At 69.8% G+C, this 230686-nt stretch carries 177 protein-coding genes, 1 tRNA gene, 3 pseudogenes and 1 riboswitch (1 of these 182 running past the window's edge); of the genes and pseudogenes, 83 read left to right on the top strand and 98 right to left on the bottom strand.

What is annotated here, in order from left to right; translation table 11 throughout:
* Nucleotides 1-152: 152 nt before the first annotated feature.
* Nucleotides 153-557, bottom strand: a complete 405-nt coding sequence (locus WME79_RS07180) for a transcriptional regulator (RefSeq protein ID WP_437533710.1) — start codon at nt 555-557, stop codon at nt 153-155.
* Between the two features lie 204 nt (nt 558-761).
* Between WME79_RS07180 and fusA the strand changes: the two genes are divergently transcribed.
* Nucleotides 762-2873, top strand: a complete 2112-nt coding sequence (gene fusA, locus WME79_RS07175; RefSeq protein ID WP_437533708.1) for an elongation factor G — start codon at nt 762-764, stop codon at nt 2871-2873.
* Between the two features lie 182 nt (nt 2874-3055).
* Here the strand turns inward: fusA and WME79_RS07170 are convergent, their stop codons facing one another.
* The gene (locus WME79_RS07170; protein WP_437533705.1) at nt 3056-4687 is read right to left on the bottom strand and encodes a L,D-transpeptidase; all 1632 of its coding nucleotides are present in this window, start codon (nt 4685-4687) and stop codon (nt 3056-3058) included.
* A gap of 252 nt (nt 4688-4939) precedes the next feature.
* Between WME79_RS07170 and WME79_RS07165 the strand changes: the two genes are divergently transcribed.
* A tRNA-Arg gene (locus WME79_RS07165) sits at nt 4940-5013 on the top strand.
* Nucleotides 5014-5598: 585 nt separating this feature from the next.
* Here the strand turns inward: WME79_RS07165 and WME79_RS07160 are convergent.
* Complete coding sequence (locus WME79_RS07160) at nt 5599-6633, bottom strand: GNAT family N-acetyltransferase (protein ID WP_437533702.1); 1035 nt, start codon at nt 6631-6633, stop codon at nt 5599-5601.
* Between the two features lie 91 nt (nt 6634-6724).
* Between WME79_RS07160 and WME79_RS07155 the strand changes: the two genes are divergently transcribed.
* The 3 genes from WME79_RS07155 (at nt 6725) to WME79_RS07145 (ending at nt 9410) form a co-directional block, all read left to right on the top strand.
* Entirely contained in the window at nt 6725-8182 is a 1458-nt protein-coding gene (locus tag WME79_RS07155) for a PLP-dependent aminotransferase family protein (RefSeq protein WP_437533699.1), read from the top strand.
* A gap of 120 nt (nt 8183-8302) precedes the next feature.
* Nucleotides 8303-8563, top strand: a complete 261-nt coding sequence (locus tag WME79_RS07150; protein WP_437533696.1) for a SemiSWEET transporter — start codon at nt 8303-8305, stop codon at nt 8561-8563.
* Between the two features lie 184 nt (nt 8564-8747).
* Nucleotides 8748-9410, top strand: a complete 663-nt coding sequence (locus tag WME79_RS07145; protein ID WP_437533694.1) for a methyltransferase family protein — start codon at nt 8748-8750, stop codon at nt 9408-9410.
* Between the two features lie 84 nt (nt 9411-9494).
* Here the strand turns inward: WME79_RS07145 and WME79_RS07140 are convergent, their stop codons facing one another.
* Nucleotides 9495-10790, bottom strand: coding sequence for a serpin family protein (locus tag WME79_RS07140; RefSeq protein ID WP_437533691.1), 1296 nt, complete (start codon nt 10788-10790; stop codon nt 9495-9497).
* A gap of 120 nt (nt 10791-10910) precedes the next feature.
* On the opposite strand from WME79_RS07140, the gene WME79_RS07135 reads away from it, so the two are divergent.
* A complete protein-coding gene (locus WME79_RS07135; protein ID WP_437533688.1) occupies nt 10911-11396 on the top strand; it encodes a gluconokinase in 486 nt (161 codons plus the stop codon).
* An 83-nt stretch (nt 11397-11479) separates the two neighbouring features.
* On the opposite strand, the gene WME79_RS07130 is transcribed toward WME79_RS07135, so the two are convergent.
* A complete protein-coding gene (locus WME79_RS07130) occupies nt 11480-12901 on the bottom strand; it encodes a hypothetical protein (protein ID WP_437533685.1) in 1422 nt (473 codons plus the stop codon).
* 860 nt (nt 12902-13761) lie between these two features.
* Here WME79_RS07130 and WME79_RS07125 point away from each other — a divergent pair.
* Nucleotides 13762-16365 carry a GAF domain-containing protein gene (locus WME79_RS07125; RefSeq protein ID WP_437533682.1) on the top strand — a complete coding sequence of 868 codons (2604 nt, stop codon included), beginning with the start codon at nt 13762-13764 and terminating at the stop codon, nt 16363-16365.
* A 719-nt stretch (nt 16366-17084) separates the two neighbouring features.
* Here WME79_RS07125 and WME79_RS07120 read toward each other — a convergent pair.
* From WME79_RS07120 to WME79_RS07105, 4 genes are all read right to left on the bottom strand, one after another.
* Nucleotides 17085-17411: a hypothetical protein gene (locus WME79_RS07120; RefSeq protein ID WP_437533679.1), complete on the bottom strand. Its 327-nt coding sequence runs from the start codon at nt 17409-17411 to the stop codon at nt 17085-17087.
* An 860-nt stretch (nt 17412-18271) separates the two neighbouring features.
* Nucleotides 18272-20413, bottom strand: a complete 2142-nt coding sequence (locus WME79_RS07115) for a response regulator (RefSeq protein WP_437533676.1) — start codon at nt 20411-20413, stop codon at nt 18272-18274.
* 712 nt (nt 20414-21125) lie between these two features.
* A complete protein-coding gene (locus WME79_RS07110; RefSeq protein WP_437533674.1) occupies nt 21126-22241 on the bottom strand; it encodes a prephenate dehydrogenase/arogenate dehydrogenase family protein in 1116 nt (371 codons plus the stop codon).
* A gap of 197 nt (nt 22242-22438) precedes the next feature.
* Nucleotides 22439-23560: a serine/threonine-protein kinase gene (locus WME79_RS07105; protein ID WP_437533671.1), complete on the bottom strand. Its 1122-nt coding sequence runs from the start codon at nt 23558-23560 to the stop codon at nt 22439-22441.
* A gap of 405 nt (nt 23561-23965) precedes the next feature.
* Here WME79_RS07105 and WME79_RS07100 point away from each other — a divergent pair, with 405 nt between their 5' ends.
* Nucleotides 23966-29047, top strand: a complete 5082-nt coding sequence (locus tag WME79_RS07100; RefSeq protein ID WP_437533668.1) for a sensor histidine kinase — start codon at nt 23966-23968, stop codon at nt 29045-29047.
* 23 nt (nt 29048-29070) lie between these two features.
* On the opposite strand, the gene WME79_RS07095 is transcribed toward WME79_RS07100, so the two are convergent.
* The 4 genes from WME79_RS07095 to WME79_RS07080 form a co-directional block, all read right to left on the bottom strand.
* On the bottom strand, nt 29071-29505 hold the full coding sequence (locus tag WME79_RS07095) for a cytochrome C (RefSeq protein ID WP_437533665.1): 435 nt from the start codon (nt 29503-29505) through the stop codon (nt 29071-29073).
* A 200-nt stretch (nt 29506-29705) separates the two neighbouring features.
* Nucleotides 29706-31859, bottom strand: a complete 2154-nt coding sequence (locus WME79_RS07090; protein WP_437533662.1) for a heavy metal translocating P-type ATPase — start codon at nt 31857-31859, stop codon at nt 29706-29708.
* 2 nt (nt 31860-31861) lie between these two features.
* A complete protein-coding gene (locus tag WME79_RS07085) occupies nt 31862-32452 on the bottom strand; it encodes a hypothetical protein (protein WP_437533660.1) in 591 nt (196 codons plus the stop codon).
* A 48-nt stretch (nt 32453-32500) separates the two neighbouring features.
* Complete coding sequence (locus WME79_RS07080; RefSeq protein ID WP_437533658.1) at nt 32501-32761, bottom strand: hypothetical protein; 261 nt, start codon at nt 32759-32761, stop codon at nt 32501-32503.
* A gap of 673 nt (nt 32762-33434) precedes the next feature.
* Between WME79_RS07080 and tssC the strand changes: the two genes are divergently transcribed.
* The 4 genes from tssC (at nt 33435) to WME79_RS07060 (ending at nt 39081) form a co-directional block, all read left to right on the top strand.
* Nucleotides 33435-34907 carry a type VI secretion system contractile sheath large subunit gene (gene tssC, locus WME79_RS07075; RefSeq protein WP_437533656.1) on the top strand — a complete coding sequence of 491 codons (1473 nt, stop codon included), beginning with the start codon at nt 33435-33437 and terminating at the stop codon, nt 34905-34907.
* 106 nt (nt 34908-35013) lie between these two features.
* Nucleotides 35014-37128, top strand: coding sequence for a M13 family metallopeptidase (locus WME79_RS07070; RefSeq protein WP_437533654.1), 2115 nt, complete (start codon nt 35014-35016; stop codon nt 37126-37128).
* Between the two features lie 33 nt (nt 37129-37161).
* Nucleotides 37162-37794: a glutathione S-transferase family protein gene (locus WME79_RS07065; protein WP_437533651.1), complete on the top strand. Its 633-nt coding sequence runs from the start codon at nt 37162-37164 to the stop codon at nt 37792-37794.
* Nucleotides 37795-38247: 453 nt separating this feature from the next.
* Entirely contained in the window at nt 38248-39081 is an 834-nt protein-coding gene (locus WME79_RS07060) for a hypothetical protein (protein WP_437533649.1), read from the top strand.
* Nucleotides 39082-39182: 101 nt separating this feature from the next.
* Here WME79_RS07060 and WME79_RS07055 read toward each other — a convergent pair whose 3' ends face one another.
* Both WME79_RS07055 and WME79_RS07050 read right to left on the bottom strand, forming a co-directional pair.
* Entirely contained in the window at nt 39183-40127 is a 945-nt protein-coding gene (locus WME79_RS07055) for a lamin tail domain-containing protein (protein ID WP_437533646.1), read from the bottom strand.
* Between the two features lie 11 nt (nt 40128-40138).
* Nucleotides 40139-42301 carry a PEP/pyruvate-binding domain-containing protein gene (locus WME79_RS07050; RefSeq protein ID WP_437533643.1) on the bottom strand — a complete coding sequence of 721 codons (2163 nt, stop codon included), beginning with the start codon at nt 42299-42301 and terminating at the stop codon, nt 40139-40141.
* A gap of 334 nt (nt 42302-42635) precedes the next feature.
* Between WME79_RS07050 and WME79_RS07045 the strand changes: the two genes are divergently transcribed.
* Entirely contained in the window at nt 42636-43295 is a 660-nt protein-coding gene (locus WME79_RS07045; RefSeq protein WP_437533641.1) for a DUF3455 domain-containing protein, read from the top strand.
* A gap of 111 nt (nt 43296-43406) precedes the next feature.
* Here WME79_RS07045 and WME79_RS07040 read toward each other — a convergent pair whose 3' ends face one another.
* Nucleotides 43407-44588: a hypothetical protein gene (locus WME79_RS07040; RefSeq protein ID WP_437533639.1), complete on the bottom strand. Its 1182-nt coding sequence runs from the start codon at nt 44586-44588 to the stop codon at nt 43407-43409.
* 258 nt (nt 44589-44846) lie between these two features.
* A complete protein-coding gene (locus tag WME79_RS07035) occupies nt 44847-46547 on the bottom strand; it encodes a bifunctional metallophosphatase/5'-nucleotidase (RefSeq protein WP_437533636.1) in 1701 nt (566 codons plus the stop codon).
* Nucleotides 46548-46887: 340 nt separating this feature from the next.
* Here WME79_RS07035 and WME79_RS07030 point away from each other — a divergent pair, with 340 nt between their 5' ends.
* Nucleotides 46888-47370 (top strand): LysR substrate-binding domain-containing protein, encoded by a 483-nt coding sequence (locus tag WME79_RS07030; protein WP_437533633.1) that lies wholly within the window; start codon nt 46888-46890, stop codon nt 47368-47370.
* 99 nt (nt 47371-47469) lie between these two features.
* Here WME79_RS07030 and WME79_RS07025 read toward each other — a convergent pair whose 3' ends face one another.
* Nucleotides 47470-48906 (bottom strand): FAD-dependent monooxygenase, encoded by a 1437-nt coding sequence (locus WME79_RS07025; RefSeq protein ID WP_437533630.1) that lies wholly within the window; start codon nt 48904-48906, stop codon nt 47470-47472.
* Between WME79_RS07025 and WME79_RS07020 the strand changes: the two genes are divergently transcribed.
* A complete protein-coding gene (locus tag WME79_RS07020; RefSeq protein WP_437533627.1) occupies nt 48898-49602 on the top strand; it encodes a TetR/AcrR family transcriptional regulator in 705 nt (234 codons plus the stop codon). The two genes, WME79_RS07025 and WME79_RS07020, sit on opposite strands and share 9 nt — an antisense overlap.
* Before the next feature lie 28 nt (nt 49603-49630).
* Here WME79_RS07020 and WME79_RS07015 read toward each other — a convergent pair whose 3' ends face one another.
* Nucleotides 49631-52666, bottom strand: coding sequence for a protein kinase domain-containing protein (locus WME79_RS07015; RefSeq protein ID WP_437533625.1), 3036 nt, complete (start codon nt 52664-52666; stop codon nt 49631-49633).
* Nucleotides 52667-52761: 95 nt separating this feature from the next.
* Between WME79_RS07015 and WME79_RS07010 the strand changes: the two genes are divergently transcribed.
* From WME79_RS07010 to WME79_RS06990, 5 genes are all read left to right on the top strand, one after another.
* Nucleotides 52762-53703 carry a sigma-70 family RNA polymerase sigma factor gene (locus WME79_RS07010; protein ID WP_437533622.1) on the top strand — a complete coding sequence of 314 codons (942 nt, stop codon included), beginning with the start codon at nt 52762-52764 and terminating at the stop codon, nt 53701-53703.
* Nucleotides 53704-53967: 264 nt separating this feature from the next.
* Nucleotides 53968-56007, top strand: coding sequence for a clostripain-related cysteine peptidase (locus tag WME79_RS07005; protein WP_437533619.1), 2040 nt, complete (start codon nt 53968-53970; stop codon nt 56005-56007).
* A 26-nt stretch (nt 56008-56033) separates the two neighbouring features.
* Nucleotides 56034-56624 (top strand): hypothetical protein, encoded by a 591-nt coding sequence (locus WME79_RS07000; protein ID WP_437533616.1) that lies wholly within the window; start codon nt 56034-56036, stop codon nt 56622-56624.
* A gap of 86 nt (nt 56625-56710) precedes the next feature.
* The gene (locus WME79_RS06995; RefSeq protein ID WP_437533613.1) at nt 56711-57649 is read left to right on the top strand and encodes a hypothetical protein; all 939 of its coding nucleotides are present in this window, start codon (nt 56711-56713) and stop codon (nt 57647-57649) included.
* 119 nt (nt 57650-57768) lie between these two features.
* Nucleotides 57769-58653, top strand: a complete 885-nt coding sequence (locus WME79_RS06990; protein WP_437533611.1) for a LysR family transcriptional regulator — start codon at nt 57769-57771, stop codon at nt 58651-58653.
* Between the two features lie 8 nt (nt 58654-58661).
* Here the strand turns inward: WME79_RS06990 and WME79_RS06985 are convergent, their stop codons facing one another.
* Entirely contained in the window at nt 58662-59507 is an 846-nt protein-coding gene (locus WME79_RS06985) for a ketopantoate reductase family protein (protein WP_437539788.1), read from the bottom strand.
* Between the two features lie 467 nt (nt 59508-59974).
* Here WME79_RS06985 and WME79_RS06980 point away from each other — a divergent pair, with 467 nt between their 5' ends.
* Both WME79_RS06980 and WME79_RS06975 read left to right on the top strand, forming a co-directional pair.
* The gene (locus WME79_RS06980) at nt 59975-61756 is read left to right on the top strand and encodes a hypothetical protein (RefSeq protein WP_437533608.1); all 1782 of its coding nucleotides are present in this window, start codon (nt 59975-59977) and stop codon (nt 61754-61756) included.
* Between the two features lie 97 nt (nt 61757-61853).
* Nucleotides 61854-62699, top strand: coding sequence for a hypothetical protein (locus WME79_RS06975; RefSeq protein ID WP_437533605.1), 846 nt, complete (start codon nt 61854-61856; stop codon nt 62697-62699).
* A gap of 309 nt (nt 62700-63008) precedes the next feature.
* Here WME79_RS06975 and WME79_RS06970 read toward each other — a convergent pair whose 3' ends face one another.
* Nucleotides 63009-63638, bottom strand: a complete 630-nt coding sequence (locus WME79_RS06970; protein ID WP_437533602.1) for a hypothetical protein — start codon at nt 63636-63638, stop codon at nt 63009-63011.
* A gap of 445 nt (nt 63639-64083) precedes the next feature.
* Here WME79_RS06970 and WME79_RS06965 point away from each other — a divergent pair, with 445 nt between their 5' ends.
* Nucleotides 64084-65412: an FG-GAP repeat domain-containing protein gene (locus WME79_RS06965; RefSeq protein WP_437533599.1), complete on the top strand. Its 1329-nt coding sequence runs from the start codon at nt 64084-64086 to the stop codon at nt 65410-65412.
* Here WME79_RS06965 and WME79_RS06960 read toward each other — a convergent pair.
* The 3 genes from WME79_RS06960 to WME79_RS06950 all read right to left on the bottom strand — a co-directional run bounded on the left by WME79_RS06960 (nt 65360) and on the right by WME79_RS06950 (nt 67113).
* Nucleotides 65360-65797: a helix-turn-helix domain-containing protein gene (locus WME79_RS06960; RefSeq protein WP_437533597.1), complete on the bottom strand. Its 438-nt coding sequence runs from the start codon at nt 65795-65797 to the stop codon at nt 65360-65362. The genes WME79_RS06965 and WME79_RS06960 overlap by 53 nt on opposite strands.
* Before the next feature lie 348 nt (nt 65798-66145).
* On the bottom strand, nt 66146-66730 hold the full coding sequence (locus tag WME79_RS06955; protein WP_437521138.1) for an IS630 family transposase: 585 nt from the start codon (nt 66728-66730) through the stop codon (nt 66146-66148).
* Complete coding sequence (locus WME79_RS06950; RefSeq protein WP_437533594.1) at nt 66727-67113, bottom strand: helix-turn-helix domain-containing protein; 387 nt, start codon at nt 67111-67113, stop codon at nt 66727-66729. The genes WME79_RS06955 and WME79_RS06950 overlap by 4 nt, the downstream gene beginning before the upstream one ends.
* Before the next feature lie 329 nt (nt 67114-67442).
* On the opposite strand from WME79_RS06950, the gene WME79_RS06945 reads away from it, so the two are divergent.
* Complete coding sequence (locus tag WME79_RS06945; RefSeq protein ID WP_437533592.1) at nt 67443-68000, top strand: hypothetical protein; 558 nt, start codon at nt 67443-67445, stop codon at nt 67998-68000.
* Between the two features lie 739 nt (nt 68001-68739).
* The gene (locus WME79_RS06940; RefSeq protein ID WP_437533589.1) at nt 68740-69186 is read left to right on the top strand and encodes a DUF2147 domain-containing protein; all 447 of its coding nucleotides are present in this window, start codon (nt 68740-68742) and stop codon (nt 69184-69186) included.
* A 169-nt stretch (nt 69187-69355) separates the two neighbouring features.
* Here WME79_RS06940 and WME79_RS06935 read toward each other — a convergent pair whose 3' ends face one another.
* Both WME79_RS06935 and WME79_RS06930 read right to left on the bottom strand, forming a co-directional pair.
* On the bottom strand, nt 69356-69751 hold the full coding sequence (locus WME79_RS06935) for a hypothetical protein (protein WP_437533586.1): 396 nt from the start codon (nt 69749-69751) through the stop codon (nt 69356-69358).
* Between the two features lie 49 nt (nt 69752-69800).
* A complete protein-coding gene (locus WME79_RS06930; RefSeq protein ID WP_437533583.1) occupies nt 69801-70943 on the bottom strand; it encodes a HEAT repeat domain-containing protein in 1143 nt (380 codons plus the stop codon).
* Between the two features lie 577 nt (nt 70944-71520).
* On the opposite strand from WME79_RS06930, the gene WME79_RS06925 reads away from it, so the two are divergent.
* From WME79_RS06925 to WME79_RS06915, 3 genes are all read left to right on the top strand, one after another.
* Nucleotides 71521-73014 carry a hypothetical protein gene (locus WME79_RS06925; protein WP_437533580.1) on the top strand — a complete coding sequence of 498 codons (1494 nt, stop codon included), beginning with the start codon at nt 71521-71523 and terminating at the stop codon, nt 73012-73014.
* A 175-nt stretch (nt 73015-73189) separates the two neighbouring features.
* The gene (locus tag WME79_RS06920) at nt 73190-73507 is read left to right on the top strand and encodes a hypothetical protein (protein ID WP_437533577.1); all 318 of its coding nucleotides are present in this window, start codon (nt 73190-73192) and stop codon (nt 73505-73507) included.
* A 293-nt stretch (nt 73508-73800) separates the two neighbouring features.
* Nucleotides 73801-74862: an endonuclease/exonuclease/phosphatase family protein gene (locus WME79_RS06915; protein WP_437533575.1), complete on the top strand. Its 1062-nt coding sequence runs from the start codon at nt 73801-73803 to the stop codon at nt 74860-74862.
* 51 nt (nt 74863-74913) lie between these two features.
* Here WME79_RS06915 and WME79_RS06910 read toward each other — a convergent pair whose 3' ends face one another.
* Complete coding sequence (locus WME79_RS06910; RefSeq protein ID WP_437533572.1) at nt 74914-75879, bottom strand: AraC family transcriptional regulator; 966 nt, start codon at nt 75877-75879, stop codon at nt 74914-74916.
* A gap of 103 nt (nt 75880-75982) precedes the next feature.
* On the opposite strand from WME79_RS06910, the gene WME79_RS06905 reads away from it, so the two are divergent.
* The gene (locus WME79_RS06905; protein WP_437533570.1) at nt 75983-76861 is read left to right on the top strand and encodes an SDR family oxidoreductase; all 879 of its coding nucleotides are present in this window, start codon (nt 75983-75985) and stop codon (nt 76859-76861) included.
* A 230-nt stretch (nt 76862-77091) separates the two neighbouring features.
* Here WME79_RS06905 and WME79_RS06900 read toward each other — a convergent pair whose 3' ends face one another.
* From WME79_RS06900 to WME79_RS06890, 3 genes are all read right to left on the bottom strand, one after another.
* Nucleotides 77092-77517 carry an ester cyclase gene (locus WME79_RS06900; RefSeq protein ID WP_437533567.1) on the bottom strand — a complete coding sequence of 142 codons (426 nt, stop codon included), beginning with the start codon at nt 77515-77517 and terminating at the stop codon, nt 77092-77094.
* Nucleotides 77518-77578: 61 nt separating this feature from the next.
* Nucleotides 77579-78820, bottom strand: a complete 1242-nt coding sequence (locus WME79_RS06895; protein WP_437533565.1) for an MFS transporter — start codon at nt 78818-78820, stop codon at nt 77579-77581.
* A gap of 377 nt (nt 78821-79197) precedes the next feature.
* Entirely contained in the window at nt 79198-80157 is a 960-nt protein-coding gene (locus WME79_RS06890; RefSeq protein ID WP_437533562.1) for an AraC family transcriptional regulator, read from the bottom strand.
* 251 nt (nt 80158-80408) lie between these two features.
* Between WME79_RS06890 and WME79_RS06885 the strand changes: the two genes are divergently transcribed.
* Nucleotides 80409-81287 (top strand): SDR family oxidoreductase, encoded by an 879-nt coding sequence (locus tag WME79_RS06885; RefSeq protein WP_437533560.1) that lies wholly within the window; start codon nt 80409-80411, stop codon nt 81285-81287.
* A gap of 42 nt (nt 81288-81329) precedes the next feature.
* On the opposite strand, the gene WME79_RS06880 is transcribed toward WME79_RS06885, so the two are convergent.
* On the bottom strand, nt 81330-83105 hold the full coding sequence (locus WME79_RS06880; RefSeq protein WP_437533558.1) for a M20/M25/M40 family metallo-hydrolase: 1776 nt from the start codon (nt 83103-83105) through the stop codon (nt 81330-81332).
* Nucleotides 83106-83390: 285 nt separating this feature from the next.
* Here WME79_RS06880 and WME79_RS06875 point away from each other — a divergent pair, with 285 nt between their 5' ends.
* Nucleotides 83391-84401 carry a methyltransferase gene (locus WME79_RS06875; RefSeq protein ID WP_437533555.1) on the top strand — a complete coding sequence of 337 codons (1011 nt, stop codon included), beginning with the start codon at nt 83391-83393 and terminating at the stop codon, nt 84399-84401.
* Between the two features lie 268 nt (nt 84402-84669).
* On the opposite strand, the gene WME79_RS06870 is transcribed toward WME79_RS06875, so the two are convergent.
* The 6 genes from WME79_RS06870 to WME79_RS06845 all read right to left on the bottom strand — a co-directional run bounded on the left by WME79_RS06870 (nt 84670) and on the right by WME79_RS06845 (nt 93277).
* On the bottom strand, nt 84670-85461 hold the full coding sequence (locus WME79_RS06870; protein ID WP_437533552.1) for a hypothetical protein: 792 nt from the start codon (nt 85459-85461) through the stop codon (nt 84670-84672).
* A gap of 27 nt (nt 85462-85488) precedes the next feature.
* A complete protein-coding gene (locus tag WME79_RS06865) occupies nt 85489-88578 on the bottom strand; it encodes a TonB-dependent receptor (protein ID WP_437533549.1) in 3090 nt (1029 codons plus the stop codon).
* A gap of 160 nt (nt 88579-88738) precedes the next feature.
* Nucleotides 88739-89410 (bottom strand): hypothetical protein, encoded by a 672-nt coding sequence (locus WME79_RS06860; RefSeq protein ID WP_437533547.1) that lies wholly within the window; start codon nt 89408-89410, stop codon nt 88739-88741.
* 96 nt (nt 89411-89506) lie between these two features.
* A complete protein-coding gene (locus WME79_RS06855) occupies nt 89507-90295 on the bottom strand; it encodes a hypothetical protein (RefSeq protein ID WP_437533544.1) in 789 nt (262 codons plus the stop codon).
* A 196-nt stretch (nt 90296-90491) separates the two neighbouring features.
* Nucleotides 90492-92249: a thiamine pyrophosphate-binding protein gene (locus tag WME79_RS06850; RefSeq protein ID WP_437533541.1), complete on the bottom strand. Its 1758-nt coding sequence runs from the start codon at nt 92247-92249 to the stop codon at nt 90492-90494.
* A 35-nt stretch (nt 92250-92284) separates the two neighbouring features.
* Nucleotides 92285-93277 (bottom strand): 3-oxoacyl-ACP synthase III family protein, encoded by a 993-nt coding sequence (locus tag WME79_RS06845; protein ID WP_437533538.1) that lies wholly within the window; start codon nt 93275-93277, stop codon nt 92285-92287.
* A gap of 584 nt (nt 93278-93861) precedes the next feature.
* Between WME79_RS06845 and WME79_RS06840 the strand changes: the two genes are divergently transcribed.
* Nucleotides 93862-94332, top strand: coding sequence for an ester cyclase (locus WME79_RS06840; protein WP_437533536.1), 471 nt, complete (start codon nt 93862-93864; stop codon nt 94330-94332).
* Nucleotides 94333-94341: 9 nt separating this feature from the next.
* On the opposite strand, the gene ggt is transcribed toward WME79_RS06840, so the two are convergent.
* The gene (ggt, locus tag WME79_RS06835) at nt 94342-96267 is read right to left on the bottom strand and encodes a gamma-glutamyltransferase (RefSeq protein WP_437533533.1); all 1926 of its coding nucleotides are present in this window, start codon (nt 96265-96267) and stop codon (nt 94342-94344) included.
* A gap of 224 nt (nt 96268-96491) precedes the next feature.
* Nucleotides 96492-96606: riboswitch (SAM riboswitch) on the top strand.
* Between the two features lie 36 nt (nt 96607-96642).
* Here ggt and WME79_RS06830 point away from each other — a divergent pair.
* Nucleotides 96643-98088 (top strand): aminotransferase class V-fold PLP-dependent enzyme, encoded by a 1446-nt coding sequence (locus tag WME79_RS06830; protein WP_437533530.1) that lies wholly within the window; start codon nt 96643-96645, stop codon nt 98086-98088.
* 6 nt (nt 98089-98094) lie between these two features.
* On the opposite strand, the gene WME79_RS06825 is transcribed toward WME79_RS06830, so the two are convergent.
* Nucleotides 98095-99117 (bottom strand): lipoyl protein ligase domain-containing protein, encoded by a 1023-nt coding sequence (locus WME79_RS06825; protein ID WP_437533527.1) that lies wholly within the window; start codon nt 99115-99117, stop codon nt 98095-98097.
* A gap of 273 nt (nt 99118-99390) precedes the next feature.
* Between WME79_RS06825 and WME79_RS06820 the strand changes: the two genes are divergently transcribed.
* The gene (locus WME79_RS06820; RefSeq protein WP_437533524.1) at nt 99391-100335 is read left to right on the top strand and encodes a serine/threonine-protein kinase; all 945 of its coding nucleotides are present in this window, start codon (nt 99391-99393) and stop codon (nt 100333-100335) included.
* 46 nt (nt 100336-100381) lie between these two features.
* Here the strand turns inward: WME79_RS06820 and WME79_RS06815 are convergent, their stop codons facing one another.
* The 4 genes from WME79_RS06815 to WME79_RS06800 all read right to left on the bottom strand — a co-directional run bounded on the left by WME79_RS06815 (nt 100382) and on the right by WME79_RS06800 (nt 106013).
* Nucleotides 100382-100945 carry a hypothetical protein gene (locus WME79_RS06815; protein WP_437533521.1) on the bottom strand — a complete coding sequence of 188 codons (564 nt, stop codon included), beginning with the start codon at nt 100943-100945 and terminating at the stop codon, nt 100382-100384.
* A 133-nt stretch (nt 100946-101078) separates the two neighbouring features.
* Nucleotides 101079-102419, bottom strand: coding sequence for a DUF2169 domain-containing protein (locus WME79_RS06810; RefSeq protein WP_437533519.1), 1341 nt, complete (start codon nt 102417-102419; stop codon nt 101079-101081).
* 82 nt (nt 102420-102501) lie between these two features.
* Entirely contained in the window at nt 102502-103758 is a 1257-nt protein-coding gene (locus tag WME79_RS06805; RefSeq protein WP_437533516.1) for a TIGR02270 family protein, read from the bottom strand.
* 92 nt (nt 103759-103850) lie between these two features.
* Nucleotides 103851-106013, bottom strand: a complete 2163-nt coding sequence (locus WME79_RS06800) for a type VI secretion system Vgr family protein (protein WP_437533513.1) — start codon at nt 106011-106013, stop codon at nt 103851-103853.
* 139 nt (nt 106014-106152) lie between these two features.
* Here WME79_RS06800 and WME79_RS06795 point away from each other — a divergent pair, with 139 nt between their 5' ends.
* The 7 genes from WME79_RS06795 (at nt 106153) to WME79_RS06765 (ending at nt 113744) form a co-directional block, all read left to right on the top strand.
* Entirely contained in the window at nt 106153-107175 is a 1023-nt protein-coding gene (locus WME79_RS06795) for a DUF2169 family type VI secretion system accessory protein (protein WP_437533510.1), read from the top strand.
* Nucleotides 107172-108269, top strand: a complete 1098-nt coding sequence (locus WME79_RS06790; protein WP_437533507.1) for a beta-ketoacyl synthase N-terminal-like domain-containing protein — start codon at nt 107172-107174, stop codon at nt 108267-108269. Before WME79_RS06795 ends, WME79_RS06790 begins: the two co-directional genes overlap by 4 nt.
* Nucleotides 108266-109591, top strand: coding sequence for a PAAR-like domain-containing protein (locus WME79_RS06785; protein WP_437533504.1), 1326 nt, complete (start codon nt 108266-108268; stop codon nt 109589-109591). Before WME79_RS06790 ends, WME79_RS06785 begins: the two co-directional genes overlap by 4 nt.
* A gap of 3 nt (nt 109592-109594) precedes the next feature.
* The gene (locus WME79_RS06780) at nt 109595-110326 is read left to right on the top strand and encodes a hypothetical protein (protein ID WP_437533502.1); all 732 of its coding nucleotides are present in this window, start codon (nt 109595-109597) and stop codon (nt 110324-110326) included.
* A 103-nt stretch (nt 110327-110429) separates the two neighbouring features.
* Nucleotides 110430-111077, top strand: coding sequence for a peptidoglycan-binding domain-containing protein (locus WME79_RS06775; RefSeq protein ID WP_437533499.1), 648 nt, complete (start codon nt 110430-110432; stop codon nt 111075-111077).
* A gap of 73 nt (nt 111078-111150) precedes the next feature.
* Nucleotides 111151-111930 (top strand): hypothetical protein, encoded by a 780-nt coding sequence (locus tag WME79_RS06770; RefSeq protein WP_437533496.1) that lies wholly within the window; start codon nt 111151-111153, stop codon nt 111928-111930.
* A gap of 101 nt (nt 111931-112031) precedes the next feature.
* Nucleotides 112032-113744, top strand: a complete 1713-nt coding sequence (locus WME79_RS06765) for a hypothetical protein (protein ID WP_437533494.1) — start codon at nt 112032-112034, stop codon at nt 113742-113744.
* Between the two features lie 55 nt (nt 113745-113799).
* Here the strand turns inward: WME79_RS06765 and WME79_RS06760 are convergent, their stop codons facing one another.
* From WME79_RS06760 to WME79_RS06750, 3 genes are all read right to left on the bottom strand, one after another.
* Nucleotides 113800-114567, bottom strand: coding sequence for a TIGR02996 domain-containing protein (locus WME79_RS06760; protein ID WP_437533491.1), 768 nt, complete (start codon nt 114565-114567; stop codon nt 113800-113802).
* Between the two features lie 282 nt (nt 114568-114849).
* The gene (locus WME79_RS06755; RefSeq protein WP_437533488.1) at nt 114850-116055 is read right to left on the bottom strand and encodes a S1 family peptidase; all 1206 of its coding nucleotides are present in this window, start codon (nt 116053-116055) and stop codon (nt 114850-114852) included.
* Nucleotides 116056-116393: 338 nt separating this feature from the next.
* Nucleotides 116394-117305, bottom strand: coding sequence for a LysR family transcriptional regulator (locus WME79_RS06750; protein WP_437533485.1), 912 nt, complete (start codon nt 117303-117305; stop codon nt 116394-116396).
* 57 nt (nt 117306-117362) lie between these two features.
* On the opposite strand from WME79_RS06750, the gene WME79_RS06745 reads away from it, so the two are divergent.
* A complete protein-coding gene (locus tag WME79_RS06745) occupies nt 117363-118370 on the top strand; it encodes an aldo/keto reductase (protein WP_437533482.1) in 1008 nt (335 codons plus the stop codon).
* Between the two features lie 300 nt (nt 118371-118670).
* Entirely contained in the window at nt 118671-119333 is a 663-nt protein-coding gene (locus tag WME79_RS06740) for a glutathione S-transferase family protein (protein WP_437533480.1), read from the top strand.
* Nucleotides 119334-119466: 133 nt separating this feature from the next.
* Here WME79_RS06740 and WME79_RS06735 read toward each other — a convergent pair whose 3' ends face one another.
* Nucleotides 119467-121248, bottom strand: coding sequence for a zinc finger MYND domain-containing protein (locus tag WME79_RS06735; RefSeq protein ID WP_437533477.1), 1782 nt, complete (start codon nt 121246-121248; stop codon nt 119467-119469).
* A 906-nt stretch (nt 121249-122154) separates the two neighbouring features.
* Here WME79_RS06735 and WME79_RS06730 point away from each other — a divergent pair.
* Nucleotides 122155-123897: a serine protease gene (locus WME79_RS06730; RefSeq protein ID WP_437533474.1), complete on the top strand. Its 1743-nt coding sequence runs from the start codon at nt 122155-122157 to the stop codon at nt 123895-123897.
* Between the two features lie 181 nt (nt 123898-124078).
* Here the strand turns inward: WME79_RS06730 and WME79_RS06725 are convergent, their stop codons facing one another.
* From WME79_RS06725 to WME79_RS06710, 4 genes are all read right to left on the bottom strand, one after another.
* Nucleotides 124079-125233, bottom strand: a complete 1155-nt coding sequence (locus tag WME79_RS06725) for a hypothetical protein (protein WP_437533471.1) — start codon at nt 125231-125233, stop codon at nt 124079-124081.
* Between the two features lie 238 nt (nt 125234-125471).
* The gene (locus WME79_RS06720) at nt 125472-125630 is read right to left on the bottom strand and encodes a multicopper oxidase domain-containing protein (RefSeq protein WP_437533468.1); all 159 of its coding nucleotides are present in this window, start codon (nt 125628-125630) and stop codon (nt 125472-125474) included.
* Nucleotides 125631-125691: 61 nt separating this feature from the next.
* A complete protein-coding gene (locus WME79_RS06715) occupies nt 125692-127269 on the bottom strand; it encodes an alkaline phosphatase D family protein (protein WP_437533465.1) in 1578 nt (525 codons plus the stop codon).
* 179 nt (nt 127270-127448) lie between these two features.
* The gene (locus tag WME79_RS06710; protein ID WP_437533462.1) at nt 127449-127952 is read right to left on the bottom strand and encodes a response regulator; all 504 of its coding nucleotides are present in this window, start codon (nt 127950-127952) and stop codon (nt 127449-127451) included.
* Nucleotides 127953-128167: 215 nt separating this feature from the next.
* On the opposite strand from WME79_RS06710, the gene WME79_RS06705 reads away from it, so the two are divergent.
* The 3 genes from WME79_RS06705 to WME79_RS06695 all read left to right on the top strand — a co-directional run bounded on the left by WME79_RS06705 (nt 128168) and on the right by WME79_RS06695 (nt 132918).
* Nucleotides 128168-128758: an NAD(P)H-dependent oxidoreductase gene (locus tag WME79_RS06705; protein WP_437539786.1), complete on the top strand. Its 591-nt coding sequence runs from the start codon at nt 128168-128170 to the stop codon at nt 128756-128758.
* Between the two features lie 258 nt (nt 128759-129016).
* Nucleotides 129017-131056, top strand: coding sequence for an ABC transporter ATP-binding protein (locus WME79_RS06700; RefSeq protein ID WP_437533459.1), 2040 nt, complete (start codon nt 129017-129019; stop codon nt 131054-131056).
* A 209-nt stretch (nt 131057-131265) separates the two neighbouring features.
* Nucleotides 131266-132918 carry a glycerol-3-phosphate dehydrogenase/oxidase gene (locus WME79_RS06695; RefSeq protein ID WP_437533456.1) on the top strand — a complete coding sequence of 551 codons (1653 nt, stop codon included), beginning with the start codon at nt 131266-131268 and terminating at the stop codon, nt 132916-132918.
* Between the two features lie 18 nt (nt 132919-132936).
* Here the strand turns inward: WME79_RS06695 and WME79_RS06690 are convergent, their stop codons facing one another.
* The 4 genes from WME79_RS06690 to WME79_RS06675 form a co-directional block, all read right to left on the bottom strand.
* Nucleotides 132937-133320: a response regulator gene (locus tag WME79_RS06690; RefSeq protein ID WP_437533453.1), complete on the bottom strand. Its 384-nt coding sequence runs from the start codon at nt 133318-133320 to the stop codon at nt 132937-132939.
* Nucleotides 133321-133577: 257 nt separating this feature from the next.
* Nucleotides 133578-135506 (bottom strand): ATP-binding protein, encoded by a 1929-nt coding sequence (locus tag WME79_RS06685; RefSeq protein ID WP_437533451.1) that lies wholly within the window; start codon nt 135504-135506, stop codon nt 133578-133580.
* 139 nt (nt 135507-135645) lie between these two features.
* The gene (locus tag WME79_RS06680; protein ID WP_437533448.1) at nt 135646-136323 is read right to left on the bottom strand and encodes a hypothetical protein; all 678 of its coding nucleotides are present in this window, start codon (nt 136321-136323) and stop codon (nt 135646-135648) included.
* Nucleotides 136320-137504, bottom strand: coding sequence for a hypothetical protein (locus WME79_RS06675; RefSeq protein ID WP_437533445.1), 1185 nt, complete (start codon nt 137502-137504; stop codon nt 136320-136322). Before WME79_RS06675 ends, WME79_RS06680 begins: the two co-directional genes overlap by 4 nt.
* Before the next feature lie 294 nt (nt 137505-137798).
* On the opposite strand from WME79_RS06675, the gene WME79_RS06670 reads away from it, so the two are divergent.
* The 5 genes from WME79_RS06670 (at nt 137799) to WME79_RS06650 (ending at nt 142131) form a co-directional block, all read left to right on the top strand.
* The gene (locus tag WME79_RS06670) at nt 137799-138116 is read left to right on the top strand and encodes a putative quinol monooxygenase (protein ID WP_437533442.1); all 318 of its coding nucleotides are present in this window, start codon (nt 137799-137801) and stop codon (nt 138114-138116) included.
* A gap of 1 nt (nt 138117) precedes the next feature.
* Nucleotides 138118-139296, top strand: a complete 1179-nt coding sequence (locus tag WME79_RS06665; RefSeq protein ID WP_437533440.1) for an iron-containing alcohol dehydrogenase — start codon at nt 138118-138120, stop codon at nt 139294-139296.
* Nucleotides 139297-139323: 27 nt separating this feature from the next.
* On the top strand, nt 139324-139524 hold the full coding sequence (locus WME79_RS06660) for a hypothetical protein (RefSeq protein WP_437533437.1): 201 nt from the start codon (nt 139324-139326) through the stop codon (nt 139522-139524).
* Nucleotides 139525-139567: 43 nt separating this feature from the next.
* Nucleotides 139568-140713, top strand: a complete 1146-nt coding sequence (locus WME79_RS06655) for a class I SAM-dependent methyltransferase (RefSeq protein WP_437533435.1) — start codon at nt 139568-139570, stop codon at nt 140711-140713.
* Between the two features lie 251 nt (nt 140714-140964).
* Nucleotides 140965-142131, top strand: coding sequence for an acyl-CoA dehydrogenase (locus WME79_RS06650; protein WP_437533432.1), 1167 nt, complete (start codon nt 140965-140967; stop codon nt 142129-142131).
* A gap of 141 nt (nt 142132-142272) precedes the next feature.
* Here WME79_RS06650 and WME79_RS06645 read toward each other — a convergent pair whose 3' ends face one another.
* From WME79_RS06645 to WME79_RS06630, 4 genes are all read right to left on the bottom strand, one after another.
* A complete protein-coding gene (locus tag WME79_RS06645; protein WP_437533430.1) occupies nt 142273-142752 on the bottom strand; it encodes a DUF2383 domain-containing protein in 480 nt (159 codons plus the stop codon).
* A 276-nt stretch (nt 142753-143028) separates the two neighbouring features.
* Entirely contained in the window at nt 143029-143535 is a 507-nt protein-coding gene (locus tag WME79_RS06640) for a hypothetical protein (RefSeq protein ID WP_437533427.1), read from the bottom strand.
* A gap of 262 nt (nt 143536-143797) precedes the next feature.
* On the bottom strand, nt 143798-145144 hold the full coding sequence (locus tag WME79_RS06635) for a DNA topoisomerase IB (RefSeq protein WP_437533423.1): 1347 nt from the start codon (nt 145142-145144) through the stop codon (nt 143798-143800).
* 12 nt (nt 145145-145156) lie between these two features.
* A complete protein-coding gene (locus WME79_RS06630) occupies nt 145157-145606 on the bottom strand; it encodes a polyhydroxyalkanoic acid system family protein (RefSeq protein ID WP_437533420.1) in 450 nt (149 codons plus the stop codon).
* Nucleotides 145607-145809: 203 nt separating this feature from the next.
* Here WME79_RS06630 and WME79_RS06625 point away from each other — a divergent pair, with 203 nt between their 5' ends.
* Together WME79_RS06625 and WME79_RS06620 are read left to right on the top strand one after the other, a co-directional pair.
* Nucleotides 145810-147750 carry a hypothetical protein gene (locus WME79_RS06625; RefSeq protein ID WP_437533417.1) on the top strand — a complete coding sequence of 647 codons (1941 nt, stop codon included), beginning with the start codon at nt 145810-145812 and terminating at the stop codon, nt 147748-147750.
* Between the two features lie 381 nt (nt 147751-148131).
* A complete protein-coding gene (locus WME79_RS06620) occupies nt 148132-149658 on the top strand; it encodes an amidohydrolase family protein (RefSeq protein WP_437533414.1) in 1527 nt (508 codons plus the stop codon).
* Between the two features lie 302 nt (nt 149659-149960).
* Here the strand turns inward: WME79_RS06620 and WME79_RS06615 are convergent, their stop codons facing one another.
* Nucleotides 149961-150866 (bottom strand): LysR family transcriptional regulator, encoded by a 906-nt coding sequence (locus WME79_RS06615; protein WP_437533411.1) that lies wholly within the window; start codon nt 150864-150866, stop codon nt 149961-149963.
* Nucleotides 150867-150932: 66 nt separating this feature from the next.
* Between WME79_RS06615 and WME79_RS06610 the strand changes: the two genes are divergently transcribed.
* Complete coding sequence (locus tag WME79_RS06610; RefSeq protein WP_437533408.1) at nt 150933-151757, top strand: SDR family NAD(P)-dependent oxidoreductase; 825 nt, start codon at nt 150933-150935, stop codon at nt 151755-151757.
* A 45-nt stretch (nt 151758-151802) separates the two neighbouring features.
* Here the strand turns inward: WME79_RS06610 and WME79_RS06605 are convergent, their stop codons facing one another.
* On the bottom strand, nt 151803-153191 hold the full coding sequence (locus WME79_RS06605) for an MATE family efflux transporter (RefSeq protein WP_437533405.1): 1389 nt from the start codon (nt 153189-153191) through the stop codon (nt 151803-151805).
* Nucleotides 153192-153241: 50 nt separating this feature from the next.
* Nucleotides 153242-153436, bottom strand: a pseudogene (locus tag WME79_RS06600) (DUF2239 family protein); the annotation flags it as partial.
* Nucleotides 153437-153534: 98 nt separating this feature from the next.
* Here WME79_RS06600 and WME79_RS06595 point away from each other — a divergent pair.
* The 4 genes from WME79_RS06595 (at nt 153535) to WME79_RS06580 (ending at nt 156485) form a co-directional block, all read left to right on the top strand.
* The gene (locus tag WME79_RS06595) at nt 153535-154038 is read left to right on the top strand and encodes a hypothetical protein (protein ID WP_437533402.1); all 504 of its coding nucleotides are present in this window, start codon (nt 153535-153537) and stop codon (nt 154036-154038) included.
* Nucleotides 154039-154052: 14 nt separating this feature from the next.
* Nucleotides 154053-155225: a hypothetical protein gene (locus WME79_RS06590; protein ID WP_437533399.1), complete on the top strand. Its 1173-nt coding sequence runs from the start codon at nt 154053-154055 to the stop codon at nt 155223-155225.
* Complete coding sequence (locus tag WME79_RS06585) at nt 155222-155596, top strand: hypothetical protein (RefSeq protein WP_437533393.1); 375 nt, start codon at nt 155222-155224, stop codon at nt 155594-155596. Before WME79_RS06590 ends, WME79_RS06585 begins: the two co-directional genes overlap by 4 nt.
* Nucleotides 155597-155753: 157 nt before the next feature.
* A complete protein-coding gene (locus tag WME79_RS06580; RefSeq protein ID WP_437533390.1) occupies nt 155754-156485 on the top strand; it encodes a hypothetical protein in 732 nt (243 codons plus the stop codon).
* A gap of 79 nt (nt 156486-156564) precedes the next feature.
* On the opposite strand, the gene WME79_RS06575 is transcribed toward WME79_RS06580, so the two are convergent.
* The 6 genes from WME79_RS06575 to WME79_RS06550 form a co-directional block, all read right to left on the bottom strand.
* Nucleotides 156565-157257 (bottom strand): hypothetical protein, encoded by a 693-nt coding sequence (locus WME79_RS06575; RefSeq protein ID WP_437533387.1) that lies wholly within the window; start codon nt 157255-157257, stop codon nt 156565-156567.
* 318 nt (nt 157258-157575) lie between these two features.
* A complete protein-coding gene (locus WME79_RS06570) occupies nt 157576-158118 on the bottom strand; it encodes a YkgJ family cysteine cluster protein (RefSeq protein ID WP_437533384.1) in 543 nt (180 codons plus the stop codon).
* 83 nt (nt 158119-158201) lie between these two features.
* Nucleotides 158202-159653 (bottom strand): FAD-dependent oxidoreductase, encoded by a 1452-nt coding sequence (locus WME79_RS06565; protein WP_437533383.1) that lies wholly within the window; start codon nt 159651-159653, stop codon nt 158202-158204.
* Nucleotides 159653-161785, bottom strand: a complete 2133-nt coding sequence (locus tag WME79_RS06560; RefSeq protein ID WP_437533380.1) for a molybdopterin oxidoreductase family protein — start codon at nt 161783-161785, stop codon at nt 159653-159655. The genes WME79_RS06565 and WME79_RS06560 overlap by 1 nt, the downstream gene beginning before the upstream one ends.
* Nucleotides 161786-161985: 200 nt before the next feature.
* Nucleotides 161986-163710, bottom strand: a complete 1725-nt coding sequence (locus WME79_RS06555; protein WP_437533377.1) for a WD40/YVTN/BNR-like repeat-containing protein — start codon at nt 163708-163710, stop codon at nt 161986-161988.
* Between the two features lie 203 nt (nt 163711-163913).
* The gene (locus WME79_RS06550; protein WP_437533374.1) at nt 163914-164501 is read right to left on the bottom strand and encodes a hypothetical protein; all 588 of its coding nucleotides are present in this window, start codon (nt 164499-164501) and stop codon (nt 163914-163916) included.
* A gap of 433 nt (nt 164502-164934) precedes the next feature.
* Between WME79_RS06550 and WME79_RS06545 the strand changes: the two genes are divergently transcribed.
* The 4 genes and pseudogenes from WME79_RS06545 to WME79_RS06530 all read left to right on the top strand — a co-directional run.
* Nucleotides 164935-165210, top strand: coding sequence for a barstar family protein (locus tag WME79_RS06545; RefSeq protein WP_437533371.1), 276 nt, complete (start codon nt 164935-164937; stop codon nt 165208-165210).
* Nucleotides 165211-165299: 89 nt separating this feature from the next.
* Nucleotides 165300-166082 carry a hypothetical protein gene (locus WME79_RS06540; RefSeq protein ID WP_437533369.1) on the top strand — a complete coding sequence of 261 codons (783 nt, stop codon included), beginning with the start codon at nt 165300-165302 and terminating at the stop codon, nt 166080-166082.
* 669 nt (nt 166083-166751) lie between these two features.
* Complete coding sequence (locus WME79_RS06535; protein ID WP_437533366.1) at nt 166752-167291, top strand: hypothetical protein; 540 nt, start codon at nt 166752-166754, stop codon at nt 167289-167291.
* Nucleotides 167292-167374: 83 nt separating this feature from the next.
* Nucleotides 167375-167713 (top strand): annotated as a pseudogene (locus WME79_RS06530) (hypothetical protein); the annotation flags it as partial.
* Nucleotides 167714-167761: 48 nt separating this feature from the next.
* On the opposite strand, the gene WME79_RS06525 reads toward WME79_RS06530, so the two are convergent.
* From WME79_RS06525 to WME79_RS06505, 5 genes are all read right to left on the bottom strand, one after another.
* Nucleotides 167762-173314: an AAA family ATPase gene (locus WME79_RS06525; protein ID WP_437533363.1), complete on the bottom strand. Its 5553-nt coding sequence runs from the start codon at nt 173312-173314 to the stop codon at nt 167762-167764.
* Between the two features lie 219 nt (nt 173315-173533).
* Nucleotides 173534-174103, bottom strand: a complete 570-nt coding sequence (locus WME79_RS06520) for a transposase (RefSeq protein WP_437539784.1) — start codon at nt 174101-174103, stop codon at nt 173534-173536.
* A gap of 8 nt (nt 174104-174111) precedes the next feature.
* The gene (locus WME79_RS06515; protein ID WP_437533360.1) at nt 174112-174357 is read right to left on the bottom strand and encodes a hypothetical protein; all 246 of its coding nucleotides are present in this window, start codon (nt 174355-174357) and stop codon (nt 174112-174114) included.
* An 11-nt stretch (nt 174358-174368) separates the two neighbouring features.
* Nucleotides 174369-174782, bottom strand: a complete 414-nt coding sequence (locus WME79_RS06510) for a VOC family protein (RefSeq protein WP_437533357.1) — start codon at nt 174780-174782, stop codon at nt 174369-174371.
* A gap of 93 nt (nt 174783-174875) precedes the next feature.
* Nucleotides 174876-175046 carry a hypothetical protein gene (locus tag WME79_RS06505; RefSeq protein ID WP_437533354.1) on the bottom strand — a complete coding sequence of 57 codons (171 nt, stop codon included), beginning with the start codon at nt 175044-175046 and terminating at the stop codon, nt 174876-174878.
* 912 nt (nt 175047-175958) lie between these two features.
* Here WME79_RS06505 and WME79_RS06500 point away from each other — a divergent pair.
* From WME79_RS06500 to WME79_RS06485, 4 genes are all read left to right on the top strand, one after another.
* Nucleotides 175959-176105, top strand: coding sequence for a hypothetical protein (locus WME79_RS06500; protein ID WP_437533351.1), 147 nt, complete (start codon nt 175959-175961; stop codon nt 176103-176105).
* A gap of 221 nt (nt 176106-176326) precedes the next feature.
* Nucleotides 176327-176923, top strand: a complete 597-nt coding sequence (locus WME79_RS06495) for a DUF6531 domain-containing protein (RefSeq protein WP_437533348.1) — start codon at nt 176327-176329, stop codon at nt 176921-176923.
* 96 nt (nt 176924-177019) lie between these two features.
* On the top strand, nt 177020-180181 hold the full coding sequence (locus tag WME79_RS06490; RefSeq protein WP_437533345.1) for an RHS repeat-associated core domain-containing protein: 3162 nt from the start codon (nt 177020-177022) through the stop codon (nt 180179-180181).
* Between the two features lie 10 nt (nt 180182-180191).
* Nucleotides 180192-181106: a hypothetical protein gene (locus tag WME79_RS06485; RefSeq protein WP_437533342.1), complete on the top strand. Its 915-nt coding sequence runs from the start codon at nt 180192-180194 to the stop codon at nt 181104-181106.
* A gap of 820 nt (nt 181107-181926) precedes the next feature.
* Here WME79_RS06485 and WME79_RS06480 read toward each other — a convergent pair.
* Nucleotides 181927-183273: a pectate lyase family protein gene (locus tag WME79_RS06480; protein ID WP_437533339.1), complete on the bottom strand. Its 1347-nt coding sequence runs from the start codon at nt 183271-183273 to the stop codon at nt 181927-181929.
* A 1228-nt stretch (nt 183274-184501) separates the two neighbouring features.
* Here WME79_RS06480 and WME79_RS06475 point away from each other — a divergent pair.
* Together WME79_RS06475 and WME79_RS06470 are read left to right on the top strand one after the other, a co-directional pair.
* Nucleotides 184502-184684, top strand: coding sequence for a hypothetical protein (locus WME79_RS06475; RefSeq protein WP_437275208.1), 183 nt, complete (start codon nt 184502-184504; stop codon nt 184682-184684).
* Nucleotides 184685-184710: 26 nt separating this feature from the next.
* Nucleotides 184711-184869, top strand: a pseudogene (locus tag WME79_RS06470) (transposase); the annotation flags it as partial.
* On the opposite strand, the gene WME79_RS06465 reads toward WME79_RS06470, so the two are convergent.
* Nucleotides 184828-184965, bottom strand: a complete 138-nt coding sequence (locus WME79_RS06465) for a hypothetical protein (RefSeq protein WP_437540134.1) — start codon at nt 184963-184965, stop codon at nt 184828-184830. The pseudogene WME79_RS06470 and the gene WME79_RS06465 overlap by 42 nt on opposite strands.
* Here WME79_RS06465 and WME79_RS06460 point away from each other — a divergent pair.
* On the top strand, nt 184929-185672 hold the full coding sequence (locus WME79_RS06460) for a transposase (RefSeq protein WP_437539782.1): 744 nt from the start codon (nt 184929-184931) through the stop codon (nt 185670-185672). The two genes, WME79_RS06465 and WME79_RS06460, sit on opposite strands and share 37 nt — an antisense overlap.
* Before the next feature lie 235 nt (nt 185673-185907).
* Here WME79_RS06460 and WME79_RS06455 read toward each other — a convergent pair whose 3' ends face one another.
* The 9 genes from WME79_RS06455 to WME79_RS06415 form a co-directional block, all read right to left on the bottom strand.
* Nucleotides 185908-186840 carry a hypothetical protein gene (locus WME79_RS06455; protein ID WP_437533336.1) on the bottom strand — a complete coding sequence of 311 codons (933 nt, stop codon included), beginning with the start codon at nt 186838-186840 and terminating at the stop codon, nt 185908-185910.
* The gene (locus tag WME79_RS06450; RefSeq protein ID WP_437533333.1) at nt 186837-188027 is read right to left on the bottom strand and encodes an AAA family ATPase; all 1191 of its coding nucleotides are present in this window, start codon (nt 188025-188027) and stop codon (nt 186837-186839) included. Before WME79_RS06450 ends, WME79_RS06455 begins: the two co-directional genes overlap by 4 nt.
* Nucleotides 188017-189129: a DUF262 domain-containing protein gene (locus WME79_RS06445; protein WP_437533330.1), complete on the bottom strand. Its 1113-nt coding sequence runs from the start codon at nt 189127-189129 to the stop codon at nt 188017-188019. The genes WME79_RS06450 and WME79_RS06445 overlap by 11 nt, the downstream gene beginning before the upstream one ends.
* 435 nt (nt 189130-189564) lie before the next feature.
* The gene (locus WME79_RS06440) at nt 189565-189957 is read right to left on the bottom strand and encodes an endonuclease/exonuclease/phosphatase family protein (protein ID WP_437539780.1); all 393 of its coding nucleotides are present in this window, start codon (nt 189955-189957) and stop codon (nt 189565-189567) included.
* Nucleotides 189958-190153: 196 nt separating this feature from the next.
* A complete protein-coding gene (locus WME79_RS06435) occupies nt 190154-190330 on the bottom strand; it encodes a hypothetical protein (RefSeq protein WP_437533329.1) in 177 nt (58 codons plus the stop codon).
* Nucleotides 190331-190648: 318 nt separating this feature from the next.
* On the bottom strand, nt 190649-190861 hold the full coding sequence (locus WME79_RS06430; RefSeq protein WP_437533326.1) for a hypothetical protein: 213 nt from the start codon (nt 190859-190861) through the stop codon (nt 190649-190651).
* A complete protein-coding gene (locus tag WME79_RS06425; protein ID WP_437533323.1) occupies nt 190858-191361 on the bottom strand; it encodes a sigma-70 family RNA polymerase sigma factor in 504 nt (167 codons plus the stop codon). The genes WME79_RS06430 and WME79_RS06425 overlap by 4 nt, the downstream gene beginning before the upstream one ends.
* 217 nt (nt 191362-191578) lie before the next feature.
* On the bottom strand, nt 191579-192481 hold the full coding sequence (locus WME79_RS06420; RefSeq protein WP_437533320.1) for a helix-turn-helix transcriptional regulator: 903 nt from the start codon (nt 192479-192481) through the stop codon (nt 191579-191581).
* A gap of 117 nt (nt 192482-192598) precedes the next feature.
* The gene (locus WME79_RS06415; protein ID WP_437533317.1) at nt 192599-193834 is read right to left on the bottom strand and encodes a sigma-70 family RNA polymerase sigma factor; all 1236 of its coding nucleotides are present in this window, start codon (nt 193832-193834) and stop codon (nt 192599-192601) included.
* Between the two features lie 180 nt (nt 193835-194014).
* Between WME79_RS06415 and WME79_RS06410 the strand changes: the two genes are divergently transcribed.
* The 4 genes from WME79_RS06410 (at nt 194015) to WME79_RS06395 (ending at nt 199494) form a co-directional block, all read left to right on the top strand.
* The gene (locus WME79_RS06410; RefSeq protein WP_437533315.1) at nt 194015-195007 is read left to right on the top strand and encodes a tetratricopeptide repeat protein; all 993 of its coding nucleotides are present in this window, start codon (nt 194015-194017) and stop codon (nt 195005-195007) included.
* 59 nt (nt 195008-195066) lie between these two features.
* Nucleotides 195067-196659 carry a hypothetical protein gene (locus tag WME79_RS06405; protein WP_437533312.1) on the top strand — a complete coding sequence of 531 codons (1593 nt, stop codon included), beginning with the start codon at nt 195067-195069 and terminating at the stop codon, nt 196657-196659.
* A gap of 37 nt (nt 196660-196696) precedes the next feature.
* A complete protein-coding gene (locus WME79_RS06400; protein ID WP_437533310.1) occupies nt 196697-198244 on the top strand; it encodes a hypothetical protein in 1548 nt (515 codons plus the stop codon).
* Between the two features lie 266 nt (nt 198245-198510).
* Nucleotides 198511-199494 carry a hypothetical protein gene (locus WME79_RS06395; protein WP_437533308.1) on the top strand — a complete coding sequence of 328 codons (984 nt, stop codon included), beginning with the start codon at nt 198511-198513 and terminating at the stop codon, nt 199492-199494.
* Between the two features lie 158 nt (nt 199495-199652).
* Here WME79_RS06395 and WME79_RS06390 read toward each other — a convergent pair whose 3' ends face one another.
* The 9 genes from WME79_RS06390 to WME79_RS06350 all read right to left on the bottom strand — a co-directional run bounded on the left by WME79_RS06390 (nt 199653) and on the right by WME79_RS06350 (nt 213532).
* On the bottom strand, nt 199653-200978 hold the full coding sequence (locus tag WME79_RS06390) for a PAAR domain-containing protein (protein WP_437533305.1): 1326 nt from the start codon (nt 200976-200978) through the stop codon (nt 199653-199655).
* Nucleotides 200979-201023: 45 nt separating this feature from the next.
* Entirely contained in the window at nt 201024-202616 is a 1593-nt protein-coding gene (locus tag WME79_RS06385) for a PGRS family protein (RefSeq protein WP_437533303.1), read from the bottom strand.
* Nucleotides 202617-202665: 49 nt separating this feature from the next.
* The gene (locus WME79_RS06380; RefSeq protein WP_437533300.1) at nt 202666-203739 is read right to left on the bottom strand and encodes a hypothetical protein; all 1074 of its coding nucleotides are present in this window, start codon (nt 203737-203739) and stop codon (nt 202666-202668) included.
* Nucleotides 203740-203742: 3 nt separating this feature from the next.
* Entirely contained in the window at nt 203743-204420 is a 678-nt protein-coding gene (locus tag WME79_RS06375; RefSeq protein WP_437533297.1) for a hypothetical protein, read from the bottom strand.
* Nucleotides 204421-204435: 15 nt separating this feature from the next.
* The gene (locus WME79_RS06370; protein WP_437533294.1) at nt 204436-206508 is read right to left on the bottom strand and encodes a protein kinase domain-containing protein; all 2073 of its coding nucleotides are present in this window, start codon (nt 206506-206508) and stop codon (nt 204436-204438) included.
* Nucleotides 206509-206714: 206 nt separating this feature from the next.
* Complete coding sequence (locus tag WME79_RS06365) at nt 206715-207446, bottom strand: M48 family metallopeptidase (RefSeq protein WP_437533292.1); 732 nt, start codon at nt 207444-207446, stop codon at nt 206715-206717.
* Nucleotides 207446-210487, bottom strand: coding sequence for a type I restriction endonuclease subunit R (locus WME79_RS06360; RefSeq protein WP_437533289.1), 3042 nt, complete (start codon nt 210485-210487; stop codon nt 207446-207448). The genes WME79_RS06365 and WME79_RS06360 overlap by 1 nt, the downstream gene beginning before the upstream one ends.
* On the bottom strand, nt 210484-211716 hold the full coding sequence (locus WME79_RS06355; protein ID WP_437533286.1) for a restriction endonuclease subunit S: 1233 nt from the start codon (nt 211714-211716) through the stop codon (nt 210484-210486). The genes WME79_RS06360 and WME79_RS06355 overlap by 4 nt, the downstream gene beginning before the upstream one ends.
* A complete protein-coding gene (locus WME79_RS06350; RefSeq protein ID WP_437533283.1) occupies nt 211706-213532 on the bottom strand; it encodes a type I restriction-modification system subunit M in 1827 nt (608 codons plus the stop codon). Before WME79_RS06350 ends, WME79_RS06355 begins: the two co-directional genes overlap by 11 nt.
* 287 nt (nt 213533-213819) lie before the next feature.
* On the opposite strand from WME79_RS06350, the gene WME79_RS06345 reads away from it, so the two are divergent.
* Nucleotides 213820-215133 carry a hypothetical protein gene (locus WME79_RS06345; RefSeq protein ID WP_437533280.1) on the top strand — a complete coding sequence of 438 codons (1314 nt, stop codon included), beginning with the start codon at nt 213820-213822 and terminating at the stop codon, nt 215131-215133.
* A gap of 74 nt (nt 215134-215207) precedes the next feature.
* Here the strand turns inward: WME79_RS06345 and WME79_RS06340 are convergent, their stop codons facing one another.
* Together WME79_RS06340 and WME79_RS06335 are read right to left on the bottom strand one after the other, a co-directional pair.
* Entirely contained in the window at nt 215208-215651 is a 444-nt protein-coding gene (locus WME79_RS06340; RefSeq protein ID WP_437533277.1) for a DcrB-related protein, read from the bottom strand.
* Between the two features lie 155 nt (nt 215652-215806).
* On the bottom strand, nt 215807-217918 hold the full coding sequence (locus tag WME79_RS06335; RefSeq protein WP_437533275.1) for a type VI secretion system Vgr family protein: 2112 nt from the start codon (nt 217916-217918) through the stop codon (nt 215807-215809).
* Between the two features lie 1343 nt (nt 217919-219261).
* On the opposite strand from WME79_RS06335, the gene WME79_RS06330 reads away from it, so the two are divergent.
* The 3 genes from WME79_RS06330 (at nt 219262) to WME79_RS06320 (ending at nt 222534) form a co-directional block, all read left to right on the top strand.
* Nucleotides 219262-219669 carry a hypothetical protein gene (locus WME79_RS06330; protein WP_437533272.1) on the top strand — a complete coding sequence of 136 codons (408 nt, stop codon included), beginning with the start codon at nt 219262-219264 and terminating at the stop codon, nt 219667-219669.
* A 520-nt stretch (nt 219670-220189) separates the two neighbouring features.
* Nucleotides 220190-220711 (top strand): hypothetical protein, encoded by a 522-nt coding sequence (locus WME79_RS06325; protein WP_437533270.1) that lies wholly within the window; start codon nt 220190-220192, stop codon nt 220709-220711.
* A 215-nt stretch (nt 220712-220926) separates the two neighbouring features.
* Nucleotides 220927-222534 carry a tyrosine-type recombinase/integrase gene (locus WME79_RS06320; protein WP_437533267.1) on the top strand — a complete coding sequence of 536 codons (1608 nt, stop codon included), beginning with the start codon at nt 220927-220929 and terminating at the stop codon, nt 222532-222534.
* A gap of 9 nt (nt 222535-222543) precedes the next feature.
* Here the strand turns inward: WME79_RS06320 and WME79_RS06315 are convergent, their stop codons facing one another.
* Nucleotides 222544-223254: a DUF3943 domain-containing protein gene (locus tag WME79_RS06315; RefSeq protein WP_437533264.1), complete on the bottom strand. Its 711-nt coding sequence runs from the start codon at nt 223252-223254 to the stop codon at nt 222544-222546.
* A 285-nt stretch (nt 223255-223539) separates the two neighbouring features.
* Here WME79_RS06315 and WME79_RS06310 point away from each other — a divergent pair, with 285 nt between their 5' ends.
* On the top strand, nt 223540-224286 hold the full coding sequence (locus WME79_RS06310; RefSeq protein ID WP_437533261.1) for an SDR family oxidoreductase: 747 nt from the start codon (nt 223540-223542) through the stop codon (nt 224284-224286).
* A gap of 21 nt (nt 224287-224307) precedes the next feature.
* Here WME79_RS06310 and WME79_RS06305 read toward each other — a convergent pair whose 3' ends face one another.
* Complete coding sequence (locus WME79_RS06305) at nt 224308-225852, bottom strand: PLP-dependent aminotransferase family protein (RefSeq protein ID WP_437533258.1); 1545 nt, start codon at nt 225850-225852, stop codon at nt 224308-224310.
* Nucleotides 225853-225920: 68 nt separating this feature from the next.
* On the opposite strand from WME79_RS06305, the gene WME79_RS06300 reads away from it, so the two are divergent.
* Both WME79_RS06300 and WME79_RS06295 read left to right on the top strand, forming a co-directional pair.
* Nucleotides 225921-227186 carry a hypothetical protein gene (locus WME79_RS06300; protein WP_437533255.1) on the top strand — a complete coding sequence of 422 codons (1266 nt, stop codon included), beginning with the start codon at nt 225921-225923 and terminating at the stop codon, nt 227184-227186.
* Entirely contained in the window at nt 227183-227725 is a 543-nt protein-coding gene (locus WME79_RS06295; protein WP_437533253.1) for a GNAT family N-acetyltransferase, read from the top strand. The genes WME79_RS06300 and WME79_RS06295 overlap by 4 nt, the downstream gene beginning before the upstream one ends.
* 57 nt (nt 227726-227782) lie before the next feature.
* On the opposite strand, the gene WME79_RS06290 is transcribed toward WME79_RS06295, so the two are convergent.
* Nucleotides 227783-229210, bottom strand: coding sequence for an ATP-binding protein (locus WME79_RS06290; RefSeq protein WP_437533250.1), 1428 nt, complete (start codon nt 229208-229210; stop codon nt 227783-227785).
* Nucleotides 229211-229458: 248 nt separating this feature from the next.
* Here WME79_RS06290 and WME79_RS06285 point away from each other — a divergent pair, with 248 nt between their 5' ends.
* On the top strand, nt 229459-230565 hold the full coding sequence (locus tag WME79_RS06285; RefSeq protein ID WP_437533247.1) for a substrate-binding domain-containing protein: 1107 nt from the start codon (nt 229459-229461) through the stop codon (nt 230563-230565).
* 67 nt (nt 230566-230632) lie between these two features.
* On the top strand, nt 230633-230686 hold the 5' portion of the coding sequence (gene modA / locus WME79_RS06280; RefSeq protein ID WP_437539778.1) for a molybdate ABC transporter substrate-binding protein. The gene runs 759 nt beyond the window's last position; 54 of the gene's 813 nt are visible here — the first part of the coding sequence; it begins with the start codon at nt 230633-230635; its stop codon lies beyond the right edge, outside the window.

Here is a 230686-nt window from a genome sequence, read left to right as displayed (position 1 = left end):
ATCTGGCCGCATTTGGACGCAGCTGGCTGGCCGGCCAGCTGGCCGGCCGGCCGGCCTGCAGCCATCTCCAATCAGCGGCATCAGCGGCTACGGTCATGCGCCATCGAGCCATCGACACCGCTTCCATGCGTTTCATGTGCCACCCGCGCGGCTCACGGCGGGAGCCCCAATGCGAGCGCGAAGAGATAATCGACACCGCTCAGGATCAGGACGAGCGCTGCGGCGGACGCCGCGCCGAGCCCGAGCGCCTTCAGCGCGCGGAAGCGCTCTGACCCGCGCGCGCCGACCGCCCGCGCCCGGTACGGGTGCCAGACGCTCCGGGAGACATTCGGCCCTGATCCACGCGCCCCCGGCCGCCCGTGCTGGACGCCGCGCGTGACCCAACACCACCCGAGCATGGACAGCGGGCCGAACGCATAGAGGGCCGCGCCCCAGGTCGCTCCGTTCCAGCAAGCGGCGCGCTGCTCGGGCGTGAGCCGCCGTCGGTCCCAGCGCTGCAGCGCGAACGGCAGCGCGATACCGAGGACCATCTGGAGCGCGAGGCGGAGAGTGCTCATTTCGTGCGCCGAGCTCCCGGGCGAGCGCTCCATTCAGGCAGCGCCGGACAAGCGCAAATCGCCAGAGCACGCCGCAGCGCGTCGCGGCAGAGCTCGGGTGAGCGACTCGCTGCCCGGCTTCGCTGACCTCCTGGCTCGAAGAAAGCGCCGCAAAAATCGCGTGCCGGCCTTCTCGATCCCGACGGGGATTGGTACGAACGAGGAATGACAACGACTGAGGCAGGGGACATCAGGAACGTTGCAATCATCGGACACAAGGGGGCTGGGAAGACATCGCTTGCCGAGGCCATGCTGTACGTCGCCAAGGCGACGGCCAAGCTCGGCAAGGTGGACGACAAGTCGAGTGTCCTCGACGAGACCGCCGAGGAAAAAGAGCACGTTTGCTCGTTCGAGGCGAGCGTCGCCTACCTCTCCTGGGCGGGGAAGAAGGTCAACCTCGTCGACACGCCGGGCGAGGGGAGCTTCCTCGCCGAGACGCGGCTCGCCCTCGCGGCGGTCGACGCGGCCATCCTCGTCGTGAGCGGCAAGGACGGCGTGCAGCCGATCACCGAGCGCGTCTTCGGCTGGGTGAGGGACGCGAAGCTGCCGTGCGTGATCGTCGTCACGAAGGTCGACGCCGAGAACGCCCGCCCCGACGAGGTGCTCGCCGAGGTCCGCGCCCGCCTCAAGGCGCCGCTCGCGGTGATGGAGGAGCGCGTCGGCGAGGGGCTCCAGCACCGGGGGGTCGTCGCGATCCGGACGAAGAAGGCCTGGCTCGACAAGCCCGAGGCGCCCGCCACGGCCGCGGGCTCTCCGGTGCCGGCCGACGCCGCGGGCGCCGTCGAGAAGGCCCGGGGGAAGCTCGTCGACGACGTCGCCGGCAGCGACGACGAGCTCACCGAGCGGTACCTGACCGAGGGCGATCTCACGCAGGAGGAGCTCGATCAGGGGCTCCGCGCCGCGGTCCGCCGGGGGGCGCTGATCCCGGTCTACTTCGCCTCCGGGGTCCGCCCGAGCGGCGTCGCCGCGCTGCTCGACGGCATCGTCGAGCTCGTGCCGCCGCCGACCGAGCACCCGGCCTGGAGCGGCGTCGTCCCGAGCGGCAAGCCCGGCGCCGCGCCGCAGGCCGCGGAGCGGCCGTCGTCGGCGGAGACCCCGGCCGCGGCGTTCGTCTTCAAGACCTCGATCGATCCGCACGCCGGCCGCACCTCGTTCGTGCGCGTGCTCTCCGGCGTGCTCCGGCCCGACGCCACGATGCTCAACGCGAGCACGGGCGGCTCGGAGCGGCTCGGCAAGATCCACAGCGTGGTCGGCAAGGACCACAAGCAGGTGGACGAGGCGCGCGCCGGGGACATCGTGGCGCTGCACAAGCTGAAGGCCACGCTGAGCGGGCACACGCTCTCGGACGAGAAGCACGCGTTCTTGCTCTCCACGCCGGAGCTGCCGCCGGCCCTCTTCTCGCGCGGCGTGCGGTTCGACGCCAAGGGCGGCGAGGACAAGGTCGGCAACGCGCTCTACCGGCTGACCGAGGAGGACCCAGGGCTCAGCGTGCACCAGGACGCGTCGACCCGCGAGCTCGTCGTCTCGGGCCTCGGCGCCCTGCACCTAGAGATCACGGTGGAGCGCATCCGCCGGCGCGTCGGGGTCGACTGTCGGCTCGGCCCGCCGCACATCGCCTACAAGGAGACGATCTCGAAGAAGGCCACGAACATCGAGGGCAAGCACAAGAAGCAGACCGGCGGACATGGCCAGTTCGGCGTTTGCTACATCGACATGGAGCCTTTGCCGCGCGGCGGCGGCTTCGTCTTCGAGGACGCGGTCGTGGGCGGCGCCGTGCCGCGGCAGTTCATCCCCTCGGTCGAGAAGGGCATCGTCAAGTCGATGTCGAAGGGGATCCTGGCGGGCTACCCGATGATCGACGTCAAGGTGCGGCTCTTCGACGGCAAGTACCACGACGTCGACTCCTCGGACGCGGCGTTCCAGATGGCGGGCAGCAAGGCCTTCAAGGCCGCCGCGGCGCAGTGCGCGCCGGTGCTGCTCGAGCCCATCGTGCGGCTCTCGGTGACGGTGCCCAGCGTCGCGATGGGCGACATCATCGGCGACATCAACAGCCGCCGCGGGAGGATCATCGGCACGGACTCGGTCGAGAGCCAGACGATCGTGAACGCGTTCGTCCCGCTCGCCGAGGTGCTCGAGTACGAGTCGAAGCTGAAGAGCATGACCCAGGGCAAAGGCACGTTCACGATGAACGTCGAGCACCTGGAGGTCTGCCCGCCGATGGTGCAGGACAAGGTGATCAAGGAGAGCGGCTTCAAGGCCGAGGCCGACGAGGACTGACCCCCGCCGCCCCTCCCACGCGTAGGCGTTAACGAACCTTCGCGCCGCGTTCTCCTACATCCGCACGTGAACGTTTACGTGGTCGTGGTCGTGGTCGTGGTCGTGGTCGTGGTCGTCAACGATAGGCCGTGGACGACCACAACCACGACCACGACTACGTAAACGTTGGTGACCGAGCTCGCCTAGGGATGGATGTGGACGATGGTCCCTTCCCCCGTGGCCTTCCCCGCGCTGACCCCGTGCCATCCGTCGGGCACGGGGGGATCGGTCCAGAGGAACACCCTGCGCGCGTCGATCGGCGACAGGTTGATGCACCCGTGGCTGCGCGGCTTGCCGTAGTCGTCGTGCCACGGCGCCGCGTGGATCGCGTAGCCGGCCTCGAAGTACTGCACCCACGGCACGTCGCGGAGCTCGAACTTGTTGTCGACCTCGTGCGCGTCCATCGTCGTCGTGACGTGTTTGTCGCGGATCCGGAACGTCCCGCGCACGGTCGAGAAGGTCTTCTTGGGGTCGCCGAGCCCGTCGCGGCCGGTCGCCGCCGCGGTGGCGTAGACGGGCTTCCTGCCCTCGTAGAGGATGAGCGTCTGGCTCAGGATCGAGATGTCGATCCACTTCACGGTCCCCTGCGCGAACGAGGGCAGCTCCGAGGGCTTCACCGCGATGGCGACGTCGGAGTCGCGCACCCACGTCCCGTCCTTCGCCTCGACGAGGCGGGCGCCGCCGACCTTCTTCGAGCGCCCCGTGAGCTGCACGGCGGTGTGCCAGGGCAGCTCGCCCGCCTTCTCCATCTCGCCGCCGGAGATGTCGTAGCGCTTCGCGTCCTGCCGGTGCACGAACGCGAGCGGCAGCTCCCACCCCTTGGTCATGTCGACGCCGTGGAACGTGGAGCCGCGGGCGGGCTTGAGCTTCGAGGTGGGCACGAGCCGCGCGTCGGTGGTCAGGGCGAAGCGCCGCCCGCCGTCGCCCATGAAGGTGTCGATGAGGGCGAGCCCTGCCTTGCGCGCGATCCGGTTGGTGATGATCGCGTAGCCCGGGACCTTGAACGACGAGATGTTCGGGAGCTGCCGCCCGCCCTTGAAGAACCAGGGGATCTCGTCGCTGGCGTTGCCGCCGAAGAGCTCGCTGTCGCCGAGCTCGGGCGGCTCTGCGGGCGGGTCGGCGACGGCGTTGCCCGCCGCGTCGAGCGGCACGTCGTTGGCGCCGACCTTGATCTCGTCCCACTTCTTCTTGAGCTTTTTGTAGCTGCGGAGGTGCCGCTCCAGGCTCATCTCGTACTGGAGCTGCTCCTTCGTGGACGGCATCCGGTAATAGTTCGGCGCGATGGCCCGGACGAAGGCGTACGGGTACGGCATCGGCTTCGACAGGTCGGGCCGCCGCGTGAGCGCCCGGAGGATCGGGTGCTGCGTGTCGATCGTGGCATCGCCGTCCGCGCACATGTACCCGGCGGGCAGCACGCGGTAGTAGCCGCCCTGGCAGTCGTCGAACGCGGCGGGCTTCTCCCCGCGGGGCGCCGTCCCGCCTGCGCGGAGGTAGCCGAGCTTGGCCGAGCGCCGGTCCGCCTTCTCGTAGATGGGCGCGACCATCTGCACCGCGCCGATGCGGGGCCCGTCCGGGCGCGGGAGGGTGGCGGGGTCGTTCTCGGCGGCCTTCTGGGCTGCGCCCGCGGAGAGGCTGATGATGCCCTCGGGCGTGGCGTTCTCCCCGCCGGTGCAGGCCGGCAGGGCCGGCAGGGCGAGGGCGGCGACGGCCAGGGCGAGCGGGAGGGGTCCGCGCGCCGGGGCCGGGATCGCGGAGCTTCGCTGTCGGGCATCCATGCCCCGGGAATGCCGGACAGACGGGCCGGTGGCCAAATTTTGGCGGATGGGGCTCGGCCCTCGCGGGCAGGCGGCGGCGGCACCACGGCTGGCACGGGCCCCCTGTGAGCGACGGGTGGCGGGATGGACGGGGATGGAGGGGGCGCGATGGGCCGGGGCGGGATGGCAGCGGTGCACGAAGGTGCAGGAATGGGGTTGCGCGAGAGCCCGGTCTTGGGTAGGTTCGGGGCCCCTCGCGAAACCCGCGAGAGTGCGCCACTAGCTCAGCTGGATAGAGCGTCGGCCTCCGGAGCCGAAGGCCAGTGGTTCGAATCCACTGTGGCGCGCTGGGTTCTCGGCCTTTCCGCAACTTTCGCGGCTGTGCCGACCACACCTCGCGCGGGCGTCCATACGAGCGCAAAGGTGAGAGGTGCGTGCTTCGGACCTCTGCTCTTTGGGCCGCCGGCCAGGGGGATCTCCGGCGAGGACGACGATGGCAGGGGCCACTCCTCGGCAATCGCGACGGGGCGAGCGAGTCCACGGCGTGGCCGCACGCGCCCGACCAAGATACGCAGCTCATCAACATAGCTCGGATCGTCTCTCGTGCAGGCGAGAGGGCCAGTCGCGACGTTGTCCACACTTGCGCCCGCGATCGAACGGTATGCCCTGCTCACTTCCCTACCATCTTCGCAACCGTCGATAATCGAGGCGCCCGGAGCCTCGTCGACCCAGAACCAGAAGCTGAAGCCGCGCTCTGCGGCGGCTCAGGCATTCATCTGGGATTTCTTGGGGGACACCCTTCTTCGGTGGTCAACGCCATCTCGATCGGCGCGGAATAACCTTCCGTTGGCGAAATGGGAGCCGGAGTTGCCATGTGTCGCGCGGGCGGCTGCCGTGCAGCGGCGCGGCCGCATCGACGCCTGGCCGCCGCTTCAGGCGCGCACGAGCTGCATCTCCGTCGACGTGAACGGCCGCGGCGGCAGCGCCGCGCGGTCACGGAAACCGAACCGCGCGTAGAACGCGTGCGCATCCTGGGTGCCCAGGCTCACGTGGCTGGCGCCGCGGACCGCCGGGTGCCCGAGCAGCAGCCGCACCACCGCCTCGCCCACGCCGCGGCCCCGCAGCGAGGGCGCGACCATCACGTCGTACAGCCACGCACGCCTGCTCCCATCGCTGATCGCCCGCGCCGTCGCCACGAGCCGGCCCGCCGCGTCGCGCGCGCCCACCCACGCCGACGAGCCGAGCAGCGCCCGCGCGATCGCCTCGCGCGACACACCCTGGTTCCAGTAGCCGCCCTCCAGCAGATCGACCGCCTCCGCCACGTCGCGCGGGCCCAGCGCACACGCGAGCACGCAGCCCGCCGGCGCCTGAAGGAACTCGGGCACCGGGGTGTCCGGGCAAGCGCCGCGGAGCAGCTCGATCGCCGCGGGATCGCCCGGCGCACCCCGCTCCCAGAGCTTCGCGAGGATCCGCGCCCGCTCCTCGGGCGTCCGGTTCTGCGAGAGCTTCGCCTTGCCGTCGAGCCGCGACAGCGGGACCGCGAGCACGAGGATCCCGGCGATCGCCTTGCGGTAGAGCGGGCTGGACGCGTCGAGCGGCGTGTACCCGCCCTCGGGCTGGTACTTCTGCATCAGCGCCTCCAGCACCTCGGCCTTGTGATCCGGATCGTCCACGCGCTCGATCACCCCGTGGGCCTGCGCGCTCCGGTAGAGCGTCGTCGCCGGGCACGCCCGCTCCGGATCGGTGAAGTAGCTCGGGATCGACGCGACGACCTGCTCGCACGACACCACCGCGGGCCGGCCGACGGCCTCGATCTTCTCGCCCACGGGCGCGCCGTGGAACGCGATCGCGCCCCGGACCACGACGCCGTGCACCGTCTTCAGCACCGGCTCGCCCTCCGCCGTCGTCGACGCCAGGTGGACCACCTCCGCGAGCCCGAGGAACGCCTCGGCCTCCGCCCTCTCCATGCGAAAAATCTCCCTGCGCATGGACCGAGGTTGGCGCGCACCTGGTACTCCCGAAAGATCCGGTTCGCCGATTTCTGCTAGACCAGTGGGCATGCCCTGGGAGCTCGCCCTCGCGGTCGATCCCGCCGCGCCGCAGCCGATCTTCCTTCAGATCGCGCGCGCCCTCGCCGACGACATCCGCCGCGGCCGGCTCCGCGCCGGCGCCGAGCTGCCGGGCAGCCGCGCGCTCGCGCGGTCCCTGTCGGTCCATCGCAACACCGTCCTCGCCGCGTACCGCGAGCTCGCCGCCGAGGGCTGGATCGAGGCCAGCGCCGCGCGCGGCACCTTCGTCTCGGCGGAGCTTCCGGCGCCTGCGCCCCGCGGCTTCGCCCGGCGCGCCGCCGCGCGGGCGGAGGTGCCGGCGCGGCTCGGCTTCGACCTCGGCGCGACCTCGCTCCGGCACGTGCCCATCATCCCGCCCGGCACGCTCCGCATGAGCGGCGGCCTCCCCGACATGCGCCTCGTCCCGACCGCGGCGCTCGCGCGCGCCTACCGCCGCGCGCTGCACGCCGGGTCGAAGCAGCTGCTCGACTACGCCGATCCGCGCGGCGACGAGCGCCTCCGCGCCGCCCTCGCCGCGATGCTCTCGGCGGTGCGCGGCCTCGCCGCCGCGCCGGAGTCGGTCCTCGTCACGCGCGGCAGCCAGATGGCGCTCGACCTCGTCGCGCGCGCCCTGATCGCGCCGGGTGACGCGGTCGCCGTCGAGTCCTACGGCTACCGCCCCGCGTGGGAGGCGCTCCGCCTCGCCGGCGCGCGGCTCGTCCCGCTGCCGGTCGACGCCGCGGGCCTCTCCATCGACGCGCTCTCGGAGCTCGCCGAGCGGGAGCGCCTGCGCGCCGTCTACGTCACCCCGCACCACCAGTACCCCACGACCGCGGTGCTCGCGCCCGGCAGGCGCATTGCGCTCCTCGAGCTCTGCCGGGCCCGCCGGATCGCGATCCTCGAGGACGACTACGATCACGAGTTCCACTACGACGGCCGCCCGGTGCTGCCGCTCGCCAGCGCGGACACGGCCGGCGTCGTCGTCTACATCGGCACCCTGTCGAAGATCCTCGCCCCCGGGCTCCGGATCGGCTTCGTGGTCGCCCCCGAGCCGCTGATCGAGCGCCTCTCTCTCCATCGCACCTTCGTCGACCGGCAGGGCGACCACGCCGTGGAGCGCGCCGTCGCCGAGCTCCTCGAGGACGGCGAGGTGCAGCGCCACGCGCAGCGCGCGCGCCGCGCCTACCGGGCGCGGCGCGATCTGCTCGTCGCGTCGCTGCGCGCGCGGCTCCCCGACGCGCTCGACTTCGTCGTGCCAGCCGGCGGTATGGCCCTGTGGGCCAAGGTGGACGCGGCGATCGACGCGGACGCCTGGGCCGAGCGCGCGCTCGCGCGAAAGGTGGCGTTCTCCGCGGGGCGGCGGTTCGCGTTCGACGGCAAGAAGCGCCCCTTCCTGCGGCTCGGGTTCGCGGCGCTGGATGAGCGGGAGATCAGCGATGCGGTGGAGAGGATGGTCGAGGCGCTGTGAGCGCCCAGGCGGGCGGACCAGCTGAGCACCGCTGCCCGACAAAACATCCCTATCTCCCTGTCTCTCCGGATGCGCCTTCCCTATGCACCAGGGGCGAACCGAAGGGATACGACAGAACAGATGAAGCCAGAAGCAGTGACCGCGCTCGGGCTCGTCGCGGCGACCCTCACCACGGTCTCCTTTCTTCCACAGGTGCTGCGCACCCTGCGCACGCGCGACACACGCTCGATCTCCGTCGGCATGTACGCGGCGTTCGTCACCGGCGTGGGCCTGTGGCTCATTTACGGCCTGCTCACGCAGGACGTGCCCATCGTCATCGCGAACGCGATCACGTTCGTGCTCTCGGGCACCGTGTTCCTCCTCAAGCTCCGATACGGCTGAACTCTCCTTCTCCCACGCAGGCGCTGTCTCCGACAGACCGCGGTCGTCCCGCGGCCCCGCCGTCATCGAAGCTCGAAGCGCGCTGCGCCCGCGGTGGATGGATGACAGATCCGACACGGCCTCACGCCCGCTGGCTTGACCGCGCACGCGCCCCCTCTCACCTTTCGACGTAAGGGGGAATACAATGAATGGCGCGGTGCTCTACGACCTCGCGATGCGGCTGCCGCTCGCCGTCCTCATGCTCTATAACGCCCTGTTCGTCGGGCGAGATATCTATGCTCACCTGTTTCTCTGGAGCGGGCCCAAGGGGCTCACGTACGGGACGACGGTGGCCTCGCTCATGGCCACAGAGGCCTACGTGCTGCTCGTCGCGGCGTTCACGCTCGTTCGCCTCCGCCCTGTACGCAAGCTGAGCGGCATCGTACCTCGCGTCACCGCGCTCGCCGCCGGCCTGCTGCCGGCGAGCTTCGCATGGCTGCCCAAGGCCCCGCCGATGCCCGGTCGTCAGGTGGTGGGCACGCTGCTCATCATCGCTGGAGTGGCGCTCGCCGTGGTCAGCATCGGGTCGCTGGGCAAGTCGTTCAGCGTCATGCCCGAGGCGCGACGCCTCATCACCAACGGCCCCTACCGGCTCGTGCGCCACCCGGTCTATCTCGCCACCCTGATCCAGGGGACGGGCATGATCTTGATCTATCCGTCCATCGTCGCGATCCTGATCTACACGGTCGAGATGATCCTGCAGATCATCCGCATGGGATACGAGGAGCGCGTGCTGCGCGACACCTTCCCGGAATACGACGACTACGCGCGCCGGACGTCCGCACGGCTCGTCCCCCGCCTCTACTGAGGAGGGCCCGCGGCAGGCACGCGGCGCCGTGGGACAGGATGCCACGCCTGTCGCAGCGCGCCTCGCGCTTCCGGCTCGGCGCTCTTACGTGGACGGGTCGGCCACGCGGCCCACGAACAGGATCGCGCTGGTCGCGGGATCCCGGATGAAGAAGAGGAACGGGCGATCGAAGCGGATCGTGGCGGGCTCGGGCGCCGACGTCTCGCCGATGACCACCGCCGTGGCCGCCGCCGCCTCGGTGCCCGCCTCGTTCACGGAGACGAACGCCTTGTGAAGCACATCGGTGATGAACAGGCCGCCCTGGCCGTTGATCCCCGAGAAATCCGCGCGTTCAGAGAAGGCGACGGGCATGCCCAGATCCTCGAGCGGCGGGGCGAGATCCAGGGTCGAGGCGATCTTGAACCGCGGCAGCGTCATCGTGACGCTCCGCGATCCGAGGGAGGCGAGGACGCCATCCAGCCGATCCCGGTCGAGCCCCGCCTCGAAGGCCCCGAGCTCCGACGGGAGCACGAGCACCATCGACAGCTCGCCGCCGTCGTAGGGCAGCTCCAGCGCCTCGTAGCTGTCGCCCTCGCCGTAACGGACCTGCGCGTGGTTGGTCATCATCGGCACGGACACCGTGGAGCCGTCCGCCAGCGTGAAGCCGCCCGGGGTCGTGTCCTCCTGCTCGAACGGAAACTGCCAGGCAGCGTTGAAGTAGATGGCGTTCGTCAGCACGAGCCGGGTCGAGGGCCCGAGGGCGCCTTCAGGCAGGATGTCCTTGATGCGGTCCTCGGTGCGCTCGGCCACCCAGCCATTGATGATCCCCCGCGCCTCGTCGGGCGCCTTGATGAAGTCGACGACGTGCAGCCCGGCCCCGTAGCTCTCCGCCAGCACGTCGAGGAACGACGGCACGAGCGCGGAGCCGACCTGCCCCCAGATCGCGTTGGCCACGTGGAGGCGGAACCCCTTGCCGTCCTGCCCCTCGGCGCCCTCGCCGCGGCGCGCGAGCGCCAGATCGAGCGCGTTGAACGCCGGGTGGAGGCGCGCTTGCGGCAGCGTGAAGCGCAGCGCGCGCGCCATCTGATCCGCCGTTTCCCCGCGCGCGCCGGCGTACGTCATCGCCAGCGCGCTCGACACGCTGTAGGGCGAACAGAAGAGGTTGCCCGGCGCGGCGCCGATCCGGCGGTAGAGCTCGAGCGCGAACGCCGTGTTGCCGAGGGCGAGCTCCGTGGCGTCGGCCTCCGGCACCTGAGGCGCGCGGGCCCGCTGCTTGTCCGAGGCGACGACGCAGCCCGCGGTGCCCGGATCGGCGCACCCGGACGGCGAGGGCTGCGGCTCCGGCTCGGCGCCGCCAGAGGAGCAACCGGCGCAGAGGAGGGAAAATGGCAACAGGACCACTGGGATCGGAGGCCTACGCATGCGCCCGGCGCAGCAGGGGGCGTGCCGAACCGCTCATGATAGGATGGATCCCACCATGCGGAGAGCGCGAGAGACAGCCCTCGGAGAGGCGCGGCGCCCGTGATCGTGCTCGTGATGGGCGTGAGCGGCGCCGGGAAGACGACGGTCGGGGCGCGCCTTGCGCGCGAGCTCGGATGGGAGCTCGTCGACGCCGACGACCTCCACCCCGCCGCCAACATCGAGAAGATGCGCGCTGGCAAGCCGCTCGACGATCGGGATCGCGCGCCGTGGATCGCAGCGCTCACCGCGCGCATCCGCCAGCTCCTCGACGAAGGGCGCGACGCCGTGATCGCCTGCTCGGCGCTCAGGGCGGCGCACCGCGCGCAGCTGCTCGTCGACCCTGCGCGGATGCGCCTCGTGCACCTGACCGGCGATCCAGCGCTGATCGCCGCGCGCCTCTCGGCGCGCAAGGATCACTTCATGCCCGCCGGCCTCCTCTCGACGCAGCTCGCCGCGCTGGAGCCGCCCGAGGACGCGATCCGCGTCGACGTCGGCGGCACCCCCGAGGAGATCGTCGCCGCCGTCCGCCGCGCGCTCGGCGTGTGAGCCGGGCCCGCGCCGCGCCTTCCTGCCAAAGTCAGGCGCTTTCCAGGCGCTCTCTCCGGGAGAGCCCGAACGCCCACGCGCGGTCAGCCCGGGTCCGGCAAGCGGGTCAGGAAGAGCGCGCCCTGGTCGCTGGAGAGGCGTTCGCCCCCGAGCGCCACCGTGCCCTGGAAGGATCCGGCCAGCATCGGGCTCTCCCACGGGTCCATCTCCAGCCCGGAGACGTGGACGTCCGCGCCGATGCGCCGGGTCCACTGCTCCTCTCCGCTGGAGCTGAGCGCGGCCGCCCACGCGCTGCACGACGACGGCTCATTCGCCGACTCGCACAGCGCATCGCCGGCCAGCACCACGCGCTCGCCGCTCGCCGTGACGCGGCGGGGGCTCCGCGCGTCGAAGCGCTTCACCCAGATCACGCGGCCATCCGGGCCGATCTTGGCCACGAACGGCCGCGGGCCGCCCGGCAGATCGGGCTCACCGAAGACGCCGCTGCCGGAGAGCAACGCGGCGCCTTCTGGATCCACGGCGAGGTCGTACGCCTCCTCGAGCTGATCCGGCGAGCCACGGAACCGCTTGTGCCACACGAGCTCTCCGTTCCGGTCCAGCTTGGTCACGAACGTCGCCGTGCCCCGCCCGTCCTGGCTCGCGAGGATCGCGTTCCCGTCGCGGTCGACCTTGATGCCGATCTCGTCGCTGTCGGAGCCGCTCGGCGGCAGGCTGACCCACGCGAAGCGACCCGAGGCGTCGAGCCGGACGACGAAGGCGCCGATCGCCCGCCGCTCGATCCGCGCTCCGGCGACCTTCGCGGCCCCCTCCAGCCTGCCGAGCACGAGCGCGCCGCCGCGACCATCGGCGGCGAGCGCCGTACCGCTCAGGATCGCGTCCTGCTCCGCGGAGATCTGCGCCGCCCAGCTCGCCGCGCCGCGCGGGCCGAGCTTCGCGAGGAACAGGTCTGCGCCCGAGGGCGACGCCGCCGTGAGCCGGTGCGCGCCGAAGCGGACCGTGCCGGAGAAATCGCCGAGCACGAGCGACTGCCCCCCGCTGCTCGCGGCCACGTCGATGGCGCTCTGCGCCGTGCCGTCGCCGAACTGCTGGCTCCAGAGCGGAGCGCCGCACGCGTCGAGCTCGGCCACGAAGGCGTCCGTCGCGCCCGCGCTCCGCAGCCGGGTGCTGCCAAAGGTCAGCTCCCCTTCGAAGGAGCCAGCGAGCAGCGCGCGGCCGGCGCCGTCGATCGTGAAGCCGCGCAGGGTCGCGCCCTTGCCAGGATACTGCCGGCTGAACGAGCTCTGCCGACACGCGCGCTCGGCCCGCTCGCCGTCGTCGAGCCCGGCCGCGCCGGCCAACCGCCCGCCGGGTGCGACCGCGGCACCCAGACACACGCCTCCGGGGCCGACTGCCCCCATCTCGCACATCCCGGGGGGCGAGCCGTGCTCCGCGTTCGCCCGCGCCGCACCGCCGCTGTCGCCTCCCGGATCGCCCTCCGCGACAGCGTCCGCAGCCTCCGAGGACATACACCCGGCTCCACAGCAGATGACGCCACAGAGTGCGCTCAGTGCTCTCAAGACAGACCACATACTGCATCTCCTCTCCCGCCTCGACGCGGGCACACTGGAAACACTGCAGGATGCGGACCATGGCCCGCGCCTTTCAAGCTTCTCGCGAAGTTGAAAAATCCAAACTTTTCTTGCTGAATGCGGGCTCATCCAGGGCAGGAGGACGCGCTCGCTCAGCGCCGCTTCATGTCCTCATGTCCTCTTCACACCGTCGCTCCTGGGCGAACCGGCCATTCGACCCCGGTCGCGCGACCGATCGATTCACGCACTGGCACGCTCGCGTCGACAGAGATGGATAGGGCATCTCTCACCCTGAACACCGCCTGTTCCGAATCCAGATCATCGATGGTCGAGATCTGGCCGAGTCGCTCGCCGCTGGCGTCGAGGCACGGGCGACTGGCATCTTGAACGCCGCCGGGCCCGGCGAGGCGCAGGCGCTGGGGCGGGCTGCTCGCGCGCAAGGCGCTGACGCCGGGGCGGGTGTCGTAGCCGCGAGCCGCGAGCGGGGCGCTCGCGCGGACCCCGAGGCCGCCCTCCCCCGGGCTCCGCGGGGTGGCTGGCGGCGCGCGGAGAACGAGAAGACGGGCGTATACCACCGTAGCGCACCCACGCCCACTTAAGGTAGGATGCTGTCACACGACTCCGGCGGACGTATCGCCGCTGGAGGAGCCCGCGACCGCGGGCGCCGGCCCCTCCATGACCCCCTACCCATCTACGATCACGACGGAGCTCCCTGCGAGCGAAGGCGCGACTGCGCGGCCCCCCGCGCCAGCCCCGCCGTCGCCGCCGGCGCCCCCGCGATCGCCTCGGAGATGGCGATGAAGTTGCTCTGCAAGCCCGCTGACGAGCGCACTGCGCGTGCGCAGGTGCTGAAGGTCGACATCGACGCCTACGCCGCCCTCCCTGACGCGGAGCGGCGCGCGGTCCACCTGCGCCTCGGGCGCATGGCCGAGGCGCGATCGCAGCGCGAGCGCTCGGACGAGGCGCTCTTCGAGGCCGCGCACCACCTGAACCTCGGTGCGCCCTTGATCGTTGAGCCGCGCGAGCGGGCTGCGCTCGCCGCGATGAACCTCGCTGCGGGCCGCAAGGCGAGGGAGCGGGGCGCGACCCAGGCGGCCGCCGATCTCTTCGAGGCCGGGATCGCGGCGCTGCCGGACGGGAGCTTCAGGCAGGATCACGAGATCGCCTTCTCGCTGCACGCGGAGGCGGCCGAGTGCGCGCACCTCGGCGGCCGGCTCGAGCGCGCGGAGGCGTTGCTCGACGTGCTCACGACGGAGGCGCGCTCGGATCTCGAGCGGGCCAGGGCGCACGAGCTGCGCATCGCCGTGTACACCACCCAGGGCCGGCTCGATGAGGCGGTGGCGCTCGGAAAGACGGCCCTCGCGATGCTCGGTGTCCCCCTCCCCGAGGACGGGCCGGGGCGGAAGGCGGCCGCAGACGCCGAGCTCGCGGCCGCGCGCGCCGCGCTCGGCACGCGCCGGCTCAAGGATCTGCTCGACGAGCCCGAGGCCTCGGACGCCCGGACCCACGCGGCGCTCCGGCTCCTCATGGCCCTCATGCTCCCCGCCGCAACGGTGAACCCGCCGCTCTGCACGTTCGTCGCGGCCAGGCAGGTCAACCTGTCGCTGGAGCGCGGCCACGGCGGAGTTTCCCCGTATGGCTACATGGCCTACGCCTGGGTCGCCGCGCGGGTGCTCCGCCGCTACGACGAGGCCTATGAGCTCGGCCAGCTCGCGCTCGAGATGAACGAGAGGTCCGGGCAGCCCGAGCTCTCCTGCCGGCTGCGCGTCGTGCTCGGGGCCCACGTCAGCGTCTTCACCGATCACCTCCTTTCGAGCCTCGATCTCTTCCAGGCCGCGCTCGAGGCGGGGCACAGGACGGGTGATCTCACCTACCTGTCCCAGGCGTGCGTCCACACTGCGCTCGTTCGATTCGGGCTCGGCGACGAGTGCGAAGCGGTGCGGGCCGAGGTCGACGGCTTCCTCTCGCTGGTGCGGCGCGCGCGGGAGGAGCTCGCCGCCCTCGCGCTGGCCGGCGTGCGCCGCGCGCTCGACGACCTGATGGACGCGACGCGCGCCGGCGCGTCACGCCCGCCCAGCCACGGCGATCTCGACGACGCAGGGGATGAAGCCAAGCTCTCGGCGCCGGCGTATGGCGCCGCCGCGCGCGTCCACTACGCGCTGCGGCAGCAGATCTGCTTCCTCAACGAGGACCACGAGGGGGCGCTGCGGATGGGCTCGCTGGCCGAGGCGAGAATGCAGGGCGGCGTCGACGATCACCTCGCGACCGAGGTGTTTTTCTACACCTGCCTGACGCTGCTCTCGCCCACGCTGGCGCGCGGCCGGCAGCTGACCACCGTCTCGGTGGCGAGCTATCGGGATCGGTTCTCGGAGTGGGCCGAGCGGTGCCCGGAAAACTACCGTCACAAGCACCTCCTCCTCCGCGCGGAGTCCGCGCGCGCCGCCGGCGAGGAGCTCGCGGCGATGAAGCTCTACGATCAGGCGATCGAGTCGGCGAAGGTGAACGGTTTCGTCCGGGACGAGGCGCTCGCCAGCGAGCTCTGCGCGAAGTTCCACCTGGCGAGCGGCAGGGAGAGGATCGCCCACGTCTACATGGCCGACGCCCACGAGGGCTACCTTCGGTGGGGCGCGATGGCCAAAGCGCGACAGCTGTCGCGAAAGTACCCGCACCTCGTGGCCCGCGCCGCGCTCCTCGGGCAGCAGAGCCGTCCGCCGGAGTCCACGCTCCCGGCGAGCACGGAGCGCCCCACGTCGCTCGACGCGTTCGGCCTCCTCCGCGTTTCGCGCGCGATCTGCGGGGAGCTCGTCCTGGAGCGCCTCTTCGAGCGGCTCCTCCGGGCCCTGAGCGAGAGCGCGGGGGCGCAGCGCGCCGTGCTGCTCCTCGCGCGCGACGGCGCGCTGACCATCGAGGCCGAGCTCGACGGCGACCGCGGAGGGGTCCGCGTCGGACCTGCGACGCCGCTCGAGTCCGCCGCCGATCTCGCGGCGAGCGTCGTCTACCACGTCGCCCAGACACAGCAGCCGATCGCCCTCACCAGCGCGGTCGTGGACGAGCGGTTCGCGGACGACCCTTACCTGCTCGAGGGCGGCCTTCGATCGATCCTGTGCCTCGCCATGACGCATCAGGGCCGCATCACGGGCGTGCTCTACGCGGAGAACGGCGCGACCGCTGGCGCGTTCCGCGCCGGCCAGGTCGAGCTCTGCGGCCTCCTCGCATCGCAGGCGGCGGTGGCCGTGCACAACGCGCTGCGCTACCGCGACGCGCAGAGCACCTCGCGCGAGCTACGTCGCTGCAACGAGGCGCTCGTTGAAGAGGTCGCTCGCCTCACCGAGGAGCTCCGCGCCTGCAGCCGCGACGCTAGCCCCACGAGCGAGCTGCGGCGCTGCAACGAGGCGCGCTAGCCCCGCTAACACGTTATCGTCCGGGTCCGTTCCGCCCGACAGGATTCTCCGCCTGGAAGGGAGGGGACTCAGTGCGGCTTCGTGGGAGCGCTGTGTGCGAAGCCCATCGCGGATGGGACACCCCCTCTGGAAAATCCATGACGCCGGCACCAGAGGGGCCGCAAAACATGCATAGTGTGGGCGCGTCCGCGCGCCAGAGCTCCGTCCGAGATACGTGCAAGCGCGAAGGGGAACGCAGCCGTGCGAACAAGATACGCTGCAGCGCGAAAGGCGTGTGGCAGCGCCGTAGAGCGCGCGGCAGCAGCGCAGACGCCGTCCAGCACACAGCCTCTCGAGGCCGGCGCTGATAGCGCATATGTTCTGAAATCAAAATGCTCGGGACACCACGGGACGGAGGGAAGACACAAAGCATCTTCCGTCTCCCAGCCTACCCGTGATTCCCGAGCCTACAGCGGGGCGCATCTTCGTGCGCTACGGGCTCATCCGCGTCGTTCGGCTCGCTTCAGCGCACGTTCGTACGCCTCACGCGCTGGCCTGGCGGCTGAGCTAGCATCCCACGAATCTGCACCTCGCGATAGAACGCCGAACAAAACCAGACCGTGCCATGCAGCCACGAAGGCGCATGGGGACGGGAGATGATGAGTGGCGCTCTAACAGCCTATCCCCCGCCCGCCGTACCGCGGGCCCGGCGAGGGATGGGCGCTATCGACGCGCTCGTCTCAGGCGCCGCCCGCGCCACCCGCGCCACCCGCGCCGCCGGCGCCACCGGTGCCGCCGCCCGCGCCACCCGCGCCGCCGGTGCCGCCGCCCGCGCCACCCGCGCCGCCCTCGCCAGCGCCGCCGGCGCCGCCCTCACCCGCGCCGCCGGCGCCGCCCTCACCCGCGCCGCCGGTGCCGCCTTCGCCGCCAGTGCCCGTCGTCGCCGAGCTCGTCGAGGTGGACGCGGAGGTGGTGGTCTCCCCGTCATCGCCGCATCCGGCGCCGATCATCATCATGGTCGCGCCTAGCAGCAGCGCGCTTGCAAAGATGCTCTTCGAAGCGTTCATGGTTCGTTCTCTCCGTTGGGTTGTCCCCCCCAAAGAATGACTCGGCAGAACCCCGCACCGCTCACCGCTCCACACCGCCAAGCGACTCAATCCACGCAAATTTGCGCAAAATGTGCGCCCTACAAGCGCTGTGAGCACGCCGCGTGCGATGGGCCGGTGTCAATTCCGTGGGGATTCCGTTATGGTGGACGATAGGCCACCATACTGGATTACGCAAGCTTTTTGTCTCACTGCATCATCGTTGCATGTGGGCGCCCCTCCGTGAGCGCCCACCGGTCAAGCACATTCTCCTACATCGGCGCAGGCGAACATGGCGCCTGGAGAACGACTGTGCCTGACAGCACATCCGTCATAACGGATTGACCTCCAGAGGTGAGGGCCCCATGAGCCAAAGCCTGCTCGCGTGAGCGACCTGGAGGAGCGGCGCTGGCGCCGCGCAACACGCGAACCGAGCCCGACTGCAGCGCGGACGCGCCTCGTCTGGCCTGGATGGGGGTCAGCTCCCGGTCTGGTCATGAGGACACGTTCGCGTCATGAACTGCAAGTCCCAGGCCCAATGCCCATCGGACCTTGGTCCTCGTCCCTGCTCATGAGCGCAGGCATGCTGTGGAGAGACCCGAACTCGCTGGCGGGGTCGGGCACGGTAGCGGGCGAGCTCAGGTTGAATGTGCGAGCGATACAGAACGCAAAAGGCATCCCCGGTCAAGGAAGCTCACGGGCGCTCACTCACCGCACAGCGCCTCGCCCGCCGACCGACGACGATCACCCCCGCGAGGATCGCGCGGGATAGAGCGGGGCGCAGGTTCGCGCGCTACGGGTTTATCCGCGCTGTTCGGCTCCCTGCGGGGCCTTTTCGATCCTCATGGGTTGATCTCCTCGCTCGACCCTCGCTCCCGGGCGCAGGGGAGGTCGCCGGCGCGGGCCCGGGCCGCGAGGCTGGCCACGGCAGCCACGAGGGCGGCGGGCTCGATCGGCTTCGTGGCGTGCATGTGGAAGCCGGCGTCGAGCGCGCGCTTCTGGTCCTCCTTGCGAGCATAGGCCGTCAGGGCCAGCGCGGGCAGATCGCCGCCGGCCTGCGGCGGGCGCTGGCGGATGGCGCGGATGAGCTCATAGCCGTCCTCGCCCGGCATGGCGATATCGCTCACGAGCACGTGCGGGAGGGCCGCGCAGAACGCCGCGAGCGCCTCGTGGGCCGAAGCCACGGCCGTCACCTCGGCGTGGTGCTGCGACAGCACCTCCTGAAGGAGCTCCCTGGCGTCCGCGTCGTCCTCGACGAGCAGGACGCGGAGCCCGCCGAGATTGGACGCGGACTCCGAGAACGCGAGCGAACGCGACCGCCCGTCCCTCGTCAGCGCCGGGAACGAGCTGCGCTCGACCCCGAGGAGCGGGAGCCGGACGACGAACGTCGACCCCTTGTGCAACCCAGGGCTGTCGGCCACGACCGAGCCGCCGTGGATCTCGACGATATGGCGCACAAGGGACAACCCGATGCCGAGGCCCGCGTGTGTCCTGCGGCTCGTGCTGTCGGCCTGGCGAAAGCGCTCGAAGACGAGCGGGAGGAAATCCGGCGCGATCCCCTCCCCGGTGTCGCGCACCGTGAGCTCCGCCGTCGCGCCGGCTCGCCGGAGGGAGACGAGGATATGGTCCCCGGGACGCGTGAACTTGAGCGCGTTGGACGTGAGGTTCGAGACGACCTGCTGCAGCCGATCCGCGTCGCCGTTCACCTCGATGTCGGGGTCGAGCGAGACGTCGATCGTGAGCCCCTTCGCCTCGGCGGCGGGGCGGATCGCGTCGATGGCGGTCTCCACGACGGGCGCGAGCGCCATCGGCGCGGCGCTGATGCTCAGCTTGCCCGTCGTGACCCGCGAGACGTCGAGGAGATCCTCGATGAGCTTCGTCTGCGCGGCCACATTGCGCTCGATCACCTCGAGCCCGTGGGACACCCGCTGCTCATCGAACGGCTCGGACCGCAGGAGGTGCGTCCAGCCGAGGATCGCGTTGAGCGGGCTGCGCAGCTCGTGGGAAAGCGTGGCGAGGAACTCGTCCTTCAGGCGGTTCGCCTCGCGCGCCTCGGCGTGTACGCAGTTCTGGATGGCGATGGAAGCGAGCTGCGCGAGCTGCACGAGGACGGTCTCGTCGTCGTCGGAGAACTCGCCGTCGTGCCGATCCGAGAGCTGGATGGTCCCGATGTTCTGGCCGTCGGCCGCGGTGAGGGGCGCCGCGAGGTAGCCCCGCGGCGGCGGCCTCTGCCCGCGGTTGTCCAGCCACTCGGGGTGCAGCGAGAGCTCTCGCTGCGTCAGCCGGAGAGGCCTGTTCCTGGCGCAGACGAGCGCGCATAGCTTGCCGGCGATGGGGGGAGGCGCCTCCTTCTGGAACGTCGTGTACCGCTCCGAGAGCGACACCGCGGTCCGCGCCCGCTCACCGGGTCGCTCCAGCTTCACGAGGGTCATCGCCTGATGGGCGCCGCCGACGTCGCGGGCCGCCTCCGTGATCGCCGCGACCATGGCGTCGAGCGACAGGGCCGAGTTGATCGTGAGCGCGGCGCGGTTGAGCCGCTGGAGCTGCTCCGCGTGCGCGCGCAGCGACTCCGCCTGGAGCTTGATCTTCTGTGTCTTCTTGAAGAGATCGACGAAGACTGACACCTTCGTGCGCAGGACCTCTGGGGCGAACGGGGTCATGATGTAATCGACCGCCCCGAGCGAATAGCTGCGCTCGACATAGACGCGCTCGGTGTGCGCCGTCAGGAAGATGATCGGCGTGTGCAGCGTGCTCCTCCGCTTGCGGATGAGCGTCGCCGTCTCGAACCCATCTATCTCAGGCATCTGGATGTCGAGGAGGATGACCGCGAACTCCTCCTGAAGGAGATGGCGAAGCGCGTCCCTCCCGGACGCCGCCTTGACGATGTTCTCGCCGAGCGGAGCGAGGACTGCCTCCAGGGAGAGGAGCTGCTCAGGCCTGTCGTCAACGATCAGGATGTTGACTCTGCCTACTTCTGCCCTCATCCCGCGTCTCCTTGCCCCCCTGCTCCGTTGTCAGCGCCGCGGCCAGCCTCGCAGCATCCTCAGGAATGGGGCGGTGTCCACCGCTTTCGGGCGGCGTCTGCCGCGTCCGCCCCAGCGCGCTCCGGCGCGGCGAGCGAGGAGGCTCGGGGAAACCGCGTCGCCGGGGGACGCAGCGCGCGCCCACGGCGGGGGATGAGCGCGCCCGCCGGACCGTCGGAGCGACCTCCCGGGCGCCGGCGGGCCTTCCCGAAGGCGGCCCTGCGCGGGGGCGCCGGGGCGCGGAGCGCACGTCGGCCACGCTCAGCCCCGGAACGCTCGGCCTCCCCGGCATGGCCGCTCCGCAGATCCATTCCAGCCCCCCTCCCCCGCGCAGACGAGCTCGTATCGTAATCGAGGCGCTGTCCTACCTGCGACCCAGGGCTCGCCTGCAGTATCCACAAGGGGGCGCCTGACGCCGCTGCATGATCCCCGCACGCAAACCCTACACCGGAGCATGTCAGCGTGGAAAGAGGAATTCATGGCGCCACCGAGCGCCACCCATCGAAAAGGCCGTGAGAGAAGCGCGAGAATCGAAGAGAACACGAAGAAAACCGACGCAAGTGACGCGGAGCTCGATGCGTCGACGCTCTCCTGACTCTCTGTCGATACCTGCTCGACGCGCTCGGTGTGCCTCCTGCTCCGGTGGTGAGGAGTCCATCGCCTGCGCCGCGCGCTAGACGGCGGAGCGCCGCTCCTGGAGCGAGCGTGAGTGCCGGAGGATCACCTCGAAGACCTCGGCGACGCCGTCGGGGTCGAGGCCGAGATCGACGGCACAGCGGCGGCGCGACTCCATGAGCCGCGCCTCGCGCACCGGATCCCGGACCGCCGCCCCGATCGTGGCCTTGGCGCGCCCGGCGCGCTGGACGAGCTCGGCCCTTCGCGCGAGCAGGCCGACGAGCTCCAGATCCAGGTCGTCGATGAGCTCCCGCGTCTCGCGGAGCTCGGGAGAGAGCGCGCCGAGATCGGGGATCGCGAGCGCGGCGAGGTCCTCGGGCGCGGCGTCCTTGGTCGGGACGTCGAGGCTCCGATCGACGGCGACGAGCGCGTCGATGAGGCGGCGGCGCGCCTCGCTCGCGAAGGGGTTCTCGCGGTGCAGAGCGGCGAACAGGTGCCCCGCGTCCACGCGCACCGTCTCGATCGTGTGCGCGATGCCCTGGAACGAGGGAGGCGCGTAGGGCGCGCCTGCGGGCACGCCCGCGTCCATCATGCCCTTCGCGATGAAGAACGCGAGCGCGTGCGTGAAGGCCATGACACGGTCGTGCTCCTCCGGGGCCTGCTCCAGCACCTGACAGCCGATCCGCTCGAACAGCGCGACGACGCGGCGCGCCGCGTCCGGGTGCGCAGGGTTCGGACAGACGACGACGCGCAGCGGGCGCTCGCCGCGCGCGAGGCTCGCCGGCCCGAACAGCGGGTGCGTCGCCACCCAGGGCCGCTCGGCGCCAAGCACCTCGGCCATGGCGCTCGCCGGCACGCTCTTCACGCTGCCCACGTCGGCCACCAGCTGCCCCGGCGCAAGGTGCGGCCGCAGCGACAGAAGGGCCTCGCGCACCGCCGGCACCGGGACGGCGACGATGACGAGGTCCGCGCCGTCCACGAGCTCCGGGAGGGAGGCGGCCCGCGCGGCGCCGCGGATCTCCGCGGAAGGGTCGAACGCGCGCACCGAGATCCCCGCGTCGCGGAGCAGCGACCCGAGCGCCGCGCCGAAGCGGCCATACCCGAGGAATGCGACCTTGCCGATGCGCGCGGGCGGAGCGAGACCACCCCCGGAATGTGGGAGAGAATGCGGCATGCGGCGGATACTACGACAGCCGGTCTACGCGGATGTCACGTTTTCTCGGCGCTGCCGCGAGGATCTGCGACCCCGTCCGTGAGAGACAGGACGGCTCTCCGGCTTCTCCAATCCTGCTGCGATCGCGGCGACGATGCCCCTCTGGCGAGGGCCGAAGGCGGCGCTCCTGCGCCCGCGGCGGCTCGGCCGGCGCCAGCTCACCTGAGCTGCGTCGCGGCCACGCCGAGGATCGCGAGCAGCGACGCGACGGCGGCGATCAGCGCGATGCGCGCCCTGTTGCGCCCCGTGTCCTGCGCGCCGTGCCGCTGGGTCACCGGGCCCGCCTCCGAGCTCGGTCCGGCGCTCTCGGGCGGACGGGGCCTCGCGCTGAGCCCGAGCCCGATCGTCGGGAGGGAGGCGCGGGGACGCGGCGGGAGCGTCGCGCCGAGGAGGCGCGCGGCCCGCTCCACGTAATCCTGGCCCTCCGCCGACGCGTGAGGGGCGAGCGCGATCGCCAGCTCGGCCACGCTCGTGGGCCGGCGCGCAGGGTCCTTCTCGAGGCAGCAGAGGAGCACGCGGTCGATGGCAGGGGGAATGTCGGACCGCAGCGCGCTCGGGAGCGCCGGCGCCGCGCTCGCGACGCGCGGCGCGAGATCGGCGAGCGAGCTCGCCTCGAACGGCGGCTGCCCGGTCAGGAGGCGGTACAGGATCGCGCCGAGCGACCAGACGTCGGCGCGGGGGTCGACGGCGACCGACGATCGCATCCGCTCCGGCGACATGTAGAGCGGTGCGCCGAGCTCTTCCCGCGTCTGCGCCGGCGCGCCGCCGTCGCTCGCGCCGGGCAGCTCCCTGGACGCGCCGAAGCCGAGCACCTTGAGGAGCGTCGCGCCGCCGGGGGTCGTCGCGAGGAACAGGCGCGCCGGCTCGAGGTCGCGGTGCACGATCCCCGCGGCGTGCGCCTCGGCCACCGCCACGCAGGCCTGCAGCACCCAATCGATGGCCTCCGAGAGCTCGATCTGGCCGCGGCCGCGCAGCAGCTCGGAGAGGTCCTGCCCGTCGAGGTGCTCCGTGACGATGTACACGACACCCGAGGCGAGCTGGCCCACGTCGAGCACCCGCGCGACGTGCTCCCCTTTGAGCGCCACCGCCGCGCGCGCCTCCCGGAGCGAGCGCTCCACGCGCTCGGGGCTGCCGTCGGCGAGCAGGAGCTCGATCGCGACCCGCTGGGGAAGCACGAGGTGGCTCGCGAAGGCCACCGTCCCCAGCTCGCCGCTGCCCAAGATCCTGTCGACCCGGTACTTCTCGGCGATCACGTCCCCTGCGACGACAGGTGCGTTCATCAAAGCTCCCCGCAGCGCGCACCGGCGCGGGGGCAGCCGCCCGCCCCCCGTACATGCGCAGATTCATCCTAGCACCTTCGCTCGCCGGATTGGCGGTCGTCGCCGGAGCTCGAGGCCAGCGCCGCGCTGCCGCTTTCACCCCTTCCCCTTCCATCCCCTTCCACCCCTGCCCGCGCGGCCAGACGGCCTGGCAAATGACAGCTGGAGGGGCGCCCTCGCGACGAGGGTGAGGCCGCGCAGCACGCGTCGTCGTGCCGAGAGGAAGGAAGCGGCGGCGCCGCCGCGCGATAGCGCGAAGCGCACAACCCGACGTCTCTCCCATATCACGAGACCCGGGACTTCCCGGCTCGCACCAGCACACATCCTGCTTTATATTCTCGCGGCAACGCGCGAGGGGGAACGCGTATGACTCGGGCGGAAGCGACTGAGGTCCACCGCTGCAGCCGATTTCTGCTTCGCAGACAGAGGCTTGCCGGGAGGATGGTCGTGCAGAAAACCGTTCGGGGGCGTCTTCCAGCCCCGGGCGCGGCGGCCCTCCTGCTGCGCGAGCACGCCTTCCTGCGGCGGCTCGACGTGCCGGGGGTCGTGCGGCCGCTCGCGCTGGAGGGCGCGGAGAGCATGCCGGCGCTGCTCCTCGAGGACGCAGGCCCCGAGGACCTCGAGCGGCGGCTCGCGCGAGGGCCGCTCGCGCTGGACGCGTTCTTCGATATCGCCATCGCGCTCGCGGAGACGTGCGCGCGCATCCACGGGAGCGGCGTCGTCCACCGCGCGATCGCCCCGAGCCGCGTGGTCCTCGGCGAGGACGGGCAGGTCACCCTGGTCCATTTCTCGGACGCGGCCGAGCTGACGAGCATGCCCGGAGCCGTGGAGCTCGAGAAGCTCGACGCGCTCCCCTTCCTGTCCCCCGAGCAGCTCGGGCGCACGTGCTGGTTCATCGACGCGCGATCGGACCTGTACGCGCTGGGAGCGACCTTCTACGCCATGCTCACCGGCGCGCCGCCCTTCAAGGACCTCGATCCGCTCGCGCTCGTGCACGCCCACATGGCGCGGAGCCCCGTGCCCGCGCACGTCGTGATCCCCAATGTCCCGGCGGCGCTCTCCGAGCTCGTGCAGCGGCTGCTCGCGAAGATGCCGGACCTGCGATACCAGAGCGCCGAGTGCCTCGCCCAGGACCTCCACGAGGCGCAGAGGCGATGGCGCGCCGCAGGCACCATCGCGCCATTCGAGCTCGGCCGCATGGACCTCGCGCGGCGCCTCCCGCTGCCCGAGCGCCTGATCGACCGCGAGCGCGAGCTCGCCGCGCTGCGCGGCGCGCTCGCCCGCGTGTCGAACGGCGGGACGGAGCTCGTGCTGGTGACCGGGGAGGCAGGCGTCGGGAAGACCGCCCTCGTCGGGGCGCTGCAGGCCGCCGTCGCCGAGCGGGGCGGGCGGTTCATCGAGGGCAAGTTCGACCTGCGCGCGGCGAACGTGCCCTATGCGTCCCTGGCAGAGGCGCTCCGCGCCCTCGCGGCCGCGCTCCGCGCCGAGCGCGAGGAGAGCCGCGCGCAGCTCAGGGAGGCGGTCAGCGAGCGGAGCCGCGCCCTCGGCGAGCTCTGCCCGGAGCTCACCGAGCTCCTCGGAGACGCGCCCGCGCTGCCGGCCGCAGATCCGATGCGCGCAGAGAACTGCTTCCTGCTCGCGATCCAGGACTTCGTGCGCGCGGTGGCCAGCCAGCGGCCGCCGCTCGCGATCTTCCTCGACGACCTCCAGTGGACGGACGCCGCGTCGCTCCGCGTCCTCCGCGCCCTCGCCGCGGATCCGGGCAGCAAGCACGTGCTCCTGCTCGGCGCGTACCGGTCGAGGGAAGTCGGCGCCGCGCACCCGCTCCACCAGGCCATCGAGGAGATCCGGGGCGCGCAGGTCCCCCCGATGACGCACCTCTCGCTCGGCCCGCTCGGCGTCGAGCCGGTCGTCGCGCTGCTCGCCGAGGCGCTCCGCTGCGAGCCGGAGCGGGCGCGCCCGCTCGCAGAGCTCTTCCTCGCCAAGACGGCGGGCAACCCCTTCTTCATCCGCCAGCTCCTCCGATCGCTCCAGGAGAAAGGGCTGCTCCTCTTCGACGCGATCCGCTCGACATGGATGTGGGATCTCGCCCGGATCGAGCGGGTCGGGGTCACCGACAACGTGATCCAGCTGATGTCGGAGTCCGTCCGCAGGCTACCCGAAGCGGCGCAGGAGCTCCTGCAGGTCGCCGCGTGCATCGGCAGGCGCGCGGAGCTCAGGCTCATCGCCGCGGTGCTCGGCCGATCCGTCGACGAGACGACAGCGTCGCTCGTCCAGCCGCTCCGCGAGGGGCTCGTGGTGCCCGACGGCACGTGTGAGCGGGAGGCCGGGCTCGCGATCCGGTTCGTCCACGATCGGGTCCAGCAGACGGCCTACGAGCTCGTGCCGGAGCAGCTGCGGATGCAGCTGCACCTGGAGATCGGCCGCTTCCTCGAGGCCACCTGCACCAACGGGACGGACGCGGCGCTGTTCGACGCCGCGGACCAGCTGAACCTCGGCGCCGCGCTGCTCGACGCGGAGCAGCGGGGCCACCTCGCGCAGCTCAACCACCGCGCCGGCGTGAAGGCGCGCCGCGCCGCGGCCTTCGGCCCGGCGCTCGCGTACTTCCGCAGCGGCCTCCGCCTGCTGCCGGAAGGCGCCTTCCGCTCGCGTTACGAGCTCTGGTTCTCCCTCCACCGCGACGCGGCGGAGTGCGCCGCGCTGACCGATCAGCACGCGGCGGCCCGCGCGCTCGTGGAGGAGGGGCTCCGCCACGCGGCGTCGATCCCGGAGAAGGTCGACCTGGAGGCGCTCCGGATCATGAGCGCGACGATCACCGGCGATCACGATCTGGCGCTCGCCTGGGGCCGAGACGCGCTGCGCGCGCACTTCGGGGTCGAGCTATCGGCGGCGGATCTCGACGCGGAGATCGCGGCCCAGCGGCGGGCCATCGCCAGGCACCTCGCGGAGCGCTCGCCTGAGTCGCTCGTCGATCTCCCCCGCGTGACCAGCCCAGAAGAGCGCGCCCGCATGAGGCTCCTCGCCGAGATGGTGGCCCCCGCCTGGTTCGCGGACCGGAAGCAGCTGGTGATCCTCACCTCCCTCGGCGTCCGCTTCGCGCTGGAGCACGGCAACGCGAGCGAGTCGATCCTCTCCTACGCGGGGCACGCGATGCTCCTCGCGGCCGAGGGTGACCTCTCGAGCGCCCAGGGCTTCGGCCAGCTCGCCGTGGAGCTCGCGCGGCGGTTCGAAGATCGCGCCCAGGAGACGATCGCCCGGTACATGTACAACGAGTTCGTTCACCCGTGGATCGCGCCGCTCGCCTCGGGTGGGGCGCCGTTCCGCGAGATCATCGCCCTGGGCGTGTCGTCCGGCGAGCTCCGCTTCTCCTCGTACGCGCGCACGGGGCTCATGGCGCAAGCGTTCGCCACAGGGGTGGAGCTCGATCGCGTGCTGGTCGATCTGAACGACGGGTTCGCGTTCAGCCAGCAGACAGGCAACAAGTCGACGCTCTTCTACCAGCTCGCCTTCCGGCAGATGATCCGGTGCCTCAAGGGGCTGACGAGGGGCCGGAACGTGGCCGATGACGCCGAGTTCGACGAGCGGGCCTTCCTCGAGGCGGCGCGGCGGGAGCCGCCGGCGAGGTGCGTGTATCACATCGGGCGCCTCCAGGTCTCGTACCTGCTCCGGGACATGGCCGAGGCCATCGCTCACGCCGACGCGGCGGCCCCGTTCATTCACTTTCTCGCCGGCTACATCCCCGAGTGCCAGTACGCGCTGTACGCCGCGCTCACGCTGCTGTGGCGATGCGATGAGGCCGATGAGCGGGAGAGGGCGGCGCTGCTCGCGCGCGCGGCGGATCTGCAGAGCGCCCTGCGAAGGTGGGAGTCGGGCTGCGCGGAGAATTTCCGCTCGCGGCGCCTCCTCGTCGACGCGGAGATCGCCCGCGTCGAGCGCAGGTTTGAGCTCGCCGCCGCGTGGTACGACGAGGCGATCGAGGCGGCGACGCGCGGGGGGTTCCTCCACATCGCGGCGCTCGGCAACGAGCTGGCTGGGCGCTTCTACCACGGGCTCGGACGGGCACGGATCGCGGCCATGTACCTGCGCGCCGCGCACCAGGGGTTCGCCCGCTGGGGGGCCTCGGAGAAGGCCCTCGCGCTCGCGGAGGAGTTCAGGCTCGGCGGGTCCGGCGACGAGCCCGAGCTCACGGAGCGGCTTCCGGCGGCCGCCCTCGACGCGCTCAGCCTGCTCAAGGCCGCCGAGACCCTCTCGAGCGAGATCGTGCTCGATCGGCTGCTCGAGAAGCTCCTGGGCGTCTGCCTCGAGGCGGCCGGCGCGCAGCGCGGCGCGCTCGTGCTCGAGGAAGAGGGGGAGCTCTTCGTGCGGGCCCAGGGGTCTGTCGCCACCCCGGTCTCCATCGAGCGCACGCCGCTCTCCCGGTCGCGCGAGGTCCCCCGGCGGGTCGTCGAGCACGCCCACATGGCGTGCGAGATCCTCGTGCTCGACGACGCGGACAGCGAGCCGGAGCGCGATCGCGACCCTCACTTCGCCGGGGGCGGCTCGCGGTCGGTCCTGGTCCTGCCCATCCAGCGGAACGAGACGCGGCTCGGGGTGGTTTACCTGGAAAATAACCTCACCACGTACGCCTTCACGCGCGCTCGCGTCCACGTGCTGGAGCTCCTCTCCGACCAGATCGCGATCGCCCTCGAGAACGCCCGCCTCTACCGCGAGGCGCAGCACGCGGTGCGCGTCCGCGACGAGTTCCTCAGCGTCGCGTCGCATGAGCTCAGGACGCCCGTCACCTCCCTGCGCCTCGGCCTCCAGGCGTTGCTCCGCCGGGGAGACCACGCGTCCGACGAGCGCCTCGCGCGCGCCCTGCAAAGGATGGATCGGCAGGTGCACCGGCTCGTCCGGCTGATCGACGACGTGCTGGACGTGTCGCAGCTCCACACCGGCCGGCTGGAGCTGCACGTCGAGCCGGTCGATCTCGCGGAGGTCGTGGACGACGTCCTGGAGCGGCTCACCGAGCGCATCGCGCAGTCCGGCTCGTCCGTGAGCGTGCGCGCCGAGCCGTCCGTCGTGGGGTCGTGGGACAGGAGCAGGCTGGAGCAGGTGGTCTCGAACCTGCTCGACAACGCCCTCAAGTTCGGCGGAGGCAAGCCGATCGACGTCTCGGTCGCGCGGAAGGACGGCACGGCAGAGCTCGTTGTGCAGGATCAGGGCATCGGGATCCCGGCGGGGCGGCTCCCGCACGTGTTCGACCGGTTCGAGCGCGCGGTGTCGAGCCGCCATTTCGGCGGGCTCGGGCTCGGGCTCCACGTCGTGAAGAGCATCGTCGAGGCGCTCGGCGGCGCGGTGCGCGTGGCCAGCCGGCCGGACGAGGGGGCGCGGTTCACGGTGGAGCTGCCCTGCGAGCGGCCGGCGGCGAGCCACGCGGTGTCGGCGACGCTCGGCGGCCTGCACGCCTGACGCGAGCCGACGCGAGCCGACGACTACGGCCTGCTCTTCGGCTGCTGCGGGACCATGAGGATGTACGGCGTCGCGGGCTCCTCCTCCGGCGGCACCGCGCGGGGCGCAGGGACGCCCTTCTCACCGAGGCTCCGGACGAAGCGGTACATCGCGACGAGGTCGCCCTCGTGCAGGGTGACGTAGTTGAGCCACGGCATCGGCGGCCGGCCAGCGGCCTCGCGGAACATCCGCACCCAGGCCTCCTCGCTGAGGTTCTGGGCGGAGATCCGGAGGTTCGCCGCATAACTCGTCCCCCACGGACCTCGGTAACCGACGTCGCTGCCCGTCAGCCACTCCGAGGTCGGGAGCTTGCCGCTCGATCTGTCCCAGCCGGGCGTATGGCAGTCGTTGCACCCGCCCACGAGGATCAGGTACCGGCCAGCCTCCTCCGCGCTCCCCGCGGCAACGTGTGGCGACACAGGCGCCCGTGCCACAGCTGCACAACCGATCAACGCGAGGAGCGCCGCGCCGGGCAGCCACTGCACAGTTCGGTGCGGCGCGCGCGCCCGGTCCGCGGCGGATGATCTTGATCCGGCGCGCGTTTCGCTCTGCATTCCAACCATTCCATCCCTCGTGCAGCGCGCGTGCCGGGATGCGGCGCGGCGCGCGAACGAGCGCGCTAGGGGCCGCCGGCGCGGACCTTCCTGCGCGGCGCGGCCATGAGCGGACGGAGTCCGTTCACGCAGGCGAGGACCGCGGAGCCGTTGTTCATGAGCGTCGCCGCGACCGGGTTGAGGAGCCCGGGGATCGACAGCGCGTACGCGACCGCGTTCACGCCGAGGATCATCGAGAAGTTCTGGTGGATGAGGCGCATCGCGGCGCGCGAGACGTCGATCGCCTCGATGAGCTTCGACAGGTCGTCCTCCACGAGGACGACGCCCGCCGTCTCCCTGGCGATCTCCGCGCCCGCGGACACGCTGATGCCGATGTCGGCGTACGACAGCGCCGGGGAGTCGTTGATGCCGTCCCCGACGACCGCGACCGTGCGGCCCTCCTGCGTCAGCCGGCGCGTGATCTCCGCCTTGTCCTCGGGCAGCATCTCCGCGAAGTACCGGGTGATGCCGAGCTCGAGCGCGACCTGCCTGGCCACCTCGCGGCTGTCGCCGGTCAGCATGACGATATCCTCGATGCCGCGCGCGCGCAGGCTGCGGATCGTCGCGCGGCTCTCGGCCCGGATGGCGTCGCGGCAGGCGAGCGTGGCGACGTGCCGCCCGTCGACGGCGAGGAAGAGGGGCGATTTCGCCGCCGCTTCGAGCGCCGTCCTCGCGCCGGGCTCGGCGCGGCAGGCGATGCCGAGCTCGTCGAGGAAGCGGGGGCTGCCGAGCTGCACGACCTTGCCGAAGACCCTGGCCTGCACGCCCCGGCCGACGAGGTAGCGGGACTCCTCCCGGTCCGGGATCGTCAGACCCCACGCCTCGGCGAGCCGGAGCACGGCCTGCGATACGGGGTGGGTCTGCCGCGCGGACACCGCGGCGGCGAGCGTCGCCGCCTCGCGCTCGGACACGGCGTCGTGGACGAGGAGGTCCGTCACCTCGGGGATGCCGGAGGTCAGCGTGCCCGTCTTGTCGAACACCACGGTCGACACCTTCGCGAGCTTCTCGATGTACGCGCCGCCCTTGATGAGGATCCCACGCCGCGCCGCGGCGTTCATCGAGGCGAGCACCGTCGTCGGGGCCGAGACCCGCGGGCCGGTGCCGAAGTCGATCGTCAGGATCGCGGACACGCGGCCGAGGTCCCGCGTCGCGGCGAGCACGACCGCCGAGCAGGCGAGGGCCGGCGGGACGAGCCGGTTCGCCACGAGCTCCGCGTAGTTCTGCGCGCGCGTCTCCAGCGCGGGCGCGTTCTCGATGAGCCGCGCCGTGCTCGCGGCGGTCGTGTCGCCGCCGACCCGCTCGGCGCGGATGTACAGCTTGCCGTCCTTGATGACGGTCGCCGCGAAGCAGCGGTCGCCGGGGCCCTTGAGCACGGGCATCGACTCGCCGGTCAGCGTCTGCTGATCGACGAGCCCCTCGCCGTCCGTGACCGTCCCGTCGACCGGGATGACCGAGCCGGTGTAGACGACGAGGACGTCTCCGGCGACGAGCTCGGCCACCGGGATCTGCACCTTCGCGTCGCCGCGGACCACCCACGCGAGGTCCTGCTGGTACTCGAGCAGGCCGCTGATCGCGCGCCGGGCGCGCGCCTGGGTGCGATCGCGGATGTGGTCGCCGAGCGTGACCAGCCAGATGATGCCGGCCGCGTTGATGGCGTTTCCGGTCGCCACGGCCGACGCGATCGCCAGGCTGTCGAGCAGGTCGACGTTGAGCTTGCGGTCCCGCACCACCGAGTCCCACGCCCTCTTGAGGATGGGCGCGGACGTCGCGGCGATGAACGGGTACGCGAGCAGCGGCGAGACGAAGCTGCCGAGCGAGAGGACCATGCCGACGCTCGACAGGTAGAGCGGGCGCTTCGCGACGGCGGCCGCGCGGCGCGCCTCCCGGGCGGCGCGCCCGGCGCGCAGCGCCCCCCGCGGGGCCGGCGCGGCGGAGGCCGAGGCGGCGGCGCGCACGATGGCGTCGAGGTCGACCCGCCGCGGATCGTGCTCGACGACGGCGCTCGACGCGCCCTCGGCGATGCGCACGGACAGGACCCCCGGCACAGCGGTGAGCCCTGCCTCGAGCAGCGGACCGAAGGCCGCGTCCCTCCCGAGGCGCGAGAGCCGCAGGCGGACTCTGCCCGGGATCGCGTGGACCACCGAGACCGGCTCGGTCCCGGTCGACAGGAGCGCTTCCATCGTCACCCCGCCTCGCCGCCGGTGGGTGCGCCCGCGCCCGCGCTCGCGAGGAAGCTCTGGATACGGCCGTGGTTCAGCACCACGAAGAAGTCGACCCCGTACTTCACGAGCGTGATCCAGTGGGGCATGCCCGGGGAGCGCCGCGTCAGCACCTGGAGCAGCCCGGACCCGACCAGGAGCGCCGGGAGCAGGAGCTTGAGGTCGACGTGCGGCGGCGGGACGGCCTGCGACGCCGCGTTCAGCCTGTGCGCGGCCTGGACGACGAAGCGCGCCGTCCGGCCCGGGCTCGGCGGCTCGGCGGGCGCCGCGCAGGGCGAGGGCGTGAGCTCATCGATCGGGCGACAGCTGCAGCCCGAGAGCTCGGGGATGTGCGCGAGCTCGGAGAAGACGTCCTCCAGCGGGACGTCGGGCTCGTGCTCGATCGTGAGGCTCGCGGCCCACGCGCTCGCCCGCGCGTCGACGACGCTGGGGCAGGCGCGCGCCAGCTCCGCGATCTCCTCCGCCCTCGCCGGGTCCCTGCGCAGCGCGGGGACGGCGAGGCGCACGCGCCCTGGAACCCAATGGATGATGACGACCCCTCGATCGCTCGGCATGGCTCACCTCCCGGCCTGCGAGGCCGGGTCACCGGAACACCCCTCTCGTCAGCTCCCAGGCGGCTCCATCTCCGCGCGCGACCACCCCTGCGCGCCGCCCGAGCCGGCGCGCTGCTCCTGGCGTGCCATCTCCTCCCTCACCTCGGCGACGAGGTCGGCGAGCTTCTCCCTGCCCTCGCCGAACGCGCCCTTGATCGCGTCCACGGCGACGAAGCCTAGCGTCATGGCCCTCTTGACGGTCGGACGGGTGATCCTCGTCAAGCTGGTGAGCCCTATCCCGATGATGATGCCGAGCCCGAGGCGTTCCATCCCCACTCCTCTCCTCGAAATCCACGACCCATGGCGCGCCAAGGCGCGCCGAACGCTGATGGCGCACGAAGGCGCGCCGAACGCTGATGGCGCACGAAGGCGCGCCGAATGCCGACGACACGCGGACGCGCGCGATGCTGACGACGCGCAGACGCACGCCGAAAGACAGAGAATCTGGACCACACAGGCACGGGGCACACGGAGGGATAAAGACAGGCGATGTCCGCTGTCCCTCCGTGTTCCCACTGCCCATTTCACTCGGTCCCGAGCCGTTCGGGGCGCTGGCGCCGCGCGGCGCCGCGCGGCCACGACCAGGACGGGCGTCGCCGCGGGGGCGTCGGCGCCTGTTCCGGGAGTGCGAGAGGGCAGACTCGAACGAAAGCCCTTATGTCTTCGGCTTCCGTGGGAGCACCCACACGTGATTTGTAACACTGCAGTCGCGCGATCGCCATGGGCTTTTCATGTCCGGTCGACACCTGACTCGCGTGCTGAGAGAGCGTTCCGCGCGGGCGTCCGAGGCGCGCCGAGCGCGCGGTTCTCCTGGCCGCACCGCGCCGCGCCGCCCAGGCCCGCCCGGGCGCGGCGGGGCGGGCCTGGGCGGCGCGGCGCGGCGCGCGGGCGCCGGCGTGTCCGTCGCTTCCAGCCGGCGAGCGACCGTGGTAAATTTCCGGACATGCAAGCGGGGCAGCACGAAGAGCCGGTGATGGGGAGCAATGGCTCTCTCCTTGCGGAGCTCCTGGCGGAGACGGGGGTCACCCCCACGAGCGGCGCCTACCACGATGTGAAGCGGGGCGTGGAGGCGGTGGTCGGCAAGGTCGCGGGCCGCCCGGAGGCCGGCGCGGCGCTGGACAGCGCCCTCATCGACCTGTGGATCGCGGAGATCGACCAGCGGCTGTCGCGGCAGATCGACGAGATCCTGCATCACCCGGTGTTCCAGCGCCTCGAGGCCGCGTGGCGCGGCCTGAAGTTCGCCATCGATCACATCGACTTCCGGGAGAACATCCGTGTCGAGATCCTCAACTGCTCGAAGGACGACCTGCTCGCGGATTTCGAGGACTCGTCCGAGGTCGTGAGGAGCGGTCTCTACAAGATCGCCTATTCGTCGGAGTTCGGCAATTTCGGCGGCAAGCCGTTCGGCGCCATCATCTCGAACTACGAGTTCGGCCCCGTGCCCCAGGACATCGCGCTCCTCCAGAAATGCGCGGCGGTGGCGACGATGGCGCACGCGCCCTTCCTGGCCGTCGCGGGCCCGCAGTTCTTCGGGCTCAAGGACTACCGGAAGGTGCCGCACCTCGGCGACATCAAGGCGCTCTTCGAGGGGCCGCAGTACGTGAAGTACACAGCGTTCCGCGAGTCCGAGGACGCGCGCTACGTCGGCCTGCTCCTCCCCCGCTTCCTCCTGCGCCTGCCCTACGGGGCGAGCACCGCCCCCATCCGGGCGTTCTCCTACGAGGAGGACGTCGTCGGCAACCACGCGGCGTACCTCTGGGGGGCGCCCACCTACGCGATGGCGACCCGGCTCGCCGAGAGCTTCGCGCGCCACCGCTGGTGCCTGCACATCATCGGGCCGCAATCCGGCGGCACGGTCGAGGGGCTCACGCTCCATGAGTACGAGGCGCTCGGCGCCATCCAGGCGAAGATCCCGACCGAGATCATGCTGACCGAGCGCCGCGAGTTCGAGCTCAGCGAGGAGGGCTTCATCGGGCTCACGTTCCGCAAGGACACGGACAACGCCTGCTTCTTCTCCGCGAACTCGGCGCAAAAGCCCAAGTACTTCGGCCAGAGCGAGGAAGGGCGCGCCGCCGAGGTCAACTACCGGCTCGGCACACAGCTGCCTTACGTCTTCCTCGTCAGCCGGCTCGCCCACTACCTCAAGGTCATGCAGCGCGAGCAGATCGGCACCTGGAAGGAGCGCGGCGACCTCGAGCGCGAGCTGAACAGCTGGCTCAGCCAGTATGTCGCGGACATGGATGTCGTGTCGCCCGCCGTGCGCTCGCGCAGGCCGCTCCGCAAGGGGCGGACCTCGGTGACCGAGGTCGAGGGGAGCGCGGGCTGGTACCGGGTCCACCTCGAGGTGCGCCCGCACCTCAAGTACATGGGGGCCTATTTCACCCTGAGCCTGATGGGCAAGCTCGACCGGGAGTGAGGCCTGCCGGCCCCGCTCCGGGCGGATGCGGGCGCGACCGCGCGGGATCCAGCGGCGGGCGGCCATCGCGAGCCCGCGCAATGGCCGGTCCGTGGTAGAGCGCTGTATGCGCACGCACCGACAGCCTGCCGCTCCCCTCGCGCTCACCGTGGCCGTCTCCGCGCTGGCGGCCTGCGGCCCCGCCGCGAGCCCGCCGCCGGCGCCCCCGCCCCCCACGGTGAAGGCGCTGATGCCGCCGGCGCCGCAGGGCCTCCCTGTCGTCGAGACGAAGCTCGAGAGCGTCGGGCTCGACGAGGCCGCGCTCGACCGATCGGCGAACCCCTGCGAGGACTTCTACCAGTTCGCGTGCGGCGGATGGCTGGCGAAGACCGAGATCCCGGGGGACGAGTCCACCTGGATGCGGAGCTTCAACGAGATCGATAAGCGCAATGAGGCGGAGCTCCGGCGCATCCTCGAGGACGCGGCGAGCGCCGGCGACCGGGATCCGGTGACCAAGAAGATCGGTGCCTACTACGGCGCGTGCATGGACGAGCCCGCGGTCGAGGCCGCCGGCGCGAAGCCCATCGCAGACCTCCTCGCGAAGGCGCGGCGGGTGCGCGACCCGAAGGGCCTCGGGGCGCTCGTCACCGAGCTCCACCGCCGCCGCATCTGGGCGCTGTTCGACGTCGAGTCCGCGCAGGACATGAAGGACGCGACGCGCGTCATCGCGCAGCTCGACCAGAGCGGGCTCGGCCTGCCAGACCGCGACTACTACCTCAACGAGGACGACAAATCGAAGGCGCTCCGCAAGACCTACGAGGAGCACGTCGCGCGGATGATGCGGCTCGCGGGGGCGCAGGAGGCGGCGGCGAAGGCGGCGGCGCTCGATGTGTTGCAGATCGAGACCGAGCTCGCGAAGATCTCGAAGACGCGGGTCGAGCGGCGGGACCCGGCGGGCCTCTACAACAAGCTCGACCGGGCGGCGCTCGCCAAGGCCGCGCCGGCGTTCTCGTGGGACGCGTATTTCCAGGGGCTCGGCCTCCAGGACGTCAAGGAGGTCAACGTGACCTCCGTCCGGTTCTTCGAGGGGCTCTCCCGGCTGCTCACGTCGGTGAAGCCCGCCGCGTGGCAGAGCTACCTTTCGTGGCACGTGGTGCGCTCCGTGGCGCCCGCGCTGCCCAAGGCGTTCGTCGACGAGAGCTTCACGCTGCAGGCGGCGCTCACCGGGCAGAAGGAGGTGCGGCCGCGCTGGAAGCGCTGCGTGGACGCGACCGATAACGCGCTCGGCGAGCTGCTCGCGCAGCCGTTCGTCAAGACGAGCTTCCCCGGCGCGAGCAAGCCTGCGGCCGAGGCGATGGTGCACCAGATCAGCGACGCGTTCGGGCGCAACGTCCGGGCGCTCGACTGGATGGATGAGGGCACGCGGCAGCGCGCGCTCGCCAAGCTCGCCGCGATGGCGTACCTCATCGGGTATCCCGACAAATGGAGGACCTACGATTTCGAGGTCGATCCGAGATCGTACGCGAAGAACGCGCTCGCCGCGCGCGCCTTCCACACGCAGTGGGACCTCGGGAAGATCGACAAGCCGCTCGATCGCGACGAGTGGCAGATGAGCCCGCCCACCGTGAACGCCTATTACGACCCGCAGCGCAACCACATGGTCTTCCCGGCGGGCATCCTGCAGCCGCCGTTCTACAGCGTGAGCTCGGCCGCGGCGGTGAACCTCGGCGCCATCGGTATGGTGGTCGGGCACGAGCTCACGCACGGGTTCGACGACGAGGGCTCGCAGTTCGACCAGAAGGGCAACCTGGAGGACTGGTGGTCGAAGGAGGTCGGGGCGGCGTTCAAGGAGAAGACCGCCTGCGTCGAGGCGCAGTACTCGGCCTTCGAGGCGCTGCCGGGGCTGAAGCTGAACGGCAAGCTGACGCTGGGCGAGAACATCGCGGATCTCGGGGGCGTGAAGCTCGCGTTCATGGCGTACCGCGCCATGCGCAAGGGCGCAGCGGAGCAGACGGTCGCGAGCGGCTTCACGGAAGATCAGCAATTCTTCCTCGCGCACGGGCAGTCCTGGTGCGGCAAGCTGCGCGACGAGGCGCTCCGGCTGATGGTCCAGGTGAACCCGCACTCCCCGCCGCGGTTCCGCGTCAACGGGCCGCTCGCGAACCTCCCGGAGTTCGGCGAGGCCTTCAAGTGCGCGCCGGGCACGCCGATGCGGCCGACCAAGACGTGCGCGGTCTGGTAGCCGCGCGCGGCAGGCTCGGTTAAACGAGCCGTCATGATCCTGATTGGCCAGTACGACTCTCCCTTCGTGCGCCGCGTCGCCGTGGCGCTCCAGCATTACGGGCTCGCGTACGAGCACCGCCCGTGGTCGGTGTGGGCCGACGCGGAGTCCATCGCGAGGTACAACCCGCTCCGCCGGGTCCCCGTGCTCGTGACGGACAGCGGGGAGCCGCTCGTGGAGAGCGGGGCGATCCTCGACGCCCTCGACGACCTGGTGGGGCCCGATCGCGCGCTCCTGCCGCGCTCGGGCGAGGCGCGCCGCGCCGGCCTGCGGGTCTCTGCGCTCGCCACGGGGCTCGCGGACAAGGCGGTGAGCCTGCTCTACGAGCACGTGCTGCGCACAGGCGATCGCCAGAGCCCTGTCTGGGTGGAGCGCTGCACCGCGCAGATCGGCGAGACGCTCGACCTGCTGGAGCGGGAGCGCGCCGCCCGGCGCGGCGACGACTGGTGGCTGGGCGCCTTCAGCCACGCCGACATCGCGGTCGCCTGCGCGCTGCGCTTCGTCGGAGAGGCGCACCCGGCCCTCGCCGACGCCGCGAAGCGGCCGGCCCTGGCCGCGCACGCGGCGCGCTGCGAGGCGCTCCCGGTGTTCGCGGCGGTGGTGCAGCCCCTCCACGTGGCCGTGTAGCTCGTCCATCGTGCTAGAGTCGGGCGCTCAGGCGCCCAGGAGCTCTCGGGGCGTAGCGCTCGTCCTCGCGCTTGCGACGTTGCTGGTCGCGAACGCCGCCCTCGCCACTGGAGATCGGACAGGCCCAGTACAGATGAAAGGAGAGCGCCAGCCCATGGAGCGTACACGCGCGGCTCGCCGCCCATTCCACCGAGGGCCAGGGGCCCTCGCGATCATGGTCGTGACGCTGGCGGGCTGCTCGGGCACGGCGCCCGTGACGGCGCCTCCGCCGCCGGCCGCTGCATCCCAGGACGCCCAGCCGCCGGCGCCACCGGCGATCGCGCCGGCGCGTCCGCGGCGCAGGGCGCGCCTGCCGCCGCCCCGGAGGAGCCGCCGCGCGCGGCGGCGCACGTCGCCGCGCAGCTCACCGTCGACAAGGCGATCGTCATCGGCAAGTGGCCTGAAGGGGTCGCGGTGGTCGGCGATACGGCGTGGGTCGCGGAGAGCGGGAACCGGCGCGTCGCGCGCGTCGACCTGAAGCGCGGAGAGGTGGCGGCGCACGTGGCGGTTGGCCGGCTCCCGGTGCAGGTCGTCGCGTCACCCGCGGGGGTGGTCTACACGCTGACCCACACCGATCAGACGGTGTGGGTCATCGACGGGCAGACGGGGCGCGCCCGCGCGCTGGCGCGCTTGCCCGACTCGCCCGAGGACATGGTGTACGCGGACGGCGCGCTCTGGGTGCTGCTCTGGAGCAAGGGGAGCTCGACGGACTCCTCGGTTGTGCGGATCGATCCGGCCACGGGAGGTCAACGCCGCTCGCCCGCGCTCGGCCGGGACGCGTTCGCGCTCGCCGTCGGGCACGGCCGGATCTGGGTCGCGCACGGCCATGGAGACGTGAGCGTCGTCGACCAGACCTCGCTGGAGCCGCGCGACGATCTCCACATCGGCGACTCCCACCGACGCATCGCCGCCGGCCCGGGCGCGGTGTTCACGGATGTGCGCTCCGGGGTCGTCCGTCTGGATCCGGTGAGCGGCAGAGCCACGCACGAGGTCGCGCTCGGCGAGCTCATCGCTGTGCTCCAGCAGATGGGCGACGAGGTCGTCGCCGTGGGCCAATCTGGCCGCACGTGGCTGCTCGACCCGGAGAACCTGAGCATCCGCGCGATTCTCGCCGCCCCCGATGGCGTGAGGTCGCCGCACGCTGCAATGCGATACGGAGAGACGCTGCTCCTCACCGAGTTCGACGACGCTGGCGCAGCTGGGAAGGCGGACGGCCGCCTGCTCATCCTGCGATCTTCGCCTCGCTGACGCCGAGCCAACGATGCCCCAGCTCGGTGGGCGGGCAGGGTCCCGGGAGCGAGCGCGCGGAGGCGCACGCGTGGCCAGCACGGTCCAGCGCGAAGGCGCGATCACTCCTCTGGCGGCTTCACTCCGGGGGTCGGCTGCCCGACGACGTAGCCGTCCGCGGCCCATTGGTAGGCCAGGCTCACGCCGGGTACCTGAGCTCCGAGCACGAGGCCGCCATCGCTGACCCCGCCGGGTGCCGTCAGCACGAGCTCGCCGCCGCTCGAATCGAGCGCAAAGCTCGTGTGGAGCTCGCCCTGGTCCGTGTCGCCGTCGGCAAACAGGACGAGCACCTCGTGACGCGGAAGGGTGACGGCGGGCAGCGGCCACTTGCCGCGCTCGGCGAAGTCGTCGGACAGCGTCCAGCCCGTCAGATCGACGTCCTCCGCCGACGGATTGAACAGCTCGATCCACGGCTCGTACTCGCCGGATTCATCCGCCAGCGTTGTCGTGTTGTTGAGCATGACCTCCGAGATCGACACGGCCAGCGGCACAGGACACCCCCAACAGAACGCCGGGCTGCCGGTCGAGATCACCGGGATGGCGTCGACAAGCACGGAGCCGTCAGCGGCGAAGGCGCTGAACGTGAACGGAGCGTCGAAATTGAACTTGAGCTCGTAGCGGGCCGCGCCCGCATCGGCTCGCGCAACGTCCGTCCAGTTATGATGGCTGTTGACGTACTCGAGGCGGCTCTGTTCGGTGACGCACGCCGTCGTTCCGTCAAGCGACACGCTGAAACCGTCCAATCGATACAAGGAGGATTCGCCGACACCGAAGTCTTCCCAGGTTCGCCTGAGCTGGATCACGGCGCGCCCGTCCGGGGCCTCGAAGCGCAGCACGTGGGTCGTGCGGAGACGGCCGCCGGGACGTTCGCCGCACAGCGCGTCGCTCGCGTCCGGCTGTGCTCCGCCGGCTCCGCCCGCGCTCGCTCCGTTGCCCGGCTCGGAGCTGGAACAGCCAGCGCACGCCAGCGAGAACACGAGGCCACACAGGATGATTTTCAAGGTCATGTCTGGCTCCATCATGGTGTGTAGGGTCTGGCTTGCTTGATCACGGTGCGCCCATCCATGGTGACGTCCACTTCCACGTCGAGCGACAGCGGAGCGAGGCTGGGGTACACGCTGGCCGCGAAATGGTCCTGCACCACGAACAGCAGCCCCGCGAGCTCGTTCAACGCGGTATCGGACCAGAGCCGCGCGCCGCCCGCTGCCAGCGAGGATGGTGACACCAGCGCGACCTCGCTCGGCGACCCGCCGGCAGAGCGCCGGAACGTCAGGATCTCAGGGCTGGCGGTGGGATCCAGCGGCTCGGCGACGCCGACCTCGCCCACCTGGCTGACCACACGATACAAAGGCTCCGGCGCATCGGGTTCGAGCCCCGTGAGCACGACGGCTTCCAGGCGTTCACCGACGAACGTGGGATGAACCGCGACGCCCATGAACACCTTGGTGTGATCGATGCCGTAGTACGCGCGATCGTCGAACGCGCGCTCGTTCCACAAGCTGGCCCAGACCCGGCGCACCGCGAGCAGGGCGCTCTTTTCTTCGGTCAAGTCCTGCTCCAGGTCCTCGATGATCGGCAGCAGATAGCTCCGGTCGGGGTGCTCGGCGAGCTCGATCTCTCGCCGCTCGAGCTCGGCGCGCAGGTAGGCCTCATGCTCAGGGCTCAAGCAGGCCGACGGCCCGAGCGTGTCCGAATCGAGGTCGTCGGCCAGGCAGCCGCTCCGGGAGTCGTACAGACCTGCTCCCGACAGACCCGGCAAGTCCTCGGCGTTGGTGCTGCTGCGAAAGCGCAGCCGGGTGACCAGCCCCGCGGCGCCGTAGGCCTGGCGAACGGCCGCCTCGAGCGCCGCGCCAAGCTCGGGCAAGTGCTCGGCGGCGCGCATGCGGCCCCGGAGCTCCGACAGGCGGCGCTGCTTGTGGTCGGCGTCGGTGAACACCCGGGGATCGGCCAGCAGCGCCGCGACGTCGGCATTGAACCCGCGCCGCTCCATGAAGTCTGCGTAGGCGCGGAACGGAATCGCAAAACCGTCCACGCGGTTCTGCTCGGGCAGGATCCGGGACAGCTCTCCGAGGTTCGCGGCCTTGGTGCCGAACGCCGCGACATCCGCTGAGCCGAGCGAGGCCAGGGCTGCCGGCGTGGAGACCTCCAGGTCCGCGGCTGGATCTCCGATCGGCGGCCGGTGGACGCTCCAGAACGCTTCGGCGTCTTCCAGGCGCGCGGGCTCGATCTCCACGTGGGTGCCCCGGGCCGTGAGGTGGACCAGCCCATTGGCGAGCGCGCGGAGCACGCTGCTATCGAACACGCCCGGCACCGCGGCGCTCGGGATCCCCTTCTCGCGCAAGCGCAGGTTCAGGTGGCTGGCCAGGCTCTGCGGCTGCCGTGTGACGAGGCCGGCGACCAGCCCCAGATCGCTCGGCGCTGCGTCGATCACCAGCACGTCGCGCGGTCCGGCGCTACCTGCGGCGGCGCCATCCACGATCTTCAAGTAACCGTACGCCTCGCCCTCGCTGTACGTCTCGGCGGACAGCCCGCTCAACAGCGTATCCGGGTCGACCAGCGCGACGCCTGCTGCCACGAGCTCGTCGGCGATGGCTCGCACCGCCGCGGTCTGGGCAGATCCATCCGGCGAGAACACCAGGAAGCGCTCAGCGAACGGACTACACCCCTTGAGCCGCCGGTCGGCTTGCACGATGTCGTCGACCGTCAGGAGCTCGTCGGGCGCGGTTTCGCTGTAGACCGTGTACGCCAGCACGCCCGCCGCTCCGGTCAGCGGATGAGGCGTGGCCGGGTAGAGCTTCAGGCCGCCGCCCCACATCATGCGGCTGGCGCGGCGCAGCACCATATCGGCATAACGTTCCGGCGCGAGCGCCGCGTATTCCGGGAAGGTACGAAGGAACTGCAAATGGTACGGGTGGTCGTCAGTATTCTGAAAGAGGCACGCTGCGCCGGCGAACATCGCCGGAGACTCGCGGCCGTCGACGATCGTCAGGTACTTCACTTCCGCGCCCTCGCCTGCCAGGGAAGTGTAGTCGTCGCGCGTGACGAGCTCCGTGAGATACTCCGCGTCAGTCCCCGGCGCTCCCCCCGCGCCGGCGGCGTTCACGGCCGAGGAATCGCCACATGCGGTCAACGCGACTGCCGAAAGCAAGACCGACACTGGCGCCAAGGTCCAGGATTGCATCGATTGGGTTTCCCTCCCCGACGTGGCCGGAGTCGAGCAAGCGAGGTGCCAGACCGGCGGCCGTGCTGGCTGCCGCCGAAGCGGCGCTCGAAGGGCGGCAGCCGTGACATCCGCGTCGCGGAGTGTGCCACGGCATGCGCCGTGCTCGAATTCTGCCGTCAGGTCGGGGTCGGTGACCACCGTTGACCGCGGCTCGGATCGCGTAAGGTTCTCTATGTCAACCAGCGCGTGCACCGTGGCTGTACCGTGAAACGGCCACCACGAGGAGATTGACTTTCGGATCGCGTTTGGATTTCCTGGCGCCTGCGCCGCCGCGATCAGAGAGGAATTCATCATGAATGCGCGTTATGCGATTGGACTCATCGTCGTTGGTTTTGGTTGCGCGGGGTCGACGCCGAGCGCCTCGGGCCCGCCGCCGAGCGAACCGCTTGCGAGCGCCGAAGCTCCCGCGCCCGTCGCGCCCGCGCCGCCGGCACCTTTGCCAACGACACCCGCGGCCGAGCCCGCGGCGACCGCGAGCGTCCCCAAGCTAGCGCCCCCCGAAACACCCGATGCCATCAAGGCGCCGAGCACGGCCAATCTCGTATTGAAGGCGGACGCCAAGGGCGCGCAGATCTACGTCTGCGGCAAGAAGAAGGAGCCCAAGGCGAAATTCGAATGGACGCTCAAAGCCCCGGATGCGACGCTCTCGGACGAGGCAGGAAAACCGCTGGGCAAGCACTACGGCGGCCCCACGTGGGAGGCGGCGGACGGCAGCAAAGTCGTTGGCGCCATGAAGGCCAAGGTCGATGCTCCCGACACCACCGCGATCCCCTGGCTGCTCCTGGAAATCAAGTCGACCGAGGGGCAAGGCGTGCTCAGCCACGTCGCGTGGATTCAGCGCGTTCAGACCGTAGGCGGCAAAGCTCCGGCGGACGGCTGCGACAAAGCGCACGATGGCGCCGAGGCGCGCGTCGACTACAGCGCGACCTACTACTTCTACGCGAACCCGTGAGCTCGCTCGATCTCTGAGCCCGCTCGACCCTGAGCTCGCTCGAACAGCCGCATTGGCGCTGGCCGCCGTCCTGCGTGCCGTGCAGGGCGCTCTTGCCAACGCTCCGCCGACTCAGCGCGCAGCGATCAGCTGCTTGGCAGACGGGGTTGTCGCCCTCGCATAGAGGCTATCGAGGAACAGGGTCATCGAGAGGTACAGCTCCGCATCAGGGCTGTAGAAAACGGAACGGCGCTGTCCGTCCTCACCCAGGCTGGGCACGGTGTTGTCATAGCCAAGCTTGAACCATGCGATGTCCTCGGCCGGGTAGCTCAGCGACACCCCGAACGTGGTGTTGACCGTTGCCGACGAGCCGCGTGACTCCACGGGCGCGCACGTCAGCACGATCTGCACACACTCGCCATCGCGCGGCACATCACGGAACCGGGCCGCGAGCCCCCACGTGTTGCCGAGCGATAGATCGCCCCAGAGGTTGACCCAGAAGCTCATCCGCACGGACAGCTGATCGCGCAGCAGGAGTTGCCCCGAGAGCTGATCGTCGAGCTGCACCTCGCCCGACGCGGACAAACGAGGTCTGACGGGGGCGCCGTTCACAGACGTGGTGGCCTGCGAGAACAGGTGCTCCCATCCGCCGCCGGCCGAGAAGAAGACGCCATTCAACCACTCTCCATCGAGCAGGGGGAGGTTCGCGAGCACACCGAGCCCGAGCAGCGTGCGCGCGTAGACTCCGGTGGCCCGGCTCGCCGGCGACGTCGGGAGCGCGACGCGGAGCCGGGGCCCGGCGAGCAGGGCGAGGCCCTTGTCGTTCTGGACGATCGTGTAGCTGTACGCGGCCTGGAGGGGCAGGTCCGCCAGGGTGACGGAGTCCTCTCCGGGGACATCGCCGTCTGACAGGGGCAAGTTCAGGGCGATGTCGGTGCCCACCCAGGCCCAGTGTTCCCTGGTGCTCACGAACGAGTATCGGGGAACGAGCGAGAAGGTCATGCCAACGTACTCGCCGTCGTCGCTGTAAGGCCCGTCGTCCGGGCCGAAGGCGTTGGTGGTGGCGCTGGTGGTCCAGCCGAATCGGCTCGTGCGAAGCGCGTTGTCACGCGCGCCGAGGTGGAACAGCGGCGCCCCGCCCCGGAGCCCCGGCGCCCGGCCCGGCCCCTTCTCCACAGACGCCGGCTCTCCCGGGAGAGGAGCGGCCGCCGGCTGCGCGAGCGCCTCGCCCTGGCAACAGACGAGCGCAGCGGCGAGCGCGCTCGCGCTGAGCGCTGCCCTTGCGGCGCGACTGGACGAATCGCTCGGCATCACGGCAAAAGCATACCCCGGCGTCCGCGAGATTTGAACCGCTCGCTCGCGCAGGCGTCGCCGGCGCCAGGAGGATCCGGCACGCCGACCGGTCGGGGGAAAACTCCCGCGCCACGGTCCCAGGCTCCGCGAGACACAGGCGGTGGTGATCGAGACGCTGGAGGAGGTGCGTGCGCTCGCTGTCCTTCATGTGACCTGTCGTCGTGCGAGCCTCTCTGACAACGAACGCGCCGCCAACACGTCCCCGACAGATCCGATCGATTATCTCTGCTTGCCCGCTGGCGCCGGCTTCTCGTCGAGCTTCTTCTCGAGCGGCGCCCATTCAGCGCTCTTTTTCTTCTCGATCCATGCGATCACCGGATCTCGCCACGAGAGCCCCGTCCCCACGGGCTTCGGGTCCTGCGCCGCGAAGACGGCGCCGTCACCGCCCCCGTACATGAAATCGGTGATGATGACCGTGTAGCGCTTCTTCGGATCCATCGGCTTGCCGCCCACGGACCACTTTCCGTTCGGCGCTCTCTTCGCGCCGGAGATGATGAACGACTTCGCCTCAAGGTCCTTCGCGAGCGACGCGCCGTCGATAGACACCTTCACCAGGCGGTTGTCGAACGGGAGCACGCCCCAGATCGTCGCGTGCGTGACTGGCCCCGGCGGAATGGTTTGTCGCACGCCGCCTCGGTTCATGATCGCCACGTCGCCGCCCAGCTCGTGGAGCCAGGCGTCGCTCACGATCTTGCCGACGGCCTCCTCCGGGCCGATCCCGCCCTCCGAATGGCCGATGACCTTCCCGAGCGCGCTGTCGACCTTCGTTTTCCACGCCGTGACGAGCCGCGCGAGCGGAGGATCCGCCGGGACTTGCGGATCGGCCGCCACGTCGACGATGGAATGGCTGATGGTGACGACGCGGGCCTGCGGGGGGTTGCTCGGATTGATGGTGATGGCGACGCGGGCGTACCGGTGCAGGCGCCAGCCGGGGCTGATGACGGGCGTGTCGCCTGCGCGCGTGTCGATCTTCCTGTGGCAATGGCCCCCTCCGACGAACGCGAGCCGCCACTCCGGGTGTTTCTCCACGATGGGCACGAGGTTGTCGGGGCATTCGTGCGCGGTCACGACGACGACGTCGGCGGCTCCCGTCTCCCGCGCTTCGTGGATCGCTTTGTCGAGCGAGGCCTCGGTGGGCTCAAACGTGATCCCTTGAAAGCGCTCGGCCATCGCGGCCTTCAGCGTATCCGCTGCGGCGAGGCCCACGACGCCGATCTTCACGCCCTTGCGCTCGAAGACCTCGTAATGCCGGATGGCGAGATCACCCGCGAGCTTCGCGTCGTCGATCTTCACGTTCGCCGCGAGGTAATGCAATCGCGCGGTATCACGGAGCTTCGAGAATTGCGGCACACCGAAATCGAATTCGTGATTACCGAACGCCGAGGCGGCATAACCCATGCGACCCATCGCGCTCGCCATGGATACGCCGTTGAAATACGTCGAGATGGCGGGGCCCGTGAAATTGTCGCCGCCCGAGAGGAGGAGCGTGCGCGGCGAGGTGCAATCCTCGGGCGCGGCGGGCGTGAGCGCTCCCGCCGCGTCGATGCCCGCGGGAACAGGCCCTGGGCAATGCCCTTCGTACTTCACGAGCCTCCCGAGCAGCTCGGCCGCGCCCCCGCGGCTCACGCCGTCCTCCGACAAGCTCTCGAGCCAGCCATGTTCGTCCGTCGTGTAGAGCAGCGTGACGGTGACGTTGTCTCGCGGCTTCGCGGCGAGCGGGGGCGTCTCGCTCGCGGGGTTCGCTGCGCCCGCCGCCGTCGAGGAACCCGGGGGTTTCAGGGGGGTTCCCGCGCCCCCCTGAGGCTGTGCTGGACCGCAAGCAAGGGGAAACAAGACGGTGCACGAGCCAAAGAGCACGGCAAACGGGCGCATGGTCGAGCACGATAATCCAGGCCGGGCGTCGTCGGTACGAAAAATCAAGATGAAGGCGATGCGTGTAGCCCTGGATGCGGGGTTCGGGCTCTGCCGCCTCGCTAGGTCATGGGGCCACCTCGTTGCAGGGTCATGGGGCCAGGGGGAAGACGACGTGATTGGGCTCGACCATGCCCGAGACCGCGAAGCGCGTCAGGGTCCCTGAGCCTTCGAGCTTTCCCTGTGCATCGCCATCGCCACGGGCGGGGTGGCGGTCAAGGAGGCATTCTGTCGCTCGCCCCACGGAGCCGAACATCCAGTCCCTCGATCCGGCTGTAACGTTCGGGCCCCCTCCGAGACTGTGCAGGTAGCGGGGCAGCCGTCGCTGCGCCTTCGTGGGCGCGTGGGCATGGGACAAGGTGGTGAAGGTCGGGGTACCGACCCAGGTTGGGGTACCGTCCCCGCTGCCGATCGATGGCGTCGCCGCGCTCGGGTCAGGGCTGACGATTCCGTCGTCGCCCAGCGAGGCGCTCCTCAGCTGGAAGAGCTCGCGGGCCACGCATGGGTCGAGTATGCCGGCCTTGAGATTTGCGGCCTCGACGCGCTGGTGACGAAGGCCGAGCGGAGCGCGCGCGTCGTCGCCGACGACATGACCTTCCTGCGCGAAGCCATCAAGCACGGCGCGGGGATCGGCTTGCTCCCCTCGTGCGTCGCCGAGCCTGACGTGGCGGCGGGGACGCTCCTCCCTGTGGTGCCCGAGTTTGCGGGCATGGTCGGGCATGTCTACCTCCTTCACCACGGGGGCGATCATCTCTCGGCCAAGGTCGTGGCCTTTCGTGATCTGCTCATGGAGTTGCTGCAGCAGAAGCCGCTCACGAGTGAGCAGGGGTAGATGGCGAAAATTTCTGTTACAAATGCACCGAGTCGTTCGTCAACGTCGAGCCACCGAACGATGGTGGCGGCGGCTCGGCGACGGGCGCGTCGCTCTGATTCAGAACCAGCGCGCGAGCGCGTCGTCGAGCGATCTCGACGACGCGCCTGTCCACGCGATGCAGCCGTCGGGACGGACGAGCATCGACGGGCCGCCTTCGGTGCGTGCATGGTGCACGCCTCGCGGGAGTGACCGTTCCGAAGGCGAGATGAAGAGGCCGCCGCCGTTCTCCATCAGCACATAGAGCCGCTCTTCGCTGCCGTCGGTGAGCGTGAGGAGCTGATCCTTCGCGAGCGTGCCGACGAGCGGGTCGTCGTCACCGAGGTCGTAACGAACGCCGACGCCCGTGAGCATCTCGCCGAAGTAGCGATTGCCTTCGGGCAGCTTCATCAGGTCGCTCACGATGGCGCGGAGCGCGCTCGTGAGCGGGTCAGGACGCATGAGCGCGACTTGCGCGCGGGTATTTTCGAGGACGCGCGCACCGACGGGATGGCGCTCGGCGGTGTACGAGTCGAGGAGATGCTCGCGCCCCTTCACCGCCGCTGCGAGCTTGAAGCCCAGGTTCGCGGCGTCGACGAGGCCGAGGTTCAAGCCTTGGCCGCCGAAGGGCGAGTGGACGTGCGCGGCGTCACCGGCGAGAAAGACGCGGCCCATCCGGTAGGTCGTTGCTTGCCGCGCGTGATCGGTCCAGCGCGTCGCCATCGTCATCGACAGGATCTTGACGTCGGTGCCGCTCACGCGCTGGATCGCCGCCTCGACCTCGGCCTGCGTGATCGGCGCATCCCGATTGGGCGGCGGCCCGTTGAACTCCGCCGTGAAGACGCGACCCGGCATCGGTCCGGACGCGACGAGGCCGCGCGGCGTTCGATGCCAACCCGTCGCGAGCTTCTCGGGCACATCGAGCTCGACGACAGCCTGATAGCCGGTGATGGTCGGATCCGTGCCCGGGAACTCGAAGCCGGCGAGCTTGCGCACGCGGCTCCGGCCGCCGTCGCAGCCGACGAGGTACTTCGCCCTCAGCGGGCCCGCGCTCGCCTGCACGGTCACGCCATCGTTGTCCCACTCGAAACCTTCCACCGTGACGCCGCGACGGATTTCGATCCCGAGCTCCGTCGCGCGCGCGGTCAAGATCTTCTCGAGCGCCTCTTGCGGCACGAGACGCATGTGGCGCTCCGGGTCGCGCTGGAGGTCCTGGTCAATCAAGAACATTCCAGAAAAATGGCCTCCCGGCCGCTTCATCGGTCCAGGTCCGAAGCGCGCCTTCAGCGCCGGCATCATCCGCGCCATGGTGGCGCGGCGCTCGTCGTCGAGCGCACGCGCGAGCCCGCGTCGCTCCAGCGCCTCGGCTGCCGCCGCGCCCACCCCGGCGGCCTTGATCGTGCGATCGGGCTCCACGAGCCGCTCCAGCACGAGCGGCTTCACGCCCGCGGTCGCGAGCTCGATCGAGAGGAAAAGCCCGACCGGGCCAGCGCCTACGATGACCACGTCGTGAGTCATGCCGTGAATATTATATTCGGTAAAACTTTGTGCAAGACAAAATTTTTATCTCGGTATAATATCTGCTCCATGGGCGAGCTCCGCGAAAGCAAGAAGCGCGAGACCAGGCAGCGGATCTCCGACGTCGCGACGGCGATGTTCTTCGCGCGCGGCTTCGACGCGGTGACGGTCGAAGAGATCGCCGCCGCCGCCAATGTCTCCAAGATGACGGTGTTCAACTACTTCGCGCGCAAGGAGGACCTCCTCCTGGATCGCGAGGACGAGGTGAAGCTGCTCTTGCGCGAGGCCATCGGCGAGAGGCCGCAAGGGCAGTCGCCGATCGACGCGCTCCGCCGCCTCGTCGACAGGCTGTGCGAGCAGAAGCACCCGTTCGCTCGCATCGACAGCCAGACGGTCGGCTGGCAGCGCGTCGTTGCGGCGAGCCCGTCGCTCAAGGCGCGCCTCCGCGAGATCGGGGACGAGGTGGTCGAGGGGCTCGCGGTCGAGCTCGCTGGTCCGAAGCCCGATGGCCTCGCGCGGCTCGTCGCCGGCATGGTCGTGCTGACGTGGCGCACGGCTTACGGCGAAGCGATCCGCGTGTTCGAGCGCGGAGGCTCGGCGAAGAAGGCGAACGCTGCGTTCATCGCGCTGATCGATCGCGGCTTTGCGGCCGCTCACGGAATGGCGGCGAGCTCGAGCTGGCAGACGACCGGATGACCCATCCCCACCCCGGGAGCCCGCTGGCTCACCAGCGCTGGCGTCGCATCCAGCCCTCGATCTCGGCGATCTCGTCCGTGGCGCCCGGGCCGCTCTCCCGGTAGGCGCCGAGCGCCGCCTCCACCAGCCTCCGGGCGCGCTCGGGCTCCCGCCTCGCCGCGACCAGCGCCTTGCCCAGCGCGAAGCGCGACTCCGCGAGATCGCGCGGGTCGCACTCGCTGGCCTCTCGGAGGGCGACCGCGCGTTCCAGCGGCACAAGCGCCCCGGTCGCGTCGCCGAGCGCGAGCCGGGCCTGGCCGACGCCGATCAGCGGAGCCGCGGCGCTCACGTCGTCGGGATCGAGCGCCTTCTCCGCGATCGTGCGCATCCGCTCGAAGGCGCGCAGGCCCTCCCGCGCCTTGCCCGTCCGGAGCAGGGCGCCGCCGATGCAGTAGAGGGGCAGCATGGCGTCGGCGCTCTCAGGGCCGCGGCTCTCTTCGATGGTCGAGAGGGCCCGGCGGCACATGGAGAGCCCCTCGTCGACCCGACCCCGGCGCCAGAGGGCCGCACCGAGGTTGGTGGCCATCGTCAGGTAGCGCGCATCGGTCGGCGCCAGGAAAGCCCTGGCGCTCTGGACGTTGTGAGTCATCAACGCCATCGCCTCGCCGAACTGGCCAGCGTGGTACAGCGCGCCTGCGAGGTTGTTGTTGGTGTGAAAGGAGGCGTCCATGCTCGCTCGCCCGAAGGACTTCTCCATGATCGACGAGCTCCGGCGGAAGAGCGCGATCGCTTTATCGTAATGGCCGATCTCATCCTCGGCGTTGCCGAGGTTGTCGAGCATGTCGCCCACCCTGGGGTGCTCCGGCCCGAGGACGTTCTCCGCGAGCGCGAGCGCCTCGGCGTAGACGTCGATCGCGCGGGAGGTCTCGCCACGCGCGAAATGGACGTGGCCGATGCCCTGGAGCGCGTTGCACAGGCTCAGATCGCCGGCCCCGAAGCGCGCCTCGAGGAGAGCACGCGCGGTGATGAAGCTCTCCAGGGCGTCGTCGAGGCGATATTCGCTCAGCGCGATGTCGCCCATGACGAGGCGCAGCTCGGCCGCGCGGTCGCTGGGGCTCCCGACGCGCTGGAGCGCCGCCTCGGCGTGGCGCGTCAGGCGCGCGAGCTCCTCGGGCCGCAGGGTGTGACCGCTCGCGGAGAGGAACCAGGGCCAGATCGCCGCGGCGGCGGCGTCATGGTGGCTCGCCTCCGCCGCCCACAGCGCCTCGGCGTAGGCGCGCTCGGCGTCGACCGCCTGCTCTAGGAGCCGCTGCACGTCCCCGAGCAGGAACAGCGCCTCCGCCTTCAGCGGGAGATCGCCTATCGCTGCGGCCTCGGCGCTCGCGGACTGCGCGATCTCGAGGGCCTTCGCCGGCGCTCCGGCGAGCTTGGCGACCTTCCCCTCGGCGAGCTTGCCCTGCACCGCCTCGATCCGCGCGCGGAGCGCCGGATCGGTGGTCTTGCGGATCGGGCTGGTCAGCGACGCAGCGTCCGCGCAGGCGTCGAGGCTCGAGAGGCGGCGCGACGCCTCGGCCGCGTGCTCCACCGACTCGGGGGCGCGCTCCACGAAGAGCCGGACCAGGGCCCCTGCCTCGTCGAGCCGGTGCTGCAGGCAGGCCATGCGCAGGTCGAGCAGCGCCTCCGACTGTTCGCCGCGGAGCCGGGTCGCCTCGCACGCTTCCGTGTGCATCTGCGCCCACGCGCCGGTGTAGCCGTCGAGCGCGCGCGTCGCCTCCCGCAGTGCGTCGGCGGCGAAGGGCTTGCCCGTCGCGAGGAACGCCTCGCGCACCTGCTGCCGCGCGCCGTCGTCCCACACGCCCGCGAGCTTCCTCTGGGCGCCCCGGCAGAGCGGCGCCGGCGGCTCGCCGCCCCGGCGCGCGCCGACGACCGCCGCGGCGATCACGGCCGCTCCCCCGAGGGCGATCGCGGCGCGCGCGAGCAGGCGGCGCGGCGCCCGATCGAGGTCGGCCAGCAGCGCATCCATCGACGGGTACCGCGCCTCGGGCGACACCGCGAGGCCGCGCACGAGCGCTCGGCGGACGTGGAGGGGCACGCGCGCCCCCTTGGGCGGCGGGCGCACGCGCCCCGCGAGGACCGCGCTCCGGAGCTGCTCGTGGTTCCTCGGGCCGAACGGATGCTCCCCGTAAATCGCCTCGTAGACCGCGACCGAGAACGCGAACTGATCGGTCCGGGCGTCGACCGGACGGTGGAGGTGCTGCTCCGGCGCCATGTACGCGGGCGTGCCGAGCAACATCCCGCTCTGGGTCAGCGAGGGCCTCCCAGCGCCCGCGCCGCGCTGGCCCGCCGGCGCCTCGCGCCCCTCCTCGACCCGCTCGTCCTCGCCGGCCCCTCCGACCACTTCCGTTGTTTCAACGAGGGATTCCCGCGCCAGCCCGAAGTCGGTGACGCGCACCCGGCCGTCGGTGCCCATCAGGACGTTCTCCGGCTTGAAGTCGCGATGAACGATGCCTGCCGCGTGCGCCGCGGCGAGGCCCCGTCCCGCCCGGCGGAAGACCGCGAGCACCTCGCGTATCGGGCGGCGCTCTTTGCGCAGCCACTCGCCGAGCGTGCCACCGCCGACGAACTCCATGGCGATGAACAGCTCGCCCTCGAAGGTCCCGACGTCGTGGACGGCGATCACGTTCGGGTGGGCAAGGCGCGCCATCGCCCGCGCCTCGCGCCGGAGGCGGGCCTGCAGCTCCTGCGCGGGGCGCTCGCCGGAGCCGCGGAGGAGGAGCTTGATCGCGACCTTGCGGTCGAGCTCTGGATCGAACGCCGAGTAGACAACGCCCATCCCGCCGCGCCCGATGCGATCCAGCAGCAGGTAACGGCCAACGCTGGTGCCGCGCGGCTGCGCGGGCGCCTCCGCGAGCGGGTCGTGAGGCACGGTCTCGCCGTCGGGCGCGAGCAGCGCCCGCGTGGCCTTGGCGAGCTGCCTGCGGCAGGACGCGCAGGCGTCGATATGCTCCTCGATCTCCAGCGCGGCATTGCCCGAACTCTGCCCCTGGACGAACCCGATAAGCGCTGTATCGCTCAGGCATTGCATCGCGCGACCGCCCTCCGTCATCGCACGTCGCGAGCAGGGCAGTGGCGGGAATCGACGGTGCTTGTCGAAGAAAACGCCGTCGTGTAGGCTACCGCATGGCTCCCCCGACCCGCCGCACCGCGGCGTCGACATCCTTCCTTGTGCGCCCGTCGCCAAGCCTCTCGAGCCTGTTTCTGACCGCCGCTTCCGGGGATTCCGGGGAGAACGACGGCGGGGGTGGCGGCCCGGAGCTCGACGCGACGCTCGCGGGCATGTTCGAAGCGGGGCGGCAGGCTTTCCCGGAGCTGGCGGTGGACGTCACGGCGTTCGTGCGTCACGTCGCGCACCTGACCGACGGGTCGGTCGACCGGCTCGCGCCGGACCACGCCGCCGATCTCTACCTGGCCTGCGCCGCCGCGCTCGGGCAAGCGCCCGCGATCGCGGAGATCGAGCAGCGCCACCTCCCCCAGGCGCTCGCTGCGGCAGCGCGCATCTCGACCACGGAGGCCGACCGCGACGACATCGCGCAGATGGTCCGCGAGAAGCTGTTCGTCGCCGACGCCGGCGCCGCGCCGGCGATCGCCGAATACGCCGGCCGCGGCCCGCTCGGAGGCTGGATCCGCGTCATCGCCGTGCGCACCGCGCTCGGGCTCAAACGCACGGAGAAGCGGGCGGACGCCGTGGCGTCGGAGGACGACGCTCTCCTCGATCTTCCCGCCGCGACGCACCCCGAGCTCGAGCACATCCGGTCCCGCTATCGCGCCGAGTTCAAGGATTCGTTTCAGGAGGCGCTGGCCTCGCTCTCGCCGCGCGAGCGCAACCTCCTGCGGATGCACTTCATCGACGGACTCAACATCGACGAGCTCGGCGCGCTGCACCGGGTTCACCGCGCGACCGTCGCCCGCTGGATCGCCCGGCTGCGGGAGCAGCTCGACGAAGAGACGCGGCGCCGGCTCAGCGCTCGCCTCGGGCTGAACGTGAGGGAGCTCGACAGCATCGTGGCCCTCGTGCAGAGCCAGGTGGACATCAGCCTGCATCGCTTTCTCAAGGCGGAGTAAGAGCAAGAGGAAGAGGCACAGGGGCGGCTCGGAGGCGCGCTCGCGCGCTCGGGTCTCCACCCTCCTACGATGCGGGGAGCGCCGGTTTGTCGCATCCCGATCGCCAGCGCCCCGCGTTTTTTCCGGGACCTGAAAATTCCCTGCGACAACCGGGCGCCCTTCGCATCTAGGGGGAGAAGAGCCGGACAGCGGAGCCGTGTCCATGGGCAGACCCTTATCAACGCCCAGGCCATGAGTCCGAAGGCCGCTCTCGTGGAGGACGACATGAATCGGACCGATCTTACCGTGAGTCGACGCTATCCCCTGCTCACGGCGTATCTGCCGCTCGCGGCGCTCGCCGCCATGACCGCCGGCTGCACGATCAACGAAGGTGGGGCCCCCCAGAGGACGCTCGATGAGCCCCCTGCGACGTGGACCATCTTCGTCTATGGCCACGGCGATCACAGCCTGTCGCTGAGCCTCGTGAACGACATTCAAGAGATGAGCGGCGCGGATCTGACGGAGGACGTGCACGTCGTGGTCGCCGCCGACTTCAACGCCTCGATGGCGCTGGACGAGAGCGGCCAGACGTTCCCGGAAGGGACGCAGTGGCTCCGGATCGCGGGCAACGGCGCGATGGAGGAGGATCTCGGCGTGGATCCCGAGCAGAACCTGGACGACCCGGCCGTGCTCGCGGGCGCGGTCCAGAAGGCCTTCGAGCGTTATCCGGCGACGCGTCACGGGCTCATCCTCTGGGATCACGGCGGGAGCTGGGACGGCGGCTTCGGCGGTGATACCCAGAACGGGACGGCCGAGCCGAAGGGGATGGATCCCGCGTCGGTCGCGAGGGCGGTGCGCGAGGGGCTCGAGGGGGCGGGGCTGACCGGAGCGAGGCCGCTCGATTTCGTCTCGTTCGACACCTGCCTGATGGCCTCGACCGAGGTCGCGTTCGAGCTGCGCGACGTCGCGCAAACCTACATCGCCAACGCGGAGCTCGATTACGGGGACGGCTGGGATTACACCGAGACGCTGTCCTACATCGCGCGTCACCCCGACGCGAGCATGACCGACATCGCGGTCTCCGAAGTGGCCCTCTGGAACAAGCATCATGAGAACTCCGGGCAGCTCATGGATACGCTGCTGCGGTCGCACGCGGCGGTCGACCTGACGCGCTACGACGCCTATGTCGATGCGCTCAAGCACGTCGCGACCGTCCTGCAGGAGAAGCCGGATCTCGCCTCGGAGGCCGCCCGCGCCTCGTTCTTCTCGCTGCCGAGCTACGGCTTCTCCGCGCCGACCCCGGTGGACGACCCGAGCGGGACGTTCCACCGCGACGGCGGCCAGTTCTTCCGAGCGCTCGAGGCCTCTTCGGACCCGACGCTCGCCGACGCCGCCAAGCGGGCGCGGCAGGCGCTCGAGGACGCGATCCTCGACACCTCGCAGGGCTCGCTCCGCACCACCACGCAGGAGGCTGGATGGCAGATCACCCTGCCGTCCTTCGCGACCTACCTCTCGCCGCCCGCCGACTCGCCGGCCTCTCCCTCGCTCTCGGACATCTACCAGGAGCGGACCCAGCGCTTCCAGGAGGCGGTCCCCTGGGGGGCCATGCTCGACGCGGTGGCCGTCGCGAACGACGGCCAGGCGCCGAGCTTCTCTCTCACCTCGGACGCCACGACCGATCCAAAGGGCCTCCCCACGCTCCAGATCAAGATCACCGATCCGGACGCGGCCAGCGCGCTCCTGTTCGTGGCGCGGCAGGATGAAGAGACGGGCGCCCTCATCCGCTATGGCGCCGTGGCGAGCGGAACGGTCGAGAACGACGGCGAATACCCCTTTGAATGGGACGGCGAGCTCCTCGCGATCGGCGAGGGGGAAAACGCCCAGCCGGTCTACGTCAAGAAGGGCCCTTCGCTCGGCGTGGATCCTCGCACGGGAGAGACGGCGCCCGATCTCTTCGTCATCCTCGGGCGGCTCTCGGCGCCGGAGCAGGAGGACGCGTTGCCCTGCGCCCTGCTGGTGGAGCAGGGCAGCGAGCGCGCGACCATGGCGGTGGTCGAGGAGGCCGGCAATCCCGCGGCGCTCGAGATCCGCGCGCTCCGCGAGCTCCTCCCGGACGCCCAGTTCACGCCGATCCTCGCCTCGGAGGATCCGGCGACAGGCGCGCTGTCTCCCGTGAGCGGCAAGCCCATGACGCTCGACGACGACTTCGTCACGCTCGGCTCCATGCCCGCGCCCGTCGGAACCTACCAGTTCCGCCTCGAGGTGCGCGACGTGTTCGACAACGTGGGCTCGTCCAAGGTGGAGGTGACGGTCGCGGCGCCGTGAGGCGCGACCGTCGAAGGAGACAGGCCATGAAGCTCCGGAGCTCGCTCTCTCTGATGGCCGGCGCCGCCGGCACGGCGCTGCTCGCGCTCGTCGGCGTCGGCGCGGCGCTGTCGTCGTGTGGTCCTTCGACCGGGCCGGCGAAGGTCCTGCCAGAGCGCGAAGGGCACGCCGAGGGCCCTCCGCCCCGCGCGAACGGCGCGCCACCCGAGAGCGCGGGCGCGCTGGCAGCAGCAGGCACACAGCCTGGCGCCGTCGCGATCGTCCCCTCCGCCAGCGCTCCGGGGGCCGCGGCGGCCGGCAGGTCTCCGGTCCTCGCGGCGCTCGCCTCCCGCGACGCGGTGGACATGCGGCTCCTGGCCTCGGTCGAGCGGCAACTCAAGGGGGACGTGCCCCGCGAGGTGTTCGAGCTCATCACCCTGCGAGAGCGGGGCGCATCGCCGGCGGAGCTGTCGCGGTTCATCGACGAGCGGCTCCCGCAGGGCCTCGGGCTCAGGATGGCAGTCCGCACCTGGCTCCGCGAGGTGACCGGCGAGCCGCTCGGGAGAGAGCCCGCTCCACCCCCCGAAGCGACGGGAGCACCGCTCATCCCCCGCTTGACCCGGACGCCCACCCGCTGAGGGCACGGCTCGACGAGCCCGGCGGAGTCCCCGGCGCGATGCGAAAAAGTCGCCTGAAGACAATGAAACAACAGGTAAAAGGCGCCATGACTCAGCCCGCCTACGAATCGTCTCAACCGTCACCGCCGCGGCCCGTGGCCGGGAAGGACGAGGAGAAGAAGGGGATCGACATCAACGTCTGGGAGCTGACGATCGACAAGTCGATCGACTTCCTCCTCGTCTTCGTCGGCCTCTACGCGGCGATCCAGGTGCAGAAGTGGCAGGACGACAGGAAGGAGCAGGATGCTTATGTGGAGCTCCTCAGGTCCTATGACGAAGAGCTGAAGCACAACGGATCGCGCCGGAACGCCATCGAGGACGATCTCACGCCCATCCCCAGGACGTTCGAGCAGTTCCGGTCCGACGCCGACGCCGCGGGCAAGCTCCTCGGCTGTCTCGACGACGTGATCGACATCGGGACGAAGCCGCGCCCGCGGACCCTCCGCGCGTCGCAGACCAACGCGGCGCGCATAGAGGAGTGCGCGCCGATCCTGGACGCGGCGGACGAGGAGAACAAGGAGGACGACAAGCCGTTCGCGCCGATCGTCATCTCGCCGCTCTACCGGACCGAGGTGTTCCAGACGAGCGGGACCAAGACGTTCACGAACAAGGATCTCGGCTTCCAGATCGCGGCGATCTACTCGGACGCGAAGAAGGTCGAGGAGAAGGTCGCCGAGATCGAAGGCCTCTACAACAGCAGCTTCATCCAGAAGCAGGGCGAGCTCATCGCCATCAGCGCGGAGCTCGACGACGCAATGCCCCCGGGGGGGCCCGGGGACATCAGCCAGCTCATTCCGATCCAGCCATTGCTGAAGCGCGTGACCAGGGAGATCCGCACCCACAAGTACGACACGACGCGGATCCAGAGCGTGCTCGACGCCAGGATCGAGCAGCTCCGGGCGTTGCTCGACGGGATGGGAGAGAAGCTCGCAGAGGTGAACGGCTCCCTCGCGAGAGAGATCGCCAATCCCACGAAGAAGCCGTGATCGCGCCATCACGCCAGCGATCCCTGGCCCTCGCCCGACCAGGCCCAACATCGTGGCCCCGTGCCGGTGTACGCGCTGATGACGGCAGCCGCAACTCGTGCGAGCGTCGTTTTGCGAAGATGAAGACCAGGACCCCCTCGTGGGACGACCTCCGCATCTTGCTCGCGGTCCATCGGGACAAGAGCTTCCTGGCCGCCGGCAAGGCGCTCGGCGTCGCGCCTTCGACCGTCGCTCGCCGCGTCGAGGCGCTCGAGCGCACGCTCGGACGCCCCATCGTACATCGCGCCAACGATGGTACGCGGCTCGACGCTTACGCGCTCCGGCTGGTGGCGCTCGCCGAGGAGCTCGAGCTCGGGCTCGCATCGCTCGTCCGCGATGGAGGCGACGCAGAGGTCTCGGGCACGGTGCGCGTGTCGCTGCCCGAAGGCTTCGTGCGTCCCATCGTGCCGGCGCTCGCGAGGCTACGCGCCAAGCACGCCGCGCTGGCCGTCGAGCTCATCTCGGAGTCGCGCGTCGCCGATCTCGCGCGCGGAGAGGCCGACGTGGGCATCCGGATCGTCCGCTCCACGTCGCCGTCGATCGTCTCCAAATTCCTCGGGCGAGCGAGCACCGGGCTGTTCGCGTCGCGCGCCTACGTCGACCGGAGGCTCCCGGGCGCCAAGCTCCCGCGCGGCGTGGCCGGGCTGCATGAATGGATCGGCTTCGACGACTCGCTCGATCGCCTACCCCATCAGGTGTGGCTCCGCGAGTACGGCGCAAGCCGCTTTGTGTTCCGCTCCAACTCCGCGATCGCCATCGAACAAGCGGTGCTGGAGGGGATGGGCATCGGCCTGCTGAGCGAGGCGCAGGCCAGGACGTTCCCCGGCCTCGTGCAGCTCGATCTGGAGACATCGCCTCCGCACGTGGACGTCTTCCTCGCATTTCATCGCGACGCAAAGAGGACGCCGCGAATCCGCGTGGTGGTGAAGGAGATCGAAGCGGAGACGCGCCGGCAGCTCGGCTGAGCTGAACGCTACGGCCGGATGGCCAGGAGCGGGGCCGCGAGCCGGGGAGCGGCCGTGTTCATCATGTCGATGAGCATCCGGGGCTCCGCGGTCCCGAGCCTGCCGAGATCGCTCAACATCTTCGTGCGGCTCATCATCCAGAGCAGCGCCGCCACGACGACGCGGGGGAGCCTCGCCGACATGCCGATGGCCGCCGGGAGTATCGCGTTGCCGTGGGCGCGCACGATCTCGAATCCGGCCGCGAAAGCGCGCGCGTGGGTCGCGGCTTCCTTCCACGTCACGCCCGCGCCGCGAGCATGGACGATCACGCCGATCGACATCAGCGGCGCGACCATCGCCGCGTGGCTGCGGAGCCAGCTCTGCATGTCGCGCTCGACGACCGTGGGGACGCCGGCCGCGTTGAACAGCTCCGCTACCTCGGCGTCGTCGACCGTGGTGCCCGCCCGCACCTGCGGGTGAATCCGACCGTCGATGAGCAGCGTGAACACGCCGCCCGGAAACCCAAAGCTGAATCGCTCGGCCCCCACGGCCTCGCGCAGCGGCTCCAGCGGCTCGAAGGTGTTGAACATGAACATCACGCGCCGCGCCGTGCTCGCGCGCAGGGTCGGCAGCACGGCCGCGACCTGCGGTGAGAGCACCGTGACGAGCACGAGGTCCCATGGCGTGGCGGCGTCGAGCGAGGAGGCGACCGTCACGCTGGCGCGTTCACCGTCACCTCGCACGATGGCTCGCTCCCCCTCGAGCCAGCGGAGACGCGCGCCACGAGCCACGACCGTGACGTCGTGCCCAGCCCGCGAAAGATGCCACGCAAACGTGCTCCCGATGGCGCCCGGCCCGAGAACCGCGATCTTCATGGCAGAGACGATACGCATGAGCGCTTTCGTCAGGAACGCATACCGATGCCGATCGGATCTGCGAATTTGCAACAGGACGCTCACGGCGCACAGCGGGGTGACGCCCCGCCCGCGACCGGCGGAGCGACTCCGCCATGGGCAGCGGCAAGCGGCCTTCCTGGCCTCGAAGGTGCACCAGCCGGCGCCGCTGCTGCCCGACGCGCCGCCCCCGGAAGCGGCGGCGCCGGAGCCGCCAGCCCCGGCGCGCTCGCGCCGTCCCCCCGGGGCTCGTCGCCGCCGCAGCCCACCGCAGCGCCGACGAGACTGCACAAGTGCCAGAGGAGCAGAAGTCGATGCATTGCTGCACACTCCTGCTGCAACGAGTTGCCATCTCCGGACTCGGAGCTCGGGGCGAAATGCATTAGAGTCGATCGGCAGGTCGAGGCGTGGAAGGGCGCCGAGCTCCGGCGCCGAGTGGGAGCAGCGCGATGAACGAGATCAATTTCTACAAGCTTCCGCGTACCATCCAGGACGGCGTGATCGAGGCGTTCCGCGGGCGGTTCGCGCCGGTGCCGATCGTCAGCCGGTTCGGGACTCGGCGCACCATCGTGGCTTGGCTCACGGTCAGCGCCGCTTCGGGCGTCCTGCTGGCGGCGCTCTGTGCGGCCGGCCTGGGCGACGTCAACAGCGTTTTCGCGCTCCACCCGACGTCGGCGGCCGCCGCCTACGTGCTGCTCGCCGCGACCACCGTCATCGGCGTGCTCCGGGCGCTCGCCTACAACGCCGATCTCGTCACGCTGCCGTTCGCGCCCGGCCTGTTCGTCTTCCCCGCGAACCTGGTCGACGCGCGCGACCACAGGCTCCGGGTCTTCTCGCTCGCGGAGCTCTCGCGCGTCTCGGCTGGCCCTCGGGGCGCCGTGGTCCTCACGTTCGGCGGCACGCAGCACGCATTTCCCCTCGAGGACCCGTCGCGCTCGGGCGACGTGATCCGGGAGGTTGAAGCGGCGTGCAGCCGCATGAAGGCGAAGCCTGACGCCGCCGAGCTGCGCCGGCTCGATCCATTCGAGCCGCCTGCTATCCAGAGCCCGTTCGCGTCGCCGATCCCGCTCTCGCGCGAGGTCCCGGGGTGGCACAGCTATGCATGGCTCCTCGCAGCCGCGGTCGGCGTGGCCCTCGGCCTGGGGCTCTTCGTCCTCCGCAACCGGATGAGCGACGCTCGGATGTACGCCGCGGCGCGGGAGCGCGACGACGTGGCCGCGTACCAGAGCTACATCACGCGCGGCCGCGGCCACGCGGAGGTCGTCTCGCAGGTGCTGCTGCCACGGGCCGAGCTGCGCCTGGCGGTGGCGAACGGCTCGGTGGAGGCCATCGACGACTTCCTCCGCGCCCACCCCAAGACGGGCATCCAGGCCGAGGTCGCCGCGGCCCGCCGCGTCGCGCTCGCCGCGGAGCTCGAGCGGGCGCGAGAGGTGGGTACGCTCGCGGCGCTGCTGGCGTTCGCGGAGCGCTACCCGAAGCACGGCCTGGACAAGCCGTTCAACGACGCCAGGCACGCGCTCTATGTGCGCGCGCTCGATCGGTACAAGAGCGAGCTGCCCGAAGGGAGCGAGCAGAACGCGGATTTCGTTCGGCGGCTCCTCGCCTACGCGGAGCGCGTGGGGCCCAAGAGCACACCGCAGGGCCTCCGCGGCCCGGCCGTCCAGGTCCGCTTCCGGCGGCTTCCGTCGCAGGACCTGGAGCGCGCCGACGATATCGTCAGGAAGATCCCGATGTTCAGCGGCGCCACGTCCCTGCCGACGCGCTACGTGGATGCGACCCGCCTCGATCCCCAGGAGAAGCGGACCGCGGCGGCCCTGGTGGAGGGGCTCGCGCGGGGGTTCGAGCCGGAGCTCGTCACCTTCGAGCCGGGCCCGGCCTTCGAGGGATCCGCCGAGGAGCAGCTCACCGTGACCTCCCCCTCCCTCGTGGTGAGCTATCGCGTCGAGGCGTCCGGGATCGCCCATGCCAGCAAGAAGCCGCAGATCATCATCATGGGGCTCAAGTTCTTCTTCAAAACGGAGTTCATGTTGCCCGGAGACGCGCAGCCGCTGGTCACGAGCTACAAGATCGCGCGGCGGGTCCCGGCCGGGCTCATCCAGCAGCAGACCCCCGCCCCGCGCCCTGGGGTCCTCGAGGCCATCGTCTACGAGGCCATGATGCGCGAAGCCTTCATTGACCTCGAAGAGCGCTACCTCTCCAAGTGGTCCCGGAAGCGCGACGAGCCCAAGTGAGGATTGACGCGGCGGGCGCGCGCGACGCCGGGATCCCTTGAACGGGCGCCGCGGCGGGGGGCTTTACGCATGCCGCGCCGTCGCCGATCCTGGTGCAATGCACCTACGTCTCGCTTCTGCTCTGGCTCTCGCTGTTGCGCTCCATGGTTCCGGGTGTTCGGACGCTGGCACCGGCGGCCCCCAGGCCGGCTCCGGCGGCGGGGGCGCGGGGGGCGATGGCGGGAACGACCCCGGGGAGATCGCGGGCGTCGGTGGGGGGAGCGGGCTCTCGACCGACGTGAGCGTCATCATCACGGCCGACAACGCGTACGGCTTCGGCTACGGGACCGGCGACCAGCTCCTGAATTACTTCGGCGGTATCGAGAACCCCTTCGCCGACGAGATCTTCTCGTGTCCCGTCGGCCATGGGGCAGAGTCGTACACGGTGCCGGCGCAGTCCGCGGACGCCGGGCACTATCTTTACATCATCACCTACGCCGACATGTCCACGACGCAGGGCGTGATCGGCCAGTTCTTTCGCGAGGGCGCGGAGCCCGTCTTCACGGGCAACGGCGCGTGGGAGGTCTGCGCGACCGGCGAGGACTACGACCTCGGCTCGCACGGGCCGACGCTGGAGACGATCAACCAGCACATCGCGCGCTGCAACGGCGGAGGCCTGGATCCGCAGACGACCAGCGCCGGCTGGGTGACGACGGAGGTGTCCGAGCACGGCCATGTCGTGTTCGGCGAGGCGAATGACACCGCCAGCGACATCCCGCAGCCCGGCAACGAGTTCCCGATCGTCTGCGGCATTGACGAGGGGGCCCGGTGGATGTGGTACGAGTGGAACCCGAGCCGCACCGCCGGCAGCCCGTTCATCTGGCCCAACAGCAGCGACAACGTGATCAAGGATTTCCTGATCTTCCGGCTGGGCGCCGAGTTCGTGCCCGAGCCCCCGCGCTAGCCACCAGCCACTGTCGAACGTCTTCCAATCCGCATCATTTACGCTGCCACCTGCATAACTCGCCGGGAGGCTTTCGAATTCTGGATCGCTGCTGCGGGCTGCGGAGCGCGGACATGGCCTGGCTGATGGATTTCCTCGGCCGCGGCGAGTGATCCCGGGTTGCGATGGCAGCCGGCACGAGGCACCCTGTTCCGAGCTTGCCGCTGTGCTGACGACGCGGCCGGGTATGGGCTGGAGGTGCACCTCATGCTGCTCGACCGATCCTTTCGACGAACCCTCCTTGCCGGTCTGCTGCTGAGCGTCGGCCCGTCAACCGCAGCTGCGCTCCTCATCGCAGCGCCGGGCTGCGACTGGCTCACCCCGGACGACATCCGCTGCTTCGAGTGGCCCGAGGAACTCGGGGCGTGCCTGGACCGCGAGCAGGCGGTGGAGGAGCTCAACCTGATCGAGGAACGTTGCACCCACCGGATCTTGTCGGTAGAGAGCGCGAAGCAGCGAGACGGCATGTGCTGCTATAAGGTGATCTCCATGAAATTCTCCCGTCGCTGCCCCGGTGGTGGCCTGGAGGGTGGTGGTGGCCCTGGTGACCTGCCGGGAGGCAATGGTGGCCACTTGGAGGGTAGTGGTGGCCAGTCGGCGGGTGGTGGCGGCCAGTCGGAAGGTAGTGGCGGCCAGTCGGAAGGTGGTGGCGGCCAGTCGGCGGGTGGTGGTGGTGGCGGCCAGTCGGCGGGTGGTGGTGGTGGCGGCCAGTCGGCGGGCGGTGGTGGTGGCCAGTCGGAAGGTGGTGGCGGCCAGTCGGCGGGCGGTGGCGGCCAGTCGGAAGGTGGTAGTGGCCAGTCGGTGGGTGGTGGCGGCCAGTTTTGACTGAATCTGACTGGATCCGACCAGGTTGACGATCCGCTCGCCGATGATTGGCTCCGGAGAGCGCTCCAGGAGCACGCCTCACCCCTCGATCAGCGACCGCAGCTCGGCGGGCGGGAGCGGGCGCCGAAACCGACAGGGAGGAACGCTGCTCGACGACGTGGCCGGGGGAAGTCTGCCCTGAGGTGCGTGCGCCGGCCATTACGACGCGCCGCGAATCGCGACGGCGGCCGTTTGGACGAGCTCAGTAGAGTACAGCTATACGGTAGGACACCTGCCGCTCGGTGCTACGTCGCGACAATCCCAGGCGTTTCAGGCGTGGAAGACCTGCCTGATCGCATAAGGCCAGTTCTGCCAATGAGCTCGTACAGTCGGACTGCACGATTCAAAGCGGCGCCGACCATCTTGACGTTGCGAAACGCGTTTTCTTGTCCTATCTGCTCCTGGTTCGCATTCGATCGCGCGTGGTGCGCGATTGGTTGGGGCGCACTTGCACAAAGAGAAGCGCCCGGGGAGACGTCGCATGAAGTTCGTTCTGGGTTTGGTGATCGGCGCTGTGGGCATCGCGAGCTTGACCGGCTGCAGCGCAGAAGTCAGCGAGCAGGAGGGCGAAGAAGTCGTCGGCACGCAATCCGAGGCGTTGCTCGTCACGGCAACTGCCCTCTCGAGGGGTACCCGTCGCGACTACGACGGTGACGGCAAAGAGGACGTGATGTTCGTCGACGACTTGCTCGGCACCTACCAGGTCCTCGGGAAATCTCCAGGCGGTTTCAACATCACCGGTTCCACGCTGATCCGATCCGATCTGAACTACACGAACAGCCGGCTCTACGCTGGCGACTTCAACCACGACGGCAAGACGGACCTGCTCGTGACGACCGCGACCGGTACGGTCGAGTGGACCGGCAAGACGGGCGGCGGCTTCAACACCAGCGTCTGGTCGAGCAGCAGTTTCAAGCTCGTCGGCGGAACGCCCAATTTCGACATCGCCATCGGCGACTTTAACGGTGACGGCTTTACCGACTTCATTGCCACCACCACGACCGGCTCCTACCTCTACACGGGCACGGGCACCGGCGGCGCGAGTGGCGGCTTCAACCCCGACGTCTGGACGAACACCACCACCGCGTTCAGGCGTGACAACGTGAAAATCACGCCCGGCAACTTCGACGCGGAAGGGGCCGGAGCGACCGATTTCATCGCCACCACGTCAACCGGCTCCACCCTCTACGTCGGCACGGCGGGTACGGGCGCCAGCGGCGGCTTCACCGCAACGGCGTGGTCGACCACCGCTCTGACCATTGACGGGGCCAACGTGTCGCGATTCGTCGCCGGGAACATCAACGGCGTCGGTGCGGATGATTTCATCGTCCAAACCATATCGGGAGCGTCCCTCTACACCGCGAAGACTCCCCAGCCAGTCGGCGGCCCCAACTTCAACGCCAACGCCTGGACGCAAGCCTCGCTGACGATCTCCAACACGCCACTTCTCATCGGTGACTACAACGGCGATGGTTGCTCTGACATCCTGTACCAGGATGGCGTTGCCTTTCGCATTCAAACCTATAAACAGGGAACGCCCTCGGTTCCCGGCACATTCAACCCGCCCGTCACGGTCGACTCGCGCTTCCCGGATTTCTACAATTTCAGCCTGAAGCGCGGTGATTTCACTGGAGACGGCATGGATGACTTCATCGTTCAAACCAGAACGACCACCGGACCCGGAGACGGGTCGCACGAGTTCACGGGAACGATCAACGCAGGCGCTCCCACCACCCCGCCTCCCGCCAGCGGCGGCTTCAACCCCGACGTGTGGCTCTCGTCGAGCTTCTGGCAGAACAGCGCGTTCTAGTGCTCTGACACGATTCTGTTGAACCAGTCGGATCCGAAGATTCGCTCGGCGTCGCGAACGGTGAACGTCCAGTTGTTCTTGCGGCGAGCTCGGTCTGCAGCTGCGTTCCACTGCCGTACGCGAGCTCGGAGCGCCGCGAGCGTTGGGATGCGGTTGCGGCCGGGGCATTCCCTGGACACGAGGCTGGCCTCGATCTCCGCTCGACTTCGTCGGCAACCAACGCGATGGTCCATCGCGCCCGCCCCTCGGGCGGCGGGCCGCAGACCATCGCGATGAGCGCCGCGGTCTGCGCACTGTCGAGCAGCTTGGAGCGGCGTCGCCGGGACTCCTCGCTCAGCGCGTGCTCGACGCCGCCCTCCAGGAAGCGGTTGGCTACACGCCGCACGTCGCGTGCGGTAGGTTCCCGACGCCTCCGCCGCTCGCTGGTCCTCCTGGCTGAGCTGGAGCCCCTTGAAGCTGGGCCTCGGCTGCTTTCGTTCTTCGCTCACGCCCGCCTAGCGCACCGATCACATTGGAGTCACGAGGAATCAACAGAAGGGAAGATAAACCGCAAGGGGCGCAAGGGGCGCAAGGGGAAGGAAAGAGTTTATCTCGTCTCTGGTCCCTTGCGCCCCTTGCGCCCCTTGCGGTTTCTCTCTTTCCCGCATTCCTTGCCCTTGGAGCTTGCTTCCTGGCAGCTCGGCTGGGCCTCGCAACTCATTGAATCCAGGCAACTTTCAACCTGTTCGGTGCTCTAGAGCGGGGAGCAGGTCCGAGGGATACAGTACCCGCAGTGGTTGAACCAGCCGCGAGCGTCCACCGGAGTGATCGCGCCGATCGCATGTCCCATCGACTTGTAGACGGCTGAGGGCGATCGAGGCGCATCCGCTCGGATCGACTCTTTGATCTTGGAACCACAATTCTCGACCGGAGAAAAGTCCGGGGAGTAGGGCGGCAGGTACATCAGCTTCGCGCCAGCACCTTCGATCGCTTCGCGAACGCCCCGCGTGCGGTGCGACCCGAGGTTGTCTGCGATGACGACTTGGCCTGGCCTCAGCGCCGGGACGAGCTGTCCCTCGACGTACGCGCGGAAGGCTACGCCGTCCGTCGTGCCTTCGAACGCGAAGGGAGCGACGGCACCATCGAGGGCCAGCCCGATCGTGAGCGTGATCGTGGGGTCGGTGTTGATCGGCACCGCACCGTGGGCACGGACTCCCCGTGGCGCCCATGCGTACCTCCGTGTCATACCCAGATTGGTCCCAAATTCGTCAATAAAAACCAGCTCTTGTGGATCGAGTCGAGCGAGCTTCTTCGCGAAGGCCTTGCGAGCCGCTGTCACACCTTCCGTGTCGCGCTCGGCTGCGTGGAGCGCTTTTTTTTCCGGGTGATGTTCAGCCGCCGCAACGCCCGGCCGACGGTATGGCGGCTGGCTACGATGTGATCACGGCGCGCGAGCTGGTCAGCCAAATCGTCCAGGGTCGCGTCGGAGGACGTCGCCACGAGCGACCTCAGGTCATCCAGGGCTTGCCCGTCGATCCTCGGTCGCGGCCCGTTGGCGCGAGGACGCGGCGCAACGCTGCCGGTCGTCCGGTAGAGCGTGAGATAGGACTGCACGGTTTTCGGTGCGACTTCGAACTGCTCGGCCAGGTCGCGTACCGATCCTGCCCCATTCTCGTACGCCTTGACGATGCGCTCTCGAAGGTCGAATCCGCAGGGTCGCATCCTTGCTGCCCTCCCGCCATGGGGATGCAAGCAGCGTGCACCTCGGACCTGCTCCCCGCTCTAGACGCACGAGCCGGGCGAAACGGATCGTCAAAACTGAGGGGCGGCACTAGCGACCAGCCCCTGTCGAACGTCTTCCGATCCCCATCCTTCACGCTGCCTCCTGGATAACTCGCCGGGAGGCTTCCGAACGGCCATGGCCTGGCGGATGGACCTCCTCGGCCGCGGCGGGTGATCCCGGGTTGCGATGGCACGCGGCATGAGGCACCCTGTTCCGAGCTTGCCGCTGTGCTGACGACGCGGCCGGGTGTGGGCTGGAGGTGGACCTCATGCTGCGCGACCGATCCCTTCGACGACCATTCCTTGCCGGTCTCCTGCTGAGCGCCGGCCCGTCAACCGCAGCTGCGCTCCTCATCGCAGCGCCGGGCTGCGACTGGCTCGCCCAGGACGACATCCGCTGCTTCGAGTGGCCCGAGGAGCTCGGGGCGTGCCTGGACCGCGAGGATGCGGTCGAGGAGCTCAACCTGATAGGAGGTTGCTCCGACTTGATCCTGTCGGTAGAGAGCGCCGCGAAGCAGAGAGACGGCGCGTGCTGCTATAAGGTAATCTCCAGGAATTACTCCCCTCGCTGCCCCGTGGCGAGCGGTAGTGGCGTCGGGGGCAGTGGTGGCCGGCTGACGGGTGGTGGTGGCCGGCTGGAGGGCAGTGGTGGCCGGTCGGAGGGTGGTGGTGGCCAGTCGGGTGGTGGTGGCGGCCACTCGGCGGGCGGTGGTGGCCAGTCGGGTGGTGGTGGCGGCCACTCGGCGGGCGGTGGTGGCCAGTCGGGTGGTGGTGGTGGCCACTCGGCGGGTGGTGGTGGCCACTCGGGTGGTGGTGGCCGGGATTGACTGAAACTGGCTGGATCCGGCCACCCGGCGTGGTCGCTCCTGAGCGCCTCACAAGCCTTGCAAAAGCCCATTCCACCGATCGTTATGGACAGAAAACCTTGGGTACCCGCTCGCTTCGGATCGAACCTGGGCCAGCTTTCCCAGGCGTTGAGCCAGACCTGGCCTGCGACGTCGGTTCGATGGCCCCCTCGGACCCCCAACCTCCGCAGCCAGCGCAGCACGGCACCTTGAAGGGTTCGTGGCATCACCGGTCCACCGTTCGGCCACGCTGCACGCGCTGGTTGACGTAGAGAACCTTACATGACCGCCTCAGCCGGCGGGATCACACCGGCGCAGGACGGACGGACGCGCGCGGCCGAGGCGGGGGCCATCGGCAGCTTGACCACGGCGGGATCCAGCCCCGTAGAATCAACCGTTCGCTGGCCACCCAACGTCCCGGCGCGCCGCCGCACGGCGCCGTTGCGCTCCACGAGCCCGCTCGGTACTCTCGGGGGAAAAATGACGTCCACCGCGCCGCAGGGCCGCTGCGAGAGGAGCCATGTCCACGGTTCGGCTCCCCCTCTGACCAGAGCCCTGCCTCCCCCCGCCGCTCCCTCCGGCCCGATGAACAAACGGCGCGGCGCCCCGTCCCCTCTCCAAGGCATGTTGCGCTCAGCGGCGCACACCGACATGCGAATCAAGCACCACGCCAGGGCCGAACGCCGTGGCTTCGCAGACCGATGAAAGGAGTTCTGACGACATGAAGAGGTTCTTGGCTCTTTCTGCCGCCTTGGGTTGCTCCCTCGCCACTTCGCTCGTGCTCGCGGATCCTCTCCCTGTGACCGGCCAGTGGCGGACGATCGATGAGCAGGGGGTCGAGCAGTCGGTGGTGGAGATCTACGAGAAGGACGGGAAGATCTTCGGCAAGATCGTGAGCCTGAAGCAGCCGCTCGACGAGAAGGGGAAGCCGAAGATCTGCACCGCCTGTGAGGGTACCTACAAGAACAAGCCCGTTTTGGGGCTCGTCATCATCTGGAACATGGTCCGCGATGACGACGAGTACGATGACGGTACGATCCTGGATCCGAACAACGGCAAGACCTATAGCTGCAAGCTCGAGGCGATCGAGGGCGGGAAGAAGCTGAAGGTGCGCGGCTTTCTTGGCATCTCCCTCCTCGGCAGGACGCAGACCTGGGTGAAGAAGTAAAAGCGACAGGACGGGATGGGCCGGGGCGTAGGGCCAACTGGGCCGACGTGGCGTCGTGTAAGCTCGATCGGGTGAGCCAAAGATGGGTGGCTTTCTGGAAGGCACTTGAAGTGCCTGTCCGCTCCCCGGGCAGCTCGATGCGCTGAGGGCCTGACGCAGCGCGCGGCCGTCACCCGCGATCGTCGGCCGCCATGGAGCGCAGGACGCGCTCGGAAGCTTCGGCGTGCTCGAGCAGCAGCGCCGCAAAACCGCGCTGAAGCTCGATCTTGCGGCGCATCCACGCCTCGAAGGCGCCGCGGTCGAAGCGCTCGAGGTCGTGGGGGGCGGCGGGCAAGTCGCCCGCGGCCCGCATCATCTCCGCGGCGCGGCCCGCCGCCTCGCCGATCCCGCGGTAGCCGGCGGCCACCCGGCGCATCGCGTCGTGTTCGAGGCGGGCCTCGGGCGTGGCGCTGCCCACCCAGCGCGCGTGGGCTTCCAGGTTGTCGGCCACATGTCGGAACAGCTCCGCCAGCCGCTCCGGAACCACCGCGTTGTTCGCCAGATCCCGTCCACAGGGCTCATCCATCGGTACCTCCTGTCCATTCGCCCCAACGCGCGAGGCGTCGGGTCGTGACCTACGCCGCCGCGGCGAGCCACTTCTCCCAGGCCGCGTAATCGCGCTCCGGGAAATCTTTCCCGCTCACCTTCTTCAGGATCCGGTACGCGACGTCGTGGTTGTTCGGCTGCTCGAGCTTGAGCAGCTTGAGGAGCGTCGGCCCCGCCTCCTTGATGACCTGTGCATGGAGCTTCGTGCCCTCCGGCCGGTCGATGAGGCCCCACGTCACGGCGGCCGCCTTGTTTCGGTCCGTCGTCGTCGGGCCGTCCAGGGCCTTGAGAAACGGTGTCAGCGGGACGGGGACGTCGTGGTGGAACATGGCGACGTCCGCGACCACGCGCATGGCATTGTTCCGCACGAGGGCGTCGGGGTCGTTCAGCATGGGCAGCATCAGCGAGACGAGCTTCTCGCCATCCTTGATGTGCGCGAGCAGAAACGCCGCCGCGCCCCGGTCTTCCGGGTCCTTGTCCGCCTCGAGGATGCGGACGAGCTTGTCCTCGTTCGGCGGAACGTCGTTCACGAATCGCTCGCCGTACGGGCGCAGCTTTTCGTGCTCGTAGCCGCCCAGGCAATGAAACGCGGGGCACGCGGCGCGCTCAGGGCCGATCTCGTTCTCATGCATCATGCGGAAGTACGTCTCCTGGTAGTCCTTCCACGCCGCGAGCAGGCCCGCCGGATCCTCGAAATCGCCCTTGGGCTGCGGGCCGAAGGTGAGGCGCTTTTTCAACTCCCTGCGTTCCACCACGTCGACGGTGACATAGGCCTTCAGGACCTCGCCCCTGTCGTAATAGAGGATGGGTGAGAGCTCGACCCAACCGATCGCCTTGTGCTCGGCGAGGATCACGTCGACCATCTCGTTTGCGAGGACCTTCCTCTCCGCCGCGTCCTCTGTGCCGAAGAAGCGCTGAAGCACGTCGCCGAAGCGCGTCTTCACCCAGGCGCCGTCGAACCGGTCGGTGCCGTAGACGTCGACCCCCTTCAGCACGGGCAGCGGGGCCGCCGGCGGAGCGGCGGGCGCGGCCGACGCGGCAGGGCTTGCCGAGCTGAGCAGCGAGGGGACCGCCGCAGGCGGCGGAGCGGACGCGGCCTCCGGCGCCGCGGAGCCGTCGCAGGCAGGGAGGGCGAACGCCATCATGAAGAGCGCGATGGGCGAGGGTGGCATGGCGCCATGCATGCGGCGCTGGCGCGCAGTCGGCAAGCGCTGCCCGACACGGCCCGGCAGGACTGATTTCGCTCCTGCTGACCTCGCTCAGGCCGCCGCGCGGATCGCATTGGAAGTCGCCCGCGCGTCCGATTGCCACCCTCCGTCGGGTGCCTCGCCCTGGCTGCCGGACGGGATGACCACGCCGCTCACGCCGGCCCCCCATGGGTACATCGCCCACCCTGTCTGGGTCGCACCCGCAGCTTCTGCCCCGTCGTCAGGGCGCACTTCGTTGGCCGACGTTCTCCGTCGAGCCACCTGAGGCGAGACGCCACCGGGGGATTTTCTTTTGAATGATCCTGGGTACTCTTTCACCTCAAAACCTGCCTTCGCACCTCGAAAACGATGAGCTGATCCCCTGCAAGTGGATCAGAACGGGCGATAACGTCTCTGACACGGGAATGTGAAACATGATTCACAAAATTCCCGTTTCAGGGGCGCGTCGGGAGCGAGGAACAGCTCGGTGTAACGCGAATTTTCTCATGGAGAGGCACAGCACATGAACCAACAAGGTCGAACCGCTTTCTCGGTATTGCTCGTGGCAGCTTCGATGGGCGCGGCCGGGCCGGCCTATGCCGCCGTGTCCGTCTCGGGGAGTGTGACGCCCGCTGTCGCTGACCCGGGCGACCCGTGGGATCTCGGGGCGAATGCGCTGGTGGTCGGCAGCGCGCTCAGCGCTGAGGAGCCGATGGGAGAGGTGATCGTCAGCCACCGGGGGACGTTGATCAGCGCCGGCGCCTCGGTGGCGGCGGTCCCCTACTCCAGCGGCACGGTCCAGGTCATCGGGTACGGCTCGCGGTGGATCAACCATGGGCAGCTCGCGCTCGGGCTTCGCACCGGGGCGTCCGGCTCGCTCCTCGTGCGGCGGGGCGCCCAGGTGACCACCGACGACCTCGTGCTCGGCGTGCGCGGCTATACGGCCTTCGGATACGTGCTCGTCGAGGGGTACGACGCCTCCCTGACGAGCCAGACGAACGCGTACATCGGCCGCTCGGAGGAGCGCAGCGTCCTCGAGATCAAGCAGGGAGGGAGCTTCTTCTCGAACAACGTATTCATCGCGACGTGCCCGATCTGCCAGGGCGACGTGACCCTCACGGGCTCCGCGACGAGGTGGGTCAACACCGGGGAGTTCGTCGTGGGCGCGAACGGCGGCGCGAGGCTGCGCATCGAGCAGGGGGCCCAGATCTTCACGGCGAACGCGCAGATCGAGAGCTATCCGGGCGAGCCCAACTACTTCGCGAGCTCGGCGATCGTGAGGGGCTGGGACGCCACCTGGACCAACGAGGGGCTGCTGCGCGTCGGGGCGGCCGGCTGGGGCGAGCTCACGGTCGGCGCTTATGGAACCCTCGTGACGGAAGACACGGAGATCCGCTCCACGTACGGCCACGGGTTCGTCCGGGTGAACGAGCCCTACGCGTCATGGCGCAACAGCGGCGATGTGACGATCTACGCGACCTTCTCGATTTCCCCGTCGCTCCTCGTCGACGGGCGAGGCGAGGTCAGCATCGGCGGCCTCCTCCGGATCACGCCCTTGTTCGAAGGCGCAGCGCCTGGCCCGGAGCCCATCGTGCGCCTCAAGCGCGGGGAGCTCGCCGCGGGTGCGATCGAGATCCAGGCGCGCGACTTCGACTTCGCCGGCGGCCGCCTGAGCACTGGCAGCTTCGTCGGCGATCTCGCCAATACGCAGGCCGGCGTGCTCTCCGTGGGAGAGGTCTACGCCTCGACGGACGTGGCCGGCGATTACAGCCAGGGCCCGAGCGCCACGCTGAGCGCCACCGTCGCGGGCCCGGGCGCCGCGCCGCTCCTTGTTGTGGACGGGGACGTGAGCCTCGATGGCGTGCTGGAGGTGGTCCCGGCTGACGACACGGTGCCGTTCCAGGCCGGGGACACCGTCGCCCTGCTCGGCTGGAGCGGAGAGCTCACAGGGACCTTCGCTGACGTGCACATCGCCCTGCCGCTCGCCCCCGGGCTCGCCTGGGACACCTCGGCGCTGTACACGACCGGAGAGATCACCGTCGTGCCTTCCGCCTGAGCGGAGGCGCCGGCGCGGTGTAGACAAGCTTCAACAGCCGAGTGAACTCGCTGGATCTGCTGGTTTTTGTAGGCGGATCGGTGGATCGTACTGTTTGTACGTTGGGCCCGCGCTGGGTCGATGCCTGCCGAACGGGGGCGAACGGTGGTCTGGTGCCCCCCCAATCCCGGGTAGAGTGACGGATCGGACCAAAGGAACCGCCGCTCGCGAGCTCCAGCGGGTCCCGCGCGCGATCCGAGCCGGCGAAGCCGCCGATCGCGGCCTCGGCGGCGAACAGCGCCTCGTGGGTGGGAAGCCCGTGCAGGCGCAGCAAATTTTCCAGCTGATCGCGTCCGGCACGACGCGCCTCGCTGCGGACGACGCCACGGCGGGCGAGGGTCTCGACAGCGAAGGGGGAAATCTCCATGGTGAGCCCTCAGCGCTGCATCTGCACCCGCATGTTCGCTGCATTGCACGGGTTCATGCGGTCCACGCGCTCCTCATAAATTGCTGATAAGGCGTCACTTTTTCTGGAGCGATGCGGTTCGCGCAAGGTTCTCTACGTCAACCAGCGCGTACAGCGTGACTGTATGGTGGGATGGCCACCACGAGGAGATTGACATTCGGATCGCGTTTGGATTTCCTGGCTCCTATGGCGCTCAATGGTACGCCGACCGACGCTGCACCTGCGGCGCATCGCGCATTGGAGCAGCGGCGCGGAGGAAGCGTCGCAGGACGGCGAACCTGCGATTGTCGGATTCGTCGCTCACATTTGAGTGACAATCATCAGAAGAAATGGAGACGGCCATGAATTTAAGAGAGTTGAGCATTGGAACGTTCAATCTCTTCAATCTCAACGAACCCGGATTGCCGATGTACTCGGACCCGGAGGGCTGGACCCAGGATCAATACAATCTCAAGCTCAAATGGGTCGCCCAGCAGCTGAAAATACTGAAACCCGATGTTTGCGGATTCCAGGAATTATGGCACCGCGACTCCTTGAACAGATGCTTGCAGACCGCGGGCATGACGGAAAACTACGATGTGCTGACGCCCGCAGAGGCGACGGGAACGAAGATCGTCTGTGCCGCCATCGTACGCAAGGGACTCCTGGAAGGCGAGCCGAGTTGGATAGAGCGTTTCCCTAAAAAATTCGTTCTGCAATCCAGCGGCGACGATCCGCAGACGCCGGACATCAACGTGGGCATCAGCGGTTTCTCCAGGCCGGTCCTCCACTTCACGATAAAACCGCGTGAAAACGACCCTGCGATTCACGTCTACGTCTGCCACTTCAAATCCAAGGCGCCGACGAAAGTGTTCAACGAAGCCTGGTACAGGACAGACAGGACTACCTACTCAAAGCACTCGGCCGGGCTTGGGTCGGCGCTTTCGACGATCCGTCGAACGGCGGAGGCGGCAGCGCTCCGCTTTCTTTTGACAGAACAGATGAAGGGCAACAATACACCCGTCATCGTGATCGGTGACATCAACGATGGGCAGCAGAGCAACACTGCCAATATATTGACCGGTCAACCGAAGTACCTGGTGGGCGATTCGGCTGGAGGTGGAGACACCGCCCTCTATACCGCCCAGACATTGCAGGAGTATCGCGACACAAGGGACGTCTACTACACGCATGTCCATCAGGACATACGCGAATCGCTCGATCACATCCTGGTGAGCCAGGAGTTTTACGACAACAGTCGCAAACGCTTATGGATGTTCGGCGGCATGACGGTCAACAACGACCATTTGAACTTCGAGGACCACAAGGCCGACGGCACCAACGATCACGGCATCATTCGCGCGATCTTCAAGTACAAGCCGATGAAGAAGGAAGCGCAGGACGTGATCGAAGACGAGACGTGAGCCCCCTCGCGCGTTCTCTAGCTTTGCGCGCTGTAACGCCCGCAGCGGGCGTCACGGCGCCGCCCCCGGCACCTCCGCCCGGCCGCGCCGGAACAGCGCCGGGGCTACCCCGCGGCTGCGCTTGAAGGCCCGGCTGAAGGCGAACTCCGACTCGTACCCCACCCTGCGCGCCACCTCTGCCAGCGAGGCCTCGCTCTGGAGCAGGATCCGCGAGGCGAGCCCCATGCGCCAGCGGGTCAGGTACGCGAGCGGCGGCTCGCCCAGCTCGGCCGTGAACCGGCGGGCGAACGCCGCGCGCGACAGCCCCGCCTCCCGCGCCAGCGTCTCCACCGTCCAGGGGGCCGCCGGGTCCGCGTGCATGCTGGCCAGCGCCCGCGAGAGCGCCGCGTCCTTCAGCGCCGGCAGCCACCCGGGCGCCGGCGCAGCCACGCCGTCCGCCCACGCCCGCAGGATGTACAGGAACAGGGCGTCGAACAGGTGCTGCACAAGCACCTCGCTCCCCGGGCCGGGCCGATCCAGCTCGGCGGTCACCAGCGACATGATCGCCGAGAGCGGCGGATTCGCGCGCACCTCCTTCGCAGCGAAGTGCACAACCGGCGGCAGCCCGCGCAACATCGGCTCGGCGAGCTGGGCGTCCAGGCAATAGGCGCCGCACACCATGCTCGTCATCGGGCCCCCGGTGAGGGGAACCGACCGCCGCTCGAGGAGGCGCTCGATCGGCTCGGCCCGGCCATCGCGGGCGTGCACAAGCTCGTGCGCCAGCCCCTGCGGCAAGAGACAGAGATCCCCCTGGTGCAGGGCCAGCGGGGCAGCGCCCTCGCGCCGCAGCCAACAGGCCCCCTCCGTGACGATGTGGAAGGTCACCTGCGCGCGGGCCTCGATGCGCATCCCCCACGGCGCCGGCAGACGGCTACGGGCCAGCAGCACCCCCCTAGTGGAGAGCACGCGGCACCACTCCGTGAGGACGTCGGTCGACATGGTGCACCGATCGTACCAGACCGTGAGACGATCGGACATGAAATAAAGACAACCTCGTATGGATCATCTCACCAGACATCCCAATACTGCCGTGCATCCGGACGTGGCGAAACTCCACACACGCCGGCAGGAGGAGAGAGAGATGGGCACCAGCAATGGCAGCAGCGGCGGCAACAAGATCCTTGTCTTGACGGGCACCGGAACGGTCGGGAAGCTGCTGATCGAGCAGCTCACGCAGGCGGGGGAGCAGGTGCGCGCGGGGTCCCGCGATCCCGCGAAGGTGGCGCCGGCGCGCGGCGTCGAGGTGGTGCGCTTCGATTACCGCGATTCCAGCACCTTCGCCGGGGCCCTGGAGGGGGTGAACCGGGTATTTTTGCTGTCGCCCTCCGGCGAGCTGTCGCAATACGATCTGCTGATCCCGTTCCTGGAGACGGCGATCTCGGGCGGTAAGCGCAAGATCGTGCTGCTGACCGCGTCCGGCGTGGAGTACGACGACGGCCAGCCGCTGCGCCGCGTGGAGCTCTTCCTCGAGCGGTCGGAGGCGCCGTACGTGCTCCTGCGCCCGACCTGGTTCCTGGACAACTTCCACACGTTCTGGCGCGGGCCGATCGTCCACGCGGGGGTGCTCCCCATCCCGGCGGCGGACTCCAGGACGGCCTTCATCGACGCGAGGGACATCGCGGCCTCGGCGGTCGCGGCGCTGCGCTCGGACAAGTTCGACCGGAAGGCGTTCACGCTCACCGGCCCGGAGGCGCTGACCTACGCCGAGGCGGCCGCGGGCCTGTCCAAGGCGTCGGGGCGAGCGATCCAGTACGTGAACACGGACGACGCGTCCTTCATCCAGGGAGCGCGGCAAGCGGGGCTCTCCGAGGGATACGCCAGCTTCCTCGCGGCGCTGTTCGGGTTCGTGAGGCAGGGCGCCGCGGCGCAGGTCAGCGCGAGCGTGACCACCTTGACCGGCCGGCCCCCGCGCACCCTGGCGCAGTACGCGCAGGACCACAAAGACGCCTGGAAGGCGTGAGCGCCGCCCGCAACCTATAGACGGTGCGGTCCGGCGAGATCCGTTGTCGGACCGCACCCTCGAATGCATCGCTCGGCGCTCCACGAGGGTTCCTGAGGGTCGAGGGCGGCGCCCTCGAGAAGGCAGAACAGGTCGAGCTCGGCCGCGGGAGCGTGGTAGCTCGACTGGCACAGCTGCCAGAGCAGCCGATCATCGAAGCCGGCATCAGCCGCGGCGCACATGGTCGAGACCTATTGCCCCGGCGCCGGGAGGAGGCCCAGCTGCTGCCGCGTGCGCAGATCGTCGCTGTGCGCCCAGTGCTCGGCCACCTTCTTGCCGACGTAACGCACGATGTGCGTTCCGCTGGACGCGATCGCGCGGTTCGTCGCCGGGATCCCGTGATACTCCCCGCGGTGCGTGCCGGTGAAGGAGACGCGGGCGACCAGCTTGTCCCCCTCCGCGATCAGGTCGTCTATCGTGATGTGAAAATCGGGGAACGCCTCGAGGAACATCGCGAAGGTCGCCTTGAGCCCCGCGAGCCCTGGCCCCTGCTGCGGCGGCGCCGCGTGGTCGACCACGTCGTCGGTGAAGTAGTCGTCCGCCGCGGCGACGTTCCTCCGGTGCCAGACCGCCTCGAGGTACTCCCGATACAGCGACTTGAGATCGTGCGTGCTCATGGCCAAAGCTCCTTCTTCGTCTCTTCGATGAAAAGCGCGGTGCGCAGTGCGCAGTGCGCAGTCAAACCCGCGCCGTCTCCTCGAGCTCCTTGCCCCGCGTCTCCGGGAGGAACCACAGGATGAGTCCCAGCGCGATCAGCGGAAAGATGACCGTCGCCGACATGGCCGGTCCCCAGCCGACGCGCTCCGCCGCGATGCCCAGGAAGACCGGCGAGAGCATGTACGCGGTCCGGCCGAGCAGGTTGTTGGACCAGGCGAGCGCGTCGCTCCTGAGGTGCGTCGGGAACAGCTCGGTCGTGTAGGCGTTCAACACGGGGAGCACGGCGCTCCCGCCGAAGATGCACAGCGCCAGCGCGGCCGTGAGCCCCGCGTGCGAGCGGAGCGAGTACCCGCCAAACACGCCGGCGGACGCCAGCGCGAAGGCGATCACCGCGCCCTTGCGGCGGCCCACGGCGTCGAGCAGCTTCCCCGACGTGAAGACGAACGGCATGGCGACGAGCGCTGCAATCATGATGCTGGTGCCCACCTGCCCGTCGGTGAGCCCTCGCTCCCGGGTGGCGAACGTCTTCCAGAACGTGACGGCGTTCTGGACGCAGACGAACATCAGCCCCCAGATCAGGGCGAGCGTCAGCATCCTCCCGCGGTACTCGGAGCTGAGGATGCGCGTGAACGGCTGTGCTTCCTCGTGCTTCCGCTCGAGCGCGAGCCGCTCGAACCGCGCTGTCTCGCGGAGGCCGCGCCGGCCCAGCGCGACGAGCACGAGGGGGATGGCGCCGACGAAGTAGATGGTCCGCCACCCGAGCGGGGTCGAGAGGAACAGCGGCACGAGCCCGGCGCACGTGATGGTGCCCAGGCTGGAGAACGCCTCGATGAGGCCGATCGCCAGCCCGCGCCGGTCCTTCGGGAACTCCTCGGCCGCGTACACCACGCTGACCGCGTACTCGGCGACGAGGAAGACGCGCGCGAGGAGCTGGCAGCCGGCGAACACGAAGACGTTCGGCGCGAGGCCCGTGAGCAGGGAGAACAAGGTGTAGCCCGCGATGGTGATCGTCAGGAGCCGCCGCCGGCCCCAGTGGTCCGCCTTGCGGACGAGGAGGAAGGCGAGCATCGATCCAAAGCTGATGACCCCGATGAGGAGCCCTTCCCCCTTCGCCGAGAGCCTCATCTCCGCGCCAAGGTTCGGCAGGATCTGCGTGATCGCCAGTCGGTCGTAGCCCTCGAAGAACGAGGCGACGCTCAGGAACGCGAGGAGCCGCCACTGGTACGGAGTGAGCGGCGTCTTCTCGACATCACGGGTGGCCATGAGAGTTCTGCTCCTCGGATTCCAGGCGGGAGCTCGCGGACGCGACGGCTCCGGCCCTCTGCGGCGCGCCAGGACTGGCACGCTCCCCCACCGGCGGCCTCGACTTATCAAGTTCCGCGCCGAGACCGGCGGCGGCCGCTCACGGGAGACGCCGCGTTGGCCGCATGCCAAAACGGCGAGCCACGGCGCCGCGATCGGGGGCCGACTGCTGCGGGCGCAGCAGCGGCTGCTGTTCGCATGTTGCAGTTGCAACATCTGGCGGGAGATTGAACAGGGAGGCGGCGAGACAGGGAGATCGGCGGGATCTTGCTCCCATTCCCCTCCCCTCCCCGCTCGATTTCCCGGCAAATTCGAGGGGATGCTTCAGGGCCGGGCCTTCAGCCGGCTCGGCGCGGGCGGGCTCCTCGCCCTGCGCGCCTCTCGGCGGCGCGATGGTCGTCCCGGTACGCTGACGGCGATGAGCCCACGAGCCGCTTGAAGGCAAACGAGAACGCGGCCTCCGAGCGATAGCCGACCTCCGCGGCGACCTCGGCCACCAGGGCCGCCCCGGACCGCAAGAGGACCTTCGCGCGGTACATGCGCCAGTCCGCGAGGTATTTGCCCGGCGACACGCCCATCTGCTCGGAGAAGCGCGCGGAGAAGGCCGCCCGCGACATGCCGGCCTCCTGCGCCAGCGCGGGCACCGACCAGTCGAGCTCTGGACTCCGGTGCATCCGCGCGAGCGCGCGCCCGATCTGCGGATCGGCGAGGCCGCGCAGCCATCCCCGCTCGTCGGCGGGCACGTCGCGGAGGTACGCGCGCAGCGCCTGCACGAGCAGGACGTCCGAGAGGCGCGCCGTCACGATCGCCGCGCCCTCCGCCGGCGCGCTCACCTCGGCGGCGATGCACTGCGTGTGCGCCTGGATGAAGGGGCCGATGCGCTCGTCGCCGCGCAGGTGGAGCACGGGCGGCAGCGCCTCGAGCGCGGGGTGCCCGAGGGTGCCAAAGCGGAACTGCCCGCACACGATGGTGGTCGGCAGGCCGGCCCCGCCGTGCTCGATCGCGCGCCCCGGCGACGCGCCCCGGACGAGCTCCTCGATGGGGCTCGCCTTGCGCGGCCGGCGCGCGTCGCGGAGCACGTGGCCGCGGCCGCTCGGCATCACGACGAGATCGCCGCTCGCGACGGCGGCGGGCGCCCGCCCTCCGTCGACCTCGAGCCAGCAGCTGCCGCGCGTGATGATGTGGATGCCCCGCCCGCCGGCCGGGAAGCGGAGCGCCCAGGGCGCCGTGAGCTCCAGCCGCCAGTACGAAACGCTCTCGAGGCGGAGCTCGCCGACGATCTCGCTGAGGAGGTCCATGCTCTCCGCGCCAGGATAGAGGACCCGAGACGGTCCATCAATCCGATGCCACGGTGGACGATCTCGAAAGGGATCGAGCCAAAGTCGCATGGATCCGCCAGCGCCTGGTCGCTACAGATCGGCGCATGTCCGCCGCTCCGGCCCCCGCTGGCGGGCCGGAGCGGACCCGGCGCGGCGTGCAGTCGACACCGCGCGCCGCGACGACCGTTCATGGGTACCGCTGTACCCCCGAGACCTCAGGAGAGACTTACATGAGCAGCGCTTCTCCTCGCATCGTCGTGATTGGCAGCACCGGCATGCTCGGCGCCCCCGTGACCCAGGAGCTCGTCGCCGCCAATTTCGCCGTGACCGCCCTCGTCCGCGACCCCGAGGCGACCCGCGCGAGCAAGCGGCTGCCGGCGGGCGTCGCGCTCGTCGCCGGCGACGTCAACGACGTGAAGGCATTGACGGCGGCTTTCCGCGGGCACGACATCGTCTATGTGAGCCTGGCGGTGCCGATCACCGCGTCGGCGAGCGCGTGGCGCGTCGAGTCGGAGGGCATGAAGAACATCGTCGCCGCCGCGCGCGAGGCGGGCATCAAGCGGATCGCCTACCTGTCTTCGCTCCTGCACCGATACGACGGCTTCCGCTGGTGGGTCTTCGACATGAAGCGGGAGGCGCTCTCGATCCTGAAGGAGAGCGGGATCCCGAGCACTGTCTTCTTCCCGTCGAATTTCATCGAGTCGATCCCCTACCGGAGCCGCCAGGGAAGCCGCATCAACCTCGCCGGCAGCCCGCGCGAGAAGGCGTACTGGATCTCGGCGCGCGACTACGGCAAGCAGGTCGCGCGCGCCCTCGCGCTCCCTGGCGACGCGTCGCGAGAGTACGTTGTGCAGGGGCCCGAGCCGCTCACCATCAAGGAGGCGGCGGAGCAGTTCGCCAAGCACTACACGAAGGAGAAGCTCGCCGTGGGGGCGGCGCCGCTCGGGATCTTCAAGGTGCTCGGGCTGTTCTCGCCGACGTTCAACTACGTCTGGCACATCTCCGACGCGATCAACAACGCGCCGGAGCCGTTTCAGGCGGAGACGACCTGGAGGGAGCTCGGCAAGCCGGAGACGACGGTCGCCACCTTCGCCGCTTCGTTTCAGTGAGGGAGAGCGGCGCGACGGCGCCGCCCTCCTGGCAGCGCGCCGTCAATGGTCGTGGCCGTCGTCCACCGAGGAGGAGCGCTTGCGCGCAGATGAGGCCTCGCACACGCCAGCGACCGGCTCCGGGTGCTGCTCCTTCGCTTGCTTGATCTCCTGTTCGACGACGCCGCAGAGGATCTTGGTGCTCAGCGCGAGGTCGCGGACAGGCGCGGCCTCCCTGATTCCATGGTAATTGACCGGGGCGCCGAACGTGGTGTCGAACAGGGCGCCCGCGGCGATCGCCTTCACGTAGGCCTTGGCGTCGGTGCCGGCGCCCATGGCCACCGCGGGCGCCGGCTTGCCGGTCACCTCCTCGAACGCGCGGCTGATCCGGCTGAAGGTGGGGCCGTCGACCCGGCGGACGTCCGGCGCAATCCGGGTGACGGTCTCGAACGCGATCGGCGCGCCGCCGGAGGTGGCGTTGAACTCGTCGACGATCTGCCCGAAGATACCGGCGAATTCGCTCGCATCTCCGCACAGGAGGCCCTCGCTCTCCCCGTCCCACGGCTGGCTGTGGTGTCCTATCGCATACCGGACGTCGAGGTTGAGCGTGATCGCCCCGGGCTCTGGCTCGGTGTACAGCCTGGTCAGCGCATAGGTGGTGCCGTTGCCCTCGGTGAACACCTCGTCGTGGCGCTCGAGCAGCTCGGGGTGAGCCTCCCCGAATGTCTTCGTACCCCAGGTGGATTTGATGAACCTGCACATGCGGGCCACGTCGTTGTCGGCGACCACCTCGTCTTCCGCGAGCGCGCCCAGGAAATTCGTGAGCGACACGAGCGGATTGGCGCCGTTCGCGCGGTTCTCCTGGGGCACGGAAGCGTGCTGCGCGCCCGCCACCAAGGTCGTCAGCTTGAGCGCGCCGGGCAGACCGGACGTGTCGACCGTGAGCTCGGCCCGCCTGTACGACGGATCGTCGAACGGATGATCGGCGTAGTCCGCCTCGAGTTGCACGGCGAGCTCCTCGAGCGCCGCGGGCGAATCGCTGCGGAGGATCGCCTCGGCCCGATCGGGGAGCTGGTTGACGGGGCCGGAGGGGGTGTTCAGCGAATCGATCCACACGCCCGCCGTGGGCGGCGCCTCGCGCGGGAGCGTGAACACGGGGCGCTCGATGCCTTTCTCCGCGCGCACGGCCCAGAACGTGTCAAAGATGATCTCGAGGTCCGCCGCCTCCTCGGCGTTCTCCTCGCGGTACCGCCGCATTGACATGGCGCCGATCTCTTCGGTGGTGTCGAAGATGAGCTCCACCGTGATGTCGTCGAGCAGGGGGCTGCCGTCGTAGGCCCGGGCGATGTCCTTGAGCACGAGGAACGTCGCCAGCGCCGGCCCCTTGTCGTCGATGGCGCCGCGGCCGACCCATAGATCCTGCTCGCCGCCGTGCTTGGTCTCGCCCCTCGACCTCGTCAGCACGAACGGCTCCCACACGTCGGTGTCCCCCGGGGACACCGTATCGAAGTGCGTGTTCAGGGAGATCTTGCGGGGCCCATTGCCAAGACGGAACCCGAAGACCCAGTAGTACCTGGGCTCGGCCGCGTTGCCGCTCTCGACCTTCCACTCCCACGGCTCGATCCTGTGGGTCTTTTGCCCCTCGTTGAACCGCTGCGCCTGGGCCTTCAGGTCATCGACGATCGTCTGCATGCTCGCGACGAACGCGTCCTCGTTCGCGAACTGCTCGGCGCGGTAGGTCTCGGCGGCGACCAGCCTGGCCAGCGCGTCGAAGCTGGCCTCGAACTCGGCGTCGACGTCAGCGCAGGCCGGCGCAGCGGCGGAGGGCGCCGGGCTCAAAGCATCGTCCTCCCGGCAGGCGCTGTACGCCAATGCAGCGACGACAATCCAGCCCACATGAACCAGTCTACTCAACCTCATACAGCCTCCAGAGCGGATTCAATTCCATGAATCCAGTTGAACTGCGCAGACACGACCGCGTCTGCTCGCCACCTCGCGAACCAAGGGCCCAGGGGCGAGCGTCGCGAACAAATGACAGCTATGGTCCTGACTTTTCGAGAGCGCCTGTGATTCTTATATGCAATACATAGGTGTGCCCCCGAAGCACGAACACAGGTGATCCATATGACGCAAGAGATCGATCACAACGCGATTGTACGGCTAGGAATGGCTTACGCTGAATCGAAGACGCTGCTCAGCGCCGTCGAGCTCGGCGTGTTCACGGCGCTCGCGAGAGAGCCGCTCGATTGGCAGACACTGCGCGAGCGGATCGGTATCCACCCCCGTGCGGCGCGCGATTTCTTCGACGCGCTGGTGGCGCTCCGCCTGCTGCGGCGGGAGGAGGGCCGGTACTCGAACACACGAGAGGCCGACCTCTTCCTGGACAAGAGCAAGAAGTCGTACATCGGCGGGATGCTGGAGATGTCGAACGCGCGGCTCTACGGGATCTGGGGCTCGCTCACCGAGGCGCTGCGCACGGGCGCGCCGCAGAACGAGATCGGCGCGCGCGAGGACATCTTCACGTGGCTCTCCAAGACCCCCGAAAAATATCGTGAGTTCACGCAGGCGATGACGGGGCTCAGCCTGCCGTCGGCGCGGGCGCTCGCGGCGAAGTTCCCGTGGGGTCGTTACAAGACGTTCGCCGATGTCGGCACGGCGCAGGGCGGCTTGCCCGTCCAGGTCGCGCTGGCCCACCCGCACGTGACGGGCATCGGGCTCGATCTGTCGCCCGTGCAGCCGGTCTTCGAGGACTATGTCCGAGACCACGGGCTCACGGATCGGCTGCGCTTCCAGGTGTTCGATCTCTTCAAGGACCCGATTCCCAAGGTGGACGTGATCACCATGGGTCACATCCTCCACGGGTGGAAGCTCGCGGACAAACGGGCCTTCATCAAGAAGGCGTACGACGCGCTCTCCGAGGGGGGCGTGCTCGTCGTCTACGACGCGATGATCGACGACGAGCGCCGCGAGAACGTGGCCGGGTTCATGATGAGCCTCACCATCCTCCTCGAGACGCCCGAGGGATTCGATTACACGAGCGCCGATTGCGCGGGCTGGCTTCGCGAGCAAGGCTTCCGCGACGTCCGCGCGGAGCGGCTCATCGGATCGGATTCGTTCGTCGTCGGCGTGAAGTGAGGAGCGCGCCCCGCTGGAGCGAGTCCAGCGGGGCGCCGCGCTCTGCCCTCCACGAGCTCCGCCGGCCACGGATCTGGAGAGAGATTTCAACGCAAAGGCGCAAAGACGCAAAGGCGCAAAAAAGAGCAGATTAATTGTATTTTTGCGTCTTTGCGTTCTTGGCGTCTTTGCGTCAAAATCTCGCTTCGTTCGCGAGACAGATCCCTGGCGGGTCGTGTGACACGCGGAACTGGCCACTCGCGTCGCCGAGACCATGGTGCGAGCGGCGTTATCGCAGCTCCTCCGGGAGTGACGTCAGCACGCAGAGGCCGGTCTCGGCGTCGCAGGTCACGCGATCCGCGAAGTCCGGGTTGATCCCGGAGCCGAACGCGCGGCCGTTCGCCAGATCGGGGTGCGGATCGCAGAGGCTCGGATCCGGCACGCCGCCGGGCGCGCACTCGACCGCGGGATAGAGGCCCACGACGCTGTAGGACGCAGAGCAGCCGTCCTGCGTGTACGTCAGCTCTCCGACGATCTGCGTGCCCGGGTAGGCGGCCGTCACATAGATGCGGAAGTTGCTCCATGCATAGCTGATCTCGACGGCGGGGTGCTGCGTGGGCGGCGTGCCCTCCGGCGCGTCGGGAGGCGGGGGCTCCTCGTACGCCGGGATGCTCAGCGTGGACTCCGTGAACGAAGGGACCGCGCAGACGTCGTCGCCGTCCGGATCGACGGAGGCGAAGTCTCCGAGCGCGTCGAGCGCGGTCGGACCGAGCTCCACCTGCGCGCCCTGGGCCGCGAAGGCGGGAAAGGCGATCCCTGACGCCCGGACCGCGAGGTGGGCCCTCGTGGGATCCGGGCGCTGCGGGTTCCCGGCCTGCCGGGGGTTGTACTTCTCGAGGCCGATGATCTCCCCCTTCAGCGTGTCGCAGGTGCCCTCGCCCTGCTTCGAGCCAGGCTTCAGCGTGTACTTCGCCGCGAAGCCGCCGTGGGCCGCGGTGCAGGTGACCCGCCGCTGCTCGCAGGACGCGACGAAGGTGAGGAGCGCGGCGAGCGCGAGAGAGGTGCCGAGGATTCGTCTCATGGTTGTGTGTCTCTCGGGGCCATCGCCCTAGAACGTCACCTTGGCGCCGATCCTGAACGTGCGCGGCGCCTGATACGCAACAGGCTTTCCAAAGTTCGGGTTCTTGTTGATCGGGTTGAACGCCGAGCCATCGACGTTCCTGAGCTGGCCGAGATCGCCCTTCGTCCCGTTCGGGATCGGGAGGACGGAGGCCACCGTGTACCGCTGGTCCACGGCCGTCGCCGCCTGGAAATTGAAGACGTTGAACGAATCGACCGTGACGCTCAGCGTGCTCTCCTTGGCGAGCTGCACGCCAACGCCGACGTGGGCATCGACGGAATGCGCCCAGGGGAGGCGCTCGCCGCTCCCGCGCTCGAGGATGTAGACCTGATCGGGGCCATAGAGCGGGTGCGAGCCGAGGTGGCTCGTGGGCCCGCCGGACGCGGACCGGTACGTCCCGCCCACGCTGACGATCACGCGGTGATGAATCGTGAAATCCTTGGCGCCGAAGACCTTGATCTGGTGCCTCCGATCCCCGGGGAGCGGCCCTGTGCGGTTCGGCAGGAGCGACACCAGATCGAAGTCCGAGTTGACGTTCGGATCGAGCTGCCCGGTCTCGGGGCGGAAGAGGCCGGCCCAGTTGCCGCGCAGGTAGGAGATCGTGTAGCTCGCCTGCGCGAGCCACGCGTCGGCGAAGGCCTTCTCGGCATGGACGGTGACCGCATCGTAGTCGCGGGTCGGCTTCGGGAAATCCTTGGCGACGCCGTAGCCGGGGTTGCCGATGAGGTACGTCCTCGCCTCGTCCCGGCTGATGTCCTCGATGACCTGGTTCTGGTAGCGCTTCGTGTACTGCGCGCCCACCCGCAGCCGAGGGTAGATCTCGAGCTCGCCGCCGAGCACGATCTCGTCCGTCGACTGCGGCTCGAGATCCGGATCAATGCCGCCGTCGCCCCCGATGACACGCCACTTCTGGTTGGGGCTGTACGGGGCGGCCGTCGGGATCAGGTTCTCGTTCCGGTCGCACGCGCCACGCTGCTGCGCGGGGTCCCGGGGGTCGCACACCGCCGCGGCGTGCAGGGTGAAGACCTGCCGCTCGCCGGGGAACGCGCGGTCGATGATGTTGAGCGGCACGCTCTCGTAGAACCGCGCGTAGTTCACGAACAGCTTGGAGCGGCCGGCGTGCGTGAAGTCATAGATCACGCCGACGCGCGGCGACCACTGGTTGGGGAGGGCTATCGCCAGCTTGTCGTCGCCTCCATACAGCAGCTGCGCGTCGTACCGGACCCCCGCGTTCAGCGTGACCTGGTCGAGGATGCTCCAGCTGTCCTGCACGAAGCCGCCGATGGTGGTCGACTTCGAGACGGTCTCGAACTTGTCGAGCGGCACCGCGTCGTCGGGGTTGGCGATGAAGCCTAGCCGGCGGAAGCCGGTGAACGCGCCCCCATCGGTCGTCTCGGCGAAGACGTTGCGCCCCGAGTGGCCGCGGGACGACGCATAACGCATCAGCTCGAGGTCGGCGCCCGCCTTGACGATGTGGTGGCCGAGGGCGGTGAACAGGCCCGTGAACACGGCCTTGCCCTGGTACCGGTCGAGCGTCGTCTCGCTGAGCGCGCCCGGCCCGCCGCTGAAGTAGGTCGCGACGGGGCACCGCTCGGCGGCCTGCGTGCCCGCGGGCTCGCAATCGCGCGTCGCCTCGGACGGCTCGAAATCGTTGATGGAGTGGAACCCGGGATCGCTCCTTTGCCAGTGGACCTGCGCGATGTCGGAGAGCCCCTTGCCGCTCCCGATCCTCGTGCCGTCGGCGGCGCGGATCGCGTTCTCCTCGTGGTGGACGCCGAGCGTGACGTCGAGCAGGTACGTCTTGTTCTGGAACGCCGAGGACCACTTGAGGGCGGCGTCCGTCGCGCTCGACACATACCTGTGCGCGAGGGCGCCGAAGCTGCCGTTGATCACGTTGTTGCTCGCGCTGTTGTTCAGCTCCACGGTGCCGTCCTTCGGGCTGATGCCGAAGTCCCCGTCGCCCCCCGACGTCGTCGGCGATCCGTAGACCGACAGCGAGACGGTGTTGTCCGGGTTGATCAGCAAGGTGAGCTTGCCGAGGTACTGGACGCTCTGCTGGGTGGCGTAGTAGACCCGCTGAGTGCCGGGGATCGGGTCGGACCGGCCAAAGCGCAGCTCGCGCTCGAGGCGGTAGCTCGCGGCCGAGGGAGAGACGCCGGCGAAGAACCAGAGCCTGTCCTTCAGGATCGGGCCGCCGATCTCGACGCCGACGTCCCGGAGCGACGACAGCCGGGTGTCGGTCGTGATCGTGCTCGCCTCGCTCTGCACCCCGGTCTGCGACGCCTCGAAGAGGCCCGGCGTGACGCTGAAGAACACCGCGCCGTGAAGCTCGTTCGAGCCCGATTTCGTCACCGCGTCGAGGTAGCCGCCGGTGGCGCGGCCGTACTCCGGCAGATACCCGCCGGTGATCACCTTGACCTCCTTGATGAACTCCACGGACAGCGGCGTCCCGATGATGCCGAAGGCCGGGTTGTTCACCGACAGGCCATCGATCACATACTGGTTCTCCGGCGACGTCGTCCCGCTGATCGACACGCCGTACCGGTCGGCGCTCGCGCCGGGCGCGACGTCGGCGAGCGCCTCGAACGAGCGGGTCGCCGCGCCCTTCGCGCCGGTGGGGATGAGCGGGATGCGGCTCGCGAACTCCGAGCCGACGTTCACGCCGGTCGCGCTCGAGCCGACATCCACGATCGGCGCGCTGCCGACGACCACGATCTCCTCGGCCTTCAGCGCCTCCGGGAGCAGCTCGCTGTTCACCCGGATGGTGCTGTCGACACGGAGCTCGATGCCGCCGCGGCTGTACGGCCGGTATGCGCCCTTGTCGAGCCGGAGCGTGTATGTGCCCGGCGGAAGGTTCGGGATCCGGAACTGGCCGGAAGGGTCGGTGACGACCAGCTGCTCTCCCTGGAGCGCTGGGGAGGTCACGGTCACGACGACATCGGCGGCTGGCTGCCTCGTCGACGAATCGAGGACCGTGCCAGTCAGGACGCCGGAGCCGGTGGCGAAGGCCGAGGTCGGGAGGAGCACGCTGGCGGCCGCCGCCAGCCGCGCGGCCCAGACACCGCGCCTTTCATGCATGAAGTTCACAGATCTCCTATCACGGTATGTATGAAAACCGCCGGCCCGCCGCCGGCAGCGCGCGCGACGGCCGTCGCGAGGCCGAAAGAGAAACGCGAGCAGAGGAGCGCACGGGGATGGGACCGGCCTCGCCATCGGGGTGGGAAAAAAGCGGGCGGCGCTACAGCTTGGAGTACCGGTGCTCCAGGATGGCCTTCAAGTTGGCGATCTCGATCTTGTGGATCGCGTCGAAATGCGGCCAGATATCGCCGACCCAGGCCCGGTCCGTCCGCGCGCGCGGCTTGCTGATGTAGTCGGGGAGCTCCTCCGTGGCCCTGTCGTAATACGGGTGTTTCACGTTGGTCCAGAGCACGATGGTGCCCGGCTTGCGAATGGTGGGCCTCGCGTCGACGAAGCGGAAGTGATACCGCATCCACAGCTCGTCTCCCTGGTCCCAGGCGCAGGGGTAATCGACGACGCGGCTGTCCGGGTAGGCCTCGGCTCGAACGTAGATCGACGTATCCTTCGCGAGGAACTCCTTCCCCTTGTACAGGCCGCCGCCGATGTGGTGGAGGCTCCGCAGGCTGAACGTCCACTCCTCCAGGCTGTAGACGTTCGCCGCGTACTCGAACGCCACCTCGACCGGGACATGGATGTACTCGCCGAGGTGGCAATACTGGCCGAAGATCTCTTCGTGCGAGTACGTCGGCTTGGTGATCCCCTCCAGGTGCTTCACGCATTCCTCGATGGAGTGATCCTCGGAGACGTACAGGCCAGGGATCTCCCTGCTGGAGACCCCGTTCTTCACGAGCCCGGATCGGCTCCACGGCCCTCTGTCGTCATGTGCGGTCATCGTGCTCTCCTTCGGTTCGACATCACAATCACATCACGTCGTACGCTGGCCTGCGCCGTGCCGGCTCGCGTCGCATCTCGTCGGCTGGACGCCGCGCTAGAACGGCGACAGCCCCACGGTCACGTCGGCGGTCGAGAACTCGTTGTAGCTGTCGAGCACCGAGAACTCCGCCGTCGAGCCGCCGATCAGGGTCCCGAGCGGGTTCTGCGCGCGGGTCTCGAGGGTGGCGTCCGCGCCGCCGAAGAAGAGGTTCGAGATCGCTGTCGACTGCTTGACGGGGCCGTGCCAGGTGGACACCCACCAGTTGGCCACGAACGGCGCCGAGGGCCCGGTGGGCGCCGCGACCGTCCCGTCGACGACCAGGCGAGGGAAGCCGGGGAACGGCACGCGCACGTGGAGGTCGCCGACGCCGCCCGAGAACGCGAGGTCGTATTCGAGCGACGGCACGTACTGAGCCAGGAAGCCGGCTTGAAGCAGCTTGTACGCGAGCAGCGCGTTGTCGGTGTAATACCAGAGCGTGTAGCTGTTGACGTCCCCGGTCCCGTCGGGCGGGACGACGGCGAGGCCGATCTGGACGACCGAGCCCGGCGTGGGCGTGCCGCCGTTCACCGAGATGCCGTCGGCGTGCGACGTCCTCACGACGATCGGGGTGACGGGACCCCCCTCACCGGCGAGCACGAACTCCTCCGGGACCAGGGCCTCGGCCTCGTCGGTCGGGACGAGCTCGAGGCCGATCGTCTCGACGACATTCGTCAAGCTGAAGCTGAACCCCCGGATCTCCTGCTGTGCTTCAGCGGTGAGCTCGGGATCGGCGGCCTCCACGGCGCAACCGGTGGTGAAAACGCTAGCGAGCAGCAGGGTACTCACGGAACCACGCAGATACATCAAAGCCTCCTCAGGTCGCCGACTCCAGCGCCGGCAATCAACCAATGATGACTCCACCTCGAACAACAACAATGGACATAATTCAAAATCAACACGCCTCGATCCATCAAATCCATTTGAGACGACACGCGCGAACGCGACTCCACGAGACACGAGCTCGCTCGAGATCGCCGCGCGATGGCGCCTCCGCGCGCGGTCATGCTGCGAACGCCGACGTCGGTATCGTCGGCGCGTCCGCCCCGAGGAACGGCGCGAACGGCGGGATCTCCTCGCGCAAGAGCCGCAGATCGAGCACGCCAGGCACGTCGCGGTGGTTGTCGCGATAATCGCTCAGGCGTTCGCGCAGCTCCTGCGGCGTGGACGCGGAGCCCACCCAGAGCCGGCCGCCCGGGGCGAGCCCGCCCGCGAGGGTCGCGAAATCGACCTCTGGATAACGAACGGCCTCGATCCGCGACTCGAAGAGGAGCTGTTGGCGCGTGACGCACATCCCGTGCATCGCGTTGTTGAACACGACGAACAGGATGGGCAGGCCGAGATCGACGGCCGTGTGCACCTCCAGGCCGAGCATCAGGAACGAGCCGTCGCCGCAGATGACCGTCGTCCGCGTCCCTGGCTCCGACCCGAGCTGCGCGCCGATGGCGCCGGGGATCGAGTAGCCCATTCCCCCCATCCCGAGCGCGATCGTCGATGTCGAGCCCTCCGGGACGGGGAGGTAGTGCATGGCCGCGGCGGCGCAGTTGCCGGCGTCGAGCACGACGTGGCCCTTCTCCGGCAGGAACGCCGCCAGGATGGCCAGGGCTTCGCTCTGCAGGAGCGTGTCGGGCCCCGCGGCGCCCGGGTCGTCGCCCGGGATGGCCGGCGCGAGGCGGGGCTCATAGCAGCGCCGCGTGTACCCCTCGACCGGAGGGAGCGGTGACATCGGGCGCCTCTCCAGGAGATCGAGCAGCGCGCGGAAGGCGCGGCCGACGTCCGCATAGAGGGTCATCTCGGGCTGAAGGACGCGGTGGATCGCCTCGGGATCGACGTCGATGACGACAAAGCGCTTGTCCTTGAAGCTCTTCTCGACCGCGGCGCGCGTCATCACGTCGAGCGTCGCGCCCGCGGCGATGATGAGATCTGCCTCGTCGCGCAGGTACGCGTGCGCCGACGGGTGTCCCGCCGCGCCGACGGTCCCCAGATACAGCGGGTCGTCGTTCGGAAAATCGGCGCGGGCCGACATCGTGGTCACCACGGGGATACCGACCGCGCGCGCGAACGCCTCGACCGCGCCGGCGTCATCGGAGCGGCGCGTCCCCTGGCCGATGAGGAGCAACGGGCGGCGCGCGCCGCGGATGGCCTCGAGCAGCGGCATCACCTCGCCGATCCCGACCGGCCGCGATCGGCAGAAGCTCGGCAGATCGGAAGGCCAGTCGACCGGGGGCGGGCTGACCTCCTGATCGAAGAGGTCCCGGGGCACGAGGAGCACGGCCGGGCCCTGCCGGCCCGACGTCGCCGCCACGACCGCTTCGCGCAGCATCGGCCAGAAGTCGTGTGGGCTCCTGATCTTTCCGACGTACTTCGAGATCGAGCGCCAGAGCATGACGGCATCGACGCAGTTGCCGATGCCCGACGAGTCCTGGAACGCCCCCCGCCCCTCGAGCGACGTCGGGGGCTGGCCGACGATCGCGAGCACGGGGACCGCCTCGGCGTAGGACTCGGCGATCCCGACAGCCAGGTTGAGCATCCCGCCGCCCGACGTCGCGCAGCAGACCGCGAGGCGCCTGTGGACCCTCGCCCTGCAGTCCGCCATGAACGCGGCGCCCATCTCCGTCCTCGCCAGGACGGAGACCAGCTTCCCCTGCCCGCGCCGATGGATGGCGTCGTGCAGGTGCTCGATGTTCGCGCCGCTCACTCCAAAGACGTATTGAACGTCCCAATCCCTCAGCATCTGGACGAACGCGTCGGCCAACTTCATACAACGTGTACCTTCCGTGCGTGGACCTCGGGCGACTACTGCCAGCGCAGCACCATCGAGCTCACGAAGTCTCCGCCGTTCGAGAATGTCCCGAGCGCGACGATATCGCCGCGTCGAATGCGGCCGCTCTCCAGCGCGTCCGCCAGCGTGACCGGAATCGACCCCTGGAACAGGTTGCCATAACGGGACAGGGTGTCGTGCGTGCGCGGAGGGAGGATCCCTATCCGGGCGCGCCACTCCTTGAGGAACGTCTCGTTCGGCTGGTGGGTGATAAGGAGATTGACGTCGCTCGGCGACAGCCGGGCCTCCGCAAGGCACCGCCCCACCGCGTCGGGCACGAGCTGCAGCGCGTTCGTGCGGATCGCCTCGACCATGTCCCTGGAGAAATTGACAGTGATCGGGCCGCAGCCGCGCTCCCAGTAGTTCTTGAACACCCCGTCGACGACGTCGGGCTCGAAGCGGAACAGGCCGTAGTGCTCGCCGTGGGAGCGCTCGTACCGGGCGATGATCGACGCCGCGCCGGGCATCACGAGCGTGGCCGAGGCGCCGTCGCCGAGCACGGACGACCGGCGGGACTTCTGGAACTCGGGCAGGCGAGAGATGAAATTCGTCACCGTCACCACGACGACGCGCTTGTACTGGCCCGACTCGACGAACGCGCGGGCCGTATTGAGCCCCGACAGGTACGAGGAGCAGCTCGTGTCGATGTTGAGGATCGTCGCCTGCCGGGCGCCGACGCGGTGCTGGATCGCAGGGCCGATGCCCGGCCAGAACGTGTCGGAGAAGATGCAGGAGCACACGAGGAGATCGATCGTCTCGGGGAGGATCCCTGTCCTCTCGAGGAGCCGCTCGACGGCGCGCACGCCCAGGTCCTCGGAGAGGTAATCCGGCGACGCGAACCTCCGCTCGTGAACCCCGCTGAAGAAGGCGTTGTCGGCCAGAGCGTCCTCGGAGCTGCCCTCGGGCGGCTCGTTCACGACCCGGCGCTCTGGCATGAAGCTGACAACATCGATGATCTGAGCCTTCATAATGCCATTTCCCCGGAGCAGGCGTGCCGACGCAGCGCTCGAGGAGCGAGCGTCGAAATGCTGCTACGGCGAGCGACCCAAAGCGGCGCGCGGAGCCAATCACCGCTCCCCGGGATGACCGAGGACGCCGACACCTTCGCTCGACTCGCGGCCAGGTAAACAAGGAACGTGCCGCACAGCTTGCTGCCCCTCGCCGCCTTCGGCGTCTCGACACGCGGATTTGTCGTCTGGACTTGTCGGGCAGATTTCGGCCCTGCTTCACCGACCACAATGCCGAGGGAGGGCAATGGATTATGCGTGGACGGAATCAGCGTCCGCGATCCATTGCGGGAGGCGATGGCCGTTGCTGCTAAAGCATCAGGGTTACTTATCGACTGCTGCCCCGGCAGCACCCGGCGCGTGCGGCGGCCTGGCCCTGCCGCTCTCCCGATGGCGGCGCGCTGTGCGCCTCGTTCGGACGAGCGGCGGGGAGGTGCGCCGGCGGGCGCGACGGCTGCCCGCTGGCGCGCGCATTGCCAAGCGGCACGCCCTTGCTATCCGGGGGCGGTCAATCCGCCGTCACACCCGACAGAGGAGAGGCAACCATGGCGAACATCGATGCGGTCATTCCGATCGCCCCTGCCACGGCCGCGGCGACCGCGGCCCTGGCGGAGCGCGCGGCCTTGCTGACGTTCTACCGCGCCTTCAGCGAGCGGCGGCCGGAGCTCATCGACGAGGCGGTGACCCAGGACTGGGAGGACATCCCGCTGCCCCCCGGTCAAGGGGTGGGCCCGGAGAGCGTCAAGCCCATCCTGCGCGCGTTCTTCAAGGCCTTTCCCGACGTGAAACTCGAGGTGCTGGACATCCTCCAGGAGCCAGGCCGGGCTGCGGTCCGGTCTGTCCTCACGGGGACCCATCGAGACACTTTCTTGGGGGTGGCGCCGAGCGGGAGGGAGATCAGCGTCCCGTGCCACGATTTTCATGCGCTGCGGGGGGGCCGGATCGCGCGGACGTGGCACCTCGAGGACTGGTTCACCGCGCTGGCGCAGATCGGCGCCTGGCCCCCGGCGCCCTGACAAATCGCCTCATCTGGAGGGGAGAAATTCCTGCTCGACCATCGCGCTCCCGCCGTGGCGCCGGATCGGCTCGGCGACCGCGGTCACGGTCCCATCGCCGTTGAAGCGCAGGGCCGTGGCCGCGCCGATCTCGCCTCCCATCGTGCCGGCGTCCGAGAGGACGTGGCCCAGGGACGCGAGCCCCTCGGCCTCCGGGGTGCTCAGGAACGCCGTCTCCGCGTCGGTGGCGCCGTTGCCCGAGTTGCGCTGCGAGAGGCGCGGGGCCGCGAGCGCCTTGTCGATGGGGAGGCCCAGATCGATGGTGCCGACGAGGATCTGCAGCACCGTGGTGATGATGGTGGACCCGCCTGGCGAGCCGAGCGCGAGCTCGGGCTTACCGTCCTTGAAGACGATCGTGGGGCTCATGCTGCTGCGCGGGCGCTTGCCCGGCTCGACCGCGTTGGGGTGCGGCGAGCTCGGGTCAGGCGGGATGTTGAAGTCCGTGAGCTCGTTGTTCAGCAGAAAGCCGTACCCCGGGACGACGATGCCATTGCCGCCCTCGTACTCGATGGTGCAGGTATAGGACACGATGTTCCCGGCGGCGTCGCTGACCGTGATGTGCGTCGTCTCGTTATCGTACGCGTCCTTCGGGCCGGCGCCCCGGCCCCTCGCCGCCGGGGCGCCGCCGGGCGCGGGGCTCGGATCGCTCTGGAATGCGTAGGGATCGCCCGGCGCCGCCGCGGCCGAAGGGGCCTCGGCGAGATCGATGAGGGCGCGCCGCGCGTCCGCGTAGTCCTTCGAGAGCAGCCCCTTGACGGGGGCGTCCACGAACTCGGGATCGCCGAGGAAGGCGCCTCGATCGGCGAACGCGAGCCGGGAGGCGCCGAGGTAGCGGTGCAGCACCTCGACCGGCGTGAGGGTCGCCGTGTCATACCCCTCGAGCAGGTTCAACGCCTCCTCGACGGCGATCCCGCCGCTGCTCGGGAGGCCCAGACCGTAGATGGTGGTATCGCGGTACGTCGTCGAGAGCGCGGGGCGGACGCGGGCCTCGTAGCCCTGGAGGTCCGAGAGCTCGATGACCCCGGCGCGGACGTTGAGCGCGCTCCCGGGCTCGACCGGAGGCGACTTCACCGCGGCGACGATGGCCTCGGCCACCCGCCCTTCGTAGAACGCCTTCTCTCCCCCCTCGGCGATGAGCCTGTAGGTGCCGGCCAGATCCGGGTTCTTGAAGATCGTGCCGAGCGGCCACGGCTCGCCGTCGGGCCCCAGGAAGAGCTTTTTGCTGCTCGTGATCGCCTGGAATCGCGCGAGGTTGCGGCGGGTCTGCTCGAGGAAGGTCGCGTCGACGTCGAACCCCGCCTCGGCGACCTGGATGGCCCGCTTCAGCGCGTCTCCGAGCCCGAGCGTTCCATGGCGGCGGAGCGCCTCGCTCCAGCCCCGCACCGTGCCGGGCACGCCGACCGACAGGCCGCTCGTGACGAGCTCATTGAACGCGATCGGCGCGCCGTCTTCATAAAAGGACCTCGCCTCGAGCCGGGACGGCGCCGTCTCGCGGTGATCCAGGGCGATCACCTTGCCCTCGCCAGCCAGGTAGACGAGCATGAAGCCGCCGCCGCCGATACCGCAGGAGAACGGGTCGGTCACGCCGAGCACGCCCGCCGCGGCGACCGCGGCGTCGACGGCGTTGCCCCCTCGCTTCAGGACCTCGATGGCGGCCAGCGTGCCGCGGAGATCGACCGTCGCCGCCGCCCCCCGCCGCCCGGTCGCCGTCGGCGCGATCTCCGGGAGCCGGACGAACGGGTCGTCCTCGGCGGCGTCCGGTTCCGCGCCTGCGTCGCCCGACGTGGACGACGTGGAGCCGCCGTGGCCCACCGGAGCGAGCCTCTCGTCCGTGCCGCAGGAGCTGCAGGAGGCGCAAAGGAGGAAGAGAGCGAGAAGGAGTGTGGGTTTCGTCATGGGTTCTCTCGGGATGCGCTGGAGGACGCAGGGCCCACGGTCACACCCCGCCTCGTGCGGCAGAGTCGGCCGTGAGGGCCCTGTCCAGGAGCCGCGATGTGCGGCATCGCATTGCCCCGGAGATTCACAATGCAACCACCGTACCGGCGCTCGCAGCCGAGCGGGCGGCTGCAATGTCGGGTCAGTCCTTGCCACAACGAAGCAATCGAGGTAATGGTTCGGCAGGTCATGAGCGCCAGCGCGTAGCCCCGGCTCGCTGGCCGACAACCCTCCGAACCGCGGTGGGGTGTCCCGGGTGACGACCTGGCCGGCCGCATGTGCGGCAGGCAAGCGCGGACTCTGGTCGCCCGGAGTCCCCTGGACTCGCGAGGTGGTATGTCGATCGCTTCCATCGTGGATTCGCGCCCTGCCGCGGGCGCGCAGGCGTCGTCCGATCTCGACGCTTTCCCTTTACCCGTCGTCGGGGCGGACCTGTCCGTGCCGCTCGTCACCGGCGAGCAGGTGCGTTATGTGAACCTCGATTACGCGGCCAGCGCTCCTTGCCTGCGCTCGGTGCTCGACGCGGTCGCGGCGCTGCTTCCCTGGTACAGCAGCGTGCACCGCGGCGCGGGGTTCGCGTCCACCGTGACGACGGAGCTCTATGCCGCCGCCCGCCAGGAGGTGGGCGACTTCGTGGGAGCGCGCGCCGAGGACACGGTGGTGTTCACGAGGAACACCACCGATGCGCTCAACCTGCTCGCCGCGGCGCTGCCCGAGGACACGACGGTGGTGACGTTCGCCTCGGAGCACCACGCGAACCAGCTGCCGTGGCGGCGCGGCCGGTGCGTCGTCCTCCCGGTGCCCGTGAGCGCTGAGGAGGCGGTCATGCGGGCCGAAGACGCGCTCCGCGACGTGACCTCGCGCCATCGGTTGCTCGCCGTGACGGGGGCGAGCAATGTCACGGGCGAGCTGTGGCCGCTCCCGGAGCTCGCCGCGGTCGCCCATCGCCACAGGGCACGGCTCGCCGTGGACGCGGCTCAGCTCGCGCCCCACTGCGCGATCGAACTCGCCAGGATCGGGGCCGATTACGTCGCGCTGTCCGGTCACAAGCTCTATGCCCCCTTCGGCGGCGGCGTGCTCGTCGGCCGCGGGGACTGGCTCGATGCCGCGCGTCCCTACCTCGCCGGCGGAGGCGCCGTCCGGCGCGTCACGCGCAACGACGTCGAATGGGCGAGCGGCCCGCACCGCCACGAGGCCGGGACGCCCAACGTGGTCGGGGCGGTGTCCCTGGCGGCTGCGTGCCGCGCGCTCTCCGCGGTGGGCATGTCCGCCGTGGCGGCGCATGAGGCGAGCCTGCTCGACCGCCTCACGCGCGGTCTCCACGCCCTGCCGGGGGTCAAGCGCCTCGCGATGTGGGGCCCGGCGAGCCCCCGGATCGGCGTCGTGACGTTCAATGTGCGGGGTTTCCATCCCGGCGCGGTCGCCGCGGCCCTGAGCGCCGAGCACGGCATCGGTGTCCGGGATGGCTCGTTCTGCGCGCACCCGCTCATGATGGCGCTCGCCAGGAATCGCGCGCCGGAGGCGAGCGACGACGCGGCGGTACCCCTCGCGGTGCGGGTGAGCTTCGGCGTCGGCACCAGCGCCGCGGACGTCGATCGGTTCCTCCTCGCGCTCGCCGATCTCGTCGCCCAGGGTCCCCGCTGGCGTTATCGCCTCGACGCAGGGCGATACGTCCCCGATCCGGATCCTCGCCCGCGCCCTGCGCTGGCCGGCCTCCTCGCCGGAGGCGCGGCGGACGGGCCCCTGGCGAGCCAGCTCGCGCCCTGCGAGGCGCCCCTCTGAGGCGGATCAGCCCCCGGGGGCGCGGCCCACGGCGAGCGCGCGCCGCGCGAGCGCGCGCAGGTCGGCGAGGGTCGCCCCCTCCAGCGGCGAGGCCTCGACGTCGACGTCCTCGCCGCGCGCCGGCGCATCACCCCGGCCGAGCGCATCGAGGAGCCAGCGCGCCGTGAGGACGTCGCCACCGAGCCACGCGCGCGCCGGCGGAACGGGAGCGTGCGGAACGTCGAAGACCGCCGCGGCCTCGATCCAGCCGATGGGCACGCGCGCCAGCACCGCGGCGGAGGCGCCCGGCGGCACCGGGTCGTCGGGCGCGGTCAGGGGCTGGAAGCGCTCGGCCGCGAGCTCGGGCGCCTCGCCGCCGTCGATCAGCGGGAGCGCGGCGCGGAGGGCGACCCCCTCGACGACGGCGCGCGCGAGCTCCTCGAGCGAGAGGCGCGCCGGAACGACATCGGAGAGCGCGGCCGGGGCCTTGCCCAGCCAGCGGTCGATGACGCGCTCGTCCGGGGCCGCGAGCTGCGGGGGGATCGCGAGCGCCGCGTCGAGGCCCGCGAAGACCTCGATGAGGACCGCGCCGTCCGGCGTGGCGTCGAGGCCGAGCAGCGCGGCGGGGCGGTGCTGCAGCGAGATCCACTCGCGCCCGAAGTAATGCGCGGGCGCGCCAGCGCGGGAGAAGCCCTTGAGAAAGCCGCGCACGTTGCGGTTGAGGACGGTCCGGGCCGTGGCGTCGGGCGCGAGCGCGGCGGCGTGCGGCAGCGCGAGGGTCCACACGACGCCGCGCCCACCGAGGAAAGCGGCGGTGCCGGTCGTGGCGCGCCGCAGGACCTTCGCGCCGCGCGCGGCGCAGGCAGGAAGGTCGACAACGCGCGCTGCGCGCTGGGCCGCGCCCAGCACCACGGCGGGGCCCTCGACGAGGCTGGCGGCGAGCCAGGGCGCCGCCTCTGCCGCGCGGGCGCGCGCGAGCAGCGCAGGGCCGAGCGCGAGCGCGTCCTCGAGGGGACGATGAACCGGCGGGAGCGAGCGCATGGCGGACATCGAGGGAGTCTCCTTGGCGTGAAGCTCGGCGCGCGGCGATGGGCGGTCGCCAGTACCGCCTGCCAGGGATCCGGAGCGAGAGTTCAACGCAAAGGCGCCAAGGCGCGAAGGCGCAAAGAAGAACAAATCTCTTGCATTTTTGCGTCTTTGCGCCTTGGCGCCTTTGCGTTGAACTCTCGCTCGCCTCGCGAGGCAGATCCCTTGCGAGAGGGGCACGGACGAGGCCCGGCGAGACGAGGCCCGGCGGAGAGGCGCCGGTGGTAACATCGCTCCATGGTGACCGAAGAGGAGCTGGCCGAGCAGCGCGTCGGCACGTGGATCGGCCCCTGGGCGGTGGAGCGCGTCCTCGGGGTCGGCGGCATGGCGAGCGTCTTCTTTTGCCGGCGGGCTGACGGGTGCGTGGCGGCGGTCAAGCTCCTGCACGCCGAGCTCGCCGAGATCGAGGCGGTGCGAAAGCGGTTCTTGCGCGAGGGGCCGATCGGGAGCGCGCTGGCCGCCGTGGCGCCGCTCTGCGAGGGGCTCCCCCAGGTGCTGGAAGCCGCGGCCACGGCCGACGGCCTGGTCTACATGGCCATGGAGGTGCTCGAGGGAGAGACCGTGTTCGATCGCATGGCGCGGCACGGGACGCTCCCTGTCGGCCAGGTGATCGCGCTCGCCGAGCGGGTCCTCGAAGTGCTGAGCGTGGCGCACGAGCACGGCGTCGTTCACCGCGATCTCAAGCCCGAGAACCTCCACATCGGCAACGACGGGCACGTGCGGGTGCTCGATTTCGGCCTCGCGCGCGTCCTCGACCCGCTGCTCGAGGACGTCGCCGGGATGCCGGAGATGACGAAGACCAAGACGGGCGTGTCGATCGGCACCGACGATTACATGGCGCCCGAGCAGGCCCTGGGCCTCATCCGCGAGATCGACGGCCGGACGGACCTCTTCGGCCTCGGAGCGACGATGTTCCGGCTGCTCGCGGGCCGCACGATCCACGGCAACCTGGACGACGCGCGCCTGCTCATCGCGGTCGCCACGGAGAGGGCGCCGCCCCTCGCGCTGCACGCCCCCACGGCGCCGCCCGGCCTGTGCGCCGTCGTCGACCGCGCCCTCGCCTTCCTCAAGCAGGAGCGTTACCCCGACGCGTGGACGATGCGCGCCGATCTCGGCGCCGTGCGCGCCGGTCACGACCCGCCTTATGCGACGGCCGCGGCGCGGCAGCCGCGGGGGGCGTAGGGACCGGGGAAGGCAGCGCTCCACGTGGAACCAGAAGGCGGGAGCATCATCCCACGCGCTCCCAGGCCTCCTGGTCGAGCGCCGGGAAGGTGACGAGGCACGCGCCCGCCTCGATGCCGTCGAGTCGGGCGCGGCCCTCGTCGTCGAGCGATCCTTCCCGGATCGAGCCGTCGGGCAGCTCCACCCGGTAGCGCTCGTACGGGATAGGCCGGTCATCCTCGCCGAGGAGACGGATCTCGATCCAGGTGAGCTCGGTCCTCGGCGCGCGCGGGGCGGCGCTGGCCGGCGCCTGCTCCTCGGCGTCGGCCGCGTCGCCGCCGTAGGACGGCAGCCAGGGCAGGGGCGCCTCGCGGAGCCGCACCCGGCCGCTCAGCAACAGCCGGCTCAGCGCGTCGAGCACGTCGGCGTCGGCCAGGCGGTGGACGACGCTGGCCGGCGCGGCGTCATCGAGGAGCCGCCGGAGCGCCGGGCGGTTGTGGGGCTCGGCGAAGAGCTGGCGCAGCCAGGCGGCCGCGCTCGCGCGAGCGTGGAGCAGGTCCGCGCCGCCCTCGCGGCCGTCGGAGGGCTCGATCGCGAAGCGCCGCGGACCCAGCGATAGCAGCCGCTTCAAACCACCATGCTCCTTCCCGGGCTCGCTCGAGCGTACAGCCTGGCTTCCCGCGAGAAAAGCCCCGCTGCAAGGGGCCGTCCGGCGCCTGGCGCGCGCTGGCGCCTGGCGCGCGCTGGCGCCTGGCGCGCGCTCGTCAGGGCAGGGCGCCCGCCTCGGCCATGGCGGAGAGGAACGCGTCGCCGAGGCCCGCAGGCTCGGCAGCGAGCCCCAGAAGCGGCCCCGGCGGGGCTGCGGCGTCGGGCCGCGAGGGGTCAGCGGGCGCGGGCGCCTGGAGCGGCGCCGGCGGGGCCGGAGGGAGCTCGCGCGGGGCCTCGAACGGCGTCGCTGGCCGGCGGACGCTCATGCTCAGCGGGTCCATCGTCCCTTCGAGCAGATGGTCCTGGATCCTGGGCGCCCGCGGCGCCGCCGGGCCGGCCGGCTGCGGGGCCGGAGGGAGCGCGTGCGGGGCGTCGAACGGTGTCGCTGGACGGCGCGCGCGCGCGCTCAGCGGGGCCATCGTCCCTTCGAGCGGGTGGTCCTCGACCTGCTCCGTCACGGGCGCCGCCACGACGGGCAGCGGCAGCATCGCGCGCGATGGCGCCACCGCCGACGGCGTGGCCGATCGCCCCGCCTCCTGCGCAAAGGGGTCGACCCACCGCAGCGGCTCGCCTGGCAGCTCCACGCCTGCCACGATCCGGAGCGCCGCGAGATCCTCGCCCGCCACGGCCGTGTAGCCTCGCCACACCACCGAACAGCAGCGCCGATCCGCGTCGATCTGCAGGGTGTCGGCGCGCATGGCCAGCGCCGCTCCCTCGCGCGGCGCCCGCTCCTCGCGCCGGAACAGCCGCGCGACGGCCCGCGCGCCCGCGAGCTGCGTCCGCAGCCGCGGCCGCTGCGCGAACATGCCTCCCAGCACGACCCACTCGTCCCCTCGCAGGCCCTCTATCCGCTGCTCGGCCGGCGCTGCCTGGAAGTACGCCCAGTCGAGCCCCTCGGGCACCTCCAGCTCCACGCCCTCGAGCCGCCTGGGATCCGCCGCGCCGAGCAGCGCCTCGCGCCGCGGCCAGCGGCGGGACAGCGGCCCCATCCCGTCCACCCGCACGCGCCGCTGCCCCTCGCTCCCCGGCGCGGGCCCGTCGAGCGCCAACCATCGGTCGAGCCGCAGCGCCCCCTCCTGCACGACGGCCAGCCGGACCGTGATCTCGCCGGCGACCGTCGGAGGGACCTCGGCGTGCCCCGTCAGCAGCACGTCCGCCTCGCGCAGGTACGGCGCCAGATCCCCCGCCGCGCGCAGCCCCACGCCCGAGGGATCCGGAACCTCGCCGGGCACGATCGGATCCGGCTCGCCGAGCGTCATGGTGCCCTCGGCGACGAGCCCGAACGTCGCCTTGACGACCGCGGTCACGAACCGCTGCCCGCGCAGCTGCCAGACCAGCGTCGCCGCCGAGGCGCGGCCCAGCGACGTGATAGCGACAGGCCATCGAGCGCGGTGCACGGTCCATCCCAGTACCACGCCGCGTCATCCCGGCGCGAGGACGGCGCGCGCCGCCCTCTCCGCCACGCGCAGCGCTCGCTCGCTACCCGCGCTGCCCGAGCGCCTCCTGCTGCGCGAAGCCCGGCCCCCGCACCTCGAACACCCTCCGCCCTCGCTCCCGCAAGCTCAGCTCCACCGCCGCGGCCCCGCGCGCGAGCTGGTTGCCTCCCCGCAGCGCCTTCTCCAGCCCCTCTCGCGTCATCGCCCGCCCGAGCAGGTACCTCGTCCCCGGCCTGTACTCCGCCGCGCGGCGGCGCCACCAGGCGGCCACGCCGGCGACATCGGGAAATGCGAGGTCCTCGTCCGCATCCGCCGCCACGTCCTCGTCGTCCGGATCGTCCGTCGGTCCCGCCCGGAGCCCGTCGGGCGCCCTCCTCGCGAGGTGCTCTGCCGCCAGATCGAGCCCGGTGATCAGCGCGATGGCCTGACCCGCAAGGCGCGAGAGGGCAGGCTCTGCTGCGACCTCCAGGAGCCACGGCACGCCCGCCGGGTCGCCCAGCGCCGCCGTCGCCGCCACCGCCGTCCGCGGGTCCCGAGCGGACCTCGCCAGCGCGCGCAGCCAGGTGGACGCGGCGGCCAGGTCCATCCGCCGCATCGCCATGCTCGCGGACGCCGCTGCGAACCGCCCGTCTCCGCCCGCGAGCTCCCAGAGCACCTGCGCGGACGCGCTCTCGCCGAGCAGCGCCGCTGCCCACGCCGACCAGAAGCGGCACGCCTCGTCGTCGGAGCGGAGCGACGCGCGCACCTCCGGGAGCAGGTCGACCCGCCCGAGCTGCCCTGCCGCCCGCAGCGCTCGCGCGCGCAGCCGCGCGTCGCCTGCGAGCAGCGCGTAGCCGAGCGGCGCGCCCGGGTCCTCCCCGTGCGCCGCGCACGCCGCGATCCCCAGCCATTGCAGCGCCGGCGGGCACCGGCTGGAGGAGAGCCCCGGCAGGAGGCGCCGCACGCGCTCGATCGGCGTCCACCCGAGCGCCGACGCGATGCCCCGCGACAGGTCCGGCGCGCCGCCGCCCACGTCGAGGACCCGCGCGAGCCCCCGCAGGTCCCAGCGATGCACGGCCACGACCGCCGCGCCGAACACCTCGCCCCCCTCGGCCCGCTCGAGCAACGCGCGGCACGCCTGCCAGCCCGCGTCTCCCGCCCCCCTGAGCCCGTCGAGGTGCGCATCCAGCCGGTCGTCGAGCTCGGCCAGGTCATCGAGGTCATAAGCCGGGCTCCGGGCGGCGCGGTCCCGGAGAAGCCACAGGAACGCCGCCTGGTCCGCGTGCTCCTCGCAGAGCGAGGCCTCCAGGGTCGAGCTCATCCAGCCACCGCCGTCCCCCCTCCCCCACCGCTCGCTCGCGTCTCCATGCGCTCTCCTCCGCTCGACCCGCGGGCCTCGATCGGGGCTCGCCTTCAGTTCATCCCGATCTTGCCGCCCTTGACGCTCACGTTGCCCGACGCCTGCACGCTCACGTCGCCGCCGGACTTCACCGCGAGCTTCTGCCCTTCCACCTGGATCGGGCCGTCGGCCTTCACGACGAGCTGCTTTCCCTGCACAACGATGTCGCCGCTCTTCTTGATCAGGATCTGCGCGTCGCCGACCTGGATGGTGAGCTCCTTGCCCACGATGATCGCCTTGTTCTCGCCGACCTCATCCTTCGCGCTCTTGCTGACCGTGACGGTCATGTCCTTGCCCACCGTGATGGCATAGGCCTCGTCCACGCTCACCGACTTGTTCTTGCCGACCGTCTCGTCGCTCGCCTCGCCGACGGATTCGGTCTTGCTCTTGGCGACCGAGATCGACGCCGACTCGCCGATCGAGACGCTCTGGCCGCCGCGCACGTCGACCGACTGGTCCTTGCCGACCGACTCGGTATGGCCGCCCGACACCGAGACGCTCCGGTCGCCGCCGACGTCGAGGCGCTCGTCCTGTCCGATGCTCTCCGTGTGCGTCTTCTTGACCTCGATGGTCTTGTGGCCGCCGACCGCCTCGCGCTGATCGTTGTCCACGCGCTTCGTCCGGTCGCGGACGACGTGGAGCGCCTCGTCGCGGCCGATCTCCTGGGTCTTGTCGTTGCGAACGACGGTGTTCCAGTCCTTCTGGCCGTGGAGGAAGATCTCCTCGGAGCCCTTCCGGTCCTCGAAGCGGAGCTCGTTGAACCCCTCGCCGCCGGACGAGCTGTTCGACTTGAGGGTGCTCTTCGTCTTCTCGGCGGGCAGCGGGTACGGCGGCACGTTGGCGCCATGGTAGACGCTGCCGACGACGAGCGGGCGATCCGGGTCGCCCTCGATGAAGTCGACGACGACCTCGTGGCCGATGCGCGGCAGGATGACCGCTCCCCACGCGCCGCCGGCCCACGCCTGGCTCACCCGGATCCAGCACGAGCTGCGCTCGTCCCGCTTGCCCTGCCGGTCCCAGTGGAACTGCACCTTGATGCGCCCGTGCTCGTCCGTGTAGATCTCCTCGCCCGCAGGGCCGGTGACGATCGCGGTCTGGACGCCCCTGATCGAGGGCTTCGGCGTGATGAGCGGCGGGCGGAGCGGGACGGCGGCGGGGATGGCCTGGAACCGGGTTTCACAGGGCGACCTGCCCTCGCTCGCCACGGCATCCATCGCAGGCTCGTGGCCGCTGTGCTCGACGCGGACGAGGAGATAAGACTGGTTGATGTCGTCGCTCGGGTGCTCGGCGAGCGAGAAGGTGCGGCCGGCGAGCAGGCGAGGGCACACGGCCTCGCCCTCGGCGGTGCGGCGCCTCGCCGCGAGCTCCTCCAGCCGGACGCGCGCGCGCTCCCGGCCCGCGCCCGGCGCATCGTAGTCGCCGGGGTGGTCGTATATCTCGAGATCGTCGTCGCGCTCGCCCTGCTCGGAGCTCTCCAGCGAGAGATCCGGCTTCTTGAAGTTGTAATCACGCAGCGTGACCTTGCCGGGCCGGAGCTGCTCGGCATAGCGGAAACGGGAGACGTGCTCGCCGCTGATGAGCGCGCCGAGCGGCGGGCGGAAGACGAGCGTCGCCTCGCCGTCGATCGGGGGGTGGGCCGAGGGCGAGTCGCAGAGCACGAGCACGTGCGCGCTGGCGTCGTGATCGAACCAGTAGGAGATGCCTTCCTCCTCCATCAGCCGGCAGGCAAAGGCCCAGTCGCTCTCGCGGTACTGCACGCAATACTCGCGGGTCGCATAGCTCTTCTGGAGCGAGAAGCGGCAGCCGTCGGAGGCGACCCCGGCGGCGCCAAAGACCTTCTTCAGGATGTCGGGGACCGAGAGCTCCTGGAAGATGCGGCTGTCGCGCCGGTGGAGCAGGCGAAAGACGTCGGGCACCAGCACGGCCCTGTAGGCGGTGAGCCTCTTCCCCTCTTCTCCCAGCTCGAAATGAGCGATGATCCCGTGGACGTGGCGGACGTCCTCGTTGGCCTGGAACGTGAGCGACGCGCGCTTGCCGATCGCATCGCCGAGGGCGATGTCGCCATCGAGGCTCACCAGCGTGATATCGAACCGGAAGAGCTCGGAGATCGCCTCCTGTCCCTCGAAATGGACGATCCGGAGATCTGCGCTGAGCCCTTCGATCTGCAATGTGTGCACGTGCCCCGCTCCTCCCGAGAGGCGAGCGCACGGGAGCGCGCGCGCGCGAGCGCTCCGATGATACATGTTCCCTGCGGCGCGATGTCGAGCTGCTTGTGCTGCCCGGACGGGTATGAAATGCTCACCGCGCACTGGCTGGATGCCCGCCCTCGACAACCTCACCCCGCTCGCGACCACCGATTTCCCGTCGCTCACCCGGGACGGGGTGGAGTGCCTCGTCGTCGTCGCCGCCGGCAGCTTCGTCCTGCCTGCGCCGGGGCGGCCCGCCGCGGGGCCGCTGCGCCTTTGCGACGAGCAGCCCGCGCCGCGCGCGGCCGACGAGTACTGGGGCGAGCCCGGGGCGTCGAGCCTTCGTTATGAATCGGAGGCCGCGTACACGCGCCCGCTCACGGACGTGCTGCTCCATGGCCATGCATGGACAGCCGGCGGGCGGCGGGCGGCCACGGCCTCGGTCGCGATCCGCGTGGGCCGGCTCGAGAAGCGGGCGCTGGTGTTCGGCGCGCGCGCCTGGCAGCGCGGTGTGGCGGGGCTCTCCGCCTCGATCCCGGAGCCCTTCCGGTCGATGCCGCTCCGCTACGAGCAGAGCTTCGGCGGGGCGGCGGCCGGCGCATACGACGCGCGCAACCCGGTGGGCATGGGCTTCCACGCGAGCGAGCGCGAGGCGCAGGACCGCCCCTTGCCGTTCATCGAGGACCCCGCCGCGCCCATCGAGCGCTGGTCGGACCGGCCTCCGCCGTGCGGCTTCGGTCCGGTGGCCCGGAGCTGGCAGCCGCGCCTCGCTCTCGGGGGCACGTACGACGCGGCGTGGATCGAGCGGCGCGCCCCGCTCTGGCCTGCCGACTTCGACGAGCGCTTCTTCCAGGCGGCGCCGCGCGGCCTCTCTGCCTCGCCGCACCTCCGGGGCGGCGAGCCCGTCGTGCTCGACGGCGTCTCGCCGGACGGCCCGCTCGCGTTCTCGCTGCCCGTGTGCCGGGTGGTCGCGAAGTGCGCCTTCGCGCGGCGCGTGGTGCGGCGGCTCATGACCCTCGACTCGGTCTACCTGGAGCCGGACGAGCGGCGCGTCTCGCTCGTCTACCGCGCGACGTTCGTGGCCCACGGCGAGCTCGCCGGGCACGAGGCCACCACGGTCCGCCTGCTGGAGCCGTGGGAGAACGCGCCGTGAGCGGCGAGCGCGTCGTGGGCCTCGGGCTGTGCACGCCGGTCGGGACGACCGCGGAGATGACGCTCGCGTCGATGCGGGCGGGGCTCGCCCGCTTCGCGGAGACCTCGGTGCGGGACGGCGCCGGCCAGCCCGTGCGCGCGTCGCGGCTCTCGACGCTCGATCCGACGTCCACCCGCACCGAGCGGATGATCGAGCTCGGCCGCGCCGCGCTCGACGGCCTGCGGCAACGGCTCGAGGCCCTCCCCGGGCGAGCGCCGCTCTACCTCGGGCTGCCGGAGCCGGGGCTCGGGGCGGAGATCGCGCGGGAGCCGCTCCTCTCGGCGCTGGCGAGGCGCGATCCGGCGGCGCGCGCCGGGGCGCGCGGCGCGATCGAGCTCGCCGGGGCCTACGAGGCAGGGCGCGCGGGCTTCTTCGAGGCGCTCTCCGCGGCGATCGAGGACCTGCGCGCGGGCCGGGCGGGGTCGCTGGCGGTGGTGGGCGCGGTCGACTCGCTCTGCGACGCGGGCTCGCTGGCGGCGCTCTCGGCGGCGCGGCTGCACCTCGGCGCGCAGAACCGCGACGGGCGCGTCCCGGGGGAGGCGGCGGGGTTCGTCGTGCTGGCGCGGCCCGGCGCGGCGGCGACGATGGGCCTCGACGCGCTGGGCGTGGTGCTGGGCGTCGCGCTGGGGGCCGAGCCCACCCCGTTCGCGTCGCAGGTGCCGAGCGCGGCCGACGGGCTGACGGGCGTCTTCCGCGCGCTCCGGGGGGACGCGGCGGCGGGGGCGCGGCGCGTGGACGAGGTGATGAGCTGCCAGCCGGGCGACTCGTTCTGGGCGACGGAGCTCTCGCGCGCGTACCTGCGCAACGCCGCGCTGATGCCGGAGCCGCTCGCGCTGTCGGCCGCGGGCGAGTGGCTGGGCGACGCGGGCGCGGGCGCCGCGCCGGTGATGCTGGCCGCGGCGCTCCAGAGGCGGCGGCGGCGCGCGCTCCCTCCGGGGCAGGCGCCGCGCGCGCTCGTGTACGGCAGCGCGGACGGCGCGCGGGGCCGCGGGGGGCGCGTGGGGGCCTGCGTGGTGGAAGGGGCCGTCGCGGCCCGAGGAAGGGAGGAGCGATGAGCAACGTCTTCGCGAACGGCCGCCTGGTCCTGCACCAGGGCGACGGGCTCACGCACATCGCGGCGCCGCCGGACGTCTGCAAGGTGCCCACGCCGGCCGGCCCGGTGCCCACGCCGTTCGTGAACACGGCGCAGGACGCGATGCTCGCCAAGGGGAGCAAGCAGACGGCGATCGCGGGCAACCCCGTGGCCCTCGCGAGCTCGGAGCTCAGCACGAGCACGGGCGACGAGCCGGGGTCGGCCGGGGGCGTCATCTCGTCGAAGATCAAGGGCAAGCTGACCTGGAGCGGGTCGAGCACGGACGTGAAGGTGGAGGGCAAGGGCGTGGTCCGGTTCCTCGACCCGACCATGCACAACGGCAACACGTTCAACACCGCGTTCATCTCGAACGGGCAGACGGGGCTGGCCTACGGCGACGACGCGCCGTGCGTGGTGTGCCGGCAGACGCTGGACAACCACCGCGTTCACGAGACGAGCGCGGTCGTCGAGACGCTGCTCGCCCTCTTCACGGAGCTCCGGGACAGGTTCCGCGCGCAAGAGGAGCTCCTGCGCAAGTACCTCGCTCTCGTGGAGCAACGGCGGGAGAAGCGGGCCGTGTTCGAGCGCAAGATCGATGAGGAGAGCGTGCTCTTGAAGCAGCTGGAGGCGGCTGCGGCATCCGTGAAGACGGACCTCGACAAGGCGCCCAAGGAGAAGAAGGCCGAGCTCGGCAAGAGCTACAACGAGGCCCAGAAGAAGGTGACGACGAAGCGGGAGGAGATCAAGGCCCTCAGGCGAGAGGCCGAGGCCGCGACCGAGGACCTCACGAAAGAGCTCCGCAAGATCAACGACGAGCTCGGGGCAAAGCCCCCTGTCCTCGGCGAGGACGAGAGGACCGGCACGTACACCAAGCCCTATATGATCGGGGCGTGTATCTGCAAGTGCAGCCAGGCCCCCAAGATGCTCGCGGCCGCCTCCGGCAAGGTCACGCCCGGCTTCAGCGACGCCGTGGAGGCCACCGGGACGTTCGTCCTCGTCGACGGCTTCACGCAGAGCGACCGGCAGAAGGGCGCCCTCGAGAGGCTGAACCGCAACGCATGGGACTGCGCCGCTCCCAAGCTCCTCGAGGCAGGAGGCGCGGGGGGACACAAGGTCAAGACCATGTCGGAGAAGTGGTACTCGCCGCTCGGCGCGACGGTCAAGGTCACGTACACGAAGACGAAAGACGGAGAGAGCTCGAGGAACCCGCAGGAGTTCCGGCACGGAGAGTCGGTGCCTTCGTGCGAGACCTGCCAGGAGCTCATCCCGGAGATGCTCTGCAACAACCAAGAGGAGTGCCCCTGAGCCATGGAAGAGCTCCTCTCGCTCCTCGACCGCTACGCGCCGGGGTACCGCGGCCGGGTCCAGGGCGTGTACGACTGGCGGCTCGACGAGCTCGAGGACCGCTTCGGCCGCCCTTGCCCGGGCTTCTACCGAGCGTTCGCGCTGGCGATGGGCGCCGAGGGCGGGCCGCTCCTCGAGGGCCTTCACGAGTACCACCCTTCCAAGATCGCAGACCTCTACGCCCTCGCTCCATGGATGCCGCCGCGCCGCTTTCTCTACGTCTTCGGCGACGCGTCCCCGGACGGGCAGCACTACTTCCTCGATCTCGACGCCCCGTCCGAGGCCGAGGACTGCCACGTCGTCCGCTTCCCCTTCGGCGAGCAGACGTGGACGACGCGCCTCACCCGGCGGTTCGTGAGCCTCCGGGAGATGCTCTTCGTGCTGGCCATGACGAATGTCCACCTCCCGACCTTCCCTCACCGCGCCGAAGTTCTCTCGACCGGCGGGCCGGCGGGCGCGCCTCCGCGCGCCGAGGACGTGGCCGTCATCCTCGAGCGGCTGGGGTTCACGCGGCTCCCGTATCCGCGGCGCTGCCTCCTGTTCGAGCGGCACGACGCGGGCATCCTGCTCTACCGACGCCCTGACGACCCGGGCTTCTCGCTGCGCGTCGGGTTCCTCGATCCGGCGAAGCTCCGAGGCTTCGAGGCCGTCATCGAGGACGCTGCCGGGCTGGCCCGGTGGCGAGGCGCGGTCTAGCGGCGCGCGCCTCGCCGTGAACGACATGGCCGCCGCGCGCCACCGTGGACGTCCTCCGGTACGCGCGTCTACCATCGACGCTGGCGCGTGGCAGGAGGTCCAGGTGGGATCCGCGAAGAAGCACATCGTCAAGCAAGGGGAGTGCATGTCGAGCATCGCCTTCGAGAACGGGTTCTTCTGGAACACGCTGTGGTCGCACCCCGAGAACGCCGCCTTGAAGGAGTCTCGCGATAGCCCCTTCGTGCTCCGACCGGGCGACGTGGTCCACGTCCCGGCGCTGACGCTGCGAGAGGTCAGCGCCGCGACGGGAGCCAAGCACACCTTCCGTCGCAAGGGCGTGCCCGCGAAGCTGCGCCTGCGGCTGCTCGTGATGGATAAACCGCTCGCGAACCTCCCCTACGTCCTGACGTACGGCGACCGGAAGATCGAGGGAACGACGAGCGCCCAGGGGCTGGTCGAGGCCTTCGTGCCCCCGGACATGCCGCGCGCGAGGTTGACGGTGGGCGAGGGCGACGACGTGCACGTCTACAACATCGCTCCACGGACGCTCAACCCCTCCCGAGACGTCGACGGAATCCAGGCACGCCTGGCCAACCTCGGCTATTACAGCGGTCCGAGCCATGGCGAGCTCGACGCTGCCACGATCGCCGCGCTGAAGCGCTTCCAGAGCGACCACGACCTCGAGGCCACGGGCAAGCCCGACGAGGCCACGGCATCGGCGCTGTCCGAGCGCCACACCAGCTCGGGTTGAGCCGATGCCCGCCGCTGCCTCCCACCACGAGCGCCGCCCGGGCGCCCCCGAACCCTGGGTCGGGGACTGAGCCGTGCGCTCGACGAAGCTCCCCGCGCCCGGCAGCCCCGCCTATACGAGGCTCCGCGAAGACGTCCTGAGCTACCTCTGGCGGCGCTATCCGCAGCACTGCGTCGTCCTGACCGATCCCCGGAGCCGCAGCGCCATCGACGTCGGCATCGCTCGCGCCGCCCGCCACGGCTTTCGAGACGCCGTGGACATCCGCCCTTTCGTGGGCCTCATGGTCTTCCTCGGGAGCCATTTCGACGAAGATCCACAGCTCCCCTGGGCGGGCGAGCATCTCCGCCAGAGCGCCCGCGGAAGCCGCGCCGACGCGATGACCGGCTTGCTCGGCGAGACGGCGCGGCGCATGGAGCCGATCGTCGGCCGGAGCGGCGAGTATTACAGGCGCGCCTTGGCCTGGTCGGACGCCCGCAGCTTCGAGGAGATCGCCGCGGCCCATGACGACAGCGACGACGGGCTGCGCAGCTTCTTGAGGCAGCTCTATCGGCGGAAGTACGACGCCCTCGGCGACGACTCCCTGGGGCAGCTGATCCAGAGCGCGCGGAGCGCGGCCGAGCAGCGCGGCCTCACCGCGGCGCCGGCCGTCGTCGTGTACCTCGGGCTCATGTTCCTGCTCGGCAGCGCCTTCGACCGGGATCCGTTTCACCCCTGGGCCAGCGAGGCGCTCGCCACCGCCGCCGCCTCGGGTCCCGCGCCGCAGGGATGCGAGCTCCACGCGAGGGCCATCGAGACCCTCCGCCGCTACACGAGGCTCGACAGGCTCATGCAAACACGCACATCGGGAGGTTGACCATGGGGTGCTGCTGCGGGACCCGCGCCGTCAACGACGAGGCGGCACAGCGCCGTCTCGTCCAGGACGAGCAGGACGAGCCCGACGACGACGAGCGAGACGTGGAGGCCGGCCTCGAGGGGCTCAACGTCGTCAATGTGCTGCTGCCCCCCGTCTACTATGTGATCGTCGGCCGAGGTCCGATGGCGGTGGTCAACCACCGCACGCTGCGCGCGTCCGCGTGGGGGCGGGATCGCATCGGCGAACTCCCGGTCCTCCACGTGGGCTTCCCCAACCCCTGGCCGAGATACTTGCGACACGGCCTGGGTCAGCCGAATCACCTCCTGAGCTTCCCGGCGTTCGCCAATCAACCCTCTGTGGGAGGGGGCGCGATTGACGGCGGGCTCGACTCCCAGCACTTCGGCCGGCAGATCAGCAGAGAGTTCGACACGCTCGACGCCGAGGTCATAGAGGCGTGGGTTGGGCTGATCCAGACCCAAGCAGGGATGCAGGCGATCGACCCTCGGATCGCGGCCGAGATCGGCGGCGGCGCGGTTCGCGATGCGATCAACCTGCGGATTCAGGACCCGTGGCCGGACTTCGACGACGGCGAGGCTCCGTATCGCCTGTGCTTGTACAATCCCGTGAACGGGACGGCCCGCCTGGTCTACGCTGCGAAGATCGACATCTGCACCGGCCCAGGGCGTCCGATCGTCGGGCCACCGAACAACGGGCACAGCGACGAGACCACCCGCGCGAAGACTCCACCGTGGCTCAGCCCCGAGCGCTGGTCGCAACAACCGGTATGGCGCGATCGCAGGACGCTCAATGGCGTGGATGCAATCCGCGACGAGGTGGTGTGGAACGTTGGAGACAGGGTCTGCGTCACCGCCGGCGGAGGCGTGGGCCTCAACGCGGCGGAGAAGGCACGAAACAGACAATGCGCCCTCGACTGGTTCGGTCGCACGGCGCTCATGGCGATCTTCGAAAATCCGAGGAACATCACCTTTCTGCGAGAACCAAACACGAACGGCAGTCGTGCACCGGCGCCACGCCGAACCGTCGGCATCAATGGTGAAGACGACTTGATCGCCTCCTCGAGGCGCGCCCGCATGGGGCGCGGCGCCACCGTGGCCAGCGTCGCGGCCGCCGACAACGCTGTCGAGGTGCGGCTGGCGGGAGCGGGGAACGAGCACATCATCCGTGATTGGTGGGGTAACCGTAGCCAGCTGAACGCCGGCGAGGGCCGCTGGACGTTGTCGGCGGCGTACGGAGAAGAGATCGCTGCGCTGGAGGTGGTCGAGTCTCGCGAGTACGACCGTTTGGTCATCCCCAACGGACAGGAGACGGACGATGTGGGGCACCCCCGCTCCTTCGCTCATCACCTGGTCTTCCGGGAGGTGCAGGAGGCCAACCGACTGGTCGCCCTCGAGACGGCAGACCAGCGCGTGCGGGTGCTCGGAGCCGCGTGCAACAACTATCCCGGGTTCGCCCAGAACAGGTGGGAACGCAACGGCAATACTCCGAGGGACCGGATGTGGAGCTTTCACGCGACGTTGCCCGTGTCGGCGGTGGTCGACGGCTTCATCATCTGTGGTGTCAACACCGCGCTGGCGAACCACTATTTCACCGAGCAGAACCCGAACAGGAACGTCAACACGATGACCCTTGACGAGCTCAGGGCGGTCGTGGGCGACGAGCTCGCGGGGCGCATCATCGATGCGCGCCACGCAAGAAACGGCTATAGCAGCCTGCAGGAGCTCCGGGCCGCCTGCAACAACAGCCAGGATGTCAGGCTGGCCCAGCTGGAGTTCGCGTACCCGGTAGCAGGGTAGACCTCGCGCGCGGCCGAGGCGACGCGGCAGACGCCTTCATGGCGCCCGCGCGCGCCTACACCTCGAATCGGCCGGGGATGACCTCCCGATGCAACCACGGCTTTGGGCCGAAGCGCGCCTCGAGGTCCTTGCCCTCAGGGGGCATCCAGCTCGCGACGACGACGCCGCTGTCGTACCCCAGCTGCTCCACGGGGTCGGTGGGGTTCGAGCGAAACTCGGCATACCGAACGTCTTGGAGGTACGGAGACGCGGCGAGGGCCTCCGCGGCGGCGAGGGTCAAGTGGTTGTCTGCCACCGAGAGCCATCGCAGGTTGGTGAGGTGAGGCGACGCGGCCAGCATCTGCAAGTGCAGGTCGTGAAGGCCGCACGCGTCCATCGACAACGACCGGATGTGGGACCAGAGAGGCGAGTCGAAGAGCGCCTCGTCGACGTCGCGAACGTCCGTCAGATCGAGGTGCTGGACGGGCGCCAGCGCCATGATGCCCTCGCCGTGGTCGAGGAAGCGCCGAGCGCTCACCTTGATCCAGCCGACGAAGCCCCGCACGAAGTGATACGCGTCGACCGACCCCGCGATCGCCCCTGCCCACGAGGCGCCGTGGCGCTCGATGAGCTCCCAGATCCGGTGCTGGAGGCCGAACGCGCGGCCGGTCTTGATGACCTCCGGGGCCGTGTGCATGAGGTCGATCTGAGCATGAATGAGCTCGCCCCGCGCGATGGACGCGGCGTCTCCCTGGCCGCTGCTCCACTGGGCGTAGGCGAGCCGGGGAGCGTCGTCGTCAGGCGCGTCCAGGACCGCCTTCAAGAGTGTCGCTTCATCCGTCATGGCGCTCGACGCAGCCGAGCCTACACGGCCTCGCACACCGCGCCAACCGCGATCGATGAGCCGAGCATCGGCGTGCCCTCGCGCCTTCACAGGGCAAGAGCCGACACCCACGGGACGGCCCAGCGGTCAGGGCGCGCGGCCCCGGCGAGCTCCGCTCGCGCCGCCGCGCCCGGCCGCCCCCGGAGCGCCGCCGAACGGGCAGGCGACGAGCGTGCGCGGCGCACGCGGCCTCGAGATCGCGGACAGACGACGTTCCTGCCGCTCCCCGCCGCCGGAGCCGGCTCAGTTGCCCGGATCCACGCAAGCGACTGCGCCGGTTTCGTCCTGCCCGCAGGTTTGCCCGAGCAGACTGCAGTCGGTCTTCGTCACCCGGCGCGGCCCCTCGTCGAGCGCCGTGCAGCGCGTGGCGGTAAACCCCTCACAAACGCCGTCGATCGCGGTGTCGCCGCAGGGATCGGACCAGGTGCTCGCCTTCTTCGCGAACGCGAGCACCTCGGGGCCGAGCGTCGCGTAAACCGTCCCGTAATCGCAGGCGAGCTGGTTCGTCGAGATGCCGCCGGAGACCACGCCGTGGACGCGCAGCTTACCGCCCGCCATACGCACGAGCGGGCTGCCCGAGTCGCCATAACACGTCTGCGCGTCGCCTTTGCCGGCGCCCACGAAAGCCTCGTACCCGGCGAGCAGGACGTTTCCGTCGTAGAACATGCGGAGTATGCAATCGAGACTGTCCTCCGCGCACGCATCCTCGCCTTCGTTGCCCTCCGCCTCGGCTTTGGCCGAAAGACGGGCGAGGAGCTCGCTGCGGTCGCGCGTCATGAACCATTGCTTGAAGGCTTCGAAGCTGCCGAACATCAGCTCGAAGACCTTTCCTTCCCGCGCCTGCAGGGTCACGCTGCCCGCCTTGCGCGTGCCCGATGTATCGTCGTTGTCCTGCACGCCATAACCGATGGCCGCGAAGCGCGTGTGGATGTCAGCGTCCGAGAGATCATCGATCGCGGCCGGCTCGATGTCGGTGATCTCCTCATCGAGGTGGACGACGCCCACGTCCCGACCGAGGCCCACGAAGCCCCCTTCATCGCCGGGCGCCCGGCCGATCTCCGCGACATCGACCGTGCGGTCGGGGTGTTTTCCGTCGAAACCCACGCCGAAAACCACGCGGCCTTCCGCGGCCATCGGGCGCACGGCATCGACGCAATGCTTCGCGGTGAGGACGGTCGACTTGCCGATCAGGGTGCCGGAGCAAAAGGGGCGGTATTGCACCTCGACGGCGCCGGTCTCCTCGTTCACCGCCTCGAGGGCGACGCCGAGGCTGCCGATGGCGTCGAGCGCGTTGCTCCTGGCGTCGACGCCGCCGATGATCTCCTGGGAAGCGGAGTCGACGCTCTCTTCGCCGCCCTCCACCGGCGCTCCGCTGCAAGCAGGCAGGAGGCACGAGGCCGAAATTCCAGCGAGAAGAAAGCCGAGATGAAGTTTCGAGATGGTACGCACGATAACCGAGTTCCTTTTTCGAGAAGATGATTTGCGCCGTGATGGCGCGCCCTCGCCATGTGCACTCGGCGCGCCAATCGTCTTCGCGAGCGGACCTCGGAGATTTCGCCTCGTATTCTCCCCGGTGGCCGAGCCTTCGAGCCAACCCTTGCGTTGGGTCGAGCAACGGATTGCTCGACGGCGACCCGGAGCGCCTCGCGAAGGATCTCTTGCTCACAGGGCTCCGCGCGCTCCGGCCAATTCGCGCCCGCCCCGAGCGCCGCGTTACCCGCTGCGGCGCTGGCGGGCACGCAGCTCTCGCAGCGCTCCGCGCTCCTCCGTGCGCTCGGGCAGGCCGGTCATCCCTTGCTCAGCGGCCGCGCGATCTGGACGATCTTCTCCCGCGCGAACTTGCACGCCTCGTCGTCGTCCGTGGCGGCGGGCCAGAGCAGCTCCATGTACCCGGGCTGGATCTCGAACGGCAGGGGCTTGGTCCGGAGGTGCGGCCGGACGGCGCGGATGTCGTTGGCGACGATCTCGGGCACGGTCGCCAGCATCGCGGTGCCGTCGATCAGCGCGCCCAGGTTGGAGAAGTTCGCGACGGAGCACCGGATCCTCCGCGTCTTGCCGAGCAGGTCCTCCACGAAGCCGCGCAGGTCCCCGTTGTACGAGACGATGACGTGATCGTGCGCGAAGTACTGGGCCTCCGTCAGCTTGCGCAGGCGCGCGTGGCGCGGGTCGTACAGGCAGGTGAAGCCGGTCTTCAAGAGCCGCTGCCGGCAGACGTTCGAAGGTAGATCGTCGGCGACCGTGATCGCCGCGTCGACGCCGCCCGCGAGCGCCGCGCCCACGGTGCGGAACTGCACGGGCACGGCGATGACGCGCATGCGTGGCGCCTCGCGCTCGAGCACGCGCAAGAGCGGCGGGAGCAGCCACACCTCGGCCGTGTCGGAGAGCCCGAGTCGGAGGGTGCGCTCGCACGTCTTCGGGTCGAAGGTCGGCGGCGCCAGCGCGGCCTCGATCAGGGCGCCGAGGTGCGGCTTCAGCGACGCGCGCAGCCGCTCGCCGCGGCTCGTCAGCGCGAGCCCGCGCCCGCTCCGCACGAAGAGCGGCGCGCCGATCGTCGTGGTCAGGCGCCGGAGCGCGGCGCTCACCGCCGGCTGCGTCAGGTACAGCCGGCTCGCCGCCTGCGTGACGCTGCCCGCCTCGGCGACGACGGCGAAGACGCGGAGCAGGTTCAGGTCGAGGTTTCTCCCATAAACATCAGGCATGTCGAGGATACATCCTATTCATTGGAGCAATGAAACGCGAGCGCCTAGAGTGACGACATGACGACGACGAACACCACCAAGCTCGGCAAAACTGGCCCCTCCGTCTTCCCCCTCGCCCTCGGCTGCATGGGCATGGGCGGGGGCAGCATGTACGGCGAGAGCGACGAGGCGGAGAGCATCGCGACCATCCACGCGGCGCTCGATCGGGGCGTGAGCCTCCTCGACACCGGCGACTTCTACGGCATGGGCAGGAACGAGATGCTCGTCGGCCGGGCGATCAAGGACCGGCGCGACAAGGTCGTGCTCAGCGTGAAGTACGGCGCCCTGCGCGCGCCCGACGGCACCTTCCTCGGCTTCGACACCCGTCCGATGGCGACGAAGAGCTTCCTCGCCCATAGCCTGTCGCGCCTCGGCGTCGACTACATCGACGTCTACCGGCCCTCGCGCCTGGACCCGGCGGTCCCGATCGAGGACACGATCGGCGCCATCGCCGACATGGTGAAGGCGGGCTATGTCCGCCACATCGCCCTCTCCGAGGTGGGCGCGGAGACGATCCGCCGCGCCGCGAAGGTGCACCCCATCGTGGACCTCCAGATCGAGTACTCGGTCGTGACCCGCGGCCCCGAGGCGACGATCTTCCCCGCGCTCGCCGAGCTCGGCATCGCGGCCACCGCGTACGGCGTGCTCTCGCGCGGCCTGCTGGCCGGGAGCAAGCTGGCCGGCGCGGGCGACATGCGGGCCCACATGCCGCGCTTCTCGGGCGAGAACGCCCGGAAGAACCAGGCTCTCGTCGACGCGTTCGCTCGCCTCGCCCAGAAGCGCGGCGTCACCCCCGTGCAGCTCGCGATCGCCTGGGCCCGCGCCAAGGGCGCCGCGCAGGGCGTCACGGTGATCCCGACGATGGGCGCGCGCACGCGGAAGCAGATCGAGGATGCCCTCGCCGGCCTCGAGATCGCGCTGGCGCCCTCCGACGTCGCCGAGCTCGAGGCCGCCGTCCCCGCGGAGGAGATCGCCGGCACCCGCTACCCCGCGCCCATGATGGCGATGCTCGACAGCGAGAAGTGACCTCAGGGCTGCCTCATCGTCGATGCATCGATGAAGTGATCGGGTTGGGTGGAGGAGGAAGAAGGAAAGATTCACAGGGAGGCGGGGAGGCGGGGAGCAAGAAGGGTGCATGGGAGCGCTCCCCTTCTCCTGCGACGCCGGGCGGGGATGTATATGGGCTCACCTCGGCCTCACAGCGGAGCCCGGCTGCAGGCGCGCCGAGGAGGTGCTACCAGCAGCCCTGATAGATCGGCCTTGTCGAACTGCCCGGCGCCAGCGCATCATCGGCGCACGGAGCCAGCTGGCAAGAGAGGACGATCCATGAAACTGTACTTCAGCCGAAACTTGAATCCACGGGTCGCCGTCGCCGTGGCGCGCCACCTCGATGCCCCCGTGGACTACGTCCATGCGGCTCCTCTCGACCCGTCACAGCAGGAGAAGTTTCGAGCGCTGAATCCGAACCTGCGCGTGCCCATACTGGTCGAGGGGGACCAGTCGCTCTGGGAAACGGACGCGATCGCGTGCCGCCTCTCGCAGCTCACGGGCTCGGACTTCTGGCGCACGGGCACCGCACAACCGGAGATGATCCGCTGGTTGAGCTGGGCCACGCACAACTTCATCGCCGCGTGCGACAAGGTCCACTTCGAGCGCGTGACAAAGCAGCGCTATGGGCTCGGTCCCATCCGCGACGACCTCGTGGCGGAGGGGCTTTCGGGGTTCGCCGAAGCGGCGACGCTGCTCGAACAGGTCCTGAGCGGCAGGGACTGGCTCGTCGGGAGCGCGGTTTCGTATGCAGACTTTCGCATGGCGTCGGTGCTCCCCTTCGCGGATCTCGCCGGGCTGCCGCTGGCGGACTACCCGCACGTGGCGGCCTGGCACGCGCGCCTGTGGCAGCTCGACGCCTGGCGCGATCCGTTCGCGGGGCTCGAAGCCCCGGAGCTCCCGGAGGTTCCGCGCTCCGACGCCGCCGGATCGAAGCGTTAGCCGCTCGAGGTGCGCGTCTTTTCGAGCGCGGGGCGAGTCCTGCGAGCCAGCCCGGACATCACGAATCGCCCGATGACTCGCGGTTCCTGACGCCGCAGGAGTGAGCGGGAGGCCGAGCGCCTAGGCGACCGCCCTACCGCCTGTTCGGCGCGCAAAAGGTCTTGTGCCGCTTCCAGTCGCGCTGCTGATGCTCCTTTTTGCAGTAGGACACAGCGAAGCACCGGCCGCACTGGAGCCTGGTAATCTCGCCGCAGATCACGCAGCGATCGCGCATCTGTACATCCCACTTGGTAAAGAGCGTCGGCGCCTCGACGTCCGGATTGAAGCTCGTCACCCCCTCCATCATCACGGCCGAGCGCGCCGAGCACGATGAGCATGGCAGCATGTAGCCGCCCGATTTGCTTTTTGTCTCGTCGCCCTCGGGCCCAATGATCAACAATTGCTCGCTGAACGGGCGCGGCTGATCGCCGCCCGAATACCACACCGCCAGCTGCCCCACGATCACAGCCCGGCTCTTGCCTTGATCGATCCCGCGCTCGATCAGGTTGCCGTTACGAACATCGTCGAACGCCTTGGGCTCTGCGCAGAACTGACCATTCGGTCCGCCCCCGGACGCTGCCCAGATCTGCGGCAGAAGATCGCCGAGCAGCTCGTCGTTCTGGAGCTCCTCGACCAGCTCCTTACGAGCAGACACGAGCTCGCCCGTGGTGGGCTTCTTCAGATTGCGCAGGCCTATTTGCAGCTCCGACGTCGTGACCCGCGCATGGGTGGGCACGTCTTTCCAGTGACGCTTTCCCCATTCTTTCTTCAAGACACCGCGCTCTTTCTTGCTGAGCCTGCTGTCCTCGGGATCCGGGAGCGGTGATAGATCATTCCCCCTCCGCTCGCGCGCCAGACCGGCGGTCACCTCCATATCGAGCTGCGAGGCTGTCAGCCTCGGGGAGATCAATACCTGCTCCAGATACGTCGCGAGCGCTCGCCATTTGCTGTCCCCGATGGCTTTCAATTGACGAATCAAGGCGCGCGCGCTCTTCACCGCCGCGGGGACGTCGGTCTGCTGAATGAGGTCCATGCGCAACGCGAGGAACGACGACAGCATGCCGCAGAGGAATGCCTGAATGGCCCCTTTGAGCTGGGCGAAGCTCTCTCCCGGCGTGTACATCGCAGTGCCGATGTGATCACCCTTCTTCTTGGCCATGTCGGCCACCTTCTTACGGTCCGCCTTACCTCGGTACGCGTACGAAAAGTCGCCGGTCTCATCGCCGAACTGCGGCGTGTTGGTGGTGATCTGGATCGTTTTCGGGGGCGCGCTGCCTTTGCCCTCGATGACCCTGTCCGTCGTGGTCGTCGTGATATCGGTCAGGATCCTCTTGCGGCCCTCGAAGACCTTGGTCTTCCATACATTGAAATCCAGGTAGGGCTGGATGTCCTCGAACTTGACCGCCCGCTTGGTCACGTCCACGCCCTCCATCTCCCCGGTGTCGCTGTCCGGCTTGGGGACGAGGAGGTTCCTTTTGAAATACTCCTGGGTCTGTTGGTGGAGTGGAACGTAATAGTTCGGGGCAGCGGTTCGATACCAGAAGCGGGGCGCTGGCGTGACCGACTTGCCCAGGCCCTCGAATGCGTCTTTCAGCTCGGCTGCGCCGCGCCCAAGGTCGAGCCGGAGGGTCGGGTGGTAGCCGGAGAACGCGACGACGAATGTCTGTTGGCCGCTCACCAGATCGTGAAGCTGCACGACGCTGCACGCCATGGTACCTCCGTAAGGGCCACCACCAGGATCGGCGGTCTGGAGCAGCACCTTGACGATTTCAGCAGCGCCGATGGTGGTCAAGACCGGTGGCGGAAAAGCACCGAGATCATCGCGACGGTCGTTACACGCGTCGAGGACGCGATCCCAATAATCGGTGCGCCTCATGACCTCCGCCTACCTGCCGAGAACCTCTTTCGCACCTCCGACGTGTAACACCCCGGGCAACGCAGGGAAACTTCTCCCTGCAAGGTGTTCTTGGGCACATGGTTGTGGCCGTCGTTGAGTCCTGGGGTCTGCTTCACCTCGGCCTGCTTCCAGGCGCGGCCGCCGCGCAAGGCGCGCGGGTGGCGTCAACCTGTGATGGACAGGGGCGACGCGCGCAGGGGATAGGGCGGAGTCTCACCCGGGCCTACGCGCATCTCGCGGCAAAGGAGGTTCGGCTGACCCGGGGGCAGGTCGCGTCCGCTCTCGCGCCCGGCGACCACGATGCCGGCGCGGCCGGGTCGCGATCGCTGCTCGCGTCGGTTCACCTCTCGATCAAAGGATCGATCCGCTTGATCAAACGATCAACATCGAGGAGCCGCGCGGCATCCACCGATGGGAGGCGCGGGCAACCGCACGTCCGGGCCCGCCCGCGCCAGGCTGACCCGGGCCCGCCCGCGCCAGGCTGACCCGGGCCTCGCGCTCGCTGGATGTCACCGTCCCGAGATGGCCGACCGAATGACCGTCGCCTCATCGGGTCGCGCGTAGTCGGCCCCGTCTCCGCAGCGTCACGACCAGGGCCGGCAAGGTGGTCCCTCGGAGCTGGCGGCCCGCGGAATGGCGCGGCATCCGGCCGGAGCCCCGCGTGGCACGCGCGGTGCTTAAGGCACCCACGATGCGTGCCAGCAACGAGGAAGTCGGCAGATAGCGGAGGCGCGCTGCACTGGAGCGCGAGCCTCGCGCGGCAGCGCTCCATGACGGGAGGCTCTCGCGCAGCGGCATGCACGCCATGGAGGCGCGGCAGACAGGGCGGGCAAGCGGGTCACCCGTCCAGGTGGCTTTGTCTGTTGTTGAAATAAAGGAGAGACAATGAAGACAGCGAAAGGCTTCTTGCTACACGTCGGTGGTCGGCTGCTCCTCGTTGGCGCCTCATGCGCTATCGTGAGCTGTTCGGACGGGGGCGAGGGAGAGGGCGATCTCATCGGCGAATCATCGGAGCCGGTCATCGGCGGCACACCGGCGCCGGCTGGTTATGCGCCGTGGCAAATGGTCGTCATCACCTATGGGACGCTTGAAAATAAGCTCTGCGGCGGGACACTCTTGCCGGATTCGTTGGCAGGCGGAAGCCGATATGTCGTGACAGCGGCGCATTGCATGTACGACAACGGGGTCGTTGTGAGCCCGGCCGATCTCGACATCGCGGCGGGCAAGCGCAACATCGACGCCTGGGAATCGACCCAACAGGTGCGCTTGGGCGCTGAGATCTTTGTCCATCCGAGCTACGATGCCGTGACAGGACAAAACGATATCGCGATTGTTCGGATGGATTCACCGGTCACGTTCGGCCCTTCGGTTCAGCCGATCGAGATGCCTGACGGGCGCTATGATGCGACGTACACGGCGACGATCACCGGTTGGGGAGAAACGGAGACGGCCGACCATTCCAGCGTGCTCTTGAAGGCCGACCTGCCCATCGTCGATCAGGCGACGTGCGCGTCTGCCATGGCTCCGCTTGGACCAGTGCTGCCAACCATGATATGCGCCGGCTATGCGAACGGCGTGAAAGGTGGATGCTTCGGCGACAGCGGCGGGCCACTTACGGCGACGAACGGGGCCGGGCATCAGCAACTCGCTGGAATCGTTTCGTGGGGCGATCCGTCGTGCTCGAAGTATACTGTCTTCACGCGAGTGGCGGATTATGTGCCATGGATTCGCTCGATCACCTCGAGCCAGCCTTTCGCGTGCCAAGGTCAGACTCCGCCCGGGCACACGAACTGGCAGCAGTACAATGCGAACGGTGTCTACCTCGACGTCGACACGACGCAGTGCAACTTTCCGACGACGCCAGAGTACTTCACTTCGCTCGGCGGCAACTCGGGTCATTATACGACGCGCGGAGCGACGTCCATCTACAGCCCGACGGCCTCGGGTTTCCGCGTTTACGTCTACAAGAGCGGGATCACGCCGGCGCAGGCGAACAGCTGGCAGTGGCACCTGAACTGGCAGGGGGCGGGCATCAACCAGAATCAAGGCGAGATGTGCACTGGCCGCACGACGCCAGGCGCGACGAGCTGGGTCCAGTACAACGCGCGAACGGTCTACGTCGACGTCAGTACTTCCCGCTGCAACAGGACGTCGACGCCGCGCTACTTCACGTCGCTTGGTGGTTCAGGCTCCCACTGGACGACGCTCGGTGCCACCAGCATCTATTCGCCGACGCCGACGGGGTTTCGCGTCTACGTCGTGCAGGACGACATCACGCCTGCCGTCGCGAATGAACATAAATGGCATATCAATTGGGCGTCGACTCCGCCGGCCGCGCAGACGAACCTCACACAGTGCACGGGCAACACCACGCCCGGCTCGAGCTGGGTCCAATATTCGACGGATTCTATCTATCTTGACGTGAACACTTCATCGTGCCAGAGGACGGTGACGCCCCTCTACTTTGCGTCGCTCGGGGGCAACACTTCCCATTTCAGCGCTTACGGTGTGACGTCGATTTACAAGCCGACGCCCACGGGGTTTCGCGTGTACCTCACGCAGTCCGGACTCACGGCGGCCGACGCGGCGGATCGCCAGTATTTCGTCAACTGGGGCGCGTATCGTTGAAATCAGATCGATGGCTAGCGGCCAAGTTTGCCGTGTAGCCGTCCAAGCACGTACGTGCCGTTCGCCTTCGCGGTTGTAGCCCCGCAGGCTGTGGAGTGATGCCGCCGGCCCTTCACCGCGGGCGATGCGGCGGCGGAGGGCGCCCCGTTGGGCCACACCGGGGTCGCCCTCAGCAACGAACTCAGCCCGCGCGAGCGCCCCGCCCCGCGCGCCCCACCTCGACAATCTGGCTCTCCGGCTCGCCCGCCTCGCCCCTCAGCTCCGCCGCCGCCTCGCCGGCCCCCGTCTCGGCCTCGCCCATGCGCCCCGACTCCTCGGGCTGCTCCTCCCACGGCCGCGTGACCTGCGCGGGCCGCACCAGCGGCACCCACGGCCTCGGCCCCGCCGCCGCCATGCGCCCCTCCTCGGCCGCGATCTCCATGAGGCTCTCGCGGCTGATGCTCACCAGCTCGAGGCGCACCGCCTCCGGCATCGATCCGGCCCGCGCCGGCTCCGGCATCTCCACCCCGATCGCCGCCAGGTTCTCCTGCCCCTCCCCCACCGACGCCGCGCCCATCCGGATCTCGGGCGCCGACGGCCACGCCCCGCCGAGCTCTCGCCCGATCGCATCGAGGCTCTCGCGCCCGAGCGTCGCCTCGCCGATGCGGATGTCCGGCAGCGACCCGGCGGGCCGCGCTGGCGCCCCGGGCGACGGCGGCGCCTCGTGCAGCGCCACCGGGCGCGCCAGCGACCGCGGCGGCCCCCCGTTGGCGAGGAGGGCCAGCCCCGCGACCGCGCTCCGCTTGCGGGCCGGCGGCGACGGCGGCGGCGGGCGCCTGGAGGCCGGCGCCGGCGCCTCGCACACGATCGCGGCCCCGCAGATGGCCGCCGGCGCCTCGCGCACCTCGGCAACCGGCCGGCGCACCGACGAAGGCGCCGCCTCGCCCCGCGGCCGCGACCGCGTGCGCCGCGGCGGGCTCCGGACCGGCCGCGACGCCGCCGGCGTCCCCTCGTCGATGTCGCGCAGGCCGTGCTCGATCGCGGACGCCACATCACGTCGGTCCGCCCACGTGGGCATCACCACGCAGAGGATCGCCTCGGTGGCCACCCCGAAGTACACGTCGACGGGCGCCGCGCCGCCGTACGGCACCAGATCCTCGCGCCGCAGCTCCACGCACCCGAGCCGGCCCTGCTCCCCGAGGCTCAGCGCCGCCTCGACGATCTGGCTACGGCCCTCCCTGGGCATGTCGCGCGGCACGCGCCGCGTGACGACCCGGCCCCGCCGGGTGATCACGAACGCGAAGTCCGCCCCCGCAGCCACGTAGGTTCGGTCCGAGATCGCATCGAGATCCACCACGCTCCCATCCTACCCGATCCAGGGCGTCCCCGTCTCGGGATCATGCCTGTCCGCGCCTCGCAGCCCCCTCCCACCGAGGCGGAGGTGATGTGTTGTGCGAGATACCAACAGAGCCCCTGTTTTTCTACAGCGCTGTTATCAACCCAACCCGCGCACCGCGAGCCCCCGCGTCCAGCTTCGCGCGCTTCGCCGCCTTCCCTCGCGGCGGCCTCTCACGGCACGACGTGCAGCATCCCCATCACCCCGCGTCGGCGTGCTCGAGGATGTGGCAGTGGAACATCCACATGCCAGGCCGGTTGTCGTAACGCACCGCGAAGCGCGCCGCGCCGTCGACAGGCACGTTCACCGTGTCCTTCCACGCGAGCGGCCTCCCAGGCTGGCCATCTGCGCCGAGCACCTGGAACTGGAAGAAGACGCCGTGCAGGTGGAACGGGTGGCTTCGCGGGCCCCGCCAGAGGTCAGCTCACGGGCGGCGCGGCCTCGGGCGGGTCGTCGATGGCGGGCGCCGCCGCCTCCTCCCGGAGCAGGTGGCTCTCGCCGCGGCGCGCGGCGAACGCCGCGGCGAACACCTCGTCGACCTCCGGGCGCTCGGGCGCATCGTACAGGAACCACGCGCCCTGCACGCGCTCCGGCGTCACGTCGAGGACCGCATACCCGCGGCGCCACAGGTCGGCGTACTTGACGTGCGGGTTCGCGAGGAACAGCGGCTCGGCCGTCCGGGCCTGCTCCTCCGTGAGCCACGGGGAGGTGATCCCCGGCACCGCGATCTCGACCGCCAGCGCGCCCCGGCCCGTCGCGGCGTCGTAGCGCGCCGGATCGAGCGGCGCCGGCGCGAGCTCGATCGCCCACGACGCGTGGGTGTCGCCGCTGAGCACGACGACGTCGCGCACGCGCTCCTCGTCGAGGAGCTCGAAGAAGCGCTGGCGCGCCGCCGGATACCCGTCCCACGCGTCCGTGTTCAGGTCCTGCGGGACCTGGCCCATCAGCACCTGTTGACCGATGACCTTCCACGCCGCCGTCGAGCCCGCGAGCTCCGCGCGCAGCCACGCCTCCTGATCGCGCCCGAGGATCGTCCGCGCCGGCGCCTCGATCGCCCCGCGGTCGCCCGGGTCGGCCTGCCGGTCGCGCCCCCAGGACCGCGTGTCGAGCAGGAAGAGGTCCACGAGATCGCCGTAGCGCAGCGCGCGCCAGATCCGGCCGGCATCGCGCGGGTGCTCGCGGATCGGCATCCACTCCGCGTAGACGCGCTGCGCGACTGCCCTGCGCTCCTCCCACGACCCCTCGGCAGGCCACGTGTGGTTCCCCGCGCCGCCCTTCCAGGTGTTGTTCGCCAGCTCATGGTCGTCCCAGATCGTGATGAACGGGTGCTGCTGGTGCGCCGCCTGGAGGTCCCTGTCGCGCCGGTACTGGGCATAACGCGCGCGGTAGTCGGCGAGCGTCACGATCTCGTGCGCGGGCTCGTAATGCCGCGCGCTCCCGTACTGGCCGTCGCCGAATTCGTAGATGTAATCGCCGAGGTGGATCACGGCGTCGAGGTCGAGGCGCACGGCGATGTGCCGGTACCCGTGGAACAGCCCGTGCGCATAGCTCGAGCACGACGCGACGGCGAAGCGCAGCCGCCCAGCGCGGCCGCGCGGCGCCGTCCTCGTACGCCCGACGGGCGACGATCCGCCGAGGGCGATGAACCGATAATAATAGGTCTTTCCTGGGTCGAGCCCGCCGGCGTCGACCTTGACCGTGTGATCGCGCTCCTCGTCCGTCAGGAGCGCCCCCGAGCCCACGATCTCGCCAAAGCCAGCGTCGAGCGCGATCTGCCATGTCACCGCCACCGCGCCCGCCTTCACGGGCGTCACGCGCGTCCAGAGGATGACGGCATCGGGCAGCGGATCCCCGCTCGCCACGCCGTGCTGGAATACCGCCTTCGACAGCTCGCTGGCCGGCGACGGGGCGTCCCCCGACGCCGGCAAAGGCTCGTCGCCGTCCGGCGCGGCGCCCCAGCCGCCCGACACTCCGGGGAGCGCAGCGAGGCTGAACATGGATACGCTGCAAAGGATACTTCGCCGGGCCATCGACATGATCTCGCCCCTTGTCGACCGCGTGCGGTGAGCTGCGTATGACGCACGCACCGCCGGCCCGGCAAGAAGAAACGAGCGCTGTAACGCGTCCGTCGCGCCGCGCTCTCAGCGATGTTTGTTTCGGGCGTCCCGGCGCCGACTCAGGTGTTCCGGCCGACCACGTCGAGCAACGCGACGAGATCGACAGGCTTCCTCAGGATGTCGACCGATCCGAGCTCCGTGGCCCGCGGCGCCGCCCCCGCCGTCAGCACGACCACGGGGACGTCGGCGATCGCGGGCGTGCGCAGCTGCTCTGCGCGGAACGCGTATCCGTCCATCCCCGGCATCATCAGATCGAGCACGATGAGCGCCGGCGTCGGCCCCTCGCGGAGCCTGGCCAGCGCCTCTGCGCCGTCCCCGGCCGTCATCACGTCGTATCCCTCATCGCACAGGACGGTCACGAGCGCATCGCAGACGCCTCGGTCGTCCTCGATGATGAAGATCGTCTTCCGTCGAGAGGGCCCCTGCTCCGCGAGCCTCCGCCCCATCGCGCCCGGAGAGCGCGGCGGCGTGGCCGGCGGATCGCCCGGCTCCGCGCTGCACCCCGTTCCGGGAGCGCACGGGACATCGACGCCACCGCCCCCGCGCAATCCGCTCCAGCCCATCAAGGGACCCATAAGGCGTGGGGCCGCGGCGCGCAATTTGAATCGCGCCGCTGGCGCTGCGCCATGCGTCATCCACGGCGCCAGAGCCCGGCAGCGGGCCGTTCATGCCGTCCTTGACGATGCCATGACGGGGCGCGCGGCGGGCTCATCGGTCGTGGCATACCGCGCTCCGGCCGCGTGCTCACCCGGGTATGAGGGCTGCATGCGTGCTCAGCATGAACGTGGCCGTGATCTTCTATTCCCTCTATGGCGGCACGGCCGCGCTCGCGACCGCCGTAGCGCAGGGCGCGAGGCAGGCCGGAGCGACCGTGCGGCTCCGGCGCGTCGCCGATCTGGCGGCGATCGAGGACCGATGGCGCACGGCGAATGAGCGGATCCGTGCCGCGCGGGAGCACCTCGACTCCGTCCCGCTGGCGCAGCAAGACGACCTCTTCTGGGCCGACGGCATCGCCATCGGGTCGCCCGCGCGCTATGGCGCGATGTGCGCGGAGATCCGGCGCTTCCTCGACGGATCGAGGCAGCCCTCCGGCGATCTCGCGGGCAAGGTAGCCTCGGTGTTCTGCTCGCCGTCCGCGGTCCAGGGAGCGCAGCGCGCGACGCTCCAGGCGACGCTGGCCTCCCTCGTCGGCCATGGAGTCCTGGCCCAGGCTCCCGCCCGCGCGGAGATGGATTCGACGAGCAGGGCCGCGCAGCGCGACGGCCCGCCTCAGGCGAGCAAAGACCGCGCGCCGGCGGAGCTCGATCTCGCGCCGGCGCGCGCCCTCGGCCGCAGGCTCGCGCTGTGCGAGAGCCGGACTCGCGGGTAGGCGCGGAGAGCCGGCCGCGCCGTCGGCCTGTGCCGTTGACCGCGCCGGCGTCGCCGGCCCTGGAGTCCCGGACAACCGCGCAGCAAATCAGCACGCGCCAACCTCTTCTTCGGCACTCGCGTAGAGCGCGTCCGCGTTGGGCTGTTACACCAGCGGCGATACCTCGCTACCGGTCGTAACCGATGGATCGTCAGGCCGGGCCCGAGATGGGCCGCCGACGACCACCTCAGCCGTAGACAGGAGAGAGCTCAGCGAACCATGAGCGCACAGGCTCACCGCAAGCACTATCATCCTTCGCCTCGGCGCGAAGGCAGGGTCAGGTTTTCGAGGCATTCTCCGCGGACAGCCGCGCAGCTGACCGCCGCGCGCGCCGCGCCCAGCCAGCCGACCGGCGCGGAGCGGGTCCGCTTCTTCGTCCGGGTGAGCGCCTATTTCAAGGGCGAGTGGGCGCGCCTCGGCGGGCTCGCCGTGCTGGTCTGCGTCTCCATCGCGATCAGCCTGCTCCAGGTGTGGCCGGTCGCTGTGATCGTGGACCTCATCTCGACCGGCCCGCGCGCGGGGGACTTCGTCCATCGCATCCTGCTCGCCCCGCTCCCGGACAGCCTGCTCGGCCGCGTCCTCGGGCTCGCGGCGATCACGCTCGTCCTCCGCGTGGCGCAGGAGTTCGTCGGCATGGGCCGCGCCTTGCTCACGTTCCGCATCGGCTATGGCGGGCTCACGCGCGTGCGGCGCGACGTGTACCGGAAGCTCCAGGCGCTCCACATGGGCTATCACCGGGCGCAGCCGCAGGGGGACGCCCTCTACCGGCTCAACCAGGACGCCTCCGGGTTCCACGGCATCCTCAACGTCGCGGTCGCGGTGATGGGGAGCGCGCTGACGCTCGCCGTGATGATCTGCATCATGGCCTCGCGCAGCCTGGAGCTCACGCTCCTCGCGCTCGCGGTCGTCCCGCCGCTCCTCCTCACGAACGCCAAGTTCGGGCGCGTGCTGCACAAGAAGTGCACCGAGGCGAAGGAGGTCGAGAGCGAGTTCGCGACGTCCATCCAGCGCTCGATGGCGTCGATCGGCCTCGTCCAGGCGTTCGGCCGCGAGGCGGACGAGGAGGCGCGCTTCCACACGACGCTGCGCAACAGCGTGAAGGCGTGGCTCAGGCTCCACCACGACGAGCTCCGCCACACGCTCGCCATGGGCTCGATCCTCGGGCTCGGCGGCGCGCTGGTGCTCGGCTACGGCGGCTACCTCATCGTCCAGGCCCGGGCGGGCGGGGTCGAGCCCGGCATGACGCTCGGCGCGCTGACGGCGTTCCTCGGTTACCTGGGCATGCTCTACGACCCGCTCTGCAAGCTGACCGGCGCCGGCGCCGCGGTGCAGGGCGGCGTCGCGGGCGCGCAGCGCGTCTTCGAGGTGCTGGACCGCGACCAGGCGGTCGTCGACAGGCACGACGCGGCCACCCTCCCGCCCCAGCCGCGCGCGCTCTCGCTCGACGGCGTCGGGTTCGAGTACCGCCCGGGCCACCCGGTGCTGCGCGGGCTCGACGCGACGATCCGGCCGGGCGAGATGGTCGCGTTCGTGGGCTCGGTCGGCGCCGGCAAGACGACGCTGCTCGGCCTGCTGCCGCGCTTCCACAACCCGACCTGCGGCGCGCTGCGGCTCGACGGCATCGACACCCGCGCGGTCCGCGTGGCCGACCTGCGCCGGCACATCGCGCTCGTCCTCCAGGACAGCATCCTCCTGCCGGCGACGATCGCGGAGAACATCGCCTACGGCCGCCCCTCCGCCACGGACCCGGAGATCCGGAGGGCGGCCGAGATGGCGGGGGCGGCCGGCTTCATCGAGGCGCTGCCGGACGGCTACCGGACGGCGATCGCCGACGGCGGGCTCAACCTGTCGACCGGCCAGCGGCAGCGCATCGCGATCGCGCGCGCGCTGCTGACGGACGCGCCCATCCTGGTGATCGACGAGCCGACCGACGGGCTCGACGCCGAGCACGAGCGGACCATCGCCGAGGCGCTGCGGGCCCTGAAGGGGAAGCGGACGATCGTCCTGATGAGCCACCGCCTGAGCACGGTCGTCGACTGCGACCAGATCTTCGTGATGGAGCGCGGCCGCATCGTCGAGAACGGCGGGCACGGAGAGCTCCTGCGGCGGGGCGGCGTCTACACCAAGATGGCGCGCTGGCAGCACCTCCACACCGGCCACGCCCCGGCGAAGAGCAGCCCGCGCCGCGTCCAGCCGGCGCCGTCGTCCGACGCGTATCGCGGCGAGGACGGCAGCTGGGCCGAGGGGCTGATGGGCTGAGCGAAACGTCGGCAGGACGTAACAGGACGCAACAGAAGCTCAGCGCGCGCAGAGGACAGAAGCGCGCGCAGAGGAAGGGCGGCGGCGCGCGCAGCGGACAGAAGCGCGCGCCGCCGCGCTTTTGGGCGCCGTCTACCGCCACGAGGCGGCGGGGACGTGATAGAGCAGATGGGGCGCGCGCGGGCCGCGCCTTCGCCGGATCGCCATCGATGCTGCGGGCCACGAACATCGACAGCTTGAGCCGCGAAACGTTCGACGTCCTCGTCCTCGGCGCCGGGATCAACGGCGCCGTCGCCGCCGCGGCCCTCGCCGCGCGGGGGGCGAAGGTCGCGCTGATCGATCGGGGCGACTTCGCCGGGTTCACCAGCCAGGAGTCGTCGAACCTCGCCTGGGGCGGCATCAAGTACATGGAGAGCTTCGAGTTCCCGCTCGTGCGGAAGCTCTGCACGTCCAGGAACCTCCTCCTCAGGAGCTACCCGTCATCGGTGCAGGAGATCCGGTTCTACGCCGCGCACGAGCGGGGCTTCCGCCACGGGCTCTTCAAGCTCTTCCTTGGCACCTGGCTCTACTGGATCATCGGCAGCTTCTTCACGCGCATCCCTCGCCTGCTCTCCCGCCGGGCGATCGCGCGGGAAGAGCCGATCATCCACCTGGACGGCTGCGACGGAGGATTCGAGTACTCCGACGCGTACCTGGTCGACAACGACGCGCGGTTCGTCTGGGGCTTCGTGCGCGCGGCGCTCGATCACGGCGCGCGGGCGGCCAACTACGTCGAGTCGCTCGGCGCGCGGCGCGAGGGGGACGCGTGGGTCACGCGCGCCCGCGACGTGCTGTCGGGCAGGGGGCTTGACATCCGGTCGCGGGTGCTCGTGAACGCCTGCGGGCCGTTCGTGGACGCGCACAACGACCTGACGGGCCAGCGGACGAGGCACCGCCACATCTTCTCGAAGGGCATCCACCTCATCGTGGATCGGCTCACCTCGAGCCGGCGGGTGCTCACGTTCTTCGCGGACGACGGCCGGCTGTTCTTCGTGATCCCGATGGGCTCGAGGACGTGCATCGGCACCACCGACACCCGCGTCGAGGGCCCGCGCGCGGCGGTGACGCCCGAGGACCGGCGCTTCGTGCTCTCCAACATCAACAAGCGCCTCAACCTGCCCCGCCCCCTGACCGAGGCCGACGTCATCGCGGAGCGCTGCGGGGTGCGCCCCCTGGCCGTCGAGGGCGGCGGGGGCGGCGAGGACTGGCTGCAGCTCTCGCGCAAGCACGCCCTCGAGGTGGACCAGGCGCAGGCCCACCTGAGCATCTTCGGCGGCAAGCTCACCGATTGCATCAACGTGGGCGACGAGATCTGCGCCGCCGTGCAGCGGCTCGGCGTCGCGCTGCCCCGCCCTGCGCAGCGCTGGTATGGCGAGCCGGGCGAGGCGCTTCGTGAAGAGTTCTTTCACAAGGCGCGCGCCCTCGATCTCGACGCGCTGACGCCGCCGCGCGCCTCGGAGACGCTCAGCACGCGGCTATGGCGCCGCTATGGCGCGCAGGCGCTCGGGCTGCTCGAGGACATCCAGAGCGACCCGAGGATGGCCGATCCGCTGATCGAAGGGGCGGACGACCTGCGCTGCGAGGTCGCCCACGCCGCGAAGCACGAGATGATCGCGAAGCTCGATGACTTCCTGCGGCGGCGCACGAAGATCGCGCTCTTGCTCCGCCGCGAGGCGCTCGCGAGGTCGCCCGGCCTCCGCGAGGCGTGCAAGCTCCTCTTCGGGGACGAGGCCGACAGGCGGCTGGAGGAGTACTTCCACGAGCACGGCGCCGGCCGCCTCGCGGAGGCGAAGGCGCCCGCCGCGGCGCTGACGGTCAGGTAGCGCCGCGCCCCGCCCGGGTCATCGCGCCGGCGCGCCGCAGATGCTGTGGACCAGCTCGAGCAACGGCTCGATCTGGAGCGGCTTCTTCAGCAGGCCCGCGACGCGCAGCCGCGACGCTTCCTGCTCGACCCGCACGTCGGCGGACACGATCACCACCGGGATCGACGCGAGCGCCGGGTCGCGCTGGAGCTCGGCGCGGAGCTGCCATCCATCCATGATCGGCATCATCAGATCGAGCAGGATCAGCGCGGGCGGCACGTCCCGCCGCAGCAGCGCGAGCGCCTCGGCGCCGTCCGCGGCCTCCTCGACGTCGTACCCCTCGAACACGAGGAGCTGCGTCAGAATGCTCCTGATATCCAGATCGTCCTCGACGACCAGGATGCGGCCCGTTTTCTCGATCATGACCGAACCTCACGACCGGACTGCGCCGCGCGGCGCGTTTCCTCTGCTGACCCGCCGAGCAGCCCAGCTGCGGCCCTGACCGATCGAGTGTTCATGGGGCCGGTGACGCAACTTGAGCGACCGCCGCGGCCCTGGCAAGCGGTCGATCCCGCGGAGCAGCCCCGCAGCGCGCCGGAGCACGGACGGCGCGCTACCTGTCGGTGCCTGTCCGCCACGGACGGCGGCGTGCTCTACACCGCGCCGCCGCGCCGCCGCGCCTACTGAGCGGCCTCCTCGGGAAGCTCATCGGAGGCCCCGCCCGAGGCGGCGTTGCGCTCCTCGCCTGCCCCCACGCGATGGTCATGGACAGGCAAGAGCACGCGGAAACACGCGCCCTTGCCGACCTCGCTCTCCACGCCGATCTCGCCCCGGAAGCTCGTCACGATGCCGTGGCAGATCGCGAGCCCGAGCCCCGTCCCTTCCCCGATGGGCTTCGTCGTGAAGAACGGGTCGAAGATGCGGCTCTGCAGCTCCGGCGCGATCCCTGGCCCTGTGTCGCACACCTCGATGCACACGCGGCCAGGCGGCGCGGGGGCGGTGGAGATCCGGATCTCGTTCTCCGACACCTTCCCCTCCGGCAGCGCCTGGGCGGCGTTCACGAGCAGGTTCAGGATCACCTGGCCGAGCCGCGCCTCGTTCGCGTGGACGGCCGGCACCGGGCTGAGCTCCAGGACGAGCCGCGCCTTGCTCCGTATCTGCTGCTGCGCCATCCGCAGGACCAGCTGGATCACGGGGTCGACATCGACCGGGCCGAGCTCGCCGTCGTCGGCGCGCGAGAACGTCTTCAGGCCGCCCACGATGTGCCGTACCCGCGAGCCGCCCTCCGCGGCCTCATCGAGCGCCGAGAGGAGCGCGTCGAGGCGCGCGCCGGCCCCCTTCGCGCGGAGCTCCTTCCGCGCGAAATCGACGTTCGCGACCATGTACGCGAGGGGGTTGTTGATCTCGTGCGCCACCCCGGCCGCGAGCGTGCCGAGCGAGGCCATGCGATCGGCGAGCAGGAGGCGCGTCTCCAGCTGCCGGCGCTCCGTGACGTCGGACACGGCCCCGAGCATCCGGTACGCCTTGCCGGTCGCGTCGCGCAGCACGAGGCCCCGGTCGTGGACGTCGGCGTAGCTGCCGTCCGCGAGCAGGCACCGGTACCAGAGCTCGAACGTGCCCTCGTCCCCTTCCATCGCGCGCCGCAGCCCGTTCATCACGCGGTCGCGATCCTCGGGGTGGACCCGCTCGAACCACCACACCGCGTCCTCTTCGATGTCGGCGCCGCCCGTGCCATAGAAGCTCCGCATGCGCTCGCTCCCGGTGACGCGCCCCGACGAGAGATCCCAGTCCCAGAAGGCGTCGCTCGTGGCGCGCACGACGAGCCGCATGCGCTCCTCGCTCGTCCGGAGCGCGTCCTCTGCGGCCTTGCGCGCCTTCATGTCGAAGGCGAAGCAGACGCCGCGATCGCGCGCCCCCTCGACCAGGGCAGGCGCGATGAGGACGGGCACGCGCCGCCCGTCGCGGGCCAGGAACTCCTTCTCGAACGGCGGGCAGATGCCGTTCTTCAGGACCTCCGAGAGGGCGCGCTGGTCCGCGGCGCGGTGCTCGGGCGGCGTGATCGCGATCCAGTTGAGGCGCCCCGCCTCGACGTCCTCGCGCGCGTAGCCCACCATGCCGAGGAACGCGTCGTTCGCGTCGAGCACGCCCCCCGCCGCGTCCCACACGAGGAGGCCGATCACCTCCGCGGACGCGTCGCGGAAGGAGCGCGCGGCGCGCTCGAGCAGCGCGCGCTCCGCGGGCGCCCGGTCGGCCCCATGCGCCGACGGCCGCCGCACCCACCACACCGCCGCGTCGAGCTGGATGGCGATCGACGGCTCGAGCGCCGCCGCCACGACCGTCGCGCCCGCCTCGAGCAGCGCCGCGGTCGCGCCCGCGCTCCCGGTAACGGCGACGAGAGCCACGCGATCGCCCCCGGGCGCCGCGCGCAGCCGCCGGCAGAGCGCGAGCGTGTCCTCGAGCGGCCCCTCGTCCGCCAGCACGGCCACGTCGAACGGCTGAGTCGCCAGGAGATCCAGCCCGGCCTCGACGTCCCGCGCCGGGACCGCGACATAGCCGCGCGCCGCGGCGAGCGCCTGCGCAGCGCCCGAGGGGCCGCCTGGGAAGATCAAGATCCTGGGTGCCTGTGCTCCCGCCACGCGCGCAACATCCCGCGCACGGCGCGCTGACGCAATACCGGCGCAGCGGTGATCTACGTTCCCGCACGTCCCCGCGCGTTCCCGGGCTTTCCCGCGCGCGCCTACCCCCGCCTCACCCGACCCCGGCCCTCCGGTCGTCGAACCATTGCCATGCGTTCGCGAACCCCACGCGCTGGGATGATTTCTTGTAACAGAGGAAGTAGAGCCTTCCGCCCTGAACACCGCACTCCGTGCGGTCTTTCCAGCAGGTGAGGAGATCCGGGTCCGCGGCCGGATTGCTCGAAAACACCGTCCCTTCCTCGAGCTCCTGTGTCCCGGCGGCGTCCGGGCAGGCCGCCGGACCGGAGGTCACCGGAATGCCCACCGCGCTCGATTCCACGCCCGTGTTGAAGAGCGCCTCGGATACCCGGCGCACGGCGGCGGCGCGGTCTGGACCGCAGAGAGAGAGGATATCGAGGCTCGCTCGATCGACCTGGACGAGAATGAAGTTGCGCCCCTCGATGACGGTGAACCCGAGCCCGCCCGCGGCGTACTCGTGGCGGAGCAGGTCGGGCGTATCGTCCGTGGCGGCATGGAACGCGTGGCGCGCCTTCACGGCCTCGCCGTGCGGGTTGAGCTCATCCCTGAAGATGGAGTCGCACCAGTAGAACGACTCCGCGCGCGCCTGGGCCGGCACGTCGTCGAACCGCTCGACGGGCGTGAAGCCCTCCGGGGCGACGCGCGCCACGGCCGCGAGCCACCCCGCGATCTTCGCGTCGACGTCTTGCTTGTGAAATGCGTGCGCGCTCATCCCCAGCCTCCGTTTCTGTAGGTCGCCACGATCTGCTCCACGCGGTAGCCGTCGTCCGGCGCCGAGCTGAACCAGATGAGCCCCCAGAAGACGCCCAGGATCGGCTCCACGGAATCGAACACGCCGGCGCCCCCCGCGTAGTACCTCGTCACGCCGCCATGGGAGAACTCGAGGCACGCCTCGTACCGGTTGAGCCCCGGGCTGAGCGTCCCGTCGGGGAGGCGCGTATGGGACGCCGGATAGGTCCTCCCCACCTCCACCGGCCCGTCGACGAGCGCCGCGCGCCACACGCGGCCGCCCTCGACCTTCGTGACGTCGAGCCCCGCCCACGGGTTCTGCTCGACATCGGCCGACAGCGTCCTGCGCCCGCCGCCCACGTTGGGGTCGCCCCAGACCACGATCATGCGCGTCCGCCCCGGGATCCCGAGCTGGCGCAGCATGCCGCGGATGAGGCGGACGATCGCCTGGCACTCCCCGCTCTCCTCCACGTGATCGGTCATCGGCCAGGCGCCGCCCTCGTCGTTCATGTACGTCGGGTGATGGTACTTCCGGGGCACCCTGGGGCTCGGCAGGAGCGTGTACGTCGGGAACTTGACCATGATCCCTTCCACGATCTCGTGGGGATCGAGGGTATCGAGCGGCGAGATCCAGGAGACCGCCCTGTCCATCCGCTTCAAGGTCACCCCATCTTCCTGCCAGACCTCCTGTCTGTCGGTCTGGGGCCTGCCCATCGTGACATAGACGACGTTCGAGGTCCGGGCGGGCGACACCATAGCTCCCGCGCCTGCAGACCAGCTCAGGGCGAGGTTGAACTTCTGGATCTTCCTCCCGAGCTGCCGCGAGGAGAAGAGATCGAGCGGCGCGGCGACGGCCCCGTTACCGCGGCTCTCGAGGACGATGCCCCCGGGCCCCACGGCGCGGATCTCGGCCGCCGCTGCGCTGTAGGCGTCGCGCTGCGCGAGCTCGAGCCGGACGACGATGTGCCGGCCCATCGAGATCGAGAGGGGGACGGCGCCCGACGGCGTCCATTCCGGCCGGGGGCACAGGGCTCCCTCGTTCCTCCAGCCGCTCTCCTCCTTGCAGTCCTTCAGGAGACCGTGATCGGACCTGAACTCGATGGAATACAGCGCGATGGACTGCGCAGCATCGGGCTGCGGGCTCTCCGTGGTCGGATCCGCCATATCGACCTTCCTCGCTCGCGGCGCTCATGCACTCGACGCCTGCCGAGCCACACGCCGGGTCACGACGATCGTAGTGCGCGAGCCGGCCGGGCCAAGTCGGGAGTCCACGCAGGGGACGACGGCGCTCTGCCGGCCGCGCCACCACCCGCGCGCCCGCCCCGCCCCCCGCCGCCGCGCCCCGCCCGGAGGCAGCGCGCTCGGCCGAGCCCGCGCGGCCTGCGCGCGCTCTCCCGGAAGGCCGGCGGCGGCGCGAGCCGGGTTCCTGCGGCAGCGCGCCCGAGCTAGATTGCGCGCATGTCCAACAGCCTGTTCGTCGTGCATGTGCATGTACGTGTCAGACCCGAGCTCATCGACGCATTCCGGAACGCGACCATCGAGAACGCACGCGAGAGCGTCAAGGAGCCGGGGATCGCCCGGTTCGACGTCGTCCAGGACACCGAGGATCCCGCGAGGTTTGTGCTCGTCGAGGTCTACAGGACCAAGGAAGCGCCGGCCGCACACAAGGAAACGGCGCATTACCAGCGGTGGCGGGACACCGTCGCGGAGATGATGGCCGAGCCACGGACCAGCCGGAAATACGTCAATGTCTTCCCTGACGACGCGGGGTATTGACATGGCGCCTCCCGGCCATGAACCCGCCTTCGAGTTCGCCACCGCGACGCGCATCGCCTTCGGCGCAGGCAAGGTCGCCGAGGTGCCCGCGGCCGTGCGGGGCCTCGGCGGGACGCGGGCGCTCGTCGTCACCGGGCAGGATCCCGGCCGCGCCGCGCCGCTCCTCGCCGCGCTCGCGGCGGCGGGCGTCGCCGCGGTGCGCTTCGCCGTCGCGGGCGAGCCCACGGTGGACATCGCCCGCGAGGGGACGTCGCGGGCCGCGGCCGAGCGGTGCGACGTCGTGGTGGCGCTCGGCGGCGGCAGCGCGATCGACGCCGGCAAGGCGATCGCCGCGCTCGTCGCGAACGGCGGCGACCCGCTCGATTACCTGGAGGTCATCGGCAAGGGGGGAGCGCTCTCCAGGCCATCCGTGCCGTTCGTGGCGATCCCCACGACCGCGGGCACCGGCGCGGAGGTGACGCGCAACGCGGTGCTCGCCTCGCGGGAGGCCGGCGTGAAGGCGAGCCTGCGCAGCCCGCACATGCTGCCGCGCCTCGCCGTGGTCGACCCCGACCTGCTCGCTGGCGCCCCGCCCGGGGTGCTCGCGTCGAGCGGGCTCGACGCGCTCTCGCAGCTCATCGAGCCGTTCCTGTCGAGCCGCAGCAACCCGCTCACGGACGGCCTCGCGCGCGAGGGCATCCGCCGCTCGGCGCGCTCGCTGCGCCGCGCGGTCCTGGAGGGCGCCGACGCGCCGGCCCGGGACGACCTCGCGATCGCCAGCCTGCTCGGCGGCCTCTGCCTCGCGAACGCCGGCCTCGGGGCGGTCCACGGCTTCGCGGCGCCCGCGGGGGGCATGTTCGACGCGCCGCACGGCGCGGTGTGCGCCGCGCTCTTACCTGCCGTCCTGGAGGTCAACCTGCGGGCGCTGCGCGCGCGCGACCCGGCTCACCGCGCGCTGCCGCGCTTCGACGAGCTGGCCGCGCTCGTCACGGGGCGCGCCGGCGCCGTCGCCGAGGAAGGGATCGCCTGGGTCCGCGAGCTCTGCCGCGACCTCGCGATCCCGGGGCTCCGGCGCTACGGCATGGGCGAGGCGGACCTCCCGGCGCTGGTCGCGAAGGCCAGGGCGGCGAGCAGCATGAAGGCGAACCCGCTGCCGCTCACCGACGAGGAGCTGTTCGACATCGCGGCGGGGTCCTTGTGATCGTGGCGCCGGTGGTATCATTGCGGGGTGGCAAGCCCGTACCGCACGAGACCGCCCTCTCCGCCGCGTGTCCGGTCGATCGACCAGCGGCGGCGGATCAGCGTGGCGAGCCTCGTGTTCGGCATGCTCTGCGGCGTGACGGGGATTTCGCTCGCCGACGAGGGTCGGGCAGAGTGCACGCTGCTGTTCACGGGCGTCTGCGGCTTCGTCTTGCTCCTCCAGCGCTAGGGTGCACCCTAGGCTCGACCCCACCCCCGACGACCGGAGCTCGATGAAGAACGATCCCGCCCCGAATCCCACCCTCGACGCCATGCTCGCCGCCCAGCGCATCGCGTTTGCGCCCGTCATGTTCCAGGTGGCGCGGGTGATGCGAAACCGCGGCGTCCTCCGGGCGCTCCAGCGCGCTGGCAAGGGCGGCAGGACACCGGCGGAGGTGGCCCAGGACACCGGCCTCTCCGCCTATGCCGCCAAGACCTTGCTGGAGGCGAGCCTGAGCTTCGGCCTGGTGGAGCGCGCAGGCGGCGCTGGCGGCGCAAACGTCGCGAGCGGCGCAAACGCCCACGCAGAGCCGCGAGAGCGTGGCGAGCGCTACACGATCACGCGGGTTGGGCTCATCGTCGAGAATGACAGGATGACCCGCATCAACATGGATTTCATCCATGACGTCTGTTACGAGGGCATGCGCTTTCTCGACGAGGCCATCGAGGGCGGCAAGCCGGCTGGCCTGAAGGTCTTTGGCGAGTGGCCGACGGTCTATGAGGCGCTCCCTGCGCTCCCGCCGAAGGTGAGGGAGAGCTGGTTTGCGTTCGATCACCTCTACTCCGACTCCGCGTTCCCCGAGGCGCTGCCCATCGTGTTCGAGCGGAGGCCGAGGACGCTCCTCGACATCGGCGGCAACACGGGGCGGTGGGCGATCCAGTGCTGCACGCACGACCCCGACGTGCGCGTCACCGTGCTCGACCTGCCGGGCCAGCTGGAGGACGCGCGCGTCAACGTCGAGCAGCACGGCCTGCTCGGCCGGATCATGGGCACCCCCATCGACTTCCTGGATCACAGCCAGGCGTTCCCGACAGGCTTCGACGCCATCTGGATGAGCCAGTTCCTCGTGTGCTTCTCCGAGGCGGACATCCTCCAGATCCTCCGGCGGGCCGCGTCAGCCATGGGGGACGAGACGGTGCTCTGGATCCTGGACACGTTCTGGGATCGGCAGACGAACGAGGTGGCGGTCCACTGTCTTCACGGCTCTTCCCTGTATTTCACGTGCCTCGCGAACGGGAACAGCCGCATGTACAGCGCCGCCGATATCCGGCGTTGCATCGACGAGGCAGGCCTCGTCGTCGAGGCGGAGATCGACCACCTCGGCCTCGCCCACACGCTGCTCCGGTGCCGCCGGCGCGACGCGGGCAAGCGCGCGTGAGCGTCCAGGTGAAGCAACGCGCGTAGCAGCCTGGACGATCCCGACCCCGAAGCGAGCGGCGACACCACGGATGAGGCGGCTCGGGGCGGCGCGCCCCATCCGTCGTCGACGCGGCGTGGCCTGCGTTGCGCCGCGGCGATGACCGGGCGGGGCGCGCTCGAACGGCTTTCGCTTGTGGCCCTCGCGTAGCATAGTGGGGCGACGCCGCCACGGCGCCGCGCTGCGCCATGGGCCCACAAGGAGAAACCGTCGTGTCCCACCCCCCGCTCACCCAGCTCTCCGACGAGGAGCGCCTCTTCCGCGACTCGGTGCTTGATTTCGCCAGGAAGCGCGTCGCGCCGCGCGCGGCGGCGATGGACGAAGAGGGCGCGCTCGACCACGATCTGCTCCCTTCGCTGTTCGAGCTCGGCCTCATGGGCATCGAGATCCCGGAGGCGTACGGGGGCTCAGGCGCCGGCTTCTTCAGCGCGATCCTCGCGATCGAGGCGCTCGCCGTCGTCGACCCGAGCGTGAGCGTGCTCGTCGACGTGCAGAACACGCTGGTGGCCAATGCGTTCCTCCGCTGGGGCAGCGAGGCACAGAAGGAGAGATACCTCCCGCGGCTCTCCCGCGACTGGATCGGCTCGTATGCGCTGAGCGAGGCGGGCTCCGGCTCGGACGCGTTCGCCCTCGCGGCCCGCGCCGAGCGCCGGGGCGACCGCTGGATCCTGAACGGTCGCAAGCTCTGGATCACGAACGCGAACGAGAGCTCGGTGTTCCTGGTATTCGCCAACGTCGATCCGACGAAGGGCTACAAGGGCATCACGGCCTTCGTGGTCGAGCGCTCCTTCCCCCGCTTCTCGGTGGGCAAGAAGGAGAACAAGCTCGGGATCCGCGCCTCCAGCACGTGCGAGCTCGTCCTCGAGGACTGCGAGGTGCCGGAGGGCAACGTGATCGGCGAGGTCGGCAAGGGCTACAAGATCGCCATCGAGACGCTGAACGAGGGCCGGATCGGCATCGGCGCGCAGATGCTCGGCCTGGCCGCGGGGGCGTTCGATCACGCGATGCGCTACATGGGCGAGCGGAAGCAGTTCGGGCAGTCGATCGCGAGCTTCCAGGGCGTGCAGTTCCAGTATGCGCGCGTCGCCATGGAGATCGAGGCCGCGCGCCTCCTCGTCTACAACGCCGCGCGGCTCAAGGACGCGGGCCAGCCGTTCGTGAAGGAGGCGGCGATGGCCAAGCTGTTCGCGTCCGAGGTGGCCGAGCGGACGGCGTCGCTCTGTATCGAGTTCATGGGCGGCGTCGGCTTCACCAAGGACTATCCTGTCGAGAAGCTCTACCGCGACGCGAAGATCGGGAAGATCTACGAGGGGACGTCGAACATGCAGCTCTCCACGATCGCGAAGCTGCTCCAGGCGGGATACGACGCGAAGGGCTGAGCGGGGGAGTTCGCCCCCGTCCCAACACCGACGTTGCTCTCAGCGTCTCCGCTTCCATGACTCGGGTCTTCGGCGCGTGTGAAAGCACGCGACGAAGACGGCGACATCATCCATCAGACAATCCGTCGACGGCCCCCCGCGTCACGGCAGGTGCCGCTTGAGATCCGCGAGCGAGCGGCGCGTCGACACCTGCTGCGGCAAGATCACGTCCCGCACCAGGGCGTGCGACTCGGTGTCGAGCTCCTCGATGTCGTTCCGGTAGTCCTTCAGGCCGTGCTCCTCCCCCTCCGCCAGGGCCGAGAGCGCCGTCTTGTGGCCGAGCGCCACCGCGGTCCCCTCGACGGCCTTGGCGAACGCGCCCCATGGCCCGGAGCTCGCCGGGGGGTCGCCTCCGAGCTCCTCGATCCGCCGGCGCAGCACCTTCACCCGCGCCTCGTGCGACGCGAGGTTGAGCCGCAGGTGGTGAGCAACCCAGCCCTGGCGCGCCGCGGCGATGGCCTGACGGTAGGTCTCGACCGCGGACATCTCGCCGCGGCAGAACGATTTGAGCTGCTCGATCGAGTCATCGTCGATGAGTCCGTCCAGGCCCACGCTCTCGTCTGCGAATGCGACCGGTTCCATGGGTACTCTCCTGCGATGTCTGGTGAACGCCCGATTCCTCTCCTCCTTACCTCCCAAGGTGGGCATCCACGCCATACGTCCACGCAGGAGCCGCGATCGCCAGGGATCGTCGCCGCTGCGGGAAAGCGTGCGCCCCCTGTGCCTCAGGGGTACATGTTCGCCTTGTACTGCATCAGTCTCGGCTGAACTCTTTCATTCCCTTCAAGTCCCGTTCCAATGTCCTGGACTTCGCGGTCATGAAGCGAGCTCATCGTCCCGGCGGCGGCGCCGGCGGGCTCACAGCGCGGCGAACACGCGATCTCCCTTGCCGGTGCCGCAGAAATCGCCGTTGCCTGGGTCTCGCAGGATCGCGCGCAGCGCCGCGGCGTCCTTCTCGTCGCGCGCGAGGGCGCCGAGGAGCATCGCGCCTTCCTTGAGGCGCCTCTCGACCTCCGGCGCGCTGTGCTCGGGGATCCCGGCGTCGACGAGCACGCTGCTCAGGCTGGCCGTCTCGCTCGCCGAGCTCGCGTCCGCGAGCCTCACCGCGATGGGGCCGGCCACCGCGAGCCGCAGCCCCGGGACCACGAGCCCCGCGCTCGCCGCGGCGAGGACGGAGGTCAGCGCGCTCCCGTGCGAGGCCGTGCCCTGCGTGCGCGAGCGCGCGAAGTGCTGCCGGCGGGCCGCCTCGCTCACGATGGCGCAGATGTCCCGTCGCGTGTGCCCGCTGTCGAGGATCCGCCGGACGGCGTCCTCGGCCTCCCCACGTGCTCGCACCATCCCGGTGATCAACCTCTGGCTCGCCATGCAGACCTCCTTGGCAGAGGGTTCGCGCCGATCGCGCAGGTTTCCTGGGAGCTTCCGCACAACACGAACCGTACCGCGCGCGTACCCGGCGGGAGATCGCGGAGCCACTCGCGACCCCAGCAACAGCACCCGTCGCGTCCGCGGCACGATGCCACAGCGAGGCGATCACGCTGTGACGCAACGACACGGCAGGCTCGTCGGGGCGGCGCGGCGAGGCGTGTCCCCGCGGCGCTGCTGCTGCAGCGCTCGCCGCCGGCGCGGCTCAGGCTGCGGCGCGCCGTTCCCTGGCCGGACGCATCGCGCTCTTGCCGGCACGCCGCGCGTTCACCGCGCGCACCGCGCGCACGCTCTCGCTGAGGCGGGTCACGAGCGGTACGGCCTCTCGCGCGCCGAAGCCACGGACGATCCGCAGCATCTTCGCCTCTTCGGGCCGGAGCGCCGCGAACGCCCCGTCCGCGACGGCCTCTTCCGCGTCGAGCAGGGACTGCAGGGCGCCCTCCGTATAAGCGCGGATCACGGCGGGGTGGACATAACAACGCTGACAGACCGCGCGTGTGTTGCCCAGGCGGGCAGACACCCTGTCGATCACCTGCGCCACGCGCTTCTTCACCTGGCGGACCGAGCTCGCGACCTCCATCTCGCAGAAGAACGACGCGCACAGCACGGTGCCGGTCCATGTACGGAAGTCCTTCGCCGTGAAGTCCTGGCCCGCGACCGAGCGCAGGTAGTCGTTCACGTCGTCCGAATGGATCCTTTGCCGCCGGCCCTCGCCGTCGATGTACTGGAACAGCTCGTGGCCGGGCACGTCCTGACAGCGCTTCACGATGCGCGCGAGCCTCCGATCCCGCACCGTCAGCGCGTGCTCCTTGCCGCCCTTGCCCCTGAAGTGAAACCTGAGGAGACTCCCCTCTATCTCGACGTGCTCGTCGTGGAGCGTTGTGAGACCATACGAGTCGTTGTCGCGCGCGTATTCGTCGTTTCCTACGCGGATCGATGTCTCGTCGAGCAGGCGCACCACGGCCGCCAGCACCTTCTCGCGCTGCAGCCCCGGCAGCGCGATATCCCGATCGGTCGCGGCGCGGATCGCCGGGAGCGCCGCGCCGAACGCGAGCATGCGATCGTACTTCGTCTCGTCGCGGACCTCCCGCCAGCGCGGGTGATACCGGTACTGCTTTCTGCCGCGCGCGTCGCGCCCTGTCGCCTGGATGTGCCCGCGCTCGCTCCTGCAGATCCACACATCGGTCCACGCGGGCGGGATCGCGAGGCGGCGGATCCGCGCGAGCGCCGCGCGGTCCTTGACGGGGCGCCCGTCGGCGTCGACGTAACGGAAGCCTTTGCCCGCCCCTCGCCTGGAGATCCCCGGCTCACCGTCGTTCACGTACCGGAGCCCGGCCGACGCGGCGGACTCGACCGGTGACGGGGTGAGCTGTCCTGTCCCCGCGAGCTCGCCGGTAGCGCGAGCGAGCTCGACCGTCTCGACGGATTCGACCGACACGCTGACGCGGCGCCGGCGGAGGACGACGCCACTCGCCGCTCCGCGCCTCTCGCGGCGCGGAGCGCTCCGTGGGCGGCGCCTTTCATGGGTGGTCGTGGCGCTCCCGCTCTGCATGGCACGACCCGCTCAGACGGCCTCCTGCGCGACCGCGCTCGGAGCGCGCCGCCGTGCGCGATCGCGGTGCGCCTCATCGATGCACCGCCTCACCTCGGCGTCGATCGCCGCGATCGCCATCCGGTTGAACATGCGCAGCGGCAGCGGCATGTCGATCGAGAAGTCGACGGCCCTGGGCAGGAGCTCGAGCCGCCCGGAGAGCGTGAAGCCCTTGAAGGAGAGGCCGAGATCCGCCCGGCGATCGTCGCTCCAGAGAATGGATGGAGCGTACTCTGCGTATCGATCACAATACTTCGCCATCGCCCGCAGGACGGCGCCCTTCGCTTCTTCGTCGTTCAGGTCGTGATGGACAGTGTGGTTCATGATGACCTCGGGTGATGGCTGGAAGATCGACTCCAGCGGACCTCCAGGGGCGTCGACGCGCGACAGGCTCGCCAGCGCCAGCGTTCGCGGGATTAGCAAGCCGGGTGCCTGTCGGGCCCGACGGGGGCCGAGCGCTCGCGGCAGGGTCATTTCTGCGCAGCTTCGTGCGGGATCGGGCCCGCCCGCGGTCCGCGCATGTTGACGTTCGCCACGAGCGGGGCAGATCGCCACGGCCAGCCTTGAGCCCGCCCCCTCGCGCTGCGGCTCAGCTCGCGGCATGGCGCGTGCTCTTCAATACGTCGATGCATGCGCTCCTGCACGAAGCTGCCGCGCTGAAGTCTCCCCCTCGGCTCAGCGGGCGGCTCGGGCCACGGGCGAGGAGGGCGCTGAAGGCGCTGTTGATCCTGCCTATCGCGCTCTGGCTCGGCTACGTCGTCGTCGTGAACGTCATGTTGCGCACGGGGCTCATCGCGAGGCTCGTCAGCTACAACCCCGTCGACGCATCGCTCTATTACGGCTCGGCGTGGAGCCTCTGGCCGGGCGTCGTTCACGTCGAGGAGCTCCGGCTCAGCGGCTCCGACAGCGTACTTCAGTGGGCGGTGGAGCTCGACGAGGCGGACGTCGATATCCACCTGACCGATCTCCTCCGGAAGAAGTTCTATGCGGAGGACATCCGCGCCAGGGGCTTCGTGTTCCGGCTGCGGATGCTCGTGGATCCGACGAGCGAGCGCGATCTGGACGCGCCGCACATCGAGGCGCTGCCGCCCATCCCGGAGTTCGCGAACCCTCCGCTCAAGCCGGAGCTGCCGCCGAAGCACGATCTCGAGAACTCGGACGAGGGTTACAACCTGTGGACGGTGCACCTGGAGGGCATCGACACGACGCTCAAGGAGATCTGGATCCAGCAAGTCCGGTATGCCGGCGCCGGTCGCGTGCGGGGAGGATTCTATTACAAGCCGCTCCGCGCCGTCCGCGTCGGGCCCGTCGCGCTGGAGCTCCGGTCGGGCGAGGTCCACGTCGCCGATCGCGTCGTCGCGCGGCTCGACGCCGACGCCGACGTGACGATGAGCACGTTCGATCCGCGGGACGTCGACGGGGTCGGCGTCCTCGATACCACCTGGGCGCGCGTCCGCCTCGACGCGCAGCTACCGGCGCTCGATTTCATCCACCTTCCCGCGGGCGAGGGCGCCGGACCCCGGCTCGAGGACGGCAGCGGAGAGCTCAGGACGAACCTTGTCGTGAACCGGGGGAGCATCGAGCCGGGCAGCACCGTGTCCTACGAGACGAGCCACCTCGTGGCCTCCACCGCGTCGCTCCGCGCGACCGCCGAGGCGCGCGCGGCGCTCCGCGTCGACGAGCGCGGAGCGCCGCGCCTCGCGGTGACGCTGCCCCGCGCGACGCTCGAGCGCCCGGGAAGCGGGCTGCCGCCCATCGTCGTGGAGAGGGCGAGCGCCACCTTCGACGCGCCGGAGCTCCACCTCATGCGGTTCCCGCCGGGGTTCGCGTCGAAGGTGGATGTCGTCGCCGCGGCGATCCCGGACCTGCGCTGGCTGAACGCCGAGGGCGCCGCGCCGGACGCGCCGCGGTTCACCGGCGGCGCAGCCTTCGTGCGGAGCAGCCTGGACGTCGACCCGCTGGGCCGGGGGAGAGGCTCGCTGAACCTGCTGGTGAAGCACGGCGCCCTTCAGTGGAAACAGACGAGCGTGAAGGGCGACGTGGCGGCGCGCATGACGCTCGACGCGGCGGACGTCTTGAATCAGGCAGCCAAGCTGCGGAAGGGCCGCATCGACATCGAGGACCTCGCGATCGAGCACGACGGCGAGGCGGTCCCTGGCTGGTGGGCGCACATCGACATCGAGGACGCCGAGGTGAGGCAGGGGCTCATGGAGGCGGCGATCCGGGTGGAATGCAAGGACGCGCGGCCCGCCGTGACGCTGCTCGACGCCGAGGATGCCATTCCCGGCTGGGCCGCGGGGCTCCTCGCGATGGAGGGGCTCAAGGCGTCCGCGAAGGTGAGGCGCGCGAACGGCGGCGTCGATTTCAGGCTGCTGGAGGCGCAGGGGGGCGATCTCGCGATCCGCGGGCGGCTCACGAAGTCCGACGGGCAGACCGCCCGAGGGGCGTTCCTCGTGAAGAGTGGGCTGCTCTCGGTGGGGATCGCGCTCGATCGGGACGGGGCCGGCGTGCACCCCTTCGCCGGCGACGACTGGGTAAACGAGAAGATGACCGCGCTGGGCAGGTGATCTCGCCCGACGACGGCGGCCGGCCGTGGGACGACCACCGCGCGGCTCGGCCCCGCGCGCGCATCGGGGCGGGGTGCGCCGCGACCGCATCCTCACACTCGAGACCCCTCTGTAGTCATTACCGCGAGATTCGCTGAGTAATACGGCATCTCGGGTGAAATTCTCCATCCGACCTTCCAGCTCAATGCCGTGCAACGGTACAACCGTACAACCGTACAAGGCGCACGACCTCGGCGCTGCATCGCGTCTCACGAGGCTCGACGCTGGGTTCCGTACCGGGTTAGTCTCTGCTTTGCTCAGCCCACCAGAACGCGGCGGTCGGTGTCTCAAGAGGCGGGGGCACGACAGAAGGACGCGTGAACTGAGCAGGAGGAACTTAGTATGTGCCAGAAGCTCTGTGGAAATGACTCGAACCACGACCGGGAGCCAGGCGAGGCGGGCTCGTCTCGTCGCCGGTTTCTCGCGGTGGGAGCTTCAGCGCTCGGTGCTGCGGCGGCCTTCTCGACCCCCGCGGCGGCGATGGGAAGGGCGGAGCACGATGATGACATGCCGCACGGGACCGGCGCCCCGCACCGGCGTTACATCCTGAGAGGCGGCGCCGTGCTCAGCATGGATCCGAACGTGGGGGACTTCGCCCAGGGCGACGTGCTCGTGCAGGGCAAGAAGATCATCGCGGTCGGGCCGCACCTCCACGCCCCAGGAGCGGAGATCATCGACGCGACGGGCACGATCGTGATGCCGGGGTTCATCGACACCCATCACCACCAGTACCAGACGGCGCTGCGGAGCTTCCTCTCGGACGGCCTCCTGGCCAACGACGGGCTGCCGCACGGCGAGAAGAACTACCTCGACTACATCCACTTCACCATCACGCCGGTCTTCCGACCGCGGGACGCCTTCCTCGCCATACTCGCCTCCTCGCTCAGCCAGCTGGATGCCGGGGTGACGACGGTCGTCGACACATCCCAGGTGGGCCATACCCCGGAGCACACCGATGCCGTCATCCATGGGCTGCAGGAATCGGGCCGCCGCGCGCTCTTCGTGTACTCGCCGGGCGCGGGCCCCGGCAACATCTTCCCCAACGATCTCGATCGGATCCAGAGCCAGTACTTCTCCTCGACCGACCAGCTCCTGACCCTGGCCATGGGCGGGGAGGTGTTCGACCCTGCGTGGCGCAATTACTGGGCGATCGGGCGCCAGCACGGCCTGCCCATCGTGACGCACCTCGTCGGCAGCATCGGCCAGGGGACGCTCATCGAGCAGATCGAGAGCGAGGGCCTGATGGGGCCAGATCTCGAGTTCATCCACGCCAGCGCCATCTCGGAGGCCTCCTGGCAGGCGATCGCCGATTCGGGCGCGAACGTCTCGATCGCGGCCCCGATCGAGATGACCATGCGGCACGGCACGCCGCCGATCCAGGCCGCGCTCGATCATGGCGTCCAGCCCGCGCTGAGCACCGACGTCGAGTGCACAATGACCGCAGACTTCTTCACCCAGATGCGGACCGTCTTCACGCTTCAGCGGGCGCTCATCAACGAGCGGGCGCTGGCCGGAGAGACGGATCTGCCCGAGCTCCTCACGTGCCGCGATGTCATCCGCCTGGCCACGGTCGAGGGGGCCCGGGTGGCCGGTCTCTCCCACAAGGTCGGCACGCTGACTCCGGGCAAGGAGGCCGACATCATCTTGCTGCGGGCGGATGCCATCAATGTGGCGCCGCTCAACAACGTGCCGGGGGCCGTGGTGACATTGATGGACCGCAGCAACGTGGACACGGTCATCGTCGCGGGGAGCATCCGGAAATGGCGAGGCAAGCTCGTCGGCGTGAACTTTGGCCGGCTCCGCGCTGGCCTCGAGGCGTCCAGGGATTACCTCCTCGACGCGGCGGGCGTCGAGCGCGTGCTCTTCTGAGGCTGTAGCCGGCGCGCGAGGGGGAATGAAGGAGGGGGTAGCGATTCCCGAGAATCGCTCTGGATTCGTTTCTATCTGGAACCGGTCGGTAAAACGAGGGCATCCCTCAGCGCGAGATGTTCTCGGGTCGGAAATCCTGCCAGGGGTCTGCCTCGCGAGAGGAGGGGGAGAATTCAACGCAAAGGCGCAAAGACGCAAAGGCGCAAGGGAGAGAGAGAGAGAAAAAAATTCATGCATTTTTGCGTCTTTGCGTCTTTGCGCCTTTGCGTTGAATTCTCCCTCCGGACTCCTGGCGGGCGGAACTAGCCGCGAGCCTTCTCACGAACGGCGATCTGACGGATCGCCTCCTCGATCGCCCCCGCGACACCTCGGATCCGCGGGACGCGCCGCAGATCGCGGTGGACCACGAGATACACGCTCACCGTCGGAAGCGGCGTCGGGCAGACGAGCCGTCGCAGCCCAGGTACGTCACGCGCGAGCGCGTCCGCGAAGATGCAGATCCCCTGGGACTCGCTCGCGGCCGTGAGGATCGCGTCGTCCGAGCTCGAACGGAACGGGAACCGACGCGCGCCGCGGGCGACGAGCCACCGCTCCTGCTCGGACTCCCGCCCCGGCCCGTCGTAGCCGACGAAGTCGTGCCGCGGGAAGTCCGCCTCGCGGAGGTGGCCGTCACGCAGGTGTCGCTCGACATACTCGTTCGAGGCCCAGAGGCCGTACGAGAACGTGCCGAGGCGCTTCTCGACGAGCGCCTTCGACGACGAGCGCACCGTCCGGACGCCGAGGTCGGCCTCACGCTTCGCGACGTCCGCGAGGCGCGCCTCCGACGCGAGCTCGATCAGCGTCTCGGGGTGGATACGCCGCCACTCGGAGAGGACCTTCGCCATCGGGCGCGCGAAGCTCTCCTTGATCGAGACGCGCACCACGCCCTCGAGCGACTCGACGCCGCGCGCGTCCCTCCCTTCGACGCGGAGCTCCCTCTCCATGCCCTCGGCGAGCGCGACGAGGGCGCGCGCCGTCGGATCGATCGACGTTCCGGCGGTCGTCCGGTGCACGAGCTTCCGGCCGAGCGCGAGCTCGAGCGCGTCGATGCGCCGCCCGACCGTCGAGGTGGAGAGCCCGAGCGCCTTGCCCGCGCCGAGGAAGCTGCGACGTCGGTCGACCTCGAGGAGCACGCGCAGGTCGTCCCAGGAGAAGGCGTCGTTTTTCATCCGTGGAACTCCGATGCCCGAAGATGTCCGTTCTCGCGAATCAACCCAGAGCTTACACATGGAGGCATGACGCGACACCCCTTCGAGAACCGGAATGCCCTGATCACTGGAGCCTCCACCGGCATCGGCGCCGAATTCGCCCGCCAGCTCGCCGCGCAGCGATGCCACCTGATCCTCGTCGCCCGCTCGCGCGACAAGCTCGAGGCGCTCGCCGCCGAGCTGCGCGCCGCGCACGGCGTCCGCGTCGAGGTGATCGCCGACGACCTCACGAGCGCGGGGGCGATCGGGCGCGTGCACGCGGAGGTCGCGCGGCGCGGCGTGACCGTCAATCTGCTCATCAACAACGCCGGATTCGCGACCCACGGCCGCTTCGAGGAGACGCCGATCGAAAGGCAGCTCGAGGAGATCGCGCTCAACGTGAGCGCGCTCGTCGCGATGACCCACGCGTTCCTGCCCGACCTCGTGAGGACGCGCGGCGCGGTCCTCAACGTCGCTTCCACGGCGGCGTTCTACCCGATCGCCTCGATGGCGGTGTACGGGGCGACCAAGGCCTTCGTGCTCTCGTTCAGCGAGGCGCTCTGGGCCGAGCTCGGCGAGCGGGGCGTGAGGGTGATCGCGCTCTGCCCCGGCGCGACCGAGACGCCGTTCTTCGAGATCGCCGGGGAAGCCGCCGCCGTGGGCGCGAAGGCGAAGGCGAGCGACGTCGTGCGGCTCGGCCTGAGCGCCCTCTCGACGGGGCGAACCCACGCCATCCACGGCCTCGGCAACTACATCCTCTCGAACCTCGCGCGCTTCGTGCCGCGCGCCATGGCGGCGCGCCTGACGGCGGAGGTCATGCGGAAGAACCAGGTGCGCGCCCTGCCCGCCAGGGCGGCGGGCGCACGGCCCTGATCGGCGCTCGCCCGGGCGCTGCGCCGCGGCCTCCCCCGCAGCGCGTCACGGCGACACGGGAGCCCTGAGTGCGAGCTCGCGTCGCAGCAGGATCTGCTGGAGCCCGAGCTGGCCGAGCGTGGTGCCGACGGAGACGAGCCAGATGGTATGCATGCGGAAGCCGGGGCGAGCGCTCAGGGCGAGGACGGGGACGATGAACGCGAGCGCGCGCGCCCCCGAGGCGACGAGCGAAGGCCAGGTGTTGCCGAGGCCTTGAAAGACGCCGGCGCAGACGAACACGATGCCGCTCGCGAAATAACTCCAGGAGATCACCTGAAGGTAGTCGACGCCTGCCGCGATGACATCCGGGGCAGGCGAGAACAGCGCGACGAGCTGCGCGGGGAAGACCTGGCAGATCAGCGTGAAGAAGAGCATGAACCCGAGCATGAGCTTCATGCTCTCGATCACGGTCTCGCGGACGCGAGCGTACGCGCGGGAGCCGTAGTTCTGACCGACCACCGCTGCCGCAGCGAAGCTGATCGCCACAGCGGGCATGAAGCCGGCCTGCATCAGCCGCAGCCCGATGCCGAACCCGGCCTGCGCCTCCGAGCCGAAGGGACGCGTGACCGCGTAGATCACGCCCATGGTGACGCCGAGCAGCAAGAACTCCGCGCCCGAGGGCAAGCCGATGCCGAACACCTTGCGCCACGTGGCGAGGTCTGGCTCCCAGTCGGCGAGGCGGAGGCGAAGGAATGTCTTGCCGCGCAGGAGGTAGACGGCGAGCCCGGCGACGGCGGCCGCCGTCGCGATGAGCGTGGCGAGGGCCGCGCCGAGGACGCCGAGCGGACGCCCCGAGATCCACCCGAAGACGAGGAAGGGCGCGATGACCATGTTGAGCACCACGCTCGCGGTCTGGGCCACGAGGCCGGGCTTCATGTCGCCGATGCCGCGCAGGGCCGAGCCGAGCCCCACCATCGTGAACTGGAGCGCGAGCGCCGGAATGAAGGCGCTCAGAAAGGTGCTCGCGAGCTCGGCGGTCACGGCGTCTCCCGAGAGCCTCTCGGCGTACGTGCGGCGAAGCGCGAGGCCGAGCACGAGAAAGAGAGCGCCAGCCCACGTGGAGAGGCTCTGCACCTGGTTGAACAGGCGCTGCACCTCGCCGTGCTCCTTCCTTCCGGCCGCCTGCGAGACGAGCGCCACGCAGCCGACCGAGAGCATCTGCGTCACGGCCATGGCGACGAACATCAGGTTGCTGGAGATCGCCACGGCGGCGACGGCTTCCTTCCCGAGGCGACCCACCCAGTAGATGTCGATCAGGCCATAGAGGGTCTGGATCGCCATGCCGACCAGGATGAAGAGCATGACGCGCACGACATGCGCGCGGGGACTGCCCTGTGTCATGTCGTGCACGCCGCGCGGCGCGGACGGCGCTTCGACTTCGATGTTCGTGTCCATGTATTTTTACCGGGTAGTATCTGACCGTCTCGGTGAGGGCGGCTCGGCGGCTACCTCGTTCGCCGCTGTTTGCCCTCGCGCGCTGCAGGGGAGGCCCCGCCCTCGCGCAAGCTCTCGTTCAGGTGCTCTCGCACGTCCGCGGGCCAGGAGCGCGTCAGCTGGGTGAAGCGCCGCTTGTCCGATGCGAAGAGCGCGCGCGACGCCTCCTCAAACAGGGGCAGGTCGCCGGCCATGACCCACATGAATTACCCGGGTAGATTTTCTTGGCAAGGGCCAGGTGCGACGAGCGTGGCGCGGAGGTTCCGCTCTTGCGGTTTTCCGTGCAAAAGCACAGAGTGGCGGGATGATGAAGCCCTCGTGCCTTGTGGCGATCGCCGCCTTGCTCGCAGCGCCGCTGCTCACCTCTTCTTCAGCGCGGGCGGACATCCCGCCGCCCGACGCCTGCGACACGCCGGGGTCGAGCTGTAACAACGCAGGACCCGCTTACGACGAGCCTGGCACGTGCACGCAGCAGAAGTGCCAGCGAACGCTGCCGGGCGAGGACGGCGGCGTCGTCACGATGGAATACGACTGCAATCTGTGCATTTCCTCGGGCGGGAGCTCGACGTCGACCTCAGGCGGGAGTTCGACGTCGGCTTCAGGCGGGAGTTCGACGTCGGCTTCAGGCGGGGACTCGACGTCGGTTTCAGGCGGGGACTCGACGTCGGCCAGCAGCGCAGGCGCGGACAAGGCGTCATCGGACGACGGCGGCTGCGCCATGAGCGGCGCCGCCTCGGGCGGCGCGATGGCCGGGCTGATGCTGCTCTGCGGCGCCGCGGCGCTCGTGACCGCCCGCCGGCGCCGCTGAACCGAGCCTCGGCCGTGCGAGCGCCCGGTCCTCCGCCTGCGAGCGTGGCCCGCCTGCTCGAGCGCGGCGTCGCGCCGCTCGACGGCGCGCGGCGGCACCTCTTCGGCCTGCTCCGCCGGAGCGAGCTCGCGATCGCGGTCGTGGCGCGCCCCGATCGCAGGATAGCCACCCTCGCCGCGGCCAACGCGCTCGGGGCCTTCACCATGGCGGTCTTTGCGCCGAGCGCGCTGCTCGTGCTCGGGCCCGTCCTGCTCGGCGTCCTGCACGTCGCGGCCGACGTGCGCTACCTCGTGCTGCGGCGCGGGCTGCCGGCGTGGTGGCGCGGCGTCGTCTGGGCGGCCTGCGCCGCGCTGGTGGGGATGCGGGGCGCCCAGGAGCTCTTTGGCTCGGCCGCGGCGCTGCTCCGCGCCGAGCACGCATTGCTCGCCGCCTGGCTCGGCGCCGCGGTCGTCGCCGGCGCGCTCGCGTCGCGCGCGTGGCGGCGCGTCGCGCTCGCCGCCGCCGCCGCCGTGGCGCTATCGGCGGCGGCGCTCGCCGAGCCGCGCGGCTTCCGGCTCGTCCTTGCGCACGCGCACAACCTGGTCGCGCTCGCGTTGTGGCTCGCGCTCTTCCGCCGCCGGGTGCGCGCGGTCGCCTGGCCGCTCGGCCTCGTGCTGGCCGGGACCGCGCTCCTCGCGAGCGGGGCGATGACCTCGCTCACCCTGCGCGCCGGGTGGCTGGACGCCTTCGGGCTGCACCTCTTCCTGGCGAGCGACTGGCTCGCTCCCGGGCTGCCGACCCGCTCCGCGGTGGCGCTCACCGCATGTTATGCGTTCCTGCAGTCCGTCCATTACGCGGTCTGGCTGCTGCTCATTCCTCAGGAAGATCACCCGGGCCAGCGGACAACCACCTTCCGCATGTCCGCGCGCTCGCTCCGGCGCGACTTCGGGGACGCAGGGCTCGCCGCCGTGGCTCTCATCGCCAGCCTGGTGCTGCTCAGCGCCCTGCGCAGCGCGCTCGGCACGCGCAACCTGGTGCTCTCGCTCGCCTCCTTCCACGGGTACCTGGAGCTCGCGCTGCTCGCGTACTTCTATGTCCGCGGCGACGTCGGCCGGCGCGCCGCGGAGGCGCGCCAGGAGCGGTCCGGGCCCGCGCGCGGGGTGAACCGCGGCGGGCCCGAGATCGCGGCGCAGCCGGCCGCGCCATGAGCCGCGTCTTCACCGATCCGCTGGTGGCCGCCTGGGCGCGCGCGTTCGCGTTCACGCTGCTCATCGAGCTCGCCGTCGCCTCACCGCTGCTCGGCGCGGCGGAGCGGTCACGAGGCCGCCGCGCCGCGCTCGTGGCCGTCGCCAACCTCGCGAGTCACCCGGCGGTGTGGTTCATCTTCCCCGCGCTCGCGATCGGCGCCACGGCGCGACTGGCCCTCTCGGAGCTCTGGGCGGTGCTGCTCGAGCTCGCAGTCTACCGGCTCGCGCTGCGCGATCTGCCGGCCATGCACGCCATCGCGGCCTCGGCGCTCGCGAACGGCGCGTCGCTCGGGCTCGGGCTGCTCCTGCGCGCCACGACCGGCTGGGTGTGAGCCGGCCACGAAGCGCCGCTCCGCCGGTTCCGAAGCAACACCACCGCGGACAGCGCCCCCGCGGGCGGGCTCGTCCGATGCGACATCGTTCGTTCGCCGACAGCGTGGGTGTTCGTCGCACGCAGCGCGGACGGCTCCGCTGCGCTATGACTGCGAGATGTCTGGTCCAGGGCGCCCTCAGTACCCTCCGCAGCAGCCGCCTCAGTATCCTCCGCAACCGCCGCCTTACTACCCCCCGCAGCCGCCGCCTTACTACCCTCCACCGCCGCCGCAGCGCCCGAAGTCAGGCCTGTCGCCGCTCGTGATTGTGCTCATCGTCCTCGGCGGGTTGTTCGCGCTGGGCGTGGGCGCCATCCTCGTGATCGGCGGCGCTGTGTACCTGGTGGCGAGCGCATCGCCGGAGCAAACCGTCGTCGAGACCACGCCTTCCGGCGTGTCGACCGCCGGCGGCGTCTCGCCGGTGGTGCCCAGGTCGAAGAGCACCCCGCTTCGCCCCGACCAGGAGGCCGGCGAGGCGGCGGGCGAAGACCCGTCCGCCGGCGACCGTGCCGCGGGTGAGGCCCCGTCGCCTGCTGCCGACGACGAGACGGGCGAGGCGCCGGCGCCTCTGTCGACAGCGGCACGGACGCCCGCCTCCCCGAGCGAGGGCTCCTCGAAGGGAAGCCCGAGCAACGGGAGCGCGGCGGGCGGGACGTCCTGGTGGTGTACGGCGAGCGCGTCCGTTCGCGTCTGCGGCTTCGCGGGCGCGTGCAACTATCAGATGGTGTTCGGCAATGGCTCGGCGAACGATCGCTTCCTGGCGTCGCAGCAAGCGAAGCATGCATGCGAGGCGAGCGCCCGCGCCAGGGGCGCCACAGCCTTCTGCGTCGTGCAGTGCAGCGCTCGTTGACGGGCGACGAGTCGCTCGTTCCGCTGAGCTCTCTTCAGCAGCGCCACCAACCGCCGCTATCGTCGTAGCAGCTCTTCTATCACGGCGAGCCGCCGCCGACCCCAGAGTAGCCGCCCCCGACCCCGGAGGAGCCGGTCCCGCTCCCGGTCCCGGTCGCGGGATAATAGCCGCTGGTCACGCTCTCGACGGGGCCCGAGCCTCCGTTTCCGCCGTAGTAGTAGTCGTCCGGATCTTCGTAGACGCTGACGCCGAGGTTCACCTTGCCGTTGAGCCACAGCTCGCTGCTCCCGATACCGAACGCATACTCAGCCCAGGTCGTCGAATGCGGCGAGACGTACACGTAGACCGATTGCGACGATAGCAGCGTGGCCTCCACGTTGGGATCCGTCACAGTGCCGTCCTCGACCTTCTCGAAGTGCCAGCCCGGAAGGAGCCTGACGTTGTAGGAACCCCGCTCCAGATCGACGAGGATGGAGCTCGCGTCCGGATCCTCGTCCTCGCTGCTGACCGTCACCACGGTTCCGTAGCCACCACCGACAGCCATGGCGGAGGTATTCTCATCTTCGTAGTAGTAATAACCGTTCGAGATCTCGAACGTGGCGTCGCGAAGCCGATATCGCGCTCCAGACGCTGCATCGGCCGCGAGCGGCAAGCTGATCGAGCCGACGTCCGGCCCGCGATCAGCAGCCTGCGAGCCGCAACCGCTGAGCAAGGCCGCGAACACCACGCCAGCCGCCGCCACCGACCCAAACCCTCTGATCGTCTTGGTCATTCTATCCTCCAGATAAGCTGCCCCCTCCAGACCGACGGCGGCGTGTGCCGTGACCTGCCACCGGTCCAGAGTGGGCCACCACCTGAGAGCAACCCTCGGGCCAGTTTGAATTTGCCGAGAATTCGTGGAAACGGCGGTAGCCGCCCAGGAATCTGGCCAGAGTGTGTCAGCCATAATGAGCCAAGTCTGGCCTGTGCCACCGTCGAGCATGTGCCACCTCGAACGCGTGCAGGCCGAGCGCGGGGACGTGGGGGCGCCGAGGGCGTTCGTTCAGCCGAACCCGATCTGCCCGTCATCAAGCCGAGGGCTCGGCGGCAGCTACCCCTCGCCCGAGAGCACCGCGGCGATCGCGACGCGCTGCCCTCGCGGCTGCCCCGCCGCGTCGGCATGGGCCATGTCGAGGGCGGCCAGCACCGTCGACAGCGTCGTCTGGTCCAGGACCGACGACGCCTCGACGGCGTGGAGGTCTTCTCCCACGAAGTTCTTCGGGCAGGCGTCGATGACCGGCAGCGCGCGCTCGCTGGCCGGCGCGAACCGGATGGGCAGGCCGTGCGTGCGGCAGATGAGCGGCCGCGCCGCGTAGATCGCGCACCTCCCCTCCCCGTCGAGCGCCGGGCAGACGCCCGGATCGCCCGCCCGCGCGCGCTCGGCCAGCGCCGCGCGGTCGGCCTCCGGGAGCGCCGCGAGCGCCTCACGGATCGCGTCGGCCTCGATCGACGTCACCGAGAACCGCCGCCGGCAGCAGTCGCTGCACCCCGTGCGGCAGGCCATCCGCCCGCCGTGGCGGGCGCTCGCGCTCGCGAAGAACGCGTCGACCTTGGTGAAGAGCTCGTGGAGGCGCTCGCGCGGCGTGCTGGGCATTCGCCGGCGTCTATAGCGGGGCGGATCCTCGAGCGCCACGGCCGCATCCGCGCCCCTCGGCTCGCCGCGGCGTGCTTTCCACCTTATCCGGCGGCCACAGCGCGGCCGTTGACAACCTCCAGCGAGGGCGCGTGCCGGGCCACGAGCTGGGCGACCTCGCCGCGGCAGGAGCCGCACCCCGTGCCGGCCTTGGTCGCGGCGCACGCCGACTCCAGCGAGCAGGCGCCGCCCTCGATGGCCTCCCGGAGGGTCGCCTCGCTGACCTTGTGACAGTTGCAGACGATGCGCTCGGCCTGCGCCGCCGGCCCCGCGCCGCCGCCGGCGCAGAGCGCCTCCAGAGGATCGGCGGGCAGCGGATCGTTGCGATCGAAGAGCTGCACGAGCGTGGCCGCGGCCGCGGTGTTGCCGACGAACTGGGCGCCTAACAGTCGCCCGTCGCGGATGATCAGCTTCCGGTACGTGCTCTTCCGCGTCTCCACGACCTGGAGCACATCGTCGCTCTCGAGCTCCGGCTCGGTGCTGCCCATGGAGGTGACGTCGACGCCCGCCACCTTCAGCCGGGTATACAGCTTCGTGCCTCGGTAGCGCGCCTGCGGGTTCGCGCCTGTCAGGACGTCGGCGAGGACGGCGGCCTGCTCCCAGATGGGCGTCACGATGCCATAGAGCCTGCCCCGGTGCTCCGCGCACTCGCCGATCGCATAGATGCCGGGCACCTGGGTGGCCATCGTGTCGTTGACGACGATGCCCTTGTTGATGGGCAGGTTGGAGGCGCGCGCGACATCGACGCGAGGCCGGACGCCGCACGCGAGGACCACCATGTCGGCCGGCAGGACGCTGCCATCGTCGAGACGACAGCCCTCGACCGCCTCGTCCCCGCAGATGGCCTCGACGGTGCGCCCGGTGCGGACGAAGATGCCGCAGCGCTCGATGTGCTGTTCGAGCATGTCGCCGCCCATCTGATCGAGCTGCGCGTTCATGAGGCTCTTCGCCACGTGGATGACGGTCACGTGGAGGCCCATGTCGCTCAGCACCTTGGCCGCCTCCAGGCCGAGGAGCCCGCCGCCGACCACGATGGCGTTGTCCCCCGCCCGCGCGCAGCCGCGCATCCGGACGCAATCGTCCATCGTCCTGTACACGAAGACGCCCGGGCGCAGATCGCCCTCCGAGGTCGTCATGCCCTCGAGCGGCGGGACGAGCGGCTGGCTGCCTGTCGCGAGCACGGCGACGTCGTAACGATGGCGCGCGCCGTCGGCTGCCACGACCGCCCTCGACGCGGTGTCGATCCGCGCCACGGAGGTCCCGCTGACGAGCCGCACCCCGTTCCGCTCGTACCAGGCGGGGGGCTTCGTGACGATGGAGTCGGGCGCCTCCCCTGCGAGCACCTTGCTGAGCAGGACGCGGTTGTAGGCGCCGCCCCGCTCCTCGCCGAAGACGGTGATGTCGTAGCGGTCCCTCGCGCCGCGCGACATCAGCTCGTCCAGCAGGCGGCACGCCGCCATGCCGTTGCCAACGATGACAAGGTCCTTCCTTCGCATCAGTTCGACTCCGAGACCCGGCGCGCCCTGACGGCGCACACCTTGAACTCCGGCATCCGGCTGGTCGGGTCCAGCGCCGGCACGGTGAGGACGTTGGCGGCCTTCCTGCCGCCCCAGTGAAACGGAGCAAAGAGCGTGTCCGGCCGGATCGAAGGCACGACCGCGACCCGGAAGGTGACCGCCCCTCGCCGGCTCTCGACGAGCAGGGAGTCGCCCTCGACGACGCCGAGGCGCGCCGCCAGCCTGGGGTGGACCTCTACCTTCGGCTCAGGCTTGGCCTCTTCCAGCTTGGAGACCCGGCGCGTCTGGGCGCCGGAGTTGTAGTGTTCCTTGTAGCGGCCCGTCGTGAAGTAGAACGGATAGGCGTCGTCGGGGAGCTCGGCGGCGGGGCGGTGGTGGACCGCGTGGAACCGCGCCCGGCCGTTCGGGTGATGGAACCGCTCGGCGAAGAGGCGCGGAGTCCCCGGGTGCTCGACCGACGGGCACGGCCAGAAGACGCCCCGGTGCCGGCGTATCTTGTCGTAGGTGATGCCGCTGTAGTCCGCCTTGGCGCCCGCGGTCGCCCGGCGCAGCTCATCGAACACCTGCTCCGCGGACGTGTACTGGAAGTGCCTGCCCGCGCCGAGGCGGCGCGCGAGCTCGCAGAAGATCTCGATATCGGTCTTCACCTCGCGGGGCGCCGGGCGGACCTTCTGCCGCAGGATCACCCGCCCTTCGAGGTTCGTCATCGTCCCCTCCTCCTCCGCGAACTGGGCGACCGGAAGGAGGACGTGGGCGTCTCGGGCCGTCTCGTTGACGAAGGCGTCACAGACCACGAGCAGATCGAGCGAGGCGAGCCGCCGCTCGATGTTGAGCGCGTTCGGCGACGCGACAGCCACGTTGGATCCGAACACGAGCAACGCGCGGATCCCCCCCTCGGGGCCGAGCGCGTCGAGCAGCTCGTAGGCGCTCTTCCCCTTGGCCGGCAGCTCGGCAGGGTCGATGCCCCATATGCGGGCGATGGCCGCCCGGTGCTCCGCGTCCTCGATGTGCCGGTAGCCGGGGAGCTGATCCGCCTTCTGGCCGTGCTCGCGGCCCCCCTGGCCGTTGCCCTGCCCGGTGAGGCAGCCATAACCGCTGTACGGCTTGCCGACCTTGCCGAGCGCGAGCATCAGGTTGATGAAGGAGAGCACGGTGTCTGCCCCCTTCGACTGCTGCTCCGGCCCGCGGCCGGAGAGCAGCATGCTGCTCGGCGCCTCGGCGAGCAGCCGTACGGCCTTGAGCTGATCCTGCGTGGAGACCCCGGTCAGCCGCTCGACGTGCGCCGGGTGGTACGAGAGGACGGCGCGGCGGAGATCGTCGAACCCGTCCGTGCGCGCGGCGATGTACGCCGTGTCGATGAGCTTCTCCTCGAGGGCGAGGTAGAGGAGGCCGTTGGCGAGCGCCAGGTCGGACCCGGGCGTGGGCTGGAGGTGGAGCGCCGCGGCGCGCGCCGTGTCGGTGCGCCGCGGGTCGACGACGATGAGCGCGCCGCCGTTGTCGCGCTGCGCGAAGATCCATTGCATGATCGGCGGCAGGGTCTCCGCGCAGTTCGCGCCCCAGAGGAGGAGCGCCTTGGTCTGGGCGATATCGGACACGGGGAACGGCAGGCCGCGGTCGATGCCAAACGCCTTGTTCTGCCCTGCGGCCGCCGAGGACATGCAATAGCGGCCGTTGTAATCGACGTTCGGCGACTTGAGGGCGAGGCGGGCGAATTTGCCGAGGAGGTAGGTCTTCTCGTTCGTCAGGGCGCCGCTGCCGAACGCGGCCAGCGCCTCGGGGCCGTGGAGCTCGCGCAGCCGGAGGAGCCGCTCGGCGATGAAATCGAGCGCGGTGTCCCAGCGCGCCGGCAGGAGGCGGCCGGCGCGACCGCGGATCTTCGGCACCGTCAGCCGCTCGGGGTGCTCGAGCAGCGCCGCGGAGGTGAACCCCTTGATGCACATCTGCCCGCGGTTGACGGGGAAATCGTCGTCCGGTCGGACGTCGATCGCCCCCGCGTGGTCCGCGCGATCCGTCATGACCACGCCGCACTGGAAGGCGCAGTAAGGACAGTGGGTGTGCGTGGTCGTCTCGGAGGTGACGATCTTGAGCCGAAGGGAAGAGCGCGGTGCCATGGAGTCGCGTCAGCCACCCTCACCGAGCGCGTCGAGGAGGCTCTCCGTGGTGTAGCAATCGCTCTGTTTCGAACGTATTTCCGCGGAATGTGAAGGGAGTGAACTTGTCGGTGGCCGACGCCGCCGGGGAGCGGCCCTCATCGCCGGGCCACATCGGCCCCTCCGGAAGCGAAGCCTCCGAGCGGCGCTGGTCTCACGCGCTACGCGGCGGCATGCGGCGCGTGCGGCTCGCCGTGACGCCGGCGCAGCAGGAGGTTCTCCCCCAGCGCCCACATCTCGGCCCCGTCCCCGCGCACCTCGAACAGGGTGCTCCAGGTGCCGGACGCCTCACCTCGCCAGGTGTGGCCGCCATCGATGGAGCGCAGGAGCACGCCGCGCGCGCCGCACGCCCACAGCGTGCCGGCGTCGTCTCCCCAGAGGCTCCTGAGGCTGCCGGAGACCTGGGCCAGCACCTCCCAGGTCGCGCCGCCGTCTCGAGAGCGCAGCACGTCGCTGACGCCCAGCCCACCAGCCACGAAGAACTCGTCGTCCCTGCCCCAGATCGCGGACAGATCGCGGGAACTGCCGCTCTCCGCGGCTTCCCACGTGGCGCCGTCGTCGACCGTGCGGACGATGGTGCCGCCGGAGCCGACCGCCACGGCGCGCTGCTCCGGCCCTGCCCAGACGGCGCGTAGGCGCGGCTCGCATGGGACCTCCAGCTCCAGCCATCGTGAACCGCCCGCGACGAGGCGGCAGACCCGGCCATCGAGGACGGCGAACGCCCTTGTCTCACCCTGCCCGTGGACCGAGGCGCCGCCGGGTTTGCCTGTCACTTTCATCCAGAAAGCCCCGCCGTCCTCGGTCCGGATCTGCGAGGTGCCCTCGCCGACAGCCAGGATTGTCTCGCCGCTGCCCCACACGGAGATCAGCGCGCCGGCGTCCTCCACGGCGCTCCTCTCCCAGGTCTGGCCGCCGTCGTGGGTTCGCGCGATGGTGCCTTCCTCACCCACCAGCACGACCCTCCCCTGGCCTTGCACCCAGAGACCCCGGAACTTTCCTCGAACAGGCACCTTTTCCCAGGGCCCATCGAGCGGCGCGTCCCCTGCCTGGACTGGCACCTTGGTGAAGCTCTTGCCGCCATCAAGGGATCGGGCGGCGGGGCCGTCTCCCACGCACCAGATCGCGCCCTGGTCATCGCCCCACGCCGCGAAGCGGTGCTGATCGGACCGGAGCGCGGTGCGCCTCCAGGTGCGGCCCTCGTCCTCGCTGACCGCCAGGATGCCGGTTTCGCCGGACGCGATCACGAGGCCCGAGGCGCCGAGCCACAGCGCCTTGATCGAGCGCCCGGTCCCGGTGGAATGCGACTCCCAGGACGCTCCCCCGTCCCGGCTCGCGTGGGCATGGCCGTCGCCATCGCCCACGATCACGAGCCCCCCTCGCGCGCAGAGCGCCCTTGGACTCCGGCCCGGGACGTTGTGGCGCGTCCATGTCGCTCCTTGCAGGGTGGCGAGCTGTCCTTCGAGCGCCAGCGCGAGGAATCGGCCCTCGGCGTCGACCGCGGCGGCCTCCAGGCAGAGGTCTCCGGGGCTCGGCCCGGCTCCCCAGATCTGGCCGTGATCGCCGGACCGCAGCACCGTCCCGCCGAGCCCCACCGCGATGGCCTCGCCGTCGTCCCGCAGGGCGACCCCGCGCAGATCCGCCGTCGCGCCGCAGCCCACGTCGGACCAGCGCTGCCCGTCATCGCGCGATGAAAGCAGGGTCCCGCAGTGTCCGGCGGCGATCAGCGCCGCGCCGGCGCCTGCGAGCGCGCTCAGGTCCTGGCGGGTGGACGTCTGCACCCTCTTCCAGCGCTGGCCGCCGTCCTCCGAGCGGAGCACGTGCCCCTCGGATCCCGCGATGACAATCAGGCGACCTCGTCCCCAGACGGCGCTGTGCCGGATGCTCATTCCGGGCACAATACCAGGCCGGTGCACCGGGGGCGCTCGCGATCGTGTCCAGGCCCCGCGCGCTGCCGGCGAAGGCACGCGACGGTCGACATCGTCGGTTGGCAACGGCGGTGGTCGTCCGATGTCTCGTGCCCTCACCACAAGGAAGATCGGCGTGAGGACGGCGGCGTGTACCAGCTGCCCGACATCCGACAGGAGCGGGGTCAGACATCACCGGGCTCCTTCCGGAAGAAGTGACCGTGCAGGAACTGCCCGGTCGCCGGATCTCGGTGATAGTTGTACTTGAAGCAGCGGTTGGGGCAACCCACATCAAACAGGTCTGGCGAATCGTGGACGCTCAGCACCGCCGAACATGAGGGGCAAACGGCCTCCACGCCCTCGTGCCTCGCGATGCAACCGCAGAGGTGCTGGATGCGTCGACCTTCCGCCTGGTACCGATCGCGGCGGGCGGGAGTCCAGAGGTAGAGCGGCTTGTTCCTTCTTGCCGAGAACGCCCTGGCCTGCGCACGGAACACCAGCTCGACCTTGATCGTGTCATCGCCCGACGAACGATGAAACGCGAACTCCAACTTATAGATGTCGCGGACCGCGCTGTTCGGACCGCAGTACCTTTCGGCGTCGTAGGCCGCCACCAGGGCTCCGCTCGTCGACTCAAAAGGCTGTTCGACCTGTGGCAGCAATTCCTTTTCCAGAAATGCGCCAAGCGCCTCCTTGAGCTCCGAGGTCATCGCCCCCGAGTGGTAGGCGCTCGCAAAGGGGCCGAATTGAATGTTGGCGAAGGCAGGATGCATCTTTGATACCCAATACCGTCGTTCAGCAGCGGGCGCCAGAGCGACGGCGAAGGCCGCAGGCTGTGGCGTGAGAGCGGCCCCTTCAAACCATGGATAAATTGCTGATACAGCGTCACTTTTCCAGGAGGGAGGCGGATCGCCTAAAGTGCTCGATGTCAACCAGCGCGTACAGCGTGGCTGTACGGCGGGACCGGTGATGCCACGGGCCTTCTTTCGCGGGCGATGCGGCGGCGGAGGGCGCCCCGGCCCCCTGGAGAGGCGTTGACTGCCGCCGGTGCTCGACGGACCTACCCCATGGCGCTGGACAGCATCGGGGCCTTGCGGCGCAGAGCCGATTCATGAGACGTTTCGTGGGGGAGGCCACAAGAGGCGGCGATCTCGACAGACCTGGTCCGGCGGCTTCGGTTGACCCATCGACGAATCGTTAGAAGGCATGCGTTCTATCGTTGTTGACTGCGACACCGTCCAGACAGAAGCAGACTTCTGGTCCGCGTACGTCAGGGCAGCAGAGCCGGAAGGTGCGGGGCACTTTGGTCGGAACCTTGACGCCTTCCGGGACGGCCTGAACGGCGGTCCTGGGTGGCCGGGCGAATGTGAGCTCAAGTTCGTCAACACACAGTCATTGCATCGGCTCCGCGACGGGCAGTTTGTTCAAGCGTTGCGCGACATCGCCAATCGCTCCACCTTTGTGAAAGTCACACTTGAGTAGTCTTCTGACCCCCCATTCCAGCCGACAGCCTCTCGCCGCGGCTGCATGTCAACGCCGGGCAGATGCCCTGGCGTGAGGCAGGAGTTGCAATGACGTTCTTCCCGGATCTCGCTCCCTACCGCTACGGCTTCGCCCCTGTGGCGTGGGACCAAAACGGTCCACCATCGCTGGAGCCGAGCGAGCTCTACATGTGGATGTGGGACGCAGAGGACGGCGCCTTCGATCTCCCGGAGCTCGCTGTCGGATGGCTCGAGCCGCCGCACGAGTACCCCCGCGGCCAGCTGACAACGCCGCTGGTTGAGAAGCTCGATCGCCTCTGCCGAGCCTCATGCTATCACGTCACCCGAGGTTTCCATCCCTGCGGTATCTGCGGTGATGCCTCAGATGGCCTCGGCTCCAAGGAGATCCGTCTCCTGGGCGACGGGGTTGTCTACGCCGCCCCGGACAAGATCGTACATTACGTCTCGGCGCACGCCTACGCCCCGCCGAGAGGCTTCGTCGCGGCGCTGGAGCGATGCGATGGACTCGCGCGGCCAAGGCGCGGCGCGCTGCGCCCTGTCACAATCGACATGATTCCGCACGAACACGTCGACGTCTGCCAGCTCGATGCAGAGGTCCGTGCGTCGTTGCGACGGGACCACCGCGAGCAGATCTTCCAGGACCTGGTGTTGCAGGATCGCGGGGACGTCGTGGCGGTCCTCACACGAATCGACCTTCGCGGGAGCTCGGAGCCCTTCGCGTGCTCGTGGGACGTGCCCAAGAGAGCGCTCCTCAACATGATCCAGGCGGTCCACTCCATTGTCAGCATGTTGGAGGCCACCCACACGGAACGAGCATTTGCCCTGATCTCGCGACGTCAGCGCGCTCGATAGCACTGTTTCATTTCTCGAACGCCGCCGTTCCAGCCCGCTGTCTGGCGTCGTCCACCGTGTCGCTGCATACTCTGGACGTGATCCTTGCGCGGTTGCGGGGCGGGTCGGGTGCGCCTGCCTCCGCACCTCGGGCTGCAGCGGGCTCATCATGTGGCACCGCCGGTGCAGAGGGCATCACGGCGGATGGAACCTGGCCTCGATGATCCGCAGCGGTGCTCCGGGCGCGTCCTTCCAGCGCGTGGGTCGCGCGCCGGCGCTGCGACTCTTGCGGGCTGGCGATTGCCATGAAGGGAGACGACGCCGCGCGCGGCACGCGCCTCGCCGAGCTCTGGGACCCACGAGCGAATTGCAGAGCCCGACTGAAGGCAAGGCCTGTTCGACTGACCGGACGACTAGGCTCAGATTGCCATTTCCATCTCAACCAGAGATATCCATGAAAACAACATGATCGTTTAGACGTTGACAGCGTTTCCGCTTCTGAGAATGATGCCTCCGCGCTGGCCGACGAAGCATGGAACGGGCTCTCCACCGCGGAGCCCACAGCGCATCTTGCGGCGTGACCAAGACGCACCCATGAATTCCTGCGCCCGACCACGCGCTTGGCTTGGAATATAACCCATCATAACAAACACTGGCAAACAAATGAAACACATCCGTCACATGACGCCCATGGGCACCCTGGTCTGCGGCCTTCTCGCCGGAGGCATCTCGCTGAGCGTACCCGCTGAAGCTCAAGCGGTGGAATATGGAGTATATGAAGGAGAAACCTGCCCCGTAGGGTACACACCGTTGACCCCGGCCGACGCCTTCTGGACGTTTTTCGCCAGCTGCAATGAGCTCCCCTATTCAGGAGTCTTTCGTATCGCAGATGGGGGCTCGATAGATGGCCCGTGGAACAACTGCCAGCAGCATGCCAATGATACCCGAGAGCTGAACTACACGCTCTGCAAACCCAACTACCAGCTGTTTGACATTGACGGGACCACCTTTGCGGTAGTGAGAGGCGGAGATCAGTGCCTGGAAGGCTTCGAGCACGTGGATTTCGCCACCGTCGCCGCCTACTCGGATGAGATTTGCACCCACGTCGGGTACTGGGGGATTGCGAGAATCGGTGGAGGGGGCTCCATTGACGGTCCAGGCTACGGCTGCGGCTTCCGCGCGACCGACTCTCGCCAGCTCGGTGATGCCATCTGCGTAGAAATCGAGTAAATATCCCGAGCCAGAGGCAGATTGCGCAATCCCCACCGACTTGGCAGCCAGGGTGCGCAGCGACCGACACGACTTCGACAGAGATGCGCGCTCCATCGCCCCGAAACCTGCGCTGGTGGCTGCTGACGACTGCCGCCGCGCCGAACTCCGACCCGGCGAAGCCCGCGTTCGAGCTGAACCCCGACCAACGTCGCTACATCTACCACCTGCTCGAAGACTGCCCCACGATCGCTGCCGGACAACGCCTTGCGCAGAAATTCACCCAGCGGGTCCGCGCCCGCGATACCGCTGCGCTGGTGCCCTGGCTGGAGCAAGCCAAGGCGAGTTCGCTGGTCGAGTTTCGCGACTTCGCCGCGGGGCTCTGCCGCGACGAGCGCGCAGTCAGGGCCGCGCTCACCGAGAGGTGGAGCAACGGACAAACCGAGGGACAGGCGACCAAGCCGATCTCACGAAGCCGCTCGAGGCAACCGCTACGACGACAAATCCCCCGCGCGCTCGGTCGAGAGCGGCAGCTCGACGCAGAAGGTCGAGCCCCGGCCGACCTCGCTCGACACGCGAATTCGGCCGCCGTGCGCCTCGACGATGGTGCGGGTGATGTAGAGGCCGAGCCCGAGCCCCCCGTAATGCTTCGACGAGACGCCGCGGCGAAATCGTTCGAAGAGCTGCGCCTGCACTTCGGCCGAGATCCCGATCCCACGGTCGGTCACCGAGAGCCGCGCGACCCGATCTTCCCGGGTGATGGTGATGTCGATCGGCTGGCGTTCCCCGAATTTGATCGCATTGGTGAGGAGGTTGGTCACGACCTGCTCCAGGCGGTGCGGGTCCCACCGGCCGATGACCGGCTGCTCCGCGCGCACGGCGACCACGCTGCCTGACTGCGCGAGCTGATCGCCGAGGTGGGCGACGACCTCGTCGACGAGCGCGCGCAGCTCGACGGGCGCCGTATACAGCTCGAGCCTCCCCGCGTGGATCCGGGAGACGTCGAGCAGCATATCGATGAGGTCGGTGAGGCGCTTGACCTGGCGGCCAGAGAGGGCGACCGCGGATCGCACGCGCTCGACGTCCATGCCCCGCGCGAGCCTTTGCCCCAGCGATTGAATGGCGAGCTGCAGGCTGGTGAGCGGGGTGCGGAGCTCGTGCGAGGCGATAGAAAGGAACTCGTCCCGCAGGTGCACGGCCTCCTCCGCTGCCGTGCGCGCCCGTCGCTCGTCCAGGAGGAGCTGATCGCGCTGCTGCTCGGCGCGCACGCGCGCGGTGATGTCGCGGAAGCTCCAGACCCGCCCGACCACGCGCCCGCCGAGGCGCTGGGGCTGCGAATAACGCTCGAAGACGCGCCCGTCCGCGAACGGGATGGCATCGAAGCTGGACTCCTCGGGCGAGGCATAGAGAGCGCGGATCCTTTGCAGAAACGCCTCGGGATCGAGGACCTGGTCGCAGACGAACGTACGGAACGTGTCGTCCGACCCGGTGGAGAGGATCTCGTCCGGGATGCGCCACATCGCCGTGAACCTGTGATTCTGACACAGGACGCGCTGCTCGTCGTCGACGACGAGGATGCCGTCCGCCGTCGATTCGAGCGTGGCCTCGAGGAGCGAGAGGGAATGGCGGAGCACCTCCTCGGCGCGCCGTCGCTCCGCGTTCTCCTGCTGCAGATCCGCATAGAGGCGCGCATTTTCGATGGAGTTGGCCGCCTGGGCGGAGAGCAGCCGGATCACCTCGACGCGATCGGGGGTGAAGGCAGAGCGGGTGAGGTCGTTTTCGAGATAGATCACGCCGGCGAGGCGGCCCTTGTAGACGATGGGCGCGGCGAGCGAGGAGCGCGGCGCACCGCCGGCGAAGCAGGGATCGCGCCCGAACGGCCCGTCGATCGCGAGGTCGTCGAGCAGGACGGTCTCGCGCGTCCGCGCCACGTACGTGACGACGCTGGCCGGCAGGTCCTTGCGGCCCTCGAGGGGCGCCGCGCCGAGCACGTGGACCGACGCATCCCGGATGTGGTGCTCGGCCACGACGACGAGCCGTCCGTCACGCAGGAGCAGGAGGACGCCGCGCCGCGCGCCGGCGTTCTCGACCATGAGGCGCATGAGCGCGTCGAGCAGGCTGTCGAGGACGATCTCGCCCGAGATGGCCTGAGAGGCCTTGAGCACCGAGCCGACGTCGAGCGCGGCGCCGGCCTGCGGGCTCCTCTCGCCGCGGAGGCTCTCGCCCGGGACGAGGTCGGGGTACGCGTTCTCGAGGCGCCGCATCGCCTCCGTCGCGCCCCAGCGGCCGTACGCCCTGTGCGCCTTGGTCAGGTAGGCGCCGGCGATGGTTTCCTTGCCGAGCGCGCGGAAGCAGAGGCCCGCGAGCTCGTTGCCGAGCGCCTCGTCGTGGAGATAGCCGCCGCGCTGCGCGAGAGCGATCGCCTCGTCGTAGCGGTCCGCGGCGGCGCGCGCGTCGCCGCGGACGCGCGCGAGCTCGGCGAGGAGGAGGGCGCGGCGGTGCGCCAGGTTCTCCGGGCAGAGGTCCGCCCAGCGCGAGAGTTTTTCGGCGGAGACCTCGGCGCGGGCGAGGAAGAGCGCGCGTTCCGCTGGGGAGACGACGTCCGCCGCCTGCGTGAACGCGATGCCTGCGTAGCAATGGAACGCGGGGTTGCCATGCCAGGCCGCCACGGCCGGGATTTCGATGTTCGGCAAGAGCGCAGCGCGCGCCGCTTCCTCGAACGCCCCCTGGAAGACGCCGAGGATGACGATGTAGAAGTGGGCGAAGAAGAACGAGGCCTGGTTGTCGATGCGGCGGGACTCCTCGATCACCTCGTCGATATCGACCCACGCCCCCTTGAGCGTGGCGGGGCGCTCGGTCTCGACCGAGAGCTGGTGCGCGATCTGTCCGACCGCGCCGACCGCCCAGGTGATGGCATTGAACTCGTCGAGCTTGCGCATCGGCTGGTAGCTCCGCGCCTCGGCGAGGAGGTCGGAGAGCGGGAGGCCGCGCAGGAGGCTGTTCGTGATGCCATTGGCCGTGTTGTAGAACGACCAGATGTACTGGCCCGTTTCGAGCCCGGCGTGCATCCCGGCGACCAGCGACGCCTTGCAGGCGGCGTAGCCCTCTCGCCAATGCTGCACGAAGGCGCCCCACATATTGCGGAGCATCGCCTCGGACTTCTTGTCCGTGTAGCGGTCCGCGAGGTCGATGGCGGCGCGGCCGAAGCGGTAGCCGAGCGCGATGTCGCCGCGGGCGCAGAGGAGCATCCCGAAGTTCATGCAGCCGAAGATCGAGTTCTTCGAGAGCCCGTGGCGCAGCGTGTTCTCGAGGATCTTCGCGACCGTGATGCCGAGGTCGTTCGTGGCCAGGAAGTAGCAGGGGAGAAAGAGCTCCTGGAGCACGTCCTGCATGGCGAGGATCTCCGGGTCCGCGAGCGGCGGCAGGCCTGGCAGCGCCTCGATCGTCCTTTCCCGGACGAGATCCATCGTCGCCCGCACCTGGGCGTCGAGCATGGCGTCGTCCGGGAAGAGAGGCAGGTCGATCCCGAACGGGCGCAGGGCCTCGAGCCCCTCCGCGAGCGCGGCTGGCAGGTCGTTCTTGAGCACCTGCACGTTCATCTTGAGCCGCAGCACCTCGGTACGATCGAGCCGGCTCGCGGCCCGCTCCAGGCCTTCGGAGAGGATCGCGAGGGCATCGTCATGCTGGCCGCAGAGCGAGAGCATCAGGGCGGCTCTCTTCGCGTATTCGAGGCGGAGCGGGTACTGTGACGCCCAGGCGTCCTCCGGAAGGCGCAGGAGGCCGAACTGCAGGTAGCGCAGCGCGGCGCCGAAGGCGGCCGAGTCCTCGGCGCGGCATGCGGCCTCGAGGCTCATGCGGGCGAGGTGCAGGCGCTCCGCGGGGTCCGACACGAGGTCGCCTGCGCTGTTCAGGTGGCCGACGACGTCGAAGAGGCTCTGGCTCTCCGAGAGGTCTAGCTTGCCCGCGAGCAGCCGGCCGATCCGGAGGTGGAAGGCGGGTCGGTCCGCCTCCGGGATCATCGCGTAGGCGCCCTCCTGGACCTTGTCATGGGCGAAGCGGTAGCCGCCGCGCCCGGCGATCACGAGCCCCTCGCTCACGGCGGGATCGAGGCGGGCGTACGCGTCTTCCGGCGAGCACTCGTTCACCGCGGCGAGCACGTCGAGGTCGAACCGGTTGCCGATCGCCGCGGCGAGGTTGAGCGCCTTCACCGTCGCCGGCGGCAGGCGCGCGATGGTGCGCACCATGAGGTCTGCGACGTTGTCCGTGTACCCGAGTGCGTCGATCGCGGCGAGGTCCCAGTGCCAGCCTGATCCGGCTGCGTACGCGAGGACGCCGTGGTCGTGCAGCGGCCGGACGAACTCCTTGACGAAGAACGGGTTGCCGCCGGTCTTCTTCTGCACCGCATCGGCGAGCGGCCCACAGTCGCTGCGCTTGAGGCTATCCGAGAGCATCTCGATCAGGTGCGGGCGCGCGAGCGGGGTGAGTACGATGTTGCGCACGACGAGCCCGGCTTGCTTGAGCTCCTCGATCGCCAGGATGAACGGGTGCCCGGGCGATACCTCGTTGTCACGGTAAGCGCCGCAGAAAAAGAGGGCATCGAGCGAGTCGTCGGCGAGGAGCGCGCGGAGCAGCCCGAGGCTCGCGGGGTCGATCCACTGAAGATCGTCGAGGAACAGGACGAGCGGGTGCGTGCGCCGCGCGAACACCGAGACGAACAGCAAGAAGCACCGGTTCAGGCGGTTTTGCGCCTCGATCGGGCCGAGCGCCGGGACGGGCGGCTGCGGGCCGATCACGTGGGAGAGCGACGGGATGACGTCGCAGACGACCTGCGCGTTCGGCCCGAGCGCCTCGAGGAGCGCGCTCCGAAAGCGGAGGATGCGCGCATCGCTCTCGGTGAGGATCTGCCGCACGAGGCCGTCGAACGCCTGGATCACCGCGCTGTAGGGCGCGCCGCGGTTGTATTGGTCGTATTTGCCGGTCGTGAAATACCCCTTCTGCCGCGCGAGTGGCTTCACGATCTCGTGTACGAGCGAGGACTTCCCGATCCCCGAGTAGCCGGAGACGAGGACGATCTCACGGCTCCCCTCGAGCGCGCGCTCGAACGCGGCGGTGAGCGCCTCGATGTCATGCTCGCGGCCGTAGAGCTTCTGGTGGATCCGGAAGAGGTCCTGACGATCGCGCTGGCCCGCGACGAAGGGCTCGATCGTCCCCGTGCCGCGCAGGGCCTCGCGGCAGTGCTCGAGGTCGGCGAGCAGGCCCTCGGCGCTCTGGTAACGCTCCTCGGCGTTCTTCGCGAGCAGCTTGAGCACGATGTCGGAAACGGCCTCGGGGATGGTCGGATCGACGCAGGACGGCGGCGTGGGCGCGAGGGCGAGGTGCGCGTGAATGAGCTCCATCGGGTCCAGGGCCTCGAAGGGGCGCCGACCCGTGAGCATCTGGTACAGAATGACGCCGAGCGCGTAGAGGTCGGTCCGGTAGTCGACGCCGCGGTTCATGCGGCCTGTCTGCTCGGGGGAGACGTAGGGCAGCACGTCGGCGATGACCGCCGGCGCGTAGAGCCGTTCGTGCGCGTGGGTGATCTCGGCGTCGACGCCGAAGCCATTGATCTTGACCGCGCCGCGCGCGCCGACGAGCACGTTCTGCGGGCGCAGATCGCGGTGGACGAGCCCGGCCACGTGCACCGCGGCGAGACCTTCGGCGAGCGCGGCCGCGAGATCGAGCGCCTCGCCGACCGGCATCCTGCGTGACGGGCGCGCGGCGAGGATCCGCGCGAGATCGCGGCCCGGGAAGTCCTCGAGGACGACGATCAAGGAGTCGGCGAGCGCCTCGACGCCGCGCAGGGCGACGAGGCGGGGCGAGGCGAGGCGCGCGATGCGCTCGTACTGGTGCTTGAAGCGCACGACCTCGGCGCCGGTCGATCTTTCCGCGCACAGGATCTTCAGCAAAACCGGGACGCCGTCGCCCTCGTGGGTTGCGCGGTACAGGGCAAAATCGGCAGTTTCCTCGATTTTCTCGCGGAGCGCGTAGCCTCTCTCGACGATCATCGAAACCCTTGCTCGCTCGCTCGTCAACGCGACGCACTACGACCAGTTACTTATATATTCCAAAGGGTGTGACTTGGCATCGGCGGAGTTTGGCCCACGCCCAGCTCGTGCGGCTCTTGGGTGTGCAGGCGCGTGAGGTCGTCAGGAAACTCCGAACGCCCCCTGGAGTCCGGACGCTTGGCGCACCCCTTGGCGGCCAGGGGTCTCACGGGAGGGGCGCTATGGGCAGCGTGGACGTGGTGCGTCGAAGCCGAACGAACGCTTCATGAGCACGGCCCACTCGACGTAGCGCGACGTGGCGAACAACTCCCCTTCGAGCAGCCGCCCCCAGTGCAAGACCGAGATCAGGGTCGGCTCAACTCGCACCGTGGGCTCGGCATGCGCGAGCGACCTCGCTGAGAGCGCCGGCGGAGCGCACGGCGACGCGGGCGCGGGCGATGCGGGCGCGGGCGCGGCGGGCAGAGGCGCGTGCCCCGCGCACGGCTCAGACTTCGCGGCGCGGGCCGGAGGTTTGGGTGTCACGCGAGAGCGCCACGGCGAGCGAGGCGCGAACACGCCATGGTATCTCACAAGCGGGATCTTCGGCGGAGGAATCAAAGCCGCGAGCCGGGCCATGAACTCCATTGGACTCATGACGCGGTGAGTGCGTCCCCGCCGAGGTGTCTTCAGCAAGTACGCTATACGCCCATCGAGCAGGAGCTCGATTCGATCGGGTGCGAAGGCCGGGCGGGAGCAGTACCGCACGAGCCTCTCGCGCGCGGGTCGTCGACCGCCGTCATCCGCTGCGATGGCTTCTTTTACCTACGCGCTCCTCGCGCTGCGATCCGGCTTCTTTTACCTACGCGCCTCGGGAGGACGTGCTCGGCGACGGCGAGCGTGCCGTCGGTCTCGAGCAGGATGAGCCCTGTGACCCAGAAGGCGAGGAAGAAACAGAGGGCGACGAGGCCGCGGCCCACGTTGCGCCCGAGCCGCAGCGCGGTGACCGCGACGGTCACGGCGGCGGCCCAGAGCGGGTAGTACGCGAGAGCGACCAGGGGTCTCACACGGCAGTTCGTCAGATCCCGGCCGTCTGGCAGAGGACCACCCGCCATCCGTCGGGGTCCTCGAAGGTGAACCCCTTGTCGCGCCAGTAGGGGTTCTCGGGCTCAACCAGGTGGTGCCCCAGCGCCTCCAGCCTGCCGCGCACCTGCTCGAGTTCGACAGGATCGGGGACGTAGAGCACGAGGAGATTGTCGCGCGAAGGCGCCGGGCACGCGCTGCCTGCCTCGTGCTGGGTGAACTCGAGGTGGTACTCGCAGCCCGGCAGGCCCAGCACGACCCCGTCGTAGCCGGCGTGTCCCTCGAACGCGCAGAGGCGCGGCAAGCCGAGGCCCTGCTCGTAAAACGCGACGACCTCCTTGAGACGGTCCGTCGGTCGGGCGATCCGCACCTGAGCGACTTTCACGCCCGTGGGCCAGTTGATGGGCACGAATCCTCCTTGGTTTCTGCGACCGTGCCTCGGAGCGCCCGGCGCTGCAACCGCCCGTGCCGACCGCAGACCGGACGACGCCGGCCGACACGCTCAGGTCTTTTCCCACGAGCCGCGGATCAGGATCTCCGTGAGGGGCCTGCGGCGCCTCGCTGGCGGGGCGGCGAGCGCCCGGGCCGACGCATACCCCACCACGAACATGGCCATCGGATCGAGCTCGGGCGGGCCGAGGCGTCGGGCCAGCTCGGCGTCGAAGCCTGCCATGAACCTCGCGCGAGATCGCCACAGGCGAGGTAGCCATCGAAGGCGGCGACAACGTACTTCGGGAGCGGGGCCGCGTACGTGCGCGCTGCGTGCGCGACGTAGGTCGCGAGGTGCTCCTGAACAAGGCCATACAACACGGTCTGATGCGGTTCGCGAGGCGCGTAGGCGTGCGGCGCTGGCCGCGAGGTCCTTGGACGCGCCGACAGCGGCCGAGACTCCGCTTGGGTGAGCATCCCGGCGGCTGCGAGCGAAACACGGGCCGCTCGTGCTCCGCGGGGAATTCAGCGGGACGAAAGCCGGCGGGACCTGGCGGCGCCATGGCGGAGAGGTACGGCGCGACCACGACCGCTGCTGCGGCGAGCGGCGGCTCTCAGCCCGGCAAGAGGCGGCTCTGGGCCGTCTGATCCCATGATGCGCAACCAGGCACCGCCCAACGCAGAATTGGACCTGACGGCGCTTCGCGCCGCAGGTCAATTCAACGTTGGGCTGGCAGAGTGCGGGCACGCAGGCACGATCCCGAAACAGGCGGCAGCGCATCGAGGGGCCCGACAACAGGGCGGCGAGCGAAGGAGAATCCCGCGGCGCTGCGCCGCCAGGCCAGGCGCCGACCCCGATCGGTGATGCCGTGGGCCCTTCACCGCGGGCGACGCGACGGCGGAGGGCGCCCCGTTGGGCCACACCAGAGCCGCCCTCGGCGGCGAAACAGGCGGAAGCCATGAGAATCGCTACTGTTTCCAGCGACCGCTCGTCATCGACCGGTTTTTCTGGCGGGACGATTCCGCGGGGGTGAACCGTCGCGATCCGTCGCATCCCTGGGGATTTGGGGAGGGCGTGACGACGGATCGCAGCCCCTCGGGAGGCGTGGGCCCAACCCGGGCCCAAGCGTCAAGCCTCGGGCCTGGGGAGCTCGCCGTGACTGGGTCGCCTCGGGCGGCCGTCGTCGCCTCGCTCGCCAGCACCCTGAGCCGCGCCGTCGCCCTCGGGGATGAGGTGGCGACCCGGGTCGTTCACGAGGCGATCGGTCGCCTGCTCGGGCTGCCGGTGGCACCGAAGCGGTGAGCAAGCTTGGACGAACGTCGAGGTCGCCGCTCGCGTCGACTCGCTACCGGAGCCTTACCGCTCGCCATCGCCTGCGGGCTCTGCGGGGGCCATCGGCACCAGCGCTCCGGGTCCCCGGGCTCGCCGGCTGGGCTGAGATCCTTGCCTCCTGGAGCCCTCGCTGAGATCATTCCGCCATGGCGCGCACGGCTCCTGTACCGAATATCCCTGCCATTCCAGGAATGAACCCCGGCGTGTTCATCATGGGCGGCGGCGCGGGCGGCGGAGGAAGCGGGGGGAAGGGCGGTGGCGGGAAGGGCGGCGATCAGGGAGCCGGCGGCGGCAATGGGGGCAAGGGCGCCGGCGGCGGCGGAAAGGGCGCCCCGGACTACGAAAAGCACCCCGAATGCGGGTACGCATCGCATCCAGTCGACGTTGTCACCGGACGGGCGTTCACCTACCCGACCGTGGACGTGCATCTGCCAGGGCCCCTGCCGCTTCTCTTCCGGCGAATGTACTCCACGACCATGGCGGCTCGGGACACGGGCCTTGGCTTCGGCTGGGGTCACACCATCGGCTGGGAGGTCGAAGTGCGCCGGCGGAGCCTCGTCGTTTGGAACGAGCAAGGCATGCCCGTCGAGTTCCCCATGATCCGGCCGGGAGACGAGGTCGTGGGCCCCTTTGGCTGGGCGCTCCGCCGAGAGGCCTGGGGGTTCGTGGTCGATGCAAATGACGACGTGTACCGCACTTTCTCCGAGCGCGACGAGCCCGGTCTCCGGTATCGCCTCAGCGCGATCGAGGACCGGAACAAGAATCGAATCACGATCACATATCAATAGGGCAAGATCGCGTCGATCATCGATAGCGCCGGGCGGAACCTCCATGTCCGCACGACCCCTGAAGGGCGCATCGCCTCGATCGAGACGAAGAACGCCGTGTCCGGCGGCGCATGGCTCACCTTCGCGACATATCGGTACGACGGGTACGGGAACCTCGTGGAATGCAGGGACGCGGACGGCTTCTCCTCACATTACGAATACGATGAAGATCACCTGCTCACGAAGGACACGGATCGCACCGGCCTCACGTTTTATTTCGTGTATGACGGGCACCGACGCTGTATCGAGTCATGGGGCGAGTACCCCGGCCAGCGCGATCTGAGCCTGGCGGAGGGCCTGCCGCGGATGCTCGCGGACGGCCGGACACGGGTCAAGGGCATCAGTCATTGCAAGATGGAGTACCTCGACGACGGGTACAGCGAGGTCGCAGACTCGGCGCGCGTTCGACGGTTCTTCGGTAATGAGCACGGCCTACTCGACAAACGCGTGGAAGGGCCAGGCGTGATCAGTTGCACGTACAACGCCGCCGGTCACCTGACCAGCCGTACGGACGAGCTCGGAGGAACGACGGTTTACGAGGTGGACGCCCGCGGTCGGCTCACGCGGCTCACGGATCCGAAGGCGCGCAGCACCTGCATCGTGCGCGGCGCTTACGGCCTGCCTGTCGAGATCGTTGATCCTGCGGGCGGCATCACGCGGATCGAGCGGGATCAGCGGGGCAACCCTGAGTTCGTCGTGGACCCCACGCGCGCGACGACGTCGTATCGTTACGACGAGCGTGGACTTATCCAGGAGATCATCAATTCACACGGACACTCCACGCGCTTCGACTACGACGCGCACGGCAACATGACCGCGGTCTTCGAGTCGAGCGGCGCAGTCACCCGGTTCGGCTACGACGCGCTGGGGCGAAGGACGTCGGTGATCGATCCTCTCGACGCGGTCGTCCGCTTCGCCTATTCAGGCCGGGGCGATCATGTCGCGACCTACGACGAGCTGGGCGGTGTGACGCAATACGCGTACGATGGTGAAGCCAAGATGACGCAGGTCACCTGGCCCAGCGGGCGCGTCCGCTCGTGCCGGTGGGGAGGGTACAACAAACTCTGCGAGATCGTGGATGAGGCGGGCGGAGTCACGCGCATGCTCTACGATCTCGACGGGCTCCCGGTGGCGCTCGTCAATCCGAAGGGAGAGATGCACCACTACGAGCACGACGCGAGCGGTCGGCTCGTCGCGGAGGTGACCTTCGACGGCGTGCGGAGGCGGTATCGCCGCGATCTCGCGGGGCGGCTCGTCGCCGTCATCGACGCGACGGGGGAGATCATGGAGTTCGTCCGCGACGCCTCCGGCATGGTCGTTGAGCGGCGCTACGCCGACGGTACGACAGAAGCGCTCGAGTACGATGAGTGCGGAGATCTCATTCGCGCCGTCGGCGCGGACGTGGAGGTGCAGTTTCAGAGGGACGCCGCGGGGAGGATCCTGCGCGAAACGCAGCTGGTGCGCGGAGAGCCGCTCGCGGTCGCGCGCGGGCGAGAAGGTCGCGCGGACGTAACGATGACGTCGCTCGGTCACGCGATCGCGATGACGGAAGGGCCAAATGCCTTTGTGCGCCGCTACCGCCTGGGTGAGGCACACGAGGTCGAGAGCCGCTCGGACGTTTACGGGCGCGAGGTAGAGCGGGTTTTACCCGGAGGGGGACGGCTGGAAAGCGTGTTTGACGCGATGGGCCGCCTCGCAGAGCGGCGAGCGCGTAGCCCCTTCACGACCCCCGCCGTCGGGCCAGGCCACCCGGAGTGGGTCGGCTCGCGGGATGGTGGGCTCTCCGTGCGCCGAGTCCACCACTACGCGCTCGATGGCCACATGGGGGCGGACTGGGATCTGCGCCACGGGCAGACCCGGTACGAGGTGGATGCGCTCGGACAGCTCCTCTGCGCCGCTCGCGAGCGAGGCCGAGAGGATCGTTACGCGTACGATGCCACGGGCAACATCGTCCGCGCCGGGAGCACGGGCTCGGTTTTCGAGCGAGGCAACCGCCTCGTCGAGCACGGCAGGACACACTACCAGTACGACGACGTAGGTCAGCTGATCGAGATGTCTGTCGTCGGCGATGACGGCGCGAAGCGGGCCTATCGATATACCTGGAACCCCGCCGGCCGTCTGAGCAGCGTCACCTGTCCGGATGGAGTGGTGGTGCAGTTCCTTTATGACCCCCTCGGCCGTCGCCTCGAGAAGCGTGTGTTCGAGGCACCGGCGCCGGGAGCGAGGGGCGCATGCCGCTCGACCACCAGGTTCCTGTGGGATGGCGCGGCGGTCATACAGGAAATCAAGCGCTCGGCCGACGATCTGGGCAACCCAGTCGTCGACGATCGGAGGTACTGGGTAGCGGGAGATGGCCCCGTCGTGCTCGCTCACCGCGATGTGCGCTGGGACGCCCGCGGCGTGGCCGCCGGCGAGTGGGTGCACTACGTGAACGATCCGAACGGAGCGCCGACCCACCTCGTGGACGCTCGCGGCGCCGTCGTGGGCGAGCTCTCGCGATCCGGGCTGGGCAGGACGGTGCCCGCCCCCGGTTCCAAGGTACGCACAGCTGTTCGCTTCGCGGGTCAGTACGAGGACGAGGAGACGGGCCTCCACTACAATCATTTTCGCTATTACGATCCAGACACGGGCCGGTACCTGTCGCACGACCCCATCTCGCTGCGCGGCGGACACAACGTGTACCGTTATGTGCGAGATCCCAACACGATGACGGACCCGCACGGTCTCGTTCCCTGTCAGTGTGTCATGATAACCAACAACGGGCCCCCCGAGCGGCTCGTAGGGCAGGACGCCAACGGCAGCAACCTGTACGCATGGAGGCGCAACTCTGGCGGCAGCCCGCAGAACGTTCACCCGGACATCTCGAACCACATTCCCCCCGCGGGCCAGCTGCCTCAGGGCTCGACGGCGAGCCCTGATCAGCGAGGGAAATGCGCGGAGCCGGCAGCGCTCACCGATTATCGCAATTGGCTCGCGAAGCAGCCGAATCCCGGCACCGCGACGATGTTGAACCGGATCCAACAGGGGGTCGTCGCCGTTGTACCTATGAACAAGGGCGGCCCGACCTCGGGGAGCTACAAGGCACCGTGCGACTTCTGCGGTCCGACCCTGAACAACATGGGATTGTCGAACCAGGTCACGACGCCGCAGGCCGCCGCGCAGGCCATGCCCAAAATCGCCCAGGTGTTCACAAACCAGAACGTGCCCGTGTTCCGCTGACAGACCGCCTATGCGACCTTCCCTGCCCCTGCACCTGTTTTCCCCTCGCGCTCAGCAGTTCCTCCTCTCCGCGGAGCGCGACGACAGCGGGCGCGATCCCGAGAGCGTCGCCCGCCGACTGGCCGAGTGCCATCGACCGCTGTTCGCTGCGGCTATCGACTTCGAGCACCTCTACGGCGGGCTGTCGTGGGGCGAGGACACGCTCGGGATCACCTATGACGAACCGATGCGCGACGAGAACGACCCGCTTGACCTCGACGGCACGATGGTGCCGATCGGCAGCGAGGGGGTCTGCGGCCTGTTCATGAACGAGGCGGGAGAGGTGATCACCCAGCCTAACGTCAAGAGCGCCTCGATCGAGAAGTACATCGAGCAGCGCGCGTTGCTCTCGGCCGCGGAAGCGCATCGCGCATACCGGGTCAAGGTCCGCCCCGCGACGGGCGACGCCCTCGCGGTGTCGCTCGGTCTCACCGTCGTATCCGAAGCGACCGACGCGTATCAGGCCTACTTCGCTGCTGGCGGCGTGCTCCTGCGCCACTACCTGCAGCCGGAGGTGTACGAGGCGCGTGCGGACCTCGTGCTCGCCCCCTCGCTCGAGCACGTCGCGGCGATCCTGGAGTCGGCTGCCCACGTGGTCGGATCGCCCCGCGTGAGCGTCCACCGCGTGGGGGCGACGGTCGTTCGCCTGTCCGCCGATGAGGCGTCGAGCATCCCTCCTAGGGGCTCGTGGAGCGTCGCCCCAGATTCCATCCGTTTTGATTACGGCGACGAGGACGACGACCACGATGGTACCGTCTGGCTTATCGGCGCGCGCGGCTCGCGACGGATCGAGCAGTACCAGATGACCGCCGAAGGACGGCTGCTCAGCTGGACCACCTACGAGGATGGGAAGGCGACCCTGCGGCTCCCGTCAGGGTCGCCGTGATCCCACCTCGGCTCGCGGCGGCCGAGCGGAAACCGTCGCGGTTCCGCGCCCACCAAGCCCGTCCCGTCGCGAGCCCTCCGGCCCCCGCTACCCCGCGGCGTCTTCCACGGATCGCCTGGTAGAGGGTTTCGGCTTCAGGATCCGGTCCTCCATATCGGTAGAGGGCACCACCATGCTCGACCCCGACATCGGCGGCACGATCTAGCTCCAGTCCGCGTAGACGGGCCGCTGGCGCTGCCGCCGCAGGCTGTGGAGTGGACGCGGCCCCTTTGACGACGCGGCGGCGGAGAGCGCCCCGTTGGGCCACACCGGAGCCGCCTTCGGCGGCGAAACAGGCGGAAGTTATTAAAATCGCTGCTGTTTCCGGCGATCGCTCGTCATCGCCCGGTTTTCTGGCGGGACGATTCCGCGGGGGCGAACCGGTGTGATCCGGTGCTTTGCCCGGGATTTCAGGGAGCCGTGACGGCGGATCGCAGCGCGTCGGTGGGGGTGGGCCCAACCCGGGCCCAGCCGGCGAGCCTCGATCCTGGGAAGCTCGCGTCGGCCGGCGCGTCGCCTCGGCTCGTCGTGGTTGCCTCGCTTGCCGGCACCCTGAACCGCGCCGTCGCCCTTGGGGATGAGGAGGCGGCGCGGATCGTTCACGAGGCCATCGGTCGGCTGCTCGGCCTGGTGCCAGCACGGGAGGGGGGAGAAAGGTCGCGCCGACGGTAGCAAGCTGTTCGCCTCGACGAGCAGCTCCGTCAGCACGGGCGCGATCGGGATGCCCCTCTCGCGCCGTGGGGGCCCCATCGTTAACGAGGTCCGCAGCTTAAGGCCGCTTCTACGGCGAGCAAGCAGTCGGGCTGGAGAGCGTGGCCCCCGCATGCGCTTGCACCAGCTCCTTCACTTGGGAGGCCGGCACCAGGAACGACTTGTATTCGTACGGAGGGTTGAAGGCGTCGCCGCTGCCCATTTGATTTCCGGAGCAGCCCTCGAACAGGTTGCCCGTCGCCTCTTGCACGGAGCCGTCTCCCTTCTGCTTGCCCAAGTCAATCGGCTCGTTCTGGTCGATGAAATGGTTGTTCTCGGTCAGCACGTTGCACTTGAAGCCGTTCGACACGCCGAGACTCGAAGGGCCGACCGAGGTGTCCTCCGTGTAGAGGTTGTTGACGACGTGGATCCACCCGTACCGGCAGCGGGGTTGGCGTTCTGCGACCCCGGTCCACCAATTGAACATGAAGGTGATGTTGAGCTTGCCTTCGCTCACGGGCTCGTTGTCCGAGGATGCAATCAGATTCGACAGGTTGTGATCGCCTCTTTTGCTATAGCCGAAGATGCTCCACGTGAACGTCACGTTGTCGGCCCCCTTGACGACGTCGGCATTGCCATCTTGCCCGTCCCAGAACTCGGCGTGGTCGACCCAGATGTTCTTGGAGTTGCCCTCGATGCTGATGTTGTCCCAGGCCTGGTCGCCGTTGGAGCCCGGCCCACGGACGACGATGTTGCGCAGGATGACGTTGCTCGCGTCCTTGATATGGATAGCCGCTTTGATCTGCGTACCCGCGTGGAGGCCGACGATGGTTTTGTTTGATTTGATCTCCAGTCGATCCCCGGAAGTCCCCGACCAACCACCGCCCACCGTGCCGTCGATGTGAATCACCCGCGTCTCCCCATCCTTGGCGTACTTCAGGAGATCGGCGAAGTTATTGACGACGATGGGCTCGGCGCTACCTCCGCCCGTGACATTGAAGGCGCCACCATTGCGACCTGAGCGCGTGGCCCAGCCGATGGGCTTGCATTGGTCCGCGCCCCCACCACCGTCACCGCCCCCGGAGCCGTCGGAGCCGCCCGAGGCCTCCGAGCCGCCCGAGGCCTCCGAGCCGCCCGAGGCCTCCGAGCCACCCGAGGCCTCCGAGCCGCCCGAGGCCCCCGAGCCACCCAAGCCGCCCGAGGCCCCCGAGCCACCCAAGCCGCCCGAGGCCCCCGAGCCACCCGACCCGCCCGAGCCGTTCGCGGTCGAGCCCGAGCTACCCACGCCCACCTGGCTGCCACCGCTTCCGCTGCTATCGCCGGTGGTCGAGCTCGTGCCGCCCGCTTCGCTCGACTCGCTCCCTTCATTGCCACCGCACGAGACTGCTGAAGCAAAGACCCCGCCGAACAGCCCCAAAAGAATTATCTTCCTATTCATGACGACCTCTGCGGCCGGCCATGCAATCTCTGAACCACCGGGGATACCTCTCTTCCATATAAGGAAGACCAATGGCGCTCCGGACTGCGTAAACTGCTCCGATCTACACTGTCAACCGCGAGTTGACGTCCATACTCAGGCGTGTGAGGCCCGGCTCCTCCTCGCGGCAGAGTGGACCTCGGCGAGCTCGCCGAGGTCCACTCTGCCGTGCCGCAGCAGCTACGCTGTGCCTCGATGCGGATTTCACGCCATCGTGATCACCGAGATCACCGCATCGCGATCGCTCAGATCAGCGCATCGTGATCGCCAGGATGCACCATCGTGATCAGCGGGATCACGCTCATGATCGCGCTGATCACGATGGTGTGGTCTTCCTCGACCCGCTCCGGGCGCGTAGTCCGAAGGAGCCTCTGGGTGAGGCGACGGCGGACGCGATCCGTGGCTTGCGCGTCGGCCGTAACAGCGGAGGATAGCCCGCGCAAAGCTATTCCGACCTGTCAAGAATTGCCCGCCAACGATCGGCAATTGACATAACGTACAAAAGTACGAACCACTGATCCGCCTACAAGAACCAACAGATCCAACGAGTTCACTCGGCTGTTGTATATTGTCTACGCCACGCTGAGCTCCTCCCCAGGTAGGGTCTCGCCCTCGCTAGGATTTATAGATTCACAAAAAACACGTTCATAGCCCTTCGAGGGCCTGAGTGAGAAGCCGCGACGGAAGCTGCCTAACTAGGCAGTCGAAGCTGACATGGCCCTCGCTTCGCTCGGGACCACGCAGCTCAACTCCAGTCGTTGGGCCGGAAGAGTGCGGGGACGCAGGCACGATCCCGAAACAGGCGGCAGCGCATCGAAGGGCCCGGCAACAGGGTGGCGAGCGAAGGAGAATCCCTCGGCGCTGCGCCGCCAGGCCAGGTGCCGACCCCGATCGGTGATGCCGCGGGCTCTTCACCGCGGGGGACGCGACGGCGGAGGGCGCCCCGTTGGGCCACACCGGAGCCGCCCTCGGCGGGGAGACAGTCGGAAACTATCAAAATTGCCACTGTTTCCGGCGACCGCTCGTCATCGACCGGCTTTTCTGGCGGGACGATTCCGCGGGGGCGAACCGTCGCGATCTGTCGCTTCCCCGGGGATTTCCGGAGGGCGTGACGACGGATCGCACCCGTTCGGAGGGCGTGGACCCAACCCGGGCCCAGCGGCCAAGCCCCGGGATTGGGGAGCTCGCCGTGACCGATCCGTCGCGTCGGGCTGCGGTGGTCGCCTCGCTCGCCAGCACCCTATGCCGCGCCGTCGCCCTCGGGGATGAGGTGGCGGCCCGGGTCGTTCACGAGGCGATCGGACGGCTGCTCGGGCTGCCGGTGGCGCCGCGCGCCGAGGCGCGTGCGGCGCGGTCAAGAGCGGCGCGGTGACCGTCGTGCAACGCACGTCCGGCGACATGCGGCTCAATCCGCATCTGCACGTGGTCTTCCTCGACGGGGCTTATCACGAAGACGGCACCGAGCTCGTGTGGAACGAACTCGGTCACCTGCGAACGCGCGAGGTCGGTCAGGTCCTAGAGCACGCCGTCGGGCGGATGCTCCATTACCTCCGGCGGCACGGGCATCTCGAGATCGAGCACGACGTCGAGGAGGACGACGAGCCCGAGGCCGCGCTCTGTGCTTCCGCCGTCTCGGGACGAGAGCCGCGCCACACGTCGTCGCCCCGCAATGGCTCCGCGGGCTCTCGTCGTATTGTCCGAGCGCGCTCGCGTACGACAAGCCGCTGTGCGCTGCGCTCGATGGCTTCACCTTGCACGCAGCGACGCGCGCCGGTGCGCACCATGCCGCGGCGAGGGAGGCGCGGCTGCGTTACGTGCTGCGACCCCCGATCGCAAACGAGCGCGTCGAGCCGCAGCAGGACGGCCTGGTGCGGCTGTCGCTCAAGCGCGCCTTCGCTGACGGGACTGTCGCGGTGGATATGGATCCGCTCTCGCTCTTGTGTCGCCTCGCAGCCAGCGTCCCGCCGCCGCGCTTCCACACCGTCAAGTACGCGGGCGTGCTCGCCTCGGCAAGTCGCCCACGTTGGCGCGCAATCGCATCGGACCGCGCCCTGCTAAGCCACAAGAGCCTACGAAGGCGGACGAAGGCGCCGCTTCGAAACGCAAGCGTGGCGGCTATCGAGCGGTCGATAAACCGCGCCGAGCTCCTGCGCCGCACATTTGCGATCCATGTCCTCGAGCGCCCAGCTTGCAAGGGGTGGATGAAGCTCGTCGCCATGGTGACCGAGCCAAGGAACATCGCCCGCTTCCTCTCCGCGCTCGGCGAACCGACCGACGTCCCAGCACGCTCTCCCAACCGAGGGCCGCCGTACTGGAAAAGCACCGTTGTGCGCCGCAAGGCGCCCGGGGACGCCGCATAGCGTCTCGCGACGCGCCTCCCGGGCCAGACCAACGCCCGGACGGACACGTGTGCCCACGGCACGCCGATGCGCCCCGTAGCGCGCTCGGCGCCGCCCGGACCACGCTCTTTCGACCCAGGACCGAGCCATCACGAAGCTCGCGGTCCCACCCTTTTCGCTCTGCCGCGCTACACTTCCTCGCGCTGCGATCCGGCTTGATTTGCCTACGCGCAGGTGGACGCCGACCCTGCTCCAATTACTCCCGACCTGGTCCGCGCAGCTCGCGACAGCCGCAGTCCGACTCCCCCAGCGTCCGCAGCCTGGTGAGCTCGTTCTTCACCTCGGTCGGCACCTCCTCGTCCGTGGTTGGCTGCCGCTTCCCTGGCTGGTTACCCGTGGCGTTCTGGTTGGTCGTCCCATTCCAGTGGACGACGACTCGTTCCCCCCGAAGGGTACCCATGTAACGATGATAAAACCCGCACGCACATCGTGCCCACCAGGTCATGCCACCCTCGGTCGGGAGCGCGTGGCGAAGGATCCGCTCGGCATGCCTGGGGATCTGCGACTTCTCGTGGCGGTACTTCTGGTACTCCATACGATCGGGGTTGTGGTGACCAGGATCCTCGTAGCTCGGCAGTACCCGCACATGCAGCGCGAGGGCTGCCCGGTGACGCTCGGCGAGGTTTGCGCAGAAGGCATTCGTCAGGTGCTCGTCGCGGAAGTCGCCCGCCCGCTCGCGCACCTTGATGGGAAGCGGAACAACCTGCCAGCCAGCGCGGTCCGCGCTCCACGCCAGGCCGCGAAGCAGCCAAGCAGCGCGAAGAGCCGGCGCCTGCTCATCGCGAAAGGTCACCTCCACAGTTTGCTCAGGTTTCGTCAGCTCGGTGTCCCCGCGCTCATCGAAGCTTGAGCTATCCACCAGGATGCGCCTCAATCGAGCGGCCTTGTCGTGGTCGCGTGTCCTTCGCCCGAGCGCCCCCAGCAGCGCGTTGAGCCCAGCGCCCGACGGAAGCGTGAGCGTCCATATATCCTTGGTCACGCACGCTCTGACGCGGTCCTCGTCGTGAACAGTGACCGCATACTGCAACGCCCGAAAGGTCTCGTATAACGTAAGTAGCAACCTCTCGTCTTCGGTTGGATCGCCGCCCTTGAGGCTCTCGTCGTTGAGCACCGCAAAGGCGATCGTCATGGTGCACCCGTGCCAGGAGGCTCGAGGAGCCTGTCCAGGAGGTGGTCTGTCTCGTCGAAGAAGCCCGCGGGCCACTGATCGAGCCGGCCTCGTCGGTCGACCCGGATCTGCGAGAAGACCTCACCAGGTGGGGCGCTTGGGCCACCGAAGAAGAGGATCGAGACATCCTCCGGCGCGATCTGCCCGGAGTGAACGGCGACGCGCGCGCCGTTGAGCACGTGATCGCTGTGGGTCTCGAGGATCACCTGGATGCCCGCTGCTGCGGCTTTTGCGCAGAAGCGCGCGAGGCGGGCCTGGGCGCGCGGGTGGAGGTGCGCCTCGGGGTTCTCGAAGAGCACGGTGTCGCCGGCGCTGGCCATGAGCAGCGTGAGGATCAAGGGGAGGACGTAGGTCACGCCGAAGCCCACGTTCTGGGGGCGGTGAAAGCCGAGCTCCTCGCTGGTACGGATCCCGAGCGTGATCAGGTTTGCGTGAGCGACCGTTCGCGGCTCGAGGGTGGTCCCAGGAAAGAGCTCGGAGAGCCATGCCTCCGTCTGGCGGCGGAGGGTTTGCGCCGGATCCGAGCTGTGACACAGCGCAGGCACAGGGAGCGGGTCGAGGTCGCGCCAGAGCAGGTTGCCGAACGTGCGCTCGGCGCGCGGCCCTGGCGTGTCATGTCGCTCCGGATCGTCGAGCGGGTAGGTCTCGGACGGGCCCAGGCGATCCGCCGGAACGAACCGGAGGCGAGCGAGGTTCTTCAAGAGGGAAGAGGCGCCGGTGTCGTCGCGCAGCCATGACGGCGCGAAGGGCATCTCGCCACGCACCTCGGCTTGGCGAGCCGCACCGTTCAGCGCGATTTGCTGTACGGGAACCGCCAGGCTGTCCGATCTCAGCTGGGGCCAGCCCAGCGTCCATGCGACGTTCGTCTCTCCCGAGCGGATCCCGAGGGTGAACGTGTCCTCCCGGGCCGTCTCGTTGCGGACCGCTCCGAGATCGCCGAGTGAGAGCCCTGGCGCGTTCAGCGCAACGGTGCTGGCGGAGGTGACGCCGTCGAAGCCGTGCGCCGCGGCGTGATGCAAGAGGAGCAAGCTCTGCATCACGCTGGACTTGCCGCCGCTGTTGAAGCCAGTCAGCATCGTGAGCGGAGCAAGCGGCAGGCGCTCGTCCTGGAAGCGCTTGAAGCCCCGAAGAACTACCTCACGAATCACCGAGCGCCCCCCTGATGGCCGCCTCCGCGAGCACGAAGCGCGTCTTCACGCTCTCCGTTCCCGTGGTGCCGCCGCTGATCGACCGCATGAACTTGGGCTCTGCCATCAATCCATAGAACGCGCTCCGCACTTCGTCCTCCCTGCCGCCCACGCGCCCCTCTTCGTACATCGACAGGAGGACCGAGAAGACCTCGAAGAGCAGCACATTGAAGGGGCTCTTGCGGTCAGTCGGGCTCTCGTGCTTGCAGAATGCGTGACGCCCGAATATCCGGCGGTTCATGACCATGCTCCGCAGGAATGCCTCGCGGATCGCGTCGCGCTCTCCATCCGACCTCTTGTTGACCGCTTGCAGCGCTCGCCCGAGAAACTCGTCCATATCGCCTCCGTAAGCGTCCCACCCGAGCGTTCGAAACGCCAGGAAGCGGTTGACGGCTTCCCGATCGAGCTGCTCCGGCCGGTATCTTGGCTGCTTGTCGAAGGCCTGGCCCGTCGCCTCGTTGAACTCGTTCGTGCCCGCGAGCTCACGCAGGAGTCTCGTCGCTGGACCGCTGTAGAGCGCGTTGCGCATCTGCTGACGGGTGAGCGGCACGCCCGAGTTGACGCGGTCGAAGATGTCGAACCGGACCCGATCGGGCGCCTTGAAGTCGATGGAGTAGAACGTCAGCTGCCCGTCCTCGAAGCGACGGCGCAGCCTCGGGTGGATCCCGTCGATGTCCTTCCCCGAGAGCTCGGGGTTAGGGAGCACGAGAGAAAGCTGCCGCTTCGCGAAGAGCTGGAAGGTCGTGAGCCGCTGGAGGCCATCGACGACCACCAGTCGCCCCTGCGCATCTTCCGCGACGTAGAAGACGGGCAGGGGAATTCTCATGAGCACGGACTCGATGAGGCGGCTCTGCCGCACCGGCTCCCAGACGAAATCGCGCTGGAATTCAGGGTTCAGCAGTATCGACTGCTCCTCGATACGCCGGAGCACGTCGACGATGGCGCGCTGCTCCGTGCGGATGAGCACGCTGTCCAGCGGATAGGTTTCGAGGCCGTGGGCGGGGGCCTCGTAACCGTCGAGCCTGGAATCGCCCTCGCGTGTGGGATCGGTGTCGGCGTTCATGACATCCAGGCGGTAACCCGGTCGTGCCGTAGACGCAAGAGGGGGGACCATCGGTCTGTGGGTGGACTGGGACGTTCGGTACGAACCGACTCCCCGCCAAGCGTCGAATCAGCAGCGGCGCAGTGTCGTGGTGTAGGATCGACGCGATGCGAAGGCCCGCCCTGCTCACCCTCGCGGCCCTGCTGGCGGCCGCGCCGGCCGCCCGCGCGGACGGCGCGCGGGCGCTGGAGTGGATACCGGGCAGCTCGCGCGAGATCCCTCGCGCGGCGTCGGCGTCGCGGGACGCGCCGGTGTCGGCGCTGGTGTTCGCGCCGCGGGTGCGCGGGGACGCGGCCGTGGACCTGGCCGTGCTCAAGCTCGGGCTGGGCGGCGTCGCCGGCGCGTCTGCCGCAGCGCCACCGGTGAGGCGCGCGGCGGGCGCGCCGGGGCGCGGCGTCAGCGGGCACCTCGCTCCGCGCCGGCGGCTCCGATCGTGGTCAGGACGCCGAAGTGATCCGACAGCGTCGTCCGGACGGCGCGCCTCGAGGCCTGGGTCGTGATGGGCCCGTCGAGGATGCGCTCCGTGCGCACGCCCGCGTCCAAGCCGCGCACGAGCACGTGATCGAGCCGCCAGCCCGAGTCCTCGACGTCGCCCGTGCCGAGCCCGTCGTGCGAGAGGGTCGCGCGGCGATCGGGCACGTTCGCGTCGCGGAACCCGGCGCGCTCCAGGCGCCGGAACAGCGACGAGCCGGGCGTGGTGTTGCGATCGCCGAGAAGCAGCGCCGGGGCGCCGCCCGCCTTTTCGTCGCCCCAGTCGAGCTCTGCCGCCGGGCCAGGCGCCGACCCCAGGCGATCCAGTGCGACAACATGCGCCGCCTCATCACGTTGGCCACCTGGTCACGCATGGGCGCGTTGTGCTGGCGGACGTGGCGCTCGAGCGCGAGTTCGGACCCCCCTCGTGACGGAGGAGCGGAAGCCGAGACACGGGTCGGCGGGCTCGGTGACATCCCCGGCTGAGCAGCGCCAAGAAGATGGCGGCGACCGATCAGAGAGGCGATCGCACGCGCTTCGAGGGGCTGACCGCTGCGCGCCCCCAGCGCTCCTGCGCCGCGATGGCGTCGTCGGCGGCTCGCACGCCATCGACGAAGAGCGCCGCGTCCGCTGGATCGTACAGGTCGAGGCCGAGTCGGAGCAGCGCCTCCCAGTCGCGTGGCGATACCATGCGGAGGATCTCGGCTGCAGGGCGGCGCACGGATGGCATGGGGGGGGAAGGTAGCAGCCCGGGTCAGCGTCGGGGCGCACTTGCGGACACGACGGCGTTTGCTCCACCCCGTTCGGCCGACCGGACGCTCGAAAGCGCCGGCGCGTTCGGGCACCGCGTCGACCGCCAGGGCGAGCGGGGGCGCGTTGCCGGAGGCGAGCAGTTCGAGGGTGAACTCGGCGTCCCCTTCCGCAGCTGCGACGCGGAGGCCGTCTGCGCACCTTGCGGGCTCGGTGGCGGCCCCGGCTCTGGCGGCCTCTGCCGCGGCTTCGTCAGCACCTAGCTTGCGGCCCCGTCGTCACGCAGAAGCACGCCAATCCGGTCGAGTAGCTCTCGCTTGACCCGCTGGCGGTTCAAGTCGTCCTCGTAGCCAGCTTCGACAGGCGAGACCTTGACGACCCCTTTGATCATCATGAGCGCGTCGATCGTTCGCTCCGCCTCATGGTCGTCCAAGTCGCGCCGGAAGTGAACAACCAGGCCTTTGACGCTCATTGTAAGCTCACTCTCCAGCTGGGGCTCTCCCTGGCTTCCCGAAGCCTGATGACGTCGCGCAGCGCGCCGATGGCCCTTGTGCGACGCTTGTAAATCGTAGAGAGAGGTACCCCTACGTCCTGGGCTATCTGGGCCATCGAGAGTCCGTTCAGGTCGTGGGCCACGAGAACAAAGCGCAGATCAGGATCGAGCTCGTTCACCGCGTTGAGGGTGCGGGTCCTGATGTTGTCGGACTCCATCATGGCAGCAGCGTCCGGCGCTGGATCGAGCACCTCGATCACATCGACCAGCTCCTCCCTGCGGTGCCGTGCACGTGCGTGGTAGTGCGCGGCAACGTGTACGGTGATCGCGTTCAACCAGCGTTCAGGTCTGCCGCGCTTCGGATCGAACCTGGGCCAGCTCTCGCAGGCGTTGACCCAGACTTGGCCTGCGACGTCGCCACGATGGCACCGTGGGACCCCGAGCCGCTCTAACCAGCGCAGCACGGTACGAACCAGCATCGGGCAAAACAAGCGCGCGTGCGCGGCGGTGCGTTTGCTTTCGTTCGGTAGACGACACATGGGCTCACCCCCCCCTGCGAATCTCCCGCCCTATGACTACGAGTCGCTCATGTCGTGGAGTCGACTGCGACCGACTCAGCCGAACCCGACATGCGACACCCCACCCAAGATCGGCTCAATCGCGGCGCCATGCTCAGGAGCCCCGAGCGCGCTCAGGTTATGCATGTTCATGGCTTCCTACGCCCGGAAGCGTTGTGTTCAATGCAGATCGCTCGATGTCGTCCCAATCGGAGTCTCGCGCAGGGCGGGCTCCGCCGTCGTCGCGCTGTACCGGAAAGCTCGTCAGCGCGGCAGCGCGACACGCGAACTCAGCTCCCGACATCGTGCGAGCAGGGAGCGGTGAGCGAGGCCGCGGCGGAGGAGACGCCGGGAGCTTGGCCCGTGGGCTCTTGGCGGCCTGATCACAAGACGGCACCACGGGCGGGGGAACATCAGGCGCCCGAGGAGGAATCGCGGGCGGACTCGTCGACGTCGGGCTTGATGCTGAGGACGCCGCCGCGCGCACCGAGCGTTCGCGCTTGCTGCTGGGCTCACCGAGTTGGATCACGACCGTATCCTCCGCGTCCGTCTGGTAGTCATCGTGCAGACGCCATAGGCGCTCCCAGTAGCGAGCAGGCGTGCCCGTGAAGACTTCTAGCTGCCGCGCGAGGCCGGGCGTCATCGGGAGGTCGCTGCTCAGCAGCCGTTCCAGCTCCCGTCTCTCTAACCCGGTGTTCTCGGCCAGCTTTCGCTGCCACGAGGGTATCGTTGCACAGAACGATTCGAGGACCCTGCCTGGCCATGGAACGGGGCGCGCGCAGACTCCTGTCGTCGCCGCGACGAGCGCATCCACATGGCAGTCCAGCAGGCGCCGGTATCGCTCCAGCTCCCGCTCTGCCTTTTCCTTTGCTTCGGTGAGGGCCAGCTCCTCATCCTCATGCGCCTGCTCGCGTGCCTCGCGGAGCCCTCGCTCGCGGCCCAGCGCTTCGCGCGCGGTCACCGCGAACCCGATCGCAACACAGGCCATCATCGCGAGAACGATCGGCGAGATGAGCCACATCGACTCTAGCACTTCCTTCATGTGTTCCTCCTCCCGGACGTGGGCATCCTTACCCGATGCAGGACGGATCTCGGCCTTGTGCTGTCGAAGACACCACCGGAGTTGCCGCCTGTTAGCTGTGAGTGGACGGCCGACGGATCAACGAATCTGCTTGAGTAGCGCTTCGCGCTCCGCAGCGAATTCCCCTCGCGGAAACTCCTGCGCGTGGGCCTCAAGCAGCCGGCGTGCCTCGAGGTAACCGAGAACGGTGTTGGCCTCGATGGCCCTCCGGGCCTGATTGACTAGGTTCCTCGCTCGCTCCCTGGCGGACGGGCGCACGGCGCTCCCCGACGAGGCGGGACGGGGAACTGTCGTCACCGCGGAGGCCGGCGCGCTGCTCACTACGACCGCGGCGCCCGCGTTGCCATGTCCCGCCGACCCTGAGATCGCATGCGCCGCGATGGCGGCGCCGTCTGGTACGGCGGGCGCCACGACGTCCTGGGCGGCGGGCGCGGTCTCAGGCGAGTGGACCGCCGCCGGCCGCAGCCACGATTCCGGGCTGGGCACGGGCGGTACCGTGGAGACGAGAGCGCCCGCCAGGACGACGAACGCACCCTGCACGAGGATTCTCGCCCACAAGCGGCGCAGCGTGGCCGCCCACGACGCGCGATCGCGGCGCCCGACGGCGAGCGCCACCGGCACGCATGCCTCCTTGTCCCAGCCGTGCGAATCCTGCTGCGCGTCCCACCGTCGTTTCTGCGCGTCCAGTTCCTCGCGCGCGCGCCGGTGTTGCGTCTTCACCGTGTCGACGTTGAGCCCGAGCTCGGCCGCGATCTCGACAAGCGGCGTCTCCTCGAGATCGTGCCGGATGAGGAGGTCCCGGTACTTGGGGTCGACCTGCGCGATCAGGCGCCGCAGGATCTCTGCCCGCTGCCGCAGGCGGAGCAGGTCTTCCGGCGTGGGGCACCCTCCATGGGGCTCCCGCTCGTCGAAGGACGTCAGGACCTCGCCCCGGCGGACCGCGTCGCGCACGCGATTGCGCGCCTGGTTGAGGGCAATCGTGACGTGGTAGGGCGCCGGATCCCCTCCCGGTTCGATGCGCCGCTCTGCTTCCAGGCCCCGCAGCAGTGCCTCTTGCGCAACGTCCTCCGCGTCGCGCTCCGGGACACCGCGACGGATCGCCAGGCGCCGGAAGAGGTCGAAGCTGGCGGAGCGGTCCGATGGCTTGGCCACGGCGGTAGCACACCTGAGCTGGCCTGCAGGGTTCAGGAAAATGCACAGGCGGTTCAATTTTGTAGGACAATGTGCGGTCATGTGGACATATTGCGCCTTGGTGAACCGTCGCGACGGAACGGACCGATGCATTGCAGTCTTGGTCTGCTCTTTCTCGGCCAAAGGCCAGCTGACGGAAATTCCTGAGGGTTGACGCGACGAAGCCGGCGTAAGTACCCTCGCTATATGCGTTGCGTTCCACTTTCACTGTCAATTGGCTTGCTTGGAGCCGCCACCGGCCTTGCGAGCCCGGCCAGCGCTCAGGTCATCCATGCGACGCCACGACGAAGCGATAGTTCGACAGTGAAGGACCTTGTACGCGCCGGGAAGAGAGCTCGTGCAGAGGGAAGGTGGACCGACGCCTATGACGCCTATAAGGCAGCCCTGGAGGCAATGGTGCCAGCAACGAACACGGAGCAAGAGCGCGCGGAGATCGCCGGGGAGCTCGGGCTCTGCGCGCTTGCGTTGAGCAAGCACCGCGATGCGGCCGAGCACCTCGCATGGAGCCTTGAGCAGCGCGAGGCGCTTTCTGTGGCGCTCCAGTTGCGCTTCGAGGAAGGGTTGCGGAAGGCAACGAAGCACGTCGCGACGCTCTTGCTCGCGGTCGATCCGCCGGACGCCGAGGTGGTCGTCGATGGCAAGCTCGTAGGCAGGACCGCGCGGACCCACAAGCTGTTCTTCGACTCCGGAGAACACATGGTGCGGGCGCAAGCGCCTGGACGCGAGGAGTCTTTCCAGGTGTTCACAGCCGTGCCGGGAAAACAGCACCAAATGTCGATGCAGTTGTCGCGCTCCTCAAGCAGCACCAGGGAGGTGGCGGCGGCCGCACCGAAGGAAGCACCCCGGGTGCCGAGCGCTACGCCCGCTGTTCGGACGCAGGCCCGCAGCCCGTGGGCTTCGTGGCCTGGGACGCTGCGTATCGCGGGGATCGTCGTCACGACGGCGACTGCCTCGGCAGGCAGCGTCCTGATGATCCGGGCCAGCAGGCTTGACGGCGATCTGCGCGAGCGACGTGACGCGCTGAGCACAGATCCCTCGACGAACTCGTCCATGTGCTGGCAAGCGCCACGACACTCTGCGTGCGCTGACCTGCTCCGCCTGAGAGACGAGCGCAACCTCTCCGGAGCCGTGGGCACAGCGTTGGTCATCGCGGGTGGCGTCATCGGGGCGGCAACCGCCGCGTCCTTCTTCACGGACTTCTCCTTCCTGGGACGCACGCCGGCTCAGGAGCAGATCCACGTCTCGCCCGCTGCGATTGGGCAAGGGATGGGCGTGAGGATCGAGGGGCTGTGGTGAGGGGACCGGGAGCCGTAGAGACGCGTTCGCAGGAAGGCCGGAGCATCGGGACGTCCCTCGTGGTGCTCGCGCTCTGGGCGTTGAGCGCAAGCACGCTGACGGCGTGTACGTTCACCGATGCCTGCTGGGAGGTGTATGCATGCGCCGCCGATCCGGAGCCGCCGCCCGGACCGTGCGAGGGGCAGCCCGAGACCGGGCCGGCACTCGACCAGTGCGGGGTGTTCGTCAGCGAGAGCGGCGACGACAGCGACCTCGGCACGAAGGGCGCGCCGGTGAAGACCCTGCAGCACGCCGTCGGGCTCGCCGCGAGCGGGCGAGGCAACGGCGAGACGCCGACCCGGCGCGTGTACGCGTGCGGCGGGGAGTTCGAGGAAGCGATCACGCTGCCCTCGGGCGTCGATCTCTGGGGCGGGCGCCTCTGCGATGGCGGCGACTGGTCTTACCGGGGGGCGTTCGAAGGGCCCAATCAGTTGACCATCATCGCGCCGCCGGTAGGAATCCCGCTGCGCGTCCTCGCGGCAGAGGAAGACGCCGTGGACGCCACCTCAATGATCTCCGGTGTGCGCGTCGTGGCAGCTCATGCCTCCGCGAGGGATGGCAAGTCGTCGATCGCGGTGCTCTTGAGCTCCGGCGCTAGGGCGATCGTGCGTTCGAGCGAGGTTCAGGCCGACAACGGCAAGGACGGGGAAGCGGGACAGGACGCGCACGCGTACCGCGCGAAGAACGGCGCTCTGGGCAACGACGGCGCGGACGCCTGCACGGCGGGTGTCGTGGAGGGAGCCCTACCGGTAGTGACCGATTGTGGCGATGGCACCAAGTCGACGGGGGGCTATGGTGGCGATGGCAGGATTGATAGGGGTGGTGACGGCACTTCAGGATTGCCAGCACCCGCGGACAATCCGGAAGGCAAAGGCCTTGGAGGGGCCGGCGCGGCGAGTGAGAGATGCAAACCGGGCGAAGACGGAGCAAAGGGTGACGACGGTGGTCGTGCTGCTGGCGCGGTTGGCGTAGGTTACCTCGATTTCGACGGTTGGATCGGGGTTCGGGGTGACGACGGAAAGAAGGGTGGCGTCGGCCAGGGCGGGGGCGGCGGAGGCGGCAGCAAGGCGCGCGGTCCCATGATGGCTTGTCCCACTGGTCGGCCCCAGGGCGGCGCGGCCGGCGGCTCGGGGGGCGGTGGCGGCTGCGGTGGCCTGGGAGGCTGGGGGGGCGGCTACGGCGGCGCCAGCATCGGGATCGTTGCCTTGCAAGGGAGCGTTCTGACCATCGAGGACAGCAAGGTCCTCGCGGGCAGCGGTGGTCGCGGTGGGGTCGGCGGAACGGGTCAGCCGGGCGGCGCCGGGGAACATGGCGGCTTGTTCGGCAAGGGCTTGGGTGGAACCGAGATGTGGGACGCGTGCGGCGGTGGATATGGAGGCGACGGCGGCCGTGGAGGCGATGCCGGTGGTGGCCTCGGCGGCCACTCGTTCGGCGTTGCGTCGGTAGGCGCCACTGTCACCCTTGCCTCGGATGCGATCGTCACCCACCGCAGCGGCGGAGAGGGTGGGCTCGCAGGCAACGCAGCCTCGGGGGACGGCAGGAGCCAGGGAGCTCCAGGGCGTGCCGATTTTTGGTATCGGTTCGATGCCCCCGCCCCGGAACCGCCGCAATGAACCGCCCTGTTCCGGCGACCCACGACAGGAGACGCCCATGAGAAAGACGATCGCTGCTGCCCTCTCCCTCACGCTGTCGCCGTGGGCGATCGGCTGCGGGACTGCCCCCGGTCCAGGCGATGGTGGCGGACCGCCCTGCGATGGCGCCTCGTGTCAAGGCGATGAGCCGCCGGAAGCGGTCTGCCTGGAGCATATCGCCTCCGACATTCTCGACGACGGTTGCGGCGTGTTCGTCGCCGGGTTCTACGGGGGCGGCGACGACGGGAACCCTGGAACGAAGGCGAAGCCCGTATTTACCGTTAAGCACGCCATCGACTTGGCGCGCACCCGACGAGGGCGCGTGTTCCTCTGCAACGGTAATTTTAGCGAGCACGTGCGGTTGCCTTCTGGCGTCGATCTCTTGGGAGGCTTCCACTGTCGGCACTGGGGCCGCGACGACAGCAGGAAGGTATCCACACTGGACAGCGCAAGCACGCACTACGCCGGTCCGCTGGTGTTCGTCGAACCGGCGAGCCCGAGCGATACGGGGGCCGCGGACGGCGTATCGACGCTCGCCGACATGTTCCTGGACGGGGAAGGGCCGATCTCGATGCTCATCGAGACGGGCACGGCCGTCGAGATCGTCCGGAGCGAGATTCTGGCCGACTACGGACCGAGTGGCCCTGATGGCGAGGAGTGGCCCTGGCCGAACCGAGCAGCGACCGGGCCCGACGGGCTGTACGGCGGGGACGCGTGCACCGCCGCCACCGTCGCCGGGGGTCCGGCGGTGGTGAACCCCTGTGAGGGCGGCGCGCCGAGCACCGGCGGCAAGGGCGGCGATGGGCTGCCCGACGGCGCCGAGGATGGCGACGCCGGTGCCCCGGCCCCGACGCCGGACCCCACGAACTCAGGGCGCGGCGGTCATGGGGACCGGGAAAACATGGGCTGCCATGGCGGGTCTCCCGGGAGTTCCGGAACCCTGGGCACGGTGGGGGCGGGCGGCGAGGGCATCGGGCGTATCAGCGAGACGGGGTGGGAGGGCGACACGGCAGGCGAGGGCGGCAGGGGCATGCCCGGTCAAGGTGGCGGCGGAGGCGGCGGCCGTCGCGGTGGGCTCGCCGTGTGCGGCGTGGCCTCGAAGGGGGGCGCCGGCGGCGGATCCGGAGGCGCCGGCGGCTGCGGCGGACGAGGCGGACGAGGGGGCGCGAACGGGCACCCGAGCATCGGGATCGTCGCGCTCCACGCGAAGCTCACCGTGCGAGACAGCTTGATCACAGCGCGCGGCGGGGGACCGGGTGGCGACGGGGGCCCGCCTGAGCGAGGTGGACCAGGTGGTCGAGGAGCGCCGGGGGGCGCCGTCGGTGACGGCACCTGGTCGTGCGGCGGAGGTGGGGGCGGCTTCGGAGGTGAGGGTGGGTTCGGTGGCCCAGGGCGCGGCGGCGACTCGATCGGCATCGCCTACCGCGACGAGGACCAGCTCACGCTGGAGGGGGTCACCTTCGAGATCGGGCCGCCGGGCAAGGGCGGCATCAGCTGGAACAATGACAGCAGTACGACATCGGGAGAAGATGGCATCGCCGTTAAAACGCTTCGCTTCCCTGAGTAGGAGCAGCGCGCATGAGAGAAGGTCCTCCTGTGGCAGATTCTCATGCCTGACGATCGATCTTGCGGATCCAACCGCGCTTGCGCCATCTGCGGTGAGCCCATGCAACTCGACATCGCAACGCTTCACGAATTCTGGCCCCGAAGGCAGCCGCGGCACACCCCTCGGAGACGGCCCGACAAGGGTTTGCTGACCGACGCGTGGGTGCGCGGAGCGCTCCCGCGCGCGGCAGCAGCCCCAGCCGTTGGGCGGGCGGAGGAGCACCGACGATGAAGATCGAGCGCGTGCGAGCGCTGTCCTTCGAGGTAGATGCGGTGGACGTGGCGTTCTGGGACGAGGATACCCTTCTCGTGACCACGCCGTCGGCCGAGCTGTGGCGTGTCGCGGTGAAACCGCGGATGCAAAAGGCCGAGCTGGTGTTTGCTGCTGACCAGATTTTGGGCCCTGTAGCGCGTGCGCTCGGCAAGGCGATGGTGAGCCCGGCAAGCGGCGGGTATCCGCGGCTGGCGGTCTCGAGCAAGGCCGGGGTGGCCGCGGTCAACACGCACGACATGGTCCTCCTCGCATGCCCGCTGCACGGCGAGGGCGGCCCACGGCTATTGTCGTGGAGCTGGGGCCAGTATTACCCTCGCATCGCATTCTCTCCCGACGCATCTCGGCTCATGGTCTGTGCCGACGAGTTGGTCGTCTTCGATACGGGCTCGTGGCGCTGGTACCCAATGCACGGAGACGCGAACATCTGCGCATGGCATCCGCGGGAGCCATGGCTGCTTGGTCTTGAACCGACCACCGGGAAACTTCGCTGGTCGGACCTGCAGGACATGGACAATCCCCGAACTTGGTCCGCGGGCGCGCTTGAGCCCACGCAGTCGGATGATGACGTCGTGGGCATCGCCATCGACGCCACAGGGGAACGACTCGTCGCGGCATACCGCCATCCGAATCGGATCGAATGGTGGGAGCTCGATCCGCTTCATCGAGTCGACACCCGTCCCGTGCAGGCCGGAGAGATCTTTGCCTTGGAGCACGGCGGTGAAGCTGGCTTGTTCGCGGCGGTGGCCGAGTTCGGCGTTCAGCTCTGGGGTTTCAAGTCACGAGAGCCTATCTCCGACGTGATCCCAAACGTCTCCGAGGTCAGATTCAGTCCTTCCGGTCTTTCCTTTGCGACGCTGAGCCGAGCGTCGACCAATCCGTACCCGGTTGCGTCTAGCCGGGTGGGATGTGCATCGATTCTTTGGCGGGCTTCGATGTGACGAACGAGGGATCCGATTATCCATAACCGGACTCCTTTCAAGGTCGACAGAAGTGGATTCGTTGGTGCGATGGCCCAATGATGTATGATGGTATTATTGGATCGAGTCTGCTGGTGCACTCGGTGGCACTGGTCATCTCGCTAGATGTCCGGTGGTGGTCAATGGCTCGTCGCCTCTGGGTTCTCTGTTGGGGCGGGCATCACGAGCGGCGGGGCGGTCGAAGGAGGCGCTGGCGCTGGTGCGGGTGGTCCATTGGCAACAATGTCTTCGTTGTATACGCAACTCGGGCACGGATTCATATTACGGCTGCCAGGTTCGGCAGCATAACGATTTGTGGTCGGGTCGCCCCACCAACGCACAGTCATGCCATCTGTGCCCTTCTGCAGGGCCGGACTCAGCTTTGGCTCGACGCAATCGGCGCCGCCTAAGAACGTGTGTTCGTTCAGATCCAGTGCTTTGCCAAGCGGTGCCCGCGAATGGTCTGCATAGTTGTACTCAGGTGGCAGATTCGGGCGAATGCGGTCGTAGATCTTCTGTGTCTTCGGCGGCGAGCCAGACACAGCAACGGTCACGTTCCCGTCGCGGTCGACGACCACCCCGACCGCCTTGCTCTTGCCTACGCCCGCCTGCTCCATGGCGCTGAACACCCTGTCCATCGCCGCATCGCTCCTCTCCGACGGTCCCGGGTAGCCACGCCGAGGCGGCGCTGGCTGCTGGCCCAGGCGCGAGCCTAGCAGCCCGCCGATCATGCCGCCGGCGACGCTCCCGAGGGTCCCGCCGATCACCTCGCCGATACGTGCGCCGAGCTCGCCGCCGTAGTGCCGGCCGACCTTGCCGCCGGCCCAGCCGAGCCCCGCGCCGCCCGCGACCGAGCCGCCGAACCCTGCGAGCGCAGCGCCCCAGCCCACCGCGGCGGCGGCGCCACCGGTGGCGACGATCGCGCCGCCCCACATCACCACGGTGAGCGTGGTCTTCACCCACGGCGGCACTTCATCCGCCACCGCCATGCCCGGCGCCAGCGCCGTGTCGCCGCCGATGATCACGGTCGCGATCCCCTCGCGCAGGATCGCGCCGCACTCGGTCTTTTCGGTGCTGCGCGCCAGCGGCTTGCCGTTGACGAATGTCGTGGCACTGCCCTGCGCGATGCGCACCACGCCGTCGTCAGCGCATGCGACGATGTCGAGCCCGGCGCGTACCGCGCTGCGGCGCTCCTTGCCGAAGAATGTATCGGGCGAGCCTGTGGCCACCGTTCCCTTGACGTCGCTAGGAATGAGCTCGCCGATGTACGCGCCCGCGAGCCCGCCGCCCGCGCCCGCCGCCGCGATGCCCGCCCCGATGAACACCGCGGCCACACCGCCGGTGCCTACGACGGCCACGGCCGTCGCTGCCAGCGCGACACCGACGACGGCGCCGGTCAACAGACCTGACCACGCGCTACTGTGCCCGATCGAATCTCCGAGCCGAGCCGCTTCGAGCGCCGTCACCGCGAGCCTCGCCCTCAGCTCCGCTCAGCCATCGGTCGCGCGTGCTCAGCGCTTCTCGCCCTGCGCGAATGCCATCGCGTCCGCCTCGACTCCTGGCGCTCCGCTGTGCTCCGCGTCGACGCCTACGCCGCCCGCGCCGGCCTTGCCCACCGCGAACATTACGCCCTCCGCCGGCGGCGCCGCGCCCACGTGCGCGATGCCGATCGCGTGCCCGCCGAGTCCGCCGCCTCCAGTGCCGCCCCGTCCGCCGGTGCCGCCCGGCCCTCCGGTGCAACCTGGCCGAAGCGCCGTGGCGCCTTCCGGCACGCCGCCACCGGGTCCGCCCGCGCCTGCCGGGCCGCCGTCCTGGCCAGGACCGCCGGCTCCGCCGTCTCCGCCGCGTCCGGTGGTGATCGTCACGTCCTGGAACAAGAACGTCGCGTCGAGGCTCACCAGCGCGATACTCGACCCGCCCGCGCCGCCGCCTCTTCCGCCTGCGCCCCCGCAGCCACCCGCGCCGCCGGAGCCGCCGCTGGCGCCTCCCGCCGAGCCGGCCGTGCACTGGCCCGCGGCGGTGCCGCCCTTCGCGCCACCGCCACCGCCGCCGCCCTGTGCAGTGGTCCCGGGTGGACCGTCGCTGCCTGCCACGCCCGCGTAGCCGCTCGCTGCGATCTCACCAACGCCACGCGCGCCGGCGCCGGGCTCGCCGTGGATGCCATTGTCGCCTGCGGTGCCGGCGGTGCACTCTGCAGCGACCTCGCCTGCGCCGCTGTTCATCGCGATGCCCGGACTACCGGGACTTCCTGCACCGCCGCTGCTTTGGAATCCCACGCCGCCACTGCCGCCGAACGAATCGTCGCTCGGATCCTCCGGCGCGCCGCACGCATTCACCGGAGCATTGGCCGGCACAACGATATCGGCCGAGCACGCCGCGTTTCCCGCGCTCCCATCGCCCCCTCGCTGCGCCGGCTCCGCGTGCGCCGCCCCCTCTTCACCCGGCGCCCCATCGCCCGCCTCCAGCGCGCAGCGCACTAGCTCCACCGCCACCGCCTCCGCCTCCGCGGCGATCGACGAGAGCCCGCGCTTCTCCGGATCGCTCGCGTCGATGCTCCGCGCCACGATCGCCACATCCTCGATCCGCGCGACCCCCTCGCCGCCCCGCAGCGCCAGCGGGATCACGCCCTCCGCCGCCGTCAGCGTCGTCCTCGCGCTGTCGCTCGCTCCCGCGTAGGCCCAGCCGCGCGCGCAGTCGAGCCCGCCGTAGAGCGTCACCCCCGCCGGCATCTCCAGCGCCGCCTCGACCTCGAACGTCTCGGCGCACGCATACACCCGCGCCGTCCCGTTCTCCCGCGCCCGAGCGATCGCCGCTCCCAACGTTCCCAGCGGCGCCGCCTTCGTCCCGTCCGCGCCGTCGTCGCCGCCCGCCGTCACGAACACCCCGCACGCGTCGTCGACCGGCGCTCCGCTCTCGTTCGGCACGCACCTCGACGGCGCTCCGCCGCCCTCGGTCGCGCCCGACGCCTCCGGCGGGCAGGTCTGCGACCGCTCGCAAGGCGAGCTGCATCCCCCCGCCAGGCTGCTCCCTGCCGCCGCCGCCATCACGAGCGCCGCGCTCGCCACCGCGACCTGCCAGCCCCTCGCATTCGGCCTGCTTCGCATCGGCTCCCTCACCGCCTCCAACGCTTCACCCTTACGTCGTTCCGCCACGTCAGAAGCGCCCCGCTACGCCGACCCCTCCGCCTCCGGGCGCAAGCCATGGCGCTGCCATCACCTGCGCCTTGCCCTGGCTGTCCCCCGCGGACCTCGACCACAGCACGTACCCCGCCGTCGCTGCGATCGCCGCGCCCCCAACCACGAACCCGACAACCGCCGTGGTCGTGAACGCATCGAGCTCGTCCACCGCGTCGCCGAGCCGCACGCACACCGCGCTCTGGCTCCGGTAGCAAGCCGACCGATCGCCGTCTCCAACGCGCAGCGGCCCGTCAACCTCGGCTGCCTTCGCGTTCGCTGCCAGCGTGAATCCCAAGCCCACGCCGAGGCCCACCACCCCGAGCGCTCCGCCGATCACCACCGGCACGACCGGCACCCGCGCACCGGTCGCTGGCCGCTCCGGCGCTGTGCTCGCAGGCGGCTCCGGCGCTGCGCTGGCCGGTGGCTCCGCGCGCGGCGGTGTCGTCGACATGTTCAGGCTCCCTTCCTCGAGCACCACCTCCACCGACGCCGCGCCGCCCTTGTCGACTTGCACATCGCGCGTTGCGAAGCGTTGGCCTCGCCGCGCCGACACCGTGTGCATTCCGGGCTCCACGAACACCGGAGCCGAAAGCGGCGCGACCCCCACCACCTCGCCGTCGACCAGGAGCTCGGCGCCGTTCTCGGAGGCCGCAATTGACAGCGTGCCTACCTGCGCGCTCGCCGCCGCAAACAGCGCCTCGGCCGCCTTCATCTCCGCCGCGGGCGGCGGCGGTTGCTCCTTCGGTGCCTCGCGCAGGTAGTGGGCAAGGTGGTGGGCCGCGTCGCGGAAGCGCCCGAGCTTCATCTCGGCCTCGGCGAGGTTGCCCGCGATCTGCAGGCGCTTCTGCAGCGCCCACGCCGCGAGGTACGCCACACGCGCCCGCTCGTAGTCGCCGCGCGCGTAGTGCGCGTTCCCTTCTTTGTGCAGCTCGCGCACCTTCTCGGTCATCACGTCGTCCTGCGCGCTTCCCGGCGCTGCCAGCGCGACCGCCGGCGCGGCCGTGACGAGCGTGATGGCGACCGCGATCCGTGCGATGGACTCTCGAAGCATCGTTCAGTACCTCGGCGGCCCCGCGAAGGGCCCTGGCATCGATGTCGCCGGCGCCGCCGCGGACGCCCGCGGCGGCGGCATCCTCTGCCCTGGATCACTGGGTGCTGCAACGGTGTTCGCGCCGCGCGCCGGCGCGCGGCGCGCGATCGTCGACGCAGCGCCGCTCGGGGTTGGCGCAGCGGATGACAGCGCAGGCGGAACCGTCACCGCGGTGGCGCTGCTCGCGGCGCTGCTCTCGGCAGGCACGCCGGGAGTCTCCGCCACCGGCGTTGGTGCCGGCGCGCTCGGTGACACGAGCGGCGCCCCAGGCGCAAGCGCGCTCGACGACAGAAGCGGCACCGCGGCTGCCGGTGTGGCGGTGGCCTCGACGGGGCCGGACGGTGCGTCGCGCGGCACGAACAGCCAGTAGATGAGCAGCGCAGGCGCGGTGACCGCGGCGGCGGCGCCGGCGATCCACCCGAGGAGACGCCATCGACTCGGCCGCCTGGGCTCCTTCCGATGCACCGCGGGGCGCGCGAGCGCGGCGCGTGCGGCGGGCCCGAGCCGATCCGCGACGACCGGCGGCGCCTCCTTCACGCGCGCAAGCGCCCGCCGCATGTTCTCGTCCGAGGCGGCTCGATCCGCGACGCGGCGGAACGTCTCCTCGGTGGGCAGGTACTTCTTCAGATCCTCGTCGCTCATTCCGTCGGACCTTCTCTAAAACGGGCGGCGCGGCGTCGGCGTGCGGCGCGGCGCCGATGGCGCAGGGGGCGAGATGCGCGGCGCCGGCTTGAAATGAGGCTTCTCCTTCATGAGCTTCTCCTCTTCTTCCGCCCACGTATCGTTCGTCTGTGACGCCCTCGCCGCGCTCGGCGCCTTCGTCGGCTTCACATTCGATGCGGCGCTGCGCGGCGTTGTCCCCGCCTGCGCCGCGGAGGGGCGGCCCGCAGCCGGACCGGCGCCGCGCAGCACCGCCGGCGCCGCTAGTGATGGCGTGGTGGCGCGAGGAACCGCGTCGAGCGCCACCGGCGGTGGCGCGGCGGGCTCCGGAACCGCGGGTGCCGGCTGCGGCGCTGGGCGGTGTGCTCCGTCGACCGGTGCAGGCGAGCCCACCGACGACGGCGCGCCGCTCGCCGCAGGCGAACCTACCAGCGATGGCGGTGCATCCTCGATGCCTGAAGGGGAAACCATGGCGCCATCGTGCGTCGCTTCTATCGACGGTGTCCGTCGAGGGACGATCCACAACGTAGCGAGCGTGCAGGACAGCGCGCACGCGCCCGTCACGAGCCCGATACGACGCTTACGCCGCATCTCGGCCGCTGCCTGGCCCGGCGCATCTCCTGAGCCGTACTCCTGTGGCGACGAACGCTTGGCTCTCGGCGCGGCCTCGCGCACGAGTTGCACGGGCAGCACGGCCGGCGTCGACTCGATCGCGGGCGCTGCGGCCTCCGACGACCTGCCCACTGCCTCGCCTAGCGCGGCCTCGCTCCATCTCGCCGAGGCAGCGGTGACCATCTCGGTCGGCGCGATCTCGCTCTTCGCAGCAGGCAACGGCGATGTCGGCCCCGCCGAGAGGGGCACCGCAGACCGGTTGCGGAGCGGCTCGCACGGCGCCGTCCCCGGCAGTCTCGGTGGCGCGGACGGCATCCGCTCCGTCGTGAGCCAGCGCGAGTCCCGGGCCGCCCCGGCATCCGGCGCCGCTCCGCTCGCAGCCGCGCCCGCCGTGAGCGGCTCCGGCCCGGGCCGCTCCGCAGAGGACCCGGCTGGCGGCCGGAACGGGAGCACTGCCCCGGGCGGCCGGTACCCTGCGTCTAGCGGCGCCGTCGCGAGGTGGACGGCCTCCGCCGCCGGGATCAGGCGCAGCAGCGGGATCGAGGCGCGCGCCTTCGGATCGAGCACGAGGTGCCCCTCGGCTTGCGGGGCCTGCGCGGAGGAGCCGTCGAACTCCCTCGTGAGCGCGTCGAATGTCTCGTTCGCGCTGGGCCGCTCGTCCGGGGACTTTGCCAGCATGCGCGCCACGAAATCGCTCAGGCGCCTCGGGGCGATCTCAGGGATCGCTTCGGCGAGCGGCGCCGGCACGGCGTGCACCTGGTTCGCCCAGACCTCGTTCCGCGGCGGCAGCTCGCCAGTTTTCTCGGCGAACGCGTGCTTGCCGGCGAGCATCTCGTACAGGATCAACCCAGCAGCGTAGATGTCCGCGGGACGCCCGACCGGCCGCCGGAGCGCCTGCTCGGGCGACATGTAGTGCACCGTGCCGAGGTCCGAGAACACGTCGCTCGACGCAGGGCCTCCGACTCGCCGCGCCAAGCCGAAGTCGACGACCTTGACCAGGCCGCTCTGCATGACGAGCACGTTCTCGGGCTTGAGGTCGCGGTGCACGATGCCGCCCTCGTGCGCCACCCGGATCGCGTCCACCACCTGGATCGCAATCGAGAGCGCGGTGCGCACATCGAACCGGCGCATCGCGTGGAGCATCTGGCGCAGCGAGACGCCGTCGACGTGCTCCATTGCGATGTACATGACACCGTCGTTGGTGACCCCCGCGTCGTAGAGGCGCACGATGTTCGGGTGGTTGAGGTCGGCGAGCACGCGCGCTTCCTTGCGGTGCCCGCGGAGGAAGTCGGCGTCGCTCATACGTTCTGGCCGGACGACCTTGAGCGCGACGGTCCGGTCAAGGTACTCGTCCACCGCCTCGTAGACGCGCCCCATTCCGCCCTCGGCAATGAGCTTCACCAGGCGGTATTTGTGGCAGCGGCCGCTCTCTTCGAGCCGATCGTCACGGCGCTCCATTCGGGTCCCCTGCCTGCTTGCAGCGCACGATGCCGGTCCAGGTCAGCACGGTCATCCGCCCCGCTGGGCCAGCGCACCGCGCCATGCCCACTGATGAGCTTGCGCGTCAAGGGGAACCTGTCGGAGTCAGGGTGCGGAGAGCCGGCAGCGTTCCGCGAGCCCGCAGCGCAGCGGGCGAGAATAAGCGCCGATAGGGCGAGCTGGTGTCACCACAAAAGCCCCGGCCCGAGCTCTCCCAGGCGGGCCCTCCTTGCCTCGTAGTCGGGCATCACCCTGCCGAGCGCTGCCCAGAACTCCCGCCCATGGCGATCGTGGATCAGGTGCGTCAGCTCGTGGGCGAGCACGTAGTCGACAAGCGCCCTCGGCGCCTGCACGATGCGCCAGTTGAGCCGGAGAACGCCGCGGGAGCAGCTCCCCCAGCGCTTGGCCTGATCGGTCACGAGGATGCGCCGGAAAGACACGCCGAGCTTCTGCGCCCACGGCGCGGCCCACGCAGGGAGGCGCTCCGTGGCATGCCGCTTGTACCAGTCGATCAGCGCGGCGCGCGCGTATGCGCCGCGGTGCTCGGGCGCGAGCCCGCGCGGGAGCGGCAGCTCCAGCCATCTGCCGCGGAGGGCCAGCGGGCGCGGGTCCTGCTCGGGGAGCAAGCGGAGCCGGGCCTGCCGCCCGAGGTAAAGGAGCGACTCTCCGCTCACGAACTCTCGCGCGCCGCTGGCGGGCGGTCTCTCGCTCTGCCGCTTAAGCCGCGGGACGATCCAGGGCGCCTTCGACCGGACCACCGAGTCCAGCCGCGCGATCGGCGTCGCCTGGGGCGCCGTCACGACGAGCCCGAGGGCCGGATCGATCGCGATCGACACCGTGGACCTCCGGGCGCTTCGCCGGATCTCGTAGGCGAGGTGCGTCGTGCCCCACGTCACCTCGGACCGCTCCGGGACCATCACCTGCCTCTGCGCCGCTTCATGAGGTCGACGATGCTCTCCGCCGTCGCGTCGATCTTGTCGTCCGTGAACCCCGCCGCTCGCAGCTGCCTCTTGATGCGTTTGCGCATCTCCCGTTGCACATCGTCCTTGTGCACCCAGTCGACGAGCGACACCTGAGGCTCGAGCTGCTCTTCCAGCAGCGAAGCCAGCTCCTTCCTGGACTCATCCACCTTCCCGTAAGCGTTCCCAGTCTTCTCAGCGGCGGTCAGGGGCTTGCGCTCCGAGACGAGTCCATAGATGGCGAGCCCCGTCTCCGAGAGGCCCAGCGTCTCGGCCGTCTCCGCCCGCCCGCGGATCTTCTTCCGGATCTCGTCGAGCACTTGCAGCTCCCTGACCGCGTCGACGCGCTTCGCTTTGCGGTCCTCGATGAGCTGCTCGAGGCGCTCGCGCAGCGACGTGAAGAACACGGGGTCGTCGTCGATCCGGACGTGGATCTCGTCCCGGATCGCGTGTTCCATCTCGCTCGCCCGCGCCTCCGAGGTCTTCAGCTTCTTGAGCTTGTCCTCGAGCTCCGGCGCGAACAGCGAGATGGGCTTCACCAGGATCTCGATTCCGTCCGCCGCGACCGCTTCTTCGATGAGCTTCCGGACCTTGGCCCCGCAGTCGGCGATATCGATCTTCGCGTCGCGGAACTTGGCCGCTGCTGCCTGCCGGATCTTTCCGAGCCAGCGCGCATCCGCGACATAGGGCAGCGCGCTCGGATCCGGCAGCAGCATGTCGAGGCTCTGCGAGAACCGCTTGAAGGCCGCGTCGAACTCGGCCCGGACGTCCTCCGGCTCCAGGACGGCGACGCACGCGTCGAGGTCGTCCTTGTCCTTCACCCGGACGAAGAACCGCACGGCCGCCGCGTGCCGCGCCTGGAGCCGCGGGAGTTCGTCGCTCTTCGGCGTCATGGCGTCCTTCACCTCGGAGGGGGCGAAGATCTCGAGCGCCTCGGTGAGCGCCTCCGAGACGCCCCAGTAGTCGACGATGAGGCCGTAGCTCTTCCCGTCGGCGGTCCGGTTCACGCGGGCGATCGCCTGGAGCAGCGTGTGCTCCTTCAGCGGGGAATCGAGGTACATGACCTGCTCGATCGGGGCGTCGAAGCCGGTGAGTAGCATATCGCAGACGACGAGGATCTTGAGTGGGTCGTCCTTCGCGAGGAAGCGGTTGGTCAGGGCCGTCCTTTGCTCCTCGCTCGTGTGGTGCTTAACGAGGTGCGCGGCGTCCTTGTTCGACCCCGAGATGATGATCGCCGACTGCGGTCCGTGGAGGCGATCGATGGCCTCCTTGTAGAGCACGGCGTTCTCACGGGTGCAGGTCACGATCTGGGCCTTGAAGCCGCCGGGCTGGATGGCTTTTGCATAGTGGTCCAGGAGGTCGAGACAGATAGTCTCGACCCGCTTTGGCGCCCCGGCGAGCGTCTGCTCGTTCGCGTATCTCTTCTTGATCGCCTCGCGCTCCTCGTCCGACCGATCGGCGAACACGCGGTCAAAGAGGGCGTCGAGCGTGTTGCCGATGATCCGCAGCGCGGGGAGCCGGCCCTCGTAGAAGATCGGCACGGTGGCCCCATCGGCGACGGCTTGCTCGATGGTGTACGTGTCGATGTACGGGCCGAACGTCGAGAGGGTCGAGCGGTCCTTCTTGTCGATCGGCGTCCCCGTGAAGCCGAAGAAGGCCGCGTTGGGCAGCGCCTTGCGCATGTTTGCGGCGAGCCCGCCGTACTGGGTGCGGTGGGCCTCGTCGGTGAGGACGAAGAGGTTGTGCGCCTCGGAGAGGACGGGGTGCTCCTTTCGTGCGGAGCGCTTTCCGGGGCTCCCGCCGGTGGCGGCGAGCTCCTGGAACTTCTGCACGGTGGCGAGCACGGTCTTGCCGGGAGGGCCCGAGAGCAGCTCGCGCAGGTGGCGGACGCTCTCGGCCCGCTCGGGGTTGGGGAACTTGCAGGCCTGGAAGGTGCCGGTGATCTGCGCGTCGAGGTCCTTGCGGTCGGTGACGAGCACGAGCGTGGGGTTCTCGTGCAGCGGGTCGCGGCGGAGCTTGAGCGCGAGCCACAGCATGGTGAGGCTCTTGCCCGACCCCTGTGTGTGCCAGACGACGCCGCCGCGGTCGGCTGGCTTCTTGGCCGTCCGCGCGCGCGCGATCGCCTTGTTGACAGCCGTGAATTGCTGGTAGCGGCAGAGCTTGCGGACGGTGCGGCCCGTGTCGCGGTCGGGCTCGAAGACGACGAAGCTCCGGAGGAGGTCGAGGAGGTTCTGCGGGGCGAGCAGCCCCGCGAGGGTGACGTCCTGCGCGGTCGGCTCGCGGCCCACCAAGGCGCGGAGCTGCTCCGGGGTCATCGGCCAGGCGGTCTTCCACTCGGCGAAGAAGCGGTACGGGGTGGTGACCGTGCCGTAGACTGCCGCTTGACCGCAGGTGGCGATGAGGATCTGCACGGTCTCGAACAGCCTGGGGGCACCGAGCTCACGGTATTGGTCGTCGAGCTCCTGGTAACGGCTGAATTGGTCGATGGCCTCCAGCTTCCATGCCTCGCCGAGCGTGGGGTTCTTGCACTCGATGACGGCGAGCGGGATGCCGTTGACGAAGACCACGATGTCGGGGCGGATGATCTTCTTGGCGCCCTTCACCGCGTACTGGCGGGTGACGAGGAGTTCGTTGTTCGATGGGTCGTCGAAGTCGAAGAAGCGGACATCGTGGCTCTTGCGGCCGTCGCCGAGGTCCTGCTCGAAGGAGCGGGTGTGGACGAGGGTCTTGTAGACCTCCTCGCTCGCCTCGATGAGCGTGGCCGAGTGGACGGCGCCGACGGAGCGGACGGCCTTGTGGAGGTTGTCGTCGGAGAGCCAGGGGTTGAGCTTCTTGAGGGCCCTGGCGAGGCGGGCGGGGAGGAGCGGCTGCTTGAGGCTCTCGCGCTCGGCTTCGAGGACCTCGGGGGCGACGTAGCGGAAGCCGAGCTTCTGGAGCAGGGCGACGGCGGGGTCCTCCGAGAGGGAGGCCTCGTTCCAGGCGTTGCCGGGTGGGGTCATGGGGAGGCCTCGTCGGGGGTGACGCGGATTTCACCGCTGAGGAGGGCGGAGAGGAGGGCGGCTTTCAATGCCATGGATTGTTCGACCGTTCGCTCTTCCTCAAAGATTCTCAAGTCAATTCCTGTAAGTGTGGACGAAATCGTGGCCTGTTCCGCGAGCGGCGGGATGGGAATCCTTAGATTCTTGAAGTAAGGAAGTCCGATGGTTTTGATGGTGTTCCCGATGGCGATCCGCTCAAATTCGGGCTTCTTCATCTGTAGCCAATAGTAAAGGTAATGGTTGTTGAGTCGAGGCCCGCAGGTCCATGCCATGAAGTGCTGGCTTACGGCCATAACATCGGTCGTGATGGCGCTCTTTCCGACCCCAGCATCTCTTGAGAGAACAACTGTCCCGATGGGATGCTCAACTGCTGAAGAGTTGGCAATACCCATGGGTGTGATTCGGGACGCGGTCTCAGTGATATATAGGCGATCAAGTTTCGATGAGTCCTTAAGTGAAATCCACTTGATATCACCATCCCAGTATTCGGGATGATCTTTGCTGGGCGTGTGACCGCTACCCCGTCTTGCAACGGTGTCAAGTAACACAAATTCCCACTCTTCCGGCACCTCCCCGATCTCGGTCTTCTTGAACCGCGTGTGCCGGCCGGGAAGCCCTCGCGTCAGCAGCTCGGCCATCATCGCCTTCTTGACGACCTGGAGCTGGTCGATGACCGCCTGGGTGGCCTCGATGGCGTCGTCCACGGCGGAGAGGATGGCGGCGATCTTCCGCTGCTCGCCGATGGTGGGCAGAACAAGCTCAATTCCTTCGAAAACGGACCAGTAAACGCGACGACGTTTCCCGAACTGGTTTCCGCCTTCAGCAAGTGTCTCGTACTGCCGATGTAACTTCGGATCGCGAAGCAGGTATTCGAGAAAATTGCCATCGACGGTGCCGTCGATGCCGAAGACTACGTAGTCCGGGCTCACGACGCCTCTGTCAATGCCTTTGACTCGACCGATGGCGCCATAGTACAGGGACATCGGGTCAAAGGCGAAATCGTCTCGCTCGGCAATTACATACTTTCTCAGGTCAGTCGCGATCCGCTTCCTGTACTTCTGCGATTGAAGAATGACTCCCCAGTCCTTCGTGATAGACAGGGGCTCCAGCTCGATCCCCTCGATATTGATGCGCTTCAGCCGGCGAGAGAAGTCGCCGACACGCCGCCGCATCCAGGCGTCAGGCGTCATATCCCAACTCCTTGAGGTAGGCGTTCATGCGTGCTGCCGCCTGCTCTCGTCTGCTCTCCAGCTCACGCAGCTTTTGTAGGGCGTGCGCCACGTCTACTTTTTCGACCTGCCCGGTTGTCTCGAGATACCGCGAGATGTTCAGGTTGTATTCGTTCTTCTCGATCTCGTCGAGGCTGATAACCTGGGCATATTTGTCGACGTTCTTGAAAGCCCTGAACGTCGTCACGATCCTATTCACGTCCTCTTCGCGCAGACGATTCTGGTTCGTTCCAGGTCCAAATTCTTTCGACGCATCGACAACAAGAACTTTCTTCTTTCGCCCAGCCGCTTTGCTCCTGTTGAGCACCAGCACCGCCGCGGGAATCCCCGTCCCATAGAACAGGTTCGTCGGCAGTCCCACCACGGCCTCGACGAGATCCTCTTGCAGCATGCCCTTGCGGATCTCCCCCTCGGCTGCGCCGCGGAAGAGCACTCCGTGCGGCATCACGACGCCTACCTTGCCCGTCTTGTTGGTGGTCGCGATCATGTGCTGCACAAAGGCAAGGTCTCCCTTGGTATTGGGCGGCACGCCGAAGCGGAAGCGCCGGTACCTATCGGTCTCGGCCTCCTTCCGACCCCACTCGTCGAGCGAGAACGGCGGATTGGCGATCACTCGGTCGAACACCATCAGCCCCTCGCCGTCCCGCAGCTTCGGATCGCGGATCGTGTCCCCCTTCTCGATCCGCGCGTCGGGTAGCCCGTGGAGCAGCATGTTCATCTTGCAGATGGCCCAGGTCCCCAGGTTCTTCTCCTGCCCGTAGAGCGACAGGTCCTTCGGGTTTTGCCCGTGCCGCCCCAGGTAATGGGCACACTCGATCAACATGCCACCCGAGCCGGCAGTCGGGTCGCAGATCCGCATCCCCGCCCTGGGCTCCAGGAGCTCGACGATGAGCCGCACGACCATGCGCGGCGTGTAGAATTCGCCGCCCTTCTTGCCGGCGTCATCCGCGAACTTCTCGATCAGGTATTCATATGCCCGGCCCAACATGTCCGGCTCGGAGAGATCGGCGTTCTTGAGCGACAGCTTCGAGAAGTGCTGCACCAGCTTCCCCAGCACCTCGTCCCGGTTCTTCGCGTCGCCGAGCTTCCGCTCGTCGTTGAAGTCAATCCCGGCGAGCACGCCTTCGAGCTGCGGATTCACCTCTTCCAGTGCCGACGCGGCCTTGTTAAGCGCCTCGCCGACCTGGCTTTCAACCTTCTGCAGTTCGGACCAGCGGGCCCGTTTCGGCACGAAGAAATCGTGTTCGTCGGGGTCCTCGGGGTTGGTGTTCGGCACGCCCTTCAGCGCCTCGACCTCCTCGTGGAACCGATCGCTTAGGCGCTTCAGGAAGAGGAGCCCGAAGATGAAGTTTTTGTAATCGCTCGAGTCGATCGACCCCCGCAGGATGTCCGCGGCCGACCAGAGATGCCGTTCGAGCCTGTCCCTCGTGAGCTTCTCCCCGAGGGCCAGCTCGACCTGCTCGGGCGCCGCTCGCCTCGCCCCGTTCGCCCTCGAAGGCGCCGGCGGCTCGGACGCCTTCCCCCCGGCGAGCCTCGCGACCAGCACGGCCTTCTCGCGGCCGCCGTCGTCGAGGTGCAGGGCCCGGCAGAGGTCCTTCAGCCGGTCCCGAGAGTACGACGGCAGAACTTCGGCCAGCGTAGCGCTCCTGGAGGCCACCACGGCATCCACCAGCTTCTCCTTGCTCCGCCGATCCTGGACGTGGACGTCGAACGCGTCGGCGATGGAGATCAGCTCGTCGCGGGTGAGGTGTTCGAGAACGTTTCGCTTCTGCACCATCGGCACGAGCCGACGTTACGCGGGCTGGCCCGAAACGATCAAGGCGAAGGCGTGTAGGCGGAGGCCGGATACCGCGGGCCTCGGATGATGTGCTCCTGGGCCGCTGCCCGTGGGAGGCCGCGCCCGAGCGGTCCACCACCGCCTGACCGACTAGCTGGCCGAGTCCGAACGACCGATCGGGGTGGCGGATCGACGGCCTGCCGGCACCTGCCAGCGGTTCACGCGCCCGCTGTCGGCAGCTGACACCCTCGTCTGCGAGGCAATCTTGCTGTTAGATCGAGCCGGTCATGCCCCCTGAGTCCGGTCATCGCGACCCGCCGCCGGTCGCACAGGTCGCGCAGACCGAGGAGATCGAGCCGGTGAGCCTCGAACGGCTTTCCCAGGCTCCGGTACTGCCGTGGACGGCGGCGGAGCGCGGGCCGGACGGCGCTCCGCGCGCCAGCCGCTCGACGTCAGCGCCCCCCTTGCGCGGGCAGGTCGTCGCTGACATCCCCGCGGCACCGATCGCGCTCATGGCGCCGCTGCCTCTGCCGCTCGCGCTTCCGACGGCAAGCTTAGCGGCCTGCTTGACCGAGCCGCTGCCTCCATCTCCGCCGCCTACAACGACGCGCGATGCGATCGCTCCGGCCGCGGAGGGCGCGAGCCCGTGGGCCAAGCGCGTCACGATGCCGGCGCTCACGGTCGGGCAGCTCGCGGAGCCTGTCGAGCGCGCGGGCCGCGCGGCGACACCGCTCCTGGCGCTCCATGCGGGGATCGCCGCGCCCGGGCTGCGGTCGCCGCCGACGACGCGGGGGATCTCGACCGAGCCGCCTGCCGAGATCGTCGAGCTCCTCTGGTTCGAGGCGAAGGCGCTCCCGCGCATCCGCGCTTCGTGGAGCGACGTGATCCTCGATCTCGACTTCGAGGCGCTCGATCCCCGCCACGACCTGCCGGCTGGCGATGCGGGTTCTCCCAAAGATCACCACCACCTCGCCGGCCTGCTCACCAACGGCACACGGATCGAGCCGAGCGGCGTGCCGCAAGCCATCCTCGCGTCCATCAGCGAAAAAGGCCGCTTCACGCCGCCGCTCGTGCTCGTGGAGGGCGAGCTCCAGTTCGTCTTCGACGAAATCGAAGCGCTCAAGGCGACCCTCGCCGTGGTCGCCCCGCTCGCGGGCGCGGACAGGAGCCTGAAGGAGGCGGTGGACCTGGCCAGCGAGCTCCTGAGGTCGCCCTACCCCGAGGGAGCGACCGGTGCGGCCGTCAGCTTGACGCAGCAGATCAAGGAGCGACTTCCGCTGCCAAGCCGTCCGCTGGCCGCCGCGCGCATCGAGACACAGGCGGAGCGGCTCCTGCTCGAGCAGCGGCGGTACCAGACCCGCGCCGTGCTGGGCGACACCTGGATTCGCGCGTTGCTCGGGGCGGGCGGACAGGATGCGCTGCCAGTGTACCTGCCGAAGCGCCTCGCGCCGTGGCTGCCGATGCTGCCCAGGCTGCGCGTGCGCCTCGTCGCGGAGGCGCACCTCAGGCAGGACCAAGCCGAAAGCAGCCGGGTTGCCCTCAAGGCGCTCGCGCTCGGCAGGGTCGCCTCGCTGGAGGAGATCCAGGGCGGCAGGCTGTGAGCTGGCCTCTGCCCAGCCAGGGGATCCTTCATTGCACTCGCTTCCGCAGGGACCTCGACGGGGAAGGCGAGACGTCAGCCCTCGGGCGAGCCCGCGATCCTGACGCTCGCGAAGATTCGATCGAACATCGGGTCGAGCCGTGCGACCTCGTCCCTCGGAATCGTCGCCGTGAAGCTCAGCACCGTCGGCCGGCGCCCTGCCACGAACAGGAGCCGCTGCTCGAGCGGCCCGCTCTGACCACGCCACGCGAAGCGCAGCTCCAGCCCTGGCCGGCCGCCGACCGCGCGCTCGTGCCGCGCGAGGAGCTGGAACCCTTCGAGCCGCTTGGCCAGCTCCAGGAGCTGCCGGTCGCCGTACTTGCGGAGATCCTCGCCCGCCGCGAGCGCGTCGCGCGTCATCACCACGCTGGCGGTCGTGGCCTGGCCCGGCTCGGGCGAAGCCGCGAAGGCGACGATCGAGCGGTCCTCCCAGTCGCGCGGTACGTCGAAGGACACGTCGGAGTTCTCGTAACGCGGCATGTCTCGGGCTCCCCGCTGGCGTCGCTGGCGTGACGCGCCGCGCTGAGCATGCGGCGCTCGCCTTGAAAGCACCACGCCCGCCCCGGCGTCAAGGCGCTACCTGCGCAGCCGCCGCGCCGCTGCACCGTGCCGGGCGAGGCGCGGCAGAGTGCGCCTCATCCTCGCGGCCCCCGCGCCCCGCTGTTGCCTTCGCTCTTGCCGGCTGGCGCGCTGCTGCCGGGACGTCCCGGCTCCCTGGCCTCGCCGATCGTGGCTACTGAAGGCGCCTTCGCCCCCGTGCTGTTGATGAACACGTTAGGCGTGCCGTCGATCTGCACCTCCTTGCCAGAGAGCTTGAGCACGCCGCCTGCCGAGATCTCGAGGTCACCCTGCGCATCGATGAAGATGCCGGAAGGCGTGATCCGAATCGACGCGACGCCGTTCGTGATGTGGATGGTTTGATCCTTGGTAATGGTGTACCCGACACCGCCGCCGACCGTGACGCTCTGGCTCTCGCCGGCATCGATCGCATCCGATGTCCCGACGATCGCGGTGCGGCCCTTGCCAACGGTGCTCGTCTGGTGTTCGCCGATCGCCTGGCTGTGGCTCTTCCCGATGCTCGTGCTCTGGCTGCCCCCGACGGTCACCGCGTCGCCATCGGTCACGCTGGCCGATCGGTTCCCAAGCACGGTCGAGCGCTGATCGCGCCGGATCACCTCGGTGTAATCGCGCTGCGCGTGGAGGTGGAGGACCTCGCGCCCCTTGGCGTCATCGAACGAGAGCTCGTTGTACCCGTCGGGACCGGGGGATGAGGCGCTCTTCCAGCCGCTCTTGGTTTTCTCGGCGGGCAACGAATAGGGCACGCGGATCGTGCTGTTATAGAGGCGGCCTACGATCACCGGCCGATCGGGATCGCCGTGGCAGAACTCGACCAGTACCTCCTGGCCAACGCGGGGAATCACCATCATCCCATACCCGCCGCCAGCCCATCCCTGGCTCACGCGTATCCAGCACGAGCTCGTGTCGTCGGGGCGACCCTCGCGGTCCCAGGGGAACTGCACGCGCACACGACCGAACTCGTCGGTATGGATCTCTTCGCCCGGAGGACCGACCACGATCGCGCTCTGCACGCCGACGACGCACGGCTTCGCCGTCTTCAGCGCGGGTCGGTAGGGCTCGCTGGTGAACACGGCGCCGCCGCGCGCGGTCCATTCGCCGTCATGATCGCCCTCGAAGGTCGAGGCAACGACGAGCAACCCCCGGTTACGCGCGAGAGCTTCGCGCGGATGATGCGTGATCGAGAAGACGGTTCCGGGAGCGAGGTCGAGCACGTTCGTGCGGAACCGGACGGACCGTCGGCCGCTCCGCTCGCGCTCCAGGCTCCGCGCTGCCAGCGCCTTCGCCTCCGCGAGATCGACCCGCGCGATGCCCCGGTCGTCAGCGACCGGCGTTTCGCCGCCCTTGCCCCCCTCGACGACGAACGCCGCTGGATGGACAGGAAACTGCTCGTAGCGTAGCTCGTCACTGGCGCCCATCTCGGCGTCGGCGACGAGCCGCACATCAGGCCGGGTCCGGAAGTCGACATCGCGGAGGGTGACACGAGCGGGCCGAACCTCGTGGCGTACGACCACCTCGGTCACGAACTCGCGCCCGGCGGCCTCGTTCGGGTTGTCAGCGTAAGGGATCGGAGGCCCTCGGCGGGCTCCGTTGTTCTGAGGCGCATCGCCCAGGACGACCCGGCTGCGCCCGGTTCCTTCGCCTCCGCTGTCCTCGTCGTGCGCAAAGTAGTATGAGATGCCCGCCTCTTCGAGCAAGCGGCTCAGGAAAGCGAAGTCGGTCTCGCCGTACTGGACGCGGTACTCGTACACCGGGTATTTCGCACCGAGCAGGACCTCCGGCTGGATCTCCCACTCGCCCAGGATACGGAGCACGATCTCCGGGATCGTGAGATGCTGAAAGATGCGGCTGTTGCGCCGCAACGTCGTGCGAAACAGCCAGGGCACGATGCGCAGCCGGTAGGTGGACAGCCCCGTCGGCTCGGCCTTCACCTGCTCCATGTCGGCGCACAGGCCGGCCCAGACCCGCGCTGGCGAGAGGGGGTGCGTTGTACCCGACTCGACCTTGAAAGCGGCGGCCTTGCCGACGAGGCCGTCAAGATCGAGATCGTCACGCTCGGAGGCAGCCAGAACGGAGACCTCGAAGAGCGATGACATCCGCTCCTGGACCGAAAAGCGGCGCACGGAGAGCGACGCTTCCTTCGAGGCGAACGAGAGGGAGAGGTTCGGCATGATCTCTGCAGCAAGGATAGAGCCCGCCCCACGAGCTCGGCAAATTGCCGGGATCTGCGGTGCCGGCGCGCGCTGAGAGGCGCGCCCGCGACCGTGCAGCGCGTCGCGCAGACGGCAGGCGTAACCGTGGAGCAACGCCTCGGCGATCGTGCTCCCGAGGAGCGGGTGAGCGAACGGCGAAAGGGGCCAAGCGCCCGCCTCTCGCTCGACGGAATGCCCGAAGCCGGCCGTTCGCGCCGCCCGCAAACCGACAGGAGCGATGCGCGCCAGCGGCGGGTAGTGGTCGCGTTTGCCTGAAACGCGACCACCCCGCTCCAACTGCGACCACCTCGCCGTAAGCGCTTCGCCCCACCGCTGCCACTGCGCACATCAACCCCCGGGCGCGTAGGTGATCACCTCCCCGTCGCCGACGGCCATGGCGCTCACCCGCGGTCCGCCGACCGCGCGTCTGGAGCCGCCGACCGCGCGAGGGTAGCTACTCCTGCCACATCCGGGCCTCCGTTGTGTTGGCGTTTCGGGTTCGGGACAGAGCCTGAACGAGCGCGCGTGAGTAGGCCCGAAATGGTAATTCTGACGACCCGGTAACTCGTCGCGAGTTACCGGGATCTAGTCAGGCGGGGAATCCGCTCTGATGACGCGCAGTTAGGCCGTTTCGAGGGAGCGCCCGAGGGGCCGATTTTGGGGGGGCGCGAAGGGGTCGATTTGGTAATTTTGCGCGGGGTCGGCTGAGCGTCTCCGGCGAGCCGCCGACCTCCGTTTTGTCGCATGCGACAGGGCGGCGCGCGGCGGGCACGACCGCGGGCCGGCCCGAGCGGCGCGGCGTGAGCTCGTCCTGGCGGACGCCGGGGCGGCCTGGGCCTGGAGCCTGGAGGCGAGCACGCGGCGGGGCGCGAACACGGCGCACGGGGCCGCGGAGCTCGTCCAGACGGGAGGCTGGCGCTAGGCGGAGCTCGCCCAGGTGGACGCCGGCGCGGCTCGCGGCCGCCACGCTGAGCGGGCTGGCCTCGCTCGACGGCCGGGCCGTGGGATCGCCGGAGGGGTCACCCCGAACACCGAGGTCACGTGATCGGGCCCCAGCGAATGCCAGTCAGGTCACGGTGCCACGTGAGAACCGGCGTCCTCTTGGTCACACGCTACATCAGACTTTAATGCCGTCGCCCTCGCCAGGAGCCGACTCTTGTACTGTGCTTTAACGCTCTTTAAAGTTGAACGGAAAATGAAGGCTTCGCTCTGGCAGGTTTCTGGTTCGGTGCTTTTGTAGACGCATGAGCTCGCGGCGCTGGTACGAGCTCGCGTGCGGAGTTGTCCGCGCGCCGAGCCACGTCCTGGAAGAGTGTTTCCAGATGAACAAGCAGACCCGGTGCCACCTGCGCGCGATCGCACGGCTGCACCCCGAGATCGGCAACCTGTGTGATCAGCTTGAAGCGCCCTGGAACGCCGTGCGAAGGATCGCGCACGCGCCGAGGGCGGCGGAGCAGTGGGAGCGCGCGGCGCAGGTGCTCGGTGAGCTCGTGGAGAAGCGCCGGGCGACGGCGCCGCGCCGGTCGAAGCTGGAGGCTGTGCGCCTGGAGGCGCTGAAGCGAATGGGACCGCCGATGGAGGGGGGAGGAAAACTTGCAAGCAGCCTGCGAGCCGCGTGGGAGGCGGCGGAGCGCGGGACGCCCGCGGTCCCAAGCCCACGTCCGAGCGATCGGCATACTGGTCTGCGGTGCAGTGCTGCCCGGCGGCAAGCGCGCCAGTCGAGCACATGAAGCGGCGTCGCGTTGGACTTTCGCCGCGTACCTCTCCCGTGCGTGCCTATCGCGCCCGCTCGCCGATCCCAATTCAGGGAGCAGGCGACGCTGGCGCATGGGCGACCTCGTGCAGCTCCAGGTGCGTCAAGGAGTGCTGTCACGGCGCCGGTACGGCCCCGCGCTCGGCCCGATGGACGAGGCCGACGACGCAATGTTCGCCGACGTCCGCCTCGATCTCTGCGACGGGGTCGCGCTCGCCCGGGGTGGACAAGGCCCGATGGGTGGCTCTACGTCGCCTCCACGCGCGGCGTCGCCGGAGCGAGCGAATTACCAGATCGAGTCCTTCGCACCCCCCATTTCGGCTCCTCGGCAGGGCTTCCCAGAACACGCAACCCCGCGATGCGACAGGGTGTTTTCCCCAGGCAGGTCTCCGGGCAATTCGTGTCGAATTACCGGCGACACGGAATTACCGTTTCGTGCTCCTTTCAGAAGCGGCGATCACGGTCGCGCACGAACCCAACACGGATGGAGGTACATCATGACACGAGCGGCTCTCGCCCGTGTATCGGCACCCCTTGCTCTTCGTCAGGCGGACAACGGCACGCGCGTGGTCGAGAGGGCATTCCCGGACGTGCCAGCCCGAAGATCGTGCCCCCCGAGGGGGCTTCCCCAGCCCACCACGGCAACGGCGACGCTCGCGATCCCGCTGGACGGGCTCACACTCACAGCGCCGCAGCCGGAGATGCTCTCGCAGAAGAACGTCGAGTCGGTCACCGGGATCCCGGCACGCGTCTACCTCGACACGATCCGCGGGCCGGGCTTCCCGCTGCCGGTCACGAGGCTTGGCAAGCTGCGCCTCGTCCAGCGCGAAGCGTTCGTCGCCTACCTCCAGGCGCTGGCTGGTGACCCAGCCTCGCGCCGTGACGCAGAGGTGGATGAGCGCACGCGGGTTGCCGCCGTGTTGGCCTCTGCCGGCCTCGAATCTGTCCCATGTCCGCGCTCCGGCCGGGCGAGTGCTCCTTCCGCAGGAACAAGCCGTGCTAGGCTGCCGCCGAAGTAGAGCGGGCCCGCTCGGCGGTGGAACGCCGGACGGGCCCTTGATCGACCCCCGCGTTCACCGGAGACCGATCCATGACCGACGTACCCCAGCGACGGGCGCGCGCCAAGCGCTCGGCTTCGTCCCCCACCGCATCCCATCCTGCACCGGCGTCGACCGACCGGCGTCCGCGTTCGGGCCGCTCTGGCGGGCGCCCCTCTCCGGCCGCGGAGGCAGCTGTGCCTGTCGCAGACTCGCCGAGTTCGGCGAGCACGACGGATCGCCCGAAGCTGGCCGCCCGCGTCCCTGGCAGTCCAGCAGGAGAAAAGCGCGCTAACGGCTCCGGGTCCGTCCGGCTGCGCGGGAAGACGTGGACCGCGCGCCTCAGCCTCGGCGAGGCCGGTCGATCCACGTTCAGCTTGCCGACGTGCCGGACCGAGCAGGAAGCCAACGCGCGCTTGGAGGTACTGGCCGACCTCGCCGGGCGCTTGCTCGCGGCCGGCCAGATCGTTCTCGGCTTGCCGCTGCTGGAGCGCGCTGCTGCGCGCGAGGGCAGCGCGCTCCGCGACGTCCGGCTTGCCATCGAGCAGCTCTGCAGGGGCGAAGCGCGTGCTCGCGCGTCCGGGGAAACAACCTTCGCTGAGTTCGCCGATTTGGTTGTTTCTGGAAGGCTCTCTGAGCAATACCCACTGCATGTGAAAGCGCTTCGCCATCCCGAGCAATACCGGCATAAGCTCAATCATGTTCTGGGGGTACTCGGCCCCGTTCCTCTCCCTCGTTTGACGCTCGATCATGCAGATCGAGCGATCTCCATGCTGCCAGGACATCTTGAGGACTCTTCGCGTCAAGGAGTCGCAAAGGTCATTCATCGGATACTCGCGCTCGCGACCTATCCGGCGCGCATCATTGCCAGCAATCCGCTGCCGCGTGGATGGATCCCCAAGGCGGAGGACAACAAGGCCAAAGGCTCCCTCTATCCCGACGAGGATAGGCGCCTCATGGCAGCGGTGCATATTCCGCTGTCCTATCGGATCTATTATGGCTTCCTGATTCGCGAGGGAATGCGGGCAGACGAGGCCGGAAGGCTGGAGCCGTCCGACCTGGATCTCGAGCGCGGCGCCGTGGTGCTCGACGAGAACAAGACGGATGACCCACGCGCCTGGGCACTCTCACCCGACGTCGTGCGCGCGCTTCGGACCTATTTCTCTATATGTCCCCCGAAGGAGCGTGTCTTCATTGGGCCGAGCGGGCTCCTGCCGGGGCGCAGTGGGGCGCACAACTTTCGAAATCACCTGCGCCGTGCGGGCATCGATCGGCCCGAGTTGTTCGAGACCACGCAGTCACGGCTGAATATACGCTTGCACGACACCCGTGCGACCTTCATAACGATCAAGCTCGCGAACGGCCGCACGGAGACGTGGATCTCCGATCGGACCGGGCATAAGTCGAGTCGTCAGATCCACCACTACAAACGCGCGGCGCGCAAGGTCGCTGAGCTCGGCTTGGGAGACTTCGCTCCTCTGGACGAGGCGATCCCCGAGCTGAACGGCAGGGGCGGTCGTTTAGGTGGACGTGATCCCATGTCCGCGGGCCCGGAGGCGGGCTCGCCGTCGCCAAGCAGCGGCGCGTCCCTTGTCCGCGCGCTGCACCACCGAGCGCCGGGCGCGGTCGTTGACCACGTCGGCCAGCCCGCAGCGGGCGCCCCGGTGGCTGCAGGCGGCCCGTTGGGCCCGCGTTGGGCCACGCCGGCGAGCGACCCTGCCGCGAATCAGACAGAACAGATTGAAATTATTGATATTTCGTCCGCCTCCGCCGCGTCGTCTCAGAAATCCTGGCGGGATTTCTGACACGCGGGACTAGCAGCCAAAGACCCCGGCGCCCCGCTCGATCTCACCGAACGGATCCATGAGCGCGCGCAGGATCAGGCGCGCAGGCGCGCTCTCGATGCTCCCCGCCGCGCGCCAGGTCGCATACCGGAGCTCGCCCAACAGGACCCCCGCGAGCGGCGTGTAGACCAGATCGAGCGCCGAGGGCCGGACGCCGTTGGCCTCATAGCCGTACTCCCAGAGGTGGGTGCCGGCGATGGCGAACGCGACCGCGGCCGGGGCGCCGAAGCGGCATATCCGCGCCCTGAGGTACATCTCGCTCCCGAGCAGGCCGTGGCCAACCACGTTGATCGGCCACGGGTCGTGATCCCACCGGAAGGCGGGCTGAGCGGCGTCGAAGAGCGGCGGCTTCGTGAGCGCCTCGCCATAGTGGTATCCCCATCGCTCCGCGCGAAAGTCGGCGAAGGGCTCGGGCCACAGCACCGCCTCCACGCTGCGGGTCACCGTGAGCACGGCCAGGGTGTGGATGATCGGCGGCGCCCAGGCGGGCTCCACGGCCTCGACCGCAGCGGCGCGCGGCCACGCCTGGGGCTCCTCCGTGGCAGGCGCGCGCTCCGGTAAGGAGGCCGGGAGGCTCGGCGGGAAGGCCGGCTCAGCCGGAGGAACCGCCGTGGTCCGGCCGGCGCACGCGGAGACGAGGACGGCAAGCGAAGCGGCAGCGCACAGGCGGATCGGGGCCATCGGAGGAGCGGCCGCGGCGCGCGGTGGGTGCGGCGACCAGACCCAAGTCTAGGGCGACAAGCCGTTTGAAGCCGCATTCAAACAGCAAGAAGTTGAACCGCCAAGTCGCCAAGAACGCCAAGAAGACTCTAAAATCTTGGCGACTTGGCGGCTCATTTCCATGTCTTCTTGGCGTCCTTGGCGACTTGGCGGTTCATTTCTCTGGTTTCCAGGCTGGTTGCTCTGGTGCGACCGCGAGCCTGACAGCACCCCGCCTCGCCGCGGGCTCGCGTAGGCTCCCGCGCCATGGCCGACATCCTGCTCATCACGGGCGGCAGCCGCGGGATCGGCGCCGCCACCGCGCTGCTCGCCGCGAGCCGAGGCTACGCGGTCGCCGTGAGCTACCTGCGCGACGAGGGCGCCGCGGCGAGGGTCGTCGACGAGATCCGCGCGCACGGCGGCGTCGCCCTCGCGATCGCGGCCGACGTGAGCCGCGAAGAGGACGTCGTGCGCCTGTTCCAGACCGTCGACCGCGGCCTCGGCCCGATCGCGGCGCTCGTCAACAACGCGGGCGTGCTCGACCGGCAGGCGCGCCTCGAGGACATGACCGCGGCGCGCGTGGAGCGCATCCTCTCGACCAACGTCGTCGGCAGCTTCCTGTGCGCGCGCGAGGCGGTCCGGCGCATGTCGACGCTCCGCGGCGGCAAGGGAGGCGCCATCGTGAACGTCTCCTCGCGGGCGTCGCAGCTCGGCTCCCCGGGCGAGTACATCGACTACGCCGCCTCGAAGGCCGCCGTCGACGCGCTCACGATCGGCCTCGCGAAGGAGGTCGCCGCCGAGGGCATCCGGGTGAACGCCGTGAGGCCCGGCATCATCGACACCGGCATCCACGCGAGCGGCGGCGATCCAGGGCGGGTCGAGCGGCTCCAGGCCAGCCTGCCGCTGGGCCGCGCCGGCAGCCCCGAGGAGGTCGCGCGCGCCATCCTGTGGCTCGCCTCGAGCGAATCCTCCTACTGCACGGGCTCGCTGCTGGACGTCGCGGGCGGTCGCTGAGCCCGCCGCGCCGCCGGCGCTTCATGTCGCCTCGCCCGCGCCGATCGCCCCCACCACGACGGCCGCCAGCGTCCGCGCCGCCTCCCGGAGCGCGCCCTCCGAGTGCGCGCCGAACCCCAGGATGAGCCCGGGCGCGCGCGGCGCGCGGGCCGAAGCGCGCGCCGCCGTGCTGCGCGAGAGCGGCTGCGCGTCCACGCCCCGCGCCGCGAGCGCCTGGACGATGGCGACGTCGTCCGCGCCCGCGGGCAGGTCGAGCGTCAGCACCGAGCCCCCCGCGGGCGCGCGCGCCCGGACGGCGCTCGGCAAGAGCAGCCCGAGCTCCGCGAGCAAGAGGTCGCGCCGGCGCCGCGTCGCCTGCTTCAACTTCCGGAGGTGGCGCGCGAAGTGGCCCTCGTCGATGAAGTCGGCGAGCGCGGCCTGCAGCAGGTAGGGCGGCGAGCGCGTCGACGCCGCGCGCACCATGGCCACGGCGCGCACCAGCGCGGGCGGCACGATCATGAAGCCGAGCCGCAGGCCCGGGAACAGCGAGCGGCTGAAGGTCCCCACGTGGATCACCCGATCCTTCACGCCCTCGCGGTCGAGGCTGAGGAGCGAGGGCAGCGGGGTGCCGTCGAACCGCAGCTCGCCCTCGTAGTCGATCTCGACGACGACGGCGCCCGCCCTGGCGGCCCAGGACAGGAGCTCGATGCGCCGCGGCAGCGTGAGCCGCGCCCCCGAGGGGAACGCGTAGGCCGGCGACACGAAGGCGACCCGCGCGCGCGGGGCCCGGCGCGCGCCTGCGTGCACCCGGAGCCCGTCCTCGTCGACCGGGATCGGGATCAGCCGCGCGCCCGCCATGCGCACCGCCGCGCGGAGGGCCAGCGGCCCCGGGTCCTCCACCCAGGCGGCGTCGCCCGGGTCGAGCAGCGCGCGGCAGCACAGGTCCACCGCGGCCTGGGATCCCTCCGTGATGAACACCTGATCGACCGTCGCGCGCACGCCGCGGGCCACCGCGATGTGGTGGAGCACGGCGCGCCGGAGCAGCGGCGCGCCCCGCGGATCGTGGTCGAGCGCGTCGGCCGCCGACATCGAGCGGACGCGGCGCGCCAGGCACCGCTCGAGGATGCGCCACGGAAGCAGCTCGAGATCCGGCAGGCCGACCCCGAACGGGCGCGACCGCGCGCGGCCGCCGAGGAGCGCGTCGAGCTTGTCGGGGGGCACCACCGCCGAGAGCCGCCGCGCGCTCTTCGACGTGCGCGGCGCGGCCGCCGCTGGCTGGGCGCGGGCGGCGCCCTGCCAGCCCGCGCGCGCCGGCACGTGGGCGACGACCGGCGCCCGCCGAGGGCGCACCACGATGGTGCCGTCCGCGGCCAGCGCCTCGTACGCCGCCGCGGCGGTGTTGCGCGACACGCCGAGCTCCCGCGCGAGCTCGCGGGACGACGGGAGCAGGTGATCGGGCTGGAGGACGCCCTCCAGCACGGCGCGGCGCAGCTGCTCGACCAGCTGGGCGGCCAGCGTCGCCGGCGCGCCGCGCTGCAGGTGGAGGAAGGCGTGGGCGGCGGGAGAGGTGGAGCGCGCTGGCACCATTGAAGTCTGCTTCGCTGGCCCTTTCCAGGGTGCCAGATCCGGGGCACCGTGTCGACGAGGAGCCAGCCATGCCCACCGCCGATGACCTCACGCCGCTTCCGACCGCCCCCGAGCGGCCCGCCGCTCCCCCACGGCGGCCGCTCGAAGGCGACAAGACGGGCGAGCTCTCATCGCGCATCGCGCGCCGCGCGGCCGAGGCGCACGCCGGCCAGCCGCTCGATCGGCTCCTCGCCGAGGACCTCCCGGGCAACGAGCTGACCACGCTCCTGCTCCATTGCCTGCGCCGGCGCGCGCTGCGGCGGAGCTTCGCCGACGTCCTCGACCACGCGGAGCGCGCGCCCATGACGCACGCCTCGACGGCGGACGCCCGGCGGCTGCACGCCCTCGACGCGGCGGCGTACGCGGCGGCGGCGGGCTTCGAGGCGGTGGATCTCGCCCCGATCGGGCCGCTCGGCGCCACGGCGTGCGCGGGCGTCGAGCCGAACAACGTGCTCGCGACGGTCCGCTTCGCCGAGGTCGCCGCGGATCCCACGACGGGGCTCGCGCTGCACGCCGCGCGGCGCCGGCGCGGGACCCGGGGCGGCGAGCCGCTGCGGTTCTGCGCGAGCCAGCGCGTCCTGCGCATGCAGCCCACGACCCAGCCGGGCTTCACGCCGCACTTCCGCCTGTTCGCCCTCGTGACGGCGGCCCGCTCGCCGGGCCGCGGCGAGGACGACGCGTGCGAGCGGCGCGCCCTGCTCGAGCACCTCGTCGTCTGGGCCGACCTGGTCCGCGCGCTGCCTCACGCGGGCTTCCGCGCCGCGGGGCTGCGCGTCGTGCTCTCCGACACGTCGCTGGTCCGCGCGAGCCTCGGCGCGCGCGGCGTCGACGCGGACGCGATGGCGCGGCGGGCGAAGGCGCACGAGCCCGGGTCGTCCGAGGCGGCCCTGCGCGAGGCCGCCGTCGATCTGCCGCGGCGCGCGGCGGATCTTGTGGGGGCCGCGCGGTCCCTCGGCCTCGGCCCCGAGCTCCTCGCGCGCGCCGAGCGCTGGGTCGCCGAGGTGGGCGAGCCGCTCGCGCGCGCGCGGCCGGAGGTCGAGATCGCCTACGATCTCGCGCGGCTGCAGGGGCTCGGCTACTACGCCGGGCCGTTCATCCAGCTCGTCGTCCGCCGGGACGACGGCCTCGAGCTCCCGCTCGGGGACGGCGGCGCCTTGCCGTGGCTCGGCGCGCTGCTCTCGAACCGCCGCGAGCGGATGGTCGCGACCGGCATCGGGAGCGAGATCCTCGTGAAGCTCTTCGATCGATCGGAGGCTCGGGCCGGCGAGGCTCGACCGGAGGGAGCGACCCCATGATCCTCGAGATGCCCGCGTTCACCCTGCGTCCCTGGGCGGCGATCGACGTCGACGCGCTCGTGAAGAACGCGAACGACCGCCGCGTCTGGGCGAACCTCCGCGATCGCTTTCCGCACCCGTACACGCGCGAGGACGCCGAGGGCTGGATCGCGCACTGCGCGGCGAACACGCAGCCCGGAGAGGCCCTGGCGATCGTGGTCGCCGGCGAGGCGGCCGGCGGCATCGGCCTCGAGCGCCTCGACGACGTGCACCGGCACACCGCGGAGCTCGGCTACTGGCTCGGCGCGGACTACTGGGGTCGCGGGCTGGCGACCGAGGCGGTGATCGCGCTGACGCGGTACGGCTTCGAGCAGCTGGGCCTCGAGCGCATCCAGGCGGGCGTCTTCGACTGGAACGGGGCGTCCGCCCGCGTGCTCGAGAAGGCGGGTTACGCGTTCGAGGCGCGGATGCGCCGCCACGTCGTGAAGGACGGGCGGCTCGGCGACGTGCTGCTCTACGCGCGCGTCCGGGAGGACGCGCTGGCCGGCGGGCAGCCGTGAAGCGCCGGGCGGCGCCAGGCGGCACGGGCGCCGCCGCGCGCCGCGTTGCTCGACGCCTCACCCGCGCGGGCGGCCGTCGCCTCGCGCCGAGGGCGCGGGCGCCTCTGCCGCCGCGGGCGCCTCGTGTCCCGCCGCCTCGGCGATCGGGAGCGTGAAGTAGAACCGGGCGCCCTGCCCGACCTCGCTCTCCACCCAGATGCGGCCGCCGTGCGCGTCGACGATCCCCTTGGCGATGTAGAGCCCGAGGCCAGTGCCCTTCTTCCCGGGCGTCTCGTCCTTCCAGAACCGTTCGAAGATGCTCGTGAGGTTCTGGGGGGGGATCCCTGGCCCCGAGTCGAGGACGGCGAAGCGGGCCATCGCCCCGTCCCGATCCACCGAGAGGGTCACCTGGCCGCTCTGGGGCGTGAATTTCAGCGCGTTCCCGAGGAGGTTCGACAGCACCTGGAGCACGCGCTCCCATTCCGCGCGGATCACGAGCCCGGGCTCCTTCAGGGATTGCTCGAACCGGACCTGCTTCGACTCGGAGAGCGGCCCGAACATCTCCATGGTCTCGTGCAGGAGGTCCTCCACCGCGCACGGCTTCGGCGTCACCGAGAACTTGGAGGCCTGCATCGTCGTCACGTCGAGCATCATCCTGATGAGGTGCTCCATCCGCAGGGAGACGTGCTCGATCGACTCCGCTTGCTGCCGTATTCGCTCGGAGTCGGCGCCCCTCCGCAGCCACGCGGCCTTCAGCGCGATGGCGCCGAGCGGGTTGCGCAGATCGTGGGCCACGATGCCCATGAGCTCGTCGCGGGCCGCCAGCGCCAGGCGCGCGGCGTCGCGCGCCTCCCGCGCCTTGTGGTACGGGCCGCCGAGGAGCTTCGTGAAGTACCAGGCGATCCCCAGGCCGGCCAGCACCAGCAAGCCCAGCAGGCCATCGAGCCACACCTCCAGCCGGGCTCGCTCCGCCTTCGCGTCATCGTAGAGCTGCTTGAGGACGTCTTGCTTGTGCTCGACGAGGCGGGCGAGGGCGCCCTCGAGATCGCGGTGACGCGGCCTCAGCTCCTCATCGAACCGACGCACGAGGTCGCTCGCGTCCGCGGTCCGCTGCCGCGCGGCGAGCAGCTCATCCTGGATCCGGACCAGGTGCCTGGCCGCCTGCTCGACCTCGGCCACCCGCTCGCGACCGGCCGGGCTGAGCGCGTGGTCGTGAAGCGCGCTGACGTGCTCGTCGAAGCGCGCCCTGGCGCTCTTCGCCTGCTCGAGGAGCTCGCGATCGCCGGAGATGAGGTAGCCCCTGCCGTCCGACACGATGAGCTCGCTGCTCCATCGCAGCTGCTCCACGAGCGTGATCTCGTGCTCTTTGGCGCGTAGCCGATCGATCTGAGCGTCGGCCACGGACGAGAAGCGCCGCACCGAGAACGCCATGCCGAGCGCCAGGAGCAGGGTGAGGATGGCGTAACCCATCCTCGCCGTGGCCTCGAAGCGCGTCCGCGTCGGCATGACCGAAGTTCCGTCCTCTCGACGGGCGTCGGCGGATCCGTGGGGCTGAGCCACTCCGCGAAGGCTAGGCCGTGTTGCGCGAAGAGCAAGGCGCCCCGGCACGGCGAGGCGCGCTCCGGCGGCGAGCGGGAGCGTGGCAGGACAACGCACGACGAGCGGGGCGGCTCGACCTGTCGAGGGGGCGAGGGGCGCTTCGGGGCCGCCAACGGATGACAAGCAAGCGTTCCTCGGTGTAAAGAGTGTGCGTCATGACGGATCGAGCGGCGAACCGGGTTCGCGAGCGGCGCGAGGCGCGCGGGTTGTCCCAGGTGGCGCTCGCCGAGCGAGCCCGCCTGACGAGGCAGAGCGTGGGCGCCATCGAGGCGGGCCGCGCGACCCCGGCGGTCGACGTCGCGCTGCGCCTCGCGAGCGCCCTCGACTGCTCGGTCGAGGACCTCTTCGGGGAGCCGAGCGCCGTGGCGGACCTCGCGACCGAGACCGACGCTCCGGCGGCGCTGGGCCGCGCTGCAGTCGCGCGCATCGCGGACCGCTGGGTCTCCTACCCCCTCGAGCAGGACGCGGTGCGGATGGCCGCGGACGGCATCGTGACCGGCGAGCGGCGCGGGAGGGCTGTCGTCGAGCCCCTCCGGGCGCTCGCCGAGGTCGAGGAGAACGTCGTCATGATGGGCTGCGCGACCGGCCTCGGGCTGCTCGCCGACCGGCTCAACACGAGGCCGGGGCCGGGGCGGTTCCTCTGGTTCCCCCGCTCGAGCACCGCGGCGCTCCAGGCGCTGGCCCGGCAGCGGACCCACGTCGCGGGCGTCCACCTCGTCGACGCGCGCACCGGCGAGGCGAACGTCGCCGACGTCCGCCGGCTCGGGCACGCCGAGCCGATCGTCCTCATCACGCTGGCGCGCTGGGAGGCGGGCCTCATCGTTCGCCGCGAGGACGCGGGCCGCGTCCGCGGCGCCGCCGATCTCGGCCTCCCGGGCCTGCGCCTCGCCGGCCGTGAGGCGGGCGCCGGCGCCCAGCGGCTCCTCGAGCGCGAGGTCCGCGGCCACGGGCTGCCGCTCGAGCTCGCGCGCAAGCCGCACCTGCGGGTCGCCGGCCACCTCGACGTCGCGCGCGCCGTGGCGATGGGCGCTGCGGACACCGGCGTCGCGACGCGCGACGCGGCGATGGCGTTCGGGCTCGGCTTCGTGCCCCTGGCCGAGGAGCGCTACGACCTCGCGGTCCCGCGCGAGGGGCTCGACGACAGCAGGGTCCAGCGCCTGCTCGACGTCCTCGTCTCAGGAGAGTTCCGCCGCGAGCTCTCGGCGCTCGCCTACGACGCTCGACAGGCGGGCGAGCGGGTCGCCGAGGTGCGAGCGGCATGACGGCGCGAACCGAGCCACGGAACGACGGAACACAGGAGTTTCCCCGATGAATTGCCCCCGACGACAGGTGTTGCGAGCCCTCCCTCTCCTGCTGATCCTCGCGGCGTGCCTCGCCGTCCTC

It is taken from the genome of Sorangium sp. So ce726 (genome assembly GCF_051521405.1).
Taxonomy (GTDB): domain Bacteria; phylum Myxococcota_A; class Polyangia; order Polyangiales; family Polyangiaceae; genus Sorangium.
The sequence above is the reverse complement of the archived record's forward strand: the minus strand, read 5'-3'. Positions and strand labels throughout refer to the sequence as shown.

What these genes read in the sequence shown, in the direction of transcription:
- WME79_RS07030 (WP_437533633.1), top strand. Translation starts at nt 46,888, where the DNA reads ATGGGACAAGGTGGTGAAGGTCGGGGTACCGACCCAGGTTGGGGTACC.
- WME79_RS06965 (WP_437533599.1), top strand. Translation starts at nt 64,084, where the DNA reads ATGAAGTTCGTTCTGGGTTTGGTGATCGGCGCTGTGGGCATCGCGAGC.
- WME79_RS07160 (WP_437533702.1), bottom strand. Translation starts at nt 6,633, where the DNA reads ATGGAGAGGGCGGAGGCCGAGGCGTTCCTCGGGCTCGCGGAGGTGGTC.
- WME79_RS06360 (WP_437533289.1), bottom strand. Translation starts at nt 210,487, where the DNA reads ATGACCCCACCCGGCAACGCCTGGAACGAGGCCTCCCTCTCGGAGGAC.
- WME79_RS06435 (WP_437533329.1), bottom strand. Translation starts at nt 190,330, where the DNA reads ATGGTATCGCCACGCGACTGGGAGGCGCTGCTCCGACTCGGCCTCGAC.
- WME79_RS06845 (WP_437533538.1), bottom strand. Translation starts at nt 93,277, where the DNA reads ATGAAGGCTCAGATCATCGATGTTGTCAGCTTCATGCCAGAGCGCCGG.
- WME79_RS06570 (WP_437533384.1), bottom strand. Translation starts at nt 158,118, where the DNA reads ATGCCCAGCACGCCGCGCGAGCGCCTCCACGAGCTCTTCACCAAGGTC.
- WME79_RS06430 (WP_437533326.1), bottom strand. Translation starts at nt 190,861, where the DNA reads ATGAGCGTCAAAGGCCTGGTTGTTCACTTCCGGCGCGACTTGGACGAC.
- WME79_RS06870 (WP_437533552.1), bottom strand. Translation starts at nt 85,461, where the DNA reads ATGAGACGAATCCTCGGCACCTCTCTCGCGCTCGCCGCGCTCCTCACC.
- WME79_RS06370 (WP_437533294.1), bottom strand. Translation starts at nt 206,508, where the DNA reads ATGGAGCGCCGTGACGATCGGCTCGAAGAGAGCGGCCGCTGCCACAAA.
- WME79_RS06905 (WP_437533570.1), top strand. Translation starts at nt 75,983, where the DNA reads ATGGGCACCAGCAATGGCAGCAGCGGCGGCAACAAGATCCTTGTCTTG.
- WME79_RS06400 (WP_437533310.1), top strand. Translation starts at nt 196,697, where the DNA reads ATGAGAAAGACGATCGCTGCTGCCCTCTCCCTCACGCTGTCGCCGTGG.
- WME79_RS07090 (WP_437533662.1), bottom strand. Translation starts at nt 31,859, where the DNA reads ATGGAAGCGCTCCTGTCGACCGGGACCGAGCCGGTCTCGGTGGTCCAC.
- WME79_RS06355 (WP_437533286.1), bottom strand. Translation starts at nt 211,716, where the DNA reads ATGACGCCTGACGCCTGGATGCGGCGGCGTGTCGGCGACTTCTCTCGC.
- WME79_RS06950 (WP_437533594.1), bottom strand. Translation starts at nt 67,113, where the DNA reads ATGCGACCCTGCGGATTCGACCTTCGAGAGCGCATCGTCAAGGCGTAC.
- WME79_RS06420 (WP_437533320.1), bottom strand. Translation starts at nt 192,481, where the DNA reads ATGAAGGAAGTGCTAGAGTCGATGTGGCTCATCTCGCCGATCGTTCTC.
- WME79_RS06655 (WP_437533435.1), top strand. Translation starts at nt 139,568, where the DNA reads ATGAAGAACGATCCCGCCCCGAATCCCACCCTCGACGCCATGCTCGCC.
- WME79_RS06295 (WP_437533253.1), top strand. Translation starts at nt 227,183, where the DNA reads ATGATCCTCGAGATGCCCGCGTTCACCCTGCGTCCCTGGGCGGCGATC.
- WME79_RS07080 (WP_437533658.1), bottom strand. Translation starts at nt 32,761, where the DNA reads ATGGAACGCCTCGGGCTCGGCATCATCATCGGGATAGGGCTCACCAGC.
- WME79_RS06995 (WP_437533613.1), top strand. Translation starts at nt 56,711, where the DNA reads ATGACTCAGCCCGCCTACGAATCGTCTCAACCGTCACCGCCGCGGCCC.
- WME79_RS06380 (WP_437533300.1), bottom strand. Translation starts at nt 203,739, where the DNA reads ATGCTTCGAGAGTCCATCGCACGGATCGCGGTCGCCATCACGCTCGTC.
- WME79_RS06395 (WP_437533308.1), top strand. Translation starts at nt 198,511, where the DNA reads ATGAAGATCGAGCGCGTGCGAGCGCTGTCCTTCGAGGTAGATGCGGTG.
- WME79_RS06505 (WP_437533354.1), bottom strand. Translation starts at nt 175,046, where the DNA reads ATGGCAGGCTTCGACGCCGAGCTGGCCCGACGCCTCGGCCCGCCCGAG.
- WME79_RS07000 (WP_437533616.1), top strand. Translation starts at nt 56,034, where the DNA reads ATGAAGCTCCGGAGCTCGCTCTCTCTGATGGCCGGCGCCGCCGGCACG.
- WME79_RS06525 (WP_437533363.1), bottom strand. Translation starts at nt 173,314, where the DNA reads ATGATCGTCGAGAGAGGCTACGCGCTCCGCGAGAAAATCGAGGAAACT.
- WME79_RS06700 (WP_437533459.1), top strand. Translation starts at nt 129,017, where the DNA reads ATGAGCGCACAGGCTCACCGCAAGCACTATCATCCTTCGCCTCGGCGC.
- WME79_RS06350 (WP_437533283.1), bottom strand. Translation starts at nt 213,532, where the DNA reads ATGGTGCAGAAGCGAAACGTTCTCGAACACCTCACCCGCGACGAGCTG.
- WME79_RS06985 (WP_437539788.1), bottom strand. Translation starts at nt 59,507, where the DNA reads ATGAAGATCGCGGTTCTCGGGCCGGGCGCCATCGGGAGCACGTTTGCG.
- WME79_RS06555 (WP_437533377.1), bottom strand. Translation starts at nt 163,710, where the DNA reads ATGAGCATCCGGCACAGCGCCGTCTGGGGACGAGGTCGCCTGATTGTC.
- WME79_RS07145 (WP_437533694.1), top strand. Translation starts at nt 8,748, where the DNA reads ATGAATGGCGCGGTGCTCTACGACCTCGCGATGCGGCTGCCGCTCGCC.
- WME79_RS06615 (WP_437533411.1), bottom strand. Translation starts at nt 150,866, where the DNA reads ATGAAAAACGACGCCTTCTCCTGGGACGACCTGCGCGTGCTCCTCGAG.
- WME79_RS07115 (WP_437533676.1), bottom strand. Translation starts at nt 20,413, where the DNA reads ATGAGGGCAGAAGTAGGCAGAGTCAACATCCTGATCGTTGACGACAGG.
- WME79_RS06855 (WP_437533544.1), bottom strand. Translation starts at nt 90,295, where the DNA reads ATGTATCTGCGTGGTTCCGTGAGTACCCTGCTGCTCGCTAGCGTTTTC.
- WME79_RS06645 (WP_437533430.1), bottom strand. Translation starts at nt 142,752, where the DNA reads ATGGAACCGGTCGCATTCGCAGACGAGAGCGTGGGCCTGGACGGACTC.
- WME79_RS06560 (WP_437533380.1), bottom strand. Translation starts at nt 161,785, where the DNA reads ATGGCACCGCGCTCTTCCCTTCGGCTCAAGATCGTCACCTCCGAGACG.
- WME79_RS07015 (WP_437533625.1), bottom strand. Translation starts at nt 52,666, where the DNA reads ATGCAATGCCTGAGCGATACAGCGCTTATCGGGTTCGTCCAGGGGCAG.
- WME79_RS06550 (WP_437533374.1), bottom strand. Translation starts at nt 164,501, where the DNA reads ATGCATCCTGCCTTCGCCAACATTCAATTCGGCCCCTTTGCGAGCGCC.
- WME79_RS07170 (WP_437533705.1), bottom strand. Translation starts at nt 4,687, where the DNA reads ATGGATGCCCGACAGCGAAGCTCCGCGATCCCGGCCCCGGCGCGCGGA.
- WME79_RS07025 (WP_437533630.1), bottom strand. Translation starts at nt 48,906, where the DNA reads ATGACTCACGACGTGGTCATCGTAGGCGCTGGCCCGGTCGGGCTTTTC.
- WME79_RS06575 (WP_437533387.1), bottom strand. Translation starts at nt 157,257, where the DNA reads ATGACCAAGACGATCAGAGGGTTTGGGTCGGTGGCGGCGGCTGGCGTG.
- WME79_RS06285 (WP_437533247.1), top strand. Translation starts at nt 229,459, where the DNA reads ATGACGGATCGAGCGGCGAACCGGGTTCGCGAGCGGCGCGAGGCGCGC.
- WME79_RS06610 (WP_437533408.1), top strand. Translation starts at nt 150,933, where the DNA reads ATGACGCGACACCCCTTCGAGAACCGGAATGCCCTGATCACTGGAGCC.
- WME79_RS06860 (WP_437533547.1), bottom strand. Translation starts at nt 89,410, where the DNA reads ATGACCGCACATGACGACAGAGGGCCGTGGAGCCGATCCGGGCTCGTG.
- WME79_RS06665 (WP_437533440.1), top strand. Translation starts at nt 138,118, where the DNA reads ATGGCGCCTCCCGGCCATGAACCCGCCTTCGAGTTCGCCACCGCGACG.
- tssC (WP_437533656.1), top strand. Translation starts at nt 33,435, where the DNA reads ATGCAAGCGGGGCAGCACGAAGAGCCGGTGATGGGGAGCAATGGCTCT.
- WME79_RS06705 (WP_437539786.1), top strand. Translation starts at nt 128,168, where the DNA reads ATGAACGTGGCCGTGATCTTCTATTCCCTCTATGGCGGCACGGCCGCG.
- WME79_RS06715 (WP_437533465.1), bottom strand. Translation starts at nt 127,269, where the DNA reads ATGTTCAGCCTCGCTGCGCTCCCCGGAGTGTCGGGCGGCTGGGGCGCC.
- WME79_RS06825 (WP_437533527.1), bottom strand. Translation starts at nt 99,117, where the DNA reads ATGTCCGCCATGCGCTCGCTCCCGCCGGTTCATCGTCCCCTCGAGGAC.
- WME79_RS06480 (WP_437533339.1), bottom strand. Translation starts at nt 183,273, where the DNA reads ATGAATAGGAAGATAATTCTTTTGGGGCTGTTCGGCGGGGTCTTTGCT.
- WME79_RS07065 (WP_437533651.1), top strand. Translation starts at nt 37,162, where the DNA reads ATGATCCTGATTGGCCAGTACGACTCTCCCTTCGTGCGCCGCGTCGCC.
- WME79_RS07010 (WP_437533622.1), top strand. Translation starts at nt 52,762, where the DNA reads ATGGCTCCCCCGACCCGCCGCACCGCGGCGTCGACATCCTTCCTTGTG.
- WME79_RS06545 (WP_437533371.1), top strand. Translation starts at nt 164,935, where the DNA reads ATGCGTTCTATCGTTGTTGACTGCGACACCGTCCAGACAGAAGCAGAC.
- fusA (WP_437533708.1), top strand. Translation starts at nt 762, where the DNA reads ATGACAACGACTGAGGCAGGGGACATCAGGAACGTTGCAATCATCGGA.
- WME79_RS06780 (WP_437533502.1), top strand. Translation starts at nt 109,595, where the DNA reads ATGGAAGAGCTCCTCTCGCTCCTCGACCGCTACGCGCCGGGGTACCGC.
- WME79_RS06675 (WP_437533445.1), bottom strand. Translation starts at nt 137,504, where the DNA reads ATGGCGGATCCGACCACGGAGAGCCCGCAGCCCGATGCTGCGCAGTCC.
- WME79_RS06680 (WP_437533448.1), bottom strand. Translation starts at nt 136,323, where the DNA reads ATGAGCGCGCACGCATTTCACAAGCAAGACGTCGACGCGAAGATCGCG.
- WME79_RS06895 (WP_437533565.1), bottom strand. Translation starts at nt 78,820, where the DNA reads ATGGCCACCCGTGATGTCGAGAAGACGCCGCTCACTCCGTACCAGTGG.
- WME79_RS06840 (WP_437533536.1), top strand. Translation starts at nt 93,862, where the DNA reads ATGGCGAACATCGATGCGGTCATTCCGATCGCCCCTGCCACGGCCGCG.
- WME79_RS06830 (WP_437533530.1), top strand. Translation starts at nt 96,643, where the DNA reads ATGTCGATCGCTTCCATCGTGGATTCGCGCCCTGCCGCGGGCGCGCAG.
- WME79_RS06750 (WP_437533485.1), bottom strand. Translation starts at nt 117,305, where the DNA reads ATGCCTGATGTTTATGGGAGAAACCTCGACCTGAACCTGCTCCGCGTC.
- WME79_RS06485 (WP_437533342.1), top strand. Translation starts at nt 180,192, where the DNA reads ATGCGACCTTCCCTGCCCCTGCACCTGTTTTCCCCTCGCGCTCAGCAG.
- WME79_RS06820 (WP_437533524.1), top strand. Translation starts at nt 99,391, where the DNA reads ATGGTGACCGAAGAGGAGCTGGCCGAGCAGCGCGTCGGCACGTGGATC.
- WME79_RS06310 (WP_437533261.1), top strand. Translation starts at nt 223,540, where the DNA reads ATGGCCGACATCCTGCTCATCACGGGCGGCAGCCGCGGGATCGGCGCC.
- WME79_RS06595 (WP_437533402.1), top strand. Translation starts at nt 153,535, where the DNA reads ATGATGAAGCCCTCGTGCCTTGTGGCGATCGCCGCCTTGCTCGCAGCG.
- WME79_RS06940 (WP_437533589.1), top strand. Translation starts at nt 68,740, where the DNA reads ATGAAGAGGTTCTTGGCTCTTTCTGCCGCCTTGGGTTGCTCCCTCGCC.
- WME79_RS06745 (WP_437533482.1), top strand. Translation starts at nt 117,363, where the DNA reads ATGACGACGACGAACACCACCAAGCTCGGCAAAACTGGCCCCTCCGTC.
- WME79_RS06425 (WP_437533323.1), bottom strand. Translation starts at nt 191,361, where the DNA reads ATGCTGGTTCGTACCGTGCTGCGCTGGTTAGAGCGGCTCGGGGTCCCA.
- WME79_RS06535 (WP_437533366.1), top strand. Translation starts at nt 166,752, where the DNA reads ATGGGCACCCTGGTCTGCGGCCTTCTCGCCGGAGGCATCTCGCTGAGC.
- WME79_RS06300 (WP_437533255.1), top strand. Translation starts at nt 225,921, where the DNA reads ATGCCCACCGCCGATGACCTCACGCCGCTTCCGACCGCCCCCGAGCGG.
- WME79_RS07100 (WP_437533668.1), top strand. Translation starts at nt 23,966, where the DNA reads ATGACTCGGGCGGAAGCGACTGAGGTCCACCGCTGCAGCCGATTTCTG.
- WME79_RS06365 (WP_437533292.1), bottom strand. Translation starts at nt 207,446, where the DNA reads ATGGTCCCGGAGCGGTCCGAGGTGACGTGGGGCACGACGCACCTCGCC.
- WME79_RS06990 (WP_437533611.1), top strand. Translation starts at nt 57,769, where the DNA reads ATGAAGACCAGGACCCCCTCGTGGGACGACCTCCGCATCTTGCTCGCG.
- WME79_RS06540 (WP_437533369.1), top strand. Translation starts at nt 165,300, where the DNA reads ATGACGTTCTTCCCGGATCTCGCTCCCTACCGCTACGGCTTCGCCCCT.
- WME79_RS06635 (WP_437533423.1), bottom strand. Translation starts at nt 145,144, where the DNA reads ATGCAGAGCGGGAGCGCCACGACCACCCATGAAAGGCGCCGCCCACGG.
- WME79_RS06730 (WP_437533474.1), top strand. Translation starts at nt 122,155, where the DNA reads ATGAAGACAGCGAAAGGCTTCTTGCTACACGTCGGTGGTCGGCTGCTC.
- WME79_RS06690 (WP_437533453.1), bottom strand. Translation starts at nt 133,320, where the DNA reads ATGATCGAGAAAACGGGCCGCATCCTGGTCGTCGAGGACGATCTGGAT.
- WME79_RS07155 (WP_437533699.1), top strand. Translation starts at nt 6,725, where the DNA reads ATGCCCTGGGAGCTCGCCCTCGCGGTCGATCCCGCCGCGCCGCAGCCG.
- WME79_RS06455 (WP_437533336.1), bottom strand. Translation starts at nt 186,840, where the DNA reads ATGACGATCGCCTTTGCGGTGCTCAACGACGAGAGCCTCAAGGGCGGC.
- WME79_RS06865 (WP_437533549.1), bottom strand. Translation starts at nt 88,578, where the DNA reads ATGCATGAAAGGCGCGGTGTCTGGGCCGCGCGGCTGGCGGCGGCCGCC.
- WME79_RS06935 (WP_437533586.1), bottom strand. Translation starts at nt 69,751, where the DNA reads ATGGATGAGCCCTGTGGACGGGATCTGGCGAACAACGCGGTGGTTCCG.
- WME79_RS06885 (WP_437533560.1), top strand. Translation starts at nt 80,409, where the DNA reads ATGAGCAGCGCTTCTCCTCGCATCGTCGTGATTGGCAGCACCGGCATG.
- WME79_RS06330 (WP_437533272.1), top strand. Translation starts at nt 219,262, where the DNA reads ATGAACAAGCAGACCCGGTGCCACCTGCGCGCGATCGCACGGCTGCAC.
- WME79_RS06445 (WP_437533330.1), bottom strand. Translation starts at nt 189,129, where the DNA reads ATGAACGCCGACACCGATCCCACACGCGAGGGCGATTCCAGGCTCGAC.
- WME79_RS07105 (WP_437533671.1), bottom strand. Translation starts at nt 23,560, where the DNA reads ATGAACGCACCTGTCGTCGCAGGGGACGTGATCGCCGAGAAGTACCGG.
- WME79_RS06625 (WP_437533417.1), top strand. Translation starts at nt 145,810, where the DNA reads ATGCATGCGCTCCTGCACGAAGCTGCCGCGCTGAAGTCTCCCCCTCGG.
- ggt (WP_437533533.1), bottom strand. Translation starts at nt 96,267, where the DNA reads ATGACGAAACCCACACTCCTTCTCGCTCTCTTCCTCCTTTGCGCCTCC.
- WME79_RS06900 (WP_437533567.1), bottom strand. Translation starts at nt 77,517, where the DNA reads ATGAGCACGCACGATCTCAAGTCGCTGTATCGGGAGTACCTCGAGGCG.
- WME79_RS06930 (WP_437533583.1), bottom strand. Translation starts at nt 70,943, where the DNA reads ATGCCACCCTCGCCCATCGCGCTCTTCATGATGGCGTTCGCCCTCCCT.
- WME79_RS06975 (WP_437533605.1), top strand. Translation starts at nt 61,854, where the DNA reads ATGCACCTACGTCTCGCTTCTGCTCTGGCTCTCGCTGTTGCGCTCCAT.
- WME79_RS07130 (WP_437533685.1), bottom strand. Translation starts at nt 12,901, where the DNA reads ATGTCCTCGGAGGCTGCGGACGCTGTCGCGGAGGGCGATCCGGGAGGC.
- WME79_RS07180 (WP_437533710.1), bottom strand. Translation starts at nt 557, where the DNA reads ATGAGCACTCTCCGCCTCGCGCTCCAGATGGTCCTCGGTATCGCGCTG.
- WME79_RS06340 (WP_437533277.1), bottom strand. Translation starts at nt 215,651, where the DNA reads ATGCCGCGTTACGAGAACTCCGACGTGTCCTTCGACGTACCGCGCGAC.
- WME79_RS07120 (WP_437533679.1), bottom strand. Translation starts at nt 17,411, where the DNA reads ATGAACGCTTCGAAGAGCATCTTTGCAAGCGCGCTGCTGCTAGGCGCG.
- WME79_RS07055 (WP_437533646.1), bottom strand. Translation starts at nt 40,127, where the DNA reads ATGACCTTGAAAATCATCCTGTGTGGCCTCGTGTTCTCGCTGGCGTGC.
- WME79_RS06325 (WP_437533270.1), top strand. Translation starts at nt 220,190, where the DNA reads ATGACACGAGCGGCTCTCGCCCGTGTATCGGCACCCCTTGCTCTTCGT.
- WME79_RS06335 (WP_437533275.1), bottom strand. Translation starts at nt 217,918, where the DNA reads ATGCCGAACCTCTCCCTCTCGTTCGCCTCGAAGGAAGCGTCGCTCTCC.
- WME79_RS06385 (WP_437533303.1), bottom strand. Translation starts at nt 202,616, where the DNA reads ATGCGAAGCAGGCCGAATGCGAGGGGCTGGCAGGTCGCGGTGGCGAGC.
- WME79_RS06945 (WP_437533592.1), top strand. Translation starts at nt 67,443, where the DNA reads ATGCTGCGCGACCGATCCCTTCGACGACCATTCCTTGCCGGTCTCCTG.
- WME79_RS06710 (WP_437533462.1), bottom strand. Translation starts at nt 127,952, where the DNA reads ATGGGCTGGAGCGGATTGCGCGGGGGCGGTGGCGTCGATGTCCCGTGC.
- WME79_RS07110 (WP_437533674.1), bottom strand. Translation starts at nt 22,241, where the DNA reads ATGCCGCATTCTCTCCCACATTCCGGGGGTGGTCTCGCTCCGCCCGCG.
- WME79_RS06315 (WP_437533264.1), bottom strand. Translation starts at nt 223,254, where the DNA reads ATGGCCCCGATCCGCCTGTGCGCTGCCGCTTCGCTTGCCGTCCTCGTC.
- WME79_RS06695 (WP_437533456.1), top strand. Translation starts at nt 131,266, where the DNA reads ATGCTGCGGGCCACGAACATCGACAGCTTGAGCCGCGAAACGTTCGAC.
- WME79_RS06290 (WP_437533250.1), bottom strand. Translation starts at nt 229,210, where the DNA reads ATGCCGACGCGGACGCGCTTCGAGGCCACGGCGAGGATGGGTTACGCC.
- WME79_RS07045 (WP_437533641.1), top strand. Translation starts at nt 42,636, where the DNA reads ATGAATGCGCGTTATGCGATTGGACTCATCGTCGTTGGTTTTGGTTGC.
- WME79_RS06375 (WP_437533297.1), bottom strand. Translation starts at nt 204,420, where the DNA reads ATGAGCGACGAGGATCTGAAGAAGTACCTGCCCACCGAGGAGACGTTC.
- WME79_RS06585 (WP_437533393.1), top strand. Translation starts at nt 155,222, where the DNA reads ATGAGCCGCGTCTTCACCGATCCGCTGGTGGCCGCCTGGGCGCGCGCG.
- WME79_RS06565 (WP_437533383.1), bottom strand. Translation starts at nt 159,653, where the DNA reads ATGCGAAGGAAGGACCTTGTCATCGTTGGCAACGGCATGGCGGCGTGC.
- WME79_RS07070 (WP_437533654.1), top strand. Translation starts at nt 35,014, where the DNA reads ATGCGCACGCACCGACAGCCTGCCGCTCCCCTCGCGCTCACCGTGGCC.
- WME79_RS06890 (WP_437533562.1), bottom strand. Translation starts at nt 80,157, where the DNA reads ATGGACCTCCTCAGCGAGATCGTCGGCGAGCTCCGCCTCGAGAGCGTT.
- WME79_RS07050 (WP_437533643.1), bottom strand. Translation starts at nt 42,301, where the DNA reads ATGCAATCCTGGACCTTGGCGCCAGTGTCGGTCTTGCTTTCGGCAGTC.
- WME79_RS06620 (WP_437533414.1), top strand. Translation starts at nt 148,132, where the DNA reads ATGTGCCAGAAGCTCTGTGGAAATGACTCGAACCACGACCGGGAGCCA.
- WME79_RS06980 (WP_437533608.1), top strand. Translation starts at nt 59,975, where the DNA reads ATGAACGAGATCAATTTCTACAAGCTTCCGCGTACCATCCAGGACGGC.
- WME79_RS06785 (WP_437533504.1), top strand. Translation starts at nt 108,266, where the DNA reads ATGAGCAACGTCTTCGCGAACGGCCGCCTGGTCCTGCACCAGGGCGAC.
- WME79_RS06740 (WP_437533480.1), top strand. Translation starts at nt 118,671, where the DNA reads ATGAAACTGTACTTCAGCCGAAACTTGAATCCACGGGTCGCCGTCGCC.
- WME79_RS06640 (WP_437533427.1), bottom strand. Translation starts at nt 143,535, where the DNA reads ATGGCGAGCCAGAGGTTGATCACCGGGATGGTGCGAGCACGTGGGGAG.
- WME79_RS06795 (WP_437533510.1), top strand. Translation starts at nt 106,153, where the DNA reads ATGCCCGCCCTCGACAACCTCACCCCGCTCGCGACCACCGATTTCCCG.
- WME79_RS06580 (WP_437533390.1), top strand. Translation starts at nt 155,754, where the DNA reads ATGTCTGGTCCAGGGCGCCCTCAGTACCCTCCGCAGCAGCCGCCTCAG.
- WME79_RS06910 (WP_437533572.1), bottom strand. Translation starts at nt 75,879, where the DNA reads ATGTCCGATCGTCTCACGGTCTGGTACGATCGGTGCACCATGTCGACC.
- WME79_RS07005 (WP_437533619.1), top strand. Translation starts at nt 53,968, where the DNA reads ATGAATCGGACCGATCTTACCGTGAGTCGACGCTATCCCCTGCTCACG.
- WME79_RS06735 (WP_437533477.1), bottom strand. Translation starts at nt 121,248, where the DNA reads ATGAGGCGCACCGATTATTGGGATCGCGTCCTCGACGCGTGTAACGAC.
- WME79_RS07150 (WP_437533696.1), top strand. Translation starts at nt 8,303, where the DNA reads ATGAAGCCAGAAGCAGTGACCGCGCTCGGGCTCGTCGCGGCGACCCTC.
- WME79_RS07125 (WP_437533682.1), top strand. Translation starts at nt 13,762, where the DNA reads ATGAAGTTGCTCTGCAAGCCCGCTGACGAGCGCACTGCGCGTGCGCAG.
- WME79_RS07085 (WP_437533660.1), bottom strand. Translation starts at nt 32,452, where the DNA reads ATGCCGAGCGATCGAGGGGTCGTCATCATCCATTGGGTTCCAGGGCGC.
- WME79_RS06875 (WP_437533555.1), top strand. Translation starts at nt 83,391, where the DNA reads ATGACGCAAGAGATCGATCACAACGCGATTGTACGGCTAGGAATGGCT.
- WME79_RS06605 (WP_437533405.1), bottom strand. Translation starts at nt 153,191, where the DNA reads ATGGACACGAACATCGAAGTCGAAGCGCCGTCCGCGCCGCGCGGCGTG.
- WME79_RS06850 (WP_437533541.1), bottom strand. Translation starts at nt 92,249, where the DNA reads ATGAAGTTGGCCGACGCGTTCGTCCAGATGCTGAGGGATTGGGACGTT.
- WME79_RS06915 (WP_437533575.1), top strand. Translation starts at nt 73,801, where the DNA reads ATGAATTTAAGAGAGTTGAGCATTGGAACGTTCAATCTCTTCAATCTC.
- WME79_RS06305 (WP_437533258.1), bottom strand. Translation starts at nt 225,852, where the DNA reads ATGGTGCCAGCGCGCTCCACCTCTCCCGCCGCCCACGCCTTCCTCCAC.
- WME79_RS06670 (WP_437533442.1), top strand. Translation starts at nt 137,799, where the DNA reads ATGTCCAACAGCCTGTTCGTCGTGCATGTGCATGTACGTGTCAGACCC.
- WME79_RS06495 (WP_437533348.1), top strand. Translation starts at nt 176,327, where the DNA reads ATGAACCCCGGCGTGTTCATCATGGGCGGCGGCGCGGGCGGCGGAGGA.
- WME79_RS06805 (WP_437533516.1), bottom strand. Translation starts at nt 103,758, where the DNA reads ATGAGCTCGACCCTGGAGGCCTCGCTCTGCGAGGAGCACGCGGACCAG.
- WME79_RS06760 (WP_437533491.1), bottom strand. Translation starts at nt 114,567, where the DNA reads ATGACGGATGAAGCGACACTCTTGAAGGCGGTCCTGGACGCGCCTGAC.
- WME79_RS06345 (WP_437533280.1), top strand. Translation starts at nt 213,820, where the DNA reads ATGCCCCCTGAGTCCGGTCATCGCGACCCGCCGCCGGTCGCACAGGTC.